The following is a 230,123-nucleotide window of genomic DNA, read 5'->3' as shown; positions in this document are numbered from 1 at the left end:
TCTGACACCCGAAGGTGATGCACGAGCCTATGCCGACGCGATTGCGCGTTTGCTGGACGACGACCAGAAGCGGCGGGCGATGGGCAAGGCGGCCCACCGCTTTGTTCATGACGAGCGGTCGTTGACCGCCGCTTCGAAACGACTTGAAGCCATCCTGCGAAAGCATTTGGGAGATTCCTACTATGAGCAATAGAGCCGCATGGCAGCCCCTGCGCAATGAATTGCAGCGCTGGGCCGATGCCGGACGAAGGGCGAAACTATGGTTTCGCGACGACGACGCCGTCGAGCCAACCGGGGCGCTCGACCGGTTGCTGGCGCTTTCGGATCGTTATTCCGTACCCGTCGCCCTGGCTGTAATCCCCGCCCATACCGGCGAACCGCTGGCGACGCGACTGGCAAGCCAGAAAGATTTGACGGTGACCGTGCATGGCTGGACGCATCACAATTATGCGCCGGACGAGGCGAAGAAGCAGGAACTCGGCCCGCATCGCCCGCACGCGATCATCCTCGATGAACTCCGCCAGGGCTTTGACAAGCTGAAGGCGCTCTATCCCCAGCAATTCGCGCCGATGCTGGTGCCGCCGTGGAACCGGATCGACAAGGCGCTGTTGGCCGGGTTGGCCGCTTTCGGATATCGTGCTGTTTCCGTCTACGGATTGGCAAAGCCGGATCAGCCAATCGCGTTGATCAATACCCATGTCGATATCATGGATTGGCACGGGACCCACGGCGGCTGGCCGCATGCCGAGCTGGTTGGCTATCTCGTGCGGGAACTGCAAAACCGCTTCGACGGCAATAGCGAGCCGATCGGCATCCTCACCCATCACCTCGTCCACGACGCCCTGGCGTGGGATTTCATTGCAACGCTGTTCGAAGAGACGGCTGCTCACGCGGCCATCGATTGGCGCCACGTCGGCGACTTCATGGGTCAGCAGCAGCACGCATAATCTTACCCCAAAACCAGTTCGCAGTTTGGGACAGGTGCATCAAAGCTCGAGCAACTGACCGTCAAAGGCGGCAAAAGAGCCCGGGAAGCTCGCTCGCGCATCCCGCTGCATGTCGTCCAATTCCTTGTCCGTGCGTGCCGGCGCATGGTGGAAGAGCGCAAGACGCTTTACGCCCGCTTTTTTCGCCAGCTTGACGCCTTCCTTCCAGGTGGAATGCCCGAAGCCGATATGTTTCGCCATCTCCGGCTCGGTGTAGGTCGTGTCGTAGACGGCGAGATCGGCATCCATCATCAGCGAAAGGACTGCTTCATCCATCTGGCCGGCCATATGCTCGGTATCGTAGACCAGGGCTATAATCCGGCCCGCCCATTCGACGCGGTAGCCGATGCAGCCGCCTGGATGATTGAGTTTGGCGGTATGGATGACGATGCCTGGATGCGGCTTCAGCGTGTCACCGGCCGCGAAATCGCGAAAGTTCATCGTTGCCCGGCAGATATCGGGCTCCACCGGAAACCAAGGCGGTCGCATGAACTGGCCGATCAATTGTCGCGTCGTCGTCTTGCCGGCGAGATGACCCGTCCAGAGATCGACGCTGACCTTCGGATCATAGATCGGGTTGAAGAAAGGCAGACCTATGATGTGATCGTAGTGCGAGTGCGTGAAGAAGACATCGACGTCGCGGACACCTTGCTTGGCAAGTGACAGTGCAGCCTCGCGTGCGCCGGTTCCGGCGTCGAAAATAATGTGCCTGCCGTCATGCCGCAATTCGATACAGGATGTATTCCCGCCGTAACGCTCGAATTCCGGTCCCGATACGGGAACACTTCCTCGCACACCCCAGAATTTAAGCTCGAAACTATCGTTTTTCATAGAAGTTTTGACACCATTCCCCTTTCCGTCAACGTAAGCACACTTTTCCTATCGTGCGAAGCCAGCAATTTTCGCAAAAGTCAGACTCTCGTGAAAACTAAATCCCGCCGTTTCATCGACGCAAAATGCTTCGGCCAGTGTTCAGCAACGGATCGCACAGAGCTAATATAGGTATGATGCGACAAAAAAAGGATGAAGCCTCGAACAACAAGTGATGAGGTGTTGGCGAGACAGCAGAAAGTCACACCTGCAATGGATGTCGTTGGATTGTTGTCGGTATGCCTTCAGGTCCCAGTCGGCAAGCTCAGAGGGTTGCCGCCGACCTTGCTGCCTGTTCGTAATAGCCCGACAGAGCTCTCAAATGTGATGCCATGTCGGAAAGATCGTCCTGAGAGAGGCCGGAAACCTTGGTCGCTTCGACCAGCAGCCGTTCGCGGATTTCGGAATAGCGCGTCAGTGCCTCCAGGCCCTTATCAGTTACCTGGATCATCTTTTCCTTACCCGCCTTGCCCGTCTTGACGAGACCGGCGGCCTCCAGCTTCTTCACGGCGTAATTGGCGACATGGGTGTCTTCGATGTCGAGCACGAGGCAGAGATCGGACAACGTCTTCGGCCGGCCCCGGTGCCGCACCGAATGAATGATCAGAATTTCAATCGGGGAAAGGCTGGGGACGCCGGCAGCCGCCATGCAGCGCACCATCCAGCGGTTAAACGCATGCGAAAAGAGGATCAATCCATACTCCAGCTCGGAGAGGGCCGGAGAACTGCCAACCGCCAGATGAGCGGATGACACGATCAATTCGCGGGAAGATTTCCGTTCCTTCGACTTGCCCAAAGAGTACTCACATATCCGGATTGAAGTGCGTGAGGCAGACTATGTGACAAAGGTATTTTGTCAACAAATTATCGATAAGATTCAATTGTTGACAATCGTCTCTACGCCTCCGGTTTGCCGTAACCGCCGCCGGTCGGTGTGACGACGGTGAAAGCTTCGCCGGCGTCCAGCACCGTATGGGCGGCGCCTATCAACTCCTCGATTGTACCGTCGTTGCGCCGGACATAATTGCGGCCGGTCTGGCCCGGTTCGCCGCCCTTTGCGCCGAACGGCGCGACGCGGCGATGGCAGGAGAGTATCGCAAATTCCAGCTTCTCGCGGGTGCGGATGGTCCGTTGCGTGCCGTTGCCTGCGTTCCACTTGCCGCGTCCGCCGGAGTTCGGGCGAATGTGGAAATCCTCCAGCACGACGGGAAAACGGGTCTCGAGAATTTCAGGGTCGGTAAGGCGTGAATTGGTCATGTGCGTATGCACCGCATCGGCGCCGTTGAAGCCCGGACCGGCCGGCGCGCCGGAGCAGATCGTCTCGTAGTATTGATAAGCGTCATTACCAAAGGTGAGGTTGTTCATCGTCCCCTGTGCCGCGGCAAGCGTGCCGACGGCACCGAACAGGCAGTTGGTGACGGCCTGGCTGACTTCGACATTGCCGGCAACGACGGCAGCCGGATATTTCGGCGTCAGCATCGTACCGTCGGGGATGATGATCCGGACCGGCCTCAGGCAGCCGGCATTCATCGGGATATCGGCTTCGACCAGCACGCGGAAGACATAGAGCACGGCGGCACGGGTCACCGGCTGTGGTGCATTGAAATTGTCGGCGCGTTGCTCCGAGGTGCCGGTGAAATCCACCGTCGCCTCGCGCTTATCTCTGTCGATCGAAATCTTGACGACGATCTTGCAGCCCTGATCCATCTCGTAGCTGAACTCGCCATCCGGCAGGCGATCGAGAACGCGACGCACGCTTTCGGCCGCATTGTCCTGGACGTGGCCCATATAGGCATCGACCACCTCTTCGCCGAAGTGGACGATCATCTTTTTCAGCTCGGCGACGCCTTTCTCATTGGCGGCGACCTGCGCCTTCAGGTCGTTGACGTTCTGCGCCAGCGTGCGCACCGGATATCGGGCTCCGGTCAAAAGCTTTGCCAGCTCGTTTTCGCAGAAGCGGCCGCGATCGACGAGCTTGAAATTGTCGATATAGACGCCTTCCTCTTCGATATGGGTGGCAAGGGGCGACATGGAACCGGGTGAGATACCGCCGATATCGGCGTGATGGCCGCGGCTGGCGACCCAGAAACGAATCTCCTTACCGGCATCGTCGAAGACGGGCGTGCAGACAGTCAGGTCCGGCAGGTGGGTGCCGCCATTATAGGGCGCATTGATCAGGAAGACGTCGCCGGGATGAATAACCGGGTTTTCGCGGATGGCAGTCGCGACGGAGGCGTCCATGGAGCCGAGATGTACCGGCATGTGCGGTGCATTGGCGACGAGATTGCCCTCGGCATCGAAGACGGCGCAGGAGAAGTCCAGCCTCTCCTTGATATTGACGGAATAAGCAGTGTTCTGCAGCGTCACGCCCATCTGCTCGGCGATGGACATGAAGAGATTGTTGAAGATCTCCAGCATCACCGGATCAGCCTTCGTGCCGATAGCCGTGCGTTGCGGCAAGGCCTTGATGCGGGTCAGAATGATGTGATCCTTCGCAGTCAACATCGCCTGCCAACCATCCTCGATGACAATGGTTTGGTTCGGCTCGATGATGATGGCCGGTCCGGTCACTGTCTGCCCGGGCAGGATCGCCTCGCGCAGTACGACGGCCGCGTCATGGCTTTCGCCCTGGGAATGGAAGGATGTGCGGCGAGTGGCATCGGCTTCGCCTTGACCTGCCTCTGTCCGCTCGGCGTCGACTTCGGCGGCTGCACCTCCGATCGTCTCGACTTCGACCGCCTCGATCACCAGCGGCTTATCCTCGGCGACGAAACCGAAGCGGCGCTTGTGCAGCACTTCGAATTCGCTGCGCAGTCGCGCAGAATTGTCGATCTCGGGGAAGGTGACCTCGACGGCCAGCATCGTATCCGTACCGGCATAGCGAATATGAGCGCGCTCGACGGTGCGGATATCGCCTGTGGCGACGCCCTGCGCCTGTAGCTCCGGCACGCATTCGCCCAGCAATTCTTTGCCCAATGCGGCGATGGCGGCCGGCGCGGTATCGTCAAGCGGCACGCCAAGCGCCTTCTGTCGCGTAGCCCTGATATCGGCAAGGCCCATGCCATAGGCCGAGAGCAGGCCGGACATCGGATGCAGGAGAATGCTTTTCATGCCGAGCGCGTCAGCAACTAGGCAGGCATGTTGGCCGCCGGCGCCACCGAAGCAGTTGAGGGCATAGCGCGTCACGTCATAGCCGCGCTGCACCGAAATCTTCTTGATCGCCTCGACCATGTTGGCAACGGCGATGCGGATGAAACCATCAGCCACTTCTTCCGGGCTGCGGCCATCGCCGATCTCGGCGGCCAGTTCGGCGAACTTGCCGCGCACCGTTTCGACATCCAGGGGCTGGTCCTGGTTCGGCCCGAAGATCGCCGGGAAGAATTCCGGCAGCAGCTTACCGGTCATGACATTGGCATCGGTCACGGCCAAGGAGCCGCCATTGCGATAACAGGCGGGGCCGGGAAAAGCGCCGGCAGAATCCGGGCCGACGCGGAAACGGTCGCCATCAAAATGCAGGATCGAGCCGCCGCCGGCCGCCACCGTATGGATCAGCATCATCGGCGCGCGGACGCGGACACCGGCAACTTCCGTCTCGAAAGCGCGCTCATACTCGCCGTCGAAATGCGCTACATCCGTCGACGTGCCGCCCATATCGAAGCCGATGACATTGGCGAACCCGGCCTGCTCGCCGGTCTTGGCAAGACCGACCACACCGCCGGCCGGGCCTGAGAGGATGGCGTCCTTGCCCTGAAACATGTCGGCAGCGGTCAATCCGCCGGACGACATCATGAACATGACGCGCGCGCCCGTGCGAGCAATATCAAGCTCTTCCGAGACTTGGCTAATGTAACGACCGAGCACCGGCGAGAGATAGGCATCCACCACGGTCGTATCACCACGACCGACCAGCTTGATTAGCGGCGAGACCTCATGGCTGACCGAGACCTGCTCGAAGCCGAGACGCCTTGCGATCCTGGCAACGGCTGCCTCATGCGCCGGGAATTTATAGGCATGCATGAAGACGATGGCGATGGCGCGATAGCCTTTGGCGCGCAGATCGCGCAACGCCGCTTCCGCTGCCTGCTCGTTGAGGGCGAGCTCCACCGTGCCATCGGCAAGCACGCGCTCCTCGATCTCCACCACATCATCGTAGAGCGCTTCGGGCTTGATGATTTCGGTTGCGAAGATCTTCTTGCGCTCCTGATAGCCGATGCGCAGCGCGTCACGGAACCCCCGCGTCGTCACGAGCGCCAGACGCTCGCCCTTGCGCTCCAGAAGCGCATTGGTGGCAACCGTCGTGCCCATGCGCACCTCGCCGATCAAGCCGGCGGGGATCGGCTCGCCATTCGTCAGGCCGAGATGTAGACGGATGCCGTACACGGCGGCGTCGCGATAAGCCTCCGGATTTTCCGAAAGGACCTTCCGCGCGTGCAGTTCTCCCGCGGGATCGCGTCCGACGATATCGGTAAAAGTGCCACCGCGATCAATCCAGAAATCCCAATGACCCGCTACGCTGCCCGACAAGACCGCCTCCATCAAAGCCGCCCGAATTTCGATTATAAAATATCGATAAATCGTCGATGTTTTATCGTCAACGATGAATCCGACTCAAGGCTGGTTTGTTCGCGGCAATGCCAGGGGGATTGTTTAGTGCAGGTCGCCGACACCAAGCAGGCGTTCAACGGCACTATGATCCTGGGAAAGAGCGTCAGGCGTTCCCTGCCAGGCTAGCCGTCCGCGCTCAAGGATGATCACCTGATCGGCAAAATCGAGTGCGCTCTGAATGCGCTGTTCGACCAGCAGGATGGTCATATCGCCAGTCTTGGCGAGATTGGCGAAGGCGGCCATCAGTTCTTCGCAGATCACGGGCGCCAAACCCTCCAGTGGTTCGTCGAGGAGGAGCACGGAGGGGCGGCCAAGGATAGTCCGTGCCGTCGCCAACATCTGCTGTTCTCCGCCGGAGAGCTGGTTGCCGAGATTTCTGCGGCGTTCCTTGAGGCGTGGGAACATGTCGTAGGCTTCCTGCAAGGCGGTCTTCGGGCGACCCTTCAAACCGACAGAGAGGTTTTCCTCGACCGTCAGCGTCGGGAAGATGTCGCGCGTCTGTGGCACATAGCCGAGACCGTGATGCGCTCGTTTGGCACTCGGAAGGCCAGTCACGTCGGCCGCCCCCATCCGGATGCGGCCGTCATAGCGGCGCGTCTGGCCGGCGAGTGTTGCAAGCAGTGTCGTCTTGCCCATGCCGTTGCGGCCTAGCACGGCAAGCCGCGCACCGGCGGGAACGGAAAAGGAAACACCTTCGAGCACCCGCGTCGGCCCATAGCCGGCGCACAGATTTTCCACTTCAAGCGGCGTGGCCGGCATTGGCATAGCTCCCCAGATAGGCCTCGCGTACCCGCGCATCCCTGGTGACGTCGGCGGGCGAGCCGTCGAAAATGATGGTGCCGGCGGCCAGTACGACAACACGTCTGGCGAAGCGGAAGACCAGATCCATGTCGTGCTCGATCATCAGCACGGCGAGATCGCCGGGCAGATCGGCCAGCGCCTGCTCGATGCGGCCGGTATCGCTCTGCGGGACCCCGGCGGCGGGCTCGTCGAGTAGCAGTACTTTCGGCTTCAACGCCATGGCAACGGCGATCTCCAAAAGCCGCTGCTGGCCATAGGCGATCTCCCTGGCCTTGCGATGCATGAGATCGCCGAGGCCCAACGTGCCGAGCAGATCGCTGGTCTCCGTCATAACGTCGCGCATGGCCAGGAAATTGCCGAACATACGGCCGGAGCGGCCGGAGCGCTGCAAAATGGCAAGACCGACATGCTCGGCCGGCGTCATGTCCTGAAAAAGCCGCGTTACCTGGAACGAGCGCACCAGCCCGCGCCGGACGCGGCCGATGGCGTCGACCTTTGTCACTGTCTCGCCGCCAAGACGGACGGCACCAGAATCTGGCCGCAGATTGCCGGTGACCAGATTGACGAAAGTGGTCTTGCCGGCACCGTTCGGTCCGATCAGCGCCACACGATCGCCCGGCGCCATCGACAGGCTGACATCGTTGGTCACAGTCAGTCCACCGAAAGCCTTGTTCAGATGATCAACCTCGAAAATCGCGCTCATGAACGCGCCTCCCGGCTGCGTGCGAGATAGGCTGCGGCCGTGCCATAGATGCCCTTCGGTGCAAACAGCACGACGACGATCAGCAGCAGGCCGACTATGGTCAGCCAATGGAAGGGATTGGCGGCCGAGACATAATCTTCGAACAGCATGAAGATCAGCGTGCCGGCGAGCGCCCCGAACAGGGAACCGGTGCCGCCGAGCACAAGCATGACCAGCGCCTCGGCCGATTGTGTGAAGGAGAGGCTGTCGAGGCCGACAACCTGAGTGGAGATTGCGTTCAGCGCGCCACCGACGCCGGCGACAGCGCCCGAGATGACATACATCTTGATCAGCGCCATCTTTGGCGAGGCGCCCATGGCGCGGATACGCAAGGGGTCTTCCTTGATACCGCGGCAGAGCATGCCGAAGGGTGAGCGCACGATAAAGCGCAGCAGGATCAATATGATCGATAAAAGTGCTACAGCATAGATATAAGCCGTATGCCCATAGAGATCGAATTCGAACAGGCCGAATAGCGGATCGGCGGAGATGCCGGAAAGTCCATCGCTGCCACCAGTCCAATCCGAGGCCTTATTGGCGAATTCGTGGAAGAGATAGATCAGCGCGATCGACAGCACGAGTTGCGGCAAGCCCTGTGCTCTGAGGATGACGATGCCACAGATCAATCCGGCGACCGCACCGCCGACGATGCCGGCAAGCGTCATGACCAGGGGATCGTTGATGCCGTAATGCGCCGATGCGATACCTGCGGCATAGGCGCCGGCCCCGAACAGGGCCGCATGACCGAGCGTCGCCACGCCACAATAACCGGTCACCAGATCAAGCGACAAAACCAGCAGGGCGATGGCAATCAACCGCGTCAGAAGCGCGAGATTGTCGGGAAACAACAGATAACCGGCTGCTGCCAACACGAGGATGATCGCTATGGCGACGGCATCGCGACTAAGTGCCCGGCGTTTGCTGGCGGCAGCGATGGCCGCGCTATCCATGGTCAGTGCCATATCACTTCGCCCTTCCGGCTAGGCCGCGTGGGAAGACACAGACGATGGCGATCACGGCGAGATAGAAGAAGAATTCGCCATATTCCGGCATCAGATAGCGGCCGGTCGTATCGATGCAGCCAAGGACGAGGCAGGCCAGCAGCGCCCCGGAAATGGAGCCGGCCCCGCCGACAGAAACGACCACGAGGAAGGTCACCATATAACGCAGGGCATAATAGGGCTCGACCGGCAACAGCTCGGCACCGACAACGCCGCCGAAAGCAGCAAGCCCGACGGCAATGGCGAAGCTGACGGCATAAACGATCTCCGTGCGTACACCGAGAGCTGCCGCCATCGAAGCGTTGTCGACGGAGGCGCGGAGTTTTACGCCGAACGAGGTCTTCTCGATCGTGTACCACAGCGCCAACGCGACGATCAGCCCGCAGACGATCGCGAAGAGACGATGCGTGCCGATGGTGCGGAAGCCGAGATTGACGGAACCCTGCAGCTCGTTCGGCAAGGGAATGGTCTTCAAAGTCGGCCCGAAGACATAGTTGGCGATACCGATGATGCAGAAGGTGATGCCGATGGTCATCAGCACCTGCGTCAATTCCGGCGCCCCATAGATGCGGCGGTAGAGCAGCCGCTCGATCGGGATGGAGATGATCACCGTGCCCACCACGGCAAGCAGCACCGCAGCCGCATAGCCGATGCCAAGATCACGCGCGGCATAGGAGGCGATGTAGCCACCGATCATGGCGAAGGCGCCGTGCGCCAGATTGACGACGCGCATCAACCCCATGGTGATGGAGAGGCCAATGGAAATCACGAACAGCACCATGCCGTAGGCGAGGGCATCCACTGCTATGCTAAGCACGGTTTGCATGATGCTGGTCCGACTACCTTTTCTGGTCCTGCCTTAATCCTTCTCCACCGGAGCGGACGCAAGCCGCCCGCTCCTGCGCAACCGGGAGAATGAAATGAAGGCAGACCTTATTTCGCTGCGGCAAGGCCCGGATCGCCTTGCTTTTCGAAGGTCTGGATTTCCTTGTTGATGTATGTGCCATCAGCCGTCTTGGCGACCTCGCGCAGATAGATATTCTGCGTGATATGGCGGCTCTCCGGATCGATGATGACCGGGCCGCGAGGGCTGACCCAGGAGAGCCCCTTCACCGCATCGACGGCCTTCTGGGCATCCTGCTTGCCGCCGGTCGCCTCGATCATCTTGTAGATGACATACATGCCGTCGAAGGCGCCGACGGCCGGGAAGGTGAGTTCGGCCGGATTGCCGATCGCCTTGCCCGCGGCAGCGACAAAGGCCTTGTTTTCCGGAGAGTCGTGCGAGATCGAATAGTGGAACGTTGTCTGCATGCCGAGCGCCGCATCGCCGAGTGCCGGCAGGTCGGATTCCTGCGTCAGGTCGCCGGGCGAAAACAGTTTGATGCCGGCGCCTTTCAGGCCGTTTTCGTTGTAGGCCTTGACGAAACCGAGCGTGGTCGGACCCGAGGGCAGAAAAGCAAAAACGCCCTGTGCGCCTGAATCCTTGATGCGCTGCATGATCGGGCTGAAATCATTTGTCGACAGCGGCATGCGGACAGCCTCGATAACCTGGCCGCCTGCCTTCTCGAAGCCTGCCTTGAAGGCATTTTCGGCATCGATGCCCGGACCGTAGTCGCTGACGACGGAGATGGCCTTTTTGACGCCGCTGTCATGCGCGACCTTTGCGATCGGCGTCGAGGTCTGCCAGGTGGTGAAAGACGTGCGCACCACCAGCGGGCTCTTGGTGACGATCGCCGATGTCGCGGCGTTGAAGATCACCATCGGCACATTGGCTTGCTTGAGAATCGGCGTCACGGCCATGGCGTCCGGCGTGAAATAGAAGCCGGCGAGATACTGCACATGCTCCTTGACGACCAGTTCCTGCGCCGAGGATTTCGATTGTGCCGGATCGGCTTGCGGGACATCGCGATAGATCACTTCGATCTCGTTGTCGCCGACCTTATTGCCGTGCATTGCCACATAGGCGTCGATACCGGCCTTGAAATTCTTTCCCTGAAGGGCGAACGGGCCTGAAAACGGACCGATGACGCCGATCTTGATCGTGTCGGCATAGGCCGCACTGCCCATGGCAATAGCCGCGATCGCGGCCAGAACGAACCGTCTCATATTTTCTCCTCCCGCAGCCAGCCTGCTCTCGGACCAGCTTGCCTTGATGAACCGCTTCAACTGCCAATCTGGCATGTGAAATGGTGATGTAAAATGAAATAAATGCTCGTATTCATAATTTATGAGTTATGTTTCTGGATGACGGAAAGCATAGGGCGAGAAGCGAAATTTTGAAATCGCTATTGTTGAATTCGGTAGGACCAGGTGCTACATAAATCCATGATCGCCCGAGTATTCAAAACGAGTTGGTTCGGCAAGGCCGCGCGCAAAGCCCATATTTCGGATACCGAGCTTCTAAAGGCGATCAAACAAGTTGCCGAAGGCAAGGTCGATGCTCTCGGAGGCGGTGTTTTCAAAAAGCGGTTGAACGACAATATGCATCGCTCGATCATACTGGCAAACGCTGGGCGCTTTTGGGTCTACGAATATCTGTTCGCGAAACAGGACCGAGAAAACATCGAAAACGATGAATTGCTCAAATTTCGGAAGCTCGCCAAATCATATGCCAGCCTTTCCGAAGAGCAGCTTCAGCGTTTGGTGGAAATCGGACATTTTGTGGAGATCGGCAATGACAAAAACACGTAAATACAAAAGTGATGCCTTTGAGGCGATCCACACTTCCGCCGAAGCCCTCTACAAGGTTGGCGCGATTGACAAGGAAACATTGCGCTCCTTTGACGAGGATTGCCTTGCTGTTCCGCCAGCGCTCGAGCCGGCAGATATCAAAGCGCTGCGCGAACAAAATCACGTCAGCCAACCGGTTTTCGCGCGCTATCTCAATACCAGCGAGTCGACCGTGCAGAAATGGGAAAGCGGCACCAAACGGCCGAGCGGTATGGCGCTGAAATTGCTGGCGATCGTGCAGAAACACGGCCTTGAGGTCCTGAGCTAAGCCGCCGCTCCCAATCGCCTCACGTTGCCGATCAGCTCCCGCGCCAATCGCAGCGACGCGGCCGTTGCCATCACCATCGGCGGCAATAGCAGCCACTCGAGCGTCCAGGCGGCGCCCGAGCGTTCTTGCTCGTGCACGAGGGATTGATGGATGCCGGAAAGCTGGACGGCGTTGAAGCGGGCAAGCGATATGAGGACTTCGGCGGCGACCGGGTTCTGCTTGTGCGGCATGGCAGAAGAGCCGCCACCACCGGCGAGCTCGATCTCATCGCCGGTCTGTGCAAGAAGGGCGATATCCTGGCCGATCTTGCCGAGGCTGCCCGAAATCAGCGAGAACAGACCGGCGAGTTCAGCAACCCTTGCCCGCTGGCTCTGCCATTGCGGCTCGTCAGTGAGGTCAAGCTCCTGTGCCAGCGACACTCGAACGTCCGCAGCTTTGGATCCGAGCTTGTCCAGCGTGCCGACCGCGCCGCCGAATTGGATTGGAAAGGTCTCCTGCGTCAGCCGATCGCGATATTTGTCCAGCGGATCGCGCCAGGCGCGCAGGCGGTCAGAGACAGTAATCGGAATAGCGGCCTGCATGCGGGTATGGCCCATCAGGCGGTTCGAACCATACTGCTTGTCGAGTTTTTCAAGCGCCGCCGCAACAGCGAAGAGACGGCCGGCGAGCAGAAAGGCTACCGCCTTCAGACGGATCATCAAGCTGCTGTCGATGACATCCTGGCTGGTAGCGCCGAAATGCACATGCTGCCCGGCTTCGTCGCCGACTGCCTTGCGCAATTGCTTGATAAGATCCGGAACGACGACGCCATCCGTCGCCGTCGCGGATTTGAGGCTGAAAATATCGGGCTGGAAACTGGTAGAGATCTCGGCAATCCGCTGCGCCGCCTCCTGCGGAACGATACCGTGCCGCGCCTCGGCTTTCGCGAGCGCCGCCTCAAAGGTAAGCATTGCCCGGATATCGGCTTCCGCCGAAAAATAAGCGGAGACCTCCTCATCGCCGAGGAGGCTGGAGAGGAACGGGTGATCGAAGGCGGAAATACTCATGGCCTATACATCGAGGAAAACCGTTTCCTTGTCGCCCTGCAAATGCACGTCGAACGTATAGACCGATCCTTCCTTGCGGGCGATCAGGGTGGCGACGCGGTCGCGATGTTCGATGCGGGCAAGCAGGGGATCCTCCGCATTGGCCTCGGCCTCATCCGGAAAATAAATGCGCGTATGCAATCCGATATTGATGCCACGTGCGACGATCCAGAGGGTGATATGCGGCGCCATCCGGCGTCCGTCCTTATAAGGAACGCGACCGGGCTTCACGGTTTCGAAGCGGAAAACGCCGTCTTCGGCGCTGGTCGGGCAGCGGCCCCAACCGGTGAAGTTCGGATCGGCCGTGCCGCGCATTTCAGCAGGGCTGTTATAGAGACCGGCACTGTCTGCCTGCCAGATCTCGACGACGGCATCCTTCACCGGCACACCGGCACCGTCTAGAATCCGGCCCTTGAGCGTGATGCGCTCTCCAAGCGTCTTGTCGTTGACCATGGATATGCCGAGGTCGGTGTCGTAGATACCACCGATCTCGCAATAGTTCGGCGTGAGGCCGATATGGACATAGGGACCGGCCGTCTGCGACGGCGTCTCCTTGAGGTAGCCGATTTGCTGCACCATCAGTTTCCCTCCAGCCGATTTTCGAACAGGGTCGAGCGGCGGCCACGCAGTACGATATCGAATTTATAGGCGCGCGCATCCATCGGAATGGTGTTGCCCCAGTCAAGCGGCGCGATCAGTTGCTCGATAGCCGCCTTGTCAGGGATCGTGCCCACGATCGGACATTTCCAGATCATCGGGTCACCCTCGAAATACATCTGCGTGATCAGCCGCTGCGCAAAGCCGTGACCGAAGATCGAGAAATGAATATGCGCCGGCCGCCAGTCATTAACGCCGTTCGGCCAGGGGTAGGCCCCCGGCCGCACCGTTCGGAAGGCATAATGGCCCTCCTCGTCGGTGATGGCGCGGCCGCAGCCGCCGAAATTCGGATCGATAGCGGCAAGGTAGGTCTCTTTCTTGTGGCGATAACGCCCACCGGCATTGGCCTGCCAGAATTCCACCAGAACGCCAGGAACCGGCCGGCCCCGCTCATCCAGCACGCGGCCATGCACGATAATGCGCTCCCCGATCGCGCTTTCGCCCGGCTTGGCGAAGTTATGGATCAGGTCGTTGTCCAGTTCGCCGAGGATAGAATGCCCAAATACCGGCCCGGTGATTTCGGAGATCGTTCCATCCAGTGAGAGGAGCGCCCGCTGCGGCGAGCGCAGAACCGAGGTCTTGTAGCCGGGTGTAAAGGCCGGTGGATGCCAGGCACGGTCGCGGGCGAAAAAAGCGCCGGTCTCCGGTTTGCTATTGGTTTTGTCGGACATGTCTGCCTCGTTTCAGGCCGCTTTCTCGGCGTCCATCTGTTCGAAAACCTGCTTGGCGATCTTGATCGCGTGATTGGCAGCCGGCACGCCGGCATAGATCGCCACATGCAACAGCGCTTCGCAGACGTCGTCGCGCGTCGCGCCGGTATTGCTCGTGGCGCGAACATGCATCGCTACCTCTTCATCCTGACCCAGCGCTGCCAAAAGTGCGATCGTCACGATCGAGCGCTCACGCTTGCTGAGCGTCGGGCGCGACCAAACGTGCCCCCAGGCAGCTTCCGTGATCAGGTCCTGGAATGGCCGGTCGAAATCCGTCGACCCCGACTGGGCGCGGTCGACATGGCTGTCGCCAAGAACGGCGCGTCGCGTCGCCATGCCCTGGAGGTAGCGCTCGGAGGGGTCATTCATGGGCCTTTTTCTCCATGCAAGGCAAAATCGATGAAAGCGCGGATGACCGCGGTCAGGGCCTCGGGTTGCTCGATACAAGGGATGTGCCCTGCATCCTTGATCACCTCGTAACGCGCATTCGGAATGAGCTTGGCGGTCGACAGCACGAGTTCTGGCGGTGTCGAACCGTCCTGGTCGCCGACGATGCAGATGGTCGGTACCGCAATCTTCTTCGCCGCCTCGGTGAAGTCGGTGTCACGAAGAGCGGCGCAAGTGGCGACATAACCTTCCACCGGCTGGCGGATCAGCATGTTGCGATAACCGCCGAAAGCAGTGTTCTCGGGACGTCGAAAAGCGGGCGTGAACCAGAGTTCGAGCACGCCGTCGGCAATCGACTCGATGCCCTCGGCCTCGACCCTGGCGATGCGGTTGTTCCAACTCTCGACGGTGCCTATCTTATGGGCCGTATCGCAAAGGATCAGCGCCCGCACCAAATCCGGCCGCCGCTGATAGAGCGATTGCGCAATCAGACCGCCGACCGAGAGGCCGCAGATGACGGCATCTTTCACCGCGAGCAGATCGAGCAGCCCTGCGAGATCGGTGGCGTGATCCTCCATCGTGTAGGGCATCTGGCCAAGATCGGACAGGCCATGGCCGCGTTTGTCATAGAGAACGATGGCAAAATCGCCTGCGAGCCGAACGATCACATCACGCCAGATCCGGAAATCCGTGCCGAGCGAATTGGCAAAGACAAGCACTGGCTTATCGCCGGCAGCGCCGATGATCTGATAGTGGATCGTGACATCATTGATACGGGCGAACTGCACTGGAAATCTCCTCTGCAATGAGATTGGAGGTTTAATCTGGTTAGGTAAAATGATATTTATTGGCTTTTCGATAACCTATGAGTTATGAAAACCATGATCGACTCCCGCGTCAAATTCCGCCATCTCCAGACCTTTGTCGAGGTCGCGCGCCAGAAAAGCGTGATCAAGGCGGCCGAACTCCTGCATGTCAGCCAGCCCGCGGTGACCAAGACTATCCGCGAGCTGGAAGAGGCGCTGGGCGTCGCCGTTTTCGAACGCGACGGGCGCGGCATCAAGATTACCCGTTACGGCGAAGTCTTCCTGCGCCATGCCGGGGCGGCGCTGACTGCGCTCAGACAGGGCTTCGACTCCATCTCGCAGGAGCGCTCCGGCGAAGCGCCGCCGATCCGGATCGGTGCCTTGCCTACGGTCTCCACGCGGATCATGCCGCGGGCGATGGAGTTATTCCTCAAGGAGGAAACCTGGAGCCGCATCAAGATCGTCACCGGCGAAAACGCTGTGCTGCTGGAACAACTCCGCGTCGGCGATCTCGATCTTGTTGTCGGCCGCCTGGCCGGTCCCGACAAGATGGCCGGCTTTTCCTTCGAGCATCTTTATTCCGAGCAGGTGGTCTTCGTGGTGCGGGCAGGGCATCCGCTGCTAGTGGCGAAACAATCGCTGTTTTCCAATCTCGGCAAATATACGGTCCTGATGCCGACGCGGGGCTCGATCATACGGCCCTTCGTCGAGAGTTTCTTGATCGCCAACGGCGTTGCCAGCCTGCCGAACCAGATCGAGACGGTATCAGATTCCTTCGGCCGCGCGTTTGTGCGATCGAGCGACGCCATCTGGATCATCTCCACCGGCGTCGTCGCCAGCGATGTCGAGGATGGTCTGCTCAGCCTGCTGCCCATCGACACTAGCGAGACCAGAGGCCCTGTCGGTCTTACCATGCGCACCGACGCTATTCCCACCATGCCGCTATCAATCCTGATGCAGACGATCCGCGAGGCGGCGAGCGAGGTGGCAAAGAAGAGCTAGGCGGCCTCAATAGGGCAGGCCGACATAATTCTCCGCCAGCACGGTCGAGGCGGCGCGGGAATGGGTGAGATAGTCCAGTTCCGCCTCCTGTATTTTCTGGTCGAAATCGCTGGTGTCGGGAAAACGATGCATCACCGTCGTCATCCACCAGGAGAAGCGCACCGCCTTCCAGACGCGAGCGAGCGCATGGGCTGAATAAGCGTCCAGGCCGGTATTGGAGCGATCCTGATAATGTTCGGCAAGACCCGAGAAGAGATAATGCACATCGCTCGCCGCAAGGTTCAGGCCTTTGGCCCCGGTCGGCGGCACGATATGGGCCGCGTCGCCGACGAGGAACAGGCGACCGAAGCGCATAGGCTCGGCGACGAAGGAACGCAGCGGCGCGATCGATTTCTCAAATGAAGGCCCGGTGATCAGCGCCTCGGCATGATGCGTGGGCAGACGGTGGCGCAGTTCGTCCCAGAAACGGTCGTCGCTCCAGTTCTCGATTTTCTCATCCAGCGGACATTGTATGTAATAGCGGCTGCGCGTCATCGACCGCATGGAGCAGAGCGCAAATCCGCGCGGATGATTGGCATAGATCAGCTCGTGATTGACCGGCGGAACGTCGGCGAGCAGACCGAGCCAGCCGAAAGGATAGATTTTCTCGAAGCTGCGGATCGATTTTTCCGGAACCGATTTGCGGCTCGCGCCATGAAAACCATCACAGCCAGCGATAAAATCGCAATCAATATGGTAGGTTACCCCATCTTTCTCGTAGGTGACATAAGGTGAGCTTCCGTCGAAATCATGCGGCTGAACATTGACGGCCTCGTAGATTGTTAAGGCGCCGCTCTGTTCGCGATGGGCCATCAAATCGCGGGTGAGTTCCGTCTGGCCGTAGACCGTGACGCGCTTGCCTCCGGTGAGATCATGAAGATCGATGCGATGATCGCGGCCGTCGAAGGCAAGTGAAAAGCCGTTATGCGGCAAGCCCTCAGCATGCAGACGCGCGCCGGATTTTGCCTTGTCCATCAGCCCTACCGTACCTTCTTCCAGGACGCCGGCGCGAACGCGTCCGAGGATATGGTCCTTGCCGACGCGATCGAGGATGACGTTGTCGATCCCGGCTTCCGTCAGCAATTGTCCCAAGAGCAGGCCGGACGGACCTGAACCGATAATGGCGACCTGAGTGCGCATAATGTCCTCCCACGCTTCGTCTTTTTTCCCCATTCTGCGCGGCGACGAGGGCGCCAACAATGGACATTTCACCCAAGTAATTGCACAAATCGAACATGATGGAGGGAGGGTAGCTTTGTCGAAACCAGTGCCGACCTATGAACTCTACGGTGAAAATACGGGCAAAAGACCGGATTTCTGGCTGCATTGCGAGACAATCCCGTCGCGCAGCAGCCTGCATCATTGGGAAATCCGACCACATCGCCACGAAAGCTTCTTTCAGATCCTGTACATAGATGCCGGCTCTGGCGATGCGATCTTTGACGGCGAGAGCCACGCCATCATACCGCCCGCGGTCATCACCATCCCGCCGCGCCTCAATCACGGTTTTCGTTTTTCCAGGGATATCGACGGCTTGGTCATCACCGTGCTGATCTCGCATCGTAAGGCAGCGCCGGGTGATCGCAGCCGGCTTGGCGAATGGCTGGCCGCGCCGCATCTGACGCGGCTCAATTTGAGCGATCCAGATGCGGCCTATGTCGCCGGAACCTTGAAGCGGCTCGGCGGCGAGTTCGCCAATCGCCGTGGCGGCCGCAACGACCTGCTCGAAGCCTATCTTACCTCGGCGCTGCTACTGACCGCTCGTCTTTCGCAGCAGGAAAGCGAAGGGCAGGGTGCGTCCGACGAAGGCGAACAACGGATGGAAAAACTAAACGGCCTCATCCAGCGGCATTTCCGCTCCCACGAACCCGCCGCCTTTTACGCCGAAGCGCTCGGTATCTCGCCGACACATCTGAACCGCATCGTGCGCCGCAAGACCGGCCATGGCGCCCATGAGCTCATCGCGCGCAAGCTGGTGGACGAGGCCAAGCGCGAATTGGTCTTTACCTTGGGCAGCGTGCAGGAGATCAGCTATCGCCTCGGATTTAGCGACCCCACCTATTTCTCGCGCTTCTTTGTGAAGCAAACCGGCCAGACACCCCGCGCATGGCGCATTGAGGAACGAGAGAGGCTCGGAATGTAAGCAAGGCAATCGAAAATCGGAGTCCAATCACCCGCCCCCGAGGGACGTGAAGGCTAACGCAGAACCAGCCGCAGCATCTTCTGCGTTTCCCGCAGCAGCGGCAGATAGCGCTCCGCCATCTCGGCAGCGGCAACATAGGCCGCCGGCGCGCCGATATTGATTGCCGCAACCGTCTGGCCGCGATCGTTCTCCACGGGAACGGCAATGGAGCAGAGGCCGATTTCCAGCTCCTGGTCAATGACGGCATAGCCCTGAGCCCGTACTTGGCGAAACTCGGCCATCAACACTTCCGGATCTGTTTTCGTATTCGGCGTATTGGCCTTGATCTCCGTGCGGGCAAGCACGGCGCGCGCCTCATTTTCCGGCAAGGCGCCGAGCAAGACGCGGCCCATGGAGGCGCAATAGGCGGGCAGGCGGCTGCCGGGTGTGAGGTTGATCGACATCACCCGGCGTTGTGAGGCGCGGGCGATATAGACGATTTCTGTGCCGTCCAGCACCGAAGCGGAAGCGTTGTGACCGGCGCGCTCTGAAAGTTGATCGAGATAGGGCTGGATGATCGTCGGAAGCGGCGTCGCCGAAAGATAGGCATGGCCGAGCCGCAGGATTTTCGGCGTCAGCGCGAAGAATTTTCCGTCATAGTCGGCATAACCAAGTTCGGCGAGCGTCAGCAGCGAGCGGCGCACCGTTGCGCGATCGAGTCCGGTTAGCTTCGACGCCTCGGCGATCGATAGTCTCTGGCGCGTCTCGCCGAAGGCTTCGATTGTTTTCAATCCTTTGGCAAAGCCGCTTACGAAATCAGTTTCACGCATAGTCTTCCTCCAGGTAAGGGCATTTTGTGCGATATATGAACAAAAGTCAAATAACGCACAAAATATTTGACGTCGGTCACCTGGAGGCGCTTATTGACGCCCATACCACATGACTATTTTGGGAGGCCTCATGGCGAAGATCGTATCGCTTTCGGAAGCGGTGGCAGAAAATGTGCGGGATGGGGATACCGTCGCCATGGAAGGGTTTACCCATCTCATCCCCTATGCCGCCGGGCACGAGGTCATCCGGCAGGGGAAGAAGGATCTTTACCTGATCCGCATGACGCCGGACATCCTCTACGACCAGTTGATCGGCGTCGGTGCCGCGCGCGGCATGAAATTTTCCTGGGGCGGCAATCCCGGCGTCGGCTCGTTGCATCGCTTCCGTGACGCCGTCGAAAACCAGTGGCCGCGGCCGTTGGAGATCGAGGAACATTCGCATGCGGCGATGGCAAACGCCTATGAGGCGGGGGCTGCCAATCTGCCCTTCGCGATGCTACGCGGCTATATCGGCGCTGACCTGCCGAAGGTCAATTCGAACATCAAAAGCGTGACTTGCCCGTTCACCGGCGAAGTGCTGGCCGCTGTTCCCGCGATCCGGCCGGATGTCACGATCATCCACGCGCTGCGCGCCGACCGAAAGGGCAATGTCTTGCTCGAAGGTATTGTCGGCGTGCAGAAGGAAGCGGTGCTTGCTGCCAGACGGTCGATCGTCACGGTCGAAGAGATCGTCGACGAACTGAACCCGCCATCGCCGAATTCCGTCGTGCTGCCGACCTGGGCGGTAACCTCGGTTGCGCATGTGCCGGGCGGCGCCTTCCCCTCCTATGCGCAGGGCTATTATGCGCGCTCGAACGCCTTCTACATTGCTTGGGACGAAATCGCCCGCGACCGTGACAGCTTCCAGGCCTGGATCAGGGAGAATGTCATGGAAGCCGGGCCGGAAGATTTCGCCAAATATGCAAAAAAGAACGCAGCGTGAGGAGGCAGAGATGACCGATTTTACCCCCACGGAAATGATGACCATCGCCGCGGCGCGTGCACTCACCAATGATGACGTATGCTTCGTCGGCATCGGCGCGCCATCGGCCGCATGCAACGTTGCGCGACTGACGCATGCGCCCGACATTACGCTTATCTATGAAAGCGGCACCGTCGGCACCAAGCCGGATGTGCTGCCACTCTCGATCGGAGACGGCGAGCTTTGCGATACCGCGCTCTTCACGGTCTCGGTGCCGGAGATGTTCCGTTACTGGTTGCAAGGCGGGCGGGTTACGACGGGCTTTCTCGGCGGCGCGCAGATCGACCGGTTTGCCAATCTGAATACCACGGTCGTCGGCCCTTATGATCATCCGAAGGTTCGCTTGCCGGGCGGCGGCGGCGCGCCGGAAATCGCCAGCAATTGCGGCCAGATTTTCATCACCATGGCGCTTTCCAAGCGTGGCTTCGTCGAAAAGCTGCTCTTCATCACCTCGATGGGCCACGGTGAAGGCGGCAACCATCGCGAACGGCTTGGCATGAAGACGAAAGGCCCGACTCGGGTTATCACCGATCTCTGCATTCTCGAGCCGGATCCGGTGACCAAGGAGTTGACCGTCGTGTCGATCCACAAGGGTGTCACCCGTGAGCAAATATCGGAGAATTGCGGCTGGGCGATCAAGTTTGCCGACGAGGTTATCGAGACGCCGGCGCCCACCGAAACCGAACTCTCCGTTCTGCGCGACATCAATGCACGCACCAAGAAAGCACATGAGGCAGCCTGATGACCGAAGCGTTTATCTGTGACTATATCCGCACGCCGATCGGCCGTTTCGGTGGTTCGCTTTCCTCTGTCCGCGCCGACGATCTCGGTGCAGTGCCGCTGAAGGCGCTCATCGCGCGCAACGGTTCGGTCGATTGGGAAGCGGTCGACGACGTGATCTACGGCTGCGCCAACCAGGCCGGCGAGGATAACAGAAACGTCGCCCGTATGGTGGCGCTGCTCGCCGGCCTGCCGGTTTCCGTTTCGGGCACGACGATCAACCGCCTTTGCGGCTCAGGCATGGACGCCGTTATCACCGCAGCACGCGCCATTCGTTCAGGCGAGGCCGAACTGATGATCGCCGGCGGCGTCGAGAGCATGTCACGCGCGCCCTTCGTCATTCCGAAGGCCGATAGCGCCTTTTCCCGCAATGCCGAAATCTACGACACTACCATCGGCTGGCGTTTCATCAATCCCGTGATGAAAAAGCAGTATGGCGTTGATTCAATGCCGGAAACCGGTGAGAACGTTGCCGAGGACTATAAGGTCAGCCGCGAAGACCAGGACGCCTTCGCCGTCCGCTCGCAGGCCAAGGCTGCGGCCGCGCAGGAAAATGGCCGTCTCGCCAAGGAGATCACGCCGGTAACGATCCCGCAGCGCAAGGGCGATGCGATCGTCGTCGGCAAGGACGAACATCCGCGCGCAACGACGATGGAAGCGCTGGCAAAGCTTGGCACGCCCTTCAAGAAGGAAGGCGGCACGGTGACCGCCGGTAATGCCTCCGGCGTCAACGACGGTGCGGCGGCGCTGATTATCGCTTCGGAAGCGGCGGCGAAGAAATACGGCCTGACGCCGATTGCCCGTATCCTCGGCGGGGCTGCCGCTGGCGTGCCGCCGCGCATCATGGGCATCGGCCCGGTGCCGGCATCCCGCAAGCTGATGGCCCGACTCGGCCTGAAACAGGAGCAATTCGACGTCATCGAACTCAACGAAGCCTTCGCCTCGCAGGGTCTTGCGGTGCTACGCGAACTCGACATTGCCGACGGGGACGCCCGCGTTAATCGCAACGGCGGCGCCATCTCGCTTGGCCATCCGCTCGGCATGTCCGGCGCTCGCATCACCGGCACGGCGGCGCTGGAATTGAAGGAGACCGGCGGACGCTATTCGCTCTCGACCATGTGCATCGGTGTCGGCCAAGGCATCGCGATCGCGCTCGAGCGGGTCTGACGGCATCACGGGAATTTGACGGCGGGCGACCGGGGGGGGGCCTGCCGCCCGCTTTTTGTTGACGCCGCATGCATTGCCTGATCGCAATTCCGACTGATATTACCAATTCCAATTGTTTTAAGCTTTTACGTTTTTGACATTCAGGAGGAGCTGTCATGGCAGAACTTGCGCAACTACTCGCTTCCGTCCGCATTCCTGATCTCGCCGGCAAGCGGGTGTTGATAACCGGTGCATCGACCGGTATCGGCGCAGCTCTTGCCCGTGCTTTTGCCCAGCAGGGGATGAAGGTCGGCATCCATTTCAACGCCAGCCGTGAACCAGCCGAAAAGCTGGCAGCGGAGATCACCGCCGGCGGCGGCCATGTGCATCTGGTCCAGGGCGACGTCTCGCAGGATGGCGAGACCGAGCGCGTCGTCAATGAGACGGCGGAAGCATTCGGCGGCCTCGATGGCCTGGTGAACAACGCCGGCGGCATGCTCGGTCGTGTGCCGACCTCCGCAATGACCGATGAACATTACGAGCGCGTGATGAACCTCAACGCCCGCTCGGTCCTCGCCGCAACGCGCGCTGCCCATCCCCATCTCAAGAAACAGGGCGGTTTCATCATCAATACTACCTCGATTGCCGCCCGCAACGGCGGCGGCAACGGTGCGATCCTCTATGCCGCCTCCAAGGGCTTCGTTTCGACCATCACCCATGGCCATGCCAAGGAATTCGTCGCCGATAAGATCCGCGTTAATGCCGTGGCACCGGGCGTCATCGCCACGCCCTTCCATGAGCGCTACACCAACGATGAGCAGATGGAACTGCAGCGCAGGACCATCCCGATGGGCTTTGTCGGCACCTCGGAAGATTGTGTCGGCGCCTATCTCTTCCTCGCTTCGCCGACCCTTTCCGGCTACATCACCGGGCAGGTCATCGAGGTCAACGGTGGCCAGTTGATGCCGTGAGGCGAGGGCCGGCAATCGACTTCCTGCAGCGGGGAATGGAACCTATGCCCGGCGCGGTCGTTTTAGGCGGCGTCGATATCCATGATGGAGCGTACGCGATATGGCAAAGACGCCCACACGAGACCTTGTAAAGACTTCCGTGCAATTGACGCATCCGGAGCGGATCTATTGGCCGGATGACGGCGTCAGCAAACAGGATCTGGTCGATTATTACGCGCTTGCCTGGCCGCGCATGGCGCCTTTCGTCGTCGATCGGCCCTTGGCATTGCTGCGTTGCCCGGATGGCATAAAGGGTCCGCGTTTCTTTCAGAAGCATGCTTGGAAAGGCATCAATCCGCATATCGAAGAGATAGCCGACCCGGAGGAAAAGGACGGGGAAAAGCTGTTGCGGATCAAGGATTTCGACGGCCTTGTTGCACTGGTCCAATCCGCCTCCCTCGAAATCCACCCCTGGGGCACGACAACGGCGCATTGGGAAAAGCCGGACATGATCATCATGGATCTCGATCCCGGCGAGGATGTTGCCTGGAGCGCGGTCATTGCGGCGGCTAAGGAAATCAAGGAACGGTTCCAGGCTTTGGGCCTTGCCTCCTTCGTCAAGACGTCCGGCGGCAAGGGATTGCATGTCGTCGCCCCTCTCGAGCCAAAGGCTGCGTGGCCGGATGTCAAAGCCGCGGCGGAAGCGATCGCGGAGGGCATGAGCACCGACAATCCCGAAAAATACCTCTCCGTCGCAGCGAAGGCGAAACGGACCGGCCACATCTTCATCGACTATCTACGTAATGGCCGCGGCAATACGGCCGTAGCAGCCTATTCGACGCGCGCAAGACCGGGAGCGGCGGTGTCGATGCCGCTCAGATGGGACGAATTGACGGATCGCACCGGCCCGTCTTCATTTACGGTAAAGAATGCCGCCCGACGGCTCGGCGAACGCTCCGCCGATCCATGGGCCGATTTCTTCGAGGCGGCGGAACCGCTGAGAGGCTAGAACGCGTTGCAAATGATTTGATCTAGCGCACCAGTGGACTGTCCCAGACGTCAAACAGTAGCGCCTTGAGTTCGGCGAAACGCTCCGGCCCGAGCTCGACGCGCCACTCGTCCTCAATGTCGCGCAATATGTCGACCATCTTCCCGAATGCAGCGTGTCCGCGTTCAGTAAAGCGGACGATACGCGCGTTGCCTTCGCCTGGAACATCGGAGCGGACAATATAGCCGAAGCCCTCGAGGCTGCGGAGTAGCTGGTTGATGGCTTGTTTGCTCATGCCGGCGCGTTCGGCGATCGTACCCGGCCTTGCCCCGTCCGGTCCTGGAAATTGCAGAACCGCCATATGCGGCAGACGCAGTTCCTCAAAGCCGGTGGCGTTGAGCCCCTTAATCAACCGGCGCTGAATTGCCTGGGCCGGCACGCGTAGCAGGGCCCCTATCAGTATATCTTCGGTCTTCATCGGCAAGCTTTCGTGACTGTTGACATTGACGACCCGGTAAACTTCATTTACTTCTAGGCGGTAAATTTAATTTACCGATGGGAGCTTTGCAATGCCACATGAAACCGTTAATCTCCGTGTCAATCCTTCCGACGAAACCATTGGTTCCAAAGGGTTCGCCGTTCGCTTCCTTGTGACTGCGGACAACTCGAACGACAGCATTGCGGCTTTCGAACTCATGGTCCCCGCCGCGCTGCGACTGCCGGCGCCGGCTCACAGCCACAATCACTACGAGGAGACGATCTACGGCCTCGAAGGGGTGCTGACCTGGACGGTGGATGAAAAGCAGATCGACGTCGGCCCGGGGCAGGTACTGTGCATTCCGCGCGGCGCCGTTCATCGGTTTGATAACAACGGCGGCCAGGACGTAAAGGCACTCTGTGTGGTCACACCGGCAGCGATCGGGCCGGAATATTTCCGCGAGGCTTTCGCGGTGCTCAACGCGGCCGCCGGAGGTCCGCCAGATCGGGCGAAAATGGCGGAAATCATGATCCGTCATGGTCTTACGCCAGCGGTGCCTCCGACATAGAAGCTAGTGGGGCGATACCGGATAGTCGAACCGCCTTTCAATAGGATCAAGGGGTGCCGGCATATCGCAACGCTTTACGACAAGTCCTACGCGACGAACGGCACCAGCGCTGGCGTCTCGGCCTTGTAGTCCGTATAGGCTTGGCCGAATGTCTCGCTCATCCAGCGCTCCTCGATGCGGACACGGCGCAGGACGGCGTACAGCATGCATGCGATCGCGAGCATCGCGCCGATATGGCCGCGGGTGATTGCAGAGCCGATGACGGCAAGCAGCAGGCCGGAATAGATCGGATGGCGAACGATGGCGTAGGGGCCGGTGCGGATGAGCGCATGATCTTCCTTGACGGTGATCACGCCACTCCAATTACGGCCGAGGTGATAGCGCGCCCAGACGGCGAAGGCGAGGCCGATGACGGTCAGAGCCGCGCCGATGCCGTAATAGATCAGATCTTGCGGGAGGAGCCGGAAGGACAGGAGGCCGAGCCAAGATGGCGGCGCCGCCAGCAAAAAAGCGCCGATCCAGATAGGTGCCGTGTTTGATAGCCGTGACAACGGATCTTCGCTCCGCGTCGTCTTCTTGACGCGGAACGATGCAACAAACCAAATTACTGCCCAAATGCCCCAGCAGACCGGCAGGAACCGAGCCAACAAAGCTGCTTCGCTCATGCCGCATTTTTATCCAATTCGGGATAGTGCCGGAAGATGCCGTCTTCATTAAAAGGAATGCGGCGCTCAGATTTGAGATAGCGGGCGATGTTCGGCCGTTCAGCGACGGCATCATGCAGAGCTGCTAGGTGCGGATATTGAGTGCTCAGTTGCGACGTCGCACGAGGAAAGGCGTAACGCAGTCCTTCGAACACCTGGAATAGAGACAGATCGACATAGGTCAGCCGATCACCGAATATGTGCGCCGGCCCGTGCGGGTTTTGCCGCAGAACGCGTTCGAAATAGCCGAGGAATTTCGGCATGCGATTATCGATGAACTCGGCAGCGCGGGCCTTGGCCTCCTCCTTCTGCTCCTCATAATATTTTGAGGTGGCGATCGGATGGTGCGTATCGTGCACTTCGGCAACAAGATCGGTGATCGTCAGTTGCAGTCCGTTCACGACATGACGCAGAGCCGGATCCTCAGGTGTGAGCCCAAGTTTCGGACCGAGATACATCAGGATGTTGGCGACATGGGAGATGATGAGGTCGCCGTCTTTCAGGAAGGGTGGGGCCAGCGGTATATGCGCCTCGGATTTGCTCTTCATCACCGCCATCATCGCGTGAATGCCTTGGCCTTCGCTCGCAGGACCCCGGCAGATGTCGATATAGTCGGCGCCGGCCTCTTCGAGCGCCAAGCGCGCAAACTCGCCACGGCCTTGGATGCCGTCCCAGTAGTAAAGCTCATAGGGCATTCAAGAATCCTTCCGTCCCGTTGCAGGTCTATTTCGGTTCGCGGCCAAAATCCTTGCGCAACTCATCCTTGGCGGCTTCGAGCGTCTGTTTCTGCCGCTTGCTGAGATGGCTGCCGGCGCGATTGATATAGAAATTTAGCATCGACATAGCGGAACGGAAGGGGCTGGACTTGCGGCGATCGCTCGCCTCTGCGGAATGCTTGAGAGAGTCGGCAATGGCCTTGGGATCGCGCGATTTGAAGACGCCGTCTTTCAAGCACAAGGCGTCGCTGTTCTCGGTCACGTCATGTGACCAATTCTTCTTTTGGGATCGGACCATAGCAGGGCTCCTTCCTCAAGAATTTGACGTTAGTGATGAGCGCGGTGCTCGTTGCGTTTGCGCGTTGCAGCGGCCTTCTTTGCCGATGCGGAACGTTCGCTCGCAGAGCGGCTCGCGGATGCCTTGCCGCCGATGCGTCCGCCCTTTTCAGAGGATGCGTGGCTTTCGCTATGGCCTCGGCCGGAGCCGGATTTTTTACCGCCGCCGCTTTCCTTGTTTACGGTCGCCCAGGCACGACGTTCGGCTTCTTCATCGGAAACGCCACGGCTTTCGTAGCTTTCCTCGATATGTTCAGCCTTGCGCTTCTGCTTGTCGGTATATGCGGATTTGTCTCCTCGGGGCATGATGTTTCTCCTTGTCGCCTATGAGAAAACCAACCCAAGGCCACGGAAAAAGTTCCGATTTCAGCAGGAATATGGGCGATCAGTTCGAAGCATCTGGGAGGGGAGGGTGCGCCGCGGAGCGCGCATCATCGACCGACGCGGGAAACATGATGCCGACGGAACGGTCGATGATGAAGATCAGCACCAGCGTCGCAAAGAGATAAAGAGTGGCGAGAAGGAGGAGGGATAGCATGGGATTACATCGATCCAGCCGCCAAGCAGCAGCCTGCCCCGACAGCCAGAACAAAGACTTCAACGCGATTCATGTCGTTATTACCCTGGCGAAGTTCCCTTTTCGCTACGTACCATGGATATGTGACATCTATTCGCGCAGGACGCGTAATTTACCGAAATCCTTGCGAAAGTTCGGCAACATGGCGCAACAAGCCAACGGCCCGAACTCAACCCGGGCCGATCATGTCGCCGATTGTCTCACCAACCGCGAAGTTTACGTCAGATCTTCGCGTCACCGGTCTTTTTTGACGCTCGTTTCGTCGCGGCCTTTGCGGTCGCTCCGGCAACGGCCGCAGCCATTACAGCAGCCGCTTGACCCTTTATCTTGGGTTTGGAGTCGGTCTTAGGTTTAGTGTCGACCTTCTCCTTCTTTCCGGCCTTTTTCTCAAGCGCGATGCGCTCGCTGCTCGCCTGTTCCCAATGAACCGTATCACGGCCGGAAGGATATCCTTCTTCCTCCCATATGGCGTAGGCGCGCTTCTTGATCCATTCGTCCCGGGATTCCAACATTGCCGTCCTCCGTTCGCATTATTGAACATGGTTGAAGAAAAATGCCCGTCTTGAAATGCGGACTTTCATGCCTTCCCGAGCAGCCGGCATGCCGGCTCTGAGGGACCACGGAGCAAAACTCTCCCTGTCTCAATGCCCAGGCTGCGCCAGGTGCTTCGCTCGTGTACTGTGATGGACGATAGCGAAGCGACCGAACCGCCAATATGGCGAGAGCATAATCGTCATTCAATTTAAAAACATCTAATACACAGTCTTTTCATAGAACGTTTTGTCGACGGGGCCGGGAATAGACCTTGCGATCGATTGCAGCTTTCACGGGCAAAGTTATACTCCCCCCATGTTTGACCTGGTGATTGCCCATTGGGGCCAAATCCTCGCTGTCCTTTCCATCGCCATGGGGGCGGCAGCCGCCATTCATGCGGCGATGACGAAGGAAGAGGTTCGCGCGGCGATCGGCTGGGTCGGCGTCATCATCCTGTCGCCCATCGTGGGGGCTCTGCTCTATGCAGTGGCCGGTATCAACCGTATCCGCCGGGCTTCGCTAACCTCGCAGCGCAACGTCCTGTTCCAGAAGGATGCCTCGGGCGTGCTCGCGAGCTTCGATGCGCAGGGCGAAGTCGTGCGCCGGATCTTTGGCGAGCGCTTCGGATCCATGAAGACGCTTGGCGACCGCGTGGCGCGCTATCCGATGAGTACGGGCAATACCATCGAAATGCTGGAGAGCGGCGATGTCGCCTATGCTGCGATGAAAGCCGCCATCGATGGCGCCGAACGCAGCATCCTTCTGGAGACCTATATTTTCGATCGCGATCCAATCGGCCTGCGCATCGCCGATTCGCTCATCGAGGCGGTCAAACGCGACGTCAGCGTGCGCGTGCTGATCGACGCTGTCGGCGCCCGTTATTCGGTGCCGAGCATCATGGGCTATCTCAAAGAAGGCGGGGTGCAGGTGGACGTCTTCAACGGCAATGTGATCATCGGCCTCAGGTTGCCCTATGCCAACCTCCGCACCCACCGCAAGATCCTGGCCATTGACGGCCGCATTGCCTTTACCGGCGGCATGAATATCCGCCAGGGTTTCGCCAGGGAGTTCGCCGGGGATCATTGCGCCCGCGACATGCATTTCTGCGTCACCGGTCCCGCCGTCGCCGACCTGTTCAATACCGCCGCCGAGGACTGGCGTTTTGCCACCGGCGAGGCGCTGAGCGGTGATCATTGGCGGATTGCGACGCCCGCGAACGAACCCGGCGCGCCAGTCTTCATGCGCGTCATCGCCTCCGGACCCGACCGCAGCGTCGAGACAAACCATAAGATGCTGATCGGTGCATTTTCGGTCGCCCGCACCTCCATCCGCATCATGTCGCCCTATTTCCTGCCGGATCGCGAGTTGATCAGCGCGCTGGTGACAGCGGCAAGACGTGGCGTCGAGGTGGATGTCGTCGTGCCGGCCGCCAATAATCTTGTGCTTGTCGACCGTGCCATGACCGCGCAGTTCGATCAGATGCTGAAGGATTATTGCCGCATCTGGCGGGCCGATGGCCCTTTCAATCATTCGAAGCTGCTGACGGTGGACGGCACCTGGGCCTATGTCGGTTCTTCCAATCTCGATCCGCGCTCTCTACGGCTGAATTTCGAAGTCGATCTGGAGGTGATGGACCGCGGCTTTGCGGGCGCGCTCGATGCGCGTATCGGCGCGATCCTCGAAACGGCGATCCCGGTCGAGCTCGGCAAGCTGCGCGCTCGCCCCTTCATCGTCCGCCTGATAGAAAAGATCCTGTGGCTCGGTTCGCCCTATCTCTGAACAAAGTGGCGCGGTCCGTCTTTCTACAAACAAGCCTTTTCACATGACAAGGCCGGCAATCACTCCCTATACTCCTCCTGAAGACGCCGCTCGGCAGGCTTTGACAACGGAAATGGTCAACGGACAGATGCGGAAAAAGAACGAGAGTCTCCGTGCAAGCATTTTCGAAACGTTGAAGAACAGAAAGAAGTCGCGGACGATGCATGCCGGCGAACGAGCACGTCCCGCAGGCACATTGATCGCCTCCTACAATGTTCACAAATGCGTCGGCGCCGATCGCCGTTTCGATCCGGAGCGGATCAGCCGGGTCATCCATGAAATCGATGCCGATGTCATCGGCTTGCAGGAGGCCGATACGCGGTTTGGCGAACGCACGGGTCTGCTTGACCTGCGGCGGCTCGAGCTGGAAACCGGCCTAATTCCCGTGCCCGTGGCGGGTGTCAGCAAGGCGCATGGCTGGCATGGCAATGTCGTGCTGTTCAAGCAGGGTACGGTGCGCGATGTACATCAGATCAACCTGCCGGGGCTGGAGCCCCGCGGCGCGCTCCTTGCCGAAATCGAACTGGCCCGCGGCGGAGCGCTCAGGATCATCGCTGCCCATCTCGGGCTGCTGCATAGCTCCCGTGCCCAGCAAGCGCGTTTGATCGTCGACCTGATGAGAACCGACAATGACACGCCGACCATCCTCCTCGGCGATCTCAACGAATGGCGGCTCGGCGACCGCTCGTCGCTCAACACCTTCCAGGCCGCCTTCGGCCCGCTGCCACCGGCGGTGCCAAGCTTTCCCTCCACCCTGCCGCTTCTGGCGCTTGACCGCATCATGGCCAATCGCCGCGGGCTGATCTCGACAGTGGAGGTTCATGACTCGCCATTGGCGCGTGTCGCCTCTGATCATCTGCCGATCAAGGCAGTCGTCAGCCTGGAAACACTGAGGGCGGAAACAGAGGCGCGGGCCGAATCTGCTTGAAATCGGACATGCGGCGTTAAGCCGAAAAGGTCGGCTGCCGTTTCGATCCATCCCATGAAATCATCGGGGGCAGGGAAGCTAATGCGTTGCGCACTCTGCGCTTCCCATTCATGATGAGCTCGATTTCAGATCGGACAATGCGGATTGTTGATGCACATCTTTCTCGTTCGACACGGCGAATCCCTTGGCAACATCAGCGAGCAGGCTTACCGGCAGTTCGGTGATCACAACGTTCCGTTGACGCAGTGGGGCTATCGGCAGGTGCTGGAAGCCGGACGTGTGATCGCCTCCCATCTGAAAGCCCGACCAAGCGCTGAAGCGTCAAAACTGAGCATCTGGTATTCCCCTTATCTGAGGACGCTACAGAGCAAGGATGCTTTGCTCGAAGTCCTGCCGAGCGAGTGCGTCACCGACTCTCGGGAGGATTACCTGTTGCGGGAACAGGATTTCGGCCTCTTCACCGAAATCTATGATCGTGCCGAACAGAAACGGAAATTTCCTGAGGAATTCGAAAAATGGGCCAGGCTGCGCAACAACAGCGGCAAATTCTATGCAAGACCTCCCGACGGTGAGAGCAGGGCGGATGTGGCGCAGAGGGTCCGCCTATTCCTCCAGACGGTCATGCACGAGGCTAAGCATGGCAGAAACAACGTCATTATCGTTGGCCACGGCGTCACCAACAGGGCGTTCGAAATGAATTTTCTGCATCATTCCGTCGATTGGTTCGAGTGCTCGGACAATCCGGGAAATGCGGATGTCACATTGATCGAGGGCACCGCCACGGAAGGTTATACGTCGATCCTGATCCACAAGGCGGTCGATCGGGCTAAGGGTGAGGAGGGCGAATTGCGGGATGCCTATGGTTCGGAGCTGGTCACCGCGAAGATTGGGTGATGTGGTATGGCCCAAAACAGGGGTCTTGGGCCACAAACAATATCGATAGCGTTCAGCCGCAATGGCCGAAATTCCTGCCGAATTTATCCGCTCAATCCTTCAGCCGGTATTGCTCCAGCGCGTCGCGGTTGATCTCGATGCCGAGACCGGGGCCATCGGGAATGGCGACGACGCCGTTCACATGATCCAGCGGCTTTGTCAGCACGGCCTGGCGGAATGGATTGTGGGTGCGGTCGAATTCCAGGATCGGCGGCCGGCCATTGCGGCGCGGCGGATCCGGCGGTAGGGCAGCGATGAACTGCAGGCCGGCGGCGATGGCGACACCCGTTCCCCAGACATGCGGGACGAGGCGAACGCCGTTGATGGCGGCCATATCGGCAATCCTGCGCATTTCGCTGAAGCCGCCGGTGCCGCAAATATCGGGCTGGATGATATCGACGGCACGGGTTTCCAGCGGCTCGCGCATGCCGAAGCGGCCATGCCAGGTCTCTCCGCCGGCGACAGGGATCGGCTGCCCGGCGCGCACCGCGCGATAGGCGCTGAGCTGTTCCGGAATGACCGGCTCTTCGAACCAATCGACGCCGTATTTCGCAACCGCCTTGCCGACCGTGCAGGCTTCCAGCGCGTCATAGCCGTGATTGGCATCGATCATCAGCCGTATATTGGGACCGATTGCTTCGTGCACGGCGCGGATGACGGCGATATCCTCTTCGACATCAAACCCGATCTTGATCTTCACCGCATGGAACCCTTGGGCAACATAGGCGGCGGTTTCGGCGGCGATATCGGAGACCGGGTCGACGCCATCCTTTCGGAAGGAACCGGTGGCGTAGGCCTTCACATTCTCGCGGAAGCGGCCGCCGAGCAGCCGCGACACGGAGGTGCCGTGGTGCTTGCCTTTGATATCCCAGAGCGCGATGTCGATGCCGCTGAGCGCCGTCACCGTCAGGCCGCGTTGGCCCTGATCGCGTAGGAGATTGTAGAGTTCGAGCCAGATCACCTCAGTATCGCGCGGATCGCGGCCGAGCAGGCGAGGGGTATAGGCTTTCACCACCGCGGCGTTGGGGCCTGCCGGGCCGAGGCATTCGCCCCAGCCGACGGTACCGTCATCGCAGACGATTTCGACGAGGCAATGCTGGCGGCGGTCGAAGCGCATGGAAGCGCTTTCGAAGGCGTGATCCAGCTTATGGTCGAGCAGATGGGTGTGAACAGCGGAGATTTTCATGGGCGGTACGGCCTGATCAGATCATCGAGCATGGCAACTTCTTGTTCGGTCAGGTCGGTCAGCGGTGGGCGAACCGAGCCGGCGTCGAAGCCGAGCAACCGAACGCCGGCCTTGATGGCCGACACGGCATAGCCCTTTTGGCGGTTGCGGATGTTCATGAAGGGATAGAAGAAATCGATCAGCAGCTTGTTGGTCGCCACCGTGTCGCCGGCGCGCAGCGCCTTGTAGAAATTCTGCGCCAACGCCGGTACGAAGTTGAAAACGGCCGAGGAATAGGTGGTGACACCCGCACCGAGATAGGCGTCGGCGAAAAGTTCGGCCGTCGGCATACCGCCGAGATAGGTCAGCCGCTCACCCATCGTCGCGGTGATCTTGCGCACCAGGCCGATATCGCCTGAGCCGTCCTTGAAGCCGACGAGGTTCGGGCAGGCATCGCAGAGCCGGGCAAGCGTTTCAGCCGTCAGGATGGAATTGTCGCGATTATAGACCATGACGCCGATCGAAACGGCATCGCAGACTGCCTTGATATGCTGGAACATGCCGTCCTGCGGCGCCTCGATCAGGTAATGCGGGAGAAGCAGGATGCCGTCTGCCCCGGCTTTCTCCGCCGATTGAGCGATCTGAACGGCGATGCGCGTGCCATAACCGCAACCCGCGACGATCGGCGTATCGCCCGCGGCCGCCTTTGCGGCGCTGACGATTGTCGGGATTTCATCCGGCGCCAGCGAGAAGAATTCGCCGGTGCCGCCGGCGGCGAAAAGCACGCTTGCCTTGAAGCCCGAAAGCCAGCCGACATGATCGCTATAGGCAGCGCGATTGAAATTGCCATCGTTGCCAAACGGCGTCACGGGAAAAGACAAGAGCCCGGCGCCAAGCGCGGCCTTGAGAGCTTGCGGGTCCATGGACACGATGATCCTCCAAAATCCTTCTGAGTTGACGGGATCATAGATGACATATGACAACAGTCAATCTGTTATCATATGTCTACGTTCAAGTTCCCCTTCGGATCAGGCTTCGATACCGCTGCTGGCTGCCCTTCAAATGCAGTCGCATTGCCTCGCGTGCGCCGTGTTCATCGCGATCTGATATGGCTTCAGCAATGCGCCGGTGTTCTGCTTGGATCTGCGCCAGATAGTCGGCGGATGCGATTTCGTCCAGCTGATCCTGCAGGAAGGAGCGGGGAATCGCCCTCTTGCCGGTCAACTCCAGAAACTCACGGAAGCGCGGATTGTTGGTGGCGTCGGCAATGGCGAGATGAAACGCGAAATCGGCCTCCGATGTCGCGATGCCGCGCTCCATGGCGTGATCGATATCTTCGAACCGCTCGATGATGGCCTCGTCCTGCGCCGGCGAGCGGCGAGCGGCGGCAAGGCCGGCCGCTTCGGTTTCCACCGCGGCGCGCAATTCCAGCATTTCGATGATGGAGGAGATCCGACCTGGATCGGTGTCCAGCAAGCCCGCGGCGGGGAAGGGCGGCCTTGCGTGAAGGACGAAGACGCCGATGCCGTGGCGCACCTCAACTAGTCCATCCGCACGCATTGAAGCGATCGCTTCGCGAATGACGGTGCGGCTGACCTTATATCGTTCGGTGAGGCCGCTTTCGCTCGGCAATTTTTCGCCAGGCTTCAAGACGCCGCCAAGTATCTCCTGGCGCAGTTGCTGGCCGACAATGTCCACCAGATTGCGCCGGCCCGCGGGCCGTTCGTTACGCTCTCCTGTCTTTATCGCTGCGTTCCTCGGCATTCCGACATCCCCAAGTTTCGAACGGGGAGATTACAGATATATGATGACGAGCGGAAGCCCATATTATAAGTTCCACTTCGATGATACCGATATGGGAGAAAACCATGCTGAAAACTCTGTTGATGACCGGCGCTGCCGGCGGCGTTGGCCAGGCACTGCGGCCGCTTCTTTCGCAGATCGCCGAAACCGTCGTGCTCTCGGATATTGCGCCGATCGACGATCTGCGTCCGAACGAACGCTTCATTGCCTGCGATCTCGCTGACCGCGCCGGCGTCGAGGCGCTGGTCAAGGGTATCGACGGCATTATCCATCTTGGCGGGATCTCTCTGGAAAAGTCTTTCGACCTGATCCTACAGGGCAACATCATCGGCCTCTACAATCTCTATGAAGCCGCCCGCGCCGCCGGCAAGCCGCGCATCGTCTTTGCGAGCTCCAATCATACGATCGGTTACTATCGCCGCGACGAGCGCATCGACAACACCGTACCGACCCGGCCGGATTCCCTCTACGGAGTCTCGAAAGTCTATGGCGAAGCCTTGGCGAGCCTCTATTTCGATAAGTTCGGGCAGGAGACCTTGTCCGTACGCATCGGCTCCTGCTTCCCGGAGCCGCGCAATCCGCGCATGCTGGCGACGTGGCTCAGCGCCCGCGATTTGATGACGCTCTGCGACCGCGCCTTTGAGACGCCTCGCCTCGGACACACGATCGTCTACGGCGCCTCCGATAATGACGAACAATGGTGGGACAATCGCAATGCTGCTTTCCTCGGCTGGAAGCCGAAAGACAGCTCCTCGCCTTGGCGGGCGGAAGTTCTGGCGAATGCCGCGCCGGAAGACCCGAATGATCCGGCCGTCATCTATCAGGGCGGCGGCTTTGCCGCCGCCGGCCATCCGGAAGATTGAGAACTAAATGAGATCAGCAATCGTCGGGGCGGTGATCCGCCCCCTTAACCTCAGTCACCGTTCCGAAACAATTTCCAACGCGTCGGCCTGAAAGCGATGCGGTTGCGGTCGAGCGCGCCGGCCTTGTCCGGCGGCAGCTCGATTTCGACGGGTTCCTGATTGGCGCCGATGTTCATTTCGATATGACGAGTACCGGCAACACGGCGACTGGAGGTCAACAGTCCGGCGATACAACCGCCATCACCGTCGCGAAGCTCGATATCGTGCGGCCTAAAGTGAAGATAGGCTTCACCATCGGGCTCGTGCGGCGTGCTGAGTCCGAGTGGCCGATCGTCAAACCAGATTTCGCCGCTGGAAATACGCACCTTCACGCGGTTGGACTGGCCGATGAAGCCATAGACGAAGGGCGAGTTCGGCGTGTCGTAGATCTCATCCGGCGTGCCGACCTGCTCGATGGCGCCCTTGTTGAGCACGACGACACGGTCAGCCAGTTCCAGCGCCTCTTCCTGATCGTGGGTGACGAAAACGGTGGTGTGACCGGTACGATCATGGATTTCACGCAGCCACTTGCGCAAATCCTTGCGGACCTGCGCATCGAGCGCACCGAAGGGTTCGTCCAGAAGCAGCACGTTCGGCTCGACCGCCATGGCCCGGGCGAGCGCCACGCGCTGGCGCTGGCCGCCGGACAACTGCGCCGGGTAGCGCTTTTCGAGGCCGCTAAGCTGCACCAGTTCAAGCAGCTCGAGAGCACGGCGATGGATTTCAGCGCGGGGAGGGCGGCGCGAAGCGGTGCGCACCTTGAGGCCGAAGGATATGTTATCCAACACCGTCATATGGCGGAACAGCGCATAGTGCTGAAACACAAAGCCGATATTGCGCTGCTGCACCGTCTTCTTCGACGCATCTTCATCACCGAAGAAAATCCGACCTTCGGTCGGCGTCTCCAATCCGGCGATCAGACGCAAGAGCGTCGTCTTGCCTGAGCCAGAAGGGCCGAGGAGCGCGATAAGCTCGCTAGAGCGAATATCCAGGGAGACATTATGCAACGCCGGAAAGCGACCGAATTCCTTGCGCAGGTTTTGAACGCGAACTTCCATTAACAATTCCTTCAGTGACGTCGGCTGGCTGCGATTTCTTCGCTATAGCGCATTTCCAGCAGCGTCTTCAGTACAAGTGTGACAAGGGCAAGCAAGGCGAGAAGCGTGGCAACCGCGAAAGCGCCCGAGAAATTATATTCATTATAGAGAATTTCGACCTGCAACGGCATGGTGTTGGTTTCGCCGCGAATATGGCCGGAGACAACCGACACGGCGCCGAACTCGCCCATAGCGCGGGCATTGCAAAGGAGAACGCCGTAAAGCAGGCCCCATTTGATGTTCGGCAAGGTGACGTGCCAGAAGGTTTGCCAGCCATTGGCGCCGAGCGACAACGCCGCTTCCTCGTCGGAATTTCCCTGTTCCTGCATCAACGGGATCAATTCACGGGCGACGAAGGGGAAGGTGACGAACATCGTCGCCAGCACAAGGCCCGGAACCGCAAATAGAATCTGGATTCCGTGGCTTTGCAGCCAAGGTCCGAGCACGCTGTTCGAGCTGAACAACAACACGAAGACAAGGCCCGATATGACCGGCGAGACCGAGAACGGCAGGTCGATGAGCGTCGTCAGGAATGCTTTGCCCTTGAACTCGAACTTGGCGATTGCCCAGGCGGCCGCGACACCGCAAACGAGGTTCAGCGGCACGCTGATGCCGGCGACGATCAGCGTCAGCCGGATGGCGGCAAAGGTTTCCTCATCCACCAAAGCGCTGAAGAACTCTTCGACACCTTTGCGGAACGCTTCGACGAAAACGGCGGCAAGCGGCATCAGCACCATCAGCGCCAAGAAGGCAAGCGAGATGGCGACGAAAATCCAGCGCGCAAATCTGCTCTCGGTGATGACGGATTGACCTGTGTCGGCGAGGGAAACGGCATCATGCGCCATAGCCGTATCTCCTTCTACTCCAGGATTGAATGAGATTGATGACCAGCAACATGATGAAAGAGATGATCAGCATCATGGTCGCGATCGCCGTCGCCGCAGCGTAATTATATTCCTCAAGCCGGATGACGATGAGCAATGGCGCGATTTCGGAGACGTAGGGCTTGTTGCCGGCGATGAAGATTACCGAACCGTATTCGCCGGCCGCGCGCGCGAAAGCGAGAGCAAAACCGGTGAGGGCCGCCGGCGCGAGACCGGGCAACAACACGCGGGTGATCGTCTGGAAACGATTTGCGCCAAGTGTCGCTGCAGCTTCTTCCACCTCACGGTCGATCTCCTCCATCACCGGCTGCGCCGTCCGCACGACGAAGGGCAGCCCGACGAAGATCAGCGCGATGATGATGCCGGCCGGCGTGAAAGCGATCTTGATGCCGAGCGGCTCCAGGAACTGGCCGATCCAGCCGTTTGGCGCATAAAGCGTCGTCAGCGCGATGCCGGCGACCGCCGTCGGCAAGGCGAAAGGCAGGTCGACCATGGCGTCAATAATGCGCTTGCCGGGAAAACGGTAGCGCACCAGCACCCAGGCGAGGATCAGACCAAACACCGCATTGACGATGGCGGCGATGAAGGCGCCGCCAAAGCTCATGCGGAGTGCATAAAGCGTGCGGACATCGAGCGCGAGGGCCCAAAACTTGGACCAGCCAAGAGAGCTGCTCTTCCACAACAATCCCGAGAGCGGGATGAGAACGATCAGGATGAGCCAAGTCAAGGTGACGCCGAGCGCCAATCCGAAGCCCGGAATGACACTCGGCTGCCTAAACCGCCACCGTTTGCGGGTTATTATATGCATTAAGAATTACTGTCCCGGCTTGTATATCTGGTCGAAGACGCCACCATCATCAAAGAATTTCGGCTGAGCTTGGGACCATCCGCCGAAATCGTCAATCGTTGCCAGCTTCAAACTTGGGAACCGCGCAATATCCTTGGGGTCGGCCGCTTCCGGCTTGATCGGCCGGTAGTAGTGCTTGGCGGCGATCTTCTGACCCTCGTCGGAGTAGAGATAGTTCAGATAGGCTTCGGCAACCTTGCGGGTGCCCTTCGCGTCGACATTGCCGTCGACGACCGCGACCGGGGGATCGGCGCGGATTGAAACCGTCGGAGTCACGATCTCGAATTTATCGGGACCGAGCTCCTCGAGCGAAAGATAAGCCTCGTTTTCCCAGGCAAGCAGAACGTCGCCGAGGCCGCGTTGAACAAATGTCGTGGTGGCGCCGCGAGCACCGGTATCGAGCACCGGTACGTGCTTCAACAACTGCGTGACGTATTCCTGCGCCTTGGCATCGTCACCGCCGTTTGCTTGCTTGGCCCAGGCCCAGGCTGCCAGGAAGTTCCAGCGAGCTCCGCCCGAAGTCTTCGGGTTCGGCGTAATCACCTGGACATCGTTCTTGACGAGGTCCGACCAGTCCTTGATGCCCTTCGGATTGCCCTTGCGCACCAGGAAGACGATGGTCGATGTGTATGGAACGCTATTGTTCGGGAACTTGGTCTTCCAGTCGGCTGGGATCTTCTTTGTCGCCTTGGCAATGGCGTCGATATCGCCTTCCAGTGCCAGCGTCACCACATCGGCATCAAGACCGTCGATGACCGAGCGGGCCTGCGCGCCGGAGCCGCCATGCGAAGCTTTGATTTTGATGCTCTCACCCGTGTCCTTCTTCCACTTCGCGGCAAAGGCTTCGTTGAAATCCTTGTATAATTCGCGCGTCGGATCATAGGAAACGTTGAGAAGCGTCGTATCCGCGGCCCATGTCGGCGCTACCGCTGTGAGCGAAAAACTGCCGATCAGAACTGCGGCGGCGAGAAGCCGCGAAAGCTTTATCGTCTGCATGGTGACCTCCTTCGTTGTGCTTTAACTCTATCAACTTGGTCGTATAAAGTAACGAAGATTGTTCCCGCCGGACGCGATTACATAGAACGACATCCCATAGAATCAAGGAAAATGAAATCGCATTCCCATCGTTTGGCCGTAGTACACTGATAGCGCGTCAGCAGATCGAGTCGGACATGAAAACGGAATAGAGTTCGTCGGCACTTTTTGCCTGGCGCATGGCGGCCAACACACCGTCAGTTCTGAGCCGCCGGGCGATGGCGGCAAGCACGTTCAGATATTCGCTGCGACCATTTTCAGCGAAGAGCAGGACGAAGGCAAGATCCGTCGGAACGTCGTCGATCGCCTCGAAATCGAGGGGATGGCCGAAACGAACCATCAGCCCGCGCGGTCTCGTCATCCCCACGATTGCCGCATGCGGAACGGCGATGCCATTGCCGATGCCGGTCGTTCCGAGCTTTTCGCGAGCCTCCAGCGCCCGCAGCACCGAGCCTTCATCGAGACCGAGGCAATGAGCCGCTTTCGACGACAAGATCTGCAAGGCTCGCCACTTGGTCGGCGCGGAAAGGCCGACGAAGACGTGCTCAGGCAGGATGATGGTGGAAAGGTCCATTGTCACTCTCATGCTCGGACATTGATAGTTTTGGCATGGCCTCGCATAGCAGGCCCGTCGCAACAAGGCCGGCGATCGCACAAACCAGAGGATTACAGCTTCATTCCGGCTCACGCAGACGATAGCCGACGCCGGTCTCCGTGGTGATGTATTGGGGCTGATCCGGAATCTGTTCTACCTTCTGCCGGAGCTGACGGACATAGACGCGCAGATACTGCACATCCGCCGCCGGACCCCAGACCTGCTTCAACAGGAACTGATGCGTCAGCACCTTGCCGGCATGCTGCGCCAGCACGCGCAGGATGTCATATTCCTTCGGCGAGAGTTTCACTTCCTTGCCATCGACCTTGACGATGCGCTTGACGAGATCGATCGACAGGCCGCCGGTCTGGAAAATCGCTTTTTCGCCCTGCTGCTGCAGACGGTGGCGAAGCGCGACGCGTATGCGCGCTCCGAGCTCGTTCATGCCGAAAGGCTTGGTGACATAGTCGTCGGCGCCGGTTTCCAGCGCCTTGACAATGCCCGCCTCGTCGGTGCGGCTCGAGAGAATGACGACGGGCATCTGCAATCCATCCTCGCGCCATTCCTGCAAGAGGTCATGGCCCGGCTTGTCGGGCAGACCGAGGTCGAGCACGATCAGGTCGGGCTGATCCTCCTTTACGGAAAGCCGCGCCGCGGCGGCGTTCTGGGCTTCGTTGACGGCATAGCCTTGCGCGCTCAGGCCGACACGCAGCAACTTGCGGATCGGCGGCTCGTCATCGACAACGAGTATCTTGACGGCAGTCGTGTTCATTTCAGGTCATCCAGCTTGGGAACATCCGTTGGTTTCGGCAGGCGAATGGTGAAGACCGCGCCTTGGCGATCCGTGCGGTTGCCTGCCGTGATCGTGCCGCCCATGGCCTCTATGAAGCCGCGGCAGATAGAAAGGCCAAGACCTGTGCCGGCCCGCACCTGATCGCCCTTGCGCACGCGATAGAAGATATCGAAGACGCGTTCGAGATCGGCGGGCGGAATGCCCTGGCCTTCGTCCATGACGCGGAAAACGATATTATCGATATCGGCCCAGGCCTCCAGGCGAATGGCAGACTCCTCCGGCGCATATTTGGCGGCATTGTCGAGCAGATTGAACAGCACCTGCTCGAAGAGCACGGGATCGACCCGAACCATCGGCAGATCGGCCGGAATCTGTACTTCGACGCGATGCCGGGCGAGGATTTTCTCCCCACGCCGAAGTGCGCTGCCAACAATATCGCCGGCATAATGCAAAGCGTAATTCGGCTCCATGGCGCCAGATTCGATCTTGGTCATGTCGAGCAGATTGGCAATGAAGCGGTTCAGCCGCTCGGATTCATCAACCACCGTCGTCAGAAGATCGACCCGGTCCTCATGTGGCAGGGATTCCAGATAGTCGCGCAAGGTGCCGGCAGCCCCGAGGATCGCAGCGAGCGGCGTCTTGAGATCGTGCGAGATCGAGGTCAGCAAGGCAGAGCGCAGCCGGTCGGCCTCGACGGCCAATTTGGCCCGGTCGACATCGGCGACCAGTTGCACGCGCTCGATGGCAAGTGCTGCCTGATCGGCCAGCGCATCGAGAAGGCGCTGCTGCTCCGGCGTCAATAGCGGACCGTCACGGCGGTCGCTGTCGAGGCCGATGACACCGACGGCCGTGCGGCCGGTACGCAGCGGCACATAAAGGCGTTTGGCGCCCGGCAGCGTATCGGCGCCACGCCCGGCGGCATGATTGTGTTCCCAGGCCCAGCGCGCGGCGGCGATATCGGCATCGTCAAGCGTATCGTCAGGCGGGTAGCCGGCCTTTACGGCAATCGTGCCATCCTCCGGCAGCAACAGCACCACACGCACTTTCAGCATCGAAGCGAGCTGGAAGGCCGTCGCCCAGAGCACGTCATCGAGTGTACCGGTACCGGCAAGCTTCTTCGAAAAAAGATAAAGATCCTCAGTCGTGCGCGCCCGCTGGCGCGCAGCAGCAGCCTGCCGTTGCACGGTTGCGGTCAGATTGCTGGCGACGATGGCGACGCCGAGGAAGAAGAAGAAGGCGAGGACGCTTTCCGGATCGCTGATCGTCAGCGTGTAGCGCGGCGGCAGGAAGAAGAAGTTGAAGGCAAGCGCACCGAGAAGGCAGGAATAAAGGGCCGGCCGTAAGCCCTGCGTCACCGCCGAAGCCAATACGGCCATCAAGAAGACTAGGGCCAGATTGCGGACGTCAAGCACTTGGTCGAGGATGACGCAGAAGCCGAGGGCGACGGCGACATAGAGCGTCGCCAGGATGTAGCCGCGAAGCTGGAACGGGGTAGGCGAGGGCGCCGCCCTGACGCCACGGCTTGCCGCCGAGCCTTCCGCGTCGCTGCCGGAAATGACATGAACGCTGATGTCGCCGGCCTTGCGGATCAATTCGTAGGAGACGGAGCGCTTGGACCAATCCCGCCATGTTCCGATCTTAGGCGAGCCAATGACGATATGGGTAACATTGTTGCTGGCCGAATGACGAAGCAGTTCTTCGGCGACCTCGCGGCCGGGAATAGTAATGGCTTCGCCGCCGAGTTGTTCGGCAAGCCGCAACGTCGCCGCAATGGTGTCACGCTGCGCTTCCGTCAGGCTGATAGACCGATTGGTCTCGACATAAACGGCTGCCCAAGGCGCGCGCAGGCGCGAGGCCATGCGGGCCGCATAGCGCACCAGCGAAGTGGAGCGCGGATGATGGTCGATGGAGACCAAAACACGCTCGCCTGCGGCCCACGGGCCGGGGATCGCATGCGCCTGCATATGAGTCAGAAGCTGGTCATCGACCCGCTGCGCCGTACGCCTCAATGCCAGCTCGCGCAGCGCCGTCAGATTGCCGGGAGTGAAATAATTGGTTAGCGCTCGCTCGGCTGTCTTCGACACATAGACCTTGCCGTCATGCAGGCGCTTGATCAGGTCATCGGGCGTCAGATCGATGATTTCCACATCGTCGGCCATGTCGATGATCGAATCCGGCACGGTTTCGCGCACACGCACGCGGGTGATCTGCGACACCACGTCGTTCAGGCTTTCGACATGCTGGATATTCAGCGTCGTATAGACGTCGATGCCGCGGTCCAGCAGCTCCTTGACGTCCAGATAACGCTTCGGGTGGCGGCTGCCCTGGGCATTGGTGTGGGCGAGTTCGTCGACGAGCACGAGGCCTGGACGGCGCTTCAGGATGGCATCGAGGTCCATCTCGTCGAGCGGGCGGCCCTTGTAATCGATATTGACCCGCGGAATGATCTCGAAGCCTTCGAGCAGGGCCTGCGTTTCCCGCCGACCATGGGTCTCGACCACGCCGACGACGACATCGACGCCGTCGGCAATCTTCGCCTTGCCGGAGATCAGCATTTCGTAGGTCTTGCCGACGCCGGGCGCAGCACCCAGAAAGATCTTCAGGCGGCCGCGCGTTTCCTGCCGAGCCTTCTCCAGAAGCGCGTCGGGTGAGGGCCTGCTCAGCGTATCGCGGCTATCGTCTGGCATTGATTATTGCTCTTTCATGACGGCGGAAGTTGAGGTGGCGCTCGCCACCTCAAGCCCTTGGTCTCACTGAGTCATAGAAGCATCCAACGCCTGGTTCAATGCCAGGACGTTGATGACAGGTTCGCCGAGAACCCCGAGTTCGCGCGGCTCGATGGCGGCATCGACGATCGTGCGGACCTTGGCCTCATCCATGCCACGCGCCTTGGCGACACGCGGGATCTGGAAATAGGCGTCCTCCGGCGAGATATCCGGATCGAGACCGCTGCCCGACGTCGTAACCAGATCGATCGGGACCGGCACATTCGGATTCTCCGCCTGCAGTTTTGCGACATCGCCCTTGATGCGGTCGAGCATCTTCTGGCTGGTCGGGCCGAGGTTGGAGCCGCCGGAGGACGAAGCGTCATAGCCGTTGGTGCCGGCAGCCGAGGGGCGGCCGTGGAAATAGCGGTCGGAGGTGAAATTCTGGCCGATGAGCGTCGAGCCGATCACCTTGCCGTCCTTTTCCACCAGGCTACCATTTGCCTGGTAAGGGAAGAGCGCCTGGGCGGCACCAGTCATGGCGATCGGATAGAGAAGGCCGGTGACGGCGGTGGTGACGACGATCATGACGATGGCCGGTCTGATTTGTTTGAGCATGACAAGAACTCCCTAGGCGAGGCCCATGGCGGTAACCGCCATGTCGATGGCCTTGATGCCGATGAAAGGCACGATGATGCCGCCGACGCCATAGATCAGCAGGTTTCGGCTGAGCAGGGCGCCTGCACCGATCGGGCGATAACGAACGCCCTTCAGCGACAGGGGGATCAGGGCAATGATGATCAGCGCGTTGAAGATGATCGCCGACAGGATGGCGCTTTGCGGCGTTGCCAGCCCCATGACGTTCAGCATCTTCAATTGCGGGTAGAAGGCGATGAACATCGCGGGGATGATGGCGAAGTATTTGGCGATGTCGTTGGCGATCGAGAAGGTGGTCAGCGCACCGCGGGTCATCAGCAACTGCTTGCCGATCTCCACGATTTCGATGAGCTTCGTCGGGTCGCTGTCGAGGTCGACCATGTTGCCGGCCTCGCGGGCGGCGACCGTGCCGGTGTTCATGGCGACGCCGACGTCGGCCTGGGCAAGCGCCGGGGCATCATTGGTGCCGTCGCCGCACATGGCGACGAGCTTGCCCTGCGCCTGCTCTTCGCGCATCAGCGCCAGCTTCATTTCCGGCGTTGCCTGAGCGAGGAAGTCGTCCACGCCGGCTTCGGCGGCGATGGCGGCGGCCGTCAGCGGATTGTCGCCGGTGATCATCACAGTGCGGATGCCCATGCGACGTAGTTCGGCGAAGCGCTCGCGGATGCCGCCCTTGACGATATCCTTAAGCTGGATGACGCCGAGCAGGCGACCATCACGGGCGACCGCAAGCGGCGTGCCGCCGGCCTTGGAGATTTCATCCGATATCGTCTGCAGGTCGCGGATCGTCTCGCTGTTGGTGCGCGACATCACAGTCGCACCGGCATCGGAGGCGAAAGCTGCGCTGCCATTGACATAGGCAAGAACCGCGTCCACAGCGCCCTTGCGGATCGAGGAGCCTTCGATATCGACGCCGCTCATGCGGGTCTGGGCGGTGAAGGGCACGAAGGTAGCCTTCAGACTGGTCATATCGCGGCCGCGGATCGCGTATTTTTCCTTGGCGAGCACGACGATCGAGCGTCCTTCGGGCGTCTCGTCGGCGAGCGAAGCGAGCTGTGCCGCGTCGGCCAGATCCTGTTCCGTCACGCCCTTGACCGGGCGGAAGGATGTGGCCTGACGGTTGCCGAGGGTAATCGTGCCGGTCTTGTCGAGCAGCAGCGTGTCGACGTCGCCGGCAGCTTCGACAGCGCGGCCGGACATGGCGAGCACATTAAAGCGCACCAGGCGGTCCATGCCGGCGATGCCGATCGCCGACAGCAGCGCGCCGATCGTGGTCGGGATCAGCGTCACGAACAGGGCGACGAGAACGACGGTGGGGATCGAGCCGCCGGCATAGGCTGCAAAGCTCGGGATCGTCACCGTGGCCAGCACGAAGATAAGCGTCATGCCGGCAAGCAGGATATTGAGCGCGATCTCGTTCGGCGTCTTCTGACGCTCTGCGCCCTCGACAAGCGCGATCATACGGTCGATGAATGTCGAGCCGGCAGCCGCGGTAATGCGAACACGAATCTCGTCCGAGAGCACCTGCGTGCCGCCGGTGACGGCCGAACGGTCGCCGCCGGATTCGCGGATGACCGGAGCCGATTCACCCGTGATCGCCGCTTCGTTGACCGAGGCGACACCTTCGATGACTTCACCATCTGAGGGAATGATATCGCCGGCTTCGACAAGGACGACATCGCCGACCTTGAGGCTGGTACCCGGCACCATCTTGTAATCGCTCCGACCATTGCCGGTCAGAAGCTTCGCCTGGGTTTCGGTGCGCGATTTGCGCAGCGACTCGGCCTGAGCCTTGCCGCGGCCTTCGGCGACGGCTTCGGCGAAGTTGGCAAACAGCACGGTAAACCAGAGCCAGATGTTGATCTGGAGGGAGAAGCCGAGATTGCCGCCGCCCGTCAAAAGATCGCGCAGGAAGAGGACGGTGGTCAGCGCCGAGACGACGGCAACCACGAACATGACGGGGTTTTTGGCTAGGGTGCGCGGGTTCAGCTTCTTGAAAGCGGCGCCCACGGCCGGAATGAGGATGCGAGAATCCAAAATACTCGCGGATTTTAACTGGCTCATAAGAGACTCCAGCGTGAAGAGGGAAACGGCGGATCGGGATTGCCCGGTCAGCCCAGTAAAATTCTGAAGACCACAAGGCCGAGAAACAGCGTGACCATCGCAGCCAGGATGACGTCGGAAGCGCAGGCCATCCGGGCCGTGCCACGCCCCCTATCGAAGGGGCGTGGATCGATGAGCCTTCGAAGCCTGATGAACATGGGCTGCGACATCGCGGATCCTTAGAAGGTCTGTCCGGCAATCATCGACAGGTGTTCGACGATCGGGCCGAGCGCCAGCGCCGGGAAGAAGGTCAGCCCGCCGACGATCAGGATCGTGCCGACCAACAGTCCGACGAACAGCGGGCCATCTGTCGGGAAGGTACCGGCGGAGGCTGGAACCGTCTTCTTGGCAATCAGTGAGCCGGCAATGGCGAGCGCCGGAACGATGACCAGGAAGCGACCGATCAGCATGACGATGCCGAGCGTGATGTTGTACCAGGGCGTATTGCCGGAAAGACCGCCGAAGGCCGAGCCGTTATTGGCGGCTGCCGAGCTATAGGCATAGAGGATTTCCGAAAAGCCGTGCGGACCGGGGTTGCCGATGGACGCAACGGCGGACGGCAGCACGGAAGCGATGGCGGTGAAGATCAGCATGCCGAAGGGCAGGCAAAGCACGGCAAGCATCGCCATCTTCACTTCCTTGGCCTCGATCTTCTTGCCGAGATATTCCGGCGTACGCCCGACCATCAGGCCAGCGACGAAGATGGCGATGATGACGAACATCAGGATGCCGTAAAAACCGGCGCCGACACCGCCGACGATGACTTCACCGAGCTGCAGGTTGATGAGCGGGATCATGCCGCCGATCGCCGTGAAGCTGCCATGCATGGCGTTGACCGCACCACAGGACGCCGCCGTGGTGATGACCGCAAACAGCGAGGACAGCGTGATGCCGAAGCGGACTTCCTTGCCTTCCATATTACCGCCCTGGATGCCGAGCGCATGTACCAGCGGATTGCCGGCTGCTTCAGCCCAATAGGTGATGATGACGCCGGCGATGAACAGCACGCCCATCGCACCGAGGATTGCCCAACCCTGGCGCTGATTGCCGACCATGCGTCCGAAGACGTTGGTGAGCGCAGCACCGATCGCAAAGATCGCCAGCATCTGGATGAGGTTGGAGATCGCATCCGGGTTTTCGAAGGGGTGAGCGGAGTTGGCGTTGAAGAAGCCGCCGCCGTTGGTGCCAAGCATCTTGATCGCAAGCTGCGAAGCGACCGGGCCGACGGCGATCGTCTGCTGCGCGCCTTCGAGCGTCGCGGCGTTGACATAAGGGCCGAGCGTCTGCGGCACGCCGAGATAGACAAAGACCAGCGTCATGACGATGCAGGCGGGAAGCAGGATGTAGAGCGTCGCCCGGGTCAGATCGACCCAGAAATTGCCGATCGCCTTGCCGGAAGCCCGCGAGAAGGCGCGGATGAGCGCAATCGCGATTGCAATGCCAGTTGCGGCGGAGACGAAGTTCTGGACGGTGAGGCCGGCCATCTGCACGAGATAGGACATCGTGCTTTCGCCGCCGTAGTTCTGCCAATTCGTATTGGTCACGAAGCTGGTGGCGGTGTTGAACGAAAGCTCAGGGCCGATCGAGGCCATGCCGGCAGGATTATAAGGCAGGCTCGCCTGGAACCGCTGCAGGAAATACAGCACAAAAAAGCCGGCGAGGCTGAACAGCAGCATGGAGATCGAATAGGTCGTCCAATGCTGCTCCTCACACTCATCCGTTCCCGCAATGCGATAAAGTCCCCGTTCCACCGGACCGAGAACGTAGGAGAGAATTGTGCGCTCGCCCGTGAAGACACGCGTCATGTAACCGCCGAGCGGTTTGACGAGCAGAAGGAGGATCCCGATATAAATCAGAATCTGAAGCCATCCATTGAAGGTCATGGTGGTAACTTTCCCTACCCGGCGCTATCGAATTAGAAGCGCTCAGGGCGAATGAGAGCGTAGATCAGGTAAGCGGTGAGAAACAGGGTCACGCCGCCGCCGAGAATGTAATCCAGGAGCATTGGTGTCTCTCCGACTAAAGGCTGTCGCAGGCTTTGGTGTAAGCGACGCACAGGATGAAAAATAAAACACCGATCCCGATAAGAAGAATGTCCATCATTGATCGTTGATCCTTGATTTGTTCTTGTTGAGCGCCGAAATAGACTGAAGGCACCTTCGAAGAAGGCGCCCTTCACATCCTCCCGGCGGGAGATCATCTTGCGAATATCTCGGACATCAATATGCGGCCGAACAGCATTAAGGTTCGAGACGGCGGGTGAGGGAAAGATATAAAAATCTTATAAATGCCGGGCCGGGTGGCAGACCGAAACCGTAATGGGACACGAGGTCGAGGCCATCAGCGAATCGCTCCGCAATCCCAGCTTTTCGGGCGTTTTCTTTAATAAAATCAATGAAGTTGCGTGTTTTGACGGACGGAAGTGCGGGATTGGCCTAATAAAATGAAATCGGACCGGCACCGGCATACCAATATGGCAGGAGGCGGACGAGCACGCCATTTTCGATATAGGGGAGGGTGAAGCCGTCAGCGACTTCCGACACTCTGCCGACGGCCGGCGCCGCAGCATTTATTGAACTTTTCACCTGAGCCGCAGGGACATGGATCGCCGCTGCGACGTTGCAATCGACCAATCAATGGCAGCAGAACAACGGAAGGCAACAACCTCGCCGCAACGGCAACCAGCTTGGCCGAGATGCCCGGCACGACGAGACGGCGGCCGGATTTGAATCCGCGCCAGGCGCGTTCAGCCACATAAGCCGAATCCAGTTTGGGTAGAATCTTGAATAACGTCGCCCGGCCAGCGCCGGATCTTTCGAGGAATTCCGTGGACACCGGCCCCGGGGCGACACATGTGACGGTCACGCCAGTGCGGCGCAGTTCCTGATGAAGCGCTTCCGAAAAGGAACGCACGAAGCTTTTGCTGGCATAGTATAACGCCATATTCGGCCCCGGAAGGAACCCTGCTATGGAGCCGAGATTGATCACGCCGCCGCGCCGCCGTGCTGCCATTTCCGGCAAAAAACGAAGGGTCAGATCGGTGAGGGCGCGTATGTTGAGATCAACGATCCCGAGCTGATCTTCGATAGGAAGGATGGTTGCCGCGCCACGCAAACCATATCCAGCGCTATTGATGAGAACATCACAGACCAAACCGTTTGCGGACAAGAAATCATGAAGACGCGTCGATGCATCGGACGCGACAATATCCAGCTCCAGTATGTAAGCTTCGCCGCCGGCTTCCCGCACGTCGGCCGCAGCAGCCGCCAGACCTTCCGATGACCGGGCAACAAGCACGACGACAGCCCGCTCGCGAGCAACGATTTTGGCCATTGCCCTCCCGATACCACGCGATGCACCGACGACCACGACTGCAAGGCGCCCCTCTTGCTGAAGACTCATGTCGCAGTTCCAACGGCGGCCGTGTTGGGCACAGCTTCGCTTTGAGCAAGGGCTCTTACTTCACAGGCAACGTCGTCGTTCAATATCTTTTCGAACCGCTCCAGAGCTCGCGCTACATTGGCCCCGTCCATCACTCGATGATCGTAGTGAATGCGCACGGTTACCGTCCCGTTCTTGCTGATCGGGCCGTAGTTCAGCAGCGTCGTCAATGGCGTAAGCGGATTGAGGGACTCTGCTCCGAGGCCCGAATAGACCGACAGTTGAAACGTGCCGAAAAAGCGTGGCCGTTGTCTGCCGATATTCAACCCAAGCCACATCATCAGCCATCTAAGGGGCCCCGGCAGACGCGCAAATTTCAACATCCGCCGGAATTCCTTTATTTCAAGAACCGGACGTGACCGAGCGGCCGTGGTGAGCGCCTCGAGCTCGGTGATGGATCTCTTCTCGGGGCGCTTTATGAGGCTGAGCAATACGACCCTCTCACCCTCATGTTCGCGCTCATGGGCAATTGAGGCCACGCTTTCCGGGTATTCATAAAGCTGCGCTCTGGGCAACTTGACGTAAGCGCGCCGCAATTCCGGAATTTCGCTGGCAAGAAGCGCGTATCCCTTCAGGAAAAGCACGGTCCAAGACGGCCTCATTGGCTGTGTCTGCATCGCTCTGGCGGCCAGCAGCGGACCAAGATTCATCTGCCGCTGCACCGCAACCCGCGGCACGCCGATCGAGAATCTCATCAAATCTCCGACAAGACGTCGTGATGCTGATAGCTTGACGGTTCGCCCTCGCATGGTGCCACCTCTAATAGAGATAAGGGATAATTCGCTTCGTGCGATCCATATAGGCGCGATAGTCGGGGCCGAAATGTTGCAGCATCATACGCTCTTCTTTGTCTACCCGCAGGAAATAAAGGATTGCAAAGCCCAACAGGCCTGCCAGCCCCACCACCCAGTTCGACAGCAAAAAGGCTTGTCCAAGCCCCATGAGCAGGAAAGAGGTGTACATTGGATGGCGGACGAGGGCGTATGGGCCGCTGCAAACCAGCTTGTGCTTTTCGCGGATCTCCAGCGTTATCGACCAGTTCTTGCCGAGCTCCTTATGGGTCCTACGGAAAACCCACATTGCTGCGAAGAACAAAATCGCCCCGACGCCGACGGCCCAAGCATGGGCAGGATAATCGGCAATCCGCGGAACGCCCGTGGCGACATAGATTCCAGGCACAACCGCAAGGCCGAGAAGAGCCGCGGCGAGCCCGATGATCTCGATCTGTGAGCGTTGATCTTGGATAACCCGCAGACGCTTGGCGCGACGCGCGAACGGATAGCGAATAACGTACCAGGCGACGACCCCGAGCACCCAGATGATTTGGCCGGCCCCTGCTGCCGATGCGGTCAAATTGTTCACCAAAGCCTTTCTGCAATCCGCGATCGTCGACGCACCCCAGCGATACGACCAGGCTCGCTCCCCAGTTTCATCGACAATTTAGCGGAAGAATCAAATAGTACCAGAGCAGCTCGCCGACTCGCTGAGATAACGCCTCAAGCCGTGTTCAGCTCTCGAAGCTGCGTAATGAACTGTTGCGGCCTGAGCCAGATACCGGGAGTCTTATATCCCATGTGTCGTGCGATGTTCCCCACCCAGGCATTGCAATTGTCGACCGTTGCTTGCCACAGATGGGAAGTGGCCTGCTGCTTGCGTATGAAGGCGACAACATCAGCGTATTCGGCATCGCTAAGCATGACCCGCCAGCTAGCCGACCTGTACTGTTCTTCCAGGTCACCATCGGTCGCTCCGGTCGTGGCCGGCACCGGTACAAAATGGCCCAAGACGTAAGGCCCAGGATCCGGCGAGGCCGGCGCAAGGCCCGCAACTTCGGGATCGATCATCTTCCCATTCTCGTCGGCGCGTCCAAAGACCACATAGGTATGGCCGTAGGTGAGTGCATAGCGCGAACGAAATTCGATAAAGTGGCCGGCTTTGTTTTGAGCGGAGGCTGTTGCCGGGCCATGGCGGTTGGAAGTGTACCGGGGTTGGGGACTTTTATCTTCCGTCTGGCACGATGCTGTCGCCAACGCCAACAGGATTGCAAGCGAAAGGCCACCCATTCCACGCATCATCGGTACGCTCCATTAGAAAGCCCTGACAAGCGCGGGGCTTGAAGTAAGCGATCAATTCTTCGCCATTGTGATTGTAAGCAGGATCATTTGGCGGGTTTTGGGAGGGGGGGTCTAATCCGGCCCCCCCTCTCATTTAAGGCTAACCTTACTTGTAGACTGCCGCTGCTGCGGGCGGCGGTGCCTTACCCTTTCCTTTGCCAATGTCTGCGCAAGCGCTGAGATTGGCAACGGCTAAAACAGAGATGATTACGATTAGAATTCTGCTCATCAAAGAAGTCCTCTCTCCTCAGGATTGCATTACTTATGGTAGGCAACGAATCAAATAGTAGTCACAACTAACATATAGGCCTAGTGCAGAAAGAACACACTGCGACGGATTATCTGTGTTTTTTCTAACCTTCTTAAGTTGCCCGTGGTCAAACTGTTGGGGTCGATGAATGAACATTCGATCAGATGACCAGCACCCGCGTCCCTACAGGGGCGCGGCTATAGAGGTCGACAATATTTGAGTTTGTCAGACGGATGCATCCGTTAGACACCGCATGACCTATCGACCAGGGAGCGTTTGTACCATGCAGCCGGAACATGGTGTCATGTCCGTCCTGGTAGAGGTAGAGAGCCGCCGCGCCTAGTGGATTGAGCGGCCCGCCCGGCACGCCGTCCGCATACTGCATCAGACGAGGCTTACGTTGCATCATGTCATCGGTGGGCTTCCACGACGGCCACTCCGCCTTACGTCCGATGGTGGCTTCCCCTTTGAAGCTCAACCCCTCTTCACCAACAGCAACGCCGTAACGCGTTGCCCGGCCACCTTGCTCGATGAAGTAGAGATAGCGCTCCGACGTATTGACGACAATCGTTCCCGGCGGTTCGCCTCCATCGTAAGCTACCTCTTGTCGCCGAAGGCGAGAATCGTTATCCGGGTCCCTCCCAAAGACGTTGTATCCAAGCGGAGGTCCATCCTGCGACCCCGACACGCATCCAGAAATCATCAAAGTCAGACTACCGAGCACCAGCCCCCGGCGCGTGACGCGGCTTTCGTCCATTTCCACCTGCCCAACAATAGATCAGCCCTACGCTCGTCTTTAACATCGCCGCGTTTCAGAAGCTATCACCACATTAGCTGATTCTGATTGAGTGATTTGAGAAACATCGAAAACCGAAAGCTGCATCTGTTATGATTGTTGAGCGAGCGGCGTGGGGTCTTACACGGGCTCTACCATTCAGACGCTGGATACGGCTCCGCGCGGCTGCAAATGTGCAGTTGTGTATCGTCGAGGAAACCACTTGCATCAACCATCGGCCTCTGCTCGATTAGCACGAACTAAAAGGGGAGGGATATTATGAAGCTAGGCCTCGACGGAAAAGTCGCGGTTGTGACAGGGGCTGGCTCTGGGATCGGGGCCGCTATTTCCCTTCAACTCGCCGACGAGGGAGCCAAGATTGTCGTTGCCGATCTTGACGCCGATGGAGCGCGGCGCGTCGCCGGCGAGATTTGCGCGCAGGGAGGCCAGGCTTGCGCCTTTGCAGTCGACGTTTCCGATGCAGAAGCCGTCAAGCGGTTAGTCGATTTCAGCGTCCAAACCTATGGTGGCCTACATTTGGCGGTCAACAACGCGGGGTTCGATGGTGTGCGAAAGGCAACCGCGGACTACCCGCTCGACCAGTGGCGGAAGTTGATGAGCGTCAATCTGGATGGCGCCTTTTACTGCATGAAATATGAGATCGCCGCCATGCTGTCGGGTGGCGGCGGCGCTATCGTCAACATAGCTTCCATCCTCGGTTCGGTTGGATTGCCCTTTGCATCGGCGTATACGGCGGCCAAGCATGGTGTTGTAGGACTGACGAAGGCTGCCGCAATCGAATATGCGCGAATGGGCATCCGTATCAATGCCGTCGGTCCCGGTTGGATTCAAACGCCGCTTCTGTCGGAGCATTCGGAAGCAACAAGCACCCGACGTATGGAATTACTCCAGCCCATGGGCAGACGCGGAAACCCTGAGGAAGTGGCGGCTCTCGTATGTTTCCTTCTGTCGGAACAGGCAAGCTTCATCACTGGGAGCTGCCATCTGGTGGACGGAGCTTATACTGCCCATTAAACACGGTAAAACCGAATCAAAGATGGCGAGCTGCTTTGTGCGGCCAACAAACTGCACAGCCGCCGCCCTCGCAGTGAGGTTGCGCTCCCTAAATATTAAGGATTTTCAGCTATTTCCTTCGACAGCTTGTGAGACTCAGACCGGGGCGTGGAAACGCTACAAGGTTAGGAATAAGCATGGTGGACGGGCGTGCAGGCTTAAGCCAAAGGCGTCTGTGCCAGACTAACCTCAGGTTTCCAACGCTCGGCTTCTGCAGCCTTGCGCATCTTTGATCCTCTGATGCGGCTAGTCCGGTTTTTGGCCGGCACACGGGCGGAAGGACGGTGTGTACGGAGGGATGACAACATTGCGGGAAGACTATCGAAGCCAGCGGAATGGCTATCTCGACGCCCCATTGTTTTCTCCGGAACAGTGGCTCAGCTCCCTGACGCCAACCGCCGTTTGGCGACTACTGATCCTCAGCTTAATCTGTATGGCAAGCTTGGATTGGCTTTTCCGGACCAGCGGCATTCACAATGTCGGCCTGCTCTATATGCTGCCAATTTGTGTCGCGTGCTGGCGTTTCGGTTTCAAAACTGGGATGAGCATCGCGGTCGCGGAAATCATATTGTCGGTTGCGACCACACTAGGAATTTCCGGTCGTCTCGACGCAAACGCGATGGTCGAACTGGTAATGCAACTTATCAAGTTCGGATGTGTCGCTGGTGTCGTGACGCGCTTCCGGCAAAGTTTCGACCGGGAACGCCTCCTCGCGCGGCGAGATTGGATGACAGGAATTTTGAACCGGCAGGAGTTCCAACGCCAGGCTGAAGCAATGCTGTCATCGGCAACGACGCGCAATCAGTCTTTGCTACTTGCCTATTTCGATCTCGATGGCTTCAAGGCCGTTAACGATCGGTTCGGACACCAAGCAGGGGACCGGCTCCTGCAATGCCTTGCAGAAGAGGGGAAGGCACTAACCGGCTTGGAAGACTGTTTCGGACGGATAGGCGGCGACGAGTTTGCCATGTTGATAAAGCTATCCAAGGCAGAGTGCGCACCAGAAGTGGCTGAGCGGTTGCACGCGGGATTCATGGCGGCATTGGAGAGCACTGGCCACAGTGTCACATGCAGCATGGGCGCGGTAGTCGCCCTTCCTGGTGACAGCGCTTCGCTGCACGAGCTGATGCGCCAGGCTGACCAGCTCATGTATGCGGTGAAACGCGATACGAAAGCTGGCTTCAGCTTGGCGAGCTGTACTCCTCCGTCTGACTCTGAATCCTTGCTGTCTCCAAGACGTCAGACATGCTCGGCATCATAAGGCGACGGATGTTTTCACGTCGAGGGCGGCGGGATCACCCAAACACGGTAAGTGGATTGGGACTTCTCGCTGATATTTCTGAAAGATTTTAGTTCCATAAGACACATTATGCACTTTTAGGTTTGCGCGGGGGTGGGTTTAGGCGTTTCGTCAGGTATCCCTCTCGTAGCGATTCAGCCAATCTCGTCGCGGTCTCACGATGCGACCGGAGCCGCATCGTTCCTTGTCGAAACTTTCCGGCGCCTTCGGATTGACGCCTCCTGACGCCTCCCAGCGGGCACGTTCTTCAGCCGCCGCAAAGCGGGAAATCGACTCGCGATTCCCTGGATCGCCGTCTGCCAGCATTTCCGCCACCAATTTGACGATTTGCGGGACGGCAACGCTCGTTCCGCTCATGGCGATCACAGACCCGCTTCTCGATCCGGCCCCGAGAATGCCGTTGTGAACCCGTGAATCGTCACTGACGCACGCCGCGTCCGGTCCGACGCGATGAGAAGGCTCGTTGCGGGTTGGCGCGACCGGACCGCCGGCTGCATATTTTGGTGGGGTGAGATCCTTCTGCTGGACCCCGCCGACCACGATTGTTTCATCTCCGGTAGCGATGGCGTTGATGAGGCCGCCTCGCCTGATGATACAAGGATTGCCCTTGTCATCCACGTCCACCACGTCGCCGGTTATAGGATCGAACCGACGATAGCAGTCTGCCTCGAAATAGGATTGCCGACCACGGCGCGAATATCCGTAGATCACATCGTCCCATTGAATCCATGCTTCCAGCTCCTGTTCGGGGCGCAGGCCGGAGTTCGTGATGATGACCTTCCAAACTCCTGCCGGCGCTGTCGCGTCGCCCGCCGCGGGGTTGTCGAGGGGTCGCAAGCGCGCCGTGGGTTGCAGCGAGATGATAAAAACGCCCCGTTTCGTGGGAGACGAACGAAAGGCGTAATGGGCACACGCGACGACATCGTCGTTCGAGACTAGCTGGACTCCCGAGCCCACCTCTTCCTTGAGGGGCGGACTCCGTAGCCCAGACGGTGTTTCGACGGCTACGGTCACCCGGCTCGCACCCGGCTTTCCTGGATCGTACGGCAACCAGATTTCCATCTGGGTTGGCGTACTATCATCGGGCTGAACGCGCCATTTGAGAGACACCGGAGTGCGGGTCCCATTGAATTTAACCGCGGCGTGGCATCGCGAAAGATTTGCATTACCAGCGGGCAAGACAATGCGCAGCGGTGCGCCCCGCTTGGTAACAAAACCGTCGAGAGCTTGCTCGAGATCGAGAGTGCCGTCGTGCGGTCCTGCGAGCATGCCATAGCTGAAATTGATGACAACCGGCAGCGGCCGCCATGAGCCGTCAGCCAGGTGACCCTTTCCTGCGAGCCGATCTGCTCGATCGAGGATGTATTTGATCGCGGCCGTCGCAAATGTCTTGAGGTTCGAACCGGAGGTATCGGCCGTCACCGAAACCGGAAGCTGAACGGCGATGATCGGGCGGTTCATTGGCGCGTCGACTGGATCGTAGCCGGCCGCCTGATCGAGTACATGGGTGCCGTGCGATAGTCGCCAGGCCGCGGCCTTGTGGTCGGGATCACGAAAGTCGATCAGACCTGCCTCACGATAGAGCCCCTCCTCGTCAATCAGCCCAGCTTGGTCGTAAGCCTTCAAGAGTTTGTCGATACCTCCGCGCGGCGGCTGATCGGGTTTACATATATCGAGCTTACATATCTCGCTTCCGAAATCGACGGTTGAACCGTCATCGTCAAAGATGCCGTCCTGACGCCAGACATATTGAACACGTGAGCTGCCGTCAGCGAGCCGAAACCGCTCATGGGCAAAAGCGATTCCATCATCGATGATGCCAATAACAACTGTATCCTTCGGCCAATGGCCAGGGGAGAAGACCGGTGGAGGGACAGGTTTCGATGCTGGCGTGCGGCTCTTCCAGTGTTTGGGCAGCGATTTCGAATTGAGGGGTAGGCTCATGTCGATCTGTTTCGCGGTCGTGCGAATTTGGCCGAATGGCCCCTCCCCGCGTGCTAGGTCATCGAACACGGCTCTTCTCACAAACGCGATCATGTGTTGGCCCTTTGTCGCATCATGATAGAGAGACGGTACGAAGACTCCACTTTCCCACCCGCCTTGCTGAGCATCGACCCTATGAAAGGTCCTCATCATGTCCACCATGGATTCGTCGAGCGGACCGATCGTACAGGGGATCAAGACGTCATCATGACCCCGTGAAAAATCACGAAAGCCAGGCCCGAGAACCCAATCGGCGTTAGGATCTATCCCTTCGATTCGGCAATAGCTGTGTTCAAGGTCGGTTTTTCGCCATTCCATGATGGCTTCTCCCTCACTGTTGGGTTGGAACCAGGGCGATCAGGACCACTCGGCTAGCGCCTTCTCCCACAGCCAGTCGAGGATAGAAGAGGCGGCTCCAAGTTTGTAGCGGCCCAGCTCCGCGGCGCATGGAGACCTCGTATCCGGAGCAGTTTGCCGCTGCTGCCGAACGTCGTACCATCCTGTCCAATCGAAATCGGCATCTCCCGGATAGGCTTCGCCGTTGAAGGACCAGGCATAGAAGTTGGCCGCCCCACTAAACCGACGGCAGAAATATTCGCCTAAGGTCAAACCCAGGAGCGCACCCGCCGCACTGTCGACTGGAAAGTGCACCCCGGCTACCTGCCGATTAACAGCAACCCGCGCCGCCTGCCGAAGCAGTTGGACAGCATAAATGTCCTGCTCGTAGACGGGATTGGACGAAGCCCGGAGAAGCCGCACCAGTACGATGGCCATCGCAAAGGACTCAGTCGAGTGGCCGCTGGGAAGACTGCCGTGTTCCGGCGTAAGGATCATTGGCTGTATCTGTGGCGAGTATTCGATTGGCCGTCGGCAGGCGAGCGCGTGCTTCATGCGAAATTCGACAAACTGAGCGAGCCGGAAGACGGCCCCTAACAGTTCAAGCGTCCAACGCGCACGGTCTGGGGCAATGTATGCGATGGAAGCCAGGAATGCGGCCGGTCCATCGCGTTGCGCCAGAATTTCGGTGACTCGATCCGCGCGCAAATCGGCATAGTTCGCAACAAGCTCAAGTTGGCCACGGAAAACTTGCTCAGTAGGCCGGACCATTCTGACGAGCGGACGATAGGTGACCTTTGGCACGGCGTCGTCCGGGTCAAACTCAACGTCCAAATGCCAGACATTCATGCTTCCTGGAGAAGCATCCGTACCCTGAGAGAAGCCAATGCGGGAATGAAGCTCGAAGTCGACGACCTGCTCTCGCCGTTCCTGAGCCCACCTGGCCATGTTGCCAGAATCTTCGAGATCAAGCTCCGGAGGCACCGCTTCAGGCCGGCGAAAATTGCCGACAATTCCGTCGCGATTGTTTATCAGCGCATCAGCGACCAGCGGCGCGTCCGTTCCGAAGAAGACGTCATCCTCCTCACCGTGTCCGCCATGTCCGCCGTGGCCGCCATGACCGCCGTGTCCACCATGCCCCCCTTGCGATGCCTGCGGTGATATGTTGCTCATTTGCCCATCCCCCTGTTAATGCATCCCTTATTGCGGCACTCCAGCTTTTAGCAGTACGTCGGCGATCAGCTTACCGATTGAGAAAGCTGCGCCTGGCGTGCGGTCCAGGTACCCGCCAACCGTGAATGCGGGCTCCAGCCTCAATAGCTCACGCGCGGATTCTCGCGCTTCCTCATGCATGCCGAGCTGCCACTGTGCCACGGTGAGAACCCGCCAAGTCGAGGTGTGCATTCGGTTCGCGCGCAGAGATCGATTGGCAAGTTCCAAGGCGCGAGCGTAGTTGCCTGCCGTCAGGTTTGCTGACGCGGCCAGCGAATCGTAGAAAAACCGATGCAGATCGAGAGGGGACAGCATAAGCGCCAGCTCCGTATCCCTCACCGCTTGCTCTCCCTCGTCACAAAAGGCGTGCATCATTCCTCTCAGCAAGAGGGCCAGCGCGTCACTCGGGTTGGTGTGAATGGCAAGGTTGTAACGTTCCCGTGCGATATCGAAATGCCTGAGGAGGTTCATATGCACGAAGCCATCAACCGCGAGGGCGAGCGAAAATTCTGGATCAGAATCAAGAGCGCGTTTTGTCAGATTGAGCGCTCGGTGGGCATCATCCATGACGTCGTCGGACCAGCCCTGCTGCACGCGCAGGACATGCCACTTCGCCAACCATGCTTGCGCGAGTGGCTGATACGATCCGCGCTCCAAGATCGCCTCCAGCATTGTGCGGGCGTCGCTGAAGTCCCTAAGCCTCAGGCGATGCATTAAGGTAATGGCGCCCATGAGCAGCGCATAGCTTTCAAGGGTCGGAAGCGGCTGCGAGCGCGTACGCAGCAGTTCGCGTGCCATGATCGCATTGCAGATTTCGGCAACTACGTGACTAACGATTTCTTGGTCGCCTTCGAGAATTCCTATGATCCGCTCCGTGAGGCGATTCTCCCAAACGATTTGCCCCGTCTTTGTTTCTACCAATTCCGCGTCGAGACATACGCTGTCGCCGGTCACGCTGCAGACCCCTGAGACGGCGTAGTTTGCGTGCAGATGCAGTCTCACCTCGTCGAGGTTCAGTCTGCGTCCTGCGAAAGCGGTCGTTGAGAGCCGTGAAATAACGTTGAGTTCCTGCATACGACACAGAGCGCGGATGATTTCGTCGGCCAAGACCTCGCCCAGGATCCCCTGTTCTGCAGCTTCGCCCCGGACGGCGAAAGGGATGACCGCGAGCGTTGGGCGCAGTTCTCCTAGCGACCAGTGCGACTGCACGATGGGATGGGGTCCCGGCGGTCCAATTCTAAAGGCGCGTACGGGGGCCTCGATGTTCTTCAGATAGCACTCGCCCAGATCCTCAACGTCGGCATCGAGGAGAGGCGTCAATTGTCCCCGCGCGCGCGCAGAGACGACGATTTCGCCCGGACCGGCGAGGCCCATGAGCCTGGCGGCGAGGTTCACGCCACGTCCGTAGAGATCTTGGTGCGATATGATCACATCGCCAACGTCAATGCCTGCGCGCAGCAGTATCTGACAATCGGGCGGCTGTTCGGCGTTGTCGCGAACACTTGCGTTCTGAATCTCAAATGCTGCCGACGCTGCCGCCTGCATATTCTCGAATTCAAGAAGCATTCCATCACCGAGATGTTTGACGACGCGCCCCCCCGATCCGGGCAGAATGGAGTTCTCGATACAGTCCATCATGCGGAGCCAACGCAAGACGGTCCCTTCTTCGTCATGTTCAATGAGACGAACGGAATCTACGACATCAATGAATAGAACGGCTCGCGACGCGTGCCCCAACTCGCTTGCGTTCATGTCGCTGCTCTTTTCAGATAGAGTATATGCAGCAATGCATATACGTGCTTTTCCGAGAATCCCGATAAGGATGAAGTTAAGAGCGTTGAACCCCGAGTACCCCGAGAAATGGTACACAACATCACGTAGTATTGATATCACCCACAACGTACTGCCTTTGGGTTAGGTCACGCACTGCTGTGTTTTTTGATCCCGCAGCGCAAGAATATCGCCCTCCTCTCCCCTATTTCTCGATGCGCCAAGATCCGTCCCAGTCGTGGGATGGTGGTTTTGCTTTCAGGTTTTCGATGCGAGCAAGCAGGCCGAGCGATGGTCCGTCATCCGGTATTATCTCCAGCGATGCCTTGAGCGCGCCAAGCGCGTCATCCCATCGACGTTCTCGGTATGCCGTGAGCGCTTCCCGATAGGAGTCCCGTAATGCCATCCGTTCCGGCGTCAGTTCGCCACTGCGTCCAAGCACCTCAAAAATGACCTCCGGACGGGTTTGGCCAGCGACGACGATCCGATCGATCTCCCGAAACTCGAGTGCGGTAGCCGCCGCAGCGATTGTTTTCTCGCTGACCAGATTGCGGGTGCCGTAAACCTTATTTGCGCCTTCCAGGCGAGAAGCGAGATTTACCGCGTCACCCATCACCGTATAACTCATCATGATGTCAGAGCCGATGCTCCCGACCAATGCTTCACCCGTCGCGACGCCTATCCGCAAATCGCATTTCTCGATCGGCGTGCCACGAACGCCGAGCAAGTCGGGGATTTCCCGCCGTAGCGTCTCAATACGGTCAATCATGTCCAGAATGGCCAGACATGCCAGCCGCGCGTGATCTGTCTCGTCAACAAACGGAGGGCCCCAATAGGCCATGATGCCGTCGCCTATATATTTGTCGATGATCCCGCGGTTGGTCCGGATAGGCTCGGACATGAGTGAAAAGTAGCGGTTCATGACCTTGACCAGACCTTGCGGCATCAAGCCTTCGCTCAGGCTCGTAAATCCCCTGAGATCGCAGAACAGGACCGTCATCAACCGGCGCTGACCTTCGGCCGCGGTCAAGTTTGGGCGATCGATAAGACCTTCCACGACGCGGGGATCGATGTATTTGCCAAACGTTTCCCTGACGCGCTGGTTGTCGCGCAACTGAACGACCATTCGATTGAACGCAGCCGCCAGCTCTCCGATTTCGTCGCGCGTCGTTACAGCGATGGGTTGATCGAGATGGCCAGCCTCGACGGCGCGCGTCCCTTCCAGCAGTCCCCGAACCGAGCGAATGATGCCACCGCTGACAAGGTTGGCGAAGATCAATCCGAGGACGGCGGCGAGCAGCGTGGCAATTGCAGAGATCAGGACTGCTTGAGACTGCTCTTTCCTGATTGTTGCGATGGCGCCATGGCTCACTTCCAGCATCTCCTGACGGAGGGTGTCGATCCTTTGATCGAGTTCGTCCCGGAGCGCGTCGACGCGCGGAAGGCGATCTCTCACGCCGGCAAAGTCCCTTGTATCGAGGAGTGAAAGCAGTTCCCCTGTCTCCTTGCGCAGCAGACTGCGGCCATCACTCAGCAGACTATCGATCCTGCTATCGACGCGCGCCAGCGCCGCGTTATCCGAGGGCGTATTCGTATCTGAGATGACCGCATTGATGAGGCTGCGCGTAGCCTGCGCCTCGCGGTCGACTTCAGCGCCCTTAGCGTCGTACATTTCCTTGCGAGCTTTATATCCGATCTCGTCAGGTGGGTCCTGCATCTTTGCGATCACCATGCGACGCAGCGCCAGCGCTCTTTCAAGCGACAGAACATGGATCCGCATCAAATGCTCGTTGGCCGGATTGTACCTTGCCGTCAGCTCATCGAGCAGATGGCCGAGCCGCCCGACCATCACCATCGACAGCACGGAAGTCGCCATCATCAGGACGATCAAGCCGGCAGCGATCGCGACGATCCGCCTTCGGATCGACTGCTTGATCATCGAGCCGGAAATTTTTCTCAGGTTCTGAACAAGGAGAGAATTTGAAATGTTTATTCCCCCGCACGCGCATTCAATCGCACCTGGATTGTCGTAGCACAAAGCCGCTTTTCGTTGAAGATTAACCAGGAGGAGTAGCTTCGCGCCGGGTTCGACAAACGAAGCGATTAAGCCAAGCGATGGAGATATTTTGCGAGGCGGTGAAGGCGATAGCGCTTTGTGCCATCTGGTGGTCGGTCTGACGGCAGTTGACGCGACAATTTGCCTGCGGCGCCATTCTGCTCTTTTCGCCTGAGCGAAAGCCGGCATAAGTTGAATGAACCCGACTTCAGACAAGGCTGACGCTCCATGGCAACACACCATTTTATCCCAATGGCCTATCACAACGTCATTGGTTCTCTTCCTCCAGCATTGCGCATCGCCGACGGAGACACTGTCGTTACGCAAACGCTCGATGCCGCCGGCTACGATAAGGAAGGCGTCCAGCGGGCTTCCGGCCCTAACCCGATGAATGGTCCGATTTTTGTCGAAGGTGCGGAACGGGGCGATTCATTGAAGGTCGAAATCCTCAGCATGGTGCCGACACGCGACACAGGCTTCACCCGAAGCGTCGTTGCCGGCAATGTCGTTGACCCGGAAGACGTACGGACGCTGCCGCCGGGCGAAAAGGTCATCTGGCAGATCGATCGTCAGGCATTGACGGCCCGGCTTGCGGAGCCGGTCGCTGGCCTTGAGTCTTTCGTGTTGCCGCTGTCGCCGATGATTGGCTGCTTCGGCGTCGCCCCCTCGCTCGGCCAGGCCATATCCACTGCCACCAGCGGCGAATTCGGTGGCAACATGGACTACCGGCTGCTCGGGCCCGGCACGACGATCTGGTTTCCCGTCTCTGCGCCGGGCGCCCTCTTCTTCCTTGGCGATTGTCACGCCGTACAAGGCGACGGCGAGATCGTCGGAACCGGCATCGAGACCACCTTCGAAGTGACGGTGCGGCTCAGCGTCGAAAAGAAAAAGATCGTCTGGCCGCGTGGCGAAACGGCAGACGACATTTTCACCGTCGGCAATGCCCGACCGCTCGACCAGGCGCTGCAGCATGCAACCAGCGAAATGCTTAGGTGGCTGACCTCCGACTACGGCCTCAACAAGACCGCCGCCAGTCATTTGCTTGGCCAAGTCGTGCGTTATGATGTCGGCAATGTTTTCGATCCGGCCTATACGATGGCCTGCCGCGTCTCCAAGGCTTGGCTGTCGCGGCGATAAGCTTTCGGGCGGTCAACTCGCGTCCAGCGATTGATCCCGCCTTTGGCGGGATACGTTCATCTCCTGCCGCTCCTGTGCCATGCTGCTGACAGCGGCGCGTAGGCTCGGATGACGGGACATGAAGAGATTGAAGTCGCGGCGTTCCAGAACCAGGAATTGGCAGAAATCGACCGCCACCACATCGGCGGTGCGGCGTGCGCCGGTTAACACCGCCATTTCGCCGAAGAAGGAACCGGCGCCGAGCGGAATCTCGTCGTCTTCGAGCTGCACCTCGACCGCGCCGGACGCAATGAAATACATGCTGTCGCCCCGGTCGCCGGTGCGGATGACGCGATCGCCCGGCGAGGCGGACCTTGGCCGGAAAAGCAGCAGAAGTTCTTCCTGGGCGCTTTCGTCGAGCTCGGCGAACATCGGAAACGTCTCGAGCAACTGCTCGATCTCCAGGTGATGCTGACGGTCCCTCTCCTCGCGCTCCTGGCTGATAATAGCCAGCTCGCGGCAGAGGCGATCGTGCTTTGCCGAACCATAGCCGGCCATGCGCACCGGCCACCGGGAAAAGGCCGATTTTTCCAGATTCTCCACGGCAAGGAAAACCAGCGGGTTGATCGTGATCGACAGAATGGCACCGGCAAGGATCAGATCCTGCCCTTCGCGCGGCAGCAGACCCAAGGAGACGCCGAGACCGGCCAGGATGAAGGAAAACTCGCCGATCTGGGCAAGTCCTGCCGAAACGGCAAAACCCATGCTGGCGGGATAACGCAGCAGCAACACGACGCAGAAAGCAATCAGCGACTTGCCGACAATGATAAGGGCGAGCACTCCGAGGACCATCAGCGGTTCGCGCACCACCACCGACGGATCGAAGAGCATGCCGACGGAAACGAAGAACAATACCGAAAAGGCATTCTGCAACGGCAGTGAATCGGCCGCCGCTCGATGGCTGAGATGGGACTCGCTCATGATCAGACCGGCGAAGAAGGCGCCGAGCGCGAAGGAAACGCCGAATATCTCCGCCGCCCCGAAGGCGATGCCGAGCGCGATGGCCAGAACGGAAAGCGTAAAGAGCTCGCGCGAGCCCGTGCGCGCGACGGAGGTCAGCAGCCAGGGAACGATCTTTGGGCCGATGAAGATCGCGACGGCGGCAAAAGCCGCCACCTTGACGAGGGTAATGCCTATGGTCAGCCAGATCGGGCCGCTGCTTGCGTGCGTGCCCACACCGGCGTGGCCGCCAAGAACGCCGGCAAAGGCCGGCAACAGGACGAGCGCCAGCACCATCGCCAAATCCTCGACGATCAGCCAGCCGACGGCGACGCGGCCATTGGCGGAGCTGACCAGATTGCGCTCTTCCAACGCCTTCAGCAGCACAACGGTACTGGCAACGGCAAGGCTCAAACCGAAGACCAGGCCGGCTCCGAGGTCCCACCCCCACAGCGAGGTCAGGCCAATCCCCAAGAGGGTCGCGATGGCGATCTGGCCGATGGCGCCGGGAATCGCAACCCCGCGCACCGCGAGCAGATCAGCCGCCGAAAAGTGCAGGCCGACGCCGAACATCAAGAGGATGACGCCGATTTCGGCGAGCTGCGACGCCAGAGCGGTATCAGCAACAAAACCCGGCGTCGACGAGCCGATCATCACACCGGCCACGAGATAGCCGACCAGCGGTGGCAGATGCAGCCGGTCGGCGAGATAGCCGAAAATGGCCGCAAACACGAAACCGGCGGCAATCAATGCTATCAATGCGACGTCGTGCGGCACGGCGGCCCTTCCCGTTTTGCGGCGTTTACCGCCTCGTTCCCTCTGTTCGATACTACGCTAGCACCGCTTTTGCGGGAACGTCTACCGGTTCGGGCATGATCGCGAAAGGGCAGATGGTGTTTTCAGACAGGATCATGCTGCGCAAAAGACAAACCCGCCGCGCCATTTATATGACGCGGCGGCAACAGCAGGTGCTTACTGATCCAGGACGATCTGCAGCTTGACGTCGCTCGGCCGTGCTTCCACGGCTCGGTCGAAGGCTTCGATCGACTGTTCGAATTTGAAGGTTTCGGAGATCAGCGGCTTCAGATCGACACGGCCGGACGCGATCAGCGCGATGGAGCGCTCATATTGATGCGCGTAACGGAAGACGGTCTCGAGGCGGATTTCCTTCGTCGATGCCGTGGAGATATCGAGACCGACCGGGGCAACCGGCAGACCGACCGCGACGATAACCCCGCCCGGACACGGCAGTTCCATCACCGTTTCCCAGGCCTTCGGCGAGCCGGAGCACTCGAACACGACATCGGCGCCCCAGCCGTCCGTTAAGCGCCTGACCTCTTCGACCAGGTTCTTCTCGCGGATATTGACCGGGATGACGCCCTGATATTGGGTGGCGATATCGAGCTTCGGCTGGGCAAGGTCGGCAACGATGGCGCGGGCGCAACCGCCGGCAAGTGCGGCGATCGCAACCATGGTGCCGATCGGGCCGGCGCCGAGCACGACGGCGGTATCGCCGGGTGTGATCTTCGCCTTCGTGGCCGCCTGCATGCCCACCGCGAAAGGCTCGACCATCGCACCTTCGGCGAAGCTGACATTGTCCGGCAGCTTGAAGGCATAATTGGCCGGATGCACGACGAAGGGCGTCAGCACGCCATGGATCGGCGGCGTCGCCCAGAAGGTGACAGCCGGATCGACGTTATACATACCGAGCCGGCTGGCTTTGGAATTGGGATCGGGGATACCGGGTTCCATGCAGACGCGGTCACCGACCTTCAGATGCGCGACGCCGGCGCCGACTTCGACGACCGTGCCGGCCGCCTCATGGCCGAGTACCATCGGCGCATTCACGACGAACGGACCGATGCGCCCGTGCGTATAATAATGCACATCCGATCCACAGACGCCGACCGTATGAATCTTGATCTTCACCTCACCCTGCCCGACCTCTTGCGGCAGGTCGATATCGCGTAACGCCAGCTCATGCTGACGCTCCAGTACCAGGGCACGCATCTTGCTCATCACGTCATTCCTCTGTTCGGAAACAATCTCCCATCCCCGCACAGCCGCAAGGACATCCTCAACCGTTATATAGCCATGACCACGGTCACAAAACGACCTTTCTGCGAAGCAAGAGGCAAATAGATACCGCTCCATACAGAGCGAACCCCTCGTCAATCCAATGCATTAGGCGGCACTTGTTAAAGGTCATTCTATTATTCGTATTGACTAGAGCTTGATTTTGTTGCCTTTTAGCGCGCACGGAACGGGGAGACATGTAAAATGGTATATGACTGGACCGGTCAGCGCACGCGCCGCTTAAAAATGTTGCGTGCCGCAAGCATAGCAGTGCTTCTTCTCCTTTTGATCGCCGTGCCCACTCTTCTCTTGCGCTATAACCTTATCAACTATCATTTTTGAGCCGCCGGGCGGCTGCGACCCACCCTGCATACTCCTGCCGAAGGCGACCGTTCAGGCCGCCTTTTTCGCGTTCGGTTTCGGCTTGCGCGAGACATTGTCGCCGGCCTTGGCATCGAGCGGCAGGCAGTCCAGCACGGCCAGCAGCGCGATGATGCCGAGCATGATGAAAGCCAGGCGAAATTCGATCGCTGCGATCCCGCCTACCCCGAGCGGCGTGCTGATCGCCTGGCCAATACGGATGCCGATGGCACCCACGGCGATCCCCATACCCGTGGTCACCTGAAAAGCCGTGCTGAACAGCGTGTTCGCGCCCGTCATCTGCTGCGGCGGGATGTCGGCAAAGGCAATGGTGTTCAGCGCCGTGAAATGCATCGACCGGCACATGCCGCCGATGAACAGGACCGGGATGATGAACCAGAGCGGCGTATCGGCCGAAAACAGCGCGCAGGCGGCGATGAAGATCGCATTGAGGATGCCGTTGACGACCAGCACCGGCTTGAAGCCGAAGCGCCGGAGGATCGGCGTCGTGCCCGGCTTCATCGCCAGATTGCCGGCAAAGACCGCCAAGGTCAGCATGCCGGCGTGAAAGGCGCTGAGCCCGAAACCGACTTGGAACATGAGCGGCAGCAGGAAAGGCACGGCGCCGATGGCGATGCGAAACAGCGAGCCGCCGGAGATGGTGATGGCGAAGGTCGGCGATTTCAGTCCGGCAAGATCGATCAGGGGATGATCGGTTCGCAGGAAATGGACGGTCGCGCCTGTGAGCAACGCGAAACCAACGCCGACATAACCCCATGCTTCCAGCCACACCGGATCGGGACGGCCGATCAGCTCAAGCCCGTACATCAGGCTCGCCAGGCCGAAACCGCTGACGACAAAGCCTGTCCAATCGAAGGGTGGTCGCGCGGAATTCTTGGTCTCCGGGATCAGCATGAGGGCAAAGATGAACGCCAAGATACCGAGCGGCAGATTGAGGAAGAAGATCCAGCGCCAGCTCGCATGATCGGTGATGAAACCGCCGAGCGGCGGCCCGAGAATCGGTGCCACGAGCGCCGGCCAGGTGATCGTCGCGATTGCCGAGATCAATTGATCCTTCGGCGTATTGTTGAGAACCAGAAGGCGGCCGACCGGCACCATCATTGCGCCGCCAATGCCTTGCAGGATGCGCATGGCGACAAAAGAGCCGACATCATTGGCAAAGCCGCAGAGAACGGAAGCCAAGGTGAAGACGACGACCGCGGTAGTGAAAACCAGGCGAGCGCCGAACCGATCGCTGATCCAGCCACTGATCGGAATGAAGACGCCGAGCGTTAGTAGATAGGCGCTCATGCCGATATTGAGGTCGACAGGACGGGCGCCGAAGGAAGCGGCCATCTGCGGCAAGGCGGTGGCAATGACTGTGCCGTCCAGGTTTTCCATGAAAAAAGCGCCAGCCACGAGCAGCGCAATCTTGAGCGGCCGTGAGCTGGAAGCTTGCGCCACCTCCCCCCGTTGGCGCGTGGACATATCAGTCATTCACAAAATGCTCCGAATCCGCTTTTCAACCTCGTCATTTAAGCGGTTCGGAATCGTTTTCGATAGCCTGAAATCGTCCTACCATTCGACAGAATGATCACGTTTCATTCAACGGCCTGATCAGAATTTGATCATGATCCGCGCCTCTTCAATTCGACCGCGCTACATTGAACGCTGTGCCCAGGAGCCGTCGATCCGGCGCTAGTAGGCATGCGCACGCAAGACATGGTAGAGTCACCCCGTCGAGATATGGCGCAACGAGAACGGCCGAATCGGCATCGAGCAACTATGGAACCGCTGCGAGCAAACCGAAAATATCAGCAAGAAGGCCCAAGGGGCCGCCATAAGCTGAAGATTTTCTCGTATCGGCTCTTCAACAGGAATGAGAGTCCCGGATAATGAAATACGGCATTGGCGCAACGACTGCCTCTCGGGTGAGCCCGGAAACGAAACTGATCGTGTCGCAGTCGCCATTCGATGCCTATGTGCGCAAGTATGGCACGATCCCGCGGCGGGGCGTCTTCGGCTATTTCGTGCATGAACTCGGCCGCCGCATCGTCGGCGGCGATTATCCCGTCGGCTCGACGCTTCCGAACGAACCGGAACTCGTGGAGCAGTTCGGCATCAGCCGCACCGTGATCCGCGAAGCGATGAAGTGCCTCGCCGGCAAGGGGCTGGTGGAAATCAAGACCCGTGTCGGCACGCGCGTCAAGGATCGCTCCAACTGGCATCATCTCGATACCGACGTCATGGTCTGGTACTACGAGACCGGCCCTTCGGTGGAGATCATGCGCTCGATCAAGGATCTCAGGCGGGTGCTGGAGCCGGAAGCCACGGCGCGAGCCGCTGCGCGCGGCACCGCCGAGGATCTCGCCGCCATCGCCTCTGCCTATGACGACATGGTTTCCACCATTGGCGACGTCAACACCAATGCCGATGCCGACCTGCGCTTCCATACCGCGATCTTTGCCGCCACCCGCAACATGATCTACGCGCAGCTCATCGATTTGATCGCCGTCGCGATCTACGCCAACCGAGCGCTTTCGAGCCATGACGAAGTGGCGGAAGGCCAGAAACGTTCCCTGCCCTATCACAAGGACGTCCTGGACGCGATCGTCGCCCGCGATCCCGATGCGGCGCTCAAGGCCTCGCATCGCCTGCTCGACGCCTGGCGCATCGATCGCTACGATTTCTGAGGCGGCAAAGACGGCCGTGAATTGTTGCCACGGTGCAGGAAGATCATTATGCAAGAGCTTGTAATACCGACATAAACCCGGCGGAGCAGATCGAATCCCGCCGGGCTGGCGCATATTTCAAAAATGGGCCGACGCTCAGTGCGTCATTGCTTCCTGCGCATCCGTCTTCGGTACCTGCCGGCGGCCGGCCTCATGCGCCACCGGGATGAGCCAGGTGGTCGCGAAGGTCAGGATCGCGACGACGACAACGCCCCAGAAGCTCCAATGCAGGGCCGCATCGAAGACGCCGCGGATTGCCGGATCACTGGCGAGATCAGAAAGGCCGGTCGGCTGGTTCAGGACGCCATGCAGCTTGGCGGCTAGATCGCCGCTGCCGAAGTGGACGATACCGATATTGAGCACGGCGCCCAAGGCGGTCGCGCCGAGCGTATTGCCGAGGCTGCGCGAAAAGATGATCGACGCCGTGGCGCTACCGCGCATCGACCATTCCACACTCTCCTGCACGAGCACGATACTGGTGAGGCTGATGAGACCCATGCCGAAACCCATCAGGAAGGAGCCGATACCGGCCAGAACCGGGCTGCTCTCCGGCGTCAGGAACAGGAGGAAGGCCGAGCCGAAGGGGAACATGAAGCTGCCGACGCGCAGCGTCCTGCGAATGCCGAACGCGCGGAAGAAGCGGCTCGACAGCATCACCGCCAGCGGCCAGCCGACAATCAGCATCGTCAGCGTGAAGCCTGCCACCAGCGGCGAACGGCCGAGCACACCCTGTACGTAGATCGGCAGAATGGTCGTCAGCCCGATCAGCGCCATGCCGGCCAGAAGCGTCGCCGCATTGCTGGTCGCCACCAGCCGCCGGCCCCAGAGCTCGATCGAGATGATCGGCTCCGGCGCGCGCCGCTCTTGCAGGAGGAACAGCACGCCGGTGACGACGAAGACGAGCGCGAGCGTGCCGAGAATGCCGAATCCGGAATCGGTCTCGGTGAGGATCACCAACAATGAGATGATCGATATCGAAAACAGGATCGTGCCGAGATAGTCGATCTTCGCCTCGCGCGGCGTGATCTGCTCATGCAGGAAAAGGGTGAAGCCGATGATGGTCAGCACACCGACCGGCAGGTTGATCCAGAAAATCCAGGCCCACGAGAAATTATCGACGATGATGCCTCCTGCAAGCGGGCCGATGACGGCCGACACCGCCCAGACGCTGGCGAGCACGCCCTGCACCTTGGCGCGTTCCTCCAGCTTGTAGAGATCGCCGACCACGGTCATCGTCACCGGCTGGATGGCACCGGCACCAAGGCCCTGCAGCAGTCGGAAGGCAATCAGCGAAGCCATCGACCAGGCCAGGCCGGCGAGCGCCGAACCGACGAGGAAAATGAGGATACCGCCGATCAGGATCGGCTTGCGGCCAAAAATATCCGACAGCTTGCCGTAGATCACCGTCGTCGTGGACTGTGCCAGGAGGAAGGCGGAGAAAACCCAGCTATAATAGGTAAAGCCACCGAGCTGACCGACGATGCGGGGCATGGCGGTGGCAACGATCGTCGCCTCGACCGCGACCATGAAAGTCGCGAGCATGATCGAGACAATGACCAGCGGACGTCTTGAACGATCGGCCGTACTGGACATGACATTCCTTTCTGACTGTTCCGCCCGGCAGCAAACGCACGCGAACCGTCAAAGACGGCCATGGGCGAACGATAAATTTTGGAATCGACGTCGAAGGATTAAACAACTGCAGGGGCGTCGGCCTGCTGAAACATTATAGTAAGCTTTGCATACTTATGCCAGCATGTGTCAATCGTTTGACAAAGGGCATGCCTTGTTCGCCGATTGGCTCATCTTTGCGGCCGTGACGCCGCAATTCGCGTGTCACCATACGCCATCATGCAATACCGTCGCCTCTTCGCAAAGCATCGGCCCGACAACCTCGACTTTACGCTGGCCCGCTTCGAAGACGACGCGACAGGGCAGATCAAGCGTCGGATTTTCGGGATGATTGCCGATAATCGCCTTCAACCGGCTTTCACTGAGACCATAGACGACACGACCGACGCCAGCCCAATAGGCGGCGCCGGCGCACATGGCACAGGGTTCCGCGGAAGTATACATCGTGCATTGCACGAGGAAACCCGGCGAATATTGCTGCGAAGCCCGTGTCATCAGTACGCGCTCGGCATGGCCGGTCATGTCCTGCGTCGGATTGAAAGCGTTTTCCTGCTCCATCAGCACCGTTCCGTCGGGGCCGACGAGAATGGCGCCGAAAGGATGATTGCCGTGAGTTCGCGCCCGCGACGCGACCTCGAAGGATCGGCGCAAAAAGACTTCGTCGTCGAGAGGTGCGGTCATAGGTCCGGGCCTTGCGATGAAACAGGATATCAGCAGCTTGCGCGTTGCTAACCTGGCTGACAAGTCGCTATTTCGAGGCATGGCAGGAAACGCGCTGCCCTTAGGTGGCGGCGATCACGCTCTTCGGTTCCAGATAGGCCTCCAAGCCAAAGACGCCGTATTCGCGGCCGATGCCGGATTGCTTGAAGCCGCCGAAGGGCGCCATGGGCTCATTGTGAAATCCATTGATCATCACTCGCCCGGCCACGATGCGCGAGGCGACCGCGCGGGCGCGCCCGGGGTCGGACGAAATCACATAGGCTTGCAGCCCGTAGACGGTATCGTTGGCAATGGAGATCGCTTCCTCTTCACTCCTGTAGGTGAGAACGCAGAGGACCGGCCCGAAGATTTCCTCGCGGGCGATCGTCATGTCGTTGGTGACGTCGGTGAAAGCGGTCGGCTTGACGAAATAGCCGCTTTCCATATCGTCCGGCCGCCCCTCACCGCCGACAAGGACCGTCGCACCGTCCTGAATTCCCAACTGGATGTAGCGCTGCACGCGCTCATATTGCTTTTGGCTCACCATCGGGCCGATTGCGGTTGCGGGATCACGGGGATCGCCGACCTTGATGTTCTCGACCGCAGCCTTGAGCATTGCATTGAATTCCGCTGCGCGCGATTCCGGCACAAGCACACGCGTGCCGGCAATACAGGCCTGGCCGCTATTGGCAAAACCGGCGGCGATGACATGCGGGATGGCCTCGGCAAAATCAGCGTCATCGAGAACCAGCGTCGGCGACTTGCCCCCAAGCTCCAGCGTCACCCGCTTCATGGTTTCAGCCCCTGCACGCAGGATCGCCTTGCCGACGGCGGTTGAGCCGGTGAAGGAAATCCTGGCGATGTCGGGATGGCTGCTCAATTCGGCGCCGACCACATCGCCGCGGCCGTTGACGATGTTGAACACGCCGGCCGGCAAGCCGGCATCGTGCAGGCACTCCGTCAGGATTTGCGTCTGCAAGGCGCTCATTTCACTCGGCTTGATGACGGCGGTGCAGCCGGCGGCAATCGCGGTCGCGAGCTTGTTGCAGATGAAGCCGTAATCGTTGTTCCAGGGCGTGATGAGGCCGACAACGCCGAGCGGCTCCATGACTACCTCTGCCGATTCGATCCGCCGCGTGAATTCATAATGCTCGAGCGTTTTCGCGGCATTGAGAAAACAATCTGCCGCATAACGCGTTGCCCAGGCAGCGCGGGAAACCGGGGCGCCATATTCCTCGATCGTCGCCTCCGTCAGAGCTTCAGCCTTTGCGAGAACGGAATCGTGCAGCCGGGTCAGCAAGGCGATGCGTTCTCCCTTGCTTGTCTGTGAAAACGACGGAAAGGCCCGCTTGGCGGCAGCGATGGCGCGGCGCGCATCCTCGACGTCGCCGAGCCGGACCTTGCCGATGACTTCGCCCTTTGCCGGATTGAAGAGATCGAAAAGCTCCTCCCCGTGCGGCGCAACGAAACTGCCGTCGATGTAAATCTTGTCGATGATCCTCATGATGATCTCCTTCTCGGCGATGCGGTTTTTGTGGTCATTTCCGATATAAGCCGATAGGTTTGCATCAATAAGCGGGACAAAGCGCCATGAAGTGGTGCGGAAATCGGGATAATGCATAAGTCCGGATTGATCGAACTCGAAGCCATCATCGCGGTCGCCCGGCGCGGCAGTTTCCGAGCCGCAGCGGTGGAGCTCGGCATGTCGCCGACGGCGCTGAGCCATGCCGTCGCCGGATTGGAAACCCGGCTTGGTGTGCGCCTGTTCAACCGGACGACGCGCAGCGTGTCGCTTTCAGCCGCCGGCGAGCAGTTTGTCGCCACGGTCGCACCGGCGCTGTCGGACATCAACGGCGCCATGGAAGCGGTAAACAGCCATCGTGACACGCCGGCCGGCATCCTGCGCATCAACAGCTCGGTCGGCGCAGCACGCCAGATCCTGACGCCGATCGTTCTTGAATATCTCAAGCGCTATCCGGATATGCGGCTCGATCTGGTGACCGAGGGACGGATGATCGATATCGTCGTCGACGGTTTCGATGCCGGCATCCGTACCGTGGATACCGTTCCGAAGGACATGATCGCCGTGCCCTTCGGCCCACCACTGCGCTATGCCGTGGTCGGATCTCCCACCTATTTCGAAGCGCACCCAAAGCCCGGCAAGCCACAGGATCTGATGCAGCATCGCTGCGTCCGTGCCCGGTTGCCGAGCGGCGCGCTCTATCGCTGGGAATTCGAAAAACAAGGCGAAGTGCTGACCCTCGATGTTCCCGGTTCCCTCACTCTCGACGAGCCGACATTGATCCTGGAAGCGGCCCGCGAGGGTGCAGGCCTGGCATATCTTTCGGAATGGTCCACCGCTGCCGATATCGCTGCGGGACGATTGGTGCGCATACTGGAAGACTGGACGCCTGCTCTGCCCGGCCTCTGCCTCTATTATCCCAGCCGCCGGCTCCTGCCGGCCGGGCTGCGGGCGCTCGTCGATTTGATCCACGAGGTCGGCCGGCATCGCTGACTGCCGAAAGTGGCGCGCTCGCCAGCAACGCGCTCAAGCTGTTCCCTGCAAGTCCGAGCAATGGACTTAAGCCATTTTTGTGATTTATTGCGATTAATTTGTTCAATTGCTAAACTTATTTTCAAGCCAAAATAATCGGCAATACCCAGGCGGAACATCGAATTGCTCACCTCTTCGCAGCGACAGCTCCTGCGTGTCATCAGCGAATCCGGCCCACTCAGCCGGACGGTTCTTGCCGCATCGATGGGGCTCAGCAAGGCAGCGATGAGCGGCATTGCCCGCGATCTGATCACGCTTGGCGTCCTGCATGAAACCGAAACGGTCTATGGCCAGGGCCGGCCGTCGATATTGCTTGATCTGCATCCTCAAGGCGCGTTCTTCGTCGGCATTTCACTGCTTGAGGATCCGGCGCCGATGGTCCTCAGCGATCTCAACGGTAAGATTATTGCCCGCGAGAATATGCCCTTGTCGCGCGATCCGGAGGTCATAGCGAGGCTGATCGCCGATGCGCTTCCGAAACTTCTCGCCGGGCGGCCTGATGTGGCAGCCAAACTATCGGGCCTTGGCGTGGCGCTCTCCGGTTTTGTCGACGAGAAGCAAGCCAATTGCGTGCAATCTACCCTGCTTGGCTGGCAGGACGTGCCGCTTGCCAAGATCATCCGGCAGAAGACCGGCATCGAGACCTTCATTGAAAACGACGCCAAGGCCATAGCCGTCAGCGAAAAGCTGTTCGGCAGCGCTCGCGACATCCGGAATTTCAGCGTCGTCTCGTTGGGAGACGGCGTCGGATGCGCCCATTTCATCCGAGGCAAGCTCTATCGTGGCAATCACGGCGGCGCCGGTGAGATCGCCCATTGCACCATCGAGCCCAACGGCTCGCCCTGCCGCTGCGGCAAGCGCGGCTGCCTCGACACCGTGGCCTCGATAAACGCGATCAAGGAAATGTCGAAGGCGGAAGGCCTTTCCTGCACATCGCTCACCGAGCTGGAGGAGGAGGCATCGGCCGGCAATGCCATCGCCATCCGTATCCTGCACCGGGCCGGCGGCGCCCTCGGCCTGGCGATCGCTCATCTCATCCAGTTCAACGATCCCGGCATGATCCTGATCACCCATGTCGAAGGCAATTTCGACGGATTGTTCGGCACCCTCGTGCAGCAGGCGATCGAAGCCAATGTGTTGCCGCGCTATGCCGGGCAGACGCCGATCCGCACCCAACGCGTCAACGGCGACATCTGGGCGCGAGGTGCAGCCAGCATCGCCGCCCACAATTTCCTGATTAGCCCCAACCCGAATTGAGGTTTTCCATGCGTATTGCCGTTGGTGGCATTCATATCGAATGCAGCACGTACAATCCGGTTCTGAACGAAGAAAAGGATTTCCGCGTCGTGCGCGGCGAGGAACTGACGGCCGCACCTTATTTCGCATTTCTCAAAGACTATGACGCCGAGTTCCTGCCGACGATCCACGCGAGGGCCATCGCCGGCGGGCCTGTTGCGCGCCACGCCTATGAAGCCTTCAAGGCGGAATTCCTGGAGCGGCTGAAGCCACTGCTGCCGCTCGACGGTCTCTACCTCGCCATGCATGGGGCAATGTATGTCGAGGGCATGGAGGATGCGGAGGGCGATTGGATAAGCGCTGCCCGCGAGGTCGTCGGCGACGACTGCATGCTTTCGGCGAGCTACGATCTGCATGGCAATGTCACCCAGCGCATCATCGATGCATTGGACATGTATTCCACCTATCGCACCGCGCCGCATATCGATGTCGAGGAAACCATGCGTCGCGCGGTGACGATGCTCGTTGAAAGCCTGAAGACCGGTGTGAAGCCCATCCTGCTCTGGGCGCCGATCCCCGTGCTCTTGCCCGGCGAGCGCACCAGCACGGTCGATGAGCCTGCAAAGAGCCTCTACGGCCTGCTGCCCGGCATCGATGCCATCGACGGTGTCTGGGATGCCTCGCTGATGGTCGGCTATGTCTGGGCCGACGAGCCCCGCGCCACGGCGGCCGCCATCATGACCGGCACGGACCGCTCCGTTCTCGAACGCGAAGCCAAACGGCTGGCGCAGGCCTATTGGGATGTCCGCAAGGATTTCGTCTTCGGTTGCGAGACCGGCTCGATCGAGGAATGTGTCGCCAGGGCGATCGCCAGCCCGACCGCGCCTGTTGTGCTTGCCGAATCCGGCGATAACCCGACCGGCGGCGGTGTCGGCGACCGCGCCGATGTCCTGGCGGAACTGATAGCCCAGGGCGCGACCGACGTCGTTTTCGCGGGGATCGCCGACAGAGCGGCAACCGAAGCCTGCTATGCTGCCGGTGTCGGCGCCAGACTCGATCTCACTGTCGGCGCATCGCTGGACACCGAGGGCAGCAAACCGGTGACCGCCGCGTTCACGGTCAAGTTTCTGCTGAATACCGACGATGCCACAGACCGCCAGGCGGTCGTCTCGGTGGGTGGCATCGATCTGGTGCTGTCGGTCAAACGCAGCCCCTATCACAACACTGCCGACTTCACGCGTCTCGGGCTCGATCCGCACCAAGCCAAGATCGTCGTCGTGAAGTCCGGCTATCTCTCGCCGGAACTGGCTCCAATCGCCAATCCGAACCTGATGGCGCTCTCGCCCGGGGTGGTCGATCAGTTCGTCGAGCGGCTGCCGCGACTGCGCAAGCAGAAGCCCACCTACCCCTTCGACAAGGATTTTACCTTCACGCCCGAGGTGGCGATTTCAGCCCGTTCGGCAAGCCGCTGCTGATTGCCGCGAAGGCACGGTGCTTCGCTATATACTGCACAAAAAAGAGCTTGACGGCGCATACGGGTTGACCTTGTATTGAACCAATTTAAAATTGGTCCGATACATAAAACATCATGACAGCGGGCAATCTTCCCGAAAATTCCACCTATGCCCTGGAAAAGCTCCGGGGCCTGTTGGAATCGGACAAACTGGAATCGGAAGGCAAGCTGCCGACAGAGCGGGCTCTTTCGGATATGTTCGGCGTCAGCCGCCGCGCCATCCGGCGGGCGCTGGAGGTGCTGGAGGCAGAAGGCCGCATTTGGCGGCGCCAGGGGTCGGGGACCTATGCCGGCCAGCGCCCGGATGATTGGAGCCAGCATGTCGGCTCGCTCGTCGCCGGCACCAATCTCATGGAAGTCATGGAAGTGCGCCTGCGCATCGAGCCGCAGCTCGCCCAGCTCGCCGCGATGCGCGCCAAACCCGACGATATCGAGCGCATGTACGAGCTGACGAAAAAGATCTTCGCCAGCGGCGATGCCGATAGCCGTGAACTTTGGGACGGCGCGCTGCATCGCCTGATCGCACAAAGCGCCGGCAATCAGTTCTTTCTGTCGATCTTCGATGTCATCAACCATGTCCGTCAGGATGAGGCATGGCAAACCATTCGCGAATTGGCCCGCAGCGCCAACAGAACGCGTCCGGTAACCTACACACAGCATATGGCAATCATCGATGCGATCGCTGCTCGCGATCCGATGAAAGCTGCCGAAACCATGCGCGAGCATCTGCTGATGCTGCAGGAAAGCCTGATCCGCGTCACCTCGCTCGACGCGCAGCATCCGCAGAAGGAGTTGGCCGACGAGTTTGCCGAGGATTTGAAATGACCGCGCGAAGCATGAATCATCTGAAAGGATTGCTGCAATGACCGCATTTACGACACGTCCGGAAATTCTCGGCACCTTCGGTGTCGTCACCTCCACGCATTGGATCGCCTCGGCGGTCGGCATGAGCATCCTCGAAAAGGGCGGTAACGCCTTCGATGCGGCTGTTGCGACCGGCTTTGTCCTGCAGATCGTCGAGCCGCATCTCTGCGGTCCCGGCGGCGATATGCCCGCGGTCATTTATTCCAAGAAGAAGGACAAGGTCGAAGTCATCTGTGCCCAGGGCACGGCTCCCGCCGGCGCCACTCTCGAACATTATGCGAGCGAGGGCCTGTCGCTGATACCCGGTGACGGCCTGCTTGCAACCGTTATCCCCGGCTCCTTCGGCGGCTGGATGCTGATGCTGCGCGACTATGGCAAGCTCACCGTCCGCGACGTCCTCGAGCCGGCGATCCACTATGCCGAACATGGCCATCCGGTGCTGCCGCGCGTTTCCGAGACCATAGCCGGCCTCGCCGATTTCTATCGCCAGGAGTGGCCGACCTCCTATGAAACCTGGCTGCCAGGCGGCTTCGCTCCCGAACCCTGGTCGAACTTCAAGAACCCGGTGCTTGCCGAAACCTGGAAACGCGTGGTCGCGGAGGCGGAAAACAAAAGCGGCCGCGAGGCGCAAATCGAAGCGGCACGCGACGCTTACTATCGCGGCTTTGTCGCCGAGGCGATCGACGCTTACCTCCGCAAGGCGGAAGTCATGGATGCGAGCGGCCAACGCCACAAGGGCGTGCTGACGGCCGACGACATGGCCAACTGGTCGCCAACGATCGAAGAGCCGTTGACCTACGACTATCACGGCTGGACGATCGCCAAGATCGGCCCTTGGGGCCAAGGGCCGGCTTTCCTGCAGACGCTGTCGCTGCTCAAAGGCTTCGATCTCGCGGCCATGGAGCCGGCCGGCGCGGATTTCGTTCACACCATCACGGAAGCCATGAAGCTCGCCTTTGCCGATCGCGAGGTCTATTACGGCGATCCGAACTTCTCCAAGGTGCCGCTCGATATCCTGCTGTCGGATGCCTATGCCGAAGAGCGTCGTAAGCTGATCACCTCGCAAGCGTCCTATGACCTGCGTCCCGGCAGGCTGCCCGGCTTCGAAAGCCAATATGATCTCACGATGGACATGCTGGAAACGCCGGAAGCCAAGGCTGGCGTGGTCTACGAGCCAACCATGTCGCATCTGAGGGAAAAACGCGGCGATACCGTGCATATCGACGTCATCGACCGCGAAGGCAATATGGTCTCGGTGACGCCCTCGGGCGGTTGGCTGCAATCTTCGCCGGTCATCCCCGGTCTCGGCTTCTGCCTCAATTCACGCGCGCAAATGTTCTGGCTGAAGCCCGGCCTGCCTTCGTCGCTCGCGCCCGGCAAGCGGCCGCGCACTACGCTGACGCCATCGCTCGGCCTCTATGAGGGGCGTCCGACGCTTGCCTTCGGCACACCCGGCGGCGACCAACAGGAACAATGGCAGCTCTCCTTCTTCCTGCGCTATGCCCATCACGGCATGAACCTGCAGGAGGCAATCGATCAGCCGCTGTTCCACAGCGCGCATTTCCCGAGCTCCTTCTATCCCCGCACACGCGAGCCCGGCAGCATTACGGCAGAAGCCAATTTCAGCGCCGAGGTGCTCGATGCATTGCGCAAGAAGGGCCACAAGCTGACGGTCGCGCCGGAATGGACGGTCGGCCGGCTGACCGCCGCACGGCGCGATGCCAGCGGCCTGCTGCGGGCGGCCGCCACGCCGCGTTTGATGCAGGCCTATGCGGTCGGGAGGTAATCTGATGCGGCTGGATCTGGCCGCATAACGCAATCGTGCCGTTGACTTCAGCCGGTTCGCGCGCTGATATCGGCAGCCTGTTTTCAAAATGATTTGGAGTGATTGTGATGACTGATACCGTGCTCGATATCCCGGTGAAGCGGATCGATGGCAGCGAGACGACACTTGCCGATTATCGCGGCAAGGTCATCATGGTCGTCAACGTCGCCTCCAAATGCGGGCTGACGGTTCAATATGAAGGGCTGGAAAAGCTCTACGAGGACAAGCGCGATGACGGTCTCGTCATTGCCGGCTTTCCCGCCAATGATTTCAAAGACCAGGAGCCGGGCACGAATGACGAAATCCTGAGCTTCTGCACCCTGACCTATGATGTGCAGTTTCCGATGTTTTCCAAGATCGTGGTAACCGGCGAAGAGCGGCATCCGCTCTACAACAGCCTGATCGCCTCCGGCGTCGAAACGACCGGTGACGGGCCGATGCGGGAACGCCTGGCGAAACACGGCCTCGAAACCGGGCAGAATGGCGGGATCGTCTGGAACTTTGAAAAATTCGTGATCGGCCGGGATGGCAGGGTCGCTGCCCGCTTCGCACCTGATGTTACGGCAGACGATCCGCGCTTGCTCTCGGCTCTGGAAAAAGAGCTGGCCCGCGCAAGCTGAGGCACGACGTAGATTTCGAAAAATATATCATAATCCCAATAGGTTACGCTTTCTCTCGGGCAGCAACGCAAAGATGCTTAGCCCGGTCGTATCATTGCCTCCCCTCCTAGCCGGGAGTATCTTCCGGCTTCCGAATATATCCGGACGGAACGCTGCAGCAGTTCTGATGGGAGGAGGATGTCATGCGCGAACCTGATATGCAAAAACTTGACGCCCTAGTCGGACGCCTCGTCGGCGACGTCGGCGCGGCGGTCTCGGGAGTGTTGGTGACACTCGGAGACCATTTAGGCCTGTTCAAAGCCATGGCGGATGGTACGCCGATGACGTCGACGGAACTGGCCGACAAGGTGGGCGTGAAGGAGCGCTATGTGCGCGAATGGCTGTCGGCGCAGGCTGCAGCCGACTACGTTAGCTATGACGACAAGACCGAACGCTTCTACCTGACGCCCGAACAGGCGATGGTGTTTGCGGAGGAAAACAGTCCCGCCTTCTTCACCGGCGCCTTCGATGTCGTTCAGTCCATGTGGCTCGACGAGCCGAAGATCGCCAATGCCTTCAAGACCGGCAGCGGTCTCGGATGGCATGAACACAGCGCCTGCCTGTTCCGCGGCACGGAGCGGTTTTTCCGGCCTGGCTACAACAGCCATCTCGTCTCGGAATGGATACCGGCACTGGAGGGCCTCGATGAAAAGCTTCAAACCGGTGCGGCCGTGGCCGACGTTGGCTGCGGCCATGGCGCCTCGACCATCCTGATGGCGCAGGCCTATCCGAACTCGACCTTCTTCGGTTTCGACTACCATCTCCCCTCTATCGAGCGGGCGAGAGCCGCAGCGAAGGAGGCAGGCGTCGCCGGCCGCATCACCTTCGAGCAGGCGTCAGCCAAGGATTTCCCGGCTGCCGGCTATGATCTCGTGGCGATGTTCGATTGCCTGCACGACATGGGCGATCCCGTGGGTGCTGGCAAGCATGTCAAGGAAAGCCTTGCTGACGACGGCACCTGGATGATCGTCGAGCCTTTCGCGCATGATTGCCTGAAGGACAATCTCAATCCGGTCGGCCGCGTCTTCTACGGCGCCTCGACCATGATCTGCACGCCGGCTTCATTATCGCAGGAAGTCGGTCTGGGTTTGGGCGCGCAAGCCGGTGAGATGAAACTGCGCAAGGTCGCCATGGATGCGGGCTATTCGCATTTCCGCAAGGCGACCGAAACGCCGTTCAACATGGTCTTCGAAGTCAGAGCATGAAGACCGCGCCGCACGCTGTTGAACGCGCGGCGCAACTCGATCCCTCAAAGACGCTGACCATCTTCACCGAACAGGGACGCGAGCGCCGGCTGGAAATAGACCGGCTGCTCGCTCTCCAACGCAACCTCCTCATCGGCATCGATGCGCACCGACATGGTCTCCTTGCCGACCTGGCCCCAGACCAGATTGTCCGAGCCCATGGGTTCGACGATGCTGAAGGTTGCCGGCAGGCTGGACATGCGGCCATTGGCCGGGGCGAACTGCATCTGTTCCGGCCGCACGCCGAGCGTTGCGGGACGGCCGTCGCCGGGCGTGCCAGAAAACTCATAGCCATTTAGGTCGATCTTGCGTCCATCAGTCAAGATGAAGGCGGGCGTACCCCCATTGCTCGCCACCTGCCCCGATAGGAAGTTCATGGATGGCGAGCCGACGAAACCGGCAACGAAGCGATTGACCGGCCGGCGGTAAATTTCCTTCGGCGCGGCGAACTGCTGGATGACGCCGCCGCTCATGACGGCTATGCGGTCGGCGAGCGTCAGTGCCTCGATCTGATCGTGCGTGACATAGATCATTGTCGAGCCGAGGCCGGCATGCAGGCGCTTCAGCTCGACACGCAGCTCGGTGCGGAGCTTGGCGTCGAGGTTGGAAAGCGGTTCGTCGAACAGGAAGACATCGACGTCGCGCACGAGGGCGCGGCCGATGGCGACACGCTGGCGTTGGCCGCCCGAAAGTTCGCCCGGCCGTCGCTTGCGCAACGGATCGATCTGCAGGATCTGCACTGCGCGATTGACGCGCTCGGCGATCTCGTCCTTGCCCATGCCGGCAATGCGCAGCCCGAAGGACAGATTTCCCTCGACCGTCATCGTCGGATAGAGCGCGTAGGACTGGAACACCATGCCGATGCCGCGATCCTTCGGTTCCTCCCAGGTTACGTTTCTGTCGCCGATCCAGATCTGGCCGCCGCTGATGTCGGTCAGGCCGGCGATGGCGTTGAGCAGGGTGGACTTGCCGCAGCCGGACGGTCCGAGAAGGACGATGAACTCGCCCGACTGGATTTCAATATTCAACGATTTCAGCACGCTGACGCTGCCGAAATCGATTGCTAGTTCGCGAATGGAAACATTGGCCATGGATTATCCCTTGACTGCGCCCGCGGTGATGCCGCGCACGAACCAGCGACCCGAACCGAAATAGACGATCAACGGAACCAGGGCCGTGAGGATGGTTGCCGCCATGTTGACGTTGTAGAGCTTCTCGCCCTGGGTGGAGTTGACGATGTTGTTGAGCTGAACCGTCATCGGGAAGTTTTCCCGTCCGGCGAAGACGACGCCGAAGAGGAAGTCGTTCCAGATGCCGGTAACCTGCAGGATGGCCGCCACGACCAGGATCGGGATCGACATGGGGATCATCAGCCGGAAGAAGATCTGCCATAGTCCCGCTCCGTCGACGCGGGCCGCCTTGAACAATTCCATTGGCAGGCTGGAATAATAGTTGCGGAACAGCAGCGTCAGCACCGGCAGGCCGAAGACGGTATGGGTGATGATGATGCAGGGCAGTGTCGAGTAGATGCCGACGCCGCGGTAGATGAGTACCAGCGGATAGATGAAGACCTGATAGGGAATGAAGGCGCCGAGCAGCAGGACGGCGAAGAGAACGTTAGCCCCCCTCACCCGCCAGAAGGACAGCGCATAGCCGGTCAGCGACGAGATGAAAATGGACAGTATCATGCTCGGTATCAGGATCTTCACCGAATTCCAGAAGCCGACGCTGATGCCGCCGCATTCGAGGCCGGTACAAGCCGTGCTCCACGCCTGCACCCAGGCTTCGCCTGTCCAGACCTGCGGAAAAGCGAAGATATTGCCCTGGCGGATTTCCGGCATGGATTTCAGCGAGGTGACGATCATTACATAAAGCGGCAGCAGGAAGAACAGAGCCGCTATGACCAGAAAGGCGTAGAGGCCGATGCGCGCCGGAGACAAATGCTGCGGCTTACGCCCGGCCGGCCCCTCCATGGCGACTGCGACGGAAGATGGCACTGTCATCAGTTCCCCCTCGGTTTTTCACGGAAATATTCGTAGTAGAGCCATGGCGTGACCAGGATGACCACGGTGATGAACATGACGGTCGAAGCTCCGGTCGCGAGACCGATATTGCCGCGGCCGAAGAGGTAATCCATGATGAATTTTCCCGGTACCTCGGTCGATATGCCCGGCCCGCCGCCTGTCGTCGCCAGCACCAGTTCGTAAACCCTGACCACGGCGATCGCCAGGAGCACGCTGGCGGTGATGATGGTCGGTCTCAGGATCGGAATGACGATGTGGAGATAGACGCGCCATGCCGGTATGCCGTCGATGCGCGTTGCCTTCCAGAGTTCGCGATCGACGCCACGCAATCCCGCGAGCATGATCGCCATCACCAATCCGGACGATTGCCAGATGCCGGCAAGCACGATGACATAGAGCGCGAGATCGCTTTGAACGATCCAGTCGAATCGGATCCAGGTAAATCCGATGCTGTCGGCGACCTTTTGCAGGCCGAGCGTCGGGTTCATGATCCACTGCCAGACGAGCCCGGTAACGATAAAGGACATGGCAAAGGGATAGAGAAAGATCGTCCGGAACGTATTTTCGAACCGCACCTTCTGATCGAGCGCGACGGCCAGAAGAAAGCCAAGGATCAGGCAACCGGCGATGAAGAGTACGCCGAAGACGACGACGTTCTGCAGGGATAGCAGCCAGCGCGCGGTCGTGAACAGTCGTTCGTATTGCTTGGTGCCGACAAAGATGTTGACGGGCAATACCTTGCTGTCGGTGAACGATATCCAGATGTTCCAGATAACCGTCACGACATAGGCGAGCAAGACGATGATAAAGGCTGGGAACAGGGCAACATAGGCGGAAAGATGCCTCTTCTTCCTAGTGGCGGCCGTCCCGGCACCGGTCCCCGCAATGGTTCCGGCAGCAGTTTCGGGGGTACTCATGACCTCAGCTCCTCCTCAGCATTCATGGAAACCGGCGGCAGGTAGGACCTGCCGCCGCATGGATGTCGGATGAGGCTTACTTCGCCTGTTCGATGACCTGTGCGAATTGGTCGGCGAACTGGTCGGCCGTCATGCTTGGGGTTGTCCAATACTGGGCGACAAGGTCCTGCTCGGTCTGAACGATGTCCTGAGCGGTGAGCACATCCGGCGCCAGAATCTGCCGGCTCGGATCCTTGAGCGCCATCAGGCCCTTCTGGGCGCAGGCATCGAGCTTGGACGTGTCAACGTCGAGGCGGACCGGCACGGAGCCTTTCTTGGAGTTGAAGGCGAGCTGGCCTTCCTTGGACATGATCACAGTCGCAAGCAGCGTCTGTGCATCCGTCGCCGTCTTGTCCTTCAGGACCGGGAAGACGAAGATGTCGCCGCCCATCATGAAGTTGGATTCGCCCGGTCCGAGGATACAGCCGAAATCCTTATCGGCGACCATGTTGGCATGGATGAACTCGCCCTTGGCCCAGTCGCCCATGAACTGGATGCCGGCTTTTCCATCGATCAGCATGCCGGTTGCCACGTTCCAATCACGGTTCGGGCTGCCCGGGTCCTGATAGTTGCGCAGCTTGGCGAAGACTTCCGCCACATGCTTGAACTTGTCGGACTTGACGGCGTCGGTGTCGAGATCCTTCCAGACCTTGGCATAGAGTTCCTTGCCGCCTTCGCCGAGAAGGATGGCATTGAACATCAACTGGAGTTGCCAGGGCTGACCGCCAACGGCGACCGGGATCAGGCCGGCGGCCTTGATCTTGTCGAGCGCAGCAAACATTTCGTCCCAGGTTTTCGGCTCTTCAGTCACGCCTGCCTTGGCGAAAACCGGCTTGGAGTAGAACAGCCAGTTCTGGCCATGGTCGTTGATCGGTGCGCCATAAATATGCCCCTGGAACTGGATGGCATTATAGAAGGCCGGCGTCAGCGCCGATTTCCAGTCCTGCTCCTTGGCGAGATCGTCGAGCGGACGCAGCAGGCCCTGCTGTGCCAGGTCGTTCATCTGCGTACCGGTATTGAACTGCATGGCTGTCGGCGGATTGCCGCCGATGATGCGGTTGATGCCGATCGGACGTGCGGTCGAGCCGGACCCAGCGATCGCGGTGTCCACCCATTGGCCACCGGCGGCGTTGAATGCATTGGCCAGTTCCCGCACGGCTGCGGCTTCGCCACCGGATGTCCACCAGTGCAGGACTTCGGCTCTCTTCCCCTCAGCCTGAGCGCCGGTGACGCCCACTGCGATCAGCGCCGTGGCGCCAACCAATGCCATTAACAATCCACGCATATGCTCCTCCTCCTCTTGTGGCGTTCTTCTGAACGCCTGTATTTCAGCCGCCGCCGTCACAAGACCATCGGGTGCCGAATGCTGTCGTCCTCCAGAACCGCGCCGCCGGGCCTCCATTCCCTGCGGCGAACGGGCAATGCTTCCTCGGCATCGCCCGTTCGTCAAGCATGCAGTCTCAGAGGACTGCCAATTCTCCTAATTCTCTATAACCCAGCCTATGCGAAACGTCCCTCATTAATTGTGCGCGGGATCGGATCCGGACGGCCGCAACTGCTATGAATTGCAACCACCTTGCGCGACTGTGCCGAACGCTCGAAAGCGGTCATCACTTCCAATGCGTGGAAGGCGAGTTCCGAGGATACGCGATGCTGGCGCCCTGCGCGAAGCGAATCTACCATTTCGGCCGCGCCCAAACCACGCAGCCCGAGATGGCCCGGCACGCCTTCCGTATAGGGATGGTCGATGTGAATCTCTTCCCAGGCTTCACCGCCCTCGCGGAATATCTCAACCTTGCCGCTAAAATTATTCGGGTCCGGTGTTACCATGCTTCCCTCGGAGCCGTAAATCTCGATCTGATTGTGCTTGTGTTTGATGACATCGAAACTCGTGGCAATGGTGATCGTCGCGCCGCTGTGAAACTCCATCACACCGGTCAGATGCGTCGGCACCAGCACCTTGATCGTTTCGCCGCGGCGCGGATCGGTCTTCACCTCGCGTTCGATGCGGGTGATCTTGGCGGTGCCGAAAACTTCACGTACCGGACCGAGCAATGCGATCAGGTTGGTGACGTAATAGGGACCGACATCGAGCATCGGTCCGCCGCCGCGGCCGTAGAAGAAGGCTGGGTTCGGATGCCAATGCTCATGGCCGGGCAGAAGCAGCATGGCGGTGGCCGACACTGCCTTGCCGATGCGACCCTCATCGTACAGACGGCGCGTCAACTGATGGCCACCGCCGAGAAACGTGTCGGGCGCACAGCCGAGGCGCAGGTCGCTGGCGCGAGCGATCGACATCAGCTCCTCGGCTTCCGACATGCTGATGCCAAGCGGCTTTTCCGAATAGACATGCTTGCCGGCAAGAAGCGCCTTCTTGCTGATCATGTAGTGCGAGACCGGCGTCGTCAGGTTGATGATCAGGCCGATTTCCGGGTCGGCAAGCATGGCATCGAGTGAGACTGCCTCTATGCCGAATTGGGCGGCAAGCTTTTGTGCTGGCCCTTCATAAAGATCGTAGACCGATTTGACGCGGATGAAATCGAACATGTGCAGGGTTGCGACATAGGTGGCGCTGATATTTCCAGCGCCGACGATGCCGACTTTCATGGGTGCGGTGCTCATGAATATGGCCTCTAGGAAATGGTAATGTTGAGTTCAGCGGCGACGTCGCGCAGATAGTTCATGCCACGTCGCATCTCCTGATCGAATTCGGGTGTCGCCTCGCGGAAATGCGTCCAGTGCGACGCGCCGGGCGCATCCTCCAGCTCCAGCGTGATCGGACCGGAATAGCCGATCGCCTGCAGAGCGGCGAAGATCGCTTTCCAGTCGATCTTGCCGCGCCCCGGGCGCCAGTGGGCATTGGTATGGCCCTCATTGTCGGAGAAATGCGTGTTGAAGATGCGGTCGCCGAGCGCCAGTACGACATAGTGCGGCATGTCCCCGGCCGGAAAGAGGTGGCTTGGGTCGAAGTTCAGACCAAGGTTCGAAGCACCCGTGCGCTCGATCAACCGCAGCATGCCCTGGCCGGAACTGACCCAGCGATAAGGATGCGGCTCGATGGCGACGCGCAGCCCGGCTGATCCTGCGATTTCGCAGGCTTTGGCGAAACCGTCGACGACGGCGTTGTATTCCGCCGTCCAGTCCCATTGCGGCTCGACGGCGGCCGTCCACTCCTGCGAGATCGGCCGCTGCAGGATCGGCTTGACGTCGGATTGGAATGGATAGGGCGTCATGCTGGTCATGATCGGCGCGCCGATCTCCGCCACGATATCGACGCCGCGATTGTAGCCGTCGAGATCGACGGTGGAAAAGGCGGCGCCCGCCTGGCGGCTGAAGGGCAAATTGAAAAAGAAATTGGTGAGCGTCAGCCCCTCATCCGCAGCGATCTCCTTCAGACCGCGGATTGTCGCCGGCGTATAATAGTCCAGCATATCGATCGACCAGGCGGTGAGTTCGAAACCCTTGCAGCCGGTACGCGCGAGCCGCTTCAGCGGCGCCTCGTAGGGCGGGTTCCAGTTGAACGTCCAGATTGGCGATCCAAAAAAAAGCGAGCCGGCGCACACGACATCCTCCCATGGAATGCGGTTGCCTGCGAGATACCAGGCTCCCGTTCTCTAGCTGACATCCTCTGCCGAACGGAGCCTCTTACCCCTCCAATCAGCAATTCGTAACGTTACGAATGACGGATGACTGCAATTCTGTCAAGCAATCCTTTTCAGCCTATTAGGCATGGATTCTCCGGCGTCACCTGAAATGATAACGTTACGAATGGCTTCGACGGATCACTTGATGTTTGGAAGCGGATCGAAATTATGCAGAGAGCGCCTGGCTGTCGTGATCCACGAATTCTGCATGCACCAGTTCGCGCAGATCGCCCGGATCGTCACCGTCTATCGCGCGGTATAAGAGGGAGGCCAGGCGCTCCCCGATGATATAGTTGGAATAATAGAAGGCACTGAGCGGCGGATTGAAGAAATCATGCAATCGGGTGCCGCCATAGGTGATCAATCCGAAATCCTTGCCCGCATGCCGGCCGGCCTTACGCAGCCCGGCGAGGAAGCCGAGAGCGGCCTCTTCACTGGCGACGAAAGCGCCGGTCGCTTCCGGATGCCAGGCGATGATATTTTTCGCCAGCTCCTGGCCGCTGTCCGGCGTCGTTGCGGCAAAGTGAATAAGGTCGTCGGGAACGATGAGGTTGCGCGCCGTAAAGGTCTTGCTCCAGCCTTTGACGAATTGCAGGCTGTAAGTGAACTGGCTGGACGGCGCGATCAGAAGCGGCCGGTGATGGCCGGCATCGAGCAGTAGCCGCGCTGCTTCCGCACCGATCACCTCATGATCGAGATCAACGCTCGGGTGGACACTCAAGAGTTCGGTGCGCCCGAAGGTGACGAAGGGCGTGCCGACCTCCAGCAGATATTTGACGCGGTCGTCCTGCGGTCTCGTATGGGTAATGATGATGCCGTCGACAGAGCCCTCTTCGACGAGATCGCGAACCGTCGCCAAGGGATCGTCTGCCTGCAACTGCGGCACGACGGTCGTCCGGTAGCCGCAGCCCTTCATATGGCGCGACACGCCTTCCACCAGCGAGGCGACGACGATGTTCATCTCGCCTTCGCGCTCGAAGGGCAGCACGATGCCGATGGCATGGGTCTTGCCGGTGCGGAGATTGAGGCCGCCAAGGTTCGGGCGATAGCCGAGTTCGCCGGCTACCCGCTTCACCAGCTCGATGGTTTCGCGATTGACCTCAGGGCCTTCCTTCAGCGCGCGGCTGACGGTGGTGATCGACAGGCCAAGTGTGGTCGCGACAGTGCGCAACGTCACTCGCTGACCCGCATCACGCCGCAAGCCGCGCCCTATCCCCGATCCCTGCATGCTGGACAAATCCCTTCGCTTCACTTCGCCTGCCCGACAATGCCCGCTGTCAAATGCGCGTGCAAGCACGGCCCTTGGGTCGTCAGGATGTCGCGATCTCTATTGATGGCTTTCCCCAACAAGAAAATCGAGGTCGCAGCCGTCCTCGGCCTGGAGGACATGCTTGTTGTAGAGGCCGAGCCAGCCGCGGGTCTCGGCGGGAGGTGCGGGCGTCGGATCGCGCTTGGCAAGCTCCGCCTCGTCGACCAACAGATCCAAACGCCGTTCCCTGACGCTGATGCGGATCAGGTCGCCGTTGCGGACCAGCGCCAGCGGCCCGCCTGCCGCGGATTCAGGCGAAACATGCAGTACGATCGTCCCGTAAGCCGTGCCGCTCATGCGCGCGTCCGAGATGCGCAGCATGTCCCTCACACCCTTGCGCGCCAGCTTGGCCGGTATCGGCAGATAGCCAGCCTCCGGCATGCCAGCGGCCTTCGGGCCGGCATTCTTCAGCACGAGAATGTCGTCTTCCGTCACCTCGAGATCGGGATCGTCGATCCGCTCCGAAAGGTCCTTGAGCCCTTCGAAAACGACGGCGCGGCCGGTCTTTTCAAAGAGCCTCTCGTCGGCCGCCGCGCGCTTGAGGATCGCCCCTTTTGGCGCCAGGTTTCCGAACAGCGCCACGAGACCGCCGTCAGCGCGGATCGGCGTTTCGGTCGGGCGGATGATCTTATCGTCCACCCAGGCATCATCATCGGGAACTAGCTCAGCAAGCGTTTCTCCCGTGACCGTGCGTGCCGATAGGTCGAGGTGATCACCAAGACGCTTCAGCAATGCGCCGACGCCGCCGGCGTAGAAGAAATCCTCCATATAGGCGTCGCCCGTCGGCTTGAGATCGACGAGCACAGGTGTTACGTCGGACATCGCATTCAGCGCCTGCAGATCGACCTTCAGGCCGAGCCGTCCCGCGATCGCCGCCAGATGGATAATGGCATTGGTCGAACCACCAATCGCGAGCAAGGTCTTCAGCGCATTGTCGATGCTCGCCTGGGTGACGGTCTCGCGAACGGTCGTTCCCGACGAAACCAAGCCCATTGCGGCAGCACCCGTCGCTTCCGCTGCTCGCAGGCGATCGGCATGGACGGCGGGAATCGCTGCCGTTCCGGGTAACATCAGGCCCATCACCTCCAGCATGATTGCCATGCTGCTGGCCGTTCCCATCACCGCGCAGGTGCCCGCGGTCGTCGCCAGAGCGCCTTCCACCGCATCGATCTGCCTGTCGTTCAGCTCACCGGCGCGATAGCGGCCCCAGAAACGGCGGCAATCCGTGCAGGCGCCGAGCCGCTCGCCTTGATAACGCGAGGTCATCATCGGCCCGGTGGACAGCACGATTGCCGGCTTGCCGGCGGAGGCCGCGCCCATTACCAGCGCTGGCAAAGTCTTGTCGCAGCCGCCGACGAGCACGACGGCATCCATCGGCTGGGCGCGGACCATTTCTTCCACATCCATCGCCATCAGATTGCGGAAGACCATGCTGGTCGGATTGAGGAAGACTTCACCGAGCGAGGTCACGGGGAAATCGAGCGGCAGGCCTCCGGATGCCAGCACCCCGCGTTTGACTGCCTCCACCAGCTCCGGCACGTTGCGGTGACAATTGTTGAAGCCACTTGCCGTCCAGGTGATGCCGATGACGGGTTTTTCCAGCATGGTGCGCGAGTATCCCATGGAAGAGGCGAAGGAACGGCGTAGATAGGCGGCAAAACGAGGATCGCCGTAATTGGTGAGACCGTTGCGGATACCTTTTCCCGGCTTGCTCATGTCTGCCCTCTTTTTAGATAAAGGCGCTTCCGGATCGACCGGCAGCTATCCGTCGGATCGGTTTTCCACGAACCCATATCTCATTGCCATATTGGCTGAGCTACATGCAAAATGTCGAGCGCGGCGCTGTGCTAATGTTAGGATTGCGCTATCTAATTTCTCTCATCGGTCAGCAGGAAAGGCGCGTTCCCATGTCGCAGGCTGTGGTTTTCAAACTTCTTGGCAGACGGGTGCGGCTCGGCCTGATCGGCGGTGCGCAGGGTTCGCTTATCGGTCCGGTGCATCGCACTGCCGCACGCCTCGACGATTGCTTCGATCTTGCGGCCGGCGTCTTCTCCTCCGATCCGGAGCGGTCGCTAAACTCCGCCCATGCCTTTGGCATCAAGCGCGGCTATGCCGATGTATGGAGCATGATCGAAGCCGAAACCCTGCGGGCTGACGGCATCGACGCGGTCGCCATCATGACGCCGAATGACAGCCATTATGAATATGCGGCCGCTGCTCTCGACGCCGGTCTTGACGTCATCTGCGACAAGCCGCTGACCAACGATTACGACAGCGCGCTAGCGCTCGCCCGCAAGGCGCATGACCGCGGCCGTATCCTGTCGCTCACCCATAATTATTCCGGCTATCCCATGGTGCGCGAGGCGCGTGCCACCGTCACCGGCGGCGAGATCGGCGCTCTCCGTCTCGTCAATGTCCGCTATGTACAGGGCTCGCTCAGCCGGCCTATCGAGGCCGACCCGGACAAGATGGCGCCCCGCACCAAATGGCGGCTCGATACGGCCAAAGGCGGCAAGAGCCATGTGCTTGGGGATATCGGCGTGCATGCCCATCAACTGATGAGCTTTGTTTGCGGTCGCCGCATCGCCGCAGTGCTTGCCGACGTCGGCCCATCGTTACCCGGCCGCACGGCACACGATACGGCGCAAGTGATCCTCAGATTCGATGACGGTACGCGAGGCCAGATGCTGGTGAGCAAGGTGGCGACCGGCGCGCAGAATGTCGTCAGCATCGAGGCTTATGGCGAAGACGGCGGCATCTCGTGGAACCAGGCCGAAGCCAACGATCTGCGCGTCATGCGGCTGAACCGCGCCGACGAGCTACGCACGCGCGGCCTTCCGAGCCTGCATCCGCATGCCCAGCGAGGCACCCGCCTGCCCACCGGCCACCCAGAAGCCTTCTTCGAAGCCTTCGCCAATATCTACACCGATTTCGCCGAACTGGTTGCCGCCCGCTTTGCCGGCGCCGAGCCTGACCCGCTGGCGGAACTGACGCCCAATGCCTGGACCGGCGTTGACGGCCTCGCCTTCATCGACGCCTGCCTGCAGTCGACGGCGACGGGAACGTGGGCTGACGTGGTCTACGAGCACGATCGGTATTGATGTCCGGATAGTGACTTTTCCATCCGGGTCCGCGCCACAGATTTCGATCCGCATTCCCCTCGCAATCGCACGAGAATTACATTAGACCCATCCGCATAAGTTGTATATTGAGGGGAATATAATGGACAAATATACGAAGACGATTCTGACTGTGATCGCCGCCGCGCTGGTATTGATCGCATTGCAAAATTTTATCACGCCGGCACAAGCCGTCGGCGGTGGCTGCGGCTTTAACATGTACAATCCCTGCTATGTAAAAATCGCCCCCTGAAGGATCGCGACGACTCCATTGCGGCAATAATGATCCCTGCCGTGAGTTTCATGATTGACCCTTTGCGCGCCACGTTTCAGCCGCAAAAGAGCCTTGGTAAAAGCGGCCTAATCGAGCGCTTTCAAACGGTTACGGGGATCGCATGAAGAAGTTGACGGCTGCTGCGATCCTGTGCGTTTGTCTTGTCGTCGGAACGCTCTATGCCATGGCAGGCGGCGATTATCCGCCGCTCAAAGACGGCGATCTGATTTTTCAGACATCGACAAGTAACCAATCAAGCGCGATCATATTCGCCACTGGCTCTGCCTTTTCACACATGGGCATCATCAAAAACGACAATGGGGCAATCACGGTCATCGAGGCCGGGGCAAAGGTCAAGGAAACACCGCTGAAAACCTGGGTCAATCGCGGTTTGTTGAGACGGGTGGCGATCTATCGCGATCCGCGACTCACCCCCGAAACCGCACGACAGCTCCTGTCCTACGCCCGCACGCTCTACGGCAAACCCTATGACCTGTTTTTCTCGTTCAACAACGATGCGATTTACTGCAGTGAACTGCCCTATCTCGCCTACAAGGCTGCGGGCATCGAGATCGGCAAGGTGCAGAAAATATCTGAGCTACACATCGACAACATGCTTGTCAGAAACCTGGTGCAGTCGCGGTGGCAGCGCGATAGCGAATGCACTGAGCGCGGCTACGATTTCGATCAGTGCTATAAATACATCCTCAATCAGAGCCTCGTCACTCCAGTGAGCATCGCCAATGATCCAAATCTCAGGATGATTTATTCGAACTACCCGCTGTGATGGGGTGTCCACCCCATCACCAAAGATCCTCGATGCCGAATTGGCTCCAATCCCGATCAGGAAGCCGCAACCTTGCGGGCAGCGGTAATTGCAGCGCGAGCACCGGCGCGGAGCTGTGCGGTTTCGGCGCCGGCAATGACGAGATCCAGGCCGAGCTTCAGGAATTGCCCGGCGCGTTCGCCGTCCGTGCCGAAGGCGCAGATCAGCTTGCCATAGGCGCGGCAACGCGCCACTGCATGCGCCAATGTCTGATCGATCGCGGCGCTGTCGGGCGCCAGACGCGCGCCATTCGAGAGCGCGATGGAGAGATCGGACGGGCCGATGAAGATGCCGTCGATGCCGTCGACCGCGAGGATTTCATCGATGGCATCGAGCGCCGCGCGGGTCTCGACCATGGCGATGGTGACAGTCAGGCCGTTGGCGCCCTGCAGATACTCGTCAGCAGCGATGCCGAAATGATTGAGCGCGAGCGAAGGTCCCCAGCTCCGTTCGCCGAGGGGCGGATATTTCGTTGCTTTCACTAGAGCACGGGCGTCATCGGCGGAATTGATCATCGGCGCGATGATGGCGGAGGCACCGGCATCGAGCAGCCGCGACGCTGACGCGAAATCGCCGACCGGGATGCGCGCGATTGCCGGCTTGCCGGCCAGGCGCACCTGCGCAATGCCGTTCGCCGCGGAGGCCATGTCCCACATTCCATGCTGCATATCGAGGACGATGGCGTCGAAAGCTTCCTGCGAGAGGTGATTGACCAGCAGCGGATCGGGCGTGCCGATCCAGGCTGAGATCATGCCGCCATTTTCCCGGCGCTTCAGGCGACCCGCGAAACCGTCGATATCAGTGGTCATAATGATTTTCCTCAATTACCAAGCCCGCTGAGGGCGAGATATTTCACTTCAGATACTTTTCGATGCCGTCTTTCGAGCCTTCGCCGCCGAGTGGGCGACAGCCATTCGTCGTTGATGCCGACAATACCGGATTCCCGCGCCTCGGCTACCCGAAAGATGCGCGCGACGTTGCGCGGATAGGAAAACTCACCATTGGTCTGCGGCTATCTTACAACGGCGACCGCGGCAAGCTGGGGTAGCTTGTCGCGGTCCAATATTTCGCTGCCCAGCAATGGGCGACCGTATCAGTGAGCCCCTGCCCCGCCGCCGGGCTGCGGTTTGCGGGCAAAAAGCGTGGCGATTGCGGCGGTCGCCAAGAGGATGCCGATGACGGCGAAGGTGTCGCTGAAGCCCATGATCAGTGCTTGCCGCTTGATGATGCTGCCGAGGGCGACCGTTGCTTTCTGCGCGGCAAGGGCATGATCCGAAACGCCGTGCGACAGGAAATAATTGGTCGTCTGCGTCAGCCGCTCCCTCACCTCATCGCGCGCCAGCGTCACCGACTGGCCGATGATGTTGGAATGGAACTGCTCGCGCTTGGTGAGCACGGTGCCGAGCGTTGCCGTTCCGACTGCGCCGCCGAGATTTCGCAGCATGTTGGTCAAGCCGGATGCGGCGGCGGCATCGGCAGGTGCGATACCGGCGGTGGTGATCGCCGTAATCGGTGTGATGACCATGGCCTGCCCGATAGCGCGCACGATATTCGGTATCCAGAACTGATCACCCGCGGTGTCGGCGGAAAGCGTCACGTTCATGAAGCAGCTTATGGCAAAGATGGCGATACCGAGGAAGCCGATATAGCGGACGTCGAAGCGCTTCATCATCACCGGAACCAGCGGAATGAGGATGAGTTGCGGCAAGCCGGTCCAGGCGAGCACGTTGCCGATCTGCTCGGCATTGTAACGCTGCACCTGGCCGAGATATTGCGGCAGGATATAGACCGAGCCGAAGAGCGCGAAGCCGACCAGCACGTTGACGAGAACGCCGATGCCGAAATTGCGTTGCTTCAAAAGCCGCAGCTTCACCAGCGGATTCTGAACGGTCAACTCTATCCAGATGAAGGCGCTGAGCGAAATGACAGCGATAGTGCTGAGCTTCAGAATGAAGGGCGAGGAGAACCAGTCATCCTTATTGCCCTCCTCGAGCACGGTCTGTAGCGCCGAAAGCCCGATTGCCATCGTCACGATGCCAGCCCAGTCGCCGTGCTTCAGAAGGCCAAGTTGCAGCGGCCCCTTTTCGAGTGTCAGAGCAAGGGCGATCGCCATGATGGCGCTCGGCAGGGCATTGATGAAGAAGATTGTCTGCCAGCCGTAATTCTCCGTCAGATAACCGCCGATGGTAGGGCCGATGGCAGGAGCAACCGTGACCGATAGCGCGAAGATCGCAAGGCCCGTCGGCTGCTGTGCCTTGGGTAGCTTGGTGAGGATCATCGTGAAGGCCATCGGGATCAGAACGCCGCCGGCAAAGCCCTGCAGCCCGCGCAGCACGATCATCGTCCCGAGATCATGCGCGAAGGCACAGGCGATCGAGAGCAGCGGGAAGAGGATCGAATTCACTAGGATATAACGGCGAAACGAGAAGACGTTGCTGAAAAAAGCCGTCAGCGGGATGACGACGATTTCGCCGATCAGATAGGAGGTCGATATCCAGGCACCGTTATCGACGCCCGTGCCGATGCCACCCTCTATATCGAGAAGCGAGGCATTGGTGATCTGGATGTTGAGGATCGCCATGAAGGCGCCGATCATGCCGGCGAGTACGGCGATCCATTCCCTGGTGCTGGCCTTCGCGCTTGGCTGCGGGATGGCGATGGCGGTGGTGGCTGCGATAGTGGACATGGCTCAATACTCCTCATCCTTCACCGTTCATGCGCCGTGGCTCTGGTCGGCCGTCTTGATGTCGATGCTCGGCTGCACCGACATGCCGGGGCGCAGATCGCCGGAGGCGGCGCTATCGCCATCGAGGACGATCTTGACCGGGATGCGCTGCACGACCTTGGTGAAATTACCCGTGGCATTGTCCGGCGGCAGCAGCGCGAATTCCTGGCCGCTCGCGGGCGCCAAGCTGTCGACATGACCGTGATAGACGCGGCCGGGGAACATATCGACTTCGATGTCGACCGGCTGGCCGGCATGCACGTCGGTCAACTGCGTCTCCTTATAATTCGCAACGATATAGGCGGCCGACGTCGGGACCACCGACATCAACTGCGTGCCGGCCTGCACATATTGGCCGACGCGGAGCGTGCGGTTGCCGATGACACCATCGAGCGGTGCGACGATCGTCGTATAGGACAGATTGAGCTCCGCCTGGCTCTGGACGGCCTGGTCGTGGGCAAGGGTCGCCCTGGCTTGCGCCAATTGCGCCTTCAACAGATCGACCTGCTTGATGGTCCCGGCAAGCGATGCCGTATCGCGGTCGATCGCGGCCCGGGCGGCGGCGATCTGCGAGGCGGCCTGTTGGGCGGTTTGCACCGGCGCATAGCCGTTGACCGATAGGCTTGCATAACGCTTGTCGTTCTGCTCCGCGAAGGTCTCGTTGGCCTTGTCGACATCGACGGTCGCCTGGGCGGCCGCGATCAATGATTGCTGCATGTCGAGAGAGGCCTGTTTGGCCTCGACATCGGCTTGAGCGGCGGCAACATCGGCCTTGGCCTGATCAAGCGCCGTCTTGAAATCGCGGTCGTCAATACGGGCCAGTACCTGCCCCGCCTTGACCGTCTGATTGTCGTTGACGACGACGCCAGTAACATAGCCGGAAATCTTCGGCGCGATGGCGCTGTTATCGGCTTGCACATAGGCATCGTCGGTCGATACCTGGAAACGGCCGACGGTCCAGTAGTTATGACCGTAATAGGCGGCGGCTGCGATGACGGCGAGTGCCGTGGCGCCGAGCAGGAACGACTTGCCCCGCTTCTTCGCCGCCGGCTTTTCCTCGGCGGCAATACGCATCAGTTCGACCGTCACATCCGGTTTGCCGGCATCCATGGTCGATGCTTCGGCAACCGGTGCCTGCTTGCTCGCATTCAATACATGAACCTTGTTTTCCACTATCGTCTCTCCTGATGGCCGATCGTCTTGGAGGTACATGCCCGCAAAAATTCTCGGCCGCACATTTAGGAAACTTATTGTTTTCCAAAATATGCGCTGTAAAATGGAAGTCAACAGGAATTTGGAAAATTGTCATGGTCGAAATTCAAATAAATGAGAAGCGCTCCCGCGGCCGACCCCAGCTTCGCTGCGACGACGATACGAAGAGCCTGATCATCGAGGCAGCCGATACGCAATTTCGGGAAAACGGCTATGCGGCCGCGAGCATCAACGCGATCGCCCAATCCGCCGGCGTCTCGACCAAGACGCTCTATCGGCTGTTTCCGACCAAGGCAGACCTGTTTTCGAGCATCGTTTCCGACCGTATCGGCCGGTTTTTCCTGGCGCTGGACCAGTCGACGCTGGCGACGATGGATTTGCGGCAGGGCCTGGAGCGACTGCTGACGGCCTATGGCATGCTGACGATGTCGGACGATACGATCGACATTATGCGTCTCGTCATCGCCGAATCGGACCGCTTTCCGGAAATCGCCACATCCTTCTATGAGACGGCCATCGTTGGCTCGAATGCCATCATGGAGAAATGGTTGACGATGCAATGCGAACGTGGGCTCCTCCGTCTGGAGGACCCCCATGTGGCTTCCGGCATGCTGCGTGGCATGATGATTATGGAGCCGCAGCGCGCCGCCATCCTGCGCCAACTCCCCCCTCCGAACATCGCGGAAATCACCCGGCGGGCACGCATTTGCGCCGAGGTGTTTCTCAAGGGTTGCCAGGTTTGATTAGCATCAACCTTCAATGACCACCGGCATCCTTATGTGCGGAATTGACATGATTCCAGGGCTGCAGCTGATGATGCATTGACGAAACTCTAAGCCACTCCTACAATATGACTACTGTAGTCATATTGGTGATCCCATGAAGGAAATTCAGCTCAAGGATGCGAAAGCAACGCTTTCTGCTGTGGTCGATGATGCTCTCAGCGGCAATCCAGCGGTCATTACTCGCCATGGCGAGCGCACCGCGGTCATCATCTCTTATGACGAATATCAAAAATTGAAGCAGGTTCCGTCCTTTGGTTGGTTACTCACCAATGCACCACTTGAAGACGACGACCTGCCAGTGCGCAAGCCGGGCCGGCTGCTACGCGATGATGATATCTAATGTATCTTCTGGATACGAATATCATCTCCGCGACATCGCCATTGCGCGCGCAAGATTTACTATCGCAGGCGGTTCGGGCATGGATTGCAGCCCATGCCCATCAGTTTTACCTCTCCACCGTGACTGTCGCCGAAATAGAAACAGGGATTGCGAAAGCCCGTCGGATGGGCGCGTCCAAGAAAGCTGAGCTGCTTGGCGAGTGGCTTGAACTTACTCTCCATCTTTACGGCGACCGCATCCTACCGCTCGATACAGAAACTGCCCGCATCGCCGGCCGACTATTCGACCAGGCGGTAGGACGGGGCGGAGATCCAGGTTTCGAAGATGCTGCGATTGCCGCAACAGCACTGCGACACGATTACACGGTTCTCACGCGAAACCTAAGGCATTTCCGGCTGATGGATGCGCGCTCGTTCGATCCGTTCGCGAATCCACCGGAAGTATAGGCTCTTTAGATAATTCCGCCCCCGCCTGCCGCCGAGGCTGGGCGTTCGCTCGCAACCTTCTTCCGGTAGCCGCTCGTCCGATAAGTCGCAACCGGATCGATGGCGCCGCCGGTGCGGCGGCGGGCTTCGGCGAGGATGGGTTCCACATCGGCGCGGTAAGCGCGCTTCAGGGTTTCGGAGGCCATCAGGGCGTCGTTGGAGTCTTGATAGTCCGCCAATGCCCCTCGATCGACGATCAATGCCTGCGCATAGGCACGGCGGATTTCGTTGGCGCTGGAAATTAGGCTTTCGATCGGATCGGTGACATTGTGCGACTGGTCGATCATGTGAGCCGGATGGAAGCCTTTTACCCCGCGATGCTCGGCGTCGACCAGTTCGTTGAAGACGAGGAACAGGCGATAGGGCTCAATCGCGCCGGCATCGAGATCGTCGTCGCCATATTTCGAATCGTTGAAGTGGAAGCCGCCGAGCTTGCCGAACTGGATGAGGCGCGCGACGATCATCTCGATATTGGTATTCGGCGCGTGGTGACCGAGGTCGACGAGGCAGTAAGCCTTTGGCCCAAGCGTCTGGGCGATCAGATAGTTTGTGCCCCAGTCCTGCACCACGGTCGAATAGAAGGCCGGCTCGTACATCTTGTGCTCGGAAAACAGCCGCCAGTCATCCGGCAGTGCCTTGTAGATCTCCGCCATCGCGGCGAGGTAACGCTCGAACGCCTTGGTGAAATTGCTCTGGCCGGGGAAGTTGGAACCGTCGCCGATCCAGACCGTCAGCGCCTTCGAACCGATCGCCTTGCCGATCTCGATGCATTCCAGATTGTGCTCGACCGCCTGGGCGCGGGTCGCTCCGTCGACATGGCTAAGCGAGCCGTATTTGTAGGAATGCGCCTGGCCGGGAGCATCGGAGAAAGTATTGGAATTCATGGCGTCGAAGCCGAGGCCGAGCGCATCGCCCTTGGCCTTCAATTCCTTCGCGTCCGCCTTGTCCCAGGGAATGTGCAGCGAAACGGTCGGCGTCGCCCGCGTCAACTGATGGATGACGGCGCAATCATCGAGCTTGTCTAAAATGCCGCGTGGTTCGCCGGTGCCGGGAAAGCGGGCAAAGCGTGTACCGCCGGTGCCGACACCCCAGGAGGGCACGGCAACGAAGAATTCCGAGACCTTTTTCGTTACGGCCTCGATATCGACGTCGCGACGCGCGAGCGTGGCGCCTAGCACTTCATAATCAGATTTCAGCGCAGCAGCGCGCTTGTCGTTTTCCGCAGCGACCAGATCCGGCGCAATTCTGAACTCGGCCATTCTTTCCTCCCAGGTATGTTATTCGAAATGTTACGGTGCGTTCATCCTGCAAGCCATCATCCGCCCTCGCCCTTCGAGGGCCCTATGGGGCCACCTCAGGGTGAGGGCTGATCTCCCCGTCAGTTCGGCGCAATCGTTACCCCACCCTCATGGTGAGGTGCGCTGCCGCAAGAGCGAAGCGAGCGTGGCAGGACCTCAAACCGCAAGGGCGGCCCCGAGGCCGCCACCGCCTCGCCAACTATCGCGTAAAACTCTGCGCATTGCCGGCATCGACATTGATTATGTTGCCGGTCGACTTGGCGGAGAGGTCAGAGGCGAGGAAATAGATAGCCTCTGCAATATCTTCCGGGAAAACGTTGAGCTTCAGCATTGAGCGCTTGCGGTAATGTTCTTCCAAGTCATCCACCTCGATCTTCGAAGAGGCCGCGCGCTGTTCACGCCATTCGCCGTTCCAGATTTTGGAGCCGCGCAGGACGGCGTCGGGGTTGACCGTGTTGACGCGAATGCCCGCCTCTGCGCCCTCGAGCGCCAGGCAGCGCGCCAGGTGGATTTCGGCGGCCTTCGCGGTGCAATAGGCAGCCGCATTCGGCGACGAGGCAAGTCCGTTCTTGGAGGCGACGAAGACGACGTTGCCGCCGAGATTCTGACGCCGGAACAGCCGGAAGGCTTCCCGCGAGACGAGGAAATAGCCGGTGGCGAGAATGTCGATATTGCGGTTCCACATCGAAAGCTCCGTGCTTTCGATCGGTGCCGAGGAAGCAATGCCGGCATTCGAAACGAGAATATCGATGCCGCCGAATTCGACGCAGGCTTCCGCGAAGGACGAAATCACGGCGTCCTCCTTGGTCACATCAAGCTTGACACTGCGTACAGAGTCCGCGCCGTATTTCTTGGCGAAATCCTCCTGCGTGTTCTCAAGTGCCGACTGGTCGATATCGGCCAGCACCACGCAGGCGCCCTCGCCCACCAGACGCGCCGCCGTGGCGCGGCCGATGCCGCCGGCGCCGCCTGTGACGAAAGCAACGCGACCGGCCAGGCTCTTCGGCTTCGGCATGCGCTGCAGCTTAGCTTCTTCCAGCAGCCAATATTCGATATCGAAGGCTTCCTGCTCGGGCAGGCCCTGATATTCGGATACGGTCGAGGCGCCGCGCATGACGTTGATGGCGTTGACGTAGAACTCGCCGGCAATGCGCGCCGTCGCCTTGTCGCGGGCAAAGGAGAGAAGGCCGACGCCCGGCACCAGGAAGATTACTGGGTTCGGATCGCGCATGGCAGGCGAATTGTCGTGCTTGCAGTCGTTGTAATAGCGGGCGTAGTCAGCACGGTAATCCTCCAGCGCCTGGTCGAGACCGGCGATGACGGCGTCTGCGTCAGGCTTTGCCGGATCGAAGTCGACGATCAGCGGGCGGATTTTGGTGCGCAGGAAATGGTCCGGGCAACTCGTGCCGAGCGCACCGAGCGGACGGAGATTGTTCGAATTGACGAATTCAAGCACGGCGTCCTGATCGTCGAAATGACCGAGCTTGCGCTCCGCCTTGCCGATGCGACCGCGGATTTCCGGCATGAGCTTGGCGGCAATCGCGCGGCGTTCGGCCTGCGGCAGGCTCTGGACTACCCCGCCGCCGAAAATGGTCTTGCCTTCAGTCTTCGCCACAAACCATTGAATTGCTTTGTTGATGATCGCGAGCGTCAGTTCGTAGCAGCCCTTGGCGTCATTGGCCCAGGTGAAGAGGCCGTGGCTTTCGAGAACAACGCCCTTGGCATTCGGATGCGCCTTGACGAAGGCTTCGAGATCGAGGCCGAGCTGAAAACCGGGGCGCCGCCATGGCAGCCAGCCGATGTCTTCACCGAAGATTTCGCGGGTCAGCTCGCGGGAATTTTTGGAAGCCGCGATCGCGATGATCGCGTCGGGATGCATGTGGTCGACATGGGTAAAAGGCACGAAACCGTGCAACGGCGTGTCGATGGAAGCGGCACGGGCATTGAGGTTGAAGGTGCAATGCGGCAGGAAGCCGACCATGCGGTCCTCGTCGGCAACGCCCTTGTAGATGCCCTTCAGGCTGTCGAGCTTGTCCTGATAAAGCGTGGCAAAACCGTCGAGCTTGATAGTGCCGACATCGCCGCCAGAGCCCTTAACCCACAATACCTTCACTTTTTCTCCGCTCAGCGGATCGGTTTCCATGACCTTGGCCGATGTGTTGCCGCCACCGTAATTGGTGATACGCTTGTCAGCACCGAGCAGATTCGACCGGTAGAGCAGCTTGCCCGGCTCATCGAGGCCGGCCGCATATGCATCATCCCAACGGTTTTCCAGAAGCTGAACACCAGCCGCCATGTCATCCTCCCATAAGATCATGTCTTGCGGACGGTCTAAAAGATGCTCAAACCGCCCTTGTTAATCACGATATCGCTCACGGATAGTCGCTTTGTCAATCGAAAACGATCATAATTGATAATGCTGCGATGCAATATGAAAGTTTTTGAGCGTTTGTGATTGACACTTTGTCACATTTGCGAAATAACCCGAGAAGGAGGAGCCGATGCACGAACGTGAACGCCATCGCATCATTTTGAGCGCCGTACAGGAAAAGCCTGTGGTGACGATTCAGGATATTTCCGAATTGACCGAGGCTTCCGAAGCGACGATCCGCCGCGATATTGCGGCCCTGCATGTGCAGGGAAAGATCCGGCGCGTGCGTGGCGGGGCGGAATCGATTCATCCTCCGCAGCTCGGCAATCTCGCCGGCCGCCCCTTCCGCGTTTCGGAAGGCGTCAATATCGATAAGAAACGCGCAATTGCGCGCAAGGCCGCTGAATTATGCAGTCAGGGCGACGCCATCATCATCAATGGCGGCACGACCACATTCCAGCTTGTCCACTACATCTCGGCTTATCGGCTGCAGGTGATGACCAATTCCTTCGCCATTGCCGAACATCTGGTGAAGCACTCGAAGAACACGGTAACGATTCCGGGCGGCGCGATCTATCGCGAGCAGAGCCTGATCCTGTCACCCTTTGACAATGATACGACCCGGAACTTCTATGCGCGGCGCATGTTTATCGGCGCGCAAGGCGTTGGTCCGCTCGGCGTCATGGAAGCCGACGCGCTGGTTATCCAGAGCGAGCAGAAGCTGATGCGCCAGGCCGACGAGCTGGTCGTGATGGTCGATTCCAGTAAGTTCCGTCAGCGCTCCAGCCTGATCCTGTGCCCACTTGAGCAGGTAACGACCATCATCACCGATGACGGCGTGTCGGCGGAGACTGTACGCATGATCGAGGATGCCGGCGTGTCGCTGATTATCGCGAGCGTCACGGCGCAGGCCGAGAGGGAGGATTCCCCGTCCGTCGCATGAGATGCGCGGCTGTGGCGGGGTGAGCATAGCCTATCAACTTTGGGAGGAAGAGACATGAATATTGCAAAGAAATTGGCGATCGGCGTAGCGCTGGCCGTCGCAATGATGGCCGGCACGGCAAGTGCGAAAGACATCAAGATCGGCCTCGTAGTGAAGTCGCTCGGCAACGGCTTCTTCGAAGCGGCCAATAAGGGCGCTCAGGAAGCCGCCAAGGAACTCGGCGGCGTGCAGGTCATCTACACCGGCCCGACGCAGCCGACCGCCGAAGCCCAGATCGAAGTGATCAACTCGCTGATCGCACAGGGCGTCGATGCCATAGCTATCTCCGCCAACGACAAGGATGCTGTGGTGCCTGCCTTGAAGAAGGCCACGCAGCGCGGCATCAAGGTTATCTCCTGGGATTCCGGCGTGGCTCCGGCCGGCCGCATCCTGCAGCTCAATCCGTCTTCAAACGAGCTGATCGGCAAGATGTGCCTGACGCTCGCCAAGGACCATCTTGACGGCGGCAAGGGCAATTTCGCCATCCTGTCGGCGACTTCGACCGCCACAAACCAGAACATCTGGATCGGCGAGATGAAGAAGCAGCTCAAGGATTTCCCGGGCCTCAACCTCGTTACGACCGTCTACGGTGACGACCTTTCGGACAAGAGCTACCGCGAAGCCCAGGGCCTCCTGACCTCGCATCCGGAAGTCAAGGTCATCGTCGCTCCGACGACCGTCGGCGTGCTCGCCGCGTCGCAGGCTGTCAAGGATGCCGGCAAGATCGGCCAGGTCTATGTGACCGGTCTCGGCCTGCCGTCCGAAATGGCCGGCGCCATCAAGTCGGGCGCCACGAAGGAATTTGCGATCTGGAACCCGATCGACCTCGGCTATTCCGCCACGCAGATCTCCTACCGTCTCGTCAAGGGTGAAACCGACGGCAAGCCGGGCAGCGAGATCAATGCCGGCCGCATGGGCAAGATCAAGGTTGGAGACAACGGCGAAGCCGCCATGGCTGATCCCTTCGTCTACAACGCTTCGAATATCGATCAGTTCTCCAAGGTCTTCTGATCAGCAGACCCATTCGCAGCTTTCCGGCGGCTTCGGCCGCCGGACTTGGTTAACTTATCCGGTACATTGCTGATGACCACAGTCCTTCAACGACCCGCCACGGGCATGCCAAGCTTGGGCAATACCGCCATTCTGGAAATGCGCGGCATTTCGCAGATCTTTCCGGGCGTGAAGGCGCTCGACGGCGTCAGCATCTCGCTTTATCCCGGCAAGGTCACCGCCCTGATCGGCGAAAACGGCGCCGGCAAATCGACGCTCGTCAAGATTCTGACCGGTATCTATCGTCCGAACGAGGGCGAAATCCTCGTCGACGGCAAGCCGGTTGCGTTTCACAGCGCCCAGGCCGCGATCGACGCCGGCGTCACCGCCATACATCAGGAGACCGTGCTCTTCGACGAGCTGACGGTTGCCGAAAACATCTTTCTCGGCCATGCGCCGCGCACGAAATTCCGCACCATCGACTGGAAGACGATGAACAGCCGGTCAAGGCTGCTGCTGGAATCGCTGGAAAGCACCATCGATCCGTCGATCCGCCTGAAGGACCTGTCCATCGCGCAGCGCCATCTCGTGGCGATTGCCCGCGCCCTGTCTATCGAAGCACGCATAGTCATCATGGACGAGCCGACCGCGGCTCTTTCCCGCAAGGAGATCGATGACCTCTTCCGTATCGTCGAAGGTCTGAAGGCCAAGGGCAAGGCCATATTGTTCATCAGCCACAAGTTCGACGAACTCTATGAAATCGCCGATAATTTCGTGGTCTTTCGTGATGGCCGCGCCGTTGGTCATGGCCCGCTGAAGGAGACGCCGCAGGACGAGATCGTCCGCATGATGGTCGGTCGCGACGTCAAGGATGCCTTCCCGAAAGTGCCCGTTACCATTGGCGACGTGGTGTTCGAGGTCGAAAATTATTGCCACCGCACCGAGTTCCGCGACATCTCCTTCAAGCTCCGGCGTGGAGAAATCCTCGGCGTCTACGGCCTTATCGGCGCCGGCCGTTCCGAACTGTGTCAATCGCTGTTCGGGATCACCAGGCCGCTCTCCGGACGGCTGACGCTGAACGGTCAGGAAATCCATATTCATTCGCCGCATGACGCCATCCGCGCCGGCATCGTCTATGTGCCGGAGGAACGCGGCCGCCATGGCCTGGCGCTGCCGATGCCGATCTATCAAAACATGTCGCTGCCTTCGCTCGGGCGGACCTCGCGCAAAGGCTTCCTGAAAGCAGCCGACGAGTTTGCGCTCGCCCGCAAATATGCCGAGCGGCTGGACCTGCGCGCCGCTGCCCTTTCCGTGCCTGTCGGCACGCTCTCGGGCGGCAACCAGCAGAAGGTAGTGATCGGCAAATGGCTGGCGACGCAGCCGAAGATCATCATTCTGGATGAGCCGACCAAGGGCATCGATATCGGTTCGAAGGCGGCTGTGCACGGCTTCATCAGCGAGCTGGCGGCAGAAGGCCTCAGCATCATCATGATCTCCTCCGAACTGCCTGAAATCCTTGGCATGTCGGATCGCGTGCTGGTGATGAAGGAGGGACTTTCGGCCGGCCTGTTCGACCGCGAAGGGCTGACGCCGGAAACGCTGGTGCGCGCAGCCACGGGCAATGCATAGGGAGGGCCGGATGCTACGCATACTCAAAAAACGCGAAACGCTGCTCTTCCTCATCATCATCGTGATGATCGCCGGATTCGCAACGCGTGCGGCCGGTTTTGCCGAGCCCGCCAATCTTGCCAACATCTTCAATGATACGTCGATCCTGATCATCCTGGCGCTGGCGCAGATGACGGTCATCCTGACGAAATCGATCGATCTCTCCGTCGCCGCCAATCTCGCCTTTACCGGCATGGCGATCGCCATGCTGAATGCCGCCTATCCCGATCTGCCGCTGATCGTGCTCGTTATCACGGCTATCGTTATGGGTGCAGTGCTCGGCGCCATCAACGGTTATCTCGTCTGGGCTCTGGAAATCCCACCGATCGTCGTCACCCTCGGGACACTCACCATCTACCGCGGCATGGCCTTCGTACTGTCCGGCGGCGCGTGGGTCAACGCGCATCAGTTCACGCCGATCTTCCTGAACGTGCCGCGCACGCTGGTCCTCGGCCTGCCCGTGCTCTCCTGGGTTGGCATCGCCATCGTGCTGATGATGTATCTCCTGCTGCGCTACACGCGCTTCGGCCGCTCCACCTATGCCAGCGGCGGCAATCCGGTTGCGGCGGTTTATGCCGGCATCGATGTCGGCTGGACGCGCTTCCTCGCCTTCGTGCTTTCGGGCGCGTTGGCCGGCCTAAGCAGCTACCTCTGGGTGTCGCGCTATGCGGTCGCCTATGTCGACATCGCCAACGGTTTCGAACTCGACAGCGTCGCAGCCTGCGTCATCGGCGGTATCTCGATCGCCGGCGGCGTCGGCTCGGTCGCCGGCGCTGTGCTCGGCGCGCTGTTTCTCGGCGTCATCAAGAATGCACTGCCGGTCATCGGCATTTCGCCGTTCACGCAGATGGCCATCTCCGGCACCGTCATCATCCTGGCAGTCGTCTTCAACGCCCGGCGCGAGCGCAATCGCGGCCGCATCATCCTCAGGGATCAGGCAGCGAAGGAAACCTCGGGTAAGGAGGTCACCGCATGAGCACCGTATCCGAAACCGCACCGGAAAAGCGCAGCATTCCCGATCGTCTGGGCACGCCCTTCAAGCGCATAATGGCGAGCTGGGAAATCCTGCTTCTCGGCGTCGCGATTGCCATTTTCATTTTTAATTCATTGGCTTCGCCCTATTTTCTCGACCCTTACAATCTCTCGGACGCGACCTTCAATTTCACCGAAAAGGCAATGATCGCCTTTGCCATGGCGCTGCTCGTCATTGCCGGCGAAATCGATCTGTCCGTCGCCGCCATCATCGCGCTTGCGTCGACCGCCATGGGCGCCGCTGCGCAGGTAGGCGTGGGTACGGTTGGACTGGTAGCGATCGGGCTGGGTGTGGGGCTCGTCTGCGGCCTTTTCAACGGCTTCCTCGTCTCGGTACTGAAACTGCCGTCGATCGTCGTGACCATTGGCACGATGAGCCTGTTTCGCGGCATTTCCTATATCGTGCTCGGCGACCAGGCCTATGGCAATTATCCCGACGCTTTCGCCTATTTCGGCCAGGGCTATGTCTTCTGGGTCTTCTCCTTCGAATTCGTTCTCTTCATCGTGCTGGCGACCGCCTTCGCCATCCTGCTGCATGCGACGAATTTCGGCCGTCAAGTCTATACGATCGGCAATAATGATTTTGCGGCGCGTTTCTCCGGCATTCCGGTCGAGCGGGTCAAATTCATCCTGTTCCTCCTGACCGGCATCATGAGTGGTATCGCCGCCGTCTGCCTGACCTCACGTCTCGGCTCCACCCGCCCCTCGATCGCGCTCGGCTGGGAGCTGGAGGTGGTGACCATGGTGGTGCTCGGCGGAGTGTCGATCCTTGGCGGCTCCGGCACGATCGGCGGTGTCGTCATCGCCGCTTTCGTCATGGGTCTGGTGACGTTCGGCCTCGGCCTTCTCAACGTGCCAGGCATCGTCATGTCGATCTTCATCGGCCTCCTCCTCATCATCACCATCGCGCTGCCGATCGTTGCACGGCGCGTCAAAGCGATGAGCTCGAAATGACCTCATCCCTCGAACGCCACGCCTTCAAGATGACGCTCAATCCCGGCATGGAGGGCGAGTACAGAAAACGTCATGACGAGATCTGGCCGGAACTGGTGGAGCTGCTGCACCAGGCCGGCGTGAGCGACTATTCCATCCATCTCGACCCCGAAACGAACACGCTGTTCGGCGTTCTGACGCGGCCGAGGGATCACACGATGGCCAGCCTTCCCGACCATCCGGTCATGAAGAAATGGTGGGCGCACATGGCCGATATCATGGCGACCAATCCCGACAATTCGCCAGTGCAGAGCGATCTTGTGACGGTTTTCCATCTGCCATGACCGCTCCATCGACCTATCGCCGCATTGCCGTCCTCGATATCGGCAAGACCAATGCCAAGGTCGTGGTGCTCGACGCGCAGACCGGCGCTGAGATCGCCGGCGTTCGGACGTCCAATACCACGCTGAAGACCGACCCCTACCCGCATTATAACATCGAGGGCTTGTGGGATTTCGTTATTGGTGCGCTGAAGAACTTTGCTGCCACACCCGGCTTCGACGCCATATCGATTACCACCCACGGCGCCTCCGCCGTTCTACTTGCCGAAGACGGCAGCCTTGCTCTGCCGGTGCTCGATTACGAGCATCGCTATCCTGAAGCCGTGCAGAAAGCCTATGACCGCCTGCGCCCGCCCTTCGGCGAGACCTTTTCACCGAGGCTTTCCGGCGGGCTGAATGTCGGTGCGCAAATCCATTATCAGAAGAGCGTATTTCCCAACGACTTCGCGCGCGTCAGCACGATCCTGACCTATCCGCAATATTGGGCCCTGCGGCTGACCGGCATTGCCGCCAACGAAGTCACCTCGCTCGGCTGTCACACCGATCTCTGGAATCCGACCACCGGCGCTTATTCCTCGCTGGTCGACACGCTCGACATTCGTTCTCTCATGGCCCCGATCCGTTCCGCCTTCGATGCGCTCGGACCTCTATTGCCGGCGATCGCGGCAGAGATCGGCCCCAGTGCTCCGGTTCCGGTCTATTGCGGCATCCATGATTCCAACGCCTCGCTGCTGCCGCATCTCGTGGAGAACGAAGCGCCCTTCGCCGTCGTGTCGACCGGGACCTGGGTGATCAATTTCGCCGTCGGCGGGGATCTGGATCATCTCGATCCGGCGCGCGATGCGCTTGCCAATGTTGATGCATACGGCCGCGCCGTGCCTTCCTCGCGTTTCATGGGCGGGCGGGAGTTCGAGATCCTGGCGGGTGAAATCGGACCCGTATCGCAGGAAACGACGGAGGAGATGCTGGCGGCCGTTATCGAAAAGGGCATCATGCTGCTGCCGAACGTGGTCGAGGGTTCCGGCCCCTTTCCTGGCCAAAAGATGCACTGGATCGGGCAAGCGCAAGCGAGTTCCGAGCTACGTCTCGCCGCCGCCAGCCTCTATCTAGCATTGATGACTGAAGCCTGCCTGGATCTGATCGGCGCCAAAGGCCCGATTTTCGTCGAGGGACCTTTCGCGCTTAATCGGACTTATCTTGCAGCCCTGTCTTCGCTGACGGGATCTGACGTCGTCGCCCTGCCCGGCTCGACCGGCACCAGCCAAGGTGCGGCGCTGCTGACCGGCATCAAACCTGCGGCCGCGCCGGAAAACCACCCCGTTCGGGCCGATCTGCCGGGTCTGCAGGACTACCGGCGCGCCTGGCATCAAGCATTGGCAGAATAAACGCCCTTCGAATCTTCGGCAGGGCATTCGAGGTGAAAAACGACCTCACGCCCCCCCAAATTCCACTATCGGTACCTCGATAGAAATTTCCGAGAAATCGTCAAAATTGTCTCCACGACGGTTATTTTCTTGCGGAATCGCGGTAATATTCCTACAGAAACTACCCTTATGAGCGCTTTTGAGGTCAAAAATGTCCGAAAGCGATCATCAGCTTCGATGTCACTTCTGTCTCCATTTTCAAGGCGCCTTACGGCAGTTCGCGCGCGACGACAGACCATTGCGGCGGGTTCAAAGGGCGCTGCCGCGCCCATCCAAGGAGAGAAAAAATGAGTCTGAAGACATTGACGGCTGCGACCTTCGTCGCCTCGCTGGCCTTCGCGCCGCTTGCCCATGCGGATATCGTGATCGGCCTCATCGCGCCACTAACCGGCCCTGTGGCCGCTTACGGCGACCAGGTCAAGAATGGCGCACAGACCGCCGTTGACGAGATCAACAAGGCCGGTGGCATTCTCGGTCAGAAAGTCGTCCTGAAGCTGGGGGACGATGCCGGCGATCCGAAGCAGGGCGTCTCCGTTGCTAACGATTTCGTGGGTCAGAGTATTCGTTTCGTCGTCGGTCCGGTAACCTCGGGCGTTGCCATTCCGGTATCGGATGCACTCGCTGAAAACGGTATCCTGATGGTGACGCCGACCGCGACCGCGCCGGATCTCACGAAGCGCGGCCTCCCCAACATCCTGCGCACCTGCGGCCGTGACGACCAGCAGGCCGATGTCGCCGCGAAATATGTGCTGAAGAACTTCAAGGACAAGAAGATCGCCATCCTCAACGACAAGGCCGCCTATGGCAAAGGTCTGGCGGACGCCTTCAAGGCAACGCTCAACGCCGGTGGCGTAACCGAAGTGCTCAACGATTCCCTGACCCCTGGCGAAAAGGATTACAGCGCGCTGACGGCGAAGCTCAAGGCTGCCGGCGTCGATCTCGTCTATTTCGGCGGCTATCATCCGGAGGGCGGCCTTCTCGCCCGCCAATTGCACGACATCTCCGTCAAGGCGCAGCTCATCGGCGGCGACGGCCTATCGAATACCGAATATTGGGCAATCGGCAATGAAGCCGCTGCAGGCACGATCTTCACCAACGCCTCCGACGCGCTGAAGAACCCGGATTCCCAGACCGCCGCCGCGGCGCTGAAGGAGCGCAACATCCCGGCGGAAGCCTTCACGCTGAACGCCTACGCTGCCGTGCAAGTCCTGAAGGCCGGCATTGAGAAGGCCGGCAGCGCCGACGACGCCCAAGCCGTCGCCACCGCACTGAAGAGCGGCGAACCGATCCAGACCGCTATTGGGAAGGTCACCTATGGCGAAACCGGCGACCTCACCTCGCAGAGCTTCTCGCTCTACAAGTGGGATGCGGGCAAGATCGTCCCAGTCGAATAAGCCGCTTTGGTTTAAGTCTTCAAACTTCGCCGGGCCATTTGTGGCCCGGCATTTTTTATGCCTGCCTGATCGGGCACACGTTGCGCCTTCAACAAACCGTGCGGAAACGTTCGATGCAGGTGGAAAGGACCTCCTCACCCGGCCTTTTCCACCAATTCGCCTCCGAAAAGATTTCCACCTCCTGCGGACCGAAAAAGCCGGCCTCCTCAACAGCGGCGCGAATACGCTTCAGGTCGATAACGCCGTCGCCCATCATGCCGCGATCGAGCAGCAGATCCGTGGTCGGTACCAGCCAATCGCAGATATGGTGCGCCAGGATCTGGCCCTTGGCGCCGGCACGCGCGATCTGTTCATAAAGCTTCGGGTCCCACCAGACATGGTAGACATCGACTGCGACACCGACGCCCTCGCCCAGCAGATCGCAGATATCGAGCGCTTGTTCTAGCGTATTCACACAGGCACGGTCGGCGGCATACATCGGGTGCAGCGGCTCGATTGCCAGCGGAATGCCGGCGCTGCGAGCATGCGGCAGGATCGCCGCGATGCCATCCGCCACCATTTCGCGAGCGTGAGCGATATCCTTCGAACCCTTCGGCAGACCGCCGACAACGAGCACGAGGCAATCGGCATTCAGCGCCGCCGCTTCGTCGATCGCCCGTCTATTGTCATCGATCGCGGCCCTCAGGCCCTCAGCATCTGCGGCTGGGAACATGCCGCCACGGCATAATCCGGTGACCTTCAACCTGTTATCGGCAACGATCCTCGCTGCTTCCGCCAAGCCGATCGCATGCACCTGATCGCGCCAGGGCGCAATCGCGACGATCTCCTGTTTTAAGCAGGCGTCGACCGCCTGACGCATATCATATTGCTGGCGCACGGTCGCAAGATTGATGGAAAGGCCGGATACAGCCATTCTGATGATCCTCCCAGATCCCGTTTCCCGATTAGAGCAGTTCAGCGCTTCACGGAATCGCCGAACTACTCCATCTCTTTGTTTTCACGCAATTCCGGACGGAAAACCGCCACGCACTTTTCCTAGAATTGCTTTAGGCGACGCCGACCGTGGCAAGGATCGTCTTCATCCGCTGCACGGCAAGATCGGGGTCTCTGAGAACGCGGGCCGTATCGGCCAGACGGAACAGTTCCGACAAGTGTACGATGGAGCGCGTGCTTTGCTGGCCGCCGAGCATCTGGAAGTGATCCTGGAAGCCGTTGAGATAGGCGAGGAAGACCACACCGGTCTTGTAGAAGCGTGTCGGCGCCTTGAAAATATGGCGCGACAGAGGGACGGTCGGCGCCATCATCTCATGGAAAGCTTCGAGATCGTTCTCGGCCAGCTTCGCGAGAGCGGCGCTTGCCGCAGGCGCGATCGCGTCGAAGATGCCGAGTAGCGCATGCGAATAGCCCTGGCTGTCACCCGCGATCAATTCGGCATAGTTGAAATCGTCACCGGTATACATCTTGACCGCCGGATCAAGGCGGCGGCGCATGACGATCTCTTTTTCCGCCGACAGCAGCGAGATTTTGACGCCATCAACCTTGGCGGCGTTGTCGTTGATGATCGCGACCGCCGTCTCCATTGCCCGCATATCGTCGGACGAACCCCAATAGCCGGCCAGAGCCGGATCGAACATCGAGCCGAGCCAGTGAATGATCACCGGCTGTTGGACCTGCCCGAGGATGCGGTTGTAGACGCGGATATAGTCGTCCGGTCCCTTGGCAGCCGCCGCAAGCGCGCGGCTCGCCATCAAAATGATGCGCCCGCCTTGCCCCTCGACGAAGGCCACCTGCTCCTCATAGGCGCGGATCACATCATCGATGGTGACATCGGGACCAGGCGCCAGATGATCGGTGCCAGCGCCGTAGGCGATCAGTGAGTCCGAGCGATTGCGGGCGGCTGACTGCGCGTGCGTGATCAGCTCCTTGGCACCGGCCCAATCAAGACCCATGCCGCGCTGCGCCGTATCCATGGCTTCCGCGACGCCAAAGCCGAGATCCCAGAGATATTCACGGAAAGCGATCGTCCGCTCCCAATCAATGTTGCGGTCAAGCCATGGATCATTGTCGGCCAGGGGATCGACGACGACATGAGCCGCGGCATAGGCGACGCGATTGAAGCGATGGCCGCCTGCCGGGCGCTCCGGTGGGCTAAGCGGTGTGTTGGCGACGGTGAATTCGGCAAGCTTGCCGTCGGTGCCGGGCAAACGAAGGGTCTTCGTCATGGTCTTGTCTCCTAGCGAGCGGAAAGCGAGGGAACGTCGACCCAGCGGCGCTCTGCCCAGCTCTTTTGAGCGAGTTCGGCGAGTTGAACGCCCTTGGCGCCCTCACGCAAGGTGAATTTCCATGGCGTATTGTCGACGACATGGCACAGGAAATCCTCCCACTGCGCCTTGAAACCATTGTCGAAGGTCTGCGTGTCCGGCACCTCGTCCCAGGTCTCGAAGAAATTGATCGGCTGCGGCTGGTCCGGGTTCCAGACCGGCTTCGGCGTGTTAACGCGATGCTGCGTCCAGCAGCGCATCAGCCCGCAGACCGCCGACCCATGCGTTCCGTCCACCTGGAAGGTGACGAGATCGTCGCGGCGGACACGCACGGCCCAGGAGGAATTGATCTGCGCGACAACGCCGCCGTCGAGCTCGAACGTGGCATAGGCAGCATCGTCGGCATCGGCGACATAGGTCCTGCCGTTTTCATCGACGCGGCTAGGAATATGCGTCGCGCCGTAGCAGCTCACGGCTTTGACTTCACCGAAGAGATTGTCGAGCACATAGCGCCAGTGCGGCAGCATATCGAGGATCATGCCGCCGCCCTCGGCCTTGCGGTAATTCCAGGAGGGACGCTGCGCTTTCACGCCCCAATCGCCTTCGAAAACCCAGTAGCCGAACTCGCCGCGCACGGAGAGAATCTTGCCGAAGAAACCGCTGTCGCGCAGCATGGCGATCTTGCGAAGGCCCGGCAGATAAAGCTTGTCCTGCACGACGCCATTCTTGACGCCGCGACGCTCCGCCGAGCTTGCGACCGAAAGAGCTTCGTCCAGCGTCTCGGAAATCGGCTTCTCGCAATAGACATGCTTGCCGGCTGCGATGGCTTTCTCCAGCAGCGAGACGCGCATCTGCGTCGAGCCGGCGTCGAAGAAAATCGTGTTGTGGGGATCGGCGAGAGCGCCGTCGAGATCGGTGGTCGTCTTCGCGAGGCCGTGCTTGCGCGCGACTTCCGCGATCTTTTCGGCATTGCGACCGACGAGGATCGGGTCCGGCATCAACCTGTCGCCGTTGGCAAGCAGCACGCCGCCCTGCTCGCGGATCGCCAGGATCGACCGCACGAGATGCTGATTGTAGCCCATGCGGCCGGTGATGCCATGCATGATGATGCCGATCGGCTTCGTCACCATATCCCACTCCTCCCGTAAATAACTATATAGTTACATGAGTGACACGGCAAAGCGGCGCTGTCAACGGCCATCATCGACGGCCGCGGCGGCAATTGCGCGGATTCGGCGGGATTAAGAGGCGTTTTAAAAGCTTAAGGACGCAGGTAGGCGAAGATGACGTCGACGATATGCTCGCCCCAGGCATCGATCTCCGACTTGTCGGAAAGGTTCCGCCGGAAGATCGTCGACAGCGTCCAGCGGTTCGTTAGGAAGAAGGAACCGAGGGCCGCGATGCTCATGTAGATCTTGACGGGATCGCAGCCCGGACGGAAATCGCCGGCCGCAGCGCCGCGATCCAGCAGACCGGAAATCTCCGCGACCAAGGGAGAATGCAGCTCGAAAATCCGCGCCGACCTCTTCAGAAAGCGGGCCTTATGCAGGTTTTCCGTGTTGAGAATGCCAAGAAATTCCGGGTGATCGAGAAAATATTTCCATGTGAAAACAACAAGCTCCCGCATGCCCTCCGTAGGGCTGCGGTGCGACAGATCGAGCCTTGCCTCCGCCGAACGGATGGCAACGTAACTGCCTTCCAGCACAGCGACATAAAGGGCATCCTTGCCCCCGAAATAGTGATAGAGCATGCGCTTGTTGATCTTGGCGCGCTCGGCTATGGCATCGACACGGGCGCCGCCATAGCCGCGCTCGGCAAATTCCTTGGTCGCCGCAGCCAGGATCGCCTTGCTCGTGCGCTCCGCATCCCTGAGGCGCGGCCGCTCGGCGGGTGAGGTCGATACCGCCTGATCGGTGGACCCGACCACAGTTTCAGCCTCCGGGCTCTTCGATCGGCCCTTCGTGATTTTGGCTTCGGTCATCGCGGCTCCCGATTGCGTTTGGCAAGGCCACGCGGCCCCCTAGCCGCCGACAATTACTCGATCATGACACAAGTTGACAGCCCCAGGAAAATCGGAAGTGATAGTAACTATATGGTTATATAAAAATTGCACCGTTGGCAACCTGAGGGCAGCGCGCAAGCTCGAAGCATCGCGCTGGTCATCGATTATGCCTTCTTGGACGATGGCGAGCGGAACGTGCGATCCGACAGCTTTGCAAGGGCTCGCACCTATAACGGCAGCTCCTCGCCGGCTTGTTCCCGGACGATGTATTCGACGTACCAATCCGGCCAATTCTCGTCGCCCACGCCGTCGAAAGGTAGTCCTTCACGATGGCATGACCGAGAGTACAGATTGCCAAGCAATGACTTAGGCGAGACGCCTTGCTTTCAACGCCGGCTCGGCCCAAGAGAACAAAAACAATTCAACACCGGGCGGCTTCATGACAGGAAAGCAGATCGCGATCATCGGTGGCGGGCCGGCGGGGCTGATGGCGGCCGAAGTGCTGTCGATATCCGGTCATCGGATCACCGTTTACGATAGCATGCCGACCGTCGCCCGCAAATTCCTGCTGGCGGGGAAATCCGGCCTCAACATCACCCATTCGGAAGATTATATCCGCTTCGCCAATCGCTTCGGCCAAAGCTCCGACCGGTTACGTTCGGCCCTCGACGCTTTTACGCCTGATAATATCAGGAGCTGGGCGGCAGGACTTGGCACGGAGACATTCACCGGCTCTTCGGGCCGCGTCTTTCCAACGGTCATGAAGGCCTCGCCGCTGCTGCGCGCTTGGCTCGGCAGGCTGGAGACACAAGGCGTCAAGGTTTTGACAAGGCATCGCTGGTCCGGCTTTGCAGAAGGCGGCTTTGCCTTTGAGACGCCAGAGGGACGAACGATCGTTCAATGCGACGCAGCCCTGCTCGCGCTTGGTGGCGCGAGTTATCCCCGGCTCGGCTCGGACGCCGCCTGGATCGCCTGGCTTCGGAATAAAGGCATCGACATCGCCGACTTCCAGCCCGCCAATTGCGGCTTCGATGTCGCCTGGAGCGCCATTTTTGGCGAGCGCTTCGCCGGAGAGCCGCTGAAAGCCGTGACCGCAACATCGGCCGCCGGCACTTTTCCCGGCGAGTTCGTCATTTCCCGACACGGTATCGAAGGCAGCCTCGTCTACGCCCATGCCGCCAGCCTGCGTGACCGGCTCGCAAACGACGGTAAAGCCGCGCTCATGGTCGATCTTACGCCCGGCAGGACAGCGCAGCGACTATCCCGCGATCTGACGCGGCAGGACGCCAAAGCCAGCCTTTCCAATCGCCTTCGCAAAGGGGCGGGAATCGAAGGCGTCAAGACGGCACTGCTGCGAGAACTCGTTCCATCAGCCAATTTGGCAGATCCGGAACGACTGTCACACCTGATCAAGGCCCTGCCGATCCCGCTCCTGAGGCCGCGGCCTATCACCGAGGCCATCTCATCGGCCGGCGGCATCCGCTGGAGCGCTATCGACGACGGATATATGCTGAGGGCCCTCCCCGGCGTGTTCGTCGCCGGAGAAATGATCGATTGGGAAGCGCCGACCGGCGGCTATCTTCTCTCCGCCTGTTTCGCCACCGGACGCGCGGCAGCGAAAGGAATAGAGGCTTGGCTACAGCGATAACGGGATGCCGTCACCCGATCCGTCTCTTCTCCATCAGCCAAGCCACGGATTCCTGCACGGCCTGCAGCGAGGTATAGCGCGGCGCGTAGCCGAGAAGCCGCTCAGCCTTTGCGATCGAGCAATTCGGGCTGCGGGCGATATGCTCCCACGTCGCCTCGGTATCCTCCGGCGTCTGGCCTTCCGCCCATTTTTCGTAGGGAAGAAATTCCAGTTTCGGCTCGTGGCCGAACCAGCGCGACATCGCCTCGGCATAGCCCCGAAGCGTCAGTGCGCCGCTCGACACGGCATGGAAACTCTCGCCGGTCGAAGCGCGCCAATTGGCAATTGCGCCCATGAACATTTGAGCGACATCGTCGGCATGGACATGATGGACCGTTTCCAGACCGAAATTCGGCAGCACGAGCGTTTCACCCCGCGCTAAGGTCGAAAATGCCGCGAGGTTGAAATGGCCAGCCGGATTGAGCGGCGCCCAGCCGGGGCCGACAATATGGCCCGGATGGATCAGCGTCGCCGGGAAACTCTCGATCCGCGCCTTCGTTAGCAAATAGCTCTCAATCGCGGCCTTCTGCGTTCCGTATTCGCCGAACGGTCGCTTCGGCGTTTCCTCGAGCGTCGGCACGACGGTGGAAAAACCGTGCGTCCAGATCGTGCCCGTATGCAGAAAATGGCTGACATGACCCGAGAGAGCCTCGGTCAAATGCTTCGCACTGTCCAACGTGAAGCAGATCATATCGATGACGATATCGGGTTTCAGAGCGCGGATCGCCGGCCCGAAACTGCCGTCCTTTTCCATCGCGGCGCGATCCATCGTCAATTGCTCAACGGCATCCCACGCCCGGTTCGGCGAATAGGGTTTTGCCTGGCCCCGGCTCACCGCCACCACCTCATGCCCGGCCTCCACCAGCCGCGGCACGAGATAAGTGCCGACATGGCCGGTTGCTCCTATGACCACTGTACGCGTCATGATGTCCTCCCAAGGATATTTTCAAAATCGGATGATGCCGGAACCGGAATGAAGAGAATGATCGCCTAAAGAATAGGAGCATGCACCGTCTTGTCATCCCCAAACAGAGGAGGACACGGCTTTGTTACGATTAGACATTCCTGCGCAACTTTGATGGCGCGCGCTCGTCATCCTCATCTTCGGACTTGATATAGACCTGCAGCGTATAGCCGATATGCTCGGTCATTAGCGCTCGAGCGCGCTCGATATCGCGATCGAGGGCCGCTTCCATCAACTCCGTATGCCGCTCGATCGCCATTGCCTCCCGCAAGGCGGCGACCGCCTTTTCATAACCGCTCTGCAGACCAGCGGCGGCGCGCTGCGTCGGCGCCAGACCGAGAAAACGATGATGACGGCGGAGCTGGTCGGAAATCGTGCTTTGAAAGCGCAGGAGCCAGCTCGATGTCGCAGCGCTTAAGAGAGCGGCATGAAATGCCGTATGCTTTTCATCCCATTCATCCGCCATTTCCTCGGAAGCGGCGTCGGGTACGATCTTGCAGCGAGAGAGGCGGTAGTGGGCCGTGACCACAGCGGATTCCCAGGCCGGACCACCCTTCTCGATCGATTCCAGCAGCAACGGCAGCTCGACAACCATCCGCGCGCGCATCAGATCTTCCAGCTCCGTGCGGGAAACCGGCGCGACAGCAAAACCGCGATTGCTGATGGCCGTCACCAGCTTTTCGGCTTCCAGCCGGGACAAGGCTTCGCGCAGCGGAGTCCAGCCGACGCCATAGGTATCCCGCAAAGTGCTGAGCTTCAACGATGCGCCGGGCCGCAGCTTCGTGTTGAGAATATCCCGGCGCAGGAGCCAATAGGCCGCTTCCGTCTTCGTCAGAGGTTCCTTGTCCTGCATAGCGTCGATCCCGATACCTGAAGCCGCAAATTATATATAAATTTGGTTTTCAGTAAAATTATATATCAAAGGTGCTTATGGTGCATATCATATATCGTAAATTGACAGCAGCACCGCAACCGGTATGATCTCAACAACAAAGTTGAGAGAGCGAGGCTCTCTTATAAAATCCGGGAGGAAATCATGAGGAAGTCCACATCCAGATGGTTGTCGGGGCTGGTCGTCGCCGGCGCGGTCATGGCGAGCATTGCGACGGCAGCCGCCGAGCCGATCAAGATCGCGATCGCCAATTTCGGCGAACATCCGCAGCTCAACGCTTCGATCGCCGGCTTCAAAAAGGCGCTGGCCGAGAACGGCTTTGTCGAAGGCAAGGATGTCGTCTATACCGAGAGCAACACTAGCTTCGACGCTTCGCTGGTGCCGCAGATGATCGCCAAGTTGCAGTCGGATCATCCGAAGCTGATGTACACCATCACGACGCCTGTCTCGCAGATCGCCAAGAAGGCGCTCGCCGGCTCCGGTATCCCGATCGTATTCTCGGCCGTGACCGATCCGGTCGCCGCCAAGCTGGTTCCTTCCTGGGATGCCGGCGATGAGGGCATTACCGGCGCAAGCGACCTGCAGGACATCGCCGCCATCTTGACCTTCACCAAGAAGCTGCTTCCGAACGCCAAGCGCATCGGCGTGCCTTACAATCCGGGCGAGGCTAACGACGCTGCCCTGATCGAAAAGGTTAAGGCAGCCGCTCCGGCCGCAGGCTTCGAACTGGTCCCGGTGGGCGTCGACAATGTCAACGACATCCAGCAGCGCATCGCCTCGCTCGCCGGCAAGGCAGACGTGATTTACACGCCCGCCTCCAACCTCTTGCAGCCGGCAATCACCGCCGTTGCTGCAGCCGCCCGCCAGGCACAGATCCCGATCGTCAATTCCGACGACGCCGCTGTTCGCAGCGGTGTCGTGCCGGCAAGCTTCGCCGTCAACTACGAGCAGGTCGGTGAAAATGCCGGCAGGATCGCTGCAAAGATCCTCAAGGGTGGCGATCCCAAGACTATCGCGCCGTCCCGTCCTGCCTATGAGGACCATGCTCCGTTGATCAACAAGACCGTTTTGAAGGCCTTTGGCGCCGACGTTCCGACCTCGCTTGCCGATTGCAATTGCTTCACGAAGTAATAGGCGGCATCTTCGTAGGATCCATCTGATCCATGGCGGCGCTGAAAGCGCCGCCATTTCATAACCCTACAGTACAGGGGAGGCACGGATGCTGGACATCAAATCCGCGCGCAAGGTTTTCTACAGAGGCCAGCCCGACGAAAAGATCGCGCTCAACGGCCTGACGCTCTCCCTCAAGACCGGCGAATTCGGCGTCGTCATTGGCTCGAACGGCGCCGGCAAGAGCAGCATGCTGAATGCGATTTCCGGTGCCCTCAGCCTCGATTCCGGCCAGATTCTCATCAATGGCAACGACGTCACGAGCATGCCGGTCCACAAGCGTGCGGCGCGGCTCGCCCGCGTCTTCCAGGACCCGATGAAGGGCACCGCCGCCAGCATGACCGTCGGCGAGAACATGCTTCTGGCGGAGCTGCGCGGGAAGAGCCGGGGATTTCGGCCTGGCCTGAATGCCACACGTCTTGCCGCCTATAAGGAACGCCTCGCCGTTCTCGGTCTCGGCCTTGAGAACCGGCTGGATACCAAGGTGGAACTGCTTTCCGGCGGCCAGCGTCAGTCGCTGTCCCTCATCATGGCAGTGGGCGGTTCGCCCGACGTACTGCTGCTCGACGAACACACCGCCGCCCTCGATCCGCGCACGGCCGACATTGTCATGCAGGCAACGGTGCGAACCGTCGAAACGTTAAAGCTTACGACCCTGATGGTGACGCACAATATGCAGCACGCCGTCGACTTCGGCGACAGCGTTATCATGCTCGACGCCGGCAAAGTTCATCTCGAAATCATCGGTGAAGCGAAGAAGCGGATCACCGTTCCCGAATTGATCGGCCACTTCGCCGTCAAGTCCGACCGCATGCTGCTGGTGAGCTGATATCATGGATTTCATTCAGACAACGGTTTCGAGCTTCGTCTCGCTCATCCCGGTCACGCTGGCGCAGAGCTTCATCCTGAGCTTCGTCGTGCTGGGGATCATGATCCCCTTCCGCATGCTGAGCTTTCCGGATCTGACTAGCGAAGGCGCCTTTCCGCTCGGCGGCTGCGTCTGTGGCATTCTGCTCGCCGCCGGCGTCGCACCGCCGCTGGCGATCATTGCGGCTTTTGTCGTCGGCCTTGCTGCGGGTTGCTGCACGGCCTTTATCCACCTGCGCTTCCGCATCCACACGCTGCTCGCCGGCATCCTGATGTCGACCATGCTCTACAGCATCAATCTCGGCATCATGGGCAAGTCGAACCTCTCGGTCTTCGGCCAGCCGACCGTATTCGATTGGGTGCCCCTGACCCAACCAGGCTTTCCGGCAAGCAAGATCGTCATTGCCGGCCTGATCGCCTTGATCGTGCTCATCGCGCTGAACCTCTATTTCAAGACGGAGAAAGGCACCGCCATGCGCGCTGTCGGCTCCAATCCGGATATGGCCGAAGCGCAAGGCATCAATGTCTGGGCCGCGACGATCGGCGGCGTCGGCCTCGCCAGCGCCTTTTCTGCCTCCAGCGGCGCCTTGATGGTGCAATCGCAGGGCTTTGCCGACGTCAATATGGGCATCGGCATCCTGATCAACGGCTTGGCGGCCCTGATGATCGGCGAGGCCTTCACCGGCAAGCAGACGGTATTGCGGCAGCTATTGGCCCCCTTCGTCGGCTCGATCATCTATTACCAGCTCGTCTCGCTCTGCCTCGCTGCCGGCATGCCGCCGCCGAACCTGAAGCTCGCTACCGGCCTGTTCGTCCTACTGATGCTGGCCCTGCCAAGCATCAAGCGCAGCCGCGGCGGCGCGCCCGCCCGGGAAACCATTCGCGAATAAAGTGAGACCCGACACCATGACCAGCCTTCCCGATCTCGCCGCTGTCGAGGCCATGGATGCGGCCGATCCGCTGCGGTCCTTCCGCAGCCGCTTCGCCTTGCCCGAGGGCGTCATCTATCTCGACGGCAATTCGCTCGGTGCCGCCTCGCATGATGTTTTCGCCGAATTGCAGCAGGCGGCAAAGGAGGAGTGGGGCAACGGCCTCATCCGTAGCTGGAACAGCGCCGGCTGGTTCCACCTGCCGCTTGAGCTCGGCGACCGCATCGGACGTCTGATCGGCGCGGCGCCGGGGCAGACCGTGGTTACGGACTCGACCTCGATCAACATCTATAAAGCCCTGCATGCCGCACTTGCCATGCGGCCGGGCCGCAGCATTATCGTCGCGGAAGGCGACAGCTTTCCGACCGATCTCTATATGGCCGAAGGCGTTGCCTCGACGCGCCCAGGCGTTACCCTTCGCCTCGAAGGCCGGGATGCGGACACTATCGAGGACCTGATCGACGATCAGGTCGCGGTCGTGTTGGTCAATCACGTCAACTACAAGAGCGCCGAGCTGCGCGATATGGCGGCGCTGACGCGCCGGATCCACGAGGCCGGTGCGCTGGTGATTTGGGATCTCTGCCACAGCGCAGGTGCATTGCCGGTCGATCTTGACGGTGCCAACGCCGATTTCGCTGTCGGCTGCACCTATAAATACCTGAACGGCGGCCCCGGCTCGCCGGCCTTTATCTATGCAGCCCATCGACACCACGACGCCATCACACAGCCGCTCAGCGGCTGGTGGGGACATGCGCGGCCTTTTGCTTTCGAGCGGAGTTTTGCCGGTGGCGAAGGCATCAAGCGTTTCCTCTGCGGCACCCAGCCAATTCTGTCGCTGCGAGCGCTGAAGGGCGTGCTCGGCGTCTGGGATGAGGTCGACATGGGCGCGCTTCGCAGGAAGAGCATTGCGCTGACGGACCTCTTCATACAGTTGGTCGAGGCGAAATGCGGCCAATATGGCGTTGTCCTGGAAACCACGCGCGATAGCGAAAGACGCGGCAGCCAGGTCTCCTTCACCCACAGCAACAGCTATGAAGTGATGCAGGCCCTGATTGAACGCGGCGTAATCGGCGATTTCCGCGCGCCCGCAACCCTGCGGTTCGGCTTCACGCCGCTGTATGTTGGCTACCGCGACGTCTGGCAGGCGGCGGAAGTGCTGGAGGATATTCTGAGCAGCGAATCGTGGAGGGACGCGCGTTTTGCCGTGCGGTCGACTGTGACCTGATAGGGAATTGGCGCTCGCGAAGCGGGGGGACATGGCGATGAGCTATTTCAGGATTACCGACTGGGAAAGTGCCTACACCAGCGACGCCTATGTGGTCGGCGGCGACCGCTGGCCGGCCGCCTGGGTGGAGCCGGCGCAAACCTTCCGCGATAGCCTGGCCACGACCGGTCGCGCCAAACTCGATCTCGCCTATGGGGCTGGCGAGCGCAATCGCTTCGACCTCTTTCTGCCTGCCGAGGCACCGAGGGGAGTGGTGGTCTTTATCCATGGCGGCTATTGGCTGGAACTCGACAAGAGCTATTGGTCGCATCTCGCTGCTGGCCCGATCGCCAATGGCTACGCCGTCGCCATTCCCTCCTATACGCTTTGTCCTGCTATCCGCCTTTCCGGCATTGCCAAGGAGGTTGCGGCCGCGATCGGCAAAGCCGCCGATATGGTCGACGGCCCTCTGATGCTGACAGGACATTCGGCCGGCGGCCAGCTCGTAACCCGCATGGTCACGGCGACCTCCCCGCTTGCCGCATCCATCCAGGCCCGCATCCGCAATGTGGTCTCCATCTCCGGAGTGCACGACCTGCGCCCGATTATGAAGCGAGCCATGAACGAGCTTCTGCGCATCGATGCCGCCGAAGCCATGGCCGAAAGTCCGGCCCTGCTGGAGCCCGCAGACAATGTCCGCCTCACCTGTTGGGTCGGCGGCGCGGAGCGTGCCGAATTCATCCGCCAGAATGCCCTGCTTGCCAATATCTGGACCGGCCTCGGAGCGGCAACGGCCGCTGTCATCGAGCCGGATCGCAATCATTTCACGATATTGGATGGCCTGACTGATCCCATGCATCCCCTGACACGGACCCTGCTCTCTGAATAATAGACAAGGCTTCATCCTGAAAGCCGCGTCTGGTTCAACATTGCAACGACATTCGACGAATGGGACCGGGCTCGAACTCTTCGAACCCGGTCCTTTCTGCAAAGTTTATTTCTTGACGGGCGCGTTCATGGCCCAGACGATGCCGAAGGGATCGCGAAGCTGGCCCCAGCGGTCGCCCCAGAACATCACCTCGATTGGCATGAGGACCTCGGCGCCGGCATCGACGGCGCGTTTCCACCAGGCATCGATATCGTCGACAAGCAGTTGCAGGGTAAAAGCCTGCGGCTTTTGCAGCGCGTGACCATGTTCGGGATAAGCGTCGCAGAGCATCAACGAACTGCCGTTGATATAGAGATGGATATGCATCGTCCGGCCCTGCTCGTCAGCCGGATACATGAACACCTGTTCGGCGCCGAAGGCGCGCTTGTAGAATTCGGCGGCCTTCACGGCGCCATCCACCGTCAAATAGGCCACCAGGCCGCCAAGCACCGGCACCTTGGGCTGCTGCGATTGTTCTGTTGCATCGGTCATGATCGACTCCTCGGAACGGATTTTGCTAGTGCCCATTGGACGGGCTGTCCCAAGGACGAGCTTCGATCCGATTTTCCGACAAGCGCGGTGAAGGTTTTTCGATATGATCATTTCGTGGCAAAGAACCTTGCATCCCATGAACGGCGAGAGACACATGACCCGATGGCAAACACTGTTTCTGTCCTTAGGGCTGTTTGCCGGGGTGGCTCCAACTTGCTTGGCGTCCGGCCTCGCCTATCGCGGCATAGAAGACGACAGGACGAGCGGCGTAAAACACGGCCTTTTCGAGATAAGGGAAGAGGCGAGGCAATTCATCGCCAAGGAAAACATGGCTGACGGCACCCGTTGGGAGGCGCTTGACCCAAATCTGAAGATTCAGGTGCCGAGATGCGCTGTGCCGCTGACGGTGAAATGGGTTCCCAAAACATATGGCCTGTCCGCGCCGAATGTTGCGGTGACCTGCAGCAGGACGATCGACGGCAGTTGGGAAGGACATTGGAATGTCTTTGTTCCCGTCAGATTAAAGCGATGAAGGCTGCATCGGCTTGCCGAGCAGGAATCTCTAAAAGCTTTTCCAATAGCGTGAGTAGTCATCGATCTTGCCAATGGCGTGGATGACGCCGTGCAGCTCGGCCAGGCCCTTGAGCCGCCCGATCAGCGAATAACCGGGATTGGTCGGCTTATCGACATCGTCGCCGATCAGGTGACCATGGTCGGGGCGCATCGGAATCATATGGTCGGGGCGGCCATCGGTGCGGCGGCGAGCCTCCTCCGCCAGAAGTACGCGCAGGATCGCGTACATGTCACCGCGCCCTTCCAGATGCGCGGCTTCGACAAAGGAACCATCCGGCTCGATCGCCACATCGCGCAAATGGGCAAAATTGATGCGCGACGCAAATTCGCGGGCGATGGCAAGCACGTCATTGTCGGCGCGCGAACCAAGGGAGCCGACGCAAAGTGTCAGGCCGTTGGCGGGATGATCGACGCAGCCAGTGATGCGACGCAGATTCTCCGCCGTCGAAACCACTCGCGGCAAGCCAAAGAGCGAAATCGGAGGATCGTCGGGATGGATGGCGAGCCGTGCTCCAACTTCGGCGGCGACCGGCACGACCTCGTGCAGAAAATTGTCGAGGTTCGTCTGCAGGTCCTCCGTCGTCAGCCCGTCAAAGGATTCGATGGCAGTACGGATCGCCTCACGCCCGTAGCTATCCTCGCCGCCCGGAAGACCGGCGATGATATTGCTCTCCAGTCGACGAACCGCCTCTTCCGAGAGCCCCTTCAGCCGCTCCTCGGCACGCTGCAAAAGCTCCGGCGCATAGTTTGCCTGGGCACCTTTCCGGCGCAGAACGAAGACATCATAGGCAACGAATTCCACCATGTCGAAACGAAGGGCAAGCGCCGTCGTCGGCATCTCGAAGCGCAAGTTCGTGCGCGTCCAGTCGACCACCGGCATGAAGTTGTAGCAGATCGTCTTGATGCCGGATCGGGCGAGATTGACCAGCGTGTCCTTCCAGACGCCGATCGCCTGAGCAGCGCCGGCGCCGCCAAACTTGATGGCGCTTGGGACCGGGATCGATTCGCAGACGCTCCAGCGCATACCTGCTGCTTCCACCAGGGCCTTGCGAGCCTCGATCTCCCCCGGTGTCCAGGTGCGGGCATGGGAGATATCGTGCAGTGCGGTGACAATGCCCGTTGCGCCGGCTTGACGCGCGTGAATGAGTGGAACGAGATCCTTCGGCCCGAACCAGCGCCAACAGCTCTCCATGCGATGCCTCCATTATTGTTGGTCAACATATCGCTGCATCGACGAAAGTCCACTGTCACATGCGCTTGACATCCATTATTGACCAACAATATCCTTTTGATGGTTGGAGGAATGCGTGGCGATGGAATCCGCTGAGATCGAGAGTAAAGGATCGGCGGTAGACCAGGTGGTCGACGAGATCCGGCGGCTGATGCGCGAGCGCAATCTCGGGCTTGGCGACGCCCTGCCCTCGGAGATCGAGCTGGCGGCGATGTTCAACAGCAGCCGCAATACAGTGCGCGAAGCAATCCGCATCCTGAAGGCCTATGGCATCGTCGAAAGCAGGCAAAAGGTCGGCGCCGTCATCACCGACCGCCGCCAGCAGGCGTTGATGGAATTGTTCTCCTTCGCGATCGACATATCAGCCGAGAGCTTCCTGGACATTCAGGGTTTTCGCCGGCTGATCGAGGTCAATCTCTCCGATCTTCTTTTCCAGAATATCGACGACACCAGCATTGCGCGGCTGAAGGCAATCAACGACGCCATGAAGCTGGCGCCGGAACTGTCGAAGGCTGCGGAATTCGACTTCAAGTTCCATGCCGAACTCGTCGGCCTTGCCAACAATCGCACACTGTCACAGGTTTATGGCATTCTGCAGCCACTGTTGCAGCGGCTGATGGAAGCCAGCAAGCGCTCCCGGGCCGCCGTCGAAAGTGCCTATAACGAACATTGCGACATCATCGTCGCGCTCCAACAGCGTGACCGAATCGCCTATGCCTATCATATGAACCGTCATCTTCACGCCGGGTTGCAGTTCATCCAGCCTCCCCAAGAACCGCGACAGATTTGACACAATCCATTTCCTGACGGACAGATAATCATGAAGAAACTGCCACTCGACACCGGCTGGACCCTTTCTCGCGTACGCGCACCTTCGAGCGCCCCGTCGCTCCCGGCGACGATCCCGGCTGCCGTGCCTGGCAATGTGCATCTTGATCTGCTGTCGGCCCGGCTCATCACCGACCCCTATCTGGATGTCAACGAGATCTCCCAGGACTGGATCGGCCGCTCGGCCTGGCGTTACCGGATGGCTTTCGACTGGGATGACGAAGAGGCGGATCGGGTCGATCTCTCCTGCCTCGGGCTCGATACGGCAGCACGTCTGGAGCTGAACGGCATATTGCTCGGGGAAACCTGCAATATGCATCGCAGCTATCGTTTCGACATTCGCGGGCAGCTCAAGGAGGGCCGGAACGAGTTGATCGTCGACTTCGATTCCGCCTATGCCCATGGCGAAGCGGTTCGTAGCGCGCTCGGTTCAGCGGCCGATATCCCGGCCAACTATCCCGGACCCGGACACCTCATCCGCAAGATGGCCTGCAATTTCGGCTGGGACTGGGGTCCGAGCGTCGTCACAGCAGGCATATGGAAGCCAGTCGCCATTGAAAGCTGGTCGAAGGCGCGTCTCGCCATTGTCCGCCCGGAAATTACCTTGCAGGGCGGTGACGGTATGGCGCGCCTGCGTATCGAGGTCGAATGGGCGGACGAAGGCACGGACAGCGCGGCTCTGGTGATGTCGATCGGCGGCAAACGAACCGAAGTCCGAATTGCGCAGGGCGAGACGCATGCTCTGGCGGAATGCCGTATCGACAATCCGGAGATCTGGTGGCCGCACGGGCTTGGCGGCCAGCCGCTTTACGATCTCGACCTCCAGCTTCTGGGCTCAGACGGAGCGATGCTGGATCGCTGGCAGCGCCGCGTTGGCTTTCGCTCCGTGCGCCTCGACACCACGCCCGATGAGATCGGTTCCGCCTTTACCCTCGTCGTCAATGACGTGCCGGTCTTTGCCCGTGGCGCCAATTGGATTCCGGAGGATTGCTTCCTGCCGCGCGTGACGCGGGAACGCTATCGCGAACGGATTGCCCAGGCACGCGATGCCAATATGAACATCCTCCGCGTCTGGGGCGGCGGCGTTTACGAGACCGATATCTTCTATGAAGAGTGCGACGCCGCCGGCATCATGGTCTGGCAGGATTTCCTCTTCGCCTGCGCCGCCTATCCGGAGGAGGAGCCGGTCTATGGCGAGATCGAAGCGGAAGCGCGTGAGGCGATCACCCGGCTGATGCCACACCCCTCGCTGGTGCTCTGGAATGGCAACAATGAAAACATCTGGGGGTATTTCGACTGGGGCTGGCAGGATGTGCTCGCCAATCGTCCCTGGGGCGCCGGCTATTATCTTGACCTGTTGCCGAAACTGGTCGCTGAGATCGATCCGACCCGACCCTATTGGCCTGGAAGCCCCTATTCCGGCTCGATGGATATTGCGCCGAATGCCGACGAGCATGGCTGCAAGCACATCTGGGACGTCTGGAACGAGGTCGGATACGAGACCTACCGCAACTATATTCCGCGTTTCTGCTCCGAATTCGGCTGGCAGGCACCATCGACCTACGCCACGCTCATCGAATCCGTGCGGGAGAAAAGTCGAGCGCCCGCCTCCCCCGGTGTCCTGCATCACCAGAAGGCAACCGGCGGCAACGACAAGCTGATCAAGGGATTGGAAGACTGGTTTCCCGCCCCGGAAAATTTCGACGACTGGCTTTTCGTCACGCAACTGAACCAGGCGCGCGCCATCAGCGTCGGAGTCGACCACATGCGTTCGCATCGCCCCACCTGCATGGGCGCGATCGTCTGGCAGCTCAACGATTGCTGGCCGGTGACCTCCTGGGCAGCGGTCGATGGCGCAGGCCGGAAGAAGCCGCTTTGGTATGCCCTGCGCAACAGCTATGCACCGCATCTCCTGACGATTCAGCCACGCGGCGACGGTCTTGCCGCCATCGCCGTTAACGATGCGACACTGTTCTGGCGCGTGCCCTTCACCATCGAGCGCTTCGATTTCAGCGGCACGCTGCTCGCTCGCCACTCCGTCTGGCGTATCCTTTGCGACCGCTTCGAAAATGCCGAGATCTCCATCCCCAAGGATGTGGCGACGCCGGGCAACCCTAAGCGCGAATTCCTGCGCGCCCGCCTCGGCGATGCCGAAGCCTGGTGGTTCTTCGAGAAGGATATGAAACTGCAATATCCGCAGCCTCGCTTCGACCTTGAGGCCGAGCCGATCGCCGACGGCGTCGCCGTCACGGTCACGGCGCAATCCTTCCTGCGCGATCTCTGCCTGTTTGCCGACCGCATCAGCCCGAATGCCGAGGTCGACGATATGCTGGTCAATCTGATGCCGGGCGAGGGCAAAACCTTCCGCATCAAGGGGCTGTCGAAAGATGCGTGGGAGGACGCCGATCTTTCCGCTATCGTGCGTACAGCCAATCAGGTTGCAGGCGCAGCGCACCCCGGTGAGGCAGAATAAGGGTGAGAATTGATTCAGGAATCAGCCAGTCGAACGCTCGTCAAGCCTCGCCGCATTAAGGCCGGTGACCGGATCGCCGCTGTCTCGCCCTCCTGGGGCGGGCCTGGCACAGTGCCGGATCGCTATCTCACCGGCAAGCGCCAGTTCGAAGAGATATTCAATATCACCGTCGTTGAGATGCCACATACGTTGGCGCCGGCTGATTGGCTTGCCAGAAACCCGGCTGCACGAGCACAGGACCTGATGGATGCCTTTGCTGACCCATCGATCGCCGGCATCGTCGCCACGATCGGCGGTAATGACTCGATACTGCTCATTCAACATCTGAACCTCGATATCATCCGTCAAAATCCGAAAGTGTTTCTTGGATATTCCGATACCACCAGCCTGCATCTTGCCTGCCATGCTGCGGGTCTCGCCTCTTTCTATGGGCCGAGCATCATGTCCGGCTTCGCCGAAAATGGCGGTATGCATCGCTTCACCATCGACGGCGTCCGCAAGGCCTTATTCGAGATAGAACCAATAGGACTGGTCCCGCCGAACACCGAGGGTTGGACCGCCGAGCAGACCGACTGGGGCGATCCTGCCCAGCAGCGAAAACCCCGCTTGCTACAACCTGCCGACCTACCACGGATATTGCAAGGACATGGAAGTGCGTCCGGACACTTGTTGGGCGGTTGCGCTGAAGTATTGGAGATGGCGAAGGCAACGGCATGGTGGCCCTCCCTCGATATATGGAATGGGGCCATCCTTTTCTATGAAACATCCGAAGAGGCGCCATCGCCCAAACTCATAGAGTATTGGCTGCGTAACTTCGCAGCTCAAGGCATATTGCAGCGGCTGAACGGCGTGCTGGTTGCCAGACCCGATCCGGCGGGCAATGAGTCCTATCGAGCGGAGCTCGAAACCACTGTTGTTAAGGCGTTAGCCGAAGCTGGCCTCCCCGACCTTCCCGTCTTGTGCGGCCTCGATTTCGGCCACACCCAGCCGATGCTGACCCTCCCCTACGGCGTGAAAGCTTCGATCGACTGTCACGCGGCAACGCTGAAGCTGCTGGAGGCCGGCGTTTGTTAAGATCGCTGTGGCCAGGCACAGGCCGAAACGACCCTGGCGAAACATTGCGCTCGGAAACGATAAATTGCCTTCTATGATCGTGCGGCGGCTTGTGATCTAGTGCGGGTACCCAACCTATGAATCAGCGAGGCACCGGTTATGTCCTTGGAATCCAATCGTAGCTTTCAGACGCCACGGCGCGAAGAACTCGGTCTTTCCACGCTCGCCAATAGTGCCGGCCTGTCTGTATCTGCGCTGCCGAACGGCACGCTGTTTGCCATCGACTTTGCCGACCAGCAGGGCAGCGTCATGATCAACCAGGTGCTGGGATCGCCTGTTTACGGCGGTATCGGGCGCCTCTATCTGCGCATCGGCGGCTCGCGGCCTGAAGTCGCCGAAATTGTTGGCCCGAAGGCCGCGGTGCGCTTCGGCCATGATGAGGCGGGCTTTTGCTGGAGCGGCGAGACCTCCGGTGTCAAGCATACGGTCCGGCTGCAGCTCCATCCCGGCGATAGCGCCTGGTTCTGGCGGGTTTCGCTTGAAAATACGACCGGTGCGGCGCTTTCAGCCGATCTCGTGCAGATCCAAGATGTCGGCATCGGCGATCGCGGTTTCCTGATGAACAGCGAGGCCTATGCTTCGCAGTATGTCGACCATCATATTGCCGAGCATTCCGCCTTTGGGCCGGTGGTGATGAACCGGCAAAATCTGAAGCAAGGCGGCGGGCGCAATCCTTGGCTGGCACAGGGCTGCCTCGATGGGGCGGCGGCCTATGCCACGGATGCGATCCAGTTGGCGGTGCCGGCCCCAGGCGGCGATGCACAGATGGTGCCGCGCTATGGTGAAAGCCTGCCGAGCACGCGCCGGCAGCACGAAGTCGCGTGTCCGGCGATCCAATCGAAACCTCTCGCGCTCGCACCAAAGACGATCGCAACCGCAACCTTCTTCGGCTTGTTCGTCGCCGATCACCCCGCAGCCTCCAGCAATGCCGATCTTGCAAGGCTGGACGCTCTGCCGCAGGCGCTGAACGAACTCGCGACGAGCGATATTGCCGGCGATGCCCCGGCTCGCAGCCTGGTGCAGGATGCGCCGCTATTCGTGACCGAGCCTTTGGACGAAGCGACGATCGAGCGGCTCTATCCCAAGCGGATGCTGGAAGAGCGCATCGATGGCCAGCTCTATTCCTTCTTCGTGCCGGATGGCTCGCTTAATCGCCACATCGTACTGCGTGAGAAAGAGCGCGTTGTTGCACGCCGTCATGGCGCCATCGTCCGCAGCGGCCAGAATATGCTGTTGGACGACCAGACGCTGGCCGCAACCTGTTGGATGCAGGGCATCTTTGCCGCGCAGTTGACGATCGGCAATACGTCCTTCCACAAGCTCTTCTCGGTCTCCCGCGACCCCTACAATCTGACGCGAGCGAGCGGGCTGCGCATGCTCGTGGACCTCGGCGAAGGCTGGCGCCTGCTTGGCGTTCCCGCGGTCTTCGACATGGGGTTAAGCGATGTCCGCTGGATCTACCGCCTTGCCGGACGCACCATTACGGTGACGGCCATCGCTTCCGGCGACGATCCGTCCATGCAGTGGACCGTAGCGGTCGACGGCGGGGCCTGCCGCTTCCTGGTCTTCGGTCATATCGTGCTCGGGGAACGTGACTACGAAGCCGTCGCAAACATCGAGATCGACACTGCTGCCAAGCAGATATCGTTCCGGCCCCAGCCGTCTTGGCTTTGGGATCGCTATCCGCATGCGGCCTACCATCTCGTCACCTCGACGCCGGGTGCCTTCGAGGCAATCGGCGGCGATGAGCTTCTCTACAGCGACGGCACGCCTCGCAACGGCCCCTTCATCGCGCTCAAATCGCATCCGGTTCAAGGCTTCAGCTTTGCGGTCACCGGATCGATGACCGATGCGGCGGCAGGCGAACGTCTTGCCGTGCGCTACAAGGACGGCGTCAGCAGCGCTGACATGCTTGCTCCCGCGCAACGCTTCTGGAGCCATGTGACGCGCGGCGTGCGCATCGAAGGGGACGGGCGCGACGTCACGGCGCAGGCTGTGATGCTGCCTTGGCTTGCGCATGACGCGATCGTGCATCTGAGCGTGCCGCATGGCCTCGAACAATATACCGGCGCGGCCTGGGGAACGCGCGACGCCTGCCAGGGGCCAGTGGAATTCCTGCTCGCTTATGAACACGATGCCGAAGTAAAGCAGATTCTGAGCACCGTCTTTTCCGAGCAGTATCGCGACCGGGGTGACTGGCCGCAATGGTTCATGCTGGAGCCCTATGCCAACATCCGGGCCGGCGAAAGCCATGGCGATATCGTCGTTTGGCCGCTGAAGGCGCTGTGCGACTATATCGAGACGACGGGCGATCTCGCCTTCCTAGCCGAAACCGTGCCGTGGCGGGCCGACGACACCATGCAACGGACCGAAGAGACGGCGACGATTTCCGCGCATGTCGATAAGCTGCTCGACACCGTACGCAGCCGCTTCGTACCCGGCACAAGCCTCATCCGCTATGGCGAAGGCGATTGGAATGACAGCCTGCAGCCGGCCGATCCGCATTTGCGCGATTGGATGGTCAGCAGTTGGACCGTCTCGTTGCTTTACGAGCAACTGGTGCGCTACGCCGCGATCCTGACGCTTGCCAGCCGGGACGACGAGGCGCAGACGCTCAAGGAAACCGCCGCCGCCATGCGCGACGATTTCAACCGCCTCCTGATGCGCGACGGTGTCGTCGCCGGCTACGGCGTCTTCGATCCGAGCCATGATGGCGTCGAACTGCTGCTGCATCCGCAGGATACGCGCACCGGCCTGCATTATTCGCTGATCGCGATGACGCAGCCGATGCTGGGCGGCCTCTTCACGCCGGAACAGCGGCATGCGCATATGAAGCTGATCAGTGACAATCTGCTTTTCCCGGATGGTGTGAGACTGATGGAAAAGCCGGCGACCTATGCCGGCGGACCGGAAACATTGTTCCGCCGCGCCGAATCCTCGTCCTTCTTCGGGCGCGAGATCGGGCTGATGTATGTGCATGCGCATCTGCGCTATTGCGAGACGCTGGCGCTGGACAACGATGCCGACGGCGTCTGGAACGCGCTGGCGCTCGCCAATCCGATCGCGATCAGCGGCCGGCTCGACCATGCCTCGCTGCGCCAGCGCAACACCTATTTCAGCAGCAGCGACGCCGCATTCCACGATCGCTATCACGCCTCTGATGATTGGGATCGCGTCAAGGCGGGCGATATCGCTGTCGATGGCGGCTGGCGCATCTATTCGAGCGGTCCCGGGCTTTTTACGAAAAGCCTGATCAACAACGTCTTCGGCTTCAAACGGCAATTCGGCGAACGTATCCACAAGCCGCTATTGCCGGCGTCGGTTGCCGTTTCCAAGATCGAACTGGATTTTGAAGCGTAATCGCGAAGGGAGCCGCTTGTTGCGGCTCCCTTTGAATTTGCGGCTGGGGGGTATGAGGTCATATGCAATGGCCTTACCTGCCTCTCAATAGCGGTTATCGTGCACCACGCCCATGATTTCCCCTCCTCGAGACACGCTCACGAGGAGGTTGTCGTCGCCACGCGTCGCCTCAACCAGATAACGCACCCCGACATCCTTTACGTTCCTGACGCGATAACCGCGCCGTTCCAAGAGGCGTATGACGTCATCCGGTCCGAAATTGCCGCGACGCTCTCCCCATCTATTGGCTGCATCGTGATGCCGGTTCCAGGCGTGAAGAAAATCGGACTCCGTTTGGTCCCGGTCAGAGTCGTAGCCGTCCGACGACTGATCCTCGTGAATGACAACCTGTGCAATAGCGGGACTGACGAGGCCCATCGTAATTGCGGCCGTCACGCCCAAGGCGATGAAGGTAACCCTCATTGGCATTTCCTTTGTCGTTTCTTTCCAATAGGGGAGCGATTTAGTGGGCTCCCGGCACCGGTCCCTTCAGCTTTGATATGCAGGCCTCTTCTGCCGAGGCGCTTAGAATTGGCGAGGCGGCAGACGTGGCCTTTCGGCTCATCCGTCGCACCCAGCTCACCCACTATGCTCACCCGCATTTTGCGTTGTGTTCTTATTTGTTACGAAATTTAACGGCCGCGACGACTGAGCCATCAAGCGGCGCAGGAAACAGGTTGCTGCACGGAAGCGGAGCGACGATCAAGCGCGCCGCTCCAGAGGGTGAGGACGAGGGCGTCGGCGACCAGGATCGCGCCGACCCAAGGGGTTGAGCCGAGGCCGAGCGCGGATTCCACCACCAGGCCGCCGATCCAGGCGCCGGCGGCAATGCCGAGGTTGAAGGCGGCAATGTTCAGCGCCGAAGCGACATCGACCGCGGCCGGGCGCACCTGGCGGGCAAGCTGAACGACATAGAGCTGCAAGCCCGGCACATTGGCAAACGACAGGAAGCCGAGAACGGCCAGTGTCGGAATTGCCAGCCAAGGCGAAACGGCCGTGAAACTGAACAGCACGAGCACGATCGCCTGGGCAATAAAGAGTCCCGTCAGCGCCTTGACGGGATTGCCGTTTGCAAGACGCCCGCCGACAACATTGCCGACGGCAATGGCAACGCCATAAAGCACCAGGATCAGGCTGACGGCGGAGGCCGCAAAGCCGGTCACTTCCTGCAGGATCGAGGCCAGGAAGGTGAAGGCGACGAAGGTGCCGCCATAGCCCAGCGCTGTCATGGCGAAGACGATCAGCAGCCGGCCGCTTGCCAGCACGCGGACCTGCTCGCCGATCCCGGCCGGCGGCGCCTTCTTCAGGTTTGACGGCAGCAGCAGCGCAATGCCAGCAAAGGCGATGACGCCAAGGGCTGCGACGGCGGCAAAGGTGGCCCGCCAGCCGAAGGTCTGGCCGATGAACGTGCCGAGCGGGACGCCGGTGACGATCGCGACCGTCAGCCCCATGAACATCATGGCGATTGCCGAGGCACGCCGGTTTTCCGGCACCAGATCGGCCGCGATGGTCGATCCGACGGAGAAGAAGACGCCGTGGGCGAAGGCGGAAAGCACGCGGGCGACAAGCAATGGTTCGTAACCGGGGCTTAAGGCGGCCATGCCGTTGCCGGCGACGAAGAGCGCCATCAGGCCGAGCAACAGGGGCTTGCGCTCGATACCGCCGGTGAGTGCCGTCAGGATCGGCGCGCCGAAGGTAACGCCAAGCGCATAGACGCTGACGATGAGACCGGCGAGCGGCAGGGTGATGTGAAGATCACCCGCAACCGTCGGCAGCAGACCGACGATAACGAATTCGGTGGTGCCGATCGCATAGGCCGCGATCGTCAAGGCAAAAAGAGCTAATGGCATGAGATGGCCCGATCGAAAGGCATCCGGAAATATCCGGCTGCACTGGTTCTTGTTCGATGAGAATATGGTCTCAGGACATTCGATCGATAATTGGCTATATCAACTCAACACTTGTGAATTCAATTCAAAGCTTGAGTGGAGTGATGGACAATCGCGCCGGTGAAATGGACGTCTTCGTGCAGGTGGCCGAGCTTCGCAGTTTCTCGGCAGCGGGGCGGAAATTGCGCCTGTCACCTTCTGCCGTCAGCAAGCTCGTTACACGCCTTGAGGACCGGCTTGGCACACGCTTTCTCGTGCGCACCACGCGTTCGCTGCAGTTGACGCCGGAGGGAGAGGTCTATCTCGAGCGCGCTCAACGCATCCTCGCCGAAATAGCGGAGACGGAGCGCATGGTGACAGCAGGAGGCGCCACGGTCCCGCGCGGACCTCTGCGCGTCAGCGCCTCCGTTGCCATTGGCGTGCGCTGCATCGTGCCACTCATTCCGGATTTCCTGGCACTCTACCCGGAAATAGAACTGGATATTTCGCTCAGCGACAGCATCATCGATATCGTCGGCGAACGCGCCGATGTCGCCATTCGTGTTGGGCCATTGCGTGACAGTTCGCTGAAAGCTCGCAAGCTGCTGGAAAGACGACGCGTCATCGTTGCTTCACCGGCCTATGTCGCAAGGCACGGCCTACCGGTGACGCCGGATGATCTCGACCACCACAATTGCCTGACCTTCAACTTCCGCCCGACCGCCGAAGGCTGGCCCTTTCGCGATCCGGCCACCGGATCAGAGTTCGTGAAGCCGGTCTACGGCAATCTGCAGGCCAATAATGGACCGACGGTGCGCAGCCTCTGTCTCGCCGGTCTTGGCCTTGCCCGAGTCGGATATTTTCATGTGCAGCCCGATATCGAAACCGGCGCACTGGTGCCGGTACTGGAGGATTTCAATGCGGGAGATATCGAGCTGATCCACGCCGTCTATGCCGGCCATGATTATCTTGCCGCACGCATCCGCGCCTTTATCGACTTTTTGGCATCGCGAATCACGTAAAACAGCAATGACCATCAGATAAGCAGAGGGCAGGACTTGGAGACGGCGCTTTATCTTCCGATCAAGAATTTCCTGGAAGCCGCCGGCTACGCGGTAAAGGGCGAAATCGGTAGTTGCGATCTTGTCGGTCTGAGCAAGGATGAACCGCCCGTCGTCGTCATCTGCGAATTGAAGCTAACCTTCAATTTGGAACTCGTGCTGCAGGCGGTTGATCGTGCGGCGGCAAGCGATGAAGTGTGGATTGCCGCCCGCGTCTCGGCGAAGGGCAAGGGACGAGAGAGCGACCGCCGTTTTCGCGATCTCTGCCGCCGCCTCGGTTTCGGCATGCTGGCTGTCTCCGACAACGACACCGTTGATATCATCGTCAGCCCGGTCGCGCCGATGCCGCGCAAGAATATCCGCCGGCGATCACGTCTTGTTGAGGAACATAAGCGGCGCAAGGGCGATCCCGCCCTTGGGGGCAGCACGCGCGCGCCGATCATGACCGCCTACCGTCAGCAGGCACTTGCCTGTGCGATGGCGATCCAGAATGGACAGCAGCGTCCCAGAGATATTCGCGCCAGCGCCCCAGAAGCCGCCAAAATACTGCAGCACAATGTCTATGGTTGGTTCGAGCGCGTCGATCGCGGCATTTACGCCCTGACCGAACTCGGTTCGGAAGCATTGAAGCGCTGGCCGCAGGCGGATGGCGCTTAAACAATAAAGGTGAAGAAATTCGGGCATTACAACGTTAAATTCCAGTAATGTCTTACAAAATTGCAATATAAACATGATCAATATTTAATTTGTAAAATTCATCAGGCGGATCATATAAATCTCCAGCGCCAATTCTTTTTTCTACTGCAAGCTCCGCAGTAAACTCGGATAATAGAGATTCCCCGGAAAGAATAGAAATGGCACTCCGTTCGACGCCTGGTCCCTGACATGGACCCAAGACGCCATATCGCCAACGATCTCGTAAGGGACATCTGCCATGTCAAATCTACTTCGCAAGCATCGCGCCGCTGCCATCGTCGGAGCGGCCATCATAGTCGGCGCAGGGGCCCTGCCCTTCGCCTTCAGCACCCCCGCTGCCGTTGCCGCGACGGCCGAACCTGGCGGCATCATCGCGCCTGGCGGCTCTTTCGCGCCGATCGTCGACGCCGACAAGCCGGCAGTCGTCACCGTTACCACTACGATGAAGGTCACCGATACCAGCGCGGATGCCGGCGACTCCCCGATGGACGAGCAATTCCGCCAGTTCTTCGAGAACCAGGGCATCCCCTTCCCGCAGCAGGAGGCGCCGCAGCATCGTCCGGCGCAGCGCGCCATGGCACTCGGCTCCGGCTTCCTCATCAGCCCGGACGGGGTCATCGTCACCAACAACCACGTCATTCAGAATGCCACGGATATCAAGGTGACGCTCGATGACGGCACCGAACTACCGGCCAAGCTCCTTGGCGCTGACGCAAAATCCGATCTGGCTGTCCTGAAGATCAAGGCGCCGAAGCCTCTCGCCACCGTGGCCTGGGGCGACTCCGATAAATTGAAGCTCGGCGACCAGATCCTGGCGATCGGCAATCCCTTCGGCATTGGCACGACTGTCACCGCTGGCATCGTTTCGGCCCGTGGCCGCGATCTGCACAGCGGCCCCTATGACGATTTCATCCAGATCGACGCTCCGATCAATCACGGCAATTCCGGCGGCCCGCTGGTCGATCGGGACGGCAATGTCGTCGGCATCAACACCGCCATCTATTCGCCGAATGGCGGCAGCGTCGGCGTCGGTTTCGCCATCCCCTCGGATCAAGCCAAGGCGATCGTCGCCAAGCTTGAAAAGAACGGCTCGATCGATCACGGCTATCTCGGGGTCGCCATTCAGCCCGTGACGGCCGATGTTGCCGATGCCGTCGGCCTTTCGCAGGCGCAAGGCGCCCTGGTCGCCAGCGTCAATGACGGAACGCCGGCTGCACGTGCCGGCATCAAGACCGGCGATATCGTTACGGCCGTCGGTAGCGAGACCGTCAAGTCGCCCAAGGATTTGTCGCGCCTGGTTGCCGATCTTTCTCCCGGCGACAAGCGCTCGCTCACGGTCTGGCGCGATGGCAAGAGCATGGATGTGAACGTCACCCTCGGCGGCAATGACGACAGCAAGCAGGCTGCCAATGACAGCGGTGACGGGAAAGTCCAACCGTCCAATCAGCCGAGCATCGGCGTCGGCCTCGCCAATCTGACACCGGATCTACGCGAGCAGCTCAACCTTCCGCACGGTGTCGAAGGTGCCGTCGTCGCCAGCGTCAATCCCGATAAGTCGGCCGCCGCTGCCGGCATCCAAGCGGGCGACATCATCGTCTCGGTCAACGATCAGCCGGTCCACAGTGCCCACGATGCCCAAAACGCAGTTGCACAAGCCGGCAAAGCAGGCCGCAAGTCGGTTCTGCTGCTGATCGAACGCGGCGGCGACAAGACCTTCGTGGCAGTGCCGTTCTCGGCTGCCTAAGCATCTCTCCTGAAAGGCAAACGCGCCTCGTCTCCATCACTGGAGGCGAGGTGTATCTATTTCCCGCGATTGCGTCCGCAATTCCCAACTCCCCAACATCACAGCGCAGCAAAGTGCGCAGGCTCGCGCCGGCGCTATCGCGACCGAGGGGGAATTTTAACCGACAATACTATTGTCAACCAATAGTTTACGATGTCGCCACAGAAGGCTGACATGTCACACTCCCACAATCGGTCTTTCACTGATACATAACGATTTGCTCACACTGTAGCGTGGCGTGGATTGTGAGGGAAACATGCGCAAGGCGGCAGTCGGAGAAGAGGTTGTGGACGCGGTACCTGTGGATACCGAAGAGCCGATTACCCGCGGGCGCGCGGCGGAGGAGCTTCTGCAGTCCCAAGAGCCCAGTCTCGCCGAGCGTTACGACTGGCTCGAGGCCATGATCAACCATGTGCCGGACTACATCTATGCAAAGGATCTGGAGGGCCGCTTCCTATTCGCCAACAGGGCCATCGTCTTGAACAATGGACTTGAGCGCGTGGAGGATATGGTTGGGCTGACGGATTACGATATCCATCCTTCGGCGGCAGCCGAGACCATAGCTGCCATCGAGCGACACGTCATGGAGACCGGTGAGCCCGATCTTGGTTTCGAGGAACGCCGTCTGAGAGGCAACGGCTGGCTGATGATGTCGCGCGTTCCGCTGAGGGACAAAACGGGAAAGGTGATCGGCGTCGTTGGGGCCTCGCGGGACATCACGGCCCGTAAACGTGGGGAAAGCCTGATGAAGGCCCAGGCGCAGCTTCTCAAGGCGGTCGCCAAAGGAGTGCGCCTTGACCCGTTCCTCAGTGACGTCGCAAACCTGCTCGAAGAGGTCATCCCCGGTACTGCCGCCGCTGTACTCCTGCACAAGGAAGGCGCCCAGGAATTTTATATGGCGGCGGCGTCCCCGTCGGCACGCGCGGCTTCGATTTCGCCGGCAGATATCCTCGACAACCCGGCATCGTGGCGTCGCTTTGCAATCTCGTCGGGTGACGGCGGACAGCACGGCGCGCTCGCCGTCCAAGTATCCTGCCATGAAGCGAGCCTGTGGGAGTTCCTGACGGGCGTCGCACAAACGATCGGTATCGCGATCGACCGTCACTACGATGCCGAGCGTATCACCTTCCTTGCTGAGCACGATGCCCTGACCGGATTGCCAAACCGTACGCTGCTCGACCGAAAGCTCGACGATATGCTGCGGCGTGCCAACGAAACGTCAAGGAAAGTTGCGGTCGTCTTCCTCGACATAGACAACTTCAAGCTCGTGAACGACAGCCTCGGTCACGCGGCCGGCGACAAGCTGCTCAAGATCGTGGCGAACCGGATCTCCGAGGAGATTGGTCAAGACAATCTGATATCGCGCATCGGCGGCGACGAATTCATTCTGGCACTCGAGCAGACCGACGAAGACTTCGTCCCGTGGCTGACGCGCATTCGCGAGGCCGTGGCGCGGCCGCTTACTTTGGCCGGAATGGACCTGCAGCTCACATGCAGTATTGGCATGGCCAGCTTTGCCATACATGGCAGGACCGCCAAGGAATTGTTTGCCAACGCCGATATGGCGATGTATCGCGCCAAGGAGAATGGCCGAAACAGTATCCAGGTGTTCGATCCGGTACTGGCCGAGAATGCACGGCAGAAACTCGGGCGATCGGAGGAGCTGAGACGCGCGGTCGAACGGGACGAATTCGTCCTGCATTTCCAGCCGCAAAAGGACATGACCTCCGGCGAGATTATCGGCGTGGAGGCGCTCGTGCGCTGGAACCATCCGACTGACGGGCTCGTCTTCCCCGGAGACTTCATTCCGCTCGCCGAGGAGTCCGGCCTCATCGTACCGATTGGAGAGGCTGTCCTGCGTAAGGCCTGCGGTCAGGCGAAAGAATGGCAGAAACAGGGGCTGCCGCCCGTGAAGATCGGCGTCAACATGTCTGCTCGGCAGTTCCAGGAACAGGGCATGACCCGTCAGGTGGCCGCAGCCCTCGCCGAGAGCGGCCTTGATCCGCAATGGCTCGAAATCGAGGTCACTGAAAGTCTTCTGATGCGCGACGTGCAGGGGGCGATCATGAAAATGCACGAACTCAACGCCCTGGGCGTCAGTCTCGCCATCGACGATTTCGGTACGGGCTATTCCAGCCTGAGCACGCTGAAACGCTTTCCGTTGTCGCGCCTCAAGATCGACCGGTCCTTTATCGCGGATATTCCCGATGATGCCGACGATATGGCGATCACATCCGCGATCATCTCGCTTGCACGATCGCTGGAACTGGACGTGATCGCCGAAGGCGTGGAGACTAAAGAGCAAGCGCGCTTCCTGTCGGAGGCCGGATGCCATGCCATCCAGGGATACTTGTTCAGCAAGCCTATTCCGGCGGAAGAGGTCACGCGCATAATGCGGAGCCGGTCCTGAAGTCCTTGTCCAAATAATTTCCTCCAGAGACCGGCAGCTTTCAACAGAAAGAACGTTTCTGCGTCGCGTCATCATAGTTTTTGTCCAAACTCTGCCGCGGTGATGATAGAGAAGAAGCGGGGACGGATACGAACCGTCCTGCGGCAGGCGCTGTGTGCTGCCGGGATCATCGACGGCATAAGAGCTTCAGGACTTTGGACGGGGCTGAGCGGCAGCAGGAGTTGGAGTGACCGATCCATACGAGATTCTCGGCATCGGACGCGATGCGGGCGAAGAGCAGATCAAGACCGCCTATCGGAAGCGGGCGAAGTCGGCGCATCCGGATTCCGGCGGCGACACCGATGCTTTCGGACAGCTCCAGAAGGCCTACGAGCTGCTTCTGGACCCGGTGCGCCGAAAGGTGTTCGACGATACCGGCTATGACGTCGAACTCACCGACGCCGTCGATTTGCAGGCCCTCGTCGCCATCGAGAAGCTCATTACAGATATGGTGCTGGACGAGCGCGAACCCGGAACCTTCGATCCGGTCGCCCATATGCGCGCCAGTCTTTTGGAAGAAATCCGCAAGGCACACTTCAGCAAAAGCGAGCTGGAGCGTCATTCGGACCGCATCCGCCTTCATTTGGATCGTCTGGGAAAACGCCCCGGCAAGGATGTCGTCGGTCATATGCTGCGCGCCCGCATCAAGGCCATCGCGACCGCGATCAGCGAAACGGAGGCCAAGATCGACGCCACCGAACGCGCCTGCGACATGCTCGACGGCTATCTCTATGTCATGGACGCGCCGATGCTCGAGAGCGACGAGCCGATATCGGATGTCGAATGGGATGACACCCCCGGGGTCCGCTCCGCCGCCCAGTGATTCCCGTTAACCCGATGCCCTGCTGAATGCTGGAACTTTCGATCGGCAACCGGGTTTTCTCCCGCGTCAGGTCGAATTCCGACGGTGCCATACGACCAGTATCGGCTCATCGATCGCACAAGGGAGGACATCATGATCAACGAAGATGGATACACGCCTGCGGCAGAACTGGCGCAAAAAAACGGTGCCAGATTTCCCAACGAAAGCAGCGAATACCGGCAGGCGCGAGATGCTCTGCTGGCAGAAGAGATCGAACTTCGGCGGCAAATAGAGCGTGTCGCCGCGCAGCGGCGCGCGCTGCCGCCGGGCGGCATGGTGAAGAAGCGTTATCAGTTCATCAGCCCCGACGGTCCGGTCAATTTCGAGGACTTGTTCGATGATAAGGAAACCCTGCTGATCTACAGCTACATGTTCGGCCCCGAGCGGTCGCGGCCCTGCCCGATGTGCACGTCGTTTCTTTCGGCGCTGGAGGGCGAAATACTCGATATCGAACAGCGAATGGCAATTGCCGTCGTCGCTCGGTCGCCGATCGAGAGACTGCTTGATTTCAAGACAGAGCGCCGCTGGCAGAATTTGCCACTCTATTCCGACCCGACCGGCGAATATAGCCGCGATTACCGTGCGCTCGGAGCCAACGGCAACGACAATGCCGCCGTCAATGTCTTTACCCGCAGAGATGGAACGATCCGGCATTTCTGGGCTGAGGAGATGGGTCCGGTCACCGCCGACCCCGGTCAGGATCCACGCGGCGCGCCCGATCTTATGCCGCTCTGGACGATCCTAGACATGACACCCGAAGGTCGGGCAAGAGACTGGTATCCGAAGCTCACCTACGGACATGCTTGAGCGGATCTTGCGTCGGCGATGCCTATGGCTCGCCGGCAGTCACGATGCCGGCAACTGGAGTCTCGGTCACGGCTTTGGTGATCACCGCGGCAAGTTGGCCCTGATTGAATGGCTTCGGCAGGCGGAGCAGATCGTTGTTGCTGCCCGCCGGAAGCTCGGCGTATCCGGTAGCAAGGATGATCGGCAAACCCGGCCGCCGCTCGGCGATCGCCGCGGCGAGCTGTGAACCGGTCATCCTCGGCATGGCGTGATCGGTGATGACGATATGGATATCGTTGTGATCCTCGAGCAGCTTCAGCGCCTCCTCGGCTGAATGAGCCTGCAGCACGGTATGGCCGAGATCCTCCAGCATGATTGCCGTGTTCATCAGGACCAGCACGTCGTCGTCCACCGCCAGGATATTGAACAAGCCTCCGGCCGCGGGCGCTGCTTCAATCGCCGGCTCATCCTTCCTCGTCTCGGTCTCCGCTGTGACGGGAAGCCATAGCTCGGCCGTGGTTCCCTCGCCCCTGCGCGATTTCAGGATCAGCTTGCCTCCAGATTGCGCCATCAATCCCTGGATCATGGGCAGGCCAAGTCCTGTTCCCTTGCCAACGCCCTTGGTCGTGAAGAATGGTGTGGTTGCATTGGCAAGCGTCGCCTCGTCCATCCCCTCTCCCTCGTCCCTGACGGAGAGGCATACATAGGCCCCCGCTTTCGGTCCGTCCGCTTCGTCCCTGGCAATGCTGCGAAGTTCGGCGGCAATGACGAGCCGTCCGCCCTTTGGCATCGCGTCGCGCGCATTCACGACGAGATTCAAAAGAGCGTTCTCAAGTTGGTTCGGATCGGAGGTCACCCTTGGAAGGCTGAGGGGGAAATGCGTTTCGATCGTCATCGACGGATCTACCGTGCGCTGCAGCAGGCCGGTCATATTGCGAACCAGTTCGACCACGTCGAGCGGCTCAATCTTGAGCTCCTGACGCCGAGAGAAGGCGAGCATGCGCTGCGTCAGCGCCGCACCGCGCTGCGCGCCTTGGATGGCGTTGTCGATCAACGGGGTGATATCGGGATTGTCAGCAGTCCGCTTGCGCACGATTTCCAGACTTCCGAGAACGGCCATCAGTAAATTGTTGAAATCGTGAGCCATTCCCCCGCTTAGCTGGCCGACCGCTTCCATCTTTTGCGCCTGGAACAATTCTTCCCGCACCTGTTCAAGCTTGCGCTGAGCTTCTCTCTTCTCGGTGATGTCGCGCGTGACCTTCGCAAACCCGAGAAGCGTTCCATCGTCGTCGCGAAGCGCATCGATGACGACGCTTGCCCAGAACCGGGACCCGTCCTTCCGGACTCTCCAACCTTCGTTTTCGAACCGGCCCTCTCTGGCGGCAATATCGAGCGCCCTCCACGGAAGCTGCGTCGCGCGGTCTTCCTCCGTATAGAACTGGGAAAAATGCTGGCCGAGGATTTCTTGCTGCGAGTAGCCCTTGATGCGCTGCGCACCGAGGTTCCAACTGGAGACGTAACCTCGGGGATCGAGCATATAGATGGCGTAATCCGCGACACCCTGAACGAGAATGCGAAACTGTTCTTCACTCCGCCTGAGTTCTGTTTCTGCTTTCTTTCGTCCAGAAAAATCACGCGTAATCTTTTCAAAACCCAACAAGTCGCTCTCCGCACTTCTGATTGCATCGATGACCGGGGCGCGCTTTCGCAGATGCCATTCCGGTCTCCGAGCCGCCCGGTAAACTACGGAAACGCGGATTGGTTCCGCTGAGGCGCGGACTTCTAATCGAAAGTTACAAGCGAGCGAGGTCATAGAGGCGCAATCCGGTTCGCCGTTAAGCCAACCGGACCGTCACGAAAATATGATGCGTTGTTTTCTGTCAGCCTTTCCGAACGCGGTCCGTCAACTACGAAAACGGCTCGGTCGGCCCCTTGGCGGGATCGGTGAACCAATGCGGTCCTTCCGCCGTCATATAGATATGATCTTCCAGCCGAATACCGAATTTGTCGGGAAAGACGATCATGGGTTCATTGGAGAAGCACATGCCAGCGGCAAGCGGTGTTGCATTGCCGCGCACGATATAGGGCTCCTCGTGGATCTGCAGACCGAGGCCGTGGCCGGCGCGGTGGGGTAGTCCTGGGAGACGGTAATCCGGGCCAAGGGCATGTTTTGAAAGCACCCTGCGCGCGGCATCGTCGAGGCTCGAACAGGGCGTGCCGAGCTTTGCCGCATCGAAGACCGCTTGCTGAGCTTCCCGTTCGATGGCCCAGGCCGCTTCGAATTCGCGATTGCGGCTTTCGAGCACATAGGTCCGGGTAAGATCGGAATGATAGCCGTCGATCTGACAGCCGGTATCGACAAGCACGACGTCGCCTGTCGCAAGGGTCTGGTCGCCCTCGGCGCCATGCGGCAGGGAGGTCGCCGCCCCGAAGGAAACGATGCAGAAGGTCGAGCCGCCGTCTGCTCCGGCTTGGCGATGCTGCCGGTCGATGAAGTCGACGACCTCTGAAGCCTTGACGCCTGGTTTCATCAGCGCATGCGCCTGCTTCTGGATATCGAGCGTCAGGTTCATGGCGTATTGAATGAGAGCGATCTCGGCTGGAGATTTGATGCGCCGCAGGCTCCGGATGATCTGACCGCCATCCTTCAATCTTTCGGCGCCAAAGGCCGCAGCGAGCCTGTGGTAAAAGAAAAGCGGCAGCTCATCGTCCAGTGCAAGCGAGCCGACTTGACCCAGCAGCCGTGACACGAGCCCGGCACTGTTTTCTTCCTCCTCCCACACCAAAATTTCGCCAGGCAGATGCGGCAGCGTTTCCACGCGGCTGCGCTCGAAACCCGGGACGATGTAATAGAGTGCGGCTGGTGTGACGAGCGCGCCAAGGAACCGTTCGCTCGGATGCCAGTCGAGACCGGTGAAATAGCGCAGGCTTTCCGTCGAGCCGAGCAGCATGCTTGCGATGCCCTCCGCCTCCAGCGCCTCTCTCAGTCGTGCCAGTCGGAGCTTCCTCTCGTCATCGGTGATGCGGGGGACGGGATGGGACCATGTCATCTTGTTGTTTTCCAGTTCCTGTTGCGCTCGGCTCCCGAGCGGCCGACACCGGCTATTGAATGGACACGACTGCGACTGCAGACATCACGAAATCTCAATCGCAAGGGGGCGTTCGAGGTCGCGGGCGATGTATTCCTGAATCTGGCGCACGATCTGCGCTGCATGATCGATCGCCAGCCGGTCGGCGCGGGCGACATCGCCAGCCTCGATAGCGGCGATCATCTGCTCATGCTCGTCCACATATTGACGCGGCAGGCGATCGTCGAAGGTCGAGTAGTAAAGACGCAGGATGCGCCGACCCTCGTCCAGCAGCCGCGTGAAAAAGGTGGTGTAATAGGGATTGCCAGCAAGTTCGGCGATGGCGACATGAAATTCGCGGTTCGCCTCGATCATGCCGAAGGCATCTCGAGCAGCCACGGCATCGGCGAATTCTTTCTGCCGGGCGCGCACGCGCTGCATGATATCGGCATCCTTCCGCCCCGCCGCCCCGCGTGTCGTCACGCGATACATCAGCGTCAGCGCCTCGAAATAGGTGGGCAGGCCGGCGAAGTCGATCGTCGCGACGATGGTGTTGCGGTTTGGAAGCGTCGTCACCAGCCCTTCCGCGGCAAGCCGAAGGAGCGCCTCGCGGATCGGTGTTCTCGACATCTTGAAGCGCTCGGAAAGCCGGACTTCGTCGAGCGGGCTGCCCGGCTCGAGCGCCATCGACAGAATTTCCCGGCGCAAGGCGACATAGACGCTCTGCGTGCCCGAGCCCCGCACCCGCACATTCTCCGTGTCGTTCACCATCCGATGTCCTTCTTCGAAACAAGCATCTTATTATTTTGTTCTGCCGGCTTTCAGCAACAGCAGGCATCGAGCCACATACCTCATTCAAACCATCCTTGAGTCTTGTCGACAGTTTGTATATAACACAAGTACTTTCAATCGAGGAGCCAAAATGACGACAGGATGGAAGGGCGTATTCCCCGCCGTAACGACACAATTCAACGAGGATCTTTCCGTGGATCTCGCTGCCACGCAGCGCGTCCAGGACGCGCTCGTCAATGACGGCGTCAACGGCCTCATCGTCATGGGAACCTGCGGCGAGAACAATTCGCTGGATCCGGAGGAGAAGCGCACGATCCTGAAGGCGGCCGTCGAAGTGGTGAACGGCCGCGTTCCGGTCGTCACCGGCGTTTCCGAATTCGATACGCGCCGCGCCGTCGCCTATGTGCGCGATGCCGAGAAGCTTGGCGCCGACGGACTGATGCTCCTGCCCGCCATGGTCTATGTCCCGAAGCCGGAGGAGCTAATCGCGCATTTCCGTACCGTGGCAGAAGCAACTTCACTGCCGATCATGCTTTACAACAACCCGCCGGCCTATCGCGTCAATATCGGCGCCGACGTATTGCAGGCCCTCGCCGAGGTGCCGAATATCAAGGCCGTCAAGGAAAGCGCGCCGGATCCGCGCCGCTTCACCGACCTGATCAATGCCTTCGGCGACCGCTTCGACATCTTCGCCGGCCTTGACGACGTTGCGCTTGAAGGCCTGATGCTGGGTGCCAAGGGTTGGGTTTCAGGCCTCACCAGCGCCTTCCCGCAGGAATCCGTGGAGCTTGTTGCTGCTGCCGAGCGCGGCGACTGGGAAGAGGCTCGCCGCATCTATCGCTGGTTCATGCCCCTGCTGCACCTCGACGCCGAGCATGATCTCGTTCAGTCGATCAAGCTCGCCGAGCAGATCATGGGCCGTGGCTCCGAGCGCGTCCGCATGCCGCGACTGCCGCTCTCCGGCGCTCGCCGCGCGGAAGTTACCGCCATGGTCGAAAAGGCAGCCGCTACGCGCCCCTCGAAGGCCCGTCAGGCGGCCTAAGCACGAATATGCCGGCAATCGCCAATATGCAGTTGCCGGCTTTTTTCAAAGGTGTCTTGGATCAGCGCCGACGATGCCGGTCACCGGATCGAAACGGAATTCTAATCGGCGTCTTCCGGCAATGCCTGGATATAGCGCACGACTCCGTAAAAAATCCCGAAGACAACAAGCACGAAGGCCGCATGACGGATGTCATGCAGTACCGTGTGGTGATGTCTCACCAGCAGGGAGATCGTATTGTACATAGCTATGGCGAGCGCAGTCATGGCCATTGCCAGTAACAGCGCCATGTTCCGATGAATAAATTTGACCATCGCTCACCTCTTTTCCGCTTCGCCAGATAGAAGAGAAATTAAGGAGGAATTACGACAGATCTGGCACTTGCGGAGAATGTGCCCAATCCGTCCGTGCGCGTTAAATTATTGATATTCAAGCGATAGCCAGATGGCGCGGTTTCCCGTAGGTGAATTACAAATTGTCCATGTCGGAAAAAGGCCACAATTTCCGAACTTTCCTGACACAATTGCCTGCGAGCCTACCACCGGATCGGTGATGCGGTGACAAGCGATGAGCCTTTCATTTCAAACCATGGCGGCACTGCGGTTCGGCTACGGATTTCGCCCGAACGAAACGCCGCCTGCCGACAGGGACGCGCTGCTCGACCCGATGCGAGTGGGCGACGTCAGTTGCCTTTTTCCGGTGGGCGGCATCGATGCGCGCCGCCAGGCGATCCGCAATGTGGCCGACCGTCTCCGCGACATCCGCAGCAGCGACATCGATGATGCTGCCAAGCGGGATGAGCAGAAGGCTGTCTTCAAAGAACTTCAGCAGAGCTACCAGCGCGATGCCGATGCGCGCATCGCCCAGGCCGTCTTCTCGCCGAACGGCTTCTACGAGCGGCTGGCCGCCTTCTGGACGAACCATTTCTCGGTGAGTGTCGACAAAACCCAACCGATGAAACTCATCGTTCCCCTGTTCGAGGCCGAGGCGATCCGGCCCCATATCGGCGGGACGTTTCCGGATCTGCTGCGCGGCGCTACCCAACATCCGGCAATGCTGATCTATCTCGACCAGGCGCAATCGCTCGGCCCGGATTCTCCCGCCGGCCTCAAACGCAACAAGGGACTGAACGAAAACCTCGCCCGCGAATTGCTGGAGTTGCACACACTGGGCGCCGGCAGCGGCTATACGCAGGACGATGTGCGAGCGGCCGCCATGGTGCTGACAGGCATCACCGTCGACCGGCAGGCGGTCGAGGTCGATTTCCGCAAGGCCGTTGCCGAACCCGGCAGCCATCGAGTGCTGGGTGTCAGTTATGGCCGAACTCAGCGATCGGAGCGGGATTATCTGCAGATGCTCGACGATCTGGCGCTGAACCCGAAAACGGCGGCGCATATCAGTCGCAAGCTCGCGGTCCACTTCATTTCCGATACGCCGCCGCAAGCGATGATCGATGCCATGACCCAGATGTGGCGAAAGACGAATGGTGACCTGATGGCAGTCTATGGCGCGATGCTCGATCATCCCGCCGCCTGGACGAATGAAGGCGCCAAGGCCCGACAACCTTTCGACTTTGTCGTGGCCGGCCTGCGGGCGCTCGATCTTCCGAGGAATGCGGCCGCGGGCGCAGTCGTCGATCCGCTTGCCGATGACGAGGGTGCCGGGCAGGCAATGGTCGATGACAATCCGCCTATGCCCGACAACAGCTCCGGCCCGCTCGACAATACAGCCAATCGACCGGATCCGCAGGAGGCAAAACGCCGGCAGGCCGCGATCGATGCGACCTTCTATGTGCCGCGCGGTCTTGGCGTCTACGCCTTGCAGCGCATGGGGCAGCCTGTGTGGCGGCCACCCAGTCCGGCCGGCTTTCCCGAGGGTTTCGACGCCTGGATCAATGCCGGGGAATTGTCCGAACGGATTTCCTGGGCGCGGCGCGCAATCGGTCGTTATGGCAAGCAGGATGATCCGAGGCAGTTTCTCAAGGAGACGCTGGCGGACGCGGCTCGCGACGACACGATCCGGGTTGTCACGCAAGCGCCGAACAAGATGACGGGCCTGACGCTCGCGCTTGCTTCGCCCGAATTCAATCGTCGTTAGAGCGAGGAACATCCCATGGCAGATAATATGGCCCTCTCGCTTTCCCGCCGCGGTTTCCTCGCTTCCGCCTGCTGCTTGGCGGCTGCGCCGATCTTTACGCCGGTAACCTTTGCGGCCATGCCCGGAGACAACCGCTTCGTGACCATCGTGCTGCGCGGCGCCATGGACGGGCTCGATCTGGTGCAGCCCTATGGTGAGGCATCCTTCGCCGGCTTGCGACCGGATATCGCCATCGCTCCCGATAACGGGCTTGTCGATCTCGATGGCTTCTTCGGCCTGCATCCGGTGGCGGCGGACCTACTGCCGCTATGGAAGGCCCGAGAACTTGCCTTCGTCCATGCCGTTTCGACGCCCTATCGCGACGCCCGTAGCCATTTCGACGGCCAGGACATGCTGGAATCGGGTGGCGGCCACGTCGCCGAGGAAAAGACCGGCTGGCTGAACCGCGCACTCGGAAGCATCGCGCGCTCGACCGCGCATAAGGCGATCGACATCAACACCTCGACCGAATTGATCCTATCAGGCCCCAATACGGTCGACGTCTGGGCCTCGGATTCCGGTTTGGGCATGGGTGCGGATGAGATGCAGTTCCTGACGCGCCTTTATGCCAACGATCCCGCTTTCGCCAAGGCGATGGATGAGGCGATGCGCGCAGACCAATCGGCGAAAATGGGCGAGGCGCCGGGCGCCAAACATGGCGAACAGATAGCCGATGTCGCAGCGCTTGCCGCCAGGATGCTGCTGCGCGAATACCGCATCGCCAGCTTCTCCATCAACGGCTGGGACACTCATGTGCAGCAGGCAGCCCAATTCCGCAAGGCGGCTGGGGACCTGACGCAGGCGGTGTTGACATTGAAGCGCACGCTCGGCCCGGACGCATGGAAGACGACGGTGGTTCTGGCGATGACCGAATTCGGCCGCACGGTCCGCCAGAACGGCTCGGGCGGCACCGACCATGGCACCGGCGGTTGCTGCCTGCTGGCGGGCGGCGCCATCAATGGCGGCCGCGTACTCGGAAAATGGCCGGGAATTAAGGACGAGCACCTCTTCGAGAACCGCGACCTGATGCCCACCGCAGACGTGCGCGAGATAGCCGCCGCCATGCTTTACCGGCAGTTCGATGTCGGCGCCGACGACCTCAATTCGAAGATCTTTCCGGGCCTAAGCTTCGACAAGTCCTCACAGTTCCTGAAGGTGTAATTCCTCCGCTGACGGTTCGATTCCCATCTTCTCAGGCGCGACCTTCCCCGATCAGTGGAAGCGCTCTCAGCATGTCTCTGATGGCGATAGCGTCCCATGGCAGGTGTTCGGTAATTCCAAGCCCCACCACGTCCACCTCCCTGGCTACGTCGTTCAAAAGACGAACCACTTGGGCAATGGTCATTCTACCTCGTGGAACTCCCTCGAACGCGTCTGAAGGCGCATTCGGCATCGCGAAGTTGAGGGAACGGAACTGGACGGGATCGATGACATCGAGGTCAAAATGGATGGCAACATGCCGGGCGCCCGTCGAACGAAGCCATTCGATCACCGGTTGGCTGGTGTCGATCAATTGGGACGGCGTCGCCATGCTGAGCCCCAGCCTTTCAACGATCTCCCATTCCTCAGGCGACATATCGTAGAGCCCTGCATACATTACCTTCTCAGGCTTGACCGGCCGGGCCACCCTATTCGTGAAATCCGGATCGCCCTCTCCCATCAAATTGCCCAGAACCATCGCGTGCGCATGCACGAAATGCTTTGGCGTCATCACATCGGGATGAGCATCGACCCAAAGCACGGCCAAATCGCCCTCATACCGCTCATTGAGGTATGCGAACGGGGCGAGATCGACAAGGCAGTCGCCACCCAGAACGACAATCCTGTCGGGCATTTCCTTCCTGAGGATCTGGTCTGTCGAATCCAGTTGCCGAAGCAATGCACTCCGCGCGACGATGCCGTCTTCGAGAGGAAGTTCGGAACCATCGGGCTCCGGCACTTCGACCGTCGCGACCGGCCCTGCGGCCGCCGGGGCAAGCCACGCCAGCAACTGTGCCCCGAAATGATAGGCTTCCAAATTTCCCCCTTGCCATTGGGGGATGTGCAAACGCAGAGTTTTCGTACTCATTTGTTGCTCCGAGCTCTGTTCGTGGAGCGCCGGCTGCTCTTCATTCGACCATCCAGGTCGGCGCAGCCGTCACGCCCGTATCATCTTCCAGCTTCTGACCTCGAAGGGCAGGATATCGGGACCCGCATCGCGTGGGGCCGGCTCCTCCATCAGATTGACGACTTGGCTGATTGTCCAGCCGTTTGCCGGGATGACGGCAAGTCCGCCGCGTCGGCCGGCCGGTTCGTAGACGCGCAGCACAAGCCCGTCGCCATCTTCGGCCGGCTTGATGGCGGAAAGCGCGACCGGCGTGCCCGTCACGGCAATCGGGGCGAGCGTCGTCTCCGCGAGACCGGCGGCCGTCGCGACGATCAGCGGTTGATTGAGGTCGTCGGCCTCCTCCCGCACACCACCAGAATGCCATTCGCCGGTGTGCGGCAGCAATGCGTAGCTGAAACGCTGCACGCCCTCATCCGCCATCGGATCGGGATAGATTGGCCCACGCACCAGGCTGATGCCGAGCACGTTGCCGCGCGCGCTATGGCCGTATTTCGCGTCGTTGAGCAAAGCGACACCGAAATCCGGCTCGCTGAGATCGATGAAGCGATGGGCGACTGCCTCGAACATCGCAGCATCCCAGCTCGTATTGGTATGCGTCGGGCGGCTGACGACGCCATAGGCGCATTCGAACGTGGCGGTGCGCGCCCGCGTCGCAACCGGGCTCAGTGAGCGCAGCAAGGTGCGGCGATCATGCCAGTCGATTTCAGTTTCGATATCCAGCCGCTTGGCGTTGGCCGTCAGCACGTAATGTTGCACGATGCTGGAGTCGCGATAGCGATGGACGACCTTGATCGCGGCTCGATATGGACTGTTTTCGACGAGTTCGATGCTCTCCGGCTTGTCGAGACGAACGCCCTTTTCCGGATAGTCTGCGTCGATGTCCCAGGCATCCCAATTGCGCGGCTTGTCGACCGGATAGACCCAAAGCTGATTGGCGGGTTCCGCCAGCGCCTCGCGGCCGGTCGCTTTGTGCACAAGGCTCTGCACGGCTCCATCCGCGCCGATGGTCACGGCGAGATGCTCATTCTCCAGCCCGGTCGCTTCGGCGTGCAAACCACCGGCTGGTTTCAATGCGGCGCGGTCGAATACATGGATTGAGAGCGGCGAGACTATGTCGCCGGTCGAAAGGACCGTGCCGTCGGCGAGGACTGCACGCAACGGCCGGGCATCCAGCGACGGATTGACGACGACGAGAGCGTCCGCAACGCCGCCCTTCGGCAACGCCGAAACGATGGCACCCACAGCGTCGTTTTGAGCCATCTTGGCATGATCGATGACGGTGGAAAGCTCGCGCTCGGCATCCTGATAGACCTCGCGAATGCTCGATCCGGGCAGGATATCGTGGAACTCGTTTTTCAACGTGACACGCCAGTCAGCCTCCAGGCTCTGCGGCGCGGCGCCACCGATCATATGGGCGATCGATGCCAGGGTTTCGGCTGTTATCAACGCCCGCTCCGCCCTGCGATGCAGCCGCTTGACACCACTCTGGCTGGTCAGCGTCGCGCGATGCAGTTCGAGATAGATTTCCCCGGACCACGTCGGAACATGCTTTTCCTTCGCCGTGCGATGGGCGCTCGTGAAGAAATCAGCCACGTTGCCCCAGCGCGCCTTCGGAATGGCGGGGAAATTGCGCAACTGCACTTCGCGCTCGACCATCTCCGGCGTCACGCCGCCGCCGCCATCGCCATAGCCGACGGCAAGGAGCGAGCTATCATGCAGGGTTTTCGCGCGGAAATTCTTCCAGGTCGGCATGAAACAATCCGGCTGGACAAAGCCGTTATAACCCTGCATCGGATTGTCGAAGGTATGCGCCAGCACCCGGCTGCCATCCAGACCTTCCCACCAGAAGAGATCATAGGGGAACCGGTTGGTCTCGCTCCAATTGACCTTGATGGTGAAGAAACTCTCGATGCCGCCCTGACGCAGCAACTGCGGCAAAGCGCCGGAAAAGCCGAAGCAATCCGGAAGCCAGCAGACCGTGTGACGCGCACCGAAAGTTTTTTCGAAATAGCACTGGCCATAAAGGATCTGCCGCACCAGGCTTTCGCCCGTCGGCATGTTCGTGTCCGGCTCGACCCACATGCCGCCGATCACTTCCCAGGAGCCATCGGCCACTTTTTCCTTGATGCGCGCAAGCAGTTGCGGGTCGTCAGCCTCCATCTGCGCATAATAATGCGCCGTCGACTGGTTGAAGCGGAAATCGGGCGAGCGATCCATCAAGGACAGCGCCGTGTGGAAGGTCCGGCGCATCTTGCGGCGCGTCTCGTCATAGGGCCACAGCCACGCAAGATCGATATGGGCATGGCCGGTCAGCAGCAATTCGCCGTTTTGCGGATAACGCTCCTGCAGCGTCTTCAGGCGGGCAAGCAGGCCGTCATAGGCTGCAACGACAGAGGCGCGCTCGGCCTCGGAGAGACCCTGCGGGCTTTCGACCAGCTCGGGCAATTCCCAAATCTTTTGTTGCCATTCGGCGTTCGCCGTGCGGGAAACATAGGAAGCCGTCGCGGAAGGCCAGTCGAGGCTGCGCAGCGCCGTCTCGGCGGCATCAAGCAGATGCGGCACGACGTCGTGATCATCAAGCGCCTCGATAGCCTCTACTATCTGCCGCAACAAAAGGTTCAGCCGGTGCACGGGAATGTCCAGCCAGGCGAGCCGCGCCCGGTTTAACTTCGGCTGGCGGTTCGGTTCGCCGAACGGGAAGCGGGCAACGCTGTCCGTCGTGATCGAAAGATTGCGATCCTTCAGCGGGAATTCCTGATGATAGGGATCGAGCCCGAAGCTTTCGCTCCCGCCGCCTTGATAAGCGAGCGTAATCAGGCTCTCGCCGCCGAGATCGAGCTGGAGGCGGATTTCCTCCAGGGGCCAGTCGCCAGGCACCTTCGCTTGCGAGGCGAAATGCACCACGCCTTTGCGATGCGGCCAAGCCTCACCGATGGCGATATCCTCGCCTTCGAACGTCCAGTTGTCGATCGCAAGTACAGCGCGTTCGCGCCAATGGCTGAGCTCTGCGGTGCGTACCTTGAGGCGGTCTAGGCGCTGGGCGATGGTGAGCTGCATGGCATGTCCTACTTGGTTGATGTCAGGCCGGGACCGCACGGGCGGTCATGGCGTCGCGAATGAGGCATTGCAAAGCAGGAAGGATGCTGAAGGCGGGATCAGGCTGATGTGATCGGCAAAAGCAGATGGGAACGGCCACCGGAGAAACCTTCCTCGGCCGGGACTTTGGTGCCTGTGCTCACTCGACGGTCTCCTCCTCCTGCGTGAAGCAGGCATAGATTATGGCGAAGAGCAGACCGATGACCAGTCTCAAAATGGAAGCAATTTTTCGGGCTTGTCTCCTCACCCGCGCCAGACGGCGAGATGCGCGGCGGGGCAATAAACCCCGCCGCTATTGCTCAATGTCTCGGTATACGTGGCAAAAAGATTGTGAACAGACCGAGCAGCGGCAGATACGAGCAGATCGTATAGACGAAGGAAATCCCGTGCGTATCGGCAAAATCGCCGAGAAACGCCGCGCCAAGCCCCCCTGCCCCGAAAGCGAAGCCGAAGAATATGCCGCCAATCAGCCCGACGCGGCCGGGGATCAATTCCTGCGCGAAGACGACGATAGCCGGGAAGGCCGAAGCAAACACCAGCCCGATCACCACCGTCAGGACGCAGGTCCAGAACAGGTTCGCATAGGGCATCATCAGCGCGAAGGGGATAACGCCCAAGATCGAGAACCAAATCACGAAGCGCGCTCCGAGACGGTCTCCGACCGGACCGCCCATGATCGTTCCGACCGCGACTGAACCGAGAAAAAGGAACAGCATCAATTGCGCGTCGCGAACGTCGAGATGGAACTTGTCGATGACGTAGAAGGTGAAATAGCTCGATATGCTCGCCATATACACGTTCTTCGTTGCCGTCAGCAGGATGAGGATCGCAAGCGCCCAGACTGCCTTGTTGCGTGCTATCGGCAAGGCGCGGCTGGGAGCCGGACGCGCGGCATGCTCGCGGCGATGGCTGACATACCAGGTGCCGACCCAGCTCAGGACGATGAAGCCGATGACCGCCAGAACCGCGAGCCAGGCGACGCTCGATTGGCCGTGCTGGAGCACGAAGAAGGCGGCGATCAACGGGCCGATGGCCGAGCCGGCATTGCCGCCGAGCTGGAAGAGCGACTGCGCCAGGCCATGGCGCCCGCCGGAAGCCAGCCGCGCGACGCGCGAGGCTTCCGGATGGAACACCGCGGACCCAAAACCGATGAGGCTCGCCGCGACCATCAGCATGGGGAAGCTGCCGGCATAACCGAGCAGCACCAGCCCTGAAAACGTGCTGACCATACCGACCGGCAGGGAATAAGGCATGGGCCATTTGTCTGTGACAATACCGACGACCGGCTGCAGCAGCGACGCCGTAATCTGAAACGTCATCGTCAGCAGACCGATCTGAACGAAATCGAGGGCGTAGTTCTCCCGGAACATCGGGTAGAGCGACGTCAGCAGCGATTGCATGATGTCGTTCAAAAGATGGCAGACACTGACCGCCACGACGATTGAAATTGTCGTCTTCTCAAATCGGGCCTGCGCGCCCGAAAATGCCGCAACCATTGAGGATTCCTTCCTGCGCCGGCCGATTCTTTCAGCCATGCCGTTTGATCAGCTTTTACACGGCTTGCAGGTGACCTTCTTTCGTGTTTTGGTCCAGTTCTTTCGCGATCGGGCCAAAATGGAAAAGCTCTCTCAAAAGCTGCTGGCGACACTCGACCGAGATCACGAGCAAAATATGCTCTGGATGGAGGGATCGAATGCCGGCGTGCTCGTCCACAGCTCGGAGCCGCCGCAGGGTTACACTGTTCCCTGGCATCATCATCGCCGCACACAATTGCTCTGTGTTTTCGCCGGTGTCGTGCTGATCCTGACGACCCGCGGCCGATGGATGGTGCCGCCCGGCCATGCCTTGCTCATTCCCGTTGGGCTGGAGCACTCCGTCGAGATGCTGAGCGATGTCAGCCTGAAATCGGTCTATGTGATGCCGCGCGACCCGACCCCGCCGGACGAGGCGCCCCGCGTCGTCGAAGTGACGGATCTCGCGCGCAGTCTGCTGCTCGAAGCCATCCGGCTGCGGGAAGCGCCGGTCGGAAATCGCAAGGCTGAACTTGTCCTTTCCCTCCTCATCGAGGAGATTTCGACGCTGGAAGAACGCCCGCTCGGCCTCCCCTTCCCATCCGACCGACGGCTGGCGGCGCTCTGCCGTGAGTATCTGGCAAACCCGACCCCGAATGCCAGATTGGACGACTGGGCCGAGAAGCTCGCAATGAGCCGCCGCACCTTCACCAGGCAATTTCGCAAGGAAACCGGCATCAGTTTCATCACCTGGCGTCAGCAGGCGAGCGTCTTCGCGTGCCTGCCGCAACTTGCGGAGGGGCAGCCGGTGACCAACGTCGCGCTGGAGGCCGGCTACGAAAGCGTTGCCGCCTTCACCACCATGTTCCGCCGCATGCTCGGAACCTCGCCGCGCACCTACATGGTGAACCGCTGGTCTTTCGACCGGCCGTAGAAGTCGCGCAGATATCCCACCTTTACAGCCAAAGACATTCATGGCAGGCATGATCAAAAAAATTTGAGAAAAGCTTTTCTCATCTTGACTCTTCGGATGGGAAAAGCTTTTCTCATCGCAAATAAGTTCGGGAGAGGACATCTGGAAAACCAGCGGATCAGAAACGGTCGGGTAACGATTCACGATGTTGCCGCTGCCGCAGGGGTCAGCATTTCGACGGCGTCGAAAGCCTTGAACAATACCGGGCGGATGGCCGACGACACGCGGGAACGGGTCAAGCGCGTCGCGACTGAGATCGGGTTCCGGCCGAACGCCTTGGCCAAGGGTCTGCTTAGCAATCGGAGTTTCACCATCGGTCTTTTGACGAACGATACCTACGGCCGTTTCACTCTCCCTGTCATGGCCGGAATTACCGAGGCGCTCGTCGATCACGGCGTCTCGGTATTTCTCTGCACGATCGAAGACGATCCTGCGCTCGGAAAGGTTCATGTGGACGCCATGCTGGACAAGAGCGTCGACGGCATCATCGCTTCGGGAAAGAGGATCGACCGCCGGCTACCGGTGGATCTGTCCAACCTGCCCGTGCCCGTCGTCTACGCCTTCACGGAAGGGACACCCGATAGTGTTACCTTCTGCGCCGACGATTTCCAGGGCGCCGCTCTTGCCGTCGAATGGCTGATGGGTCTCGGCCGCCGCCGGATCGCCCATATCACCGGCCCCGAGAGCTTCGTTTCGGTACGCGAGCGCACAAGGGCCTATCGAAGCCTCGTCGGCGACACGTTGCCGGTGATGTACGGCACATGGTCGGAGGCCTGGGGCCACGCGGCCGTTGCGCAAATCTGGGATACGCCCGGACCGAAACCGGACGGCATTTTCTGCGGCAACGACCAGATCGCCCGCGCTGTAGTCGACGCCCTGCGCGAGCGCGACGTGCGCGTGGCGGAGGACGTCTCAGTGGTTGGCTTCGACAATTGGGAGATCGTCGCCGCCCAAACACGGCCGCCGCTGACGACGGTTGACATGAATCTCAAGGCACTCGGCCGGGAGGCCGGGCTTACGGTTCTGGCGCTGGCGGAGGGCCGCGCCATCGAACCAGGGATCAGGACATTGCCGTGCGAATTGGTCGTGCGGCAGTCGTGTGGGGGACACCCCGTTCATTAGTTGAGGAAGAGGGGCTTATGGAAATGCCCCATGGGAGGAGAAACATGATGAAGCGACTTCTGGCCGCGACTGGCCTCATATCCTTATGCCTGATGTCCGGCGCGTCTGCCGCCGAAAACATTACGATGTGGGTGCGCTCCGGCATCGGCGATTCCTTCAAGAAGGTCGTCGAGGCTTATAATGCCAGCCACGACGACAAGGTCACGATGACCGAGGTGCCCTTCTCCGAGCTGGTGCAGAAATACGCAACCGCGATCGCCGGCGGGCAGGCACCCGACGCCCTGTCGATGGACCTGATCTATACGCCAGCCTTCGCCGCCGCCGGCCAGTTGGAAGACTTGACCGACTGGGCCAAGAGCCTGCCCTATTTCAACTCGCTCTCTCCATCTCATGTGAAGCTCGGCACCTATCAGGACCATATCTACGGCCTGCCGCTCTCGGTCGAGACTTCCATTTTCGCCTGGAACAAGGACCTCTACAAGAAAGCCGGTCTCGATCCGGACAAGGCGCCAACGACCTGGGATGAGATTACGAGCAATGCCGAAAAGATCCGTGCGCTCGGCGGCGATACCTACGGCTTCTATTTCTCCGGTGGCGGCTGCGGCGGCTGCATGATCTTCACCTTCACGCCGCTCGTCTGGGGTGCAGGCGCCGACATTCTCTCGGAAGACGGCAAGAAGGCGACGCTCGACACGCCGCAGATGCGCAAGGCTGTCGATATCTACCGCAACATGGTCAAGAAGGATCTGGTGCCGGCGGGTGCCGCGAGTGACACCGGCGCCAACTTCCTAAGCATCAGCAACGGCAAGATCGGCCAGCAGAGCATCGGCGCCTTCTCGATCGGCACACTGATCACGCAATACCCCGATATTCATTTCGGTGTGACGCTGATCCCCGGTGTCGATGGCAAGCCGTCCTCCTTTGCCGGCGGCGACAACTTCGTCATCACCAAGGGTACGAAGAAGCTCGATGCGGTGAAGAAGTTCCTCGAATACACCTATTCGATGGACGGTCAGAAGATCATGGCGAAATATGGCAGCCTGCCGACGCGCGGCGATATCGCCGACCAGGTGCTTCAAGGCCTCGATCCGCGCATGCAGGTGGGCCTGAAAGCGATCTCCATCGCCAAGACGCCCTATACGCTGCAGTTCAATGACCTGATCAACAGCGCCAACGGCCCTTGGGCCGGCTTCACCAACGCCGCAATCTTTGGAGACAACGTCGATACGGCCTTCTCCAATGCACAATCGGAAATGCAGTCGATCATCGACAACGCCCAGTAGTAATAAACCATCACGGACCGGGAGGCTTGGCCTCCCGGTTTTCCCCACCAAAACATCAGGAGCATCCCATGGCTGGTCCCGGAGCTATTACAGCACTGCGGCAGCGCAAGCGGCGTCGACGTGCCGGTTGGCACGGATTTCTCTACATCGCGCCCGCCATGGCGCTGGTCCTGGTCTTCTTTGTCCTGCCCGTGATCTTTACCGGCTGGATGAGCCTGCACAACTGGCCCCTGCTCGGTAGTCCGCGCTGGATCGGCTTCGGCAATTATACAAGGATGGTGTCGGACATCCGCTTCATGGCGGCATTGCGCTTCACCGCCTATTATACCGTCATCGTCACCATCGCCATTTTCGCCGTCGCCTTCCCACTGGCGTTCTACGTCGAAAAGCAGCGGCGACTCGTTGGTTTTTACCGCACCATCATCTTCCTACCCGTCGTCGTCGGGCTGGCGACGGCTTCGCTGCTTTGGGTCTGGCTCGCCAATGTTGACAGCGGCTTTTTCGTACCCGCGGCTCAGGCACTCGGACTGATCGACCGAAGGCCGAACCTGCTTGCCGACTTCGACACCGCCTTTGCCACGATCATCGTGATGGTGGTCTGGAAGATCGCCGGCTTCACCATGATCATCCTGCTCACCGGCCTGCAGGCGATCCCCTCCGAGCTGACGGAGGCCGCCCGCATCGACGGCGCCAGGCGCTGGCAGCGCTTCCGATTCCTGACCCTGCCGCTGATGCGCCGGACGATTGCGCTTGCTTTGATCATCTCGATCACCGGCTCCGTGCTTGCCTTCGACCAGTTCTACATCATGACCAGCGGCGGACCGCAGAACCAGATGATCTCAGTCGTCTACTATATCTTCAACCAGTCCTTCGTGTCCTTCAATCTCGGCTATGGCGCGGCGCTGTCGATCGCCCTCCTCGTCATTCTCGTCTTGATCAGCATCGTCCAGCTCTGGCTGCTGCGCGTCGGGGAGGATCGCCCATGAGCATCGCAAATATGAGCACCACAAAGGTGAGAACCGCAAAAGAGCGTCGTGCCCGGCGGAAAATGTGGAGTGCCGTCAGCTACCACGGCGTCGGCGTCATCATCGTCATCTTCTTCTTCGCACCCTTCGCAATCGCGCTGTTATCATCGTTCCGGCACGGTACGGAGGCGAGCCTTCCGCCCCTGCCGCCGTGGCCGACATCGGGCTTCAGCTTCGATGCCTACCGCGCCCTCGACGGTTTCGGTGCCGGTGTCGTGCAGCATACGCTGAACTCGCTCTTCGTTTCGGTGGCGACGGTCATCCTGACGGTCATGGTCAGCCTGCTCGCCGGCTACGGCTTTTCGCGCTATCAGTTTCCGTTCAAGGGCGCCTTCTTCATTCTGATCATCGCAACGCTGATGATCCCGTTCCAGTCGATCCTGACGCCGCTCTTCATCATCCTGGCAAGGCTCGGCCTCAACAATTCGCTGCTCGGGCTGACGCTCGTCTATGTCACCCTCCAGCTACCCTTCTCGGTCTTCATGATGCGCAACGCCTTCGACGCGGTGCCCAAGGAGATCGAGGAAGCCGCTCGCATCGACGGCGCACGCGATCTGAAACTCCTCTTTCGCGTCCTCTTCCCGCTGGTGCTGCCGGGTGTAGCGACCGTTGCGATCTTTGCCTTCCTCAATGCCTGGAATGAGTTCCTGGCAGCGCTGGTACTGCTTTCCAGCAATGAGAAATTCACGCTGCCGGTGCTGATGATCGCGGTTCGGACCGGGCGGCTCGGCGCCGTCAACTGGGGCGCGGTCCAGGCCGGCATTGCCGTCATGACCATACCCTGCGTCATCGTCTTCCTGCTTCTGCAACGCTATTACATGCGCGGTCTGATGGCCGGCGCGGTGAAATGAACCTCAAACGAAACGGATGAAAGCCATGTCAGACAAGCAAAATCGCCAATTCCGCCCCCTGCCCGTTCCGAATGTCGAACTTCACGGCCTTTTCGGTGCCCGGCAGGACGCGATCTGCAACTCCACGGCCGCCACCCTTCTCGACCGCTGCGTCGAGGCCGGCATGGTCAGGGCAATCGACGTCGACAAGCCGAGCCCTGGCATTATCCTGCCGCTGCAGACCTGGTCGGGCTCGACACAGATGTTCTGGGATAGCGATCTCGGCAAATCGATCGAGACCATCGCCTATTCGCTCTATCGCCGCCCCAATCCAGAGCTCGAAGCCCGCGCCGATGCGATCATCGATATGTATGAAAAGCTGCAGCAGGAGGACGGTTACCTGAACGCCTGGTTCCAGCGCGTGCAGCCGGGCCGTCGCTGGACCAACCTGCGCGACCATCACGAGCTCTACTGCGCCGGACACCTGATCGAAGCCGCTGTCGCCTATTATCAGGCGACGGGAAAACGCAAGCTGCTCGACGTCATGAGCCGCTTTGCCGATTACATGATCACAGTCTTCGGCCATGGCGAGGGGCAATTGCGCGGCTATTGCGGCCACGAGGAGGTCGAGCTGGCGCTAGTGAAGCTTGGCCGCGTCACCGGCGAGAAGAAATATCTCGACCTCGCCAAATATTTCATCGACGAACGTGGCCAGGAACCGCATTTCTTCACAGAGGAGGCGCTGCGCGACGGCCGCGATCCTGCAAAATTCGTGCAGAAGACCTATGAATACAACCAGGCTCATCAGCCAGTGCGCAAGCAGACAAAGGTCGTCGGCCATGCGGTGCGCGCCATGTATCTCTATTCAGGCATGGCGGATATCGCCACGGAATATAATGATGACAGCCTGACTTCGGCGCTGGAGACGCTGTGGGACGATCTGACCACCAAGCAGATGTACGTCACCGGCGGCATCGGGCCGGCCGCCTCCAACGAAGGCTTCACCGACTATTACGACCTGCCGAACGAAAGCGCCTATGCCGAAACCTGCGCCTCGGTCGGTCTGGTCTTCTGGGCGAACCGCATGCTGGGGCGCGGGCCGAACCGGCGTTATGCCGACATCATGGAACAGGCGCTCTATAATGGCGCCATGGCCGGGCTGTCGCTCGACGGAAAGACATTTTTCTACGAAAATCCGCTGGAAAGCGCCGGCAAGCATCATCGCTGGACCTGGCATAACTGCCCCTGCTGCCCGCCGAACATTGCCCGCCTGCTGGCTTCCGTCGGTTCCTACATGTATGCGGCGGCCGATAACGAAATCGCCGTCCATCTCTATGGCGAGAGCAAGGCCCGCGTTCCGCTTGCAAGCGGCGTGACGGTCGAATTGGCTCAGGAAACGAATTATCCTTGGAACGGCGCGATCCGTTTTGGCGTCAATCCGGACCGCAGCGCCCGCTTCGCGCTATCGCTCCGCATCCCCGGATGGGCTAATGGTGCTACGCTCGCCATCAACGGCGCGCCCATCGATCTTTCCACGATCACCGTCGACGGCTATGCTCGCATCGAGCGGGAGTGGCAGGCTGGCGACAAGGTCGACCTCAACATTCCGTTGATCCCGCGTACCCTGTTCGCCAATCCCAGGGTGCGCCAGGACGCCGGCCGTGCAGCGCTAATGCGTGGGCCGCTGGTCTATTGCGTCGAGACGACCGATAATGGCCGCGATCTCAACGGCATCTCGCTTACCGGCGATCCCGCGTTGGCGCAGACGGCGGAAATTGCCGCACTGGAGGGCGCAGTCGCGCTCGATATTCCGGTGAAGCGCGATGAGTCGGATTGGGGAACGGACCTCTATCGAACGGCGCCGCCGAAGAGCCGCTCCGCCACCGCCCGTTTCGTTCCCTATCATTTGTGGGATAATCGCGAGCCGGGTGAGATGCTGGTCTGGGTCCGCGCCGGCCAGACGCAACACGGAGCCTGACATGGGCAAGAACAGCATGAGATTGACCGGCGTCCGCAAGAGTTACGGCGGGCTGGAGGTCATTCACGGTATCGATCTCGAAGTGCAGGAAGGTGCATTCGTCGTCTTCGTCGGCCCGTCCGGCTGCGGTAAGTCGACCTTGCTTAGGATGATCGCCGGACTGGAGGAAGTGACCGACGGCGAGATCGCCATCAAGGGCCGGGATGTCACCGATCTCGACCCGTCCGAGCGCGGCATCGCCATGGTCTTTCAATCCTATGCGCTCTATCCGCATATGAGCGTGCGTGAAAATCTCGGTTTCGGGCTGAAAATGGCCCGAACCGATGCTGAAGAGATCGAAGCGCGCGTCAGGGCCGCTTCGGCGATCCTCAAGATCGACCATTTGCTGGACCGTCGTCCCGGCCAGCTTTCCGGTGGCCAGCGGCAGCGCGTCGCCATCGGCCGGGCGATCGTGCGGAAGCCGGATGTCTTCCTGTTCGACGAGCCGCTATCCAACCTCGACGCGGAACTACGCGTCTCCATGCGCATCGAAATCGCCCGGCTGCACCGCGAGCTCGGCAACACGATGATCTATGTGACGCACGACCAGACTGAAGCGATGACGCTCGCCGACAAGATCGTCGTCCTTAGGGACGGCAAGATCGAGCAGGTCGGCAGCCCGCGCGAGGTTTATGAAGATCCGGCCAATATTTTTGTCGCCGGCTTCATCGGTTCGCCGCGCATGAACATGATCGAAGCCGAATGGGTCGCTGATGGTTCCACCAAAGTACCGGGCGGCTCCATCAAGGCGGACATAGGACAGGCGAACCTTGCGGCCGGCGACAAGCTGATGCTGGGCATGCGCCCGGAACATCTGGTCGTCGTATCCGACAATAATGATGCGATCCGCGTGACCGTCGATTTCGACGAATATCTCGGCGGCACGCGCTATCTCTATTGCCAGACGGAGGACGGTCAAAACCTGATCGCGGAATATCGCGAAGGTCCCGATGTTCAGCGCGGCGATACGCTTTACCTGCTCTGCCCGCCGGAAAGACGCCGCTATTTCGACGGACAGGGGAACCGGCTCCGTTGAAGGATCATCTCAAAGCGACGCTGCCTAATCATTTGACGAACAACTAAAATTATGACGATGTTTGCCGGTAGCGCGGGAGCATCTGTTTCGGCGAATGAATTTGGAGGCGGCAGGATGGCCAGACTGACCGAAGACGCCAGGGGCGTCTATGTGATCGCCGTTACACCCTTCACCGACGAAGGCGCGCTCGATTTCGCCAGCATAGACAGCATGGTGGATTTCTACGAAAGCGTCGGGGTGACCGGGCTGACGGTGCTCGGTCAACTCGGCGAGGCGCCGAAACTGACGGCGGAGGAATCGCGCGCCGTCGTCGAACGCGTGCTGAAGCGCCTCGATGGCCGCCTGCCCGTTGTCGTCGGTGTCTCCGCGCCGGGGCTTGCGCCGATGCAGGAACTGGCCGAAGCGGTGATGGACCAAGGCGCGGCGGGCGTGATGGTCGCGCCGCCCTGGACGATCAAGACAGACGACCAGGTCTATGCCTTCTATCAATCGGTCGGTGAAGCATTGGGCGATACACCCTTCGTGCTGCAGGATTATCCGCTGACGACCAATGTCACCATCGCGCCCAAGGTTATCGACCGCATCATCAAGGGCGTGCCGAACTGCGTCATGCTCAAGCATGAGGATTGGCCAGGCCTGTCGAAGATTACAGCGCTGCGTGCCTCCGGCGACAGTGGTGAAACGCGGCGTATCTCTATCCTCTGCGGCAATGGCGGCCTCTTTCTGCCTGAGGAAATGGGCCGCGGCGCCGATGGCGCTATGACCGGCTTCTGCTATCCGGAAATGATGGTCGGCGTCGTAGAGGCCTATGGAGCCGGCAATATCGATCGGGCGCATGAGATCTTCGATGCCTATCTGCCGCTGGCACGCTACGAGCAGCAACAGGGCATTGGCCTCGCCGCCCGCAAATATGTCCTCGCCAAACGCGGCGTCATCAAATCCGCCACCCTGCGCAAGCCCGGCGCCAAGCTTTCGCCGCTCGACGTGAAGGACGTCGAACGCCTGCTTGCCCGGCAGGCGCGCCGTCTTCAGGAGATCGGCGCATGACGCTCGGGCTGGCGAGCAAGGAGGCACTGGTGCTGGGGTCAAACAAGAGATTAGGCGCGCGGATCAGGGTCGACGAGGGCACGATCCGATCAATTTAAGACAGTGAATATTGGCCAAGGGGGGAGCTTTGGTGGCGAAGACCTATGATTTCATCATTGCCGGCGGCGGTTCGGCAGCTTGCGTCGCCGCCATGCGGCTGGTGCGTGATTTCGGCTTTTCCGTGCTCGTCATCGAACGCGGGCCGCGCAGGACCGCGAAGCTGATGGCCTTTCCCGCGGGCTATATGAAATATCTTGCCCGCGACGATTTCCTTGAAATGCATCACACGGTTCCGCAGCCGCAGCTTGGCGGCCGCGGGCCGATCGTTCCGGTCGCCAAGGCACTCGGCGGCGGCAGCGCCGTCAATGCCATGGTCTACATGCGCGGCCAGAAAGAGGATTACGACGGCTGGGCCGCCCATCTCGGCCATGGGATAGAATGGTCCTATGCCAACATGCTGCCGCACTTCAAAGGGATCGAAGCCAATACGCGCTTCAACAACAGATATCACGGCATATCCGGCAATCTGCGCGTGTCCGAGCCGGGACACATCTCGGACACGACGGAGGATTTTCTGCTGGCCGCGCAAGGGCTCGGTCATCCCTATAATCCCGACTTCAACGGCGTCCGGCAAAACGGCGTCGGCATCATGCAGCACACCTACGGCCAATGGAACGGCAAGATGGAGCGCTCCGATGCCAAGAAGGCCTTCCTCGATCCGCTAGCAGGTGACAAGAGGCTGGAGATCATCACGGATGCCCGCGTCGACCGCATCGTCATCGAAAACGGGCGCGCGACCGGTGTGACCTACACGCGCAACGGAGAAAGCCAGACGATCCATGCAGCGCGGGAAATCCTTATCGCTGCGGGCACCTACAACAGCGCCAAACTGATGATGCTCTCAGGCATCGGCCCGGCCGATCATCTGCGCGAACATGATATCGCCGTTATGCTCGACCTCCCCGGCGTCGGCGCCAATCTGCAGGATCATCACGAAGTCCCGGTCATCGCCACGACCAAAGCCAAATCCGGCTATTTCGGCGAGGACAAGGGTTGGCCGATGCTTCGCAACGGGCTGCAATACCTGCTCTTCAACTCGGGTCCGGTCACCACGACCGGCATCGAATCCTGCCTATTCTACGACCCGGACGGCAGCGAGCGGCCATCGATCCAGCTCTATTGCGCCCCGATCGTCTATCTCGACCGTGACGTCTCCTCCGCCAAGCCCACCTATGGGGTCACCTTCACCTCCTGTCTCTTGCGCCCGAAGGCACGCGGCAGTGTCAAACTACGCTCGCGCAACCCGGCGCATCAGCCATTGGTCGACTGCAACTTCTTCGGCGATCCGGACGACCTGCGCCTGACGCTTGCCTCGCTGAAGGTCGCCCGGCAACTGCTGGAGACGGAACCGTTCAAATCGAAGATCGCGGACGAAATCCTGCCCGGCCGAGCGCTGCAGGACGAAGAGGCCCTGACCAAATTCGCCGGCCAGACCGTCAAGACGAATTACCACCCTTCCGGCAGCCTGCGCATGGGACCGGACAATGATCCGATGTCGGTGGTCGACGGAAAGCTGCGCGTGCGCGGCGTCGAAGGCCTGCGGGTTATCGATTGCTCGATCATTCCCTTCATCCCGTCGGGAAATACCAATGCGCCGGCAATGGCGATCGGCTCCAAGGCAGCGGAGATGATCGGAAAGAGTTACTGAAGTTCGCCAGTTCGGATGCTTCAAGTTCAGACCGCTTCAGAAACAACAGGTTACACCGCTTTGTTGATGCGCACCGGAACCGACTTATAAGACGGCGTGCCGCTTTCCTTGTCCTGATAGTCGATCGGGATCAGGCAGTTTGCCTCCGGATAATAGGCGGCGACCGAACCCGACGCGATGTCGTAGGAGATCGCTGTCAGTTTCAGCAGCCGCTTGTCGCCCGAAGGCAGCGCTGTCTCGATCTCGACGAGATCGCCATGCTCCAGCCCCTTCGCCGCCAGATCGCGGTCATTCATGAACAATACGTCACGGCGGCCGAAAACGCCGCGATAGCGATCGTCTAGACCATAGATCGTCGTGTTGTATTGGTCGTGGCTGCGTATCGTCGCGAGTTTGAGCAGGCCGGCGTCTGCCACTGCGACATCCTCGTTGAGCCCCTGGAACAGCAGGAATTCCGCCTTGGCGGAAGGCGTCTTCCAAACGCGCTCGGTTGGACCAAGAGGCAGGCGGAAACCGCCCGGTACACGGATGCGCTCATTGTAGCGCGCGAAATCGGGAAAGACGATTTCGATCTTGTCACGAATGCGATCATAGTCGGCAACAAGGTCCATCCAGGCGACCTTGCTATTGGGCAATGTTGCCTGCGCCATACCGGCAACGATCGCCGGTTCGGAACGCAGATGGTCCGAGGCCGGCTTCAGCTTGCCGCGCGAGGCATGCACCATCGACATCGAGTCTTCGATCGTCACCGATTGCGGCCCGGAGGACTGGATATCCTGCTCGGTGCGCCCAAGCACCGGCAGAATGATCGACTCCCTGCCGATCAGCAGTTGCGAGCGATTGAGTTTGGTATTCATGTGAACGGCGAGATCGAGCTTGCGCATGCCCGAGGCGCAGAGTTCCGGGTCCGGCAGCGCGATCGAAAAATTGCCGCCGAGGCAGAGCAGCACCTTCGACCGCCCCTCCGCCATCGCCTGCATTGCGGCGACCGCATCGTGACCATGGTGTTCGGGCGATTTGAAGCCAAACGCGCGCTCGATGCCGGCAAACATCGCAGGATTGGGCCTCTCGCTGATCCCGACGGTGCGATTGCCCTGCACGTTGGAATGGCCGCGTAACGGGCAGATGCCTGCGCCGGGCTTGCCGAAATTGCCGCGCAGCAGCAACAGATTGGCAATCTGCTGCACATTCGCAGTACCCTTGGCGTGCTGGGTGATGCCCATGCCGTACGTGACGATCGTGGCATTCGATTTAGCATAAGCGGCTGCGACCCGTTCCAGCTCTGCCCGCGCAAGGCCGGAGGCCCTTTCGATATCGGCCCATGCCGTCTGCTTGAGATCGGCGGCGAAGGCATCGAAACCGTTGGTGTGTTCCGCGATGAAGGCACGGTCGAGCACGTCTTCCGATGCTTCGGCCAACTCCAATATTGCTTTCATGATGCCTTTCAGCGCCGCCGCATCGCCGCCGATCTTCACCTGATAATAGGAAGAGGCAATCCGCGTCGAACCGAAAGTGCTCATCTCGATCGGGCTCTGCGGATCGGCGAAGCGTTCGAGCGCCCGTTCCTTCAGCGGATTGAAGACGATGATCGGCACCCTGCGCCGCGAGCATTCATGCAGCGTGCCCATCATGCGCGGGTGGTTGGTGCCGGGATTGTGGCCCATGGAGATGATCAGGTCGCAACGGTCGAAGTCGTCCAGCGATACCGTGCCCTTGCCGATGCCGATCGATTGCGGCAGGCCGACACTGGTCGCCTCGTGACACATGTTGGAGCAATCGGGGAAATTGTTGGTCCCGTATTCGCGCGCAAAGATCTGGAACAGAAAAGCGGCTTCGTTGGAGGCGCGGCCGGACGTGTAGAACTCCGCCATATTTGGATCTGGCAGGCTGCGCATGATCTCGCCGATGCGGGCAAAGGCTGCGTCCCACTCGATCGGTCGATAGGTATCGGTTACCCTGTCATAGACCATCGGGTGCGTGAGCCGGCCTTCGTTCTCCAACTCGTAATCGCTCCATTGCAGCAGCTCTGTCACGGTATGCTTGGCGAAGAACTCGGGAGTCACACGCTTGTTGGTGGCTTCCCAGGTGACGGCCTTTGCGCCATTTTCGCAGAACTGAAACGTCGATGTGTGTTCCTTGTCCGGCCAGGCGCAGCCGGGACAATCGAAACCATCAGGCTTGTTGGTGCGCAGAAGAAGCAGCGGCGCTTCCGTGACATCCATCTGCTCGCGCACGGCCTTGGCGGTCGCCCTCAAGGCACCCCAGCCGCCCGCGGGATTGCTGTAGGTACGAATTCCCGGAACTTCGCGCTTCTTCGCCATAGCACGCTCCTTTGGTTGCCCGCCCGAGACCCGGGAACGAGACTAGCCGATTGACGAGTATTTGCACATTGAGAAGCAGCGAGCGATAAACCCATTGTGCATTTTGCTGCATTGCGACGCGGCGAAACCCTCAATTCTTGAAGACGAAACAAGCGCCGCCCTTTTGGCGGACTTGAGCGCAAACGGCATCTGCCTCATCACGCGTCTGCCGGCCGATACGGGCAGCGTATCGGATGCGGAAGCCGAAATCGGCATTGCGCTGGCGCACGATAAGCGGCTTTTCTTCATTCAATGGTGATGGAAGCTTGCTGACGTCTTCGGAGAAAAGTCGCCGGACGGTATCGAGTTGGAGGTGCTCCGCAAGCTGGGCGCCCCAGGGCGCCCAGGGTCGCTCCTGCTCCAAAGCGACCTGCTTCAGCCGGCGGCTGCCGGCAAGCGCCATGCAGGCCTGCGCGAAAGGCTTGCCTTTGTCGAGTTCCGGCGCGACGGTATCGGGCGGGTCATCCTTCCATTGCTCGACCGTGTGTGCCGTGATGGCAATCACATAGCTGCGTGTCTCATAGGGAAGATTGCCGGAATTGAGGAAATTTGCGAGGCCGTTTTCGCCGGCATTATAGGCGGCGGCGGCCAAGCCGAGATTGCCGAAACGGTTGCGCAATTCGTCCAGATAGGCCGCCGCCTTGCCCAGTGCCTCCAGCAGGTCGTAGCTGTCCTGAACGCCGCGCAACCGTGCTGTCCCCGGCATGAACTGCGCAATGCCTCGCGCGCCCTTCGGGCTGACCGCATCGGGGCGAAATGTGCTCTCGCGCCAGATGAGCCTGGCGAGATAATCCGATGGCAGATGATTGGCGTGGGCAAAATAGTCGATCGCGTCGCAGAGGTCGCGATTGTAGCTCTCCTTGCGGATGCAAAGTGTCTTGCCGGTATCCGTTACCAAAGGTCCGGAAATGCAGGCCGGTGACGCAACGCTCCATTCAGGCTGGGCCTTCGCGGGGCAAGCGGCCGAGACGACGAAGCCGGACGCAATAACAAAACCTATGATCCTTACGACAAAGCCGGACCGATACTGGTTGCCTGCCATCCCTGCGAAACCCGTTTGAAATCGTCAAATCGCTAGATTGCCTTCTTGATAGCATCGATGCGCGACGACGAAAACTAGGAAGCTGCTGGAGGCTTCCGGATAGCCTCCGTTCGACGGTCGGCTATGGCCTGAAAGCTTCGAAGATCAATGCCCGCAGCCATCGATGGACAGGGTCTGCGTCCATGCGCGGATGCCACGTCTGCGCGATGACGAAGCCGGGGGTGGCCACTGGCAGCTCAAACATCTCGATCTGGCTCGCAACGCCCGGCTGGCAATACGAACGCGGCACCAATCCGATAAGATCGGATGCTGCCGCGACGGCGATAACTGCCGGATAGCTCGGCACCACGAGGTTGACCTTTCGCGAAAGGCCGAGTTCGGTGAGAGCTTCGTCAACGGGACCCGTGAAATGCCCTCGCCTGGAGGAGATCACATGTTCGCATGCCGCGTATCGCACGGGGGTTATATGCTCCGCCCTCAAAAGAGGATGTCCAGCCCGCGCCACGCCGACAAAGGAGTCCTCAAACAGTGTTTGGCCGCGCAACTCCGCGCCATCACCCGAGATGACCCCGATGTCCAAGTCAATCGTTGCATCCCTCAGGGGCTGAATTTCCTTGTTTGGCTTGGGCGCGAAACGCAGCCGCACACCGGGCGCGGCATTCGTGACGGCGATACTGAGGCGCGCGGCATGTAAGAGCACGAATGCCTCGTTGGCACGGATCGTGAAATCGCGTTGCAGCTCGCGAATTTCGACCGCTGGCTGCGGGCTAAGCACGGCCTGGACAGCAGCGGTCAGCGAACGCACCTGGTCTGCCATCGCCTCGGCATGGGGTGTCGCGACCATCGCACGGCCGGCCGGAACCAGAATGGGATCGCTCAACGCTATCCGAAGCCTCGACAACGTCCGGCTCATGGCGGACGTACTTAATCCGAGCTTTCGCGCGGCAGCCGATACGCTCCGCTCACGAAGCAAAGCGTCCAGGGCTACCAGCAGGTTCAAGTCGACATCGGGCATAGGCTGGTTTTAACGAGGCGAGGCGTTCGACGCAACGCTCAGTTTCCTGTGTTGCGTCTGGCGCAATTCATGCACCGCGGATATCCATGGCGCAAACAAACGAACAAAGTGAGCTTCTATGTCCGTAGCATCAATCGGTACCACTGCCCATGACGGACTGCCCTATCCGCAACGATACGTGGCCGTTGCCGTGCTTCTTATGACGCTCGTCCTTGTGGTGTTGGACGGAGCCATTGCCAATGTCGCGCTGCCATCCATCGCGGCCTCGCTTGGTGCCGATGCCAGCGACACCGTCTGGGTCGTATCCAGCTACCAGCTCGCTGTGCTTGTCGCCCTCCTGCCCTGCGGCGCGCTGGGCGAAATTTACGGGCCGCGACGAGTCTTCCTGATGGGTGTCGCTCTGTTCACGCTAGCTTCGGCAGCCTGTGCCTTCGCCGAAAATCTGCCGGTTCTGGTCGCGGCGCGATTTGCTCAGGGATTGGGTGCCGGCGCGATCATGGCCCTGGCGATGATGAACCTGCGCTTTGCGGTGCCGCAACAACTATTGGGAACGATCATCGGCATCAACGCGATGGTCATTGCCATTTCGTCGGCCGCAGGGCCAGGTGTCGCCGGGGCAATCCTCTCTGTGGCCAGTTGGCCTTGGCTGTTTGCCGTCAACATACCGCTTGGCGCAACCGTCCTCCTGTGTGGCAGGCTTCTAGGCCATTTACCAGGCATGAAGCGACAATTGAATGTTGCGGCGCTGCTGGCCAACACGCTGATGTTCGTTTTGTTCTTTTGCGGCGCAGACCGGATAGCCAGCGCACCGATCAGCGGCGCCGTGTTGATTGGCGGCTCAATTCTCTCCCTCGTCGCGCTGCTGCGCCTTGAGCGCAAGAACACTGCGCCGATTGTTCCGACGGATCTATTGGCCGATCCTGCCTTTCGGGTTGCCGTCATCGCCTCAATCGCGTGTTTCACCGGCCAAATGCTGAGCTACGTCGCGCTGCCGTTCTACCTGCAGCACACTTTGCACATGCCACCGGCGCTGGCGGGGCTCTACATGATGCCTTGGCCCGCCGCGACCATCATCATCGCTCCGATTTCCGGACGGCTGGCGGGTCGCATCAAGACGGCGTGGCTCTGCGCCACTGGAGGCGCGCTCCTGGCCGCAGGCCTTTTCATCGCGGGTCTAAGTCCCGCCGATCCCCGGGGAATTGCGTTTCTAGTCGGTACGGTGATCGCCGGCGTCGGGTTCGGCCTTTTCCAGACCCCAAACAACCGCATTCTCCTTCTCACCGCACCGAAGGCGCGCAGCGGCGCTGCGGGAGCCATGCAGGGCACGGCACGTCTGCTCGGGCAAACTTTTGGTGCCATTTGTATGTCGATCATTTTCGAAGCCATGCCGCAGACAAGCGCGCCCAGTTTCGCACTTGTTTTGGCCGGCATCTGCGCGGCGGTCTCTAGCTGCGTCAGCCTCAGCCGCGCGCGCTATGAGACAGCCGGATAGAGATCTTATGCCCGGAATGTTTTCCCAAGCTCAGTGTCGGACAAATCGTAATAATGACGAAAATTGTAAACCAGCGGAGACCATTTATGCGGATCGATATGATCGCTATCTCCTTTCAAGAACTCTTCGCAGGCATGCACGCGCAAGATCTTAACAACCGCAACAAGGCCGCCTCCAAGTTCAGCCAGTCTTGTTCCGCCCATTTCATGACGTGACAAGACACGGGCTTCCATTTGAACCGGGCATTCTGCAGCCCGGACCGGGCGAACCAGCTCACTGTCGTGCCTGGAAAATCCCGCTGCTGTGAATTTGTCTTTCTCCGTCCTGAATTGTCTGGACTTCAGTTCGGGTACTGGGTCTTTGCCCGTCAGCGGCGCAAGCTTTTCGACCATCTGCCACATTGAGGGAGAAGGAAGGTTTACGACGCATTCCGGGTGCCGCGCGAGATTCTCCGCGAGCTTGGCATCATTCAACAGGCCAAGTGCCATCGTCCAGCCAAGTGCCCAAAATGACGAGATCGGTGACAAATTCGTCGAACCATCCTCGTTCAGGCTGCTGATCAGTGCAATAGGTGTTCCAAAATACAAGATTTTTGGTTCAACGGTTCTCACTTCGTCCTCCTGAAACAGGATACGTCCGCTTCACCATAAGTGATTTTCGCTCGGCAATGGTTCGATTACAATCGAAGTGTGATCTCCGCCGAAGCCGACCTATTCTGCAAGGCGGCCGCCGCGCATCGGTATCGGCACGCCCGTCGTGCCTGGAAAGCTGATCGGCAGGCCTCGCAAGACGCGCACGGCCAAGAATGCAAAGCATTCGGCTTCGACGGCATCCCCACGCCAGCCGAGCGTTTCCGCCGAGATGGGCTCGACGCCAGCGCGGGTCCTGAGCATCGACATGATCGTCGGATTGCGGCGGCCGCCGCCGCTGACCACCAGCTTCTTCGGGCGGCGGGGCAGCAGGTCCAGCGCCTTGCCGACAGCGGATGCGGTGAAGGCCGAAAGCGTTGCCGCGCCGTCCTCGGGGCCAAGTCCGTCAGCCATGGAGGCTCCGAAGTCGAAGCGATCCAGCGATTTCGGATAGGGGGCGCTGAGATAAGGGTGTTGCAACAGCTTCGCGAGCCTTGCCTCATCCACCGTACCCGCTCGGCCGAGCGCGCCGTCCCTGTCCATCTCGCCAAGGCCATGGGATTTGACAAAATCATTGAGCGGCGCGTTAGCCGGCCCGGTGTCGAAGGCGACGAAATTGCCCTCCCCGTCCGACCAGGTGATGTTGGCGACACCGCCGAGATTGAGGATGGCGGTATCGTCTCCGGCGCCTGCACGCCGCAACAGGGCGGTATGATAGACGGCCGCCAGAGGCGCACCCTGCCCGCCAGCGCGCACATCGGCGGAACGGAAGTCGTAGGCAACCTTGGTGCCAAGGATGGAACGCATCAATTCGCCGTCGCCGAGCTGACGTGTATCGCCGCGACGCTCCTTTTGCGGCGCGCGATGCAGCACGGTCTGGCCGTGGAAACCAACCACACCGATATCGGCCATCGTCAGCCCGTGGCTTTCGACAAGGTCCTTGACCGCGTCCGATTGCGCACGCGTCAAGGCCTCCTCGGCTTGCCTGAAGATTTCCGGCTCCGGCCCGTTGAAATTCCAGACCCGGGCCTGCGCCAATGTCTCTTCCAGCAATGTCTTGATCCACTCCGGATAGGGCGCCAGCACATAGGGACCGAACTCTTCGATCCGCTCGCCATCCGTCTTGAGCAGGGCGACATCGATATTGCCGTCGAGAACGGTTCCGGTCATCAGACCGACGGCCCAGATTGGTTCCATGATCAAGCTCCTAAGCTTTGTTGACGAGATCGCCGACGGTCTGGCGAAGCGCCACGATCCCGCTGTCGAAATGGCGTGTCGGGTGAATACGGTTGGTGAGCAGCGTCCAGGCCCTTCCCTTGTCGAAATCGATCCAGAGGCCGGTGCCGGTAAAGCCGGTATGGCCGATCGTGTCCGGCGCGCACAAGCTGCCACCCGACCAGCCGTCATAAGGCCGCTCCCATCCATGCGTGCGGGTCGCCGATAACGGCGAGCGCATCAACGCGATGGAGCGCTCGGAGGAGCTGGAGCCTCTAAGCAAACCCACGGCAAAATCGAGGACCGCGTCGGCCGTTCCGAACAGGCCGGCATGCCCGGCGCCCTGTAAAGCGGAGCAATTATCATCATGGACTTCGCCCGAGAGAACGCGGTGGCGCCAGGTGCAATCCTCCGTCGCGGCAGCCTGATCGGATGTAGCGGAAAACGCAAAACCCGGGCCGGCATCCATGTCGCGGATCGTCTGACCCGTCAGGCGCTCCAAGGCGAAGCCGAGCAAGATGAAATTGATATCGGAATAAACCGGCGGACCGGCCCGCCACTCACGCTGGAGAATGAAGGCGCGCAGCAGGTCGGGATCGCGGCCGTAGGTATAAAGCGGCTCGACGGCCGGAAAGGGCGTCTGATGGCCGAGGCACTGGCGAAAGGTCACCTTCCGCTCCCAGGCAGCCGCATCATATTGGCGCAGATCCGGCAGCAACGAAATCAGCGGCGCGTCGAGATCGATCGTGCCGGCTTCCGCCAAGGCCAGGATGCGCGGTGTGGTGAAGATGACTTTGGTCAGCGAGGCCAGATCGAACCAAGTATAGGCAAGCATTGGCCGCGTGATCGGAACCTTCTGCGCCGAGCCGACCGCGCGGACCATCCGATTGCCGTCGCGATCGATAATTCCGAGCACGCCGCCGGGAATGCGCCCGGTCGCAACGGCGGCTTCAACGGGCTGGAATGCCCGATCGAAGCGCTGCGCGAATTCCGTATTCCCTGTCGCCGTCATGCTCCCCCGCGTCTCTCTTTCAGGCTTCCGCCTGGGCTATATGATCCGGAGCGAATTGTCGCCATTCGGGTGCCGCCGGCTCGAACCCGAGCGGGCGCACCAGAGAGGGGACCTGACGCGTATCCAGCGCAAAATTCTCCCGCCGGCGGTCAACGGCCGGAACGGCCGAGATCAGCCGCTTGGTATAGGAATGCTTCGGTTGCGAGAGTACAGACACGGCATCGCCGATCTCGACGATCTGGCCGGCATAAATCACCGCGATCCGGTGCGCAATCCGCTCGACCACTGCCATGTCATGCGAGATGAAAAGATAGGCAAGCCGGTACTCGCGCTGCAATTCGATCAGGAGATCCAGGACTTGGGCCTGAACGGAAACATCCAACGCCGAGACGGCCTCGTCCAGCACCAGAACCGAAGGGTTCAGCATCAGCGCGCGTGCAATGCACAGTCTCTGGCGCTGCCCGCCTGAAAATTCATGCGGATAGCGTTCGAGACTGTTTTCGGGCAGGCCGACGCGCTTCAGCAACATGGCCATCCTGTTGCGTGTTTCCCCCGACGCCCGTCCGCCGGCGGCAATGACGGGTTCCGCCAGGATGCTATCGACGCGAAGTCGCGGGTTGAGCGAGGCATAGGGGTTTTGGAACACCATCTGCACGGCGCTCGTCCGGTCCGCCGTCTTTCCGGCATTTGCGGTAAATGTTCCCCGCGTCGACTTCACCAATCCGAGGATTGCCCGCGCCGTGGTGGATTTACCCGAGCCGCTTTCGCCGACGATCGCCAGCGTTTCGCCGGGTAGAAGATCGAAACCGACGCCTTCGACCGCATGCACCGCCCCAGTCGGACGGTAAAAGAAGCCGCCTGATACCGGGAAGCGAACTGTCAGCCCATCAACCTTGAGCGCCGGCGCAGCCTCTGCGGTCTCATCGCGGCTAAAATCCGAACGGGTCGCGCGGCCGGCCGAAAAATGCGGCACGGAATGAAGGAGATGCTGGGTGTAGGGATGGCTGGGTTTATCGAGGATCTGATTCAGCTCGCCCTGCTCGACCGCCTCGCCAGCCTGCATCACCATGACCTTGTCGGCGATACCAGCAACGAGACCGATATCATGGGTGATGAAGATCATCGACATGCCGGTCTCGCGCTTCAGCTCGGCCAGAAGCGCCATGATCTGCGCCTGCACTGTCACGTCGAGTGCCGTTGTCGGCTCATCGGCGATCAGCAGGCGCGGATTGCAGGCAAGCGCGGTCGCGATCATCACACGTTGCAGCATGCCGCCGGAGAGCTGGTTCGGGCAATATTTCAGCCGCCGCGCAGCATCGGGGATGCGGACGCGATCCAGCGCATCCTTTGCTGCAGCGGTTGCCTGACGACCGGTCAGCCCGCGATGCAGGCGGAAAGACTCTTCGATCTGCGTGCCGATGGTCAGCACCGGATTGAGCGAGGTCATCGGCTCCTGGAAGATCATGCCGATCTCGGCGCCGCGGATTTTGGTGAGTTCCGCTTCCGTCGCCATCGTCAGATCGAGAACGCTGTTGTCGGCGCGCCTCAGCTTGATCGAGCCGCCGATGATGCGACCGCCGCCAAAATCGACGAGGCGATTGATCGAGAGTGCGGTCACCGATTTGCCCGAGCCACTCTCTCCGACGATCGCCAGCGTCTCACCGGCTTCGAGATCGAAGCGGATGCCACGGACGATCTTGTTGGCCTCCGGATTGCGGCCGAAGCCTACTTGCAGGTTTGACACAGAAAGCAGAGGGCTCACAGGCTGGACCTCCGCATTTTCGGATCGAGAACATCACGCAATGCATCGCCGAGCAGATTGAAGCCGAGGATGCTGATCATGATGGTGAGGCCGGGGAAGATCAGCAGCCAGGGTGCGGTTTCCATCAAGTTGCGGCTGTCGCTGAGCATCAAGCCGAGCGAAGAGGCCGGCGGCTGAGTGCCGAGGCCGAGGAAACTTAAGCCGGCTTCGGTCAAGAGGGACCATGCCAGCGCCAGGGTGATCTGGACCGTCAATGGTGCGACGAGGTTCAGGAGCAGATGCCGTGTCAGGATATAGGGCTTGCTGCTGCCAAAGGTGCGGGCGGCATCGACGAAATCGCGCGATTTCAGCGAGAGGGCCGGCCCGCGCACGACACGGGTAAAGATCGGCGTATAGACGATGGCGATCGCCGCGACGCTGGTCCAGGTGCCGGGGCCGACTATGGCGATGATCAATAGCGCGAGAAGGATGGCGGGGAATGCCAGCAATACATCCATCGTGCGCATGATCACCCCGTCCCAGCGCTTGCCGAACCAGGCGGCGGTCAGGCCGAGCACGGTGCCGATCAGACTTGCAAGCGCAACGGAGAGAAAGGCGACGATGAAGGACTCGCCGATGCCGTTCATTAGCCGACTAGCAACATCGCGCCCTAGCAAGTCCGTCCCCATCCAAAAGGCGCCACTTGGAGCGTGCAATCGGTTGAGCGGGCTCCGCGTCACCGGATCATAGGGGGTCAGTCCCAGCATGCCGAGAGTGGCAAGGATGAGATAAACGACGACAATGGCGCCGCCAATGCAGCCGCTCGTGTGCCCGAAAATGGCTTTGACGGTGCGCATCAGCCTTCTCCCAAGCGAACGCGCGGATCGAGTGCGACATAGGCGAGGTCGACAAGCAGGTTGACGATCATGAAGTTGAAGGCAATGAACAGGACACAGCCTTGAACGAGTGCGTAATCGCGTTGCTGGATCGCATCGAGCACCAGCCGCCCGAGACCGGGCAGCGCGTAGATCTGCTCGACCAGCACGGCGCCGCCAAGGAGATAGCCAAATTCCACGCCGCTCAGCGTCACCACCGGAATGAGTGCGTTGGGCAGCGCATGACGCCAGATGACGCCCCGGGCTGGCACGCCGCGGCTGCGCGCAGTGCGGACATAGTCGTCACTCAGCACATCGAGCATGGCCGAGCGCACGACACGCGTGACCGAAGCGGCGAAGGCAAAACCGAGTGTCAATGCCGGCAGGATCATCTGGCCGAGATTGCCAAGCGGATCCTGCAAGAACGGCGTGAACGCGCCCATTACCGGCAGGACACCGAAGCCTGCCGAAAGGGCATAGATAATGAGAAGTCCGAGAACGAAATTCGGGGTGGACTGCCCGACCATGGCAACGACGCGTACCGCGAGATCGGACAGTCTTTCATTTCTTGTCGCGGCGAAGACGCCTGCCGGCAGGCCAATCAGCAGCGCGATCACCATGGAGAGCAGCGCAAGCTCAAGTGTCAGCGGAAACCGCTCGAGGATGATGTCGAGCACCGGTTTGCCGTAGGTGACGGAAATGCCGAGATTGCCCTGCAGCACACCGAACAGCCAATGCCAGTACTGCACGAACCATGATTGGTCGATGCCGAAATAGGCCGCCAGCGCCTGCCTCTGTTCGGGTGTCAGCAGGCCGGCATTGGTTCCGAGCATAGCCGTGATCGCATCGCCCGGCACCAGCCGGATGGCGACGAACACGAGGACGGACACTCCCAACATGATCAGCGGGAATGTCATCAGCCGGCGCGTCAGGTAACCCATGGGACTTCCTCTAGAACCAGATACCTATCCTTACTGGATGGATACCTTGCTGAGGCCGAAGAGAGAGCCCGTCGGTGTCGGCACGAAGCCCTGAACGTTCTTCTGCTCGGCCGTGTAGCCATAGGCGGTGTAGAGCCAGATCCACGGCGAGACTTCGGCAATGTGCTTTTCGAAGTCGCCGAAAATGACCTTTCGCTTGGTGGGATCGGTTTCGACACGACCTTTCTGCATCAGGCTGTCCAAGGTATCGTCGATATAGTTCGCGACCTTCTGCAGGTTGCCGGTCTTCGTCCAGTAACGGTTGTACATCGAATAGGGATCGGCGCTGCCGCCATTCAGCGCAACAGCCATATCGAAATTGCCCTTCAGCCAGGCATCGACATAGACGTTGAGTTCCATGACCTTGATATCGAGCTTGATGCCGATTTCGGCGAGCTGCGACTGGATGACCTGGGCTTCGGCGGTGGCGGTCGGCGGCTCACCGGTGGCGGCGATCACGGTTGCGGAGAAGCCGTTGGCAAAGCCGGCGTCGGCCATCAGCTTCTTCGCCTTTTCGACATCGCGCTTATAGCAGAAGAGCTGGCCCGGATCGGTCGCATAAAGTGGCATGGTCAACGGGCCCGTCACCTTGCCTTCGCCGAGCGCTGCCGTATCCAGCACATCCTGCCGGTCGATCGCGCAGGAGATTGCCTGGCGCACGCCCAACTGATCCATCGGCTTGTGTGAGGGGTTGAGCTGCAGGACGTTATAGGAAAGCACCGGCGTGCGGGTCAGTTGCAGCTTCGGCTCCTTCGGAACCAGCGTCGCTACCAGCGGATCGTTCAGAAGCGCGAAATCGATCTGACCGGTGCGAAGCGATGCCAGGATCGCCGTTTCATCCGGAAGGACGCTGATGTCGATGCCATCGACACCGACTGTGCCGCCGGCCCAGGCCTTGTTGGCGCTCAGGACCTCCTTGGAATTCGGAACCCAATTGTCGAGCTTGAAGGGACCGGAACCGATCGCCTTCGTGCCGATGGAGCCGGCGGTGATTTCGCTTGCCGGAACGACGGACGCGTTGAGACTGGTCATCGACGTCAGGATAGGAACATCGGGCTGCGACATGTGGAAGATGACGGTCGTCGCATCCGGCGTATCGATGCTGGCGATCGACAGGAAATTGGCGCGTGCGGCGGCACCCGTCGCCTGGTCGAGAATGCGCTGGAACGACGCTTTCACGTCAGCCGACGTGACGGCAGCGCCATTCTGGAACTTCGCATTCGGATTGAGCTTGAAGGTCAGCTCCTTGCCGTCGGACGAAAACTGCCAGCTCTCGGCAATGGCAGGAATGATCTGAAGATTGCTGTCGAGCCGGACGAGCGGCTCATAGATCAGCTCCAGCAGGCGGATCGAGGAAAAGGCGGTCTGCTTGTGCGGGTCGAGGCCGGTCGCATCCTGCGCCCATGCCATCCGCAGCGTTGCCGCCTGCGCTTCGGTCGAAACCGCCGCCACGCCGAGAGCTGCCGCCACTGCGACGCACGAAATCAGCTTCCTCGCAAAATGCCTTTTCATTCTTTTCTCCCTCCGAGCGTCTTAACGCTTCCCCAGCCGATTTTGGCTACTTCGTAAAAGCTATTGCCATTGCAACTTCAGTTCACGCGGTCTTCGCATTGATCGCTCTTCGCAGAAATCCACCAGCGTTTTGCAATGCCACGCGAGCTTCTTCAATGCCCATTCCGGTAATTTCCATGAGTATGGCGAGTTTGACATCATTGCCGGTTTGGTCGAGCACGCGGCGTGCTTCTTCCTGCGTGCAGCCGGTCGCCTGCATGACGATCCTGGAGGCGCGGGCGACCAGTTTCTTGTTGCTCGCATTCACGTCGACCATCAGGTTCTGATAGCTCTTGCCGATCCGGATCATGCTCGCCGTCGTCAGCATGTTGAGAATGAGTTTCTGTGCCGTTCCCGACTTCAGCCGGGTCGATCCCGTCAGGATTTCCGGACCGACGACGGGAGAAATCGCAAGATCGGCAATGCCGGCGATGACGGAATTGGGGTTGCAGGACAGGGCAATGGTGGCCGCGCCGACGCTCTTTGCATAGTTCAGCCCGCCGATGACGTAGGGCGTACGGCCGCTGACGGCGATGCCGACGACAACATCCGCGGCCGTCACGTTGATATCCTGCAAAGCTTGGCGACCCTCTTCCGGATCGTCCTCCGCGCCTTCGATCGAGCGTTGCAGTGCGTCGGGGCCACCAGCGATCAGGCCGATCACCATGCTCGGCGGCACGCTGAACGTCGGCGGGCATTCGGATGCATCGAGAACACCAAGCCGGCCGCTGGTGCCGGCGCCCATATAGATCAGTCGACCGCCTTTTTGAAAGGCCGCGACGATCTGGTTCACCGCGGCGGCGATAGAAGGAATCACCTTCTCGACCGCAGCGGGGACGGTTTGGTCCTCATAGTTGATTTCACGCAGGATATCGAAGGTCGACAGCAGATCGATATGCATCGTGTTCGGATTGCGACCCTCGGAAACCAACTGCTCCAGTTCGGATATCAATCTTTGCTCTGTCATGTGCGCGCTCGCGAAAGAATTACGCTTCGATATCAAACAGATCAGGGATGGTGCGCGATCGACAACGATCGCGCTCGCCCGCAGCAGCTCCAAATTTTCAACGCAACAGAAAGCTGGTCATCAGCACAAGCAGCCGGCCTTTATGGCTTCGTTCGCTGCTGGCCTCCCTGTTTACCTTCGTTAACATTATGTCCGTTTATTCCGCCAGTCAATCATGAAAGGAATAAAATATTCCATATTTAATGCGTAAAATCGACGACACGCAGAGCCGCCATTTCAGCGGCCGCAGACCGACTTTCTGGCAAGAATGATGGCACCCGAAACGGCATCGCCGTCGATGGGTTTGAGGCGGCGGCGGACATCCGGCGCCAGCCACGGCTCAAGCGGGCTGGAAAGGCCGCCGAGCAAGGAGACACGCGGAGCACCCTTATCGAACAACGAGCGGATCAGCGTGTCGATATGCTCGGCCGCGCTCTGGACGATGCGCCGCCCGGCGGCATCGCCCTGATCCGCATGGCGTATGACCATCGGCGCCAGAGCGGCGTAGTCCGTGGCGGAGGCGCGGTCCATCCAGGCGACCGCTTCCATGGGATCATTCTGAAATCGCTGCATGATCTCGGCCAACAGTGCCGTCTTCTCGTGGCGGCCATCATTGGCGCGTAGCGCAAGCTGCACAGCTTTTAACCCGAGATCCGCGCCGCTGCCTTCGTCTGAGATCGGAAAGCCGTATCCTCCGACACGCAAGTGGCGACCCTCGACAAAACCCAGGCCGATCGATCCCGTCCCGGCAATGACGATCGCACCGTCGCGGCCCGAATGGGCTCCGAGGCAGGCGCCCTCGCCGTCGCTGACGAAATCGATGCTGGCAAAGGGATGCTTTATGGCTCGCAGCGCCTCTAGCGCACCCTTGCGCCCGATCCCGGCTAGGCCGACGCCCGCGTGAACACGCACGATGTCAGATGGGCTGAGGCCCGCCTCTTCGATCGCGGCTTCGAAAGCCCTCGTAATGGAAGCCCATGCTTCGGCAATGCCGAGCCGCGTGGTCGCGGGGCCGGATAGTCCCTGGCCCAATACGGCCCCGGCCGCATCCTCGATCCTTGCGCGACAGCCGGTGCCCCCGCCGTCGATGCCGAGAAAGTAGCGGACGTCGTCTGTTTCGCCGCTCATGACGTCAATCGTTCGATATCAGCGCCGCAAAGGCGGAGTTTGCGATCCAACTGCTCGTAACCGCGATCGAGATGATAGACGCGGTTGACGATGGTTTCACCGTTCGACACCAGCGCCGCCAACACCAGAGAGACGGAGGCGCGCAGATCGGTCGCCATGACCTGCGCCCCTCGAAGAGGTGCGCCGCCGCGGACCAGCGCCGTGGTGCCCTGCAGCGTGATGTTGGCGCCGAGACGCATCAATTCCGGCACATGCATGAAGCGGTTTTCGAACACCGTTTCGCGGATCAGCGAGGCGCCTTCGGCGCAGCAGGCGAGCGCCATGAACTGCGCCTGCAGGTCTGTGGGAAAGCCAGGATAGGGTTCCGTAGTGATATCGGCGCCCTTCAGCGGGCCATCCCTCGAAACCACCAGGCCGCGATCGCTTGGCCAGACGCTGACGCCCATGGCTTCCAGCGCCTGCACGACGGAAGCGAGATTCTCCAGCCGGGCGTGAATCAGTTCAAGCTGGCCGCCGGTGATGGCGGCCGCGACGGCATAGGTGCCGGCCTCGATCCGGTCGGATATGCCATGATGCCGGGCAGGCTGCCAATTCGTGCTGCCCTCTATCAGGATGCGATGCGTACCTGCGCCCTCGATCCGAGCGCCCATGGCTGTAAGGCAGGCGGCGAGATCGGCCACTTCAGGCTCGCGCGCCGCGTTCAAGATTTCCGTCTCGCCCTTGGCAGCACATGCCGCCATCATCGCAGTCTCGGTCGCGCCGACGGATGGTGAGCTCAAAACGATACGCGCGCCTCTCAGTCCGCCAGGGGCCGATGCGACGATCAGGCCATTCTCGATCGCGATATCAGCGCCAAGCGTCGCCAGTGCCTTGATATGCATGTCGACCGGCCGTGCACCGATGGCGCAGCCTCCGGGCAGAGAGACGCGGGCATGCCCGAAGCGTGCCAGCAGCGGCGCAAGCACCAACACCGTCGCCCGCATGCGCCTCACCGTGTCGTAGGAGGTCTCCTTCGAGACTATGGCGCTGGGATCGATGGTGGTTCCGTGCGCCGCGCGGGTCACGACCGCTCCGTGGAGGGCAACGACGCCGAGCATGTTCTCGACATCGGTCACGGCGGGTAGGTTCGTCAGTTCCAGCGGATGCGAACTGAGTAGCGCCGCCGCGATCTGCGGCAAGGCGGCGTTCTTGGCGCCGGAAATCGTCACAGCGCCCTGCAACCTGTTTCCGCCTGATATCCGCAATCTGTCCATGAGATGAAACCCGTCGAAGAGAGGGGCGAAGGAGCATGCGCCATCCCGTCTGCTTCCGGTTCAAGACTATTCGTTCATTCCGCCATGTCAATGCGGAGTGGAATTTTTTATTCCTCGCATTTGTGCTAACGTCAGCGGCCGACGGAGTGAAAGCATGGTTGCCCACCCTCGGTCGGATGATATCTTGTTGCGCGACTATGTCGGCGTGTGAACTGGCCTCCAGGGCCTGAAGGGGCGGATGTCTATCTTAAAGAAAATCAGCGCGAAGCTCGAAGGCATGGCGCCGGCCGATCGCCAGATCGGGCAATTCATCGTCGAAAATCCCGATCAGATGCTGCGGCTCTCCTCCGCCGCCCTTGCCGCCGAGACCGGCCGCAGCCAGTCGAGCGTCGTCAAGTTCAGCCAGAAACTCGGCTATGCCGGTTATCAGGAACTGAAACTCGCCGTCAGCGAGGCCAAGGCGCAGGAATGGCAGGCTCCGGCGGGCATGATCCACGGGACCATCGAAGTCGATGATGGTTATCTGACGATCCTGCAAAAATTGCTCGGCAGCAAGCTGCAGGCCATGCAGCAGACGATCGCCGTCAACAATGAACTCGATATCGGCAAGGCGCTGAAAGCGCTCTACGAAGCCCGCCGCATTCATCTCGCCGGTGTCGGCGCGTCTTCGCTGGTCGCTCGAGACTTTTCCTATAAGCTTATGAAACTCGGCCGAAATGTCCTGCACGACAGCGACAGCCATGTACAGATGGCCAATGCTTCCACACTCGGCCCCGACGACCTGCTATTCGCCCTCTCCTATTCAGGCACCAGCATCGAGACTCTCAGGATCGCCGAACTCGCCAGCCAGCGAAATGCGGTCGTCATCGCCGTGACCGGCCTTCAGGACAATCCACTGGCCCACGTCGCCGATATCCGCCTCTATACCGTCGGCGACGAAGACCGCGTCCGCTCCTCGGCGATTACGGCGCGCGACGCGCAACTGATGCTCACCGACCTGCTGTTCATCCTGCTCGTGCAGAGGCAGCCAGACGCGAACGATTACGTTCACAACAGCGAAGCGGCCGTCTCGGTGCTGAAGGCGAAGCAACTGTCCTAGCAGGGGGCGCTCACCCGTCGGACGCCTATCAAGCACATTCGGCAAGCCAGTGTCTGATATCGTCTATTGAACGCATCAGGATCGAGGGATTATCATGGGCCGGAATAAAACCCCAGCTCTGCCAGAATGTCTCCGCCTCCGTGTCTATAGCACGAACCACCACAGCCCGCCCTGCAACGATATCCGCGCCGGCGACGCAGCGCGCCAGCGCGTCCTTCACCAGAGCCGAGCCGATGCCACGTCCGGCGTGGCGGCGGTCAACGGCGAGCTGACCGATCAATAAGCAGGGGATGGGATCAGGCGGACGGCCCGTGCGAATCTTGCGTGGGGTGGCATTGGGCTCAATGACGGAGGGAGCAAGGCCGTAATAACCAACGACGACATCGTCATCAGCCACGACGAGGACTCGGGTGAATCCGCGTGTCTGATTGGATCGCGCAAAATTTGCCAACCAATCATCCAGCGCAGGTTTCCCGCAGGTAAAACCATCCAACCGGTGATGATCGGATAAAAGGGCGATGCCGGAAAGCGCCATGGTCCTATTGTTCCCACGGCGCCTTGCGCTGCAACCGCTCCCTCACCTTTGCCGGCGGAACTGCCGGTGTTGCGCCGATGACCTGCAGGAAATCATCGAAAGCTCCTGGCGAAAGACGAATGACCGTCTCGTTCAAGATCGCGGTTTGCGCCTCATGAACTGCGGCGCGGCGCATGAACTCCGTACGTGACAGACCGAGCAGTTCCGCGCCGCGGTCAATGATGGCCAGATCGTCATTGCGCAACCGCATCGATACGGGTGTCTCTTTTTTCTGCGCAGGCGTTGCCATCACATGATCCTCAGTTTCAGAAGAAAAATAGGCCAATGTAATGCAAAGTGCAATACAAGAGAGGTGGTCGCATCAAGCGGTTCGCTTCAAAACCACAGCGATCGCTTCGGCTGCACCAAATCCGGTTTCGAGGGCGCCGTGTGCCGTTGAAAAGCGTGTCGGCGAGCAGGCTTCGCCGGCAAAGAAGAGCCTGTCGTCAACAGTTTCGCCTAGCACGACACGTTCACCGGAAGCGCCCGGTTCGGCATAGGAATAGGATCCGCCAATATGTGGCTCGCCATGCCAGGCCGACATTGCCGCAGCATCAATCCGACGGCCGAAGGCGCTTCCGAAATGCCGGATCAACTCTTCTCTGGCGAATGCGAGCGCTGCCTGCTCCCCAGAGGCTTCCAGATCCCGCGCCAGTGAACCGCCATAATAGGCCTCGATCAAGGCGGTGCCGAAGGGGCGTATCTGGTAGGAACCCGTTCGGACCTGATCCAGGGAACCCGTCAGTCTGGTATCGATCGGCAGATCGTCTGGTGAGAGCACACTCAGGAACAGCTTGTTGGCAAGCCCCAGCGGCAATCGACTGGCCGCTTCCCGCTTTCCCGGCAACGGCGGATCGAATTTGATCTGATCCTTCGCAATCACATTTGTCGCGACCGTGACCAAGACCATGCGTGCACGCAGCGTGCCGCGATCCGTCTGCAAAAGGATGTATTCGGCGCCGAGATGATCGATGGTTTGGACCACAGTCGACAGCATCGTGGGTACCGGCTGCGCGTAGGCCGAAATCAGCGTCCCATACCCCTCACGCACGCGCCAGTCCGGGCTAGGCCCCGGATCATAATGGACATAATCGTGAATGGAGGCCGCCGCGAGCTCGACGCCATTTAGAAACGTGCCGATTGCTTCAACACAGCCATTCCAGCGATTTCCGGGTTCCAGCAGTTCGTCGAGCGATCCGTCTTCGCCGGAATCCCCCCGTTGTTCCGCGCGCGCGAAAAAGGCGCCGATGGCGGATCTCGCTTCCGCCCCTCCGATCGTCCGCCCGCCTTCGCTCCAGGGGGCGGGCGTCGTTTCCACCGTCAGCCCGAGCTGGCGGGCAATCTCGGTCCATCCATTCGTCCTCGCGCCGTGGAGCCATCCGCAGCCGAGATCGACGGGCTCATCCCCGAGCGATGACAATCGAAAGGTCCAGGCGCGACCTCCGACCCGGTCCTTCGCCTCGAGAATCAACACCGAAACGTCGGGGCGGAGGGATTGCAGCCGCCGCGCCGCTGCGACGCCGGCCGCACCGCCGCCAATAATGGCGACATCGATTGTTTGGCCCCCGGACCAAGGATTGCTCAAATGCCTTTACCCTTCCGCCATGCCGGACTGCATTGCACCAATGCAGTCCATGGTACTTCCAAACAGCGTCTAACCCCCAGTCGATTTCTATCTTCAGGGCTATACCAAAGCCGATTTACTTACGGCTTGATGCCGTTGAGATGGCTCTCGATGAAGTGCAGATTGTCCTGGCCCCAGTAAAGCTCGCCGTCATAGAGGAATGATGGAAAGCCGAAGACGCCATTCTTGATCGCAAACTCACGGTCCGCCGTCCACTTGCCCTGTACGTCCGCATCCTGTTCCCGCTTTGCGAGCGCATCGCCGTCGAAACCTGCGGCGGTGGCGATCGCCTTGCGTACCGCGGGATTGCCGATATCTTCGCCACGACCCCAGAAGGCTTCCTGTAGGGCTTTCGTCAGTTCGAGCCAGGGTTTGCCGTCGAGATAGGCGGCGATGACCATGAAGGCGGCAGGCGCCGGGTCAGCGAGCGGCGGGCGATTTTCCAGAAGCAGTTTCTTGCCGCGAAGGCCGGCCCAACGCTTGAGATCCCGCTGCCAATATTGCCGGCGAGGCTCCGGCCGATTGCGCGAGAAAATGCCGCCGTTCTCCTCGATGACGATGGTGAGATAAGGCCGGATTTCCGCGCCCGTCTTTTCGGCGAGATCGAGAAACGGCTCCAGGCCGATATAGGACCAGGGCGAGCCGATGGAAAAAACGTAATCTATGATCTTGGTCACTGTTTGCCGCATCCCATGCATGATGATGAAAACTCGCGGATTTTGATCAGCAAGGCGGCGGGTGTGCAAGCGCCAAGCGAATGCCACGGGGGAATTTCCATAACGATATCGTTACCTGACTACCGCCGATTCCGTCGCTGCTTGCTATGCCAATATCAAGCTCAGCGTTATGCAACCGCTTTCCAATCGAGCCCGATATCGAGCGTCGGCGCGCTATGCGTCACCCAGCCCACCGAGATCAGATCGACGCCCGAAGCCGCAATTGTCGCGGCAGTTGAGGGCGTGACACGGCCCGAGGCCTCGGTGATTGCGCGCCCGGCAACGATGCCTACCGCTTCGCGCAATTGATCGGGCGTCATATTGTCGAGCAGCACGGCGTCGACGCCTTCTGCCATGGCTTCACGAAGCTGGTCGAGCGTGTCCACTTCAACCTCGATCTTGACCATGTGACCGACCCCGGCTTTTGCCCGGCGGATAGCCTCTGTGACGCCGCCGGCGACCGCGACATGATTGTCCTTGATCAGCACGGCATCATGGAGCGCAAAACGATGGTTCATGCCGCCGCCGGCACGGACTGCATATTTCTCCAGCGCCCGCAGTCCCGGCGTCGTCTTGCGGGTGCAGACGATCGAGGCTTTCGTGCCGCTGATCGCCTCGACGATACCGGCTGTTACGGTCGCGATACCCGAGAGATGGCCGAGGAAATTCAGTGCGGTCCGCTCCGCCGTCAGCAGGCCGCGAGACGGGCCTTCGATCGTTGCGATCATATCGCCGGCAGCCACCTTTGCGCCGTCGTGCAGATGACGGGTCATGACGATCCGCGGATCAACGAGCTGGAAGGCGAGTTCCGAGGCATCCAGCCCGGCGACCACGCCCGGCTGGCGCGCCACCATGGCAACGGTGGAACGGTGATCCTCCGGGATGACGGCGGCAGACGTGATATCGCCGGCAAGGCCGAGATCTTCCAGCAGAGCATTGCGCACCAGCGGCTCGATGATGAGGCGCGGCAGGGGAACGAGAGTCATGTCAGGCGCTCCTGGCGAAAGTATAGGGAATGACGGAACGGGCGATATCCAATGCATCCGGCAGTCGCATTGTCCGCCGCTGAGTATGCTTCAGTTTCAACGGAAAATCCGTGCGGGCATGGGCGCCGCGCGATTCCGTTCTGAGACTTGCAAAGACGGCGATCAGCAGCGCCACCGCGGCAGGATCGGCGGCCGCACCTTCGCTTTCGGCCAGCGGCAACAGCGCAGCGATCGCTCCGTGAATGGCGCCGGCGTTGCGAAGCACGCCGAGATGACGCGAGGCGATCGGCCGGACAAGCGAAGGATCCGGAACTATCGGACGTGCGTGGACCGACAGCATATTCGCAGAGGTCGCAGCAGTGCTTCCCATGTCCCGTGCGGCACGCATGCCCATGACGGCGGCCTCCAGCAACGAGTTGCTGGCGAGCCGGTTGGCTCCGTGAAGGCCGGTTGACGCCGCCTCCCCTGCCACCCAGAGGCCGGAGACGGAACTGCGGCCGTTTACATCCGTGGCGACCCCGCCCATGTGATAATGGACGGCGGGACGGACCGGGATGAGCTGGCTCGACGGATCGATGCCTGCCTCCCGGCAGAGCGCATCGATCACCGGGAAGCGAGCGGTAAAGCGATTGCCGAGCGCTTCGCGCGCATCGAGAAAGACGCGGCCGCCGCGGGCGATTTCCGCGCTGATCGCCCGCGCGACGATATCGCGTGGGGCCAGTTCCGCGCCGGGAACCTCCGCCATGAAACGCTCACCTCTCTCATTGACGAGCAAGGCGCCTTCGCCGCGCACGGCTTCGCTGACCAGCGCCAACGGTCGCCGACGCGAATCGAGGGCTGTCGGGTGGAATTGCACGAACTCCATATCGGCAAGAAGCGCTCCCGCTCTTGCTGCAAGCGCGATGCCCTGACCGAAATTGCCGACGGGATTGGTCGTCGCATCGAAGAGACCGCCAATGCCACCGGTCGCGAGGAGAATACGGGACGTCGGCAGAGCGGCCATTCCCTTTGGTGTCGCGCATAGGAGGCCGCTGATCCGCTCGCCATCCAGGAGGAGCAGCCGCCGCGCCTCATATCCCTCAAGCACCGTAATGGACGGCGTGTTGGCGACGGCATGCACCAGCGCCCGAACAATCGCCGCGCCGGAGCCATCACCTTCGGCGTGAACAATGCGGCGACGCGAATGGGCGGCTTCGAGGCCGAGCGACAAGGCTCCCGCACCATTTCGGTCAAAGCGGACGCCTGCCCGCTCCAGAGCGGCGATTGCCGCGGGCGCTTCGGCAATGATGCTTGCGGCCACTACGGGATCGCAGAGCCCATCGCCAGCGGCAAGCGTATCGGCGACATGCAACTCTGCGCTGTCATCCGCTCCCATGCTCGCGGCAATACCACCCTGCGCCCAGGCGCTCGACGTCTCGGCGCCGAGTGCTGCGCGTGTGATGATGACGGTCGGCTGCGGCGCCAGCGTCAATGCCGCCATCAGGCCGGCGAGACCGCTGCCGACGATGACGACGCGGTCTGCAAGCTCGTGAAGAACCTCGGTCATATCGCCAGCATCCTTTCCACCGCGCGGCGTGCTGCGACCGCAATTGCGGGGTCGACAGTCACTTCATGCTGGTTTTCCTCGAGTGCCCTGCGGATATTGCCGAGTGTGATGCGCTTCATGTGCGGGCAGAGATTGCAGGGCCGAACAAATTCGACATCCGGATGATGGACGGCAACATTGTCGCTCATCGAGCATTCGGTCAGCAGCACGACACGCGCCGGGCGCTTCTTGCCGACATAATCGGACATGACGGCGGTAGAGCCGGCGAAATCCGCTTCCCTGACGACATCAGGTGGACATTCCGGATGGGCGAGCACCGTTACGCCGGGATAATTTTCGCGTAGCTGGCGCACATCGTCGGCGGTGAAAAGTTCATGCACTTCGCAATGCCCATGCCAGGCGATGATCTCGACATTGGTCTCTCGGGCGACGTTCTGCGCCAGATATTCGTCGGGGATCATCAGCACCTTGGGAACGCCGAGCGATTCCACCACCTGTTTGGCATTGCCCGACGTGCAGCAGATATCGGATGCCGCCTTCACTGCAGCGGACGTGTTGACATAGGTGACGATGGGAACCCCAGGATGGGCTTGGCGCAAAAGTGCGATGTCATCCGGCGTGATTGATTCCGCCAGCGAGCAACCGGCCGCCATATCGGGGATCAGCACGGTCTTTTCCGGATTGAGCAGTTTGGCGGTCTCGGCCATGAAATGCACACCGGCGAGCACGATGATGTCGGCGTCTACGTCGATCGCCTTGCGAGCGAGCGCCAAGCTGTCGCCGACTATATCGGCGACACCGTGAAAGATTTCCGGCGTCTGGTAATTATGCGCGAGGATGACGGCGTTGCGGCGACGCTTCAACTCGAGGATCGCCTCGACATCATCCTGAAACATCATCCATTCGGCTTTGGGAATGACGCGGCTGACGCGATCGTAGAGGGAGGATGCGGATACGGGTTGGTTCATGACCGGCTCTCCTAATTATACTCAGATTGAGTATATTATGCGCAAATAGATATTCTCGTTGTGAGCATATGTCAATTGCGGGAGAGCGGTAATTTTGTTCCGGCAAGTTCGCGTTCTTCGAGAATGGCGCGGCGGAAACGGAAGAGCTTTGCCGGCCGCCCTCCTGTCTCGCTTTCGGTCGCGCCTGTTTCCTCCACCAGCTCCTGCTGCTCGATCAGCCGGCGGAAGTTTTGCTTGTGCAGCGTCAGGCCCGCCAGAGCCTCAACGGTACGCTGCAGTTGAAGGAGCGTAAAACTCTCCGGCATCAGTTCGAAAACGACGGGGCGATATTTGATCTTCGCGCGCAGCCGCGCCATGCCGGTCGCGAGAATCCGCCGGTGATCGGCAAACATCGGCCGGCCGGAATTGCTCTGCTGCGCGCAGCCCGCCTCCAAGACAAGCCGGGCCTCATAAAGAAGCTCATAGCGCTGCAGAACAAGGTCTTCATTCCAGGTGGCATCGTTCAAACCAAAAGCGAAATCGGCGCGACGCCTACGCTGATCGCGCTTCGCTGAATCGTCTGAGACCCAGCCATTTAGCCGCTCGACAATATCATCCATGACGGCCGGCCGGCCGTTGCGATGGTCTTCCCAAGGGAAATATTCGTACCAACCATGCCATCCCGGCCGGCCACCGCCAGGCGCCGCCTGCTCCCTCACGAGGCCGAGATAGCTGATCGAAATCGTCCGGCCGCCCAGGATCTCGTTGTTCCTGTCTCGGTCGGCAAATGTGTAAAGCTGCTCGAGATAGCCGACCGGATGCGCCGTCTGCTCCCGCACCCATTCGCGAAGACCGCTCTGCAACGTCCGGTGCCCAAGCTCGAACGGTCCCGACGGCAAAGCATCGCCGGAGCGCACCGTCATAACCCGGGGATCGTTGCCGGTGACGGCTGTCAGAACCGCGATCAATTCGGCGTGCGCAAGTCCGATGGTCAAGGAGATTCCCTATCTTGTTCGAGCTCTGCTTTTCTCGCACGAAGCATTACCGAAGCCAATGCAGCCGTTCGGCCACTCAACAATTCCCGACAATATAAACGCGTGCAAACTCCTACACGCGAGCACTTGCAGCCACCAAGCACGTTTAAGCGTGCTGTTGATATATTGATACATTAGTGCTTTAGTCTCTCACGGATGAGGCCCGGCCCTGCCGGATTTGGGAGGATATTATGAGCAATATCGGACTGGAGGAGCAGGCAAACTCCGCCATGATGCGAAGGGTGGCGATTGCCTCCTGCGTCGGCACCACCGTCGAGTGGTATGATTTTTTCATTTATGCCACCGCTTCGGCGCTGGTTTTCAATAAGCTGTTTTTTCCGAGTTTCGATCCGCTCGTCGGCTCGCTGGTTGCGCTCGGTACCTATGCCGCCGGATTCTTCGTGCGGCCGATCGGCGGGTTACTGTTCGGCTATCTCGGCGACCGATACGGCCGCAAGAGCGCGCTGGTCACCACGCTTTTGATCGTCGGCATCGCCACCTTCGTGATCGGCTTGATGCCGACCTATAACAGCATCGGCATTGCCGCTCCGCTGATCCTGCTGTTCATCCGCATGCTACACGGTTTCGGCATCGGCGGCGAACAGGGGAATGCGATCCTCATCATGTGCGAGCATGCGCCTGCCAAAAGGCGCGGCTATTTCGGTTCGTGGGTGCAGACGGGTGCGCCCGCCGGCTTCATCCTGCCGCTCGGCATCTTCGCAGCATTAACGGCCACGCTGTCGGAAGAGGCTTTCATGAGCTGGGGCTGGCGTATTCCCTTTCTGCTCAGCCTCGTGCTGGTGGCTGTCGGCATGTATATCCGCCTGCAATTGACGGAATCGCCGTTGTTTCTGGAAATGCGCAGGCGCCGCGCCGAGGACCCGCATCCACTTGTCGAGATCGTCAGAAAATATCCGCGCTATCTGGCGCTTGGCTGCGGCACCAAGTTTGCCGAAAGCGTTGCCTTCACCAGCTTTGCGGTACTGATCACCGCCTATGCGACGAGCCGCGGCGTGTCGCGGCCGGTAATGACGACGGCATCGCTTATCGCCATCGTGCTGGAGTTGGTCTGCATGCCCTTTTGGGGCGCGCTTTCCGATCGCATCGGCCGCAAGCCGGTCTATATCCTTGGCGCGTCGACCGTGCTGCTGGCGAGCTTTCCGACCTTCGCGCTGGTCTATTATCGCGTCGACAGCTACATCTGGGTCGGCTTGACGGCGGCGCTGGCCATCGGCCATAGCGCCATGTACGGGCCGCAGGCCGCCTATTTTGCCGAATTCTTTCCTACCCGGGTCCGCGCCAGCGGCGTCTCCTTCATCCAGCAGATCGGCGCGCTGATCGGCTCCGTCGGAACACTTGCTGCCGGCTGGCTTCTGGCGCTTTTGAATGGTGCGCCCTGGGCGCTTGCTGGCTTCGTCGCTCTCGGCTGTGCGATCACCATCGCCTGCACGGCGGCGCTGCCGGAAACGGCGCCGCGCCTCGGGCGATGGAAGGATCTGGTCGACAGCTTGACGTCTGGCGATAATATGGAAGCCCGCCGACAGCGCGCATAAGCAAGAGACAAAATGATATCAGCCTTCGAAGTATTCTCCGACCGCTGGAGTTTTCTCGGCGAAAGCCCGGTCTTGTCGGATGACGGCAACTGTCTCTGGTGGGTCGATACCGAGGGCTGCCGGCTGCTGCGGACCGACGTAGCGTCCGGCAGAACCGAGGTCTGGGATGCGCCGGAGGCTGTCGGCTGCATCGCCCTGCGGCCGGATGGAACGCTGCTGGCGGGCCTCGCCAGCGGCATTTTTCTCTTCGATCCGGCAAAGGGCGGTTTCGACCTCGCCTGCTCGCCGGAAAGCCGTAGGGATGTTCGCTTCAACGATGGCGCCCTCGATCCGGCGGGCCGCTTCTGGGCGGGCACCATGCAATTCACCCTGACCGAACCTGCGGGCGCCATTTTCTGCGTCGAAGCCGATCTTAGTCATCGCCGCGTCTTCGATGGCATATGGACGCCCAATGGGCTCGCCTTCGATCCGGTCCGTAGCCGCATGTATTTCTCGGATTCTCATCCGACCGTACAAACGATCTGGGTCTGCGATTATGATGTCTCCACGGGAACGCCGAGCAATCGCCGCGTCTTTGCGACGACGCATGAATTCGCCGGCCGGCCCGACGGCGCGTTTATCGATGAGGACGGCATCTACTGGATTGCCGGCGTCGAGGGATCGCAGCTCCTCCGCTTCGCACCATCGGGCGAAACGCTGGAACCGATCGCCTTTCCCGTGACACATCCAACCAAGATCGTCATGGACAGAGCCAATCCGCGCTCCGTTTTTGTCACGACCAGACGGACCGTTCCCGAGGAGGATACGCACGCCTCGGGGCATGTGCTGCGCGCAACTTTTCGATGATCGTTCTAGGACAAGCGCTTATCGGCTGACGTAATCCGGATATTTCTCGCAAATGAGATCGATGATCGACAGCGTGCCGGAAAGATGCTTGCGAAGCGCTGCCACTGCCTGTTCCACATCCCCCGACTGGATGGCATCGACAATGGCATGATGATCGGCAATGACCTGCTGCTGTTTGCCCGGCATCGGCAGGTTCAGCATGCGAAGCCGGTCGAGATGAACGCTCTGGCGCCGCACGGTTGCCCACAGTCCCAGGATGTCGACCCTTTCGAAGAGGACACGGTGGAAATCCTTGTCGAGGGCATCGAACAGATCGTAGGTCTCGGGTGACGCCACATGCTCTTGCCGCACCAAAACATGCCGCAACGCCGCCGCCGTTTCCTCCGGCGATTCGGCCGTCAATCGCCGGACGGCTTCCAGCTCGATCGACAATCTCAGGAAGTGCGCTTCGACGGCGTTGCCGATATCGATTCTCGCGACGACGGTGGCATATTGCGGGTAGACCTCGACCAGCCCCTCCTCCTCCAGCCGTATCAAGGCATCGCGAACCGGCGTCTGGCTGACATTGAACTCGCTCTGAAGCGAGATGCGCGACAGGACGGTAGTCGGCGGCAAACTCATTGAAAGAATACGCGATCGCAGGATTTCCAGGATCTGCGGCGCCACTTGGCGGGAGCGATCCAAGGCGAATTCTTTCGGGTTTACTTTCACTGGCTACCTTCCTGATCGAGAACGTAAGTTCATAAAGCACAATTTAGGGCTTGATGCACTGATACATTAGTGCTTTAGTCAATTTATGTAAACGCGATTTCACGGGTTTGCGTCATTTGGGAGGACATAATGAGAGGATTTCTTCGCGGCATGACCGCGGTTGCCGTAATGCTGGCCGGCACGTTTTCCGCTAGCGCTGCCGAAAAGACCGATATTTCGATCACACGCCAGCCAGGCATTCTTTATCTCGTCAGCCACGTCATGGAGACGCAGAAGTTGATCGAGAAACGCGCCGAAGCTGACGGCCTACCGGGCGTCAAGGTCGAATGGCGTACCTTTAGCGGCGGCGGCGCGCAAACGGACGCGCTTCTTGCCGGCAGTGTCGACATCGTCAATACCGGCACCGGCAACCTACTGCTGCTCTGGGATCGCACGAGAGGCAAGGTCAAGGGCATCGTCACCAACTCGGCACAGCCGGTTATCATGGTCTCGCGCGATCCGCGCATCAAATCGCTGAAGGACATCCAGCCGGGCGATAAGATCGCCGTGCCGACGGTCGGCGTCTCGACGCAGGCGATCCTGCTGCAGATGGCCGCCGCTCAGATGTATGGGGACGATCAGGTACACAAGTTCGATGCCAACACGGTGCAGCTTGGCCATCCCGACGCCATGGCGGCGCTTGCAAACCAGAACCATGAAGTGAAGAGCCATTTCTCGGCCCCGCCCTTCCAATATCTGGAACTGAAGCAGCCGGGCGTTCATCAAGTCGTCGATTCCCGCGACATCATCGGTGGCGAGCTGACGCAAGGCACCTTCTTCACGACGACGCAATTCGCTGATGCCAACCCCACGATCATCAAGGCCATACGCGAAGCGACGGCCGATGCCATCGGTGTAATCAAAAAGGACCCGAAGACAGCAGTCGAGGCCTACAAGACGGTCAGCGGCGACAAGACCAGTGTCGACGACCTCCTGACGATCCTGAACCAGCCGCACATGATGGAATTCCGCATGGATCCGCAGGGAACCATGAAATTTGCGGCGCATCTCCACAAGATCGGGACCTTGAAGACGATGCCCAAGGCCTGGACCGACTACTATCTGCCGGAAGCGGCGGATCTGAATGGCAATTGAAGCCTGATGGCGGCGCCAATGCCGCCCTCAGCTATTTCTCATGGAGGAGCCTTATGCTTCAGGCAAAAATTGCAGCCGATGCCGTGCCGGCTGAAATGGCCAAGGCCAAACCACTCTTGAACGTCGACAAGGTGACGCTTCGCTACAAGACGCCGAACCTTTTGATCACCGCCACCGAAGAGGTCAGCTTTTCGGTAGCGCAATCCGATCGTTTCGTACTCCTCGGACCATCCGGTTGCGGAAAATCGACCTTGCTGAAGGCGATCGGCGGCTATCTGACGCCGGCGGCAGGCCGCATCGAAATCAAGGGGCAACCCGTCAAGAAGCCCGGCGCGGACCGGATGATGGTCTTTCAGGAGTTCGACCAGCTCCTGCCCTGGAAGACCGTCCTGGAAAACGTCATGTTTCCGCTGACGACCGCCCGGCGCCTGCCTCGTGCGCAAGCCGAAGCCATCGCCCGCGACTATATCGATAAGGTCAAGCTCACCCGGGCTGTCGATACCTATCCGCATATGCTTTCGGGCGGCATGAAACAGCGTGTGGCGATCGCTCGCGGCATGGCTATGCAACCCGATATCCTGCTGATGGACGAACCCTTTGCCGCACTCGACGCGCTGACCCGCCGGCAGATGCAGGACGAGCTTCTACAGCTTTGGGAGGATACGCGTTTCACCGTCATCTTCGTCACGCATTCGATCGCCGAGGCAATCAAGATCTCGAACCGCATCCTGCTGCTTTCCCCGCATCCCGGCCGCGTCAAGGCTGAGGTTCGCAATGTCGAATCCGTCCGTCACGACACCGCCGCAGCCGCGGAACTGGAACACGAAATCCATCACATGCTGTTTGCCGAAGCCGGACATAGGGAATAGGCCATGAGCGCACCGCAGATTATCCTCGCGCCTGAGAGGACCGAACCCGCAGGCCATATCGCCGCTGTCGAGCAGAAGCTCGGCGCCATCGAACTTCTTTGGCAGTCGAGCCTCTTCCGCAAATCGTTGCTGATAGTCTTCCTCGCCATCATCTGGGAGAGCTATGCGCGGCATCTCGACAACCCGCTGCTTTTCCCGACACTCAGCGACACGCTGACGGCGCTCTACGATCGCTTTGCAGACGGCGTTCTGCCAGAACGCATCTGGACGACGCTGAAGGTGCTGGTGACCGGCTACGTGACGGGGACGGTCCTCGCCGCTATTTTGACCGTTGTCGCAATCAACACTCGTATCGGCACCGATTTTCTCGAAACAATGACGGCGATGTTCAACCCGCTGCCGGCGATCTCGCTGCTGCCACTCGCCCTCATCTGGTTCGGTCTCGGCCCCGCGAGCCTGGTCTTCGTGCTCGTGCATTCCGTGCTCTGGGCGGTTGCCCTCAACACCCATGCCGGCTTTCTCGGCGTTTCGCGCACGCTGCGCATGGTGGGGGCCAACTATGGGCTGACCGGACTTTCCTATGTGTTTCGCATCCTCATTCCCGCCGCCTTCCCGTCGATCCTGACCGGATTGAAGATCGGCTGGGCCTTCTCCTGGCGCACCTTGATCGCCGCCGAACTCGTCTTCGGCGTTTCCTCTGGTCAAGGCGGGCTTGGATGGTTCATTTTCGAAAACCGCAACCTCCTCGACATACCCTCGGTCTTCGCCGGCCTGCTGACGGTCATCGTCATCGGCCTTATCGTCGAGAACCTGGTCTTCCAGACGATCGAGCGCCGAACCTTACAGAAATGGGGCATGAAGGAATGAATCAGGACAGGTTCGTCTCCTCGGCCAATAGTTGAATATAAGGTCTCAACATAATGAATATCAAAAGGAAATCGGTGGGCTTGCGCAGCGCCAGATGGTTCGCGCCCGACGACCTCAGAAGTTCCGGACATCGTTCGCGCACCATGCAGATGGGCTATGCGCCGGAAGAATGGGCGGGCAAGCCCGTCATCGCCATCCTCAACACCTGGTCCGACGCCAACCCTTGCCACGCGCATTTCAAGCACCGGGTCGAAGATGTCAAACGCGGCATCTTTCAGGCCGGTGGCTTTCCTCTCGAACTGCCGGCGCTGTCACTGTCCGAAAGCTATGTCAAACCGACGACTATGCTCTATCGCAATATGCTGGCGATGGAGGCGGAAGAACTACTGCGCTCGCATCCGGTCGACGGTGCCGTGCTGATGGGCGGCTGTGACAAGACCACGCCCGGCCTCGTCATGGGCGCGCTCAGCATGGGCCTGCCGATGATCTACCTACCCGCCGGCCCGATGCTCCGCGGCAATTATCGCGGCGAATATCTGGGTTCCGGTTCCGACGCCTGGAAGTTCTGGGACGAGCGCCGCGCCGGCGCCATTTCGGAGAAGGAATGGGTCGACGTCGAAGCTGGCATCGCCCGGTCCTACGGCCACTGCATGACGATGGGCACGGCGAGCACGATGACGGCGATTGCCGAGGCGTTGGGCCTGACCTTGCCCGGAGCGAGCTCCATCCCGGCAGCCGATTCCAACCATATCCGCATGTCTTCGGCCGTCGGCCGCCGCATTGTCGAGATGGTCTGGGAAGACCTTGTCCCCTTGAAGATCGTCACGGCTGCCGCCGTCAGCAACGCAGTTGCCGTGGCTATGGCGACGGGCTGTTCCACGAATGCGGTCGTGCATCTGATCGCCATGGCGCGCCGCGCCGGCGTCGAGCTTACGCTGGACGATCTCGACAAGGCTAGCCGGACGACGCCGGTGCTCGCCAATATCCGGCCGACCGGCAAGGCCCATCTGATGGAAGACTTCTACTATGCCGGCGGCCTGCGTGCGCTGATGGCAAAGCTGTCCACGAAGCTCGATCTCTCCGCGCTGACCGTTTCCGGCGTCACCCTCGGCGAGACCCTGGAGGGCGCCAAGTGCTACAATGACGATGTCATCCGCTCGCTCGACAATCCCGTCTATCACGAGGGCTCCCTCGCAGTCGTGAAGGGCAATCTTGCGCCGACCGGAGCAGTCATCAAGCCGGCTGCCTGCGATCCGCGCTTCCACAAGCACCAGGGACCGGCCTTGGTGTTCGACAGCTATCCGGAGATGAAAGCGGCGGTGGACGACGAAAATCTCGACATCACGCCGGACCATGTCATGGTGCTGCGCGGCGCCGGCCCGCAGGGCGGGCCTGGGATGCCGGAATGGGGCATGCTCCCAATCCCGAAGGCACTATTGAAGCAAGGCCATCGCGACATGCTGCGTCTGTCCGATGCCCGCATGAGCGGCACGAGCTACGGCGCCTGCATCCTGCATGTCTCCCCGGAATCGTATGTCGGCGGCCCGCTGGCGCTGCTGAAGAACGGCGACATTATCAGCCTCGATCTCGAAGCACGGCGGATCGACATGCTCGTGGATGACCACGAATTGCAGCGGCGGCGCGAAGCCTGGGTCAAACCCGCGGAAAAATTCGGCCGCGGCTATGGCTGGATGTTCGCCCGCCACGTGACGCAGGCCGATACGGGCTGCGATTTTGATTTCCTGGAAACCGGTTTCGGCCCGACGCCAGGCGAACCCGATATTTATTGACCGCAAAGGACGATATCATGAGCAATTACGTGTTGAGTAGCGAGACCCGCAGCAAGCTTATGGGCGTTGCCACGCCGACGATCGCCACGGCGCTTTTCAAGCGCGGCCTTCGCAACCAATTCATCCAGGATGTTCGCCCGCTGTCACCGAAGAAAGCGAACATGGTCGGCCAGGCCTTCACGCTGCGCTACATCCCCGCGCGCGAAGATCTGAACACGATCGAGGTCTTCCGCAACCCTGAACATCCGCAGCGCGCGGCAGTGGAAGCGTGCCCGCCCGGCGCCGTCCTCGTGATGGATAGCCGCAAGGATGCACGCGCGGCCTCGGCCGGCTCGATCCTGATATCGCGGCTGCAGGTGCGGGGCGTCGCCGGCGTCGTGACCGATGGCGGTTTTCGCGACAGCCCGGAAATCGCCAATCTCGACATTCCCGCCTATCATCACCGCCCGTCCGCGCCGACAAACCTGACTCTGCATCAGGCGATCGAAATAAATGGACCGATCGGCTGTGGCGATGTCGCGGTTTTCCCCGGCGATGTTCTTGTCGGCGACAATGAGGGCGTCATCGTCATCCCGGCCCACCTCGCCGACGAAATCGCCGATGAGACTGTCGAAATGACCGCTTACGAGGATTTCGTCACCGAGGAAGTCCTTAACGGCGCGACCATCATCGGACTTTACCCGGCAACCAGCGACGCGCCGAAGGTCAAGTTCGCCGAGTGGAGGAAGCAGAAAGGACGCTGATCGGCGTCTTCAGCGCTATGTCGAACCGAAATCCCGTCACCGATTACGGGGACGGGATTATTTTTGAGAATAAATAATTATATCAATATATTATCGATATTATCTAATTTGATCTATGAGGACCCCTTCTTTTGGTGTCGTCTGAAAATTCGTTGCCCTTGGCTGCGCACGGGCGTTGGCGGCCTCGCCTCTTGGCATTGCCAATTATGCGCATAACGGTCTAGCTACAGGCAGCCGATCTTTGCCGCGAGAATTTGATAGTTGAGGAGTTACAAGCCCATGTCCGTCACACGCGAAACCCTGGCCCTGTCCCATGCCGGCGCAATGCAGGCTCTTGCGGCAGCGATCGCCCATGCCGAGAAGATCGGCATTCCGCAGTGTGTCTTTATTGTCGACGCGAGCGGCGAAACCATCGCGAGCATCCGGATGGATGGCGCAAAATATCTAAGCATGCATACGGCTCGCGCCAAGGCCCGCACCGCCGCCTCGATCAATGCGCCGACCGGCGCCATCTCCTTCGAATTCGGCACCGCCGCCGGCATCGCCTCGCAAGGCGGCGTCACGCATCTGCCGGGCGGCCTGCCCATCCGTTTCGGCGGCCGGCTTGCTGGCGCGATCGGCGTAGGGTCGGGCACAGGCGATCAGGATTTCGAGGTCGCCCGCGCCGCACTTGCTGCCATTGGAGCCGATACCGTTTAAGACAGGCTTCTCTCAGTCCGGCCATTTGCGAACGGTGCGTGTCTCCATTCTCCCGTTCAATCTCAGACGGCCGTGGCCGCATGGAAGCGGGACAAGAAAGCCTTCAGCCGCTCATTCTCTGCCACGAGCGCCGGAAGATCCTTCGGCGCTCCCTGAGCGGACACTTTTCCATCAGCCATGAAGACGATGCGGTCGCTGGCGTCCCTGGCAAAGGCGATCTCATGGGTGACCATCAGCATCGTCATGCCCTCCTCCGCCAATTGCCTGACAACATCGAGAACCTCGTTCACCAGTTCCGGATCGAGCGCCGAGGTGATTTCATCAAGCAGCAGAATCTTCGGGTCCATGGCCACGGCGCGGGCGATGCCGACGCGCTGCTGCTGTCCACCCGACAATTCCGACGGCAGATTGTTGATGCGGTGTCCGAGCCCCACGCGGCTGAGCCAATGCTCGGCTATCTCCCGCGCCTCCTTCTTCGGCTTGCCCCGAACCTTCTGAAGGCCGAGCATCACATTTTCCGCGGCAGTCAGATGCGGAAAGAGATTGAAGCTCTGAAAGACCATGCCCGTTTCGGCCCGCATGCGCGCGAGGTCCTTCTCGCCACGGCGCTGCTGATTGGTGCCGTCCCGATAGCCAACTTCGGCCCCATCGATCTGGATCGAGCCGCTGTCATAGCTTTCGAGAAAGTTCACGCAGCGCAGAAGCGTGGTCTTGCCGCTGCCCGAAGGGCCGATGACCGAGACCACCTCGCCTTTGGCGACATCCATATCGATGGAGTGCAACACTTGGACGGGTCCGAACGCCTTGGCGACATTGCGTATTCTAAGGAGCGGCGTGGCAGCTTGTATATTGTTCATGACGGTCAATCCCTGATGTAGGAGTAGCGGCGCTCCATTCTCCGGCTCAGGCTGGAGAGACTGTAGTTGATCGCGAAGTAGATGAAGGCTCCGAGAAGGTAGAGCGGCATGGCCTCATAGGTCCGGCCGATCACTTCGTTGATCGACTGCATGAGGTCAACGATGCCGAGCAGCGAAATCAGAGCACTTCCTTTGACCGCATCGGTCACGCCATTGATCCAGGGCGGCAGAAAGCGGCGTGTCGCCTGCGGGAAGATGACGTAGCGCAGGCGCTGCACAAAAGTCAGGCCGATGGCCATGCCGGCTTCCATCTGTCCCTTGGGAATGGAGAGAACTGCGCCGCGCACGTATTCGACGACCTGGGCCGATTTGAACAGCGTCAACGCGACCACACCGGCCCAAAAGGCAACTATATGCAGGCCGAGTGCCGGAAATCCATAATAGACGATAAAGATGAGAACGAGGATTGGAATGCCTCTGATACAATCGCTGAAGAAGCGCACCAGCAGCTTGATCGGCCAGGGGCCGTAGATCAGCCCGACCCCAAAGACGATGCCGATGCAAAGCGAAAGCGCGACAACGATCGCGGAGACCCAAAGCGTGATCAGCAGCCCTTTCAGAAGGAACGGCAGAGCATAGATGATCGCAGCCATACTAGCGCTCCACCCTGAAATGACCTTCCAACCGTCGCAGGCCGAACAAGATGAGGTAGCCGGTGACGAGATACATCAGGGTCGCGATGATGTAGACCTCGACGATGCGGAAGGTGTTGAAATTGATCCATTGCGCTCCGTAGGTGAGCTCCGGAACGGCAATGACCGAGGCGACCGACGTATCCTTGAACAAGGAGATGAACGTGTTGGACAGCGCAGGCAAGGTGATGCGTGTCATCGTCGGCAGGCGGACGTAAAGGAGCCGCTGCAACGGCGTCAGCCCGATCGCCTTGCCCGCATCGATCTGGCCCCGCGGCACGGCTTCGAGACCGGATCGGAACACCTCAACGAGATAGGCACCAGCATAGACCGACAAGGTGATGACGAAGGAGGTCGTCGCGCTATAGGCGATGTTCACAGCGGTCGGAAGTCCATAAAAGACGAGATAGACGAGCAGGATCAACGGCACATTGCGGATGAACTCGACGTAAGCGGCAATGAAACGGCGCACAATTTTGCCGGCCGATACGTACCAGATAGCGAGGACGAGCCCTATCAAGGCACCGATGGCGATAGAAATGACCGCCAGCTCGAGGCTGAGCAGCAGCCCGCCCCACAGCTTGTCGATGTGTCGCCAGATAAGATTGAAATTCAGGTGATAGCCCATGCCGGCCATTATCTCCCGCTAAGCGATCGATGTCTGCGGCGGAGCCAGCGCCAGCCAAAGCCGCGCTGGCTCCGTCCAGATCAGATGGTCGGGAAACCCGGTTTGCGTACCGGCGCATCCAGGCCGAAATACTCCTTGAAAGCAGCATCATAGAGCGCCGATTCATGGCCGAACATGGCGGTGTTGAACGTCGTATTGACGAAATACAGCCAGTCGAGATCGCCCTGACGGACGCCGGCGCCGTAAAGCATGCTGTTCCACTGCTTGCCCGCATCGAAATAACGATCGGGATTGCGCGAGGAAAGCCAGCGCACGGTCGACAGATCGACCGCGGCCGCATCGACACGCTTGGCTTCCAAAGCCTGTAGAACGTTCGCCTGGGTGTCGATCTGCATGACCTGCGCATCCGGCAGAACGAGGTGAATGGTCTTTTCCGCGTCGACGTTCTGGAGAATGGAAACGCGCGTGCTACTGCCCCCGGCCAGGAGCTTGTCAAAGGTTTTGTTGTCGGCGTCCGGACGGGTCAGCAGAGCCACGCCTTCGACATAATAGGGCCGGGAGAAATTGATGAGCTGCGCACGCTGCGCCGACATCGTCATGAACTGGATGGTAATGTCGACCTTGCCGGTAACGATGTTCGGAATGCGCTGCTGCGCATCCTGCTTGACGAATTCGACCTTGGTTTCATCGTCGAACAGGCCCTTGGCAAGAATGCGGCCCATGGTGATGTCCATGCCGACCAGCTCTCCGGCATCGTTCTCAAAATGCCAGGGAGCGTTGGTGCTGCCGGTGCCCACAATCAGGTGGCCTCGATCCAGCACCGTGCGCAGCAGGCTGTCGCTGGCTGCCTGCGCCGCCGCCTCTTCGCTGCTGGCCATCAGGCCAACCGCAGTACCGACCGCCAAGCCACCCAGGCCCAGCTTCAAAAAATCACGACGCTGCGAAATATCGTTCATGTAAGCCTCCGCGTTTGAGATAAAGTTCCCGTAGTCGAGCTTGTTTTTCAAGCTTCTGTCTTATATATAAGACACGTTTCTTATATTTAGGACGATATACCGATTTTGGCGCTGGCGCAATGCCAGAGCGGCAGCAATGGAGCATTTCTGGCATGGTTTCGAACGACGAAGGTGCGCGAAAGACCCGGGAGGCCCACGGACCTCGTGAGCGCGGTATCGATAGAGTCTTGAAATTGCTCGCTTATCTGAACAAGGCCGGGCAACCGGTGCGGCTCGCCGATCTGCCGAAAGCAATCGACGCGCCGCGATCGACGATCTACGATCTCGTTGGCATCCTCTCTGATGCGGGTATTCTGGAGACGAACGGCAGCGACAATAGGGTCTATTTCGGCAAGCTGCTTTATCTCTATGGCACGCGTTACCTGCAGGAAAACGACATCATTATTCGCGGCAGGGAAGCAGTCGAGCGGCTCTCGAAACAGACCGGCGAGACGAGCGAGCTCTGTGTGCGCCACAGGAACAAGCAGGCGATCGTCCATGCCGCCCCAGGTTCGCGCCCGCTCCGCATCAGCTCGGAGATCGGATCGCAGGTACCGATCCCCTGGACGGCATCGGGAAGGCTTTTGCTATCGCATCTGCCGAAAGAAGAAATCGGCAGATTGCTGGAGGAAGGCGACCTGACCCTTCCCGACGGACGCTCGGTCGACCTTGAGGATTTCGCCCGCGAATGCAGCGAGGCCAAGAAAAAGAAGCTGATCGTCACCACGGGCTTGATCAACAGCTTCACCCAATGCATGGCCGCCCCCATCTGGAACTCGAACGGCATCGTCGAAGCGACCATCTGCTTCGTCCTGCCGATCGATGTTTCGGAGGACCACAAAACGGCCCTGGGCGCAGAGCTCGTTCGCACCGCCGAAGCCCTTTCGATCGGCAACAACTATCTGACCGCGGCTCAATAGATCCCAACGGGGCCTATTGTTCCCGCACCAATTTCAGCACGAGCTGCTGCAGATTGCCGCCGTCGCTGAGTTCGGTTTTGTCGAAATCCCGGGCTCGCTGACGCTGTCTGTCGGAAATCTCGGACAGGCGCTTCGTCAGATCACTCCTGATCTTCTGGCACTCAGGATCGTCGGCGGCACTGAGGCCGACGCTCACGGTCTCAATCTCCTTCACCATGTCCTTGATCATCTCGCCATGCACGAGCTCATGTTTGTGCACGCCTGCGATAAACGTCTCCCAGCTTCTCTTGGTCGAGACCGGCAACTGCTCCGCAGGCTTGGGCAACGTGTAGGTGATTGTCAGCTTCGGTTGTGCGGAAACTAGGACGCAGGATTCGCCCTGCGGTTCGTATTTCCTCGTCCAGGTCAGCTTGAAACCCGTGTGTGCGATAGCGCGCGCTCCACCGCCAACCTCAGGCCCTTTCTCGCCGATCGATTCATAAAGATCCGCGCCAGACTTGCCAGCAATGGCATAGGTCTTCACCTTCTCGACGGCCTGCCACTGGGCGTGCGCAACCATCGGCAATGATGCAAAACAGACTGTCAGCACACAAAATCGAACGCCTGCCTTCATGCAAATCCCCATGAACAATGCCCAATGCCGGCGAAACTACCGGGTGCAAATGCCGCTTTCAATCGGACGATGAGAATCCGAACGAACTCGTCCCGCTCAGACGACCGGCGATGACTGCAGGAGTTCTTCGGCCTCCTGCCGGCTCATATGGAAAATCGCCTTGCCGATCTCGAAGCCAAATCCGTTGCGGGCGAATGCGGACAGTTCTTTCGCCTTTCGCTTCTCATCGGGCTCATCTCTCCGAAATGGCCCGAAGCCGCGTTTGCGGGCAAAGATGATGGCCGCGAACAAGTCGTTCGTGGCGTCCAACGCCGTCATCACCGTGTTGCTGTCTATGCCTTTCGAAGCGAGCTTGTAGCCAATGGCCTTCCTTGATTTGCCGGAGCGCATCGCGGACCGCGTGCTGATCTCGGCAAAGGCGACGTCATTAAGGGCGTTCTGGTCATAAGCGAACTGGACCGCGAAATCAGCGACGGCCTTGATCTGCGCATCGCTGATGTCTTCAAACTTCTGTTTCGCTTTTCTCGCAATCGCATCGAACAACTGCTTCTCGGTCATCATCTTGCGTTCAAGGCGATAGATCGTCGAATTGCGTGCCCAGGCCAGCATTCGGGGCGTAGGAGTTTGATCCATGGGCAGAGGATGTTCAGAATCAGAAAAACGGAGTTTCGAGGTGAAGGTGTCTACGTCATGCACCCTGTTTTCGCAACGAAATCCCCTTGCGCACCTGAACGCTATTCCGCGAAGAAATCTGCATTTTCCGCGGCGATCCGTTCGATGGCGGCAAAAGCGGTGCGCAAATGGGCTTGCATCACCTTGGTCGCCCCATCCGGATCGCCCGTGACAACGCGATGGACCAAATCCTCGTGTTGACGAAAGATCATCTCCAGCCAATCGATCCGCTCGAGCGATAGATAGCGAAGACGGTCGAGGGACACTTTTGCCGACGCGATCATGCCCCAGACATGGGGATGCCCGGCGATTTCCATCAGTGCCCGGTGCATCGCCTCGTCAGACAGGAAAAAGCCGATGTGATCGCCCTTGCCGATCAGCCGCCGTTGATCTTCCAAAAACCGGTGCAGCCGCGCTTCCTTGTCCGCCACGGGTGACGTGGCGGCTTCGGCGACGGCGCTGCATTCCAGCATTTCGCGCACGAACTGCGCGTCCCGAACCGCGCTGATTTCGATGGGTGCAACATAGGTGCCGACCTGCGGCACGACGACCAGAAAGCCTGCATCCGCCAGCCTTTGAAACACCTGCCGAACCGGCGTTCGGCTCAAGCCGACCTCGTCGGCGATCCGTGTTTCCGAAATAGCCGCGCCCGGCCGAAGTTCGCCGGTCAGTATCCGCATATAAAGGACGTCATAAAGGTCCTTGATGCTCATCCGTGGGCGGATTGGTGATACGGCCATCGGTTCAATGCGCCTCTGCTGTGATGGTGCTCAGGAAGCGCCGGGCTCGGTCACTGCTCGGATTTGCGATCAGCGCGCGAGGTTCCCGGTCTTCCACGATCTTGCCTTCGTCCATGAAAATCATCCGTGTGCCGACATCGGCGGCGAAACGGATTTCGTGCGTGACGACTAGCATTGTGCGGCCCTCGCGAGCAAGGTCGCGCATGACGCCGAGAACCTCGCCGACGGTTTCCGGGTCGAGCGCCGAGGTCGGCTCGTCGAACAGCAAGATGTGCGGCTCGGCGCAAAGGGCACGGGCGATCGCCACCCGCTGCTGCTCGCCTCCCGACATCTGCGCCGGATAGGCATTCATCCGGTGGGATAGGCGCACCCGTTCGAACAAAGCTTTTGCACGCGCTTCGACCGTCTTTCGATCCTGTTTATGCACGACCACGGAGGCGAGCACGACATTTTGCAGGGCGGTCAGATGCGGATAGAGGTTGAAATGCTGAAAGATCATGCCGATCCGACGGCGGACGCTGGTGATCGCGCCGCGCTCATGCGCAAGCACAGGCCGCCCCTCGAAACGGATCTCGCCGCCCTGGATGTCTTCCAATCCATTGACACAACGCAGCAGCGTCGATTTGCCTGTGCCGGAAGGACCGATGAAGCAGACGATCTCACCCGGCTGTACCTGCATGGAAATACCATCGAGAATGGTCCGCTTGCCAAAGCGCTTCACCACATTGTCGAATTCGAGGACTGCCTGCGTCATTGTCCGCCTCCCGCGAGCATGAGCTTCGTTCCGACGTTGTAGCGCCGCTCAAGCGCGCCTCCCGCCAGCGAGATTCCATAGTTGATGAGGAAATAAAGGACGCCGAGCATCAGCAGCGGCGTGAAACTGCCGCCCGTGCTTTCGCGGACCAGAAGACCGGTCTTGGTCAATTCGACATAGCCGATGATCGAGGCGAGCGAGGACTCCTTCAGCGTCGTCACATAGACACCGACCGAAGGCGGCAGGACGACCCTCAATGCCTGCGGGCCGACCACATGCCGCATGGTCTGAGCAAAGGTCATTCCCGAGGATTGCGCGGCTTCCCATTGGCCGCGTCCCACGCTCTCGATGCCAGCGCGCATGACCTCGGACATCGTGGCCGTGGCGTGCAGCGCCAGCGCAAGGGTCGCCGCCATAAAGGTCGAAATATCAACCCCAAACATAACCGGCAGGCCGAAATAGGCAAAGAACAGCACAATCAGGATCGGAATGGACCGAAAGAATTCGACAAAAAGCAGAGCCACCACTCTTAGCGGCCACCAGCGGGACGTCCGCGCCAGCGCCACGAAGCCACCCGCGACGGCACCGATCATCAGAGCCAGCCATGACAACCAGATCGTGAGTGCGGCCGCCTTCAGAAAAAGCGGCAGAAAGGAAAACAGGTCGTGATTCATCGGCGCGCACCATTATCCCTGAAAAGCATGCGGCCGATCGCAAGGCGCATGAGGTTCACCGCCTGGCAAAGAACCAGATAGACGCCCGCCGCCACCAAGAAGGTTTCAAAGAACCGGAAGGAGGTGGAGCCGACCGTCTGCATCCACGAGGCCACATCCTCCACGGCGACCGCGGAAGCGAGTGAGGAGGCAAGGATGACGGCGATCACCTGATTGCCGAGCGGGGCGTAGATGACCCGAAAGACCTGCGGCAGAATGATATGGCGATAGGTCTGGACGGGGTTGAAACCCTGCGCCCGCGCCGCTTCGAATTGGCCATGCGCGATGGCGACAAGCCCCGCGCGGATGATTTCTGCCATGTAGCCGGCGCTGTTGAGCGTCAATCCGATCAAGGCGGCGGTGAAGGAAGAGAACCGCAATCCCATGGCGGGAAGCGCGAAATAGACGATATAGAGAATGACCAGAAGCGGCGTGTTCCGCATGATCTCGATATAGGTGATCGCCAAGACGCGCGAGAGGCGGCTCTGGCTGCGCCGCATGATTGCCAATCCGCAGCCGATGATCACGCTGAGGACGATCGCGAGAATCGACAGGTTCAGCGTGGTCTGTGCGGCATCCCACAGCAGCGGCAGATATTCGCGGATGCTGCGAAACTGGAGCGTGTAGTGCATGGTCCCCTCCGCCAAGTCCTCTCCGCGGGATGGTGGAGCGGCTCAACGCCGCTCCCTTGGATCAATATTGTGCCTGCAGCGCCGGCTGGTCGAAGCCGAACCACGTCTTGAAAAGCGCCTTGTTGTCGCCGGACGCGTTGAACTGGTCGACGAACAGGTTGACGACCCGCAGCCAATCGGCATCGCCCGCCGGCACACCGATCGCTATCTCAGCGCGCGCGAGCGAACCGTCGACCTGGCGAAGCTTGCCCGCATTGTCGCTGATGGCCTTGCGGTTGTAGAAATCGTCTTCCGCCATTGCGTCGACCTGTCCGGACAGCAGAGCGCTGAGTTCGTCGGCTTGGGTGTTGAAACGGACGAGCTGGGCGTTGGGCATATGGGCCGGCACGGCGCGCTCCGCCGTACCGCCGCGGGAAATAGCAACGCGAATCTTGGCGGCATTGGCCTCATCGATCGTCTTATAGGGCGCGCTTGCCGGCACAAGCAGCCGCATATTCGTCACCACATAGGGGTTCGAAAAAGCAACCGACGTCGAGCGCTCGACATTGCGGGTGAAGTCGGCGATCGTCACGTCGACCTTGCCGGTCTGCAGCGACGTTACGCGGCTTGGAATATCGGTAACGACGAATTCCGGATCGACCTTCAATGCCGCCGCCAGCTTTTTCGCGATTTCGATGTCGTAGCCGACAGGCACGCCGTCAGCGCCGACGGTTGCATAAGGCGGCAGGCTGCCGAGCACGGCGACGCGAAGCTTGCCGTTGGAAAGAATCGACTGAAGAACACTGCCGGATTCCGCGAAGGCCGGAACCGAAACGGTTGCGGCGATCGCCAGACCACTAAGAAGACCCAAAAATGCGCGTCTCAAGAACATGGATATACCCTCCCAGGTCATTAGGTTGAATGCTTCCGCTAAGCGGCGGTGATTAGGCATCGAAGGCGAGCTGCACTTTGAGTGTCTGCTCGGGATGCTGTTCGATGAGATCAAAGGCTGCGGCCGCATCGGCAGCGGCAAAGGTCTGCGTGATCATCGCATCCGGCTTGAGCGCGCCGCTTTCCAACCAGCCGACCACCTCCGGAATGAAACGGCGATTGAGACGAGAACCGACGAGGCTCAGTTCCTTGCGGACGATTTCCTGCTGGCTGACATTGCAAGGCGCGGAGGAAAATCCGAGCAATCCGATCCTTCCGGCAGGCGCGGCGACACGGCATGCTTCCTCAAGCAGGTAAGGAATTCCGGCACCATCGATAACGACGGATGGACCGAGCCCGTCCAGCTCGCCGGCAACCATGTCCGGAACGGACTTTTCCAAAGAATTGAACACGAGGTCGGCGCCAAATTCACGAGCACGCTCAAGCCGCCTGTCGTCGATATCGGCAACGATGCAGCGCGCGCCCTTCATTTTGGCGACCTGCAGCACAGTCAGGCCGACCGTGCCAGCGCCATAAATCAACACCGCATCTTCGGGGCCGCAGCCCGTTCTCGCCAGCACATTCGCGGCAACCGCCAGCGGCTCGGCAAGAGCGGCTATGTCGAAACCGAGGGACGATGAAACCTTTACCGCATTGTCTTCCGGTACGACGGCCACCGACCGGAAGCCGCCATCGCGGTGAACGCCGATCACCTGCAGATTGGCGCAGACATTCGATCGGCCGATGCGGCAGGGATGGCACTTTCCGCAGGAAATGACGGGATCGGCGACCACATGATCCCCGACTGTAAGGCGCGAAACGCCGGCACCGATCGCTTCCACCGTGCCGGCAAACTCATGCCCAATGATACGGGGATAGACGACGAACGGGTTCGAGCCGTGCAGGATGTGTATGTCCGAACCGCAGATACCGGCGCGGCTGACGCGGATCGAAACTTCGCCCGGCGCCAATTCTCCAGAAGAATTTTCGTCCTCCAACGCCAGCCGATGAGGCGCGCGTACCGCTATCGCAACCATGTATCCTCCCTGCTCCCACATAGGCCACGCTCCAAAGAAGCGGCTGATGTAAAGCTTGAATACTTGTATCCAAGAATGCCGGGAGGCGCAAGGCTGTTTTTTAGGCTGTCATCGACAAAGCGCCTCTCGCCTCACTGGAGGGATTTCAGAAGCGAATTCACCAGGTCACGCCAGGCCCTGTTTGCCTGTAATTCCCTCGGGAAAAGCCCCGGCACAGCAAGGAAGGAGGCTGTTTCGTCGTCCGGATGCCCCGTGTCCGCCGCGGCCTTCAACAGTTCGTCGGCGCGCGGATCGTCCAGAGTATCGGCCTGCTTGAGAAAGGCTATCCAGACAGCCGTAGCAAAGGCGAACTCCGCTCCGTCGCTCCCCGAAGAAAGGGCGTCGACAGCGGGCTGGAAAAGCCGCTGCGGCAGTTTCTGCGAGCCGTCCATGGCGATCTGCAGCGTGCGATGCGCGATAGCCGGGTTGGCGAAACGCTCCACCAACTGATCCATATAGTGGGCGAGATCGATACCGGGCACGGGATCGAGCGTGCGCACCGCCGCCTGCATGTGCCGCCGGACCAGCGCGACATTCTCCGGCACACTCATGACGTCGCGGACGAATTCGAGCTTCTGCAATTGCCCGAGATAGGCGATCAGGGAGTGCGAACCGTTGAGCAGCCGCAGCTTCATTTTCTCGTAGGGCTCGACATCCTTGACAAAGAGCGCGCCGCCCGCCTCCCAGACGGGGCGATCCGAAACGAAATCATCCTCGATCACCCATTGCGAGAAGGTTTCCGCCTCGATCGACAGCATGTCCTCCACTCCCAGGAGCCTTTCGGCTCGGGCGCGGGTTTCCGCCGTTGCGGCCGGAACGATGCGATCCACCATGCTGCAAGGAAAGGACACTTTTTCCGTGATCCAGGCAGCAAGGTTGGGATCGCGCATTTCTGCCATCTCAGTCACAAGACGGCGGACGATGCGGCCATTGCTCGGCAGGTTGTCGCAGCAAAGCACGGTGAACGGCGGCAGAGCCCTATCCCGCCGCCGGGCAAGTCCTTCGGTCAAGTAACCGATCACGCCCGAAGGGCGGGCCGGCGATTTCAGATCGTTGGCAATTGCGGGATGGGCATGATCAATTCCGCCGCCGACGGGATCGATGCCATAGGCCTTTTCGCTGACGGTCAGTGTGACGACATGGACGGCCGGATCGGCGAGCCTCGCAAGGACAGCCTCTCCATCTTCGCTGGCCGCAAGCGCCTCGACGATCGAGCCGACAACCCGGACGCTATCGCCGGAGCGGTCACGCGCAACAACGCTGTAAAGGCAGTCCTGCGCCTGCATATCATGGGCGATCTCGGTCGACCGCAGGCTGACGCCGACAATACCCCAGGTTCCAAATGCCTGAGCCAGCGCCGCATCCGTATAAACCGCCTGGTGCGCACGGTGGAAAGCGCCGAGACCGATATGGACGATCCCAGGCTTCAGAACCTGCCGGTCATAAGCGGGAGACTGAATTGAATCATGTGGTTGCGTGCGGGCATTCAATCGTTCCATCAGCGGGCCAATCCATATTGAGGGTGTGACAAGGCTCGCTCGATGCCCCGCAGTTCTGCGAGGCCTTTCAACCGGCCGATGGCAGGATAGCCCGGCTGCGCCCCGCGCGCCAAGTCATCCAGGATTTCCTGGCCGTGATCTGGCCGCATGAAAATCGTATGATCCGCGCGCCCCTCGGCTTTGCGCCGCCGCTCTTCCGAAAGGACGGCGGCAATCACCGCGACCATATCGGCATTTCCCTCAAGATGTTCGTCCTCGAAGAAGGAACCCGGCTGCGCCGTCGTTTCGCGGCGGACATTGCGCAGATGAACGAAATGGATGCGCGAGGCCAGCCGCGAGATCATCGCCGGCAGGTCGTTGTCTCCGCGCGCGCCGAGCGAGCCGGTGCAGAAGGTAACGCCGTTGGCCGGGGTGTCCACGGCCTTCAGGATGCGCGCATAGTCCTCTTCGGTCGACAGAATGCGCGGCAGGCCGAGAAGCGGCCATGGCGGGTCGTCTCCATGGGCGCAGAGCCGCATGCCCAATTCCTCGGCGACCGGCACAACCTCGGACAGGAAGTCGACCAGATTGCCGCGAAGGCGGTCAGCATCAATGGCGCTGTAGCGCGCGAGTTCGGCGCGTAATTCCGACAGGGTATAGGCCTCTGCCTGCCCGGGAAGTCCGGCCCCGACGCTGCGCGAAAGCACCGAGCGCTCTTCTTCCGGCATCTCGACAAAGCGCCGGGCGGCAGCCTCCACCATTTCAGCGGAATAATCGCTCGCCGCATCCGGCCGCTGCAGGATATGCAGATCGAACGCGATGAAATCGACAAGATCGAAACGCATGGCTTTTGCGCCGCTGGGCGTCGTCCAGCGCAGGTCGGTACGGGTCCAGTCGAGAACCGGCATGAAATTGTAGCAGACGGTTGAAATTCCTGCTTCGGCCAGACGTTGGAGAGTCTCCGCCCACGCCTTCACATGGCCTTTCCAATCGCCGGACATGGTCTTGATGCTTTCGGAAACCGGGATGCTCTCGACTAGCTCCCACTCCAATCCGCCCTGCCGGATCTCATCCTGCCGCTTGCGGATTTCCTCCAACGGCCAGGCGACACCGGTCGGAATATGATGGAGGGAGCTGACGATGCCATCCGCGCCAGCCTGAACGGCATCCCTGACGCTGACCTTGTCGATCGGTCCAAACCATCTCCACGTATGTCTCATTCTGACTTTTCCCTTGAAAACCGACGCCACCAAACCAGGCAATAATCGCTCTCGATTCAAATACACTACCATGGTAACATGTCAATGAAGCTGGTCAGTGCGCGCCGTCATGCCTCTGTGCTAAAAGCGTTCCACCCGTACAGGAGAACATCATTGGCTCTGACCGATAGAAAACCGTCATCCCTGCTTGCAATCGATCCGAAACTGCCGATGGCGCCGCAGATCTATGGCAATATTCGCCAGTCGATCCTCAATCTCCGCCTCGCGCCCAAGCAGGCCTTGAGCGAAAAGGAGCTTGCCCTCATGCTCGGCGTCAGCCGCACGCCCGTTCGTGAAGCGCTGATCAAGCTCGCCGAGGATGGGCTGGTCGATATCTTTCCGCAGCGCGGCACATTCGTTGCGCCGATCCGTGTTTCGGAAGTTCTGGAGGCACAGTTCATTCGCGAGGCGCTCGAAGTGTCGGTTGTAGGGCGCGTGGCCGAACTGTCCGATCCCGCCGTCGTCGCTCGCCTGCATGAAAGCCTGGCGCGACAGAAGCGCGCGGTCGACAACAGCGACCTGGATGGATTCTTGGCGGAGGATGAAAATTTCCATTTCATCCTGTCCGTATCCGTCAATCTGACACGGGCCTGGAAGGTCATCCAGAACGTCAAAGGCCAGCTTGACCGCGTTCGTGTCCTAAGCCTGCCCGAGCCGGGGCACCTGGCGGAGCTCTACGAACAGCATCTGGCAATCGTGACCGCGATCGAAGCTGGCAATGCTTCGGCTGCCAAAAAACACATGGCCAAACATCTGCAGCAGGTCTTCCGCACCATCGACTCTCTGTTGGCGCGAAGACCTGAGATTTTTGATTGATCCGTCCTGCCAAGAGTGGTGCGGCTTATTTTGCAGACCCACTTGGTCGCAGCGGTATGATTGGCTATTGTTCCGTGGCGGCCCTTGCGCTGAAGCGCAAAGCGTCGAATGTCATTCGATGGCCGGAGGCCGTCCCAAGCACAACATCGCTATAGATCACGGGGCTCTCGCTCTGCTGGCCGCTTTGCGGATCGGATGCAGGTGCTCCACCAGAGGAGGCAGGAATGGATTATCGCAAGCTCGGCCCCAGCGGGGCTGTCGTTACTGCATATTGCCTTGGCACCATGACCTTCGGTGCGGAGGCCGACGAAGCGGAATCTCACATATTGCTGGACGATTATTTCGCCTGGGGCGGCAATTTTATTGACACCGCCGATGTCTACAGCGCCGGCAAATCGGAGGAGATCATCGGACGCTGGCTGAAAGCGCGGCCGACCGAAGCGCGGCAGGCAATCATCGCCACCAAGGGACGCTTTCCGATGGGCAACGGGCCGAACGATATCGGTCTGTCACGCCGGCATCTCAACCAAGCTCTGAATGACTCGCTGCGGCGCCTCGATGTTGAACATATCGACCTCTATCAGATGCATGCCTGGGACGCCCTGACGCCGATCGAAGAGACGCTACGCTTCCTCAATGACGCCGTCTCTGCCGGCAAGATCGGCTATTACGGTTTCTCCAACTATGTCGGTTGGCACATCGCCAAGGCCGTCGAAATTGCCAAGGCGCGCGGCTATACGCGGCCGGTTACGCTTCAGCCGCAATACAACCTGCTTGCTCGCGATATCGAGCTTGAAATCGTCGCGGCCTGCCAGGATGCCGGCATGGGCCTGCTCCCCTGGTCGCCACTCGGCGGCGGCTGGCTGACCGGCAAGTACAAGCGTGACCATATGCCGACCGGCGCAACTCGCCTCGGTGAAAACCCCAACCGCGGCAGCGAATCCTACGCGGCACGTAATGCGCAGGAACGGACCTGGGCGATTATCGCCGCCGTCGAAGAGATCGCCAAGGCACGCGGCGTCAGCATGGCACAGGTAGCGCTCGCCTGGACGGCAGCACGGCCCGCCGTGACCTCCGTCATCCTCGGCGCCCGCACGCCCGCACAGCTTGCCGACAATCTCGGTGCGGCGGAACTGACTCTATCGGAGGCGGAGATGGGCAGGCTCAACGAGGTCAGCGCACCGCAGCCGTCTGACTACCCCTACGGCAAGGGCGGCGCCAATCAGCGTCATCGCAAGATCGAAGGCGGCCGATAATATATGGTGTGACGGCGGAAGAGCATTGCTTCTCCGCCAGCCGTGGCCGAAGTGAAGTGCCTGGGTCATTGCCCCAAAGGCGCCCGCCTGCCGGCGAGCGCTCTCTTTTTCTGAGGATCGTTACGCCTTGAAGAAGGCAAGCAGGTCGGCGTTGATGACGTCTGCATGGGTGGTCGCCATGCCGTGCGGAAGGCCCTTGTAGACCTTCAACGTCGCATTCTTGAGCAGCTTGGACGACAGAAGTGCCGAATCCGCGATCGGGACGATCTGGTCGTCGTCGCCGTGCATCACCAGCACTGGCACATCAATCTTCTTCAGGTCTTCCGTGAAGTCGGTTTCCGAGAAGGCCTTGATGCAATCGTAATGAGCCTTGGCGCCACCCATCATGCCCTGACGCCACCAGTTGTCGATGATGCCTTCAGAGACAGTCGCACCCGGACGATTGAAGCCATAGAACGGCCCGGCCGGAATATCGTGGAAGAACTGGGCGCGGTTGGCGGCAAGTGCGGCGCGGAAACCGTCGAACACCTCGATCGGCAAACCACCCGGATTTTTCTCGGACTTGACCATGATCGGCGGAACCGCGCCAATCAGCACCGCCTTGGAGACCCGGCCGTTGCCGCCGTGCTGGGCCACATAGCGGGCAACCTCGCCGCCGCCGGTCGAATGACCGACGTGGATGGCGCCCTTCAGGTCGAGGTGAGCTGCGAGCTCTGCGACATCGGCGGCGTAGGTATCCATTTCATTGCCAGTCGCCGTTTGGCTCGAGCGGCCATGACCGCGACGGTCGTGGGCGATGACACGGAAGCCCTGGTGCAGGAAAAACAGCATCTGCGCGTCCCAATCATCGGCGCTCAGCGGCCAGCCATGATGAAAGACGATCGGCTGACCTGTGCCCCAGTCCTTGTAGAAGATCTGCGTTCCATCCTTGGTCGTAATCGTGCTGCTGCTCATGATGTCCTTACCTTTCGAAGATTGTTTTACGGGAGAGGCTTGTGCAGTTTGCGCGAAGGGCATGACAGCCGCTGTAGCGGCCAGGCCAAGACCGGCCGTCATAACGCCTCGGCGGGTAGCTTGATTGATCGACTGGCTCATTTCAATCTCCATTTAATTTATATCGCACTATTTATTATCGCGATATCTATATGCTTAAAGCCATTTCGAATCCTTGTCCATAAAAAATTATCGCGATATCATTTTTCGTGATATAGAAAGGATGAGCGCAATTGGAAGATGTCTATGTCAGAACCCACGCCCGTCCCCTTGGACAATCAGCTTTGCTTTTCGCTGTATTCGGCAAGCATAGCTATCAATCGAACGTACAAGCCGATGCTGGATTCGATGGGCATCACCTATCCGCAATATCTGGTCTTATGCACCTTGGGTGAAAATGATGGGCTGACGGTCGGCGCGATCGCCGACCGTCTCGCACTAGAGTCGAGCACCATCACCCCCCCGGTGCAGCGCCTGGAACAGGCGGGCTTTGTCGAACGCCGACGCAGCAAGATCGACGAACGCCAGGTCCATGTTTGGCTGACGGGAGCCGGCGGCGACCTCTTCGCCCGGAGTCGCTGCCTGGGCGAAACCTTGATGGCGCGCTCGGGCATGACGCCTGAGCAGTTGGACGCATTGAACCAGCAAATCCGGGAACTACAGAAGATGCTCGGCGGAGAGCAATAGCCGGCATCAGAGTACCCCACAACGCTCCATCGAGCCCGACATTCCGGAACATTTGGCCAGCGCCCCAGTTGAAATCGCGGAGAACAAGCGGAAGAGTGAGCGGCAGAGCCCAGATGACACGAAGAAAGGTAATTTGCTTCGATGATCAGTGGAGTGCTTCTTGATCTAGTCGGCGTCATTTATGATGGCGAAGACCTCATAACGGGCGCAACATCTGCGGTCGCCCGCCTGCACGAGGCCGGCCTTCCCGTGCGTTTCGTGAGCAACACGACACGCTCAAGCAAGCAGGCCATTCTGGACCGACTTTCCCGGTTCGGACTTTCAATCAAAAGCGATGAGTTGTTCACTCCCGCGCAAGCGGCCCGCGAGTGGCTTGGTCGACATGAGCAATCGCCCCACCTCCTAGTCCATCCCGATCTTGTGCCGGATTTTCATGACCTGACGGGTAGCAAAGGCAAGGCTGTTGTTGTTGGCGATGCAGGCGAGATTTTCGATTACCGGACGCTGAATAAGGCATTTCGGGAATTGATTGAGGGCGCGGACTTCCTGGCGCTCGCACCGAACAGGGCGTTCAAAGATGCGGACGGAAAACTTAGTCTCGATGCGGGCGCGTTTGTGACGGCGCTTGAGTTCGCAAGTCAGAGGCGTGCCGTCATCTTGGGGAAACCCTCACCCGAATTCTTCCTGTCCGCGCTCAACAGCATGCATTGCCCGAAAACGGAAGCGGTAATGGTGGGCGACGATGCCGAAAACGATGTCGCGGGAGCCTTGCGAGCTGGAGTCTCCTGCGCGTTGCTGGTCCGTACGGGCAAATACCGTCGTGAGGACGAGAATCGTTTCAAGCCTTCTCCAACCGCAACGGTGGATGATATTTCCGCAGCGGTCGATTGGATCATCGCCAAGCGCGGCATTTAACCAGGGTCATATACGTGCCGTGAACGTGAGCTGCTTCTACATCGCCGGTACAAATTTCCAAAACACGCCCTCAGAGCGTTCCGGATAATATTTGAATTCGCACTCGAAGCGCCGGCCATAGGCTTCGGCATTGTCGAGGGCCGCCTTGCTCACCGGGTTCATGCCGGTCCCCGGGGCAAACCAATCTTCAAGCAAGTCTTCGGGCACATAGGCACCGATCCGGAGCGGCAGCTTCGTCAGCACGTCATTCATCTCTTCGGGAGGCATTGTCTTCTCCAACCTGTAACGTTGATGATATCGGACATCGCCAACCGGAGAGATTTGCTCCGTTCGTTGGGCGTTTAACGGTGATACCTGTACCCGCTGCTCAGAACTCCGCCCTCAGGCGGAGCCATCTGCCTCAAATCCTGGTGGAGCGCATTGGCCGCGAAGGTCCGGAAGCCAGTTGCGGCATCGCCTTGCGAGGCGAAATGACCGCCGGCATATCTGCCTCCAGGCACGCTGCGAGAAACGCCTCACGTGCGACGATCGAGGGGATCACGCCATTCAACGCTCCGTGGCATGACTTGATTGCGCGATCATACCGCTTTCCGTGTCGGAGTGGCCATTCATTTTCGAGGAAATCCAAAGCATCGTATGCGCCGGAGAAACTCCGCTCCAAACCGCATTGCAACCGGATGCTGACGGACCGTATCCAGGGAACGTTGTTGTTCAACATTTTCTTCCTCCAGTCGAATGCCGTCCCAATCGCTCTGAGCTATGAATATTGCCCAGTCCCCTTCATCTTCAAGGGAGCGCCGACGGCATTTGGAGATGCGGCGGCCCTAACCCAAGCGCGCCCGGCAGAGTCCAGCACGATCGAAACCGCCGCTTGTAAAGACTCGGCGCCTGTGGGTAAGCTGAGAGCGTTCACACATGCCGTCACGCCAATAGCTCTCAACATATGCTCGTAAGACAGGGTTCTCATCGTAACGAAAAGATCGATCGCGGCCTTGCGGCTTCGCTTGCCGCCATCGCCGGCGCCTTGAACGCATCGGCTTTCTATGCCGTCGGCTTCTTCTCCGCCAATATGACGGGCAACGTCTCCACGCTTTCCGATGATCTGGCGATTGGCCAGTGGCTCTCCGCCCTGTTCTATGGCGGGATCGTGGTGGCGTTCATACTTGGCGCGGCAGTCTCGACGCTGATCATCAACGAAGGCCGCCGTCGTAACGTCTATGCCATTTACGCCTATAGCATCCTGACCGAAGCGGGACTGCTTGCCCTCCTCGGCTGCGCGGATCTCTGGCTGCTGGCCATCTGGCGTGTGCCGGTTCTCGTTCTCGGCCTTGCGTTCCTGATGGGCGTGCAAAATGCCGTCGTCACCCGCATCTCCGATGCCCGCGTGCGCACCACACATGTCTCAGGCATGGCCACCGATCTCGGAATCGAACTCGGGATCGCCTTCGACATTCTATGCGGACGCGAGCCCAAGACCGAGGCGCGGCACAATCTGACCAAGCTCCGGCTGCATCTCTACACCATTGCCGCTTTCCTGATCGGCGGCATTCTGGGCGTCGTCATATATCGCGCCGTCGGCGGCTACCTTCTCATTCTGGCCGCAGCGTTGTTGACGATGATTGCGCTGGATGCAATTCGGCGGGCGAAATCGACCCTCTCTGCTCCTGGCACCTTTCCATCTGACATAAATCGGTGAGCCCGCGAGGCACCCGGAAAGCTAAATTCGGCTTTCCGCACACGCCGCTATCGTGAAAATCATTCAAGAACAGCGAAATACAAGAATTTTCTGTTGTTAAACAAGAACATTAAATAGGGAGCGAATTGCCGATCCCTCGACGGAATGGGAACGCGGCTCAGATCGAGCCGACGTTCCCGGATGCGGGCCGCTTAGGCCGACGGCTGCTTCGTCTTGCGAAGATAGGGCAGAACCGTATCGAACGAGCCAAAGCGTGTGATGGCGTCCTCGTTGGAAACGGCGGCCGTGATGATGACATCTTCGCCCTGCTGCCAGTTCGCCGGCGTGGCGACCTGATGCTTCGCCGTCAATTGAATGGAGTCGATAGCGCGCAGGATTTCGTTGAAGTTGCGGCCGGTCGTCATCGGATAGGTGAGGATCAGCTTGATCTTCTTGTCGGGGCCGATGACGAAGACTGAGCGCACGGTGGCGTTGTCGGCGGGCGTGCGGCCCTCCGAGCTTTCACCCGCGCCGGCGGGCAGCATGTCATAGAGCTTGGCGACGTTGAGGTCCTTATCGCCGATCAGCGGATAGTCGACATCGAAGCCGGTCGCCGTCTTGATGTCGCCCTTCCACTTGCTGTGGCTCTCGACCGGATCGACGGAAATGCCGATGATCTTGACGCCGCGCTTGGCAAAATCCTGCTCAAGGCCCGCCATTGCTCCGAGCTCGGTCGTGCAGACCGGCGTGAAGTTCTTGGGATGCGAGAACAGCACTGCCCAGCCATTGCCAATCCAGTCGTGGAATTGGATCGGCCCGCGGGTCGTCTCGGCGGTAAAGTCGGGTGCGATATCATTGATACGCAGGCTCATGGTGGATCCTCCAAATAGGGGCTCGTCGTCTCTTGCAAATTTTTGGCGGCGAACGTTGGGTTAAAATCTAATCGCAGGATGCCGCCTAATGCATCCGAAGAAAAGTCCTCCTTTTAGGCGGTCGCGGCAGTCACGGACATAGACCTTCGGGGTCTCCAGTGTTTAGCCCGCGCCTTCAGCATCTCCAGCAAGCCGTATCCGCTCGGCCAGCGCCCGAAGCCGCTCGCGACATTGATATGGCCCGCAAGGCCGATATTCCGGATATCGGAATTCCAGAGGTGCCCGAACATCGTAAGGCGGTCAAGCGTCATGTATATGTCGTTCAGACTGCCGATCGTCATGCTGGGAAAAGGCAAGGCCTCGGTGGGCATGGCTCCGAAAGAAATATGTCCCGCATGCAGCGCCTCGGTTGCCGGAAGATCGCAAGGCGCAACGAGCAGCGCGCCTTTGACGTGTCGCGCCGCCGTCCGGCCCGCCAGCCGCGCTGCCAGGAGGCAGCCGAGGCTGTGGGCAACGATGTAGGCTTCTCCTGCCTCTTCAAGCGCTGCCTCAAGCCTCGCCATCCAATCGCAAAAGTTCGGGTGATCCCAATCGTCCTGATCCACCAGGCGCCCGTCCGGCTGATCCTGCAGCCAGTAACGCTGCCAATGCCCTTCCCCCGATCCGAACAGACCCGGCAAGATCAGCACTCTGCTCATCGCATGTCCATGATTATGCTTTGAGGCATCAGAATACGCCCGCCACAAACGCGAACAGAAACAGGAAGGACGAAATAACGGAGAAAACTTCGATACCATGAACAAGATGGGATCGAATGTCGCTCGGAAACCGGTTCGCAACCGGTCGTCGCAGATCGAAGGCTAATGCCATAGCGGGTTTCCTCTCAATACCAGGGCGCCGGCGTGGAGCACCAATAATAGAGCTCGTAATCGCGCGCCGATGGATCGTGGCTTTCACCCGACGTGATCGTTCTTTCGACAGATGTCCTCAGAGCGCCAGGCTTGCCCGACTGGTGAGGTGCAAGACGGCGGAAAACTATCTTCAAGCGGCTGATGAAATCGAATTTCATGCGATCCTCCATCTCGTTGATCTCGTCACGCAGAACCAAGCCGTCTGCCCTATCGGTCATCCAAGACCGCTTACCAATATTCTCTATAAGAATAGTAGATAAAAGGAACGAGCATCTTTCCTTGCTACGAAAGGAGGAAATCTGTTCTCGAATTGCGCCACCTCGAGTAGCCGTCCGATGCAGGGCTTCGACGTCCCACCGCGCGGTTGATTGGACCAACCATCGGTACCCCGATTGAACCGAACGCGCTAATACCTATTAGCGACTATTTGGATGCCCCGGCATGTGGCAAGTATTCTGCGGAATTCGGGGCGGTGCTGAGTCGAAGAATTTCGTGCAGCCACAAAGCGGAAAGATGAGTGCTTTGCGGCGGACTGAATGAAGAGAACTCGCCGCTATCCGCCAGAGGGCAGCGAGTTCTTTTCATGTTCCGTGCCCCTCATGTCATGCACCGAGCGACAGCCGGAAGACCTTGATCCTCCAAGTAGAAATAAGCTTGCCAGCGCGCCCGTGAAGGAGCGGCGTTTCGTGCATCGCCGTCCTCGATACCGCTCAGGGCTAAGCTTCGCCTCGACAGAAACCGTAACGTCTCGGTTGAAAACGGGGGCAACGAACTATTTCAGACCCAATCAAAGTCGACACTATCTTGGAAGGATGCTTTTCCGATGGAAAATCAGCCGGTCAATCTTATTCTCGCCGCCCGCGCCGCCTTCAGCCAAGCAGCGGCACTGATTGTACAATATAGCTTCTCCATCCTTGGCGCCGTCATTCTTCTCGTCGCCGGCTGGATTCTGTCCGGCGTTTTAAGCCGGTGGGCCTATGAAGGCCTGTCGAGAATACATGGGATCGATGAGACGCTCGCGCGCTTTTTCGAAAACCTGCTGCACTACAGCATTCTCATTTTTGTCTTTGTCGCCGTGCTGGCGCAATTCGGCATCCAGACCGCATCGATCGTTGCTGCTCTGGGCGCTGCAGGCTTGGCGATCGGCTTGGCGCTGCAAGGCACGCTTCAAAACATTGCAGCCGGCATCATGCTTCTGGTGCTGAGGCCGCTGCGCGTCGGTGAGTATATCGAGACTGCCAACGTCGAAGGACGCATTCTCGAAATAGGCTTGTTCGCCACCGAGATGAAGACGGCCGACGGCCTCTACCTGATGGCTCCAAATTCCACGCTCTGGAATACACCGATCAAAAATCATAGCCGCGAGGTCAGCCGGCGCCAGCAATTATCGGTGGCTGTCGGCAACGATGTCGATATCGACATCGTAATGCAGACGATCCTCGAACTCGTCAGATCGGACGAACGGGTGCAAAAGGATCCGCTGTCCCGCGTTTATTCGGACGATCTTACCGCCGATAAGACGGTCCTGATGATCGAATACTGGGCGAAAACGAGGGAATGGTCGGAGACGCGCCACGCCATGATCGAGCGGCTGAGACGAGGCCTTGCCGCCAAAGGCATCTTGCTCAAGTAGATCGCGGAGCGCGTTTGCCGCCAGTCGACGACCTGCCGTCGCAGAAATTTGCGGTGAACGAGCAAAAGGCAAGCGTGGGCACGGAACATACTCTCCTTACGTCGATTTGATAGGCAAAAGGAGATGACCGATGGCAGACAACGCACCCATCAATTCACCAGCAGCCGATCAATCAAAAGCGGCGGAACCGGCAACAAGAGACCTTGAAAAGGAAATCAGAGAGCGGGCTTACGCCATCTGGGAGAACGAAGGCAGACCGGAAGGTCGAGCCGTCGAGCACTGGGAACGTGCAGAAAGACAGATCAGCGGCGAGTTCCATCTCGATAAGATCGAGATCGAGGGCGACGACGTGCCGAAACTTGATGCATTACGGGAAGCCGCCCGCAAACATACCGACGCATTTCTGGTAAAAAGCGATCTGGAAGAAGCGGACGAACGGACGGCCGCGCCGGGAACGAGAGAGCAGCCGTAGGGCGACGGTACCGGAGCATTCACTTTCAGCTCGACCGCAGCTTCATGATTGTCGGATGGAGTTTTACATCGACGCGCGGCCTCGTGCGAACGTCCCGTTTGCGGCAAACAGGAATGGTATAATCTGCCGCAAACTCTTTCGGCCCGGCGGCTGCAGCTCTCGGGTTCTCCTCAGGCATGTCTCGGACATCAGGCATTCTTCAGGATGATTTGCCGACTGCCTCTGCATATTCGGCAAATGTCCTGGATCTTCCCAAATCAGAGTCCTCGTTGGCAAGCAGCAGAAGGCGAATGGGAAAGAGCATGGCCTTTCGATTGGCTTCCGAAAGGCCTCGGGCCTCGCCATTGACACCTTGCTGTGCTCGTTCCAACGCCTGCTGCATCTCGCTGCGAGAAACGATGCCGCTGTCGACGAGAAGGGCATTGATTGAAGCGACTGCGGTGAGGAGACCTTCGAGTTGGAGGTTGGCAGTGTTCACAGTTTGACTCCTTCGCCGATGAATTCCACTGGAGCGGTCGCCCCATTGAACGCGATAGCTATGTCGGTGAATTGCATGATGTCCTCCGATGAGAGATGGCTATAAACGGCAGACTGTTCATCAGGTTCCGGCCGTCAGCGGCGCCTTCGGTGACAGCCATTTATTGCTTATCACTAATCTTGCCACGATGATGACGGAATTGCGTGGTGTTCCCTTCTCCTCCGGCAAATGGGACGACTTACGCAATGGAATGGATCAATCGTTACATCGATCAGCCACTGCTCGATGGCGCAGCCAACTGGCTTCGAGCCTGGCATATTTATTCCGGTCAACCTCCAGAGCGGCTCGAGCCGACTTGGCACCTTGCCGTACTCCTGTTTCTTTTCATTGCCGCTGAACACTTTCTACACGGCTCGGGATTCCTCGTCAGCGCTGCAGCGCTCATCATGCTGGCACTTCCTTCCGTTTGGAAGCTCTATTTGTCGATGAGAAAAGCCGACACATATGGCCGGCGGGAATATGCGCGCCTTAGGACACATGCCTTCGCAAGACGGGAAACAGAATGGTCAGTGAGAATGACTGTGTTGTTCATGTCCGCCAGCCTTCCGTTTTTCGCCGGCTCCGGCGATTCCGTGGGCGCGTATTTTTTGTTCGGCGCAAGTATTTGGTTCGTTCTGACGGCGCCTGTCAAATTCTACCTTCAGGCGGCGGAACCGCCGGAGCCCAATGAGGGCGACAGATCATTCCAGCATGCCGTCGGATTTGGATAGCCAACAAATAGTTGCTCCCGCCCCGGTCGCCGCCGGCGTCCATCTGTGGTTTGAACGATCGATGCGATAGCCATGCTCGAAAGGTTAGATTGGCGCGGGCATGACCTTTCGGAACTAATACCGAAGCGCTCCGTTATCTCCTACATCAATCGAAAGGAGACCACGATGCTTTACTATGCTCTCGTGTTTTTGGTTGTGGCAGTGATTGCCGGTGTTCTCGGATTCGGGGGCATTGCAGGCGCCTCTGCTTCGATCGCACAGTTTCTATTCTTCATCTTCCTGGTTTTGTTTATCGTCTCGCTAGTCATGCGGGTCGTGCGGCGACCATAGAACCAAGAAAGAAGCGGTCAAACAATGGCTCGGCTGGGGAACTACGCCTTTTGTACAACGTCTAGGTCTTTAGCCGGGCTTTCAGAAAATACCCTGGAACTTTCCCAGATTATCGTGGTTTGAACGCGGGTGGCAGGGGGGGCGCCACTGGGTATCGCATGAACCAAGCGGCGATGCCCTGGCCCGTCGCGTGCTTGCCCAGCTTCGCGGCGGGCCTAAATATCTGCGGGCTTCCGATGATCGTTCTGTACGTCACTTGACCCTACTGGGATGGGGTTGCGGCCCATCCTGGCCGATCTCTCGTAAGTCTATTTAGCCTGTCATTTTCGCTCCT

The 230,123-nt window shown here is 60.0% G+C and carries 215 protein-coding genes and 1 pseudogene (1 of these 216 only partly in view); 90 read left to right on the top strand and 126 right to left on the bottom strand.

All coding sequences use genetic code 11. The features are described from left to right. Positions 1-193 carry the 3' end of a glycosyltransferase family 4 protein gene (locus tag ACXHXG_RS23340; protein ID WP_457900860.1) on the top strand. Its footprint begins 911 nt before the window's first position, so 193 of the gene's 1,104 nt are visible here — the last part of the coding sequence; the start codon falls outside the window, past its left edge; it ends in the stop codon at positions 191-193. Continuing rightward, a complete protein-coding gene (locus ACXHXG_RS23335; protein WP_457900859.1) occupies positions 183-947 on the top strand; it encodes a polysaccharide deacetylase family protein in 765 nt (254 codons plus the stop codon). The genes ACXHXG_RS23340 and ACXHXG_RS23335 overlap by 11 nt, the downstream gene beginning before the upstream one ends. Before the next feature lie 39 nt (positions 948-986). On the opposite strand, the gene ACXHXG_RS23330 is transcribed toward ACXHXG_RS23335, so the two are convergent. The 8 genes from ACXHXG_RS23330 to ACXHXG_RS23295 form a co-directional block, all read right to left on the bottom strand. Further along, a complete protein-coding gene (locus tag ACXHXG_RS23330) occupies positions 987-1,817 on the bottom strand; it encodes an MBL fold metallo-hydrolase (RefSeq protein ID WP_457900858.1) in 831 nt (276 codons plus the stop codon). A gap of 304 nt (positions 1,818-2,121) precedes the next feature. Next, positions 2,122-2,673, bottom strand: a complete 552-nt coding sequence (locus ACXHXG_RS23325; RefSeq protein WP_457900908.1) for a winged helix DNA-binding protein — start codon at positions 2,671-2,673, stop codon at positions 2,122-2,124. 80 nt (positions 2,674-2,753) lie between these two features. Further along, the gene (locus ACXHXG_RS23320) at positions 2,754-6,392 is read right to left on the bottom strand and encodes a hydantoinase B/oxoprolinase family protein (RefSeq protein ID WP_457900857.1); all 3,639 of its coding nucleotides are present in this window, start codon (positions 6,390-6,392) and stop codon (positions 2,754-2,756) included. Positions 6,393-6,503: 111 nt separating this feature from the next. Then, a complete protein-coding gene (locus tag ACXHXG_RS23315; RefSeq protein ID WP_104826684.1) occupies positions 6,504-7,220 on the bottom strand; it encodes an ABC transporter ATP-binding protein in 717 nt (238 codons plus the stop codon). Beyond that, the gene (locus tag ACXHXG_RS23310) at positions 7,201-7,965 is read right to left on the bottom strand and encodes an ABC transporter ATP-binding protein (RefSeq protein ID WP_283054120.1); all 765 of its coding nucleotides are present in this window, start codon (positions 7,963-7,965) and stop codon (positions 7,201-7,203) included. Before ACXHXG_RS23310 ends, ACXHXG_RS23315 begins: the two co-directional genes overlap by 20 nt. Continuing rightward, positions 7,962-8,966, bottom strand: coding sequence for a branched-chain amino acid ABC transporter permease (locus ACXHXG_RS23305; RefSeq protein WP_457900856.1), 1,005 nt, complete (start codon positions 8,964-8,966; stop codon positions 7,962-7,964). The genes ACXHXG_RS23310 and ACXHXG_RS23305 overlap by 4 nt, the downstream gene beginning before the upstream one ends. Position 8,967: 1 nt before the next feature. Beyond that, positions 8,968-9,831 carry a branched-chain amino acid ABC transporter permease gene (locus ACXHXG_RS23300; RefSeq protein WP_104826687.1) on the bottom strand — a complete coding sequence of 288 codons (864 nt, stop codon included), beginning with the start codon at positions 9,829-9,831 and terminating at the stop codon, positions 8,968-8,970. A 107-nt stretch (positions 9,832-9,938) separates the two neighbouring features. Further along, positions 9,939-11,111, bottom strand: coding sequence for an ABC transporter substrate-binding protein (locus tag ACXHXG_RS23295; RefSeq protein WP_457900855.1), 1,173 nt, complete (start codon positions 11,109-11,111; stop codon positions 9,939-9,941). A 219-nt stretch (positions 11,112-11,330) separates the two neighbouring features. Here ACXHXG_RS23295 and ACXHXG_RS23290 point away from each other — a divergent pair, with 219 nt between their 5' ends. Then, positions 11,331-11,696, top strand: coding sequence for a type II toxin-antitoxin system RelE/ParE family toxin (locus tag ACXHXG_RS23290; protein ID WP_457900854.1), 366 nt, complete (start codon positions 11,331-11,333; stop codon positions 11,694-11,696). Then, complete coding sequence (locus tag ACXHXG_RS23285; protein ID WP_104826689.1) at positions 11,680-12,003, top strand: helix-turn-helix domain-containing protein; 324 nt, start codon at positions 11,680-11,682, stop codon at positions 12,001-12,003. Before ACXHXG_RS23290 ends, ACXHXG_RS23285 begins: the two co-directional genes overlap by 17 nt. Here the strand turns inward: ACXHXG_RS23285 and ACXHXG_RS23280 are convergent. From ACXHXG_RS23280 to pcaD, 5 genes are read right to left on the bottom strand one after another with little or no spacing between them, the layout of a single operon-like run. Beyond that, the gene (locus ACXHXG_RS23280) at positions 12,000-13,049 is read right to left on the bottom strand and encodes a 3-carboxy-cis,cis-muconate cycloisomerase (protein WP_457900853.1); all 1,050 of its coding nucleotides are present in this window, start codon (positions 13,047-13,049) and stop codon (positions 12,000-12,002) included. The two genes, ACXHXG_RS23285 and ACXHXG_RS23280, sit on opposite strands and share 4 nt — an antisense overlap. 3 nt (positions 13,050-13,052) lie before the next feature. Beyond that, positions 13,053-13,664, bottom strand: a complete 612-nt coding sequence (gene pcaG, locus ACXHXG_RS23275; protein ID WP_285168732.1) for a protocatechuate 3,4-dioxygenase subunit alpha — start codon at positions 13,662-13,664, stop codon at positions 13,053-13,055. Positions 13,665-13,666: 2 nt separating this feature from the next. Further along, positions 13,667-14,416 carry a protocatechuate 3,4-dioxygenase subunit beta gene (gene pcaH, locus ACXHXG_RS23270; RefSeq protein ID WP_104826692.1) on the bottom strand — a complete coding sequence of 250 codons (750 nt, stop codon included), beginning with the start codon at positions 14,414-14,416 and terminating at the stop codon, positions 13,667-13,669. Between the two features lie 12 nt (positions 14,417-14,428). Next, positions 14,429-14,824, bottom strand: coding sequence for a 4-carboxymuconolactone decarboxylase (gene pcaC / locus ACXHXG_RS23265; protein ID WP_104826693.1), 396 nt, complete (start codon positions 14,822-14,824; stop codon positions 14,429-14,431). Continuing rightward, positions 14,821-15,630 carry a 3-oxoadipate enol-lactonase gene (gene pcaD / locus ACXHXG_RS23260; protein WP_457900852.1) on the bottom strand — a complete coding sequence of 270 codons (810 nt, stop codon included), beginning with the start codon at positions 15,628-15,630 and terminating at the stop codon, positions 14,821-14,823. Before pcaD ends, pcaC begins: the two co-directional genes overlap by 4 nt. A 93-nt stretch (positions 15,631-15,723) precedes the next feature. On the opposite strand from pcaD, the gene pcaQ reads away from it, so the two are divergent. Further along, the gene (gene pcaQ / locus ACXHXG_RS23255) at positions 15,724-16,650 is read left to right on the top strand and encodes a pca operon transcription factor PcaQ (RefSeq protein WP_457900851.1); all 927 of its coding nucleotides are present in this window, start codon (positions 15,724-15,726) and stop codon (positions 16,648-16,650) included. A 6-nt stretch (positions 16,651-16,656) separates the two neighbouring features. On the opposite strand, the gene pobA is transcribed toward pcaQ, so the two are convergent. Beyond that, positions 16,657-17,829, bottom strand: a complete 1,173-nt coding sequence (gene pobA, locus ACXHXG_RS23250; RefSeq protein ID WP_457900850.1) for a 4-hydroxybenzoate 3-monooxygenase — start codon at positions 17,827-17,829, stop codon at positions 16,657-16,659. Between the two features lie 115 nt (positions 17,830-17,944). Here pobA and ACXHXG_RS23245 point away from each other — a divergent pair, with 115 nt between their 5' ends. Beyond that, positions 17,945-18,832 (top strand): helix-turn-helix domain-containing protein, encoded by an 888-nt coding sequence (locus tag ACXHXG_RS23245; RefSeq protein ID WP_457900849.1) that lies wholly within the window; start codon positions 17,945-17,947, stop codon positions 18,830-18,832. 53 nt (positions 18,833-18,885) lie between these two features. On the opposite strand, the gene ACXHXG_RS23240 is transcribed toward ACXHXG_RS23245, so the two are convergent. After that, entirely contained in the window at positions 18,886-19,641 is a 756-nt protein-coding gene (locus tag ACXHXG_RS23240) for an IclR family transcriptional regulator domain-containing protein (RefSeq protein ID WP_104826697.1), read from the bottom strand. A gap of 130 nt (positions 19,642-19,771) precedes the next feature. Here ACXHXG_RS23240 and ACXHXG_RS23235 point away from each other — a divergent pair, with 130 nt between their 5' ends. From ACXHXG_RS23235 to ligD, 5 genes are all read left to right on the top strand, one after another. Then, complete coding sequence (locus ACXHXG_RS23235; protein WP_285168672.1) at positions 19,772-20,623, top strand: CoA transferase subunit A; 852 nt, start codon at positions 19,772-19,774, stop codon at positions 20,621-20,623. Between the two features lie 10 nt (positions 20,624-20,633). Further along, positions 20,634-21,404, top strand: a complete 771-nt coding sequence (locus ACXHXG_RS23230; protein WP_285168671.1) for a CoA-transferase subunit beta — start codon at positions 20,634-20,636, stop codon at positions 21,402-21,404. Further along, complete coding sequence (gene pcaF, locus ACXHXG_RS23225) at positions 21,404-22,609, top strand: 3-oxoadipyl-CoA thiolase (protein ID WP_457900848.1); 1,206 nt, start codon at positions 21,404-21,406, stop codon at positions 22,607-22,609. Before ACXHXG_RS23230 ends, pcaF begins: the two co-directional genes overlap by 1 nt. Before the next feature lie 155 nt (positions 22,610-22,764). Further along, positions 22,765-23,559: an SDR family NAD(P)-dependent oxidoreductase gene (locus tag ACXHXG_RS23220; protein ID WP_457900847.1), complete on the top strand. Its 795-nt coding sequence runs from the start codon at positions 22,765-22,767 to the stop codon at positions 23,557-23,559. A 100-nt stretch (positions 23,560-23,659) separates the two neighbouring features. Then, positions 23,660-24,547: a non-homologous end-joining DNA ligase gene (gene ligD, locus ACXHXG_RS23215; protein WP_457900846.1), complete on the top strand. Its 888-nt coding sequence runs from the start codon at positions 23,660-23,662 to the stop codon at positions 24,545-24,547. A gap of 22 nt (positions 24,548-24,569) precedes the next feature. Here ligD and ACXHXG_RS23210 read toward each other — a convergent pair whose 3' ends face one another. Then, positions 24,570-25,004 carry a MarR family winged helix-turn-helix transcriptional regulator gene (locus ACXHXG_RS23210; protein WP_283054108.1) on the bottom strand — a complete coding sequence of 145 codons (435 nt, stop codon included), beginning with the start codon at positions 25,002-25,004 and terminating at the stop codon, positions 24,570-24,572. A gap of 91 nt (positions 25,005-25,095) precedes the next feature. Here ACXHXG_RS23210 and ACXHXG_RS23205 point away from each other — a divergent pair, with 91 nt between their 5' ends. Then, positions 25,096-25,572, top strand: a complete 477-nt coding sequence (locus ACXHXG_RS23205; protein ID WP_283054107.1) for a cupin domain-containing protein — start codon at positions 25,096-25,098, stop codon at positions 25,570-25,572. An 86-nt stretch (positions 25,573-25,658) separates the two neighbouring features. On the opposite strand, the gene ACXHXG_RS23200 is transcribed toward ACXHXG_RS23205, so the two are convergent. The 6 genes from ACXHXG_RS23200 to ACXHXG_RS23175 all read right to left on the bottom strand — a co-directional run bounded on the left by ACXHXG_RS23200 (position 25,659) and on the right by ACXHXG_RS23175 (position 28,417). Further along, positions 25,659-26,237, bottom strand: a complete 579-nt coding sequence (locus ACXHXG_RS23200) for a methyltransferase family protein (RefSeq protein ID WP_283054106.1) — start codon at positions 26,235-26,237, stop codon at positions 25,659-25,661. Beyond that, the gene (locus tag ACXHXG_RS23195) at positions 26,234-26,971 is read right to left on the bottom strand and encodes a glutathione S-transferase (RefSeq protein ID WP_457900845.1); all 738 of its coding nucleotides are present in this window, start codon (positions 26,969-26,971) and stop codon (positions 26,234-26,236) included. Before ACXHXG_RS23195 ends, ACXHXG_RS23200 begins: the two co-directional genes overlap by 4 nt. A gap of 28 nt (positions 26,972-26,999) precedes the next feature. Then, positions 27,000-27,290, bottom strand: coding sequence for a DUF3175 domain-containing protein (locus ACXHXG_RS23190; RefSeq protein WP_457900844.1), 291 nt, complete (start codon positions 27,288-27,290; stop codon positions 27,000-27,002). Positions 27,291-27,319: 29 nt separating this feature from the next. Then, the gene (locus ACXHXG_RS23185; RefSeq protein ID WP_104826708.1) at positions 27,320-27,634 is read right to left on the bottom strand and encodes a plasmid stabilization protein; all 315 of its coding nucleotides are present in this window, start codon (positions 27,632-27,634) and stop codon (positions 27,320-27,322) included. Between the two features lie 79 nt (positions 27,635-27,713). Further along, complete coding sequence (locus ACXHXG_RS23180) at positions 27,714-27,866, bottom strand: hypothetical protein (RefSeq protein WP_457900843.1); 153 nt, start codon at positions 27,864-27,866, stop codon at positions 27,714-27,716. 260 nt (positions 27,867-28,126) lie between these two features. After that, positions 28,127-28,417, bottom strand: coding sequence for a DUF2934 domain-containing protein (locus tag ACXHXG_RS23175; protein WP_104826710.1), 291 nt, complete (start codon positions 28,415-28,417; stop codon positions 28,127-28,129). A 337-nt stretch (positions 28,418-28,754) separates the two neighbouring features. Here ACXHXG_RS23175 and ACXHXG_RS23170 point away from each other — a divergent pair, with 337 nt between their 5' ends. The 3 genes from ACXHXG_RS23170 (at position 28,755) to ACXHXG_RS23160 (ending at position 32,079) form a co-directional block, all read left to right on the top strand. Then, entirely contained in the window at positions 28,755-30,218 is a 1,464-nt protein-coding gene (locus ACXHXG_RS23170) for a phospholipase D-like domain-containing protein (protein ID WP_457900842.1), read from the top strand. A 127-nt stretch (positions 30,219-30,345) separates the two neighbouring features. Continuing rightward, complete coding sequence (locus ACXHXG_RS23165; RefSeq protein WP_104826712.1) at positions 30,346-31,185, top strand: endonuclease/exonuclease/phosphatase family protein; 840 nt, start codon at positions 30,346-30,348, stop codon at positions 31,183-31,185. 150 nt (positions 31,186-31,335) lie between these two features. Next, positions 31,336-32,079 carry a histidine phosphatase family protein gene (locus ACXHXG_RS23160; protein WP_457900841.1) on the top strand — a complete coding sequence of 248 codons (744 nt, stop codon included), beginning with the start codon at positions 31,336-31,338 and terminating at the stop codon, positions 32,077-32,079. A 91-nt stretch (positions 32,080-32,170) separates the two neighbouring features. On the opposite strand, the gene ACXHXG_RS23155 is transcribed toward ACXHXG_RS23160, so the two are convergent. From ACXHXG_RS23155 to ACXHXG_RS23145, 3 genes are all read right to left on the bottom strand, one after another. Beyond that, a complete protein-coding gene (locus ACXHXG_RS23155) occupies positions 32,171-33,304 on the bottom strand; it encodes a mandelate racemase/muconate lactonizing enzyme family protein (protein WP_457900840.1) in 1,134 nt (377 codons plus the stop codon). After that, a complete protein-coding gene (kdgD, locus tag ACXHXG_RS23150; protein ID WP_457900839.1) occupies positions 33,301-34,206 on the bottom strand; it encodes a 5-dehydro-4-deoxyglucarate dehydratase in 906 nt (301 codons plus the stop codon). The genes ACXHXG_RS23155 and kdgD overlap by 4 nt, the downstream gene beginning before the upstream one ends. Positions 34,207-34,294: 88 nt before the next feature. Continuing rightward, entirely contained in the window at positions 34,295-35,047 is a 753-nt protein-coding gene (locus ACXHXG_RS23145) for a FadR/GntR family transcriptional regulator (RefSeq protein ID WP_457900838.1), read from the bottom strand. 104 nt (positions 35,048-35,151) lie between these two features. On the opposite strand from ACXHXG_RS23145, the gene ACXHXG_RS23140 reads away from it, so the two are divergent. Further along, positions 35,152-35,949: an NAD-dependent epimerase/dehydratase family protein gene (locus tag ACXHXG_RS23140; RefSeq protein WP_283054096.1), complete on the top strand. Its 798-nt coding sequence runs from the start codon at positions 35,152-35,154 to the stop codon at positions 35,947-35,949. Positions 35,950-35,999: 50 nt separating this feature from the next. Here the strand turns inward: ACXHXG_RS23140 and ACXHXG_RS23135 are convergent, their stop codons facing one another. From ACXHXG_RS23135 to ACXHXG_RS23050, 18 genes are all read right to left on the bottom strand, one after another. After that, positions 36,000-37,046 (bottom strand): sulfate/molybdate ABC transporter ATP-binding protein, encoded by a 1,047-nt coding sequence (locus ACXHXG_RS23135; protein ID WP_283054095.1) that lies wholly within the window; start codon positions 37,044-37,046, stop codon positions 36,000-36,002. Positions 37,047-37,057: 11 nt separating this feature from the next. Beyond that, complete coding sequence (gene cysW, locus ACXHXG_RS23130; RefSeq protein WP_104826718.1) at positions 37,058-37,930, bottom strand: sulfate ABC transporter permease subunit CysW; 873 nt, start codon at positions 37,928-37,930, stop codon at positions 37,058-37,060. Next, positions 37,920-38,777 (bottom strand): sulfate ABC transporter permease subunit CysT, encoded by an 858-nt coding sequence (gene cysT / locus ACXHXG_RS23125; RefSeq protein WP_104826719.1) that lies wholly within the window; start codon positions 38,775-38,777, stop codon positions 37,920-37,922. Before cysT ends, cysW begins: the two co-directional genes overlap by 11 nt. A gap of 6 nt (positions 38,778-38,783) precedes the next feature. Continuing rightward, positions 38,784-39,812 (bottom strand): sulfate ABC transporter substrate-binding protein, encoded by a 1,029-nt coding sequence (locus ACXHXG_RS23120; protein WP_283054094.1) that lies wholly within the window; start codon positions 39,810-39,812, stop codon positions 38,784-38,786. A 157-nt stretch (positions 39,813-39,969) separates the two neighbouring features. Then, positions 39,970-40,425, bottom strand: a complete 456-nt coding sequence (locus ACXHXG_RS23115; RefSeq protein ID WP_104826721.1) for a PTS sugar transporter subunit IIA — start codon at positions 40,423-40,425, stop codon at positions 39,970-39,972. 100 nt (positions 40,426-40,525) lie between these two features. Then, positions 40,526-41,218: a response regulator transcription factor gene (locus ACXHXG_RS23110; RefSeq protein WP_104826722.1), complete on the bottom strand. Its 693-nt coding sequence runs from the start codon at positions 41,216-41,218 to the stop codon at positions 40,526-40,528. Further along, positions 41,215-43,926: a DUF4118 domain-containing protein gene (locus tag ACXHXG_RS23105; RefSeq protein ID WP_457900837.1), complete on the bottom strand. Its 2,712-nt coding sequence runs from the start codon at positions 43,924-43,926 to the stop codon at positions 41,215-41,217. The genes ACXHXG_RS23110 and ACXHXG_RS23105 overlap by 4 nt, the downstream gene beginning before the upstream one ends. Before the next feature lie 63 nt (positions 43,927-43,989). Continuing rightward, positions 43,990-44,562, bottom strand: a complete 573-nt coding sequence (kdpC, locus tag ACXHXG_RS23100; RefSeq protein WP_104826724.1) for a potassium-transporting ATPase subunit KdpC — start codon at positions 44,560-44,562, stop codon at positions 43,990-43,992. A gap of 12 nt (positions 44,563-44,574) precedes the next feature. Then, complete coding sequence (kdpB, locus tag ACXHXG_RS23095; protein ID WP_104826725.1) at positions 44,575-46,665, bottom strand: potassium-transporting ATPase subunit KdpB; 2,091 nt, start codon at positions 46,663-46,665, stop codon at positions 44,575-44,577. Positions 46,666-46,712: 47 nt separating this feature from the next. Further along, positions 46,713-46,874, bottom strand: coding sequence for a hypothetical protein (locus ACXHXG_RS23090; RefSeq protein ID WP_283054090.1), 162 nt, complete (start codon positions 46,872-46,874; stop codon positions 46,713-46,715). Between the two features lie 9 nt (positions 46,875-46,883). Next, complete coding sequence (kdpA, locus tag ACXHXG_RS23085) at positions 46,884-48,587, bottom strand: potassium-transporting ATPase subunit KdpA (RefSeq protein WP_457900836.1); 1,704 nt, start codon at positions 48,585-48,587, stop codon at positions 46,884-46,886. A 32-nt stretch (positions 48,588-48,619) separates the two neighbouring features. Then, the gene (gene kdpF, locus ACXHXG_RS23080; RefSeq protein WP_034509905.1) at positions 48,620-48,709 is read right to left on the bottom strand and encodes a K(+)-transporting ATPase subunit F; all 90 of its coding nucleotides are present in this window, start codon (positions 48,707-48,709) and stop codon (positions 48,620-48,622) included. 521 nt (positions 48,710-49,230) lie between these two features. Next, on the bottom strand, positions 49,231-50,106 hold the full coding sequence (locus tag ACXHXG_RS23075) for an SDR family NAD(P)-dependent oxidoreductase (protein WP_457900835.1): 876 nt from the start codon (positions 50,104-50,106) through the stop codon (positions 49,231-49,233). Beyond that, the gene (locus ACXHXG_RS23070; RefSeq protein ID WP_457900834.1) at positions 50,103-50,894 is read right to left on the bottom strand and encodes a hypothetical protein; all 792 of its coding nucleotides are present in this window, start codon (positions 50,892-50,894) and stop codon (positions 50,103-50,105) included. Before ACXHXG_RS23070 ends, ACXHXG_RS23075 begins: the two co-directional genes overlap by 4 nt. A 10-nt stretch (positions 50,895-50,904) precedes the next feature. Next, a complete protein-coding gene (locus ACXHXG_RS23065) occupies positions 50,905-51,498 on the bottom strand; it encodes a protein-S-isoprenylcysteine O-methyltransferase (protein ID WP_457900907.1) in 594 nt (197 codons plus the stop codon). Between the two features lie 143 nt (positions 51,499-51,641). Then, positions 51,642-52,220 (bottom strand): hypothetical protein, encoded by a 579-nt coding sequence (locus ACXHXG_RS23060; protein ID WP_104826729.1) that lies wholly within the window; start codon positions 52,218-52,220, stop codon positions 51,642-51,644. A 145-nt stretch (positions 52,221-52,365) separates the two neighbouring features. Then, the gene (locus tag ACXHXG_RS23055) at positions 52,366-52,488 is read right to left on the bottom strand and encodes an ABC transporter (protein ID WP_283054087.1); all 123 of its coding nucleotides are present in this window, start codon (positions 52,486-52,488) and stop codon (positions 52,366-52,368) included. Positions 52,489-52,669: 181 nt separating this feature from the next. Then, complete coding sequence (locus tag ACXHXG_RS23050) at positions 52,670-53,266, bottom strand: L,D-transpeptidase (RefSeq protein WP_104826731.1); 597 nt, start codon at positions 53,264-53,266, stop codon at positions 52,670-52,672. Between the two features lie 297 nt (positions 53,267-53,563). On the opposite strand from ACXHXG_RS23050, the gene ACXHXG_RS23045 reads away from it, so the two are divergent. Both ACXHXG_RS23045 and ACXHXG_RS23040 read left to right on the top strand, forming a co-directional pair. Continuing rightward, positions 53,564-54,319, top strand: a complete 756-nt coding sequence (locus tag ACXHXG_RS23045; protein WP_104826732.1) for an SDR family NAD(P)-dependent oxidoreductase — start codon at positions 53,564-53,566, stop codon at positions 54,317-54,319. A gap of 346 nt (positions 54,320-54,665) precedes the next feature. Next, positions 54,666-55,619 carry a GGDEF domain-containing protein gene (locus ACXHXG_RS23040; RefSeq protein ID WP_457900833.1) on the top strand — a complete coding sequence of 318 codons (954 nt, stop codon included), beginning with the start codon at positions 54,666-54,668 and terminating at the stop codon, positions 55,617-55,619. Between the two features lie 150 nt (positions 55,620-55,769). Here ACXHXG_RS23040 and ACXHXG_RS23035 read toward each other — a convergent pair whose 3' ends face one another. From ACXHXG_RS23035 to ACXHXG_RS23020, 4 genes are all read right to left on the bottom strand, one after another. Beyond that, positions 55,770-57,959 carry a S8/S53 family peptidase gene (locus tag ACXHXG_RS23035; protein ID WP_457900832.1) on the bottom strand — a complete coding sequence of 730 codons (2,190 nt, stop codon included), beginning with the start codon at positions 57,957-57,959 and terminating at the stop codon, positions 55,770-55,772. A gap of 39 nt (positions 57,960-57,998) precedes the next feature. Beyond that, entirely contained in the window at positions 57,999-59,150 is a 1,152-nt protein-coding gene (locus ACXHXG_RS23030) for a phosphatase PAP2 family protein (RefSeq protein WP_285168659.1), read from the bottom strand. Between the two features lie 27 nt (positions 59,151-59,177). Beyond that, positions 59,178-60,941, bottom strand: coding sequence for an adenylate/guanylate cyclase domain-containing protein (locus ACXHXG_RS23025; protein WP_457900831.1), 1,764 nt, complete (start codon positions 60,939-60,941; stop codon positions 59,178-59,180). A 223-nt stretch (positions 60,942-61,164) separates the two neighbouring features. Continuing rightward, the gene (locus ACXHXG_RS23020) at positions 61,165-62,898 is read right to left on the bottom strand and encodes an adenylate/guanylate cyclase domain-containing protein (RefSeq protein ID WP_457900906.1); all 1,734 of its coding nucleotides are present in this window, start codon (positions 62,896-62,898) and stop codon (positions 61,165-61,167) included. Between the two features lie 345 nt (positions 62,899-63,243). Here ACXHXG_RS23020 and ACXHXG_RS23015 point away from each other — a divergent pair, with 345 nt between their 5' ends. Beyond that, positions 63,244-64,152 (top strand): acetamidase/formamidase family protein, encoded by a 909-nt coding sequence (locus ACXHXG_RS23015; protein ID WP_457900830.1) that lies wholly within the window; start codon positions 63,244-63,246, stop codon positions 64,150-64,152. Positions 64,153-64,164: 12 nt separating this feature from the next. On the opposite strand, the gene ACXHXG_RS23010 is transcribed toward ACXHXG_RS23015, so the two are convergent. From ACXHXG_RS23010 to ACXHXG_RS23000, 3 genes are all read right to left on the bottom strand, one after another. Then, positions 64,165-65,907: a cation:proton antiporter domain-containing protein gene (locus tag ACXHXG_RS23010; protein WP_457900829.1), complete on the bottom strand. Its 1,743-nt coding sequence runs from the start codon at positions 65,905-65,907 to the stop codon at positions 64,165-64,167. 195 nt (positions 65,908-66,102) lie between these two features. Then, positions 66,103-67,149 (bottom strand): NAD(P)-dependent alcohol dehydrogenase, encoded by a 1,047-nt coding sequence (locus ACXHXG_RS23005; protein WP_457900828.1) that lies wholly within the window; start codon positions 67,147-67,149, stop codon positions 66,103-66,105. Between the two features lie 450 nt (positions 67,150-67,599). Then, a complete protein-coding gene (locus ACXHXG_RS23000; RefSeq protein ID WP_457900827.1) occupies positions 67,600-69,063 on the bottom strand; it encodes a DHA2 family efflux MFS transporter permease subunit in 1,464 nt (487 codons plus the stop codon). 398 nt (positions 69,064-69,461) lie between these two features. Here ACXHXG_RS23000 and ACXHXG_RS22995 point away from each other — a divergent pair, with 398 nt between their 5' ends. After that, a complete protein-coding gene (locus ACXHXG_RS22995) occupies positions 69,462-70,259 on the top strand; it encodes a FadR/GntR family transcriptional regulator (protein WP_457900826.1) in 798 nt (265 codons plus the stop codon). Positions 70,260-70,394: 135 nt separating this feature from the next. Here the strand turns inward: ACXHXG_RS22995 and ACXHXG_RS22990 are convergent, their stop codons facing one another. From ACXHXG_RS22990 to ACXHXG_RS22980, 3 genes are all read right to left on the bottom strand, one after another. Next, positions 70,395-71,891, bottom strand: a complete 1,497-nt coding sequence (locus ACXHXG_RS22990) for an MDR family MFS transporter (protein ID WP_457900825.1) — start codon at positions 71,889-71,891, stop codon at positions 70,395-70,397. Positions 71,892-72,134: 243 nt separating this feature from the next. Then, positions 72,135-72,611: a nucleoside deaminase gene (locus tag ACXHXG_RS22985; RefSeq protein WP_457900824.1), complete on the bottom strand. Its 477-nt coding sequence runs from the start codon at positions 72,609-72,611 to the stop codon at positions 72,135-72,137. Between the two features lie 100 nt (positions 72,612-72,711). Further along, positions 72,712-74,133: an aldehyde dehydrogenase family protein gene (locus tag ACXHXG_RS22980; RefSeq protein WP_457900823.1), complete on the bottom strand. Its 1,422-nt coding sequence runs from the start codon at positions 74,131-74,133 to the stop codon at positions 72,712-72,714. Positions 74,134-74,244: 111 nt separating this feature from the next. On the opposite strand from ACXHXG_RS22980, the gene ACXHXG_RS22975 reads away from it, so the two are divergent. The 7 genes from ACXHXG_RS22975 to ACXHXG_RS22945 all read left to right on the top strand — a co-directional run bounded on the left by ACXHXG_RS22975 (position 74,245) and on the right by ACXHXG_RS22945 (position 82,485). Beyond that, entirely contained in the window at positions 74,245-75,144 is a 900-nt protein-coding gene (locus tag ACXHXG_RS22975) for a LysR family transcriptional regulator (RefSeq protein WP_260305070.1), read from the top strand. A gap of 162 nt (positions 75,145-75,306) precedes the next feature. Continuing rightward, entirely contained in the window at positions 75,307-76,440 is a 1,134-nt protein-coding gene (locus ACXHXG_RS22970) for an ROK family protein (RefSeq protein ID WP_457900822.1), read from the top strand. An 8-nt stretch (positions 76,441-76,448) separates the two neighbouring features. Beyond that, on the top strand, positions 76,449-77,894 hold the full coding sequence (locus tag ACXHXG_RS22965) for a M81 family metallopeptidase (protein ID WP_457900821.1): 1,446 nt from the start codon (positions 76,449-76,451) through the stop codon (positions 77,892-77,894). 113 nt (positions 77,895-78,007) lie between these two features. Beyond that, positions 78,008-78,757, top strand: coding sequence for a FadR/GntR family transcriptional regulator (locus ACXHXG_RS22960; protein ID WP_457900820.1), 750 nt, complete (start codon positions 78,008-78,010; stop codon positions 78,755-78,757). Between the two features lie 37 nt (positions 78,758-78,794). Further along, positions 78,795-80,582 (top strand): gamma-glutamyltransferase family protein, encoded by a 1,788-nt coding sequence (locus tag ACXHXG_RS22955; RefSeq protein ID WP_457900819.1) that lies wholly within the window; start codon positions 78,795-78,797, stop codon positions 80,580-80,582. A 107-nt stretch (positions 80,583-80,689) separates the two neighbouring features. Continuing rightward, positions 80,690-81,241, top strand: coding sequence for a glutathione peroxidase (locus ACXHXG_RS22950; protein ID WP_457900818.1), 552 nt, complete (start codon positions 80,690-80,692; stop codon positions 81,239-81,241). Between the two features lie 182 nt (positions 81,242-81,423). Further along, positions 81,424-82,485, top strand: coding sequence for a class I SAM-dependent methyltransferase (locus tag ACXHXG_RS22945; RefSeq protein ID WP_457900817.1), 1,062 nt, complete (start codon positions 81,424-81,426; stop codon positions 82,483-82,485). Between the two features lie 44 nt (positions 82,486-82,529). On the opposite strand, the gene ACXHXG_RS22940 is transcribed toward ACXHXG_RS22945, so the two are convergent. From ACXHXG_RS22940 to ACXHXG_RS22905, 8 genes are all read right to left on the bottom strand, one after another. Then, entirely contained in the window at positions 82,530-83,615 is a 1,086-nt protein-coding gene (locus tag ACXHXG_RS22940; protein WP_283054001.1) for an ABC transporter ATP-binding protein, read from the bottom strand. Between the two features lie 3 nt (positions 83,616-83,618). Then, complete coding sequence (locus ACXHXG_RS22935) at positions 83,619-84,527, bottom strand: carbohydrate ABC transporter permease (protein WP_285168647.1); 909 nt, start codon at positions 84,525-84,527, stop codon at positions 83,619-83,621. After that, positions 84,527-85,465, bottom strand: a complete 939-nt coding sequence (locus ACXHXG_RS22930; RefSeq protein ID WP_457900816.1) for a carbohydrate ABC transporter permease — start codon at positions 85,463-85,465, stop codon at positions 84,527-84,529. Before ACXHXG_RS22930 ends, ACXHXG_RS22935 begins: the two co-directional genes overlap by 1 nt. A 76-nt stretch (positions 85,466-85,541) precedes the next feature. Then, entirely contained in the window at positions 85,542-86,789 is a 1,248-nt protein-coding gene (locus ACXHXG_RS22925; protein ID WP_283053999.1) for an ABC transporter substrate-binding protein, read from the bottom strand. Positions 86,790-87,004: 215 nt separating this feature from the next. Further along, positions 87,005-88,126, bottom strand: a complete 1,122-nt coding sequence (locus ACXHXG_RS22920; RefSeq protein ID WP_457900815.1) for a Gfo/Idh/MocA family protein — start codon at positions 88,124-88,126, stop codon at positions 87,005-87,007. Positions 88,127-88,137: 11 nt separating this feature from the next. Further along, the gene (locus tag ACXHXG_RS22915) at positions 88,138-89,067 is read right to left on the bottom strand and encodes a sugar phosphate isomerase/epimerase family protein (RefSeq protein ID WP_457900814.1); all 930 of its coding nucleotides are present in this window, start codon (positions 89,065-89,067) and stop codon (positions 88,138-88,140) included. 247 nt (positions 89,068-89,314) lie between these two features. After that, on the bottom strand, positions 89,315-90,325 hold the full coding sequence (locus tag ACXHXG_RS22910; protein WP_457900813.1) for a substrate-binding domain-containing protein: 1,011 nt from the start codon (positions 90,323-90,325) through the stop codon (positions 89,315-89,317). A gap of 150 nt (positions 90,326-90,475) precedes the next feature. Next, positions 90,476-92,173, bottom strand: coding sequence for a dihydroxy-acid dehydratase (locus ACXHXG_RS22905; RefSeq protein WP_457900812.1), 1,698 nt, complete (start codon positions 92,171-92,173; stop codon positions 90,476-90,478). A gap of 191 nt (positions 92,174-92,364) precedes the next feature. On the opposite strand from ACXHXG_RS22905, the gene ACXHXG_RS22900 reads away from it, so the two are divergent. The 3 genes from ACXHXG_RS22900 to ACXHXG_RS22890 all read left to right on the top strand — a co-directional run bounded on the left by ACXHXG_RS22900 (position 92,365) and on the right by ACXHXG_RS22890 (position 94,637). After that, entirely contained in the window at positions 92,365-93,558 is a 1,194-nt protein-coding gene (locus ACXHXG_RS22900; RefSeq protein WP_260305084.1) for a Gfo/Idh/MocA family protein, read from the top strand. A 121-nt stretch (positions 93,559-93,679) separates the two neighbouring features. Then, the gene (locus tag ACXHXG_RS22895; protein WP_260305085.1) at positions 93,680-93,829 is read left to right on the top strand and encodes a hypothetical protein; all 150 of its coding nucleotides are present in this window, start codon (positions 93,680-93,682) and stop codon (positions 93,827-93,829) included. A 205-nt stretch (positions 93,830-94,034) separates the two neighbouring features. Next, a complete protein-coding gene (locus tag ACXHXG_RS22890) occupies positions 94,035-94,637 on the top strand; it encodes a YiiX/YebB-like N1pC/P60 family cysteine hydrolase (protein ID WP_457900811.1) in 603 nt (200 codons plus the stop codon). A gap of 56 nt (positions 94,638-94,693) precedes the next feature. Here the strand turns inward: ACXHXG_RS22890 and ACXHXG_RS22885 are convergent, their stop codons facing one another. The 3 genes from ACXHXG_RS22885 to ACXHXG_RS22875 form a co-directional block, all read right to left on the bottom strand. Next, on the bottom strand, positions 94,694-95,485 hold the full coding sequence (locus ACXHXG_RS22885) for an HpcH/HpaI aldolase family protein (protein WP_104826761.1): 792 nt from the start codon (positions 95,483-95,485) through the stop codon (positions 94,694-94,696). Positions 95,486-95,769: 284 nt separating this feature from the next. Next, complete coding sequence (locus tag ACXHXG_RS22880; protein ID WP_457900810.1) at positions 95,770-97,362, bottom strand: DHA2 family efflux MFS transporter permease subunit; 1,593 nt, start codon at positions 97,360-97,362, stop codon at positions 95,770-95,772. 27 nt (positions 97,363-97,389) lie between these two features. Then, a complete protein-coding gene (locus ACXHXG_RS22875) occupies positions 97,390-98,577 on the bottom strand; it encodes an HlyD family secretion protein (RefSeq protein ID WP_457900905.1) in 1,188 nt (395 codons plus the stop codon). Between the two features lie 131 nt (positions 98,578-98,708). Here ACXHXG_RS22875 and ACXHXG_RS22870 point away from each other — a divergent pair, with 131 nt between their 5' ends. The 3 genes from ACXHXG_RS22870 to ACXHXG_RS22860 all read left to right on the top strand — a co-directional run bounded on the left by ACXHXG_RS22870 (position 98,709) and on the right by ACXHXG_RS22860 (position 100,184). After that, positions 98,709-99,356 (top strand): TetR/AcrR family transcriptional regulator, encoded by a 648-nt coding sequence (locus ACXHXG_RS22870; protein WP_457900809.1) that lies wholly within the window; start codon positions 98,709-98,711, stop codon positions 99,354-99,356. Positions 99,357-99,492: 136 nt separating this feature from the next. Further along, a complete protein-coding gene (locus ACXHXG_RS22865; protein WP_104826765.1) occupies positions 99,493-99,738 on the top strand; it encodes a type II toxin-antitoxin system Phd/YefM family antitoxin in 246 nt (81 codons plus the stop codon). Further along, a complete protein-coding gene (locus tag ACXHXG_RS22860; RefSeq protein WP_457900808.1) occupies positions 99,738-100,184 on the top strand; it encodes a type II toxin-antitoxin system VapC family toxin in 447 nt (148 codons plus the stop codon). Before ACXHXG_RS22865 ends, ACXHXG_RS22860 begins: the two co-directional genes overlap by 1 nt. 5 nt (positions 100,185-100,189) lie before the next feature. On the opposite strand, the gene rhaI is transcribed toward ACXHXG_RS22860, so the two are convergent. After that, a complete protein-coding gene (gene rhaI / locus ACXHXG_RS22855) occupies positions 100,190-101,482 on the bottom strand; it encodes an L-rhamnose catabolism isomerase (RefSeq protein ID WP_457900807.1) in 1,293 nt (430 codons plus the stop codon). 238 nt (positions 101,483-101,720) lie between these two features. Continuing rightward, positions 101,721-103,817: a bifunctional rhamnulose-1-phosphate aldolase/short-chain dehydrogenase gene (locus ACXHXG_RS22850; protein WP_457900806.1), complete on the bottom strand. Its 2,097-nt coding sequence runs from the start codon at positions 103,815-103,817 to the stop codon at positions 101,721-101,723. A 205-nt stretch (positions 103,818-104,022) separates the two neighbouring features. On the opposite strand from ACXHXG_RS22850, the gene ACXHXG_RS22845 reads away from it, so the two are divergent. The 8 genes from ACXHXG_RS22845 to ACXHXG_RS22810 all read left to right on the top strand — a co-directional run bounded on the left by ACXHXG_RS22845 (position 104,023) and on the right by ACXHXG_RS22810 (position 112,656). Continuing rightward, positions 104,023-104,835, top strand: a complete 813-nt coding sequence (locus tag ACXHXG_RS22845) for a DeoR/GlpR family DNA-binding transcription regulator (protein ID WP_104826769.1) — start codon at positions 104,023-104,025, stop codon at positions 104,833-104,835. Between the two features lie 54 nt (positions 104,836-104,889). Beyond that, complete coding sequence (gene rhaS, locus ACXHXG_RS22840; RefSeq protein ID WP_104826770.1) at positions 104,890-105,885, top strand: rhamnose ABC transporter substrate-binding protein; 996 nt, start codon at positions 104,890-104,892, stop codon at positions 105,883-105,885. Positions 105,886-105,957: 72 nt separating this feature from the next. Continuing rightward, positions 105,958-107,493, top strand: coding sequence for a sugar ABC transporter ATP-binding protein (locus tag ACXHXG_RS22835; RefSeq protein WP_260305092.1), 1,536 nt, complete (start codon positions 105,958-105,960; stop codon positions 107,491-107,493). A 10-nt stretch (positions 107,494-107,503) separates the two neighbouring features. Next, positions 107,504-108,508, top strand: a complete 1,005-nt coding sequence (locus ACXHXG_RS22830; RefSeq protein WP_285168637.1) for an ABC transporter permease — start codon at positions 107,504-107,506, stop codon at positions 108,506-108,508. Beyond that, positions 108,505-109,518 (top strand): ABC transporter permease, encoded by a 1,014-nt coding sequence (locus ACXHXG_RS22825; RefSeq protein ID WP_285168636.1) that lies wholly within the window; start codon positions 108,505-108,507, stop codon positions 109,516-109,518. The genes ACXHXG_RS22830 and ACXHXG_RS22825 overlap by 4 nt, the downstream gene beginning before the upstream one ends. Further along, positions 109,515-109,841: an L-rhamnose mutarotase gene (gene rhaM, locus ACXHXG_RS22820; protein WP_285168635.1), complete on the top strand. Its 327-nt coding sequence runs from the start codon at positions 109,515-109,517 to the stop codon at positions 109,839-109,841. Before ACXHXG_RS22825 ends, rhaM begins: the two co-directional genes overlap by 4 nt. Beyond that, positions 109,838-111,223, top strand: a complete 1,386-nt coding sequence (locus ACXHXG_RS22815) for an FGGY-family carbohydrate kinase (RefSeq protein WP_285168634.1) — start codon at positions 109,838-109,840, stop codon at positions 111,221-111,223. Before rhaM ends, ACXHXG_RS22815 begins: the two co-directional genes overlap by 4 nt. A 326-nt stretch (positions 111,224-111,549) precedes the next feature. Next, on the top strand, positions 111,550-112,656 hold the full coding sequence (locus ACXHXG_RS22810; RefSeq protein ID WP_285168633.1) for a branched-chain amino acid ABC transporter substrate-binding protein: 1,107 nt from the start codon (positions 111,550-111,552) through the stop codon (positions 112,654-112,656). 88 nt (positions 112,657-112,744) lie between these two features. Here ACXHXG_RS22810 and ACXHXG_RS22805 read toward each other — a convergent pair whose 3' ends face one another. The 4 genes from ACXHXG_RS22805 to ACXHXG_RS22790 form a co-directional block, all read right to left on the bottom strand. Then, the gene (locus tag ACXHXG_RS22805; protein ID WP_285168632.1) at positions 112,745-113,569 is read right to left on the bottom strand and encodes a sugar phosphate isomerase/epimerase family protein; all 825 of its coding nucleotides are present in this window, start codon (positions 113,567-113,569) and stop codon (positions 112,745-112,747) included. A 133-nt stretch (positions 113,570-113,702) separates the two neighbouring features. Continuing rightward, positions 113,703-114,878 (bottom strand): dihydrodipicolinate synthase family protein, encoded by a 1,176-nt coding sequence (locus ACXHXG_RS22800; protein WP_285168631.1) that lies wholly within the window; start codon positions 114,876-114,878, stop codon positions 113,703-113,705. A gap of 11 nt (positions 114,879-114,889) precedes the next feature. Beyond that, the gene (locus tag ACXHXG_RS22795; RefSeq protein ID WP_260305100.1) at positions 114,890-116,047 is read right to left on the bottom strand and encodes a Gfo/Idh/MocA family protein; all 1,158 of its coding nucleotides are present in this window, start codon (positions 116,045-116,047) and stop codon (positions 114,890-114,892) included. Between the two features lie 131 nt (positions 116,048-116,178). Beyond that, positions 116,179-116,898 carry a TetR/AcrR family transcriptional regulator gene (locus tag ACXHXG_RS22790; protein ID WP_260305101.1) on the bottom strand — a complete coding sequence of 240 codons (720 nt, stop codon included), beginning with the start codon at positions 116,896-116,898 and terminating at the stop codon, positions 116,179-116,181. 460 nt (positions 116,899-117,358) lie between these two features. Between ACXHXG_RS22790 and ACXHXG_RS22785 the strand changes: the two genes are divergently transcribed. After that, entirely contained in the window at positions 117,359-118,567 is a 1,209-nt protein-coding gene (locus ACXHXG_RS22785; RefSeq protein ID WP_260305102.1) for a TIGR03862 family flavoprotein, read from the top strand. Positions 118,568-118,577: 10 nt separating this feature from the next. Here the strand turns inward: ACXHXG_RS22785 and ACXHXG_RS22780 are convergent, their stop codons facing one another. Next, the gene (locus tag ACXHXG_RS22780) at positions 118,578-119,531 is read right to left on the bottom strand and encodes an NAD-dependent epimerase/dehydratase family protein (protein WP_260305103.1); all 954 of its coding nucleotides are present in this window, start codon (positions 119,529-119,531) and stop codon (positions 118,578-118,580) included. A gap of 130 nt (positions 119,532-119,661) precedes the next feature. Continuing rightward, entirely contained in the window at positions 119,662-120,423 is a 762-nt protein-coding gene (locus ACXHXG_RS22775) for a GntR family transcriptional regulator (protein ID WP_260305104.1), read from the bottom strand. Between the two features lie 183 nt (positions 120,424-120,606). Between ACXHXG_RS22775 and ACXHXG_RS22770 the strand changes: the two genes are divergently transcribed. The 5 genes from ACXHXG_RS22770 to ACXHXG_RS22750 all read left to right on the top strand — a co-directional run bounded on the left by ACXHXG_RS22770 (position 120,607) and on the right by ACXHXG_RS22750 (position 125,521). Next, on the top strand, positions 120,607-121,593 hold the full coding sequence (locus ACXHXG_RS22770; protein ID WP_457900805.1) for an ABC transporter substrate-binding protein: 987 nt from the start codon (positions 120,607-120,609) through the stop codon (positions 121,591-121,593). A gap of 88 nt (positions 121,594-121,681) precedes the next feature. Then, on the top strand, positions 121,682-122,461 hold the full coding sequence (locus ACXHXG_RS22765; protein WP_260305106.1) for an ABC transporter ATP-binding protein: 780 nt from the start codon (positions 121,682-121,684) through the stop codon (positions 122,459-122,461). A gap of 4 nt (positions 122,462-122,465) precedes the next feature. Further along, entirely contained in the window at positions 122,466-123,389 is a 924-nt protein-coding gene (locus tag ACXHXG_RS22760) for an ABC transporter permease (RefSeq protein WP_260305107.1), read from the top strand. 16 nt (positions 123,390-123,405) lie between these two features. Next, a complete protein-coding gene (gene kynU / locus ACXHXG_RS22755; RefSeq protein ID WP_457900804.1) occupies positions 123,406-124,653 on the top strand; it encodes a kynureninase in 1,248 nt (415 codons plus the stop codon). 37 nt (positions 124,654-124,690) lie between these two features. Continuing rightward, positions 124,691-125,521, top strand: coding sequence for an alpha/beta hydrolase (locus ACXHXG_RS22750; RefSeq protein ID WP_457900803.1), 831 nt, complete (start codon positions 124,691-124,693; stop codon positions 125,519-125,521). A 105-nt stretch (positions 125,522-125,626) separates the two neighbouring features. On the opposite strand, the gene ACXHXG_RS22745 is transcribed toward ACXHXG_RS22750, so the two are convergent. Then, the gene (locus tag ACXHXG_RS22745; RefSeq protein WP_285168622.1) at positions 125,627-126,052 is read right to left on the bottom strand and encodes a VOC family protein; all 426 of its coding nucleotides are present in this window, start codon (positions 126,050-126,052) and stop codon (positions 125,627-125,629) included. 154 nt (positions 126,053-126,206) lie between these two features. Between ACXHXG_RS22745 and ACXHXG_RS22740 the strand changes: the two genes are divergently transcribed. After that, positions 126,207-126,584: a hypothetical protein gene (locus tag ACXHXG_RS22740; RefSeq protein ID WP_283053970.1), complete on the top strand. Its 378-nt coding sequence runs from the start codon at positions 126,207-126,209 to the stop codon at positions 126,582-126,584. A gap of 30 nt (positions 126,585-126,614) precedes the next feature. On the opposite strand, the gene uxuA (ACXHXG_RS22735) is transcribed toward ACXHXG_RS22740, so the two are convergent. After that, positions 126,615-127,817 carry a mannonate dehydratase gene (uxuA, locus tag ACXHXG_RS22735; RefSeq protein ID WP_457900802.1) on the bottom strand — a complete coding sequence of 401 codons (1,203 nt, stop codon included), beginning with the start codon at positions 127,815-127,817 and terminating at the stop codon, positions 126,615-126,617. A gap of 121 nt (positions 127,818-127,938) precedes the next feature. On the opposite strand from uxuA (ACXHXG_RS22735), the gene ACXHXG_RS22730 reads away from it, so the two are divergent. The 4 genes from ACXHXG_RS22730 to ACXHXG_RS22715 all read left to right on the top strand — a co-directional run bounded on the left by ACXHXG_RS22730 (position 127,939) and on the right by ACXHXG_RS22715 (position 135,630). Next, positions 127,939-128,646 carry a FadR/GntR family transcriptional regulator gene (locus tag ACXHXG_RS22730; RefSeq protein ID WP_457900904.1) on the top strand — a complete coding sequence of 236 codons (708 nt, stop codon included), beginning with the start codon at positions 127,939-127,941 and terminating at the stop codon, positions 128,644-128,646. Between the two features lie 30 nt (positions 128,647-128,676). Beyond that, positions 128,677-131,157 (top strand): glycoside hydrolase family 2 protein, encoded by a 2,481-nt coding sequence (locus ACXHXG_RS22725; protein ID WP_457900801.1) that lies wholly within the window; start codon positions 128,677-128,679, stop codon positions 131,155-131,157. Positions 131,158-131,166: 9 nt separating this feature from the next. Beyond that, entirely contained in the window at positions 131,167-132,231 is a 1,065-nt protein-coding gene (locus ACXHXG_RS22720; RefSeq protein ID WP_457900800.1) for a S66 family peptidase, read from the top strand. A gap of 138 nt (positions 132,232-132,369) precedes the next feature. Further along, a complete protein-coding gene (locus ACXHXG_RS22715; protein ID WP_457900799.1) occupies positions 132,370-135,630 on the top strand; it encodes a GH36-type glycosyl hydrolase domain-containing protein in 3,261 nt (1,086 codons plus the stop codon). Between the two features lie 84 nt (positions 135,631-135,714). On the opposite strand, the gene ACXHXG_RS22710 is transcribed toward ACXHXG_RS22715, so the two are convergent. Next, a complete protein-coding gene (locus tag ACXHXG_RS22710; protein WP_457900798.1) occupies positions 135,715-136,092 on the bottom strand; it encodes a hypothetical protein in 378 nt (125 codons plus the stop codon). Positions 136,093-136,325: 233 nt separating this feature from the next. After that, a complete protein-coding gene (locus tag ACXHXG_RS22705; protein ID WP_457900797.1) occupies positions 136,326-137,519 on the bottom strand; it encodes an MFS transporter in 1,194 nt (397 codons plus the stop codon). Positions 137,520-137,662: 143 nt separating this feature from the next. Here ACXHXG_RS22705 and ACXHXG_RS22700 point away from each other — a divergent pair, with 143 nt between their 5' ends. The 6 genes from ACXHXG_RS22700 to ACXHXG_RS22675 all read left to right on the top strand — a co-directional run bounded on the left by ACXHXG_RS22700 (position 137,663) and on the right by ACXHXG_RS22675 (position 145,195). Then, on the top strand, positions 137,663-138,559 hold the full coding sequence (locus ACXHXG_RS22700) for a LysR family transcriptional regulator (RefSeq protein WP_104826794.1): 897 nt from the start codon (positions 137,663-137,665) through the stop codon (positions 138,557-138,559). Positions 138,560-138,595: 36 nt separating this feature from the next. After that, positions 138,596-139,255: a DUF2161 domain-containing phosphodiesterase gene (locus tag ACXHXG_RS22695; protein ID WP_457900796.1), complete on the top strand. Its 660-nt coding sequence runs from the start codon at positions 138,596-138,598 to the stop codon at positions 139,253-139,255. A gap of 277 nt (positions 139,256-139,532) precedes the next feature. Further along, positions 139,533-141,038, top strand: coding sequence for a DegQ family serine endoprotease (locus ACXHXG_RS22690; protein WP_457900795.1), 1,506 nt, complete (start codon positions 139,533-139,535; stop codon positions 141,036-141,038). Positions 141,039-141,333: 295 nt separating this feature from the next. Further along, entirely contained in the window at positions 141,334-143,487 is a 2,154-nt protein-coding gene (locus ACXHXG_RS22685) for a putative bifunctional diguanylate cyclase/phosphodiesterase (RefSeq protein WP_457900794.1), read from the top strand. A gap of 226 nt (positions 143,488-143,713) precedes the next feature. After that, positions 143,714-144,349: a J domain-containing protein gene (locus ACXHXG_RS22680; protein WP_283053959.1), complete on the top strand. Its 636-nt coding sequence runs from the start codon at positions 143,714-143,716 to the stop codon at positions 144,347-144,349. Between the two features lie 132 nt (positions 144,350-144,481). After that, positions 144,482-145,195: a DUF899 family protein gene (locus ACXHXG_RS22675; protein WP_104826799.1), complete on the top strand. Its 714-nt coding sequence runs from the start codon at positions 144,482-144,484 to the stop codon at positions 145,193-145,195. A gap of 22 nt (positions 145,196-145,217) precedes the next feature. Here ACXHXG_RS22675 and ACXHXG_RS22670 read toward each other — a convergent pair. The 3 genes and pseudogenes from ACXHXG_RS22670 to ACXHXG_RS22660 form a co-directional block, all read right to left on the bottom strand. Next, a pseudogene (locus ACXHXG_RS22670) lies at positions 145,218-146,957 on the bottom strand (PAS domain S-box protein); the annotation flags it as partial. A 124-nt stretch (positions 146,958-147,081) separates the two neighbouring features. Then, positions 147,082-148,224 (bottom strand): M24 family metallopeptidase, encoded by a 1,143-nt coding sequence (locus ACXHXG_RS22665; RefSeq protein WP_457900793.1) that lies wholly within the window; start codon positions 148,222-148,224, stop codon positions 147,082-147,084. A gap of 84 nt (positions 148,225-148,308) precedes the next feature. Further along, on the bottom strand, positions 148,309-149,013 hold the full coding sequence (locus tag ACXHXG_RS22660; protein WP_457900792.1) for a GntR family transcriptional regulator: 705 nt from the start codon (positions 149,011-149,013) through the stop codon (positions 148,309-148,311). A 151-nt stretch (positions 149,014-149,164) separates the two neighbouring features. Here ACXHXG_RS22660 and ACXHXG_RS22655 point away from each other — a divergent pair, with 151 nt between their 5' ends. Next, a complete protein-coding gene (locus ACXHXG_RS22655) occupies positions 149,165-150,076 on the top strand; it encodes a dihydrodipicolinate synthase family protein (RefSeq protein ID WP_457900791.1) in 912 nt (303 codons plus the stop codon). A gap of 101 nt (positions 150,077-150,177) precedes the next feature. Here the strand turns inward: ACXHXG_RS22655 and ACXHXG_RS22650 are convergent, their stop codons facing one another. Further along, on the bottom strand, positions 150,178-150,390 hold the full coding sequence (locus tag ACXHXG_RS22650) for a hypothetical protein (protein WP_104826804.1): 213 nt from the start codon (positions 150,388-150,390) through the stop codon (positions 150,178-150,180). Between the two features lie 253 nt (positions 150,391-150,643). Here ACXHXG_RS22650 and ACXHXG_RS22645 point away from each other — a divergent pair, with 253 nt between their 5' ends. After that, positions 150,644-152,173, top strand: a complete 1,530-nt coding sequence (locus ACXHXG_RS22645; protein WP_457900790.1) for a DUF1800 domain-containing protein — start codon at positions 150,644-150,646, stop codon at positions 152,171-152,173. 15 nt (positions 152,174-152,188) lie between these two features. Next, positions 152,189-153,373 (top strand): DUF1501 domain-containing protein, encoded by a 1,185-nt coding sequence (locus tag ACXHXG_RS22640; RefSeq protein ID WP_457900789.1) that lies wholly within the window; start codon positions 152,189-152,191, stop codon positions 153,371-153,373. Between the two features lie 31 nt (positions 153,374-153,404). On the opposite strand, the gene ACXHXG_RS22635 is transcribed toward ACXHXG_RS22640, so the two are convergent. The 3 genes from ACXHXG_RS22635 to ACXHXG_RS22625 form a co-directional block, all read right to left on the bottom strand. Further along, a complete protein-coding gene (locus ACXHXG_RS22635) occupies positions 153,405-154,280 on the bottom strand; it encodes an arginase family protein (protein ID WP_104826807.1) in 876 nt (291 codons plus the stop codon). Between the two features lie 69 nt (positions 154,281-154,349). Next, entirely contained in the window at positions 154,350-157,376 is a 3,027-nt protein-coding gene (locus ACXHXG_RS22630; RefSeq protein WP_457900788.1) for an alpha-mannosidase, read from the bottom strand. A gap of 338 nt (positions 157,377-157,714) precedes the next feature. Further along, entirely contained in the window at positions 157,715-158,911 is a 1,197-nt protein-coding gene (locus ACXHXG_RS22625; protein WP_104826809.1) for an MFS transporter, read from the bottom strand. Between the two features lie 118 nt (positions 158,912-159,029). Between ACXHXG_RS22625 and ACXHXG_RS22620 the strand changes: the two genes are divergently transcribed. The 9 genes from ACXHXG_RS22620 to ACXHXG_RS22580 all read left to right on the top strand — a co-directional run bounded on the left by ACXHXG_RS22620 (position 159,030) and on the right by ACXHXG_RS22580 (position 170,006). Then, complete coding sequence (locus ACXHXG_RS22620) at positions 159,030-159,860, top strand: AraC family transcriptional regulator (RefSeq protein ID WP_104827884.1); 831 nt, start codon at positions 159,030-159,032, stop codon at positions 159,858-159,860. A gap of 96 nt (positions 159,861-159,956) precedes the next feature. Next, a complete protein-coding gene (locus ACXHXG_RS22615) occupies positions 159,957-161,021 on the top strand; it encodes a LacI family DNA-binding transcriptional regulator (RefSeq protein ID WP_457900787.1) in 1,065 nt (354 codons plus the stop codon). Between the two features lie 44 nt (positions 161,022-161,065). After that, entirely contained in the window at positions 161,066-162,304 is a 1,239-nt protein-coding gene (locus ACXHXG_RS22610) for an ABC transporter substrate-binding protein (RefSeq protein ID WP_260305131.1), read from the top strand. Between the two features lie 68 nt (positions 162,305-162,372). Then, positions 162,373-163,290 carry a carbohydrate ABC transporter permease gene (locus ACXHXG_RS22605; protein ID WP_260305132.1) on the top strand — a complete coding sequence of 306 codons (918 nt, stop codon included), beginning with the start codon at positions 162,373-162,375 and terminating at the stop codon, positions 163,288-163,290. A gap of 26 nt (positions 163,291-163,316) precedes the next feature. After that, positions 163,317-164,180 (top strand): carbohydrate ABC transporter permease, encoded by an 864-nt coding sequence (locus tag ACXHXG_RS22600; RefSeq protein ID WP_260305236.1) that lies wholly within the window; start codon positions 163,317-163,319, stop codon positions 164,178-164,180. Positions 164,181-164,205: 25 nt separating this feature from the next. After that, positions 164,206-166,137, top strand: a complete 1,932-nt coding sequence (locus ACXHXG_RS22595) for a glycoside hydrolase family 127 protein (protein ID WP_260305133.1) — start codon at positions 164,206-164,208, stop codon at positions 166,135-166,137. A gap of 1 nt (position 166,138) precedes the next feature. Continuing rightward, positions 166,139-167,212 (top strand): ABC transporter ATP-binding protein, encoded by a 1,074-nt coding sequence (locus ACXHXG_RS22590; RefSeq protein ID WP_457900786.1) that lies wholly within the window; start codon positions 166,139-166,141, stop codon positions 167,210-167,212. Positions 167,213-167,326: 114 nt separating this feature from the next. Further along, positions 167,327-168,259, top strand: a complete 933-nt coding sequence (locus tag ACXHXG_RS22585) for a dihydrodipicolinate synthase family protein (protein WP_457900785.1) — start codon at positions 167,327-167,329, stop codon at positions 168,257-168,259. A gap of 130 nt (positions 168,260-168,389) precedes the next feature. Then, entirely contained in the window at positions 168,390-170,006 is a 1,617-nt protein-coding gene (locus ACXHXG_RS22580) for a GMC family oxidoreductase (RefSeq protein ID WP_457900784.1), read from the top strand. 50 nt (positions 170,007-170,056) lie between these two features. Here ACXHXG_RS22580 and ACXHXG_RS22575 read toward each other — a convergent pair whose 3' ends face one another. The 3 genes from ACXHXG_RS22575 to ACXHXG_RS22565 all read right to left on the bottom strand — a co-directional run bounded on the left by ACXHXG_RS22575 (position 170,057) and on the right by ACXHXG_RS22565 (position 174,423). After that, entirely contained in the window at positions 170,057-172,327 is a 2,271-nt protein-coding gene (locus tag ACXHXG_RS22575; RefSeq protein ID WP_457900783.1) for an FdhF/YdeP family oxidoreductase, read from the bottom strand. Positions 172,328-172,457: 130 nt separating this feature from the next. After that, complete coding sequence (locus tag ACXHXG_RS22570) at positions 172,458-173,408, bottom strand: lytic transglycosylase domain-containing protein (protein WP_457900782.1); 951 nt, start codon at positions 173,406-173,408, stop codon at positions 172,458-172,460. Positions 173,409-173,529: 121 nt separating this feature from the next. Continuing rightward, positions 173,530-174,423, bottom strand: coding sequence for a LysR family transcriptional regulator (locus tag ACXHXG_RS22565; RefSeq protein ID WP_457900781.1), 894 nt, complete (start codon positions 174,421-174,423; stop codon positions 173,530-173,532). Positions 174,424-174,613: 190 nt separating this feature from the next. On the opposite strand from ACXHXG_RS22565, the gene ACXHXG_RS22560 reads away from it, so the two are divergent. Then, a complete protein-coding gene (locus tag ACXHXG_RS22560) occupies positions 174,614-175,915 on the top strand; it encodes an MFS transporter (RefSeq protein WP_457900903.1) in 1,302 nt (433 codons plus the stop codon). A 5-nt stretch (positions 175,916-175,920) separates the two neighbouring features. Here the strand turns inward: ACXHXG_RS22560 and ACXHXG_RS22555 are convergent, their stop codons facing one another. From ACXHXG_RS22555 to murA, 10 genes are all read right to left on the bottom strand, one after another. After that, positions 175,921-176,526, bottom strand: coding sequence for a flavin reductase family protein (locus ACXHXG_RS22555; protein WP_457900780.1), 606 nt, complete (start codon positions 176,524-176,526; stop codon positions 175,921-175,923). Between the two features lie 99 nt (positions 176,527-176,625). After that, positions 176,626-177,741: an anhydro-N-acetylmuramic acid kinase gene (locus ACXHXG_RS22550; RefSeq protein ID WP_457900779.1), complete on the bottom strand. Its 1,116-nt coding sequence runs from the start codon at positions 177,739-177,741 to the stop codon at positions 176,626-176,628. Positions 177,742-177,751: 10 nt separating this feature from the next. Further along, positions 177,752-178,771, bottom strand: a complete 1,020-nt coding sequence (locus tag ACXHXG_RS22545; RefSeq protein WP_457900778.1) for a serine hydrolase domain-containing protein — start codon at positions 178,769-178,771, stop codon at positions 177,752-177,754. Positions 178,772-178,790: 19 nt separating this feature from the next. Further along, entirely contained in the window at positions 178,791-180,533 is a 1,743-nt protein-coding gene (locus tag ACXHXG_RS22540; protein WP_457900777.1) for an ABC transporter ATP-binding protein, read from the bottom strand. Then, a complete protein-coding gene (locus tag ACXHXG_RS22535) occupies positions 180,530-181,369 on the bottom strand; it encodes an ABC transporter permease (RefSeq protein ID WP_260305143.1) in 840 nt (279 codons plus the stop codon). The genes ACXHXG_RS22540 and ACXHXG_RS22535 overlap by 4 nt, the downstream gene beginning before the upstream one ends. Then, entirely contained in the window at positions 181,369-182,328 is a 960-nt protein-coding gene (locus tag ACXHXG_RS22530; RefSeq protein ID WP_457900776.1) for an ABC transporter permease, read from the bottom strand. The genes ACXHXG_RS22535 and ACXHXG_RS22530 overlap by 1 nt, the downstream gene beginning before the upstream one ends. Before the next feature lie 30 nt (positions 182,329-182,358). Then, positions 182,359-183,879 carry an ABC transporter substrate-binding protein gene (locus ACXHXG_RS22525; RefSeq protein WP_457900775.1) on the bottom strand — a complete coding sequence of 507 codons (1,521 nt, stop codon included), beginning with the start codon at positions 183,877-183,879 and terminating at the stop codon, positions 182,359-182,361. Positions 183,880-183,961: 82 nt separating this feature from the next. Further along, positions 183,962-184,885: an N-acetylmuramic acid 6-phosphate etherase gene (gene murQ, locus ACXHXG_RS22520; protein WP_457900774.1), complete on the bottom strand. Its 924-nt coding sequence runs from the start codon at positions 184,883-184,885 to the stop codon at positions 183,962-183,964. A gap of 276 nt (positions 184,886-185,161) precedes the next feature. After that, the gene (locus tag ACXHXG_RS22515) at positions 185,162-186,052 is read right to left on the bottom strand and encodes a glucosamine kinase nucleotide-binding domain-containing protein (protein WP_457900773.1); all 891 of its coding nucleotides are present in this window, start codon (positions 186,050-186,052) and stop codon (positions 185,162-185,164) included. Next, positions 186,049-187,305 (bottom strand): UDP-N-acetylglucosamine 1-carboxyvinyltransferase, encoded by a 1,257-nt coding sequence (murA, locus tag ACXHXG_RS22510; protein WP_285168563.1) that lies wholly within the window; start codon positions 187,303-187,305, stop codon positions 186,049-186,051. Before murA ends, ACXHXG_RS22515 begins: the two co-directional genes overlap by 4 nt. Positions 187,306-187,543: 238 nt before the next feature. On the opposite strand from murA, the gene ACXHXG_RS22505 reads away from it, so the two are divergent. Then, positions 187,544-188,404: a MurR/RpiR family transcriptional regulator gene (locus ACXHXG_RS22505; RefSeq protein WP_028750248.1), complete on the top strand. Its 861-nt coding sequence runs from the start codon at positions 187,544-187,546 to the stop codon at positions 188,402-188,404. Between the two features lie 28 nt (positions 188,405-188,432). Here the strand turns inward: ACXHXG_RS22505 and ACXHXG_RS22500 are convergent, their stop codons facing one another. From ACXHXG_RS22500 to ACXHXG_RS22465, 8 genes are all read right to left on the bottom strand, one after another. Then, positions 188,433-188,939: a GNAT family N-acetyltransferase gene (locus tag ACXHXG_RS22500; protein ID WP_457900772.1), complete on the bottom strand. Its 507-nt coding sequence runs from the start codon at positions 188,937-188,939 to the stop codon at positions 188,433-188,435. 4 nt (positions 188,940-188,943) lie between these two features. Beyond that, on the bottom strand, positions 188,944-189,228 hold the full coding sequence (locus tag ACXHXG_RS22495) for a type II toxin-antitoxin system TacA family antitoxin (RefSeq protein ID WP_260305150.1): 285 nt from the start codon (positions 189,226-189,228) through the stop codon (positions 188,944-188,946). A gap of 72 nt (positions 189,229-189,300) precedes the next feature. After that, entirely contained in the window at positions 189,301-190,563 is a 1,263-nt protein-coding gene (locus ACXHXG_RS22490; protein WP_457900771.1) for a flavin monoamine oxidase family protein, read from the bottom strand. A gap of 119 nt (positions 190,564-190,682) precedes the next feature. Beyond that, on the bottom strand, positions 190,683-191,279 hold the full coding sequence (locus ACXHXG_RS22485) for a 2-hydroxychromene-2-carboxylate isomerase (protein ID WP_457900770.1): 597 nt from the start codon (positions 191,277-191,279) through the stop codon (positions 190,683-190,685). A gap of 167 nt (positions 191,280-191,446) precedes the next feature. Next, positions 191,447-192,304, bottom strand: a complete 858-nt coding sequence (gene nadC, locus ACXHXG_RS22480; protein ID WP_457900769.1) for a carboxylating nicotinate-nucleotide diphosphorylase — start codon at positions 192,302-192,304, stop codon at positions 191,447-191,449. Between the two features lies 1 nt (position 192,305). Next, positions 192,306-193,850 (bottom strand): L-aspartate oxidase, encoded by a 1,545-nt coding sequence (locus ACXHXG_RS22475; RefSeq protein WP_457900768.1) that lies wholly within the window; start codon positions 193,848-193,850, stop codon positions 192,306-192,308. Next, entirely contained in the window at positions 193,847-194,818 is a 972-nt protein-coding gene (gene nadA / locus ACXHXG_RS22470) for a quinolinate synthase NadA (RefSeq protein WP_457900767.1), read from the bottom strand. The genes ACXHXG_RS22475 and nadA overlap by 4 nt, the downstream gene beginning before the upstream one ends. Positions 194,819-194,889: 71 nt before the next feature. Then, a complete protein-coding gene (locus ACXHXG_RS22465) occupies positions 194,890-195,792 on the bottom strand; it encodes an NUDIX hydrolase (protein ID WP_457900766.1) in 903 nt (300 codons plus the stop codon). Between the two features lie 230 nt (positions 195,793-196,022). On the opposite strand from ACXHXG_RS22465, the gene ACXHXG_RS22460 reads away from it, so the two are divergent. Both ACXHXG_RS22460 and ACXHXG_RS22455 read left to right on the top strand, forming a co-directional pair. Further along, a complete protein-coding gene (locus tag ACXHXG_RS22460; protein ID WP_457900765.1) occupies positions 196,023-197,384 on the top strand; it encodes an MFS transporter in 1,362 nt (453 codons plus the stop codon). Between the two features lie 12 nt (positions 197,385-197,396). Beyond that, on the top strand, positions 197,397-198,230 hold the full coding sequence (locus ACXHXG_RS22455) for an SMP-30/gluconolactonase/LRE family protein (protein WP_285168544.1): 834 nt from the start codon (positions 197,397-197,399) through the stop codon (positions 198,228-198,230). Between the two features lie 18 nt (positions 198,231-198,248). Here ACXHXG_RS22455 and ACXHXG_RS22450 read toward each other — a convergent pair whose 3' ends face one another. After that, on the bottom strand, positions 198,249-198,941 hold the full coding sequence (locus ACXHXG_RS22450) for a GntR family transcriptional regulator (protein WP_104826833.1): 693 nt from the start codon (positions 198,939-198,941) through the stop codon (positions 198,249-198,251). 129 nt (positions 198,942-199,070) lie between these two features. Here ACXHXG_RS22450 and ACXHXG_RS22445 point away from each other — a divergent pair, with 129 nt between their 5' ends. From ACXHXG_RS22445 to ACXHXG_RS22420, 6 genes are all read left to right on the top strand, one after another. After that, on the top strand, positions 199,071-200,075 hold the full coding sequence (locus tag ACXHXG_RS22445; RefSeq protein ID WP_260305159.1) for an ABC transporter substrate-binding protein: 1,005 nt from the start codon (positions 199,071-199,073) through the stop codon (positions 200,073-200,075). A 53-nt stretch (positions 200,076-200,128) separates the two neighbouring features. Next, the gene (locus tag ACXHXG_RS22440; RefSeq protein WP_104826835.1) at positions 200,129-200,944 is read left to right on the top strand and encodes an ABC transporter ATP-binding protein; all 816 of its coding nucleotides are present in this window, start codon (positions 200,129-200,131) and stop codon (positions 200,942-200,944) included. 3 nt (positions 200,945-200,947) lie between these two features. After that, the gene (locus ACXHXG_RS22435; protein ID WP_457900764.1) at positions 200,948-201,811 is read left to right on the top strand and encodes an ABC transporter permease; all 864 of its coding nucleotides are present in this window, start codon (positions 200,948-200,950) and stop codon (positions 201,809-201,811) included. A 53-nt stretch (positions 201,812-201,864) separates the two neighbouring features. Further along, positions 201,865-203,601, top strand: coding sequence for an L-arabinonate dehydratase (gene araD, locus ACXHXG_RS22430; RefSeq protein WP_457900763.1), 1,737 nt, complete (start codon positions 201,865-201,867; stop codon positions 203,599-203,601). A 17-nt stretch (positions 203,602-203,618) separates the two neighbouring features. Continuing rightward, entirely contained in the window at positions 203,619-204,344 is a 726-nt protein-coding gene (locus ACXHXG_RS22425) for a ribonuclease activity regulator RraA (protein ID WP_104827892.1), read from the top strand. A gap of 279 nt (positions 204,345-204,623) precedes the next feature. Further along, positions 204,624-205,043, top strand: coding sequence for a GlcG/HbpS family heme-binding protein (locus ACXHXG_RS22420; protein ID WP_283053928.1), 420 nt, complete (start codon positions 204,624-204,626; stop codon positions 205,041-205,043). Positions 205,044-205,105: 62 nt separating this feature from the next. Here the strand turns inward: ACXHXG_RS22420 and ACXHXG_RS22415 are convergent, their stop codons facing one another. The 4 genes from ACXHXG_RS22415 to ACXHXG_RS22400 form a co-directional block, all read right to left on the bottom strand. Continuing rightward, positions 205,106-205,900: an amino acid ABC transporter ATP-binding protein gene (locus ACXHXG_RS22415; RefSeq protein ID WP_283053927.1), complete on the bottom strand. Its 795-nt coding sequence runs from the start codon at positions 205,898-205,900 to the stop codon at positions 205,106-205,108. Positions 205,901-205,905: 5 nt separating this feature from the next. Then, entirely contained in the window at positions 205,906-206,553 is a 648-nt protein-coding gene (locus ACXHXG_RS22410; protein ID WP_283053926.1) for an amino acid ABC transporter permease, read from the bottom strand. Between the two features lies 1 nt (position 206,554). Then, complete coding sequence (locus ACXHXG_RS22405; protein ID WP_104827894.1) at positions 206,555-207,220, bottom strand: amino acid ABC transporter permease; 666 nt, start codon at positions 207,218-207,220, stop codon at positions 206,555-206,557. An 80-nt stretch (positions 207,221-207,300) separates the two neighbouring features. After that, complete coding sequence (locus tag ACXHXG_RS22400; protein ID WP_104826840.1) at positions 207,301-208,176, bottom strand: transporter substrate-binding protein; 876 nt, start codon at positions 208,174-208,176, stop codon at positions 207,301-207,303. A gap of 227 nt (positions 208,177-208,403) precedes the next feature. On the opposite strand from ACXHXG_RS22400, the gene ACXHXG_RS22395 reads away from it, so the two are divergent. Further along, the gene (locus tag ACXHXG_RS22395) at positions 208,404-209,135 is read left to right on the top strand and encodes an IclR family transcriptional regulator (RefSeq protein ID WP_457900762.1); all 732 of its coding nucleotides are present in this window, start codon (positions 208,404-208,406) and stop codon (positions 209,133-209,135) included. Positions 209,136-209,148: 13 nt separating this feature from the next. Here ACXHXG_RS22395 and ACXHXG_RS22390 read toward each other — a convergent pair whose 3' ends face one another. From ACXHXG_RS22390 to uxuA (ACXHXG_RS22345), 10 genes are all read right to left on the bottom strand, one after another. Beyond that, positions 209,149-209,748 (bottom strand): DUF922 domain-containing Zn-dependent protease, encoded by a 600-nt coding sequence (locus ACXHXG_RS22390; RefSeq protein ID WP_285168525.1) that lies wholly within the window; start codon positions 209,746-209,748, stop codon positions 209,149-209,151. Positions 209,749-209,844: 96 nt separating this feature from the next. After that, positions 209,845-210,381, bottom strand: a complete 537-nt coding sequence (gene recX / locus ACXHXG_RS22385) for a recombination regulator RecX (protein ID WP_260305164.1) — start codon at positions 210,379-210,381, stop codon at positions 209,845-209,847. Positions 210,382-210,482: 101 nt separating this feature from the next. After that, a complete protein-coding gene (locus tag ACXHXG_RS22380; protein WP_260305165.1) occupies positions 210,483-211,160 on the bottom strand; it encodes a GntR family transcriptional regulator in 678 nt (225 codons plus the stop codon). Positions 211,161-211,164: 4 nt separating this feature from the next. Further along, a complete protein-coding gene (locus ACXHXG_RS22375) occupies positions 211,165-211,914 on the bottom strand; it encodes an amino acid ABC transporter ATP-binding protein (RefSeq protein WP_104826845.1) in 750 nt (249 codons plus the stop codon). Continuing rightward, on the bottom strand, positions 211,911-212,588 hold the full coding sequence (locus ACXHXG_RS22370; protein WP_457900761.1) for an amino acid ABC transporter permease: 678 nt from the start codon (positions 212,586-212,588) through the stop codon (positions 211,911-211,913). The genes ACXHXG_RS22375 and ACXHXG_RS22370 overlap by 4 nt, the downstream gene beginning before the upstream one ends. Continuing rightward, positions 212,585-213,259: an amino acid ABC transporter permease gene (locus ACXHXG_RS22365; protein ID WP_104826847.1), complete on the bottom strand. Its 675-nt coding sequence runs from the start codon at positions 213,257-213,259 to the stop codon at positions 212,585-212,587. The genes ACXHXG_RS22370 and ACXHXG_RS22365 overlap by 4 nt, the downstream gene beginning before the upstream one ends. Before the next feature lie 61 nt (positions 213,260-213,320). Beyond that, complete coding sequence (locus tag ACXHXG_RS22360; RefSeq protein WP_104826848.1) at positions 213,321-214,130, bottom strand: transporter substrate-binding domain-containing protein; 810 nt, start codon at positions 214,128-214,130, stop codon at positions 213,321-213,323. 52 nt (positions 214,131-214,182) lie between these two features. Further along, a complete protein-coding gene (locus ACXHXG_RS22355; protein ID WP_283053923.1) occupies positions 214,183-215,205 on the bottom strand; it encodes a Zn-dependent oxidoreductase in 1,023 nt (340 codons plus the stop codon). Between the two features lie 131 nt (positions 215,206-215,336). Continuing rightward, positions 215,337-216,743 carry a mannitol dehydrogenase family protein gene (locus ACXHXG_RS22350; RefSeq protein WP_457900760.1) on the bottom strand — a complete coding sequence of 469 codons (1,407 nt, stop codon included), beginning with the start codon at positions 216,741-216,743 and terminating at the stop codon, positions 215,337-215,339. Beyond that, the gene (gene uxuA / locus ACXHXG_RS22345; protein ID WP_457900759.1) at positions 216,743-217,942 is read right to left on the bottom strand and encodes a mannonate dehydratase; all 1,200 of its coding nucleotides are present in this window, start codon (positions 217,940-217,942) and stop codon (positions 216,743-216,745) included. The genes ACXHXG_RS22350 and uxuA (ACXHXG_RS22345) overlap by 1 nt, the downstream gene beginning before the upstream one ends. Positions 217,943-218,095: 153 nt before the next feature. Here uxuA (ACXHXG_RS22345) and ACXHXG_RS22340 point away from each other — a divergent pair, with 153 nt between their 5' ends. After that, positions 218,096-218,797, top strand: a complete 702-nt coding sequence (locus ACXHXG_RS22340) for a GntR family transcriptional regulator (RefSeq protein WP_457900758.1) — start codon at positions 218,096-218,098, stop codon at positions 218,795-218,797. A gap of 224 nt (positions 218,798-219,021) precedes the next feature. After that, positions 219,022-220,053 carry an aldo/keto reductase gene (locus ACXHXG_RS22335; protein ID WP_457900757.1) on the top strand — a complete coding sequence of 344 codons (1,032 nt, stop codon included), beginning with the start codon at positions 219,022-219,024 and terminating at the stop codon, positions 220,051-220,053. A gap of 120 nt (positions 220,054-220,173) precedes the next feature. On the opposite strand, the gene ACXHXG_RS22330 is transcribed toward ACXHXG_RS22335, so the two are convergent. Beyond that, a complete protein-coding gene (locus ACXHXG_RS22330; RefSeq protein ID WP_457900902.1) occupies positions 220,174-221,007 on the bottom strand; it encodes an alpha/beta fold hydrolase in 834 nt (277 codons plus the stop codon). A gap of 285 nt (positions 221,008-221,292) precedes the next feature. On the opposite strand from ACXHXG_RS22330, the gene ACXHXG_RS22325 reads away from it, so the two are divergent. Together ACXHXG_RS22325 and ACXHXG_RS22320 are read left to right on the top strand one after the other, a co-directional pair. Further along, the gene (locus ACXHXG_RS22325) at positions 221,293-221,733 is read left to right on the top strand and encodes a MarR family winged helix-turn-helix transcriptional regulator (protein ID WP_445945032.1); all 441 of its coding nucleotides are present in this window, start codon (positions 221,293-221,295) and stop codon (positions 221,731-221,733) included. 141 nt (positions 221,734-221,874) lie between these two features. Beyond that, on the top strand, positions 221,875-222,648 hold the full coding sequence (locus ACXHXG_RS22320) for a TIGR01458 family HAD-type hydrolase (RefSeq protein ID WP_260305173.1): 774 nt from the start codon (positions 221,875-221,877) through the stop codon (positions 222,646-222,648). 36 nt (positions 222,649-222,684) lie between these two features. On the opposite strand, the gene ACXHXG_RS22315 is transcribed toward ACXHXG_RS22320, so the two are convergent. Then, positions 222,685-222,915, bottom strand: a complete 231-nt coding sequence (locus ACXHXG_RS22315; RefSeq protein WP_104826856.1) for a hypothetical protein — start codon at positions 222,913-222,915, stop codon at positions 222,685-222,687. Positions 222,916-223,048: 133 nt separating this feature from the next. Further along, on the bottom strand, positions 223,049-223,366 hold the full coding sequence (locus ACXHXG_RS22310; RefSeq protein WP_104826857.1) for a DUF982 domain-containing protein: 318 nt from the start codon (positions 223,364-223,366) through the stop codon (positions 223,049-223,051). Between the two features lie 225 nt (positions 223,367-223,591). On the opposite strand from ACXHXG_RS22310, the gene ACXHXG_RS22305 reads away from it, so the two are divergent. Further along, complete coding sequence (locus ACXHXG_RS22305; protein ID WP_104826858.1) at positions 223,592-224,344, top strand: YoaK family protein; 753 nt, start codon at positions 223,592-223,594, stop codon at positions 224,342-224,344. Between the two features lie 191 nt (positions 224,345-224,535). Here the strand turns inward: ACXHXG_RS22305 and ACXHXG_RS22300 are convergent, their stop codons facing one another. The 3 genes from ACXHXG_RS22300 to ACXHXG_RS22290 form a co-directional block, all read right to left on the bottom strand. Then, positions 224,536-225,195: a peroxiredoxin gene (locus ACXHXG_RS22300; RefSeq protein ID WP_104826859.1), complete on the bottom strand. Its 660-nt coding sequence runs from the start codon at positions 225,193-225,195 to the stop codon at positions 224,536-224,538. Positions 225,196-225,308: 113 nt separating this feature from the next. After that, complete coding sequence (locus ACXHXG_RS22295; protein ID WP_260305174.1) at positions 225,309-225,893, bottom strand: RBBP9/YdeN family alpha/beta hydrolase; 585 nt, start codon at positions 225,891-225,893, stop codon at positions 225,309-225,311. A 185-nt stretch (positions 225,894-226,078) separates the two neighbouring features. Further along, positions 226,079-226,324 (bottom strand): hypothetical protein, encoded by a 246-nt coding sequence (locus tag ACXHXG_RS22290; protein WP_245464188.1) that lies wholly within the window; start codon positions 226,322-226,324, stop codon positions 226,079-226,081. Positions 226,325-226,929: 605 nt separating this feature from the next. Here ACXHXG_RS22290 and ACXHXG_RS22285 point away from each other — a divergent pair. Together ACXHXG_RS22285 and ACXHXG_RS22280 are read left to right on the top strand one after the other, a co-directional pair. Continuing rightward, positions 226,930-227,739: a mechanosensitive ion channel family protein gene (locus tag ACXHXG_RS22285; protein ID WP_104826861.1), complete on the top strand. Its 810-nt coding sequence runs from the start codon at positions 226,930-226,932 to the stop codon at positions 227,737-227,739. Between the two features lie 130 nt (positions 227,740-227,869). Beyond that, complete coding sequence (locus tag ACXHXG_RS22280; protein WP_457900756.1) at positions 227,870-228,211, top strand: DUF2934 domain-containing protein; 342 nt, start codon at positions 227,870-227,872, stop codon at positions 228,209-228,211. Between the two features lie 199 nt (positions 228,212-228,410). Here ACXHXG_RS22280 and ACXHXG_RS22275 read toward each other — a convergent pair whose 3' ends face one another. Further along, positions 228,411-228,689 carry a hypothetical protein gene (locus ACXHXG_RS22275; RefSeq protein WP_457900755.1) on the bottom strand — a complete coding sequence of 93 codons (279 nt, stop codon included), beginning with the start codon at positions 228,687-228,689 and terminating at the stop codon, positions 228,411-228,413. A 245-nt stretch (positions 228,690-228,934) separates the two neighbouring features. Between ACXHXG_RS22275 and ACXHXG_RS22270 the strand changes: the two genes are divergently transcribed. Next, on the top strand, positions 228,935-229,459 hold the full coding sequence (locus ACXHXG_RS22270; RefSeq protein ID WP_260305178.1) for a hypothetical protein: 525 nt from the start codon (positions 228,935-228,937) through the stop codon (positions 229,457-229,459). Positions 229,460-229,624: 165 nt separating this feature from the next. Next, positions 229,625-229,789 carry a DUF1328 domain-containing protein gene (locus tag ACXHXG_RS22265; protein ID WP_028750291.1) on the top strand — a complete coding sequence of 55 codons (165 nt, stop codon included), beginning with the start codon at positions 229,625-229,627 and terminating at the stop codon, positions 229,787-229,789. Positions 229,790-230,123 lie beyond the last annotated feature (334 nt).

Source organism: Rhizobium sp. LEGMi-198b, from assembly GCF_054114205.1.
This window is presented reverse-complemented; position numbering and strand designations above follow the sequence as displayed.

Coding starts and splice junctions, on each gene's coding strand:
- ACXHXG_RS22625 (WP_104826809.1), bottom strand. CDS start 158,911: ATGGTTGCGGCATTTTCGGGCGCGCAGGCCCGATTTGAGAAGACGACA.
- ACXHXG_RS22305 (WP_104826858.1), top strand. CDS start 223,592: ATGCTCGTAAGACAGGGTTCTCATCGTAACGAAAAGATCGATCGCGGC.
- ACXHXG_RS22845 (WP_104826769.1), top strand. CDS start 104,023: ATGCACGAACGTGAACGCCATCGCATCATTTTGAGCGCCGTACAGGAA.
- ACXHXG_RS22900 (WP_260305084.1), top strand. CDS start 92,365: ATGTCGCAGGCTGTGGTTTTCAAACTTCTTGGCAGACGGGTGCGGCTC.
- ACXHXG_RS23090 (WP_283054090.1), bottom strand. CDS start 46,874: ATGTCGCAGCCCATGTTCATCAGGCTTCGAAGGCTCATCGATCCACGC.
- ACXHXG_RS22770 (WP_457900805.1), top strand. CDS start 120,607: ATGAGGAAGTCCACATCCAGATGGTTGTCGGGGCTGGTCGTCGCCGGC.
- ACXHXG_RS22320 (WP_260305173.1), top strand. CDS start 221,875: ATGATCAGTGGAGTGCTTCTTGATCTAGTCGGCGTCATTTATGATGGC.
- ACXHXG_RS22685 (WP_457900794.1), top strand. CDS start 141,334: ATGCGCAAGGCGGCAGTCGGAGAAGAGGTTGTGGACGCGGTACCTGTG.
- ACXHXG_RS22700 (WP_104826794.1), top strand. CDS start 137,663: ATGGACAATCGCGCCGGTGAAATGGACGTCTTCGTGCAGGTGGCCGAG.
- ACXHXG_RS22930 (WP_457900816.1), bottom strand. CDS start 85,465: ATGAGTACCCCCGAAACTGCTGCCGGAACCATTGCGGGGACCGGTGCC.
- pcaF (WP_457900848.1), top strand. CDS start 21,404: ATGACCGAAGCGTTTATCTGTGACTATATCCGCACGCCGATCGGCCGT.
- ACXHXG_RS22415 (WP_283053927.1), bottom strand. CDS start 205,900: ATGAACAATATACAAGCTGCCACGCCGCTCCTTAGAATACGCAATGTC.
- ACXHXG_RS22475 (WP_457900768.1), bottom strand. CDS start 193,850: ATGACCGAGGTTCTTCACGAGCTTGCAGACCGCGTCGTCATCGTCGGC.
- ACXHXG_RS23310 (WP_283054120.1), bottom strand. CDS start 7,965: ATGAGCGCGATTTTCGAGGTTGATCATCTGAACAAGGCTTTCGGTGGA.
- ACXHXG_RS22360 (WP_104826848.1), bottom strand. CDS start 214,130: ATGTTCTTGAGACGCGCATTTTTGGGTCTTCTTAGTGGTCTGGCGATC.
- ACXHXG_RS23330 (WP_457900858.1), bottom strand. CDS start 1,817: ATGAAAAACGATAGTTTCGAGCTTAAATTCTGGGGTGTGCGAGGAAGT.
- cysW (WP_104826718.1), bottom strand. CDS start 37,930: ATGGCGCATGATGCCGTTTCCCTCGCCGACACAGGTCAATCCGTCATC.
- kynU (WP_457900804.1), top strand. CDS start 123,406: ATGACCAGCCTTCCCGATCTCGCCGCTGTCGAGGCCATGGATGCGGCC.
- ACXHXG_RS22950 (WP_457900818.1), top strand. CDS start 80,690: ATGACTGATACCGTGCTCGATATCCCGGTGAAGCGGATCGATGGCAGC.
- ACXHXG_RS22710 (WP_457900798.1), bottom strand. CDS start 136,092: ATGAGGGTTACCTTCATCGCCTTGGGCGTGACGGCCGCAATTACGATG.
- ACXHXG_RS23105 (WP_457900837.1), bottom strand. CDS start 43,926: ATGCCAGACGATAGCCGCGATACGCTGAGCAGGCCCTCACCCGACGCG.
- ACXHXG_RS22675 (WP_104826799.1), top strand. CDS start 144,482: ATGATCAACGAAGATGGATACACGCCTGCGGCAGAACTGGCGCAAAAA.
- ACXHXG_RS22455 (WP_285168544.1), top strand. CDS start 197,397: ATGATATCAGCCTTCGAAGTATTCTCCGACCGCTGGAGTTTTCTCGGC.
- pcaQ (WP_457900851.1), top strand. CDS start 15,724: ATGATCGACTCCCGCGTCAAATTCCGCCATCTCCAGACCTTTGTCGAG.
- ACXHXG_RS23230 (WP_285168671.1), top strand. CDS start 20,634: ATGACCGATTTTACCCCCACGGAAATGATGACCATCGCCGCGGCGCGT.
- ACXHXG_RS22920 (WP_457900815.1), bottom strand. CDS start 88,126: ATGAGCACCGCACCCATGAAAGTCGGCATCGTCGGCGCTGGAAATATC.
- kdpF (WP_034509905.1), bottom strand. CDS start 48,709: ATGCTCCTGGATTACATTCTCGGCGGCGGCGTGACCCTGTTTCTCACC.
- ACXHXG_RS22270 (WP_260305178.1), top strand. CDS start 228,935: ATGGAATGGATCAATCGTTACATCGATCAGCCACTGCTCGATGGCGCA.
- ACXHXG_RS23120 (WP_283054094.1), bottom strand. CDS start 39,812: ATGCAGACGATAAAGCTTTCGCGGCTTCTCGCCGCCGCAGTTCTGATC.
- kdpB (WP_104826725.1), bottom strand. CDS start 46,665: ATGAGCCAGTTAAAATCCGCGAGTATTTTGGATTCTCGCATCCTCATT.
- ACXHXG_RS22630 (WP_457900788.1), bottom strand. CDS start 157,376: ATGCAGCTCACCATCGCCCAGCGCCTAGACCGCCTCAAGGTACGCACC.
- ACXHXG_RS23135 (WP_283054095.1), bottom strand. CDS start 37,046: ATGGAAGTTCGCGTTCAAAACCTGCGCAAGGAATTCGGTCGCTTTCCG.
- ACXHXG_RS22515 (WP_457900773.1), bottom strand. CDS start 186,052: ATGAGCGGCGAAACAGACGACGTCCGCTACTTTCTCGGCATCGACGGC.
- ACXHXG_RS22460 (WP_457900765.1), top strand. CDS start 196,023: ATGAGCAATATCGGACTGGAGGAGCAGGCAAACTCCGCCATGATGCGA.
- murA (WP_285168563.1), bottom strand. CDS start 187,305: ATGGACAGATTGCGGATATCAGGCGGAAACAGGTTGCAGGGCGCTGTG.
- ACXHXG_RS22620 (WP_104827884.1), top strand. CDS start 159,030: ATGGAAAAGCTCTCTCAAAAGCTGCTGGCGACACTCGACCGAGATCAC.
- ACXHXG_RS22495 (WP_260305150.1), bottom strand. CDS start 189,228: ATGGCAACGCCTGCGCAGAAAAAAGAGACACCCGTATCGATGCGGTTG.
- ACXHXG_RS22265 (WP_028750291.1), top strand. CDS start 229,625: ATGCTTTACTATGCTCTCGTGTTTTTGGTTGTGGCAGTGATTGCCGGT.
- ACXHXG_RS22435 (WP_457900764.1), top strand. CDS start 200,948: ATGAGCGCACCGCAGATTATCCTCGCGCCTGAGAGGACCGAACCCGCA.
- ACXHXG_RS22525 (WP_457900775.1), bottom strand. CDS start 183,879: ATGAAAAGGCATTTTGCGAGGAAGCTGATTTCGTGCGTCGCAGTGGCG.
- ACXHXG_RS23140 (WP_283054096.1), top strand. CDS start 35,152: ATGCTGAAAACTCTGTTGATGACCGGCGCTGCCGGCGGCGTTGGCCAG.
- ACXHXG_RS22965 (WP_457900821.1), top strand. CDS start 76,449: ATGCGTATTGCCGTTGGTGGCATTCATATCGAATGCAGCACGTACAAT.
- ACXHXG_RS22505 (WP_028750248.1), top strand. CDS start 187,544: ATGTCTATCTTAAAGAAAATCAGCGCGAAGCTCGAAGGCATGGCGCCG.
- ACXHXG_RS22800 (WP_285168631.1), bottom strand. CDS start 114,878: ATGACGAAGACCCTTCGTTTGCCCGGCACCGACGGCAAGCTTGCCGAA.
- ligD (WP_457900846.1), top strand. CDS start 23,660: ATGGCAAAGACGCCCACACGAGACCTTGTAAAGACTTCCGTGCAATTG.
- ACXHXG_RS22500 (WP_457900772.1), bottom strand. CDS start 188,939: ATGGCGCTTTCCGGCATCGCCCTTTTATCCGATCATCACCGGTTGGAT.
- ACXHXG_RS23220 (WP_457900847.1), top strand. CDS start 22,765: ATGGCAGAACTTGCGCAACTACTCGCTTCCGTCCGCATTCCTGATCTC.
- uxuA (WP_457900802.1), bottom strand. CDS start 127,817: ATGGAGAGCTGTTGGCGCTGGTTCGGGCCGAAGGATCTCGTTCCACTC.
- ACXHXG_RS22810 (WP_285168633.1), top strand. CDS start 111,550: ATGAGTCTGAAGACATTGACGGCTGCGACCTTCGTCGCCTCGCTGGCC.
- ACXHXG_RS22935 (WP_285168647.1), bottom strand. CDS start 84,527: ATGACAGTGCCATCTTCCGTCGCAGTCGCCATGGAGGGGCCGGCCGGG.
- ACXHXG_RS23205 (WP_283054107.1), top strand. CDS start 25,096: ATGCCACATGAAACCGTTAATCTCCGTGTCAATCCTTCCGACGAAACC.
- ACXHXG_RS22535 (WP_260305143.1), bottom strand. CDS start 181,369: ATGCGCACCGTCAAAGCCATTTTCGGGCACACGAGCGGCTGCATTGGC.
- ACXHXG_RS23305 (WP_457900856.1), bottom strand. CDS start 8,966: ATGGCACTGACCATGGATAGCGCGGCCATCGCTGCCGCCAGCAAACGC.
- ACXHXG_RS22565 (WP_457900781.1), bottom strand. CDS start 174,423: ATGCCCGATGTCGACTTGAACCTGCTGGTAGCCCTGGACGCTTTGCTT.
- ACXHXG_RS23335 (WP_457900859.1), top strand. CDS start 183: ATGAGCAATAGAGCCGCATGGCAGCCCCTGCGCAATGAATTGCAGCGC.
- nadA (WP_457900767.1), bottom strand. CDS start 194,818: ATGAACCAACCCGTATCCGCATCCTCCCTCTACGATCGCGTCAGCCGC.
- uxuA (WP_457900759.1), bottom strand. CDS start 217,942: ATGAGACATACGTGGAGATGGTTTGGACCGATCGACAAGGTCAGCGTC.
- pcaC (WP_104826693.1), bottom strand. CDS start 14,824: ATGAATGACCCCTCCGAGCGCTACCTCCAGGGCATGGCGACGCGACGC.
- ACXHXG_RS23285 (WP_104826689.1), top strand. CDS start 11,680: ATGACAAAAACACGTAAATACAAAAGTGATGCCTTTGAGGCGATCCAC.
- ACXHXG_RS22645 (WP_457900790.1), top strand. CDS start 150,644: ATGAGCCTTTCATTTCAAACCATGGCGGCACTGCGGTTCGGCTACGGA.
- ACXHXG_RS22650 (WP_104826804.1), bottom strand. CDS start 150,390: ATGGTCAAATTTATTCATCGGAACATGGCGCTGTTACTGGCAATGGCC.
- ACXHXG_RS22940 (WP_283054001.1), bottom strand. CDS start 83,615: ATGGCCAATGTTTCCATTCGCGAACTAGCAATCGATTTCGGCAGCGTC.
- ACXHXG_RS22420 (WP_283053928.1), top strand. CDS start 204,624: ATGTCCGTCACACGCGAAACCCTGGCCCTGTCCCATGCCGGCGCAATG.
- ACXHXG_RS22300 (WP_104826859.1), bottom strand. CDS start 225,195: ATGAGCCTGCGTATCAATGATATCGCACCCGACTTTACCGCCGAGACG.
- ACXHXG_RS22370 (WP_457900761.1), bottom strand. CDS start 212,588: ATGAATCACGACCTGTTTTCCTTTCTGCCGCTTTTTCTGAAGGCGGCC.
- ACXHXG_RS22960 (WP_457900820.1), top strand. CDS start 78,008: ATGACAGCGGGCAATCTTCCCGAAAATTCCACCTATGCCCTGGAAAAG.
- ACXHXG_RS22310 (WP_104826857.1), bottom strand. CDS start 223,366: ATGTTGAACAACAACGTTCCCTGGATACGGTCCGTCAGCATCCGGTTG.
- ACXHXG_RS22425 (WP_104827892.1), top strand. CDS start 203,619: ATGAGCAATTACGTGTTGAGTAGCGAGACCCGCAGCAAGCTTATGGGC.
- rhaM (WP_285168635.1), top strand. CDS start 109,515: ATGACCTCATCCCTCGAACGCCACGCCTTCAAGATGACGCTCAATCCC.
- ACXHXG_RS22780 (WP_260305103.1), bottom strand. CDS start 119,531: ATGACGCGTACAGTGGTCATAGGAGCAACCGGCCATGTCGGCACTTAT.
- ACXHXG_RS22750 (WP_457900803.1), top strand. CDS start 124,691: ATGAGCTATTTCAGGATTACCGACTGGGAAAGTGCCTACACCAGCGAC.
- ACXHXG_RS22665 (WP_457900793.1), bottom strand. CDS start 148,224: ATGACATGGTCCCATCCCGTCCCCCGCATCACCGATGACGAGAGGAAG.
- ACXHXG_RS22365 (WP_104826847.1), bottom strand. CDS start 213,259: ATGCACTACACGCTCCAGTTTCGCAGCATCCGCGAATATCTGCCGCTG.
- ACXHXG_RS22775 (WP_260305104.1), bottom strand. CDS start 120,423: ATGCAGGACAAGGAACCTCTGACGAAGACGGAAGCGGCCTATTGGCTC.
- ACXHXG_RS23060 (WP_104826729.1), bottom strand. CDS start 52,220: ATGATGCGTGGAATGGGTGGCCTTTCGCTTGCAATCCTGTTGGCGTTG.
- ACXHXG_RS23210 (WP_283054108.1), bottom strand. CDS start 25,004: ATGAAGACCGAAGATATACTGATAGGGGCCCTGCTACGCGTGCCGGCC.
- ACXHXG_RS22830 (WP_285168637.1), top strand. CDS start 107,504: ATGCTACGCATACTCAAAAAACGCGAAACGCTGCTCTTCCTCATCATC.
- ACXHXG_RS22640 (WP_457900789.1), top strand. CDS start 152,189: ATGGCAGATAATATGGCCCTCTCGCTTTCCCGCCGCGGTTTCCTCGCT.
- ACXHXG_RS23025 (WP_457900831.1), bottom strand. CDS start 60,941: ATGAACGCAAGCGAGTTGGGGCACGCGTCGCGAGCCGTTCTATTCATT.
- nadC (WP_457900769.1), bottom strand. CDS start 192,304: ATGACTCTCGTTCCCCTGCCGCGCCTCATCATCGAGCCGCTGGTGCGC.
- ACXHXG_RS22955 (WP_457900819.1), top strand. CDS start 78,795: ATGACCGCATTTACGACACGTCCGGAAATTCTCGGCACCTTCGGTGTC.
- ACXHXG_RS22850 (WP_457900806.1), bottom strand. CDS start 103,817: ATGGCGGCTGGTGTTCAGCTTCTGGAAAACCGTTGGGATGATGCATAT.
- ACXHXG_RS22865 (WP_104826765.1), top strand. CDS start 99,493: ATGAAGGAAATTCAGCTCAAGGATGCGAAAGCAACGCTTTCTGCTGTG.
- ACXHXG_RS22440 (WP_104826835.1), top strand. CDS start 200,129: ATGCTTCAGGCAAAAATTGCAGCCGATGCCGTGCCGGCTGAAATGGCC.
- ACXHXG_RS22290 (WP_245464188.1), bottom strand. CDS start 226,324: ATGACCGATAGGGCAGACGGCTTGGTTCTGCGTGACGAGATCAACGAG.
- ACXHXG_RS22885 (WP_104826761.1), bottom strand. CDS start 95,485: ATGACCACTGATATCGACGGTTTCGCGGGTCGCCTGAAGCGCCGGGAA.
- ACXHXG_RS23240 (WP_104826697.1), bottom strand. CDS start 19,641: ATGCGTGAAACTGATTTCGTAAGCGGCTTTGCCAAAGGATTGAAAACA.
- ACXHXG_RS22765 (WP_260305106.1), top strand. CDS start 121,682: ATGCTGGACATCAAATCCGCGCGCAAGGTTTTCTACAGAGGCCAGCCC.
- ACXHXG_RS23160 (WP_457900841.1), top strand. CDS start 31,336: ATGCACATCTTTCTCGTTCGACACGGCGAATCCCTTGGCAACATCAGC.
- ACXHXG_RS22355 (WP_283053923.1), bottom strand. CDS start 215,205: ATGGTTGCGATAGCGGTACGCGCGCCTCATCGGCTGGCGTTGGAGGAC.
- ACXHXG_RS22925 (WP_283053999.1), bottom strand. CDS start 86,789: ATGCGTGGATTGTTAATGGCATTGGTTGGCGCCACGGCGCTGATCGCA.
- ACXHXG_RS22825 (WP_285168636.1), top strand. CDS start 108,505: ATGAGCACCGTATCCGAAACCGCACCGGAAAAGCGCAGCATTCCCGAT.
- ACXHXG_RS22390 (WP_285168525.1), bottom strand. CDS start 209,748: ATGAAGGCAGGCGTTCGATTTTGTGTGCTGACAGTCTGTTTTGCATCA.
- ACXHXG_RS23165 (WP_104826712.1), top strand. CDS start 30,346: ATGCGGAAAAAGAACGAGAGTCTCCGTGCAAGCATTTTCGAAACGTTG.
- ACXHXG_RS22545 (WP_457900778.1), bottom strand. CDS start 178,771: ATGACGGCGACAGGGAATACGGAATTCGCGCAGCGCTTCGATCGGGCA.
- ACXHXG_RS23050 (WP_104826731.1), bottom strand. CDS start 53,266: ATGGACGAAAGCCGCGTCACGCGCCGGGGGCTGGTGCTCGGTAGTCTG.
- ACXHXG_RS22905 (WP_457900812.1), bottom strand. CDS start 92,173: ATGAGCAAGCCGGGAAAAGGTATCCGCAACGGTCTCACCAATTACGGC.
- ACXHXG_RS22705 (WP_457900797.1), bottom strand. CDS start 137,519: ATGCCATTAGCTCTTTTTGCCTTGACGATCGCGGCCTATGCGATCGGC.
- ACXHXG_RS23190 (WP_457900844.1), bottom strand. CDS start 27,290: ATGGTCCGATCCCAAAAGAAGAATTGGTCACATGACGTGACCGAGAAC.
- ACXHXG_RS22715 (WP_457900799.1), top strand. CDS start 132,370: ATGTCCTTGGAATCCAATCGTAGCTTTCAGACGCCACGGCGCGAAGAA.
- ACXHXG_RS22605 (WP_260305132.1), top strand. CDS start 162,373: ATGGCTGGTCCCGGAGCTATTACAGCACTGCGGCAGCGCAAGCGGCGT.
- ACXHXG_RS23115 (WP_104826721.1), bottom strand. CDS start 40,425: ATGGACCTTTCCACCATCATCCTGCCTGAGCACGTCTTCGTCGGCCTT.
- ACXHXG_RS22740 (WP_283053970.1), top strand. CDS start 126,207: ATGACCCGATGGCAAACACTGTTTCTGTCCTTAGGGCTGTTTGCCGGG.
- ACXHXG_RS22315 (WP_104826856.1), bottom strand. CDS start 222,915: ATGCCTCCCGAAGAGATGAATGACGTGCTGACGAAGCTGCCGCTCCGG.
- ACXHXG_RS22330 (WP_457900902.1), bottom strand. CDS start 221,007: ATGAGCAGCAGCACGATTACGACCAAGGATGGAACGCAGATCTTCTAC.
- recX (WP_260305164.1), bottom strand. CDS start 210,381: ATGGATCAAACTCCTACGCCCCGAATGCTGGCCTGGGCACGCAATTCG.
- ACXHXG_RS23300 (WP_104826687.1), bottom strand. CDS start 9,831: ATGCAAACCGTGCTTAGCATAGCAGTGGATGCCCTCGCCTACGGCATG.
- ACXHXG_RS22635 (WP_104826807.1), bottom strand. CDS start 154,280: ATGAGTACGAAAACTCTGCGTTTGCACATCCCCCAATGGCAAGGGGGA.
- ACXHXG_RS22945 (WP_457900817.1), top strand. CDS start 81,424: ATGCGCGAACCTGATATGCAAAAACTTGACGCCCTAGTCGGACGCCTC.
- rhaS (WP_104826770.1), top strand. CDS start 104,890: ATGAATATTGCAAAGAAATTGGCGATCGGCGTAGCGCTGGCCGTCGCA.
- pobA (WP_457900850.1), bottom strand. CDS start 17,829: ATGCGCACTCAGGTCGCCATTATCGGTTCAGGTCCGTCCGGCCTGCTC.
- ACXHXG_RS22285 (WP_104826861.1), top strand. CDS start 226,930: ATGGAAAATCAGCCGGTCAATCTTATTCTCGCCGCCCGCGCCGCCTTC.
- ACXHXG_RS22410 (WP_283053926.1), bottom strand. CDS start 206,553: ATGGCTGCGATCATCTATGCTCTGCCGTTCCTTCTGAAAGGGCTGCTG.
- ACXHXG_RS22295 (WP_260305174.1), bottom strand. CDS start 225,893: ATGAGCAGAGTGCTGATCTTGCCGGGTCTGTTCGGATCGGGGGAAGGG.
- ACXHXG_RS22990 (WP_457900825.1), bottom strand. CDS start 71,891: ATGTCCAGTACGGCCGATCGTTCAAGACGTCCGCTGGTCATTGTCTCG.
- ACXHXG_RS23035 (WP_457900832.1), bottom strand. CDS start 57,959: ATGGAATGGCGAAAAACCGACCTTGAACACAGCTATTGCCGAATCGAA.
- ACXHXG_RS22590 (WP_457900786.1), top strand. CDS start 166,139: ATGGGCAAGAACAGCATGAGATTGACCGGCGTCCGCAAGAGTTACGGC.
- ACXHXG_RS22995 (WP_457900826.1), top strand. CDS start 69,462: ATGAAATACGGCATTGGCGCAACGACTGCCTCTCGGGTGAGCCCGGAA.
- ACXHXG_RS23070 (WP_457900834.1), bottom strand. CDS start 50,894: ATGCGAGGGCGAACCGTCAAGCTATCAGCATCACGACGTCTTGTCGGA.
- ACXHXG_RS23280 (WP_457900853.1), bottom strand. CDS start 13,049: ATGAGTATTTCCGCCTTCGATCACCCGTTCCTCTCCAGCCTCCTCGGC.
- ACXHXG_RS23235 (WP_285168672.1), top strand. CDS start 19,772: ATGGCGAAGATCGTATCGCTTTCGGAAGCGGTGGCAGAAAATGTGCGG.
- ACXHXG_RS22815 (WP_285168634.1), top strand. CDS start 109,838: ATGACCGCTCCATCGACCTATCGCCGCATTGCCGTCCTCGATATCGGC.
- ACXHXG_RS22730 (WP_457900904.1), top strand. CDS start 127,939: ATGGAATCCGCTGAGATCGAGAGTAAAGGATCGGCGGTAGACCAGGTG.
- ACXHXG_RS23180 (WP_457900843.1), bottom strand. CDS start 27,866: ATGCTATCCCTCCTCCTTCTCGCCACTCTTTATCTCTTTGCGACGCTG.
- ACXHXG_RS23000 (WP_457900827.1), bottom strand. CDS start 69,063: ATGACTGATATGTCCACGCGCCAACGGGGGGAGGTGGCGCAAGCTTCC.
- ACXHXG_RS22660 (WP_457900792.1), bottom strand. CDS start 149,013: ATGGTGAACGACACGGAGAATGTGCGGGTGCGGGGCTCGGGCACGCAG.
- ACXHXG_RS22585 (WP_457900785.1), top strand. CDS start 167,327: ATGGCCAGACTGACCGAAGACGCCAGGGGCGTCTATGTGATCGCCGTT.
- ACXHXG_RS22880 (WP_457900810.1), bottom strand. CDS start 97,362: ATGTCCACTATCGCAGCCACCACCGCCATCGCCATCCCGCAGCCAAGC.
- ACXHXG_RS23030 (WP_285168659.1), bottom strand. CDS start 59,150: ATGAGCAACATATCACCGCAGGCATCGCAAGGGGGGCATGGTGGACAC.
- ACXHXG_RS22725 (WP_457900801.1), top strand. CDS start 128,677: ATGAAGAAACTGCCACTCGACACCGGCTGGACCCTTTCTCGCGTACGC.
- ACXHXG_RS22835 (WP_260305092.1), top strand. CDS start 105,958: ATGACCACAGTCCTTCAACGACCCGCCACGGGCATGCCAAGCTTGGGC.
- ACXHXG_RS23015 (WP_457900830.1), top strand. CDS start 63,244: ATGGCAACACACCATTTTATCCCAATGGCCTATCACAACGTCATTGGT.
- ACXHXG_RS22335 (WP_457900757.1), top strand. CDS start 219,022: ATGGATTATCGCAAGCTCGGCCCCAGCGGGGCTGTCGTTACTGCATAT.
- ACXHXG_RS22790 (WP_260305101.1), bottom strand. CDS start 116,898: ATGACCGAAGCCAAAATCACGAAGGGCCGATCGAAGAGCCCGGAGGCT.
- ACXHXG_RS23055 (WP_283054087.1), bottom strand. CDS start 52,488: ATGAGCAGAATTCTAATCGTAATCATCTCTGTTTTAGCCGTTGCCAAT.
- ACXHXG_RS23320 (WP_457900857.1), bottom strand. CDS start 6,392: ATGGAGGCGGTCTTGTCGGGCAGCGTAGCGGGTCATTGGGATTTCTGG.
- ACXHXG_RS23200 (WP_283054106.1), bottom strand. CDS start 26,237: ATGAGCGAAGCAGCTTTGTTGGCTCGGTTCCTGCCGGTCTGCTGGGGC.
- ACXHXG_RS23170 (WP_457900842.1), top strand. CDS start 28,755: ATGTTTGACCTGGTGATTGCCCATTGGGGCCAAATCCTCGCTGTCCTT.
- ACXHXG_RS23145 (WP_457900838.1), bottom strand. CDS start 35,047: ATGCCGAGGAACGCAGCGATAAAGACAGGAGAGCGTAACGAACGGCCC.
- ACXHXG_RS22280 (WP_457900756.1), top strand. CDS start 227,870: ATGGCAGACAACGCACCCATCAATTCACCAGCAGCCGATCAATCAAAA.
- ACXHXG_RS23175 (WP_104826710.1), bottom strand. CDS start 28,417: ATGTTGGAATCCCGGGACGAATGGATCAAGAAGCGCGCCTACGCCATA.
- ACXHXG_RS22610 (WP_260305131.1), top strand. CDS start 161,066: ATGATGAAGCGACTTCTGGCCGCGACTGGCCTCATATCCTTATGCCTG.
- araD (WP_457900763.1), top strand. CDS start 201,865: ATGAATATCAAAAGGAAATCGGTGGGCTTGCGCAGCGCCAGATGGTTC.
- ACXHXG_RS23295 (WP_457900855.1), bottom strand. CDS start 11,111: ATGAGACGGTTCGTTCTGGCCGCGATCGCGGCTATTGCCATGGGCAGT.
- ACXHXG_RS22655 (WP_457900791.1), top strand. CDS start 149,165: ATGACGACAGGATGGAAGGGCGTATTCCCCGCCGTAACGACACAATTC.
- ACXHXG_RS22985 (WP_457900824.1), bottom strand. CDS start 72,611: ATGACCGCACCTCTCGACGACGAAGTCTTTTTGCGCCGATCCTTCGAG.
- ACXHXG_RS22795 (WP_260305100.1), bottom strand. CDS start 116,047: ATGGTGACGAAGCCGATCGGCATCATCATGCATGGCATCACCGGCCGC.
- ACXHXG_RS22380 (WP_260305165.1), bottom strand. CDS start 211,160: ATGGCCGTATCACCAATCCGCCCACGGATGAGCATCAAGGACCTTTAT.
- ACXHXG_RS22860 (WP_457900808.1), top strand. CDS start 99,738: ATGTATCTTCTGGATACGAATATCATCTCCGCGACATCGCCATTGCGC.
- ACXHXG_RS22975 (WP_260305070.1), top strand. CDS start 74,245: ATGCATAAGTCCGGATTGATCGAACTCGAAGCCATCATCGCGGTCGCC.
- kdpA (WP_457900836.1), bottom strand. CDS start 48,587: ATGACCTTCAATGGATGGCTTCAGATTCTGATTTATATCGGGATCCTC.
- ACXHXG_RS22690 (WP_457900795.1), top strand. CDS start 139,533: ATGTCAAATCTACTTCGCAAGCATCGCGCCGCTGCCATCGTCGGAGCG.
- ACXHXG_RS22575 (WP_457900783.1), bottom strand. CDS start 172,327: ATGGCGAAGAAGCGCGAAGTTCCGGGAATTCGTACCTACAGCAATCCC.
- ACXHXG_RS23185 (WP_104826708.1), bottom strand. CDS start 27,634: ATGCCCCGAGGAGACAAATCCGCATATACCGACAAGCAGAAGCGCAAG.
- ACXHXG_RS22405 (WP_104827894.1), bottom strand. CDS start 207,220: ATGGGCTATCACCTGAATTTCAATCTTATCTGGCGACACATCGACAAG.
- ACXHXG_RS22375 (WP_104826845.1), bottom strand. CDS start 211,914: ATGACGCAGGCAGTCCTCGAATTCGACAATGTGGTGAAGCGCTTTGGC.
- ACXHXG_RS23020 (WP_457900906.1), bottom strand. CDS start 62,898: ATGATCAAGCAGTCGATCCGAAGGCGGATCGTCGCGATCGCTGCCGGC.
- pcaH (WP_104826692.1), bottom strand. CDS start 14,416: ATGTCCGACAAAACCAATAGCAAACCGGAGACCGGCGCTTTTTTCGCC.
- cysT (WP_104826719.1), bottom strand. CDS start 38,777: ATGCATATAATAACCCGCAAACGGTGGCGGTTTAGGCAGCCGAGTGTC.
- ACXHXG_RS22550 (WP_457900779.1), bottom strand. CDS start 177,741: ATGGAACCAATCTGGGCCGTCGGTCTGATGACCGGAACCGTTCTCGAC.
- ACXHXG_RS22870 (WP_457900809.1), top strand. CDS start 98,709: ATGGTCGAAATTCAAATAAATGAGAAGCGCTCCCGCGGCCGACCCCAG.
- ACXHXG_RS22980 (WP_457900823.1), bottom strand. CDS start 74,133: ATGAGGATCATCGACAAGATTTACATCGACGGCAGTTTCGTTGCGCCG.
- kdpC (WP_104826724.1), bottom strand. CDS start 44,562: ATGCTCAAACAAATCAGACCGGCCATCGTCATGATCGTCGTCACCACC.
- ACXHXG_RS23195 (WP_457900845.1), bottom strand. CDS start 26,971: ATGCCCTATGAGCTTTACTACTGGGACGGCATCCAAGGCCGTGGCGAG.
- ACXHXG_RS22595 (WP_260305133.1), top strand. CDS start 164,206: ATGTCAGACAAGCAAAATCGCCAATTCCGCCCCCTGCCCGTTCCGAAT.
- kdgD (WP_457900839.1), bottom strand. CDS start 34,206: ATGGACCCGCAAGCTCTCAAGGCCGCGCTTGGCGCCGGGCTCTTGTCT.
- ACXHXG_RS22745 (WP_285168622.1), bottom strand. CDS start 126,052: ATGACCGATGCAACAGAACAATCGCAGCAGCCCAAGGTGCCGGTGCTT.
- ACXHXG_RS23155 (WP_457900840.1), bottom strand. CDS start 33,304: ATGAAAATCTCCGCTGTTCACACCCATCTGCTCGACCATAAGCTGGAT.
- ACXHXG_RS23290 (WP_457900854.1), top strand. CDS start 11,331: ATGATCGCCCGAGTATTCAAAACGAGTTGGTTCGGCAAGGCCGCGCGC.
- ACXHXG_RS22570 (WP_457900782.1), bottom strand. CDS start 173,408: ATGGCAGGCAACCAGTATCGGTCCGGCTTTGTCGTAAGGATCATAGGT.
- ACXHXG_RS22325 (WP_445945032.1), top strand. CDS start 221,293: ATGTCAGAACCCACGCCCGTCCCCTTGGACAATCAGCTTTGCTTTTCG.
- ACXHXG_RS23075 (WP_457900835.1), bottom strand. CDS start 50,106: ATGAGTCTTCAGCAAGAGGGGCGCCTTGCAGTCGTGGTCGTCGGTGCA.
- ACXHXG_RS22760 (WP_260305107.1), top strand. CDS start 122,466: ATGGATTTCATTCAGACAACGGTTTCGAGCTTCGTCTCGCTCATCCCG.
- ACXHXG_RS22805 (WP_285168632.1), bottom strand. CDS start 113,569: ATGGCTGTATCCGGCCTTTCCATCAATCTTGCGACCGTGCGCCAGCAA.
- murQ (WP_457900774.1), bottom strand. CDS start 184,885: ATGACAGAGCAAAGATTGATATCCGAACTGGAGCAGTTGGTTTCCGAG.
- ACXHXG_RS22350 (WP_457900760.1), bottom strand. CDS start 216,743: ATGGAACGATTGAATGCCCGCACGCAACCACATGATTCAATTCAGTCT.
- ACXHXG_RS23045 (WP_104826732.1), top strand. CDS start 53,564: ATGAAGCTAGGCCTCGACGGAAAAGTCGCGGTTGTGACAGGGGCTGGC.
- ACXHXG_RS23005 (WP_457900828.1), bottom strand. CDS start 67,149: ATGAGCAAGATGCGTGCCCTGGTACTGGAGCGTCAGCATGAGCTGGCG.
- ACXHXG_RS23315 (WP_104826684.1), bottom strand. CDS start 7,220: ATGCCGGCCACGCCGCTTGAAGTGGAAAATCTGTGCGCCGGCTATGGG.
- ACXHXG_RS23110 (WP_104826722.1), bottom strand. CDS start 41,218: ATGAACACGACTGCCGTCAAGATACTCGTTGTCGATGACGAGCCGCCG.
- ACXHXG_RS22890 (WP_457900811.1), top strand. CDS start 94,035: ATGGCAGGCGGCGATTATCCGCCGCTCAAAGACGGCGATCTGATTTTT.
- rhaI (WP_457900807.1), bottom strand. CDS start 101,482: ATGGCCGAGTTCAGAATTGCGCCGGATCTGGTCGCTGCGGAAAACGAC.
- ACXHXG_RS22895 (WP_260305085.1), top strand. CDS start 93,680: ATGGACAAATATACGAAGACGATTCTGACTGTGATCGCCGCCGCGCTG.
- ACXHXG_RS22615 (WP_457900787.1), top strand. CDS start 159,957: ATGGGAAAAGCTTTTCTCATCGCAAATAAGTTCGGGAGAGGACATCTG.
- ACXHXG_RS22445 (WP_260305159.1), top strand. CDS start 199,071: ATGAGAGGATTTCTTCGCGGCATGACCGCGGTTGCCGTAATGCTGGCC.
- ACXHXG_RS22530 (WP_457900776.1), bottom strand. CDS start 182,328: ATGGGTTACCTGACGCGCCGGCTGATGACATTCCCGCTGATCATGTTG.
- ACXHXG_RS22400 (WP_104826840.1), bottom strand. CDS start 208,176: ATGAACGATATTTCGCAGCGTCGTGATTTTTTGAAGCTGGGCCTGGGT.
- ACXHXG_RS22785 (WP_260305102.1), top strand. CDS start 117,359: ATGACAGGAAAGCAGATCGCGATCATCGGTGGCGGGCCGGCGGGGCTG.